The 204,301-nt window shown below is 71.4% G+C and carries 178 protein-coding genes, 1 rRNA gene, 1 pseudogene and 1 riboswitch; of the genes and pseudogenes, 99 read left to right on the top strand and 81 right to left on the bottom strand.

Annotation, left to right across the window (positions count from 1 at the left end):
* Nucleotides 1-90 precede the first annotated feature (90 nt).
* Both coaE and ACFWHU_RS05670 read left to right on the top strand, forming a co-directional pair.
* The gene (gene coaE / locus ACFWHU_RS05675) at nucleotides 91-582 is read left to right on the top strand and encodes a dephospho-CoA kinase (RefSeq protein ID WP_387224086.1); all 492 of its coding nucleotides are present in this window, start codon (nucleotides 91-93) and stop codon (nucleotides 580-582) included.
* Between the two features lie 78 nt (nucleotides 583-660).
* A complete protein-coding gene (locus tag ACFWHU_RS05670) occupies nucleotides 661-1,044 on the top strand; it encodes a tetratricopeptide repeat protein (protein ID WP_387224085.1) in 384 nt (127 codons plus the stop codon).
* On the opposite strand, the gene ACFWHU_RS05665 is transcribed toward ACFWHU_RS05670, so the two are convergent.
* The gene (locus ACFWHU_RS05665) at nucleotides 995-1,330 is read right to left on the bottom strand and encodes a DUF6343 family protein (protein WP_385794842.1); all 336 of its coding nucleotides are present in this window, start codon (nucleotides 1,328-1,330) and stop codon (nucleotides 995-997) included. The two genes, ACFWHU_RS05670 and ACFWHU_RS05665, sit on opposite strands and share 50 nt — an antisense overlap.
* Nucleotides 1,331-1,512: 182 nt before the next feature.
* Between ACFWHU_RS05665 and ACFWHU_RS05660 the strand changes: the two genes are divergently transcribed.
* From ACFWHU_RS05660 to ACFWHU_RS05645, 4 genes are all read left to right on the top strand, one after another.
* Nucleotides 1,513-1,977 (top strand): DoxX family protein, encoded by a 465-nt coding sequence (locus ACFWHU_RS05660; protein ID WP_387224084.1) that lies wholly within the window; start codon nucleotides 1,513-1,515, stop codon nucleotides 1,975-1,977.
* A gap of 167 nt (nucleotides 1,978-2,144) precedes the next feature.
* On the top strand, nucleotides 2,145-5,030 hold the full coding sequence (locus tag ACFWHU_RS05655; protein ID WP_387224083.1) for a DEAD/DEAH box helicase: 2,886 nt from the start codon (nucleotides 2,145-2,147) through the stop codon (nucleotides 5,028-5,030).
* Nucleotides 5,027-6,280 carry an SWIM zinc finger family protein gene (locus tag ACFWHU_RS05650; RefSeq protein ID WP_387224082.1) on the top strand — a complete coding sequence of 418 codons (1,254 nt, stop codon included), beginning with the start codon at nucleotides 5,027-5,029 and terminating at the stop codon, nucleotides 6,278-6,280. The genes ACFWHU_RS05655 and ACFWHU_RS05650 overlap by 4 nt, the downstream gene beginning before the upstream one ends.
* Before the next feature lie 45 nt (nucleotides 6,281-6,325).
* The gene (locus tag ACFWHU_RS05645; protein ID WP_387224081.1) at nucleotides 6,326-6,787 is read left to right on the top strand and encodes a hypothetical protein; all 462 of its coding nucleotides are present in this window, start codon (nucleotides 6,326-6,328) and stop codon (nucleotides 6,785-6,787) included.
* Nucleotides 6,788-6,916: 129 nt separating this feature from the next.
* Here ACFWHU_RS05645 and ACFWHU_RS05640 read toward each other — a convergent pair whose 3' ends face one another.
* The 3 genes from ACFWHU_RS05640 to ACFWHU_RS05630 all read right to left on the bottom strand — a co-directional run bounded on the left by ACFWHU_RS05640 (nucleotide 6,917) and on the right by ACFWHU_RS05630 (nucleotide 9,612).
* Nucleotides 6,917-8,104 (bottom strand): S1 family peptidase, encoded by a 1,188-nt coding sequence (locus ACFWHU_RS05640; protein WP_387224080.1) that lies wholly within the window; start codon nucleotides 8,102-8,104, stop codon nucleotides 6,917-6,919.
* A 372-nt stretch (nucleotides 8,105-8,476) separates the two neighbouring features.
* Complete coding sequence (locus ACFWHU_RS05635) at nucleotides 8,477-9,016, bottom strand: hypothetical protein (protein WP_385794829.1); 540 nt, start codon at nucleotides 9,014-9,016, stop codon at nucleotides 8,477-8,479.
* An 86-nt stretch (nucleotides 9,017-9,102) separates the two neighbouring features.
* A complete protein-coding gene (locus ACFWHU_RS05630) occupies nucleotides 9,103-9,612 on the bottom strand; it encodes a DUF3574 domain-containing protein (protein WP_385794827.1) in 510 nt (169 codons plus the stop codon).
* 162 nt (nucleotides 9,613-9,774) lie between these two features.
* Here ACFWHU_RS05630 and ACFWHU_RS05625 point away from each other — a divergent pair, with 162 nt between their 5' ends.
* Both ACFWHU_RS05625 and ACFWHU_RS05620 read left to right on the top strand, forming a co-directional pair.
* Complete coding sequence (locus ACFWHU_RS05625) at nucleotides 9,775-11,208, top strand: amidohydrolase (RefSeq protein ID WP_387224079.1); 1,434 nt, start codon at nucleotides 9,775-9,777, stop codon at nucleotides 11,206-11,208.
* A 79-nt stretch (nucleotides 11,209-11,287) separates the two neighbouring features.
* Entirely contained in the window at nucleotides 11,288-11,929 is a 642-nt protein-coding gene (locus ACFWHU_RS05620) for a uridine kinase (RefSeq protein WP_387224078.1), read from the top strand.
* A 32-nt stretch (nucleotides 11,930-11,961) separates the two neighbouring features.
* Here ACFWHU_RS05620 and ACFWHU_RS05615 read toward each other — a convergent pair whose 3' ends face one another.
* The 4 genes from ACFWHU_RS05615 to ACFWHU_RS05600 all read right to left on the bottom strand — a co-directional run bounded on the left by ACFWHU_RS05615 (nucleotide 11,962) and on the right by ACFWHU_RS05600 (nucleotide 15,430).
* Nucleotides 11,962-12,837: a carbohydrate kinase family protein gene (locus tag ACFWHU_RS05615; protein ID WP_387224455.1), complete on the bottom strand. Its 876-nt coding sequence runs from the start codon at nucleotides 12,835-12,837 to the stop codon at nucleotides 11,962-11,964.
* Between the two features lie 74 nt (nucleotides 12,838-12,911).
* The gene (locus tag ACFWHU_RS05610) at nucleotides 12,912-13,820 is read right to left on the bottom strand and encodes a pseudouridine-5'-phosphate glycosidase (RefSeq protein ID WP_387224077.1); all 909 of its coding nucleotides are present in this window, start codon (nucleotides 13,818-13,820) and stop codon (nucleotides 12,912-12,914) included.
* A 44-nt stretch (nucleotides 13,821-13,864) separates the two neighbouring features.
* Nucleotides 13,865-14,407 (bottom strand): methylated-DNA--[protein]-cysteine S-methyltransferase, encoded by a 543-nt coding sequence (locus tag ACFWHU_RS05605; protein ID WP_385794817.1) that lies wholly within the window; start codon nucleotides 14,405-14,407, stop codon nucleotides 13,865-13,867.
* A gap of 114 nt (nucleotides 14,408-14,521) precedes the next feature.
* Entirely contained in the window at nucleotides 14,522-15,430 is a 909-nt protein-coding gene (locus ACFWHU_RS05600; RefSeq protein WP_385794814.1) for a glycerophosphodiester phosphodiesterase, read from the bottom strand.
* 236 nt (nucleotides 15,431-15,666) lie between these two features.
* On the opposite strand from ACFWHU_RS05600, the gene ACFWHU_RS05595 reads away from it, so the two are divergent.
* The 5 genes from ACFWHU_RS05595 to ACFWHU_RS05575 all read left to right on the top strand — a co-directional run bounded on the left by ACFWHU_RS05595 (nucleotide 15,667) and on the right by ACFWHU_RS05575 (nucleotide 22,990).
* On the top strand, nucleotides 15,667-16,578 hold the full coding sequence (locus ACFWHU_RS05595; RefSeq protein ID WP_385794811.1) for an MHYT domain-containing protein: 912 nt from the start codon (nucleotides 15,667-15,669) through the stop codon (nucleotides 16,576-16,578).
* Between the two features lie 40 nt (nucleotides 16,579-16,618).
* Nucleotides 16,619-18,739, top strand: coding sequence for an excinuclease ABC subunit UvrB (gene uvrB / locus ACFWHU_RS05590; RefSeq protein ID WP_385794809.1), 2,121 nt, complete (start codon nucleotides 16,619-16,621; stop codon nucleotides 18,737-18,739).
* A gap of 183 nt (nucleotides 18,740-18,922) precedes the next feature.
* A complete protein-coding gene (locus ACFWHU_RS05585) occupies nucleotides 18,923-19,489 on the top strand; it encodes a TerD family protein (protein ID WP_242574891.1) in 567 nt (188 codons plus the stop codon).
* A gap of 167 nt (nucleotides 19,490-19,656) precedes the next feature.
* Complete coding sequence (locus ACFWHU_RS05580; protein WP_387224076.1) at nucleotides 19,657-21,684, top strand: TerD family protein; 2,028 nt, start codon at nucleotides 19,657-19,659, stop codon at nucleotides 21,682-21,684.
* A gap of 265 nt (nucleotides 21,685-21,949) precedes the next feature.
* Nucleotides 21,950-22,990: a TerC family protein gene (locus tag ACFWHU_RS05575; protein WP_387224075.1), complete on the top strand. Its 1,041-nt coding sequence runs from the start codon at nucleotides 21,950-21,952 to the stop codon at nucleotides 22,988-22,990.
* Nucleotides 22,991-23,103: 113 nt separating this feature from the next.
* Here the strand turns inward: ACFWHU_RS05575 and ACFWHU_RS05570 are convergent, their stop codons facing one another.
* From ACFWHU_RS05570 to ACFWHU_RS05560, 3 genes are all read right to left on the bottom strand, one after another.
* Nucleotides 23,104-24,150 (bottom strand): S66 peptidase family protein, encoded by a 1,047-nt coding sequence (locus ACFWHU_RS05570; protein WP_387224074.1) that lies wholly within the window; start codon nucleotides 24,148-24,150, stop codon nucleotides 23,104-23,106.
* Nucleotides 24,151-24,247: 97 nt separating this feature from the next.
* Nucleotides 24,248-24,904: an MBL fold metallo-hydrolase gene (locus ACFWHU_RS05565; protein WP_387224073.1), complete on the bottom strand. Its 657-nt coding sequence runs from the start codon at nucleotides 24,902-24,904 to the stop codon at nucleotides 24,248-24,250.
* A 10-nt stretch (nucleotides 24,905-24,914) separates the two neighbouring features.
* A complete protein-coding gene (locus ACFWHU_RS05560) occupies nucleotides 24,915-25,601 on the bottom strand; it encodes a maleylpyruvate isomerase family mycothiol-dependent enzyme (RefSeq protein WP_385794795.1) in 687 nt (228 codons plus the stop codon).
* Between the two features lie 228 nt (nucleotides 25,602-25,829).
* Here ACFWHU_RS05560 and uvrA point away from each other — a divergent pair, with 228 nt between their 5' ends.
* From uvrA to ACFWHU_RS05540, 4 genes are all read left to right on the top strand, one after another.
* On the top strand, nucleotides 25,830-28,817 hold the full coding sequence (gene uvrA, locus ACFWHU_RS05555) for an excinuclease ABC subunit UvrA (protein ID WP_385794792.1): 2,988 nt from the start codon (nucleotides 25,830-25,832) through the stop codon (nucleotides 28,815-28,817).
* A 99-nt stretch (nucleotides 28,818-28,916) separates the two neighbouring features.
* Entirely contained in the window at nucleotides 28,917-29,168 is a 252-nt protein-coding gene (locus ACFWHU_RS05550; RefSeq protein WP_385794790.1) for an acyl carrier protein, read from the top strand.
* A 31-nt stretch (nucleotides 29,169-29,199) separates the two neighbouring features.
* On the top strand, nucleotides 29,200-30,828 hold the full coding sequence (locus ACFWHU_RS05545; RefSeq protein WP_387224072.1) for an amino acid adenylation domain-containing protein: 1,629 nt from the start codon (nucleotides 29,200-29,202) through the stop codon (nucleotides 30,826-30,828).
* A gap of 96 nt (nucleotides 30,829-30,924) precedes the next feature.
* Nucleotides 30,925-35,553 carry an amino acid adenylation domain-containing protein gene (locus ACFWHU_RS05540; protein ID WP_387224071.1) on the top strand — a complete coding sequence of 1,543 codons (4,629 nt, stop codon included), beginning with the start codon at nucleotides 30,925-30,927 and terminating at the stop codon, nucleotides 35,551-35,553.
* On the opposite strand, the gene ACFWHU_RS05535 is transcribed toward ACFWHU_RS05540, so the two are convergent.
* Nucleotides 35,501-36,430: a carbohydrate kinase gene (locus ACFWHU_RS05535; protein WP_387224070.1), complete on the bottom strand. Its 930-nt coding sequence runs from the start codon at nucleotides 36,428-36,430 to the stop codon at nucleotides 35,501-35,503. The two genes, ACFWHU_RS05540 and ACFWHU_RS05535, sit on opposite strands and share 53 nt — an antisense overlap.
* A 131-nt stretch (nucleotides 36,431-36,561) precedes the next feature.
* Between ACFWHU_RS05535 and ACFWHU_RS05530 the strand changes: the two genes are divergently transcribed.
* The 15 genes and pseudogenes from ACFWHU_RS05530 to ACFWHU_RS05460 all read left to right on the top strand — a co-directional run bounded on the left by ACFWHU_RS05530 (nucleotide 36,562) and on the right by ACFWHU_RS05460 (nucleotide 54,134).
* Nucleotides 36,562-36,990: a Rieske (2Fe-2S) protein gene (locus ACFWHU_RS05530; RefSeq protein WP_385794783.1), complete on the top strand. Its 429-nt coding sequence runs from the start codon at nucleotides 36,562-36,564 to the stop codon at nucleotides 36,988-36,990.
* A 108-nt stretch (nucleotides 36,991-37,098) separates the two neighbouring features.
* The gene (uvrC, locus tag ACFWHU_RS05525) at nucleotides 37,099-39,174 is read left to right on the top strand and encodes an excinuclease ABC subunit UvrC (RefSeq protein ID WP_387224069.1); all 2,076 of its coding nucleotides are present in this window, start codon (nucleotides 37,099-37,101) and stop codon (nucleotides 39,172-39,174) included.
* Nucleotides 39,167-40,207 carry an RNase adapter RapZ gene (gene rapZ / locus ACFWHU_RS05520; RefSeq protein WP_385794779.1) on the top strand — a complete coding sequence of 347 codons (1,041 nt, stop codon included), beginning with the start codon at nucleotides 39,167-39,169 and terminating at the stop codon, nucleotides 40,205-40,207. Before uvrC ends, rapZ begins: the two co-directional genes overlap by 8 nt.
* Nucleotides 40,204-41,238, top strand: coding sequence for a uridine diphosphate-N-acetylglucosamine-binding protein YvcK (gene yvcK / locus ACFWHU_RS05515; protein WP_385794777.1), 1,035 nt, complete (start codon nucleotides 40,204-40,206; stop codon nucleotides 41,236-41,238). Before rapZ ends, yvcK begins: the two co-directional genes overlap by 4 nt.
* Complete coding sequence (whiA, locus tag ACFWHU_RS05510; RefSeq protein ID WP_023542507.1) at nucleotides 41,229-42,218, top strand: DNA-binding protein WhiA; 990 nt, start codon at nucleotides 41,229-41,231, stop codon at nucleotides 42,216-42,218. The genes yvcK and whiA overlap by 10 nt, the downstream gene beginning before the upstream one ends.
* A 188-nt stretch (nucleotides 42,219-42,406) precedes the next feature.
* Nucleotides 42,407-44,602 (top strand): annotated as a pseudogene (locus ACFWHU_RS05505) (M14 family metallopeptidase); the annotation flags it as partial.
* Between the two features lie 305 nt (nucleotides 44,603-44,907).
* Nucleotides 44,908-45,912: a type I glyceraldehyde-3-phosphate dehydrogenase gene (gene gap / locus ACFWHU_RS05500; RefSeq protein ID WP_385794775.1), complete on the top strand. Its 1,005-nt coding sequence runs from the start codon at nucleotides 44,908-44,910 to the stop codon at nucleotides 45,910-45,912.
* Between the two features lie 158 nt (nucleotides 45,913-46,070).
* Nucleotides 46,071-47,282 carry a phosphoglycerate kinase gene (locus ACFWHU_RS05495; protein ID WP_387224068.1) on the top strand — a complete coding sequence of 404 codons (1,212 nt, stop codon included), beginning with the start codon at nucleotides 46,071-46,073 and terminating at the stop codon, nucleotides 47,280-47,282.
* Between the two features lie 7 nt (nucleotides 47,283-47,289).
* Nucleotides 47,290-48,090, top strand: a complete 801-nt coding sequence (gene tpiA, locus ACFWHU_RS05490) for a triose-phosphate isomerase (RefSeq protein ID WP_387224067.1) — start codon at nucleotides 47,290-47,292, stop codon at nucleotides 48,088-48,090.
* Nucleotides 48,091-48,245: 155 nt separating this feature from the next.
* Nucleotides 48,246-48,482 (top strand): preprotein translocase subunit SecG, encoded by a 237-nt coding sequence (gene secG, locus ACFWHU_RS05485; RefSeq protein WP_063889525.1) that lies wholly within the window; start codon nucleotides 48,246-48,248, stop codon nucleotides 48,480-48,482.
* Between the two features lie 180 nt (nucleotides 48,483-48,662).
* On the top strand, nucleotides 48,663-48,998 hold the full coding sequence (locus tag ACFWHU_RS05480; protein ID WP_384258720.1) for an RNA polymerase-binding protein RbpA: 336 nt from the start codon (nucleotides 48,663-48,665) through the stop codon (nucleotides 48,996-48,998).
* A 192-nt stretch (nucleotides 48,999-49,190) separates the two neighbouring features.
* Nucleotides 49,191-50,372, top strand: a complete 1,182-nt coding sequence (locus tag ACFWHU_RS05475) for an MFS transporter (RefSeq protein WP_387224454.1) — start codon at nucleotides 49,191-49,193, stop codon at nucleotides 50,370-50,372.
* A 69-nt stretch (nucleotides 50,373-50,441) separates the two neighbouring features.
* Nucleotides 50,442-52,121, top strand: a complete 1,680-nt coding sequence (pgi, locus tag ACFWHU_RS05470; protein WP_387224066.1) for a glucose-6-phosphate isomerase — start codon at nucleotides 50,442-50,444, stop codon at nucleotides 52,119-52,121.
* A gap of 4 nt (nucleotides 52,122-52,125) precedes the next feature.
* Nucleotides 52,126-52,623 carry a PH domain-containing protein gene (locus ACFWHU_RS05465; RefSeq protein ID WP_387224065.1) on the top strand — a complete coding sequence of 166 codons (498 nt, stop codon included), beginning with the start codon at nucleotides 52,126-52,128 and terminating at the stop codon, nucleotides 52,621-52,623.
* Nucleotides 52,620-54,134 (top strand): PH domain-containing protein, encoded by a 1,515-nt coding sequence (locus tag ACFWHU_RS05460; protein WP_387224064.1) that lies wholly within the window; start codon nucleotides 52,620-52,622, stop codon nucleotides 54,132-54,134. The genes ACFWHU_RS05465 and ACFWHU_RS05460 overlap by 4 nt, the downstream gene beginning before the upstream one ends.
* A 77-nt stretch (nucleotides 54,135-54,211) precedes the next feature.
* On the opposite strand, the gene ACFWHU_RS05455 is transcribed toward ACFWHU_RS05460, so the two are convergent.
* From ACFWHU_RS05455 to tkt, 10 genes are all read right to left on the bottom strand, one after another.
* Nucleotides 54,212-56,140: a hypothetical protein gene (locus ACFWHU_RS05455; RefSeq protein WP_387224063.1), complete on the bottom strand. Its 1,929-nt coding sequence runs from the start codon at nucleotides 56,138-56,140 to the stop codon at nucleotides 54,212-54,214.
* On the bottom strand, nucleotides 56,137-59,871 hold the full coding sequence (locus ACFWHU_RS05450; protein ID WP_387224453.1) for a DUF5682 family protein: 3,735 nt from the start codon (nucleotides 59,869-59,871) through the stop codon (nucleotides 56,137-56,139). The genes ACFWHU_RS05455 and ACFWHU_RS05450 overlap by 4 nt, the downstream gene beginning before the upstream one ends.
* A gap of 14 nt (nucleotides 59,872-59,885) precedes the next feature.
* Nucleotides 59,886-61,064: an AAA family ATPase gene (locus tag ACFWHU_RS05445; protein ID WP_387224062.1), complete on the bottom strand. Its 1,179-nt coding sequence runs from the start codon at nucleotides 61,062-61,064 to the stop codon at nucleotides 59,886-59,888.
* A 237-nt stretch (nucleotides 61,065-61,301) separates the two neighbouring features.
* Entirely contained in the window at nucleotides 61,302-66,422 is a 5,121-nt protein-coding gene (locus ACFWHU_RS05440) for a DNA-binding protein (protein ID WP_387224061.1), read from the bottom strand.
* A complete protein-coding gene (locus tag ACFWHU_RS05435) occupies nucleotides 66,419-67,285 on the bottom strand; it encodes a DUF4132 domain-containing protein (protein ID WP_387224060.1) in 867 nt (288 codons plus the stop codon). The genes ACFWHU_RS05440 and ACFWHU_RS05435 overlap by 4 nt, the downstream gene beginning before the upstream one ends.
* Before the next feature lie 210 nt (nucleotides 67,286-67,495).
* Nucleotides 67,496-68,278 (bottom strand): 6-phosphogluconolactonase, encoded by a 783-nt coding sequence (pgl, locus tag ACFWHU_RS05430; RefSeq protein WP_385794754.1) that lies wholly within the window; start codon nucleotides 68,276-68,278, stop codon nucleotides 67,496-67,498.
* Entirely contained in the window at nucleotides 68,275-69,312 is a 1,038-nt protein-coding gene (gene opcA, locus ACFWHU_RS05425) for a glucose-6-phosphate dehydrogenase assembly protein OpcA (RefSeq protein ID WP_387224059.1), read from the bottom strand. Before opcA ends, pgl begins: the two co-directional genes overlap by 4 nt.
* A complete protein-coding gene (zwf, locus tag ACFWHU_RS05420; RefSeq protein WP_078077914.1) occupies nucleotides 69,309-70,841 on the bottom strand; it encodes a glucose-6-phosphate dehydrogenase in 1,533 nt (510 codons plus the stop codon). Before zwf ends, opcA begins: the two co-directional genes overlap by 4 nt.
* Nucleotides 70,842-70,845: 4 nt before the next feature.
* Nucleotides 70,846-71,964, bottom strand: coding sequence for a transaldolase (gene tal, locus ACFWHU_RS05415; RefSeq protein ID WP_385794750.1), 1,119 nt, complete (start codon nucleotides 71,962-71,964; stop codon nucleotides 70,846-70,848).
* A 34-nt stretch (nucleotides 71,965-71,998) separates the two neighbouring features.
* Nucleotides 71,999-74,077, bottom strand: a complete 2,079-nt coding sequence (gene tkt / locus ACFWHU_RS05410; protein ID WP_385794748.1) for a transketolase — start codon at nucleotides 74,075-74,077, stop codon at nucleotides 71,999-72,001.
* A 348-nt stretch (nucleotides 74,078-74,425) separates the two neighbouring features.
* On the opposite strand from tkt, the gene ACFWHU_RS05405 reads away from it, so the two are divergent.
* From ACFWHU_RS05405 to ACFWHU_RS05395, 3 genes are all read left to right on the top strand, one after another.
* Nucleotides 74,426-75,373, top strand: coding sequence for a heme o synthase (locus tag ACFWHU_RS05405; RefSeq protein WP_385794746.1), 948 nt, complete (start codon nucleotides 74,426-74,428; stop codon nucleotides 75,371-75,373).
* A gap of 29 nt (nucleotides 75,374-75,402) precedes the next feature.
* Nucleotides 75,403-75,774, top strand: coding sequence for a hypothetical protein (locus ACFWHU_RS05400; protein WP_385794744.1), 372 nt, complete (start codon nucleotides 75,403-75,405; stop codon nucleotides 75,772-75,774).
* 97 nt (nucleotides 75,775-75,871) lie between these two features.
* On the top strand, nucleotides 75,872-76,987 hold the full coding sequence (locus ACFWHU_RS05395; RefSeq protein ID WP_387224058.1) for an amidohydrolase family protein: 1,116 nt from the start codon (nucleotides 75,872-75,874) through the stop codon (nucleotides 76,985-76,987).
* 33 nt (nucleotides 76,988-77,020) lie between these two features.
* Here the strand turns inward: ACFWHU_RS05395 and ACFWHU_RS05390 are convergent, their stop codons facing one another.
* The 3 genes from ACFWHU_RS05390 to ACFWHU_RS05380 form a co-directional block, all read right to left on the bottom strand.
* Nucleotides 77,021-77,998 carry a heme A synthase gene (locus ACFWHU_RS05390; RefSeq protein ID WP_387224057.1) on the bottom strand — a complete coding sequence of 326 codons (978 nt, stop codon included), beginning with the start codon at nucleotides 77,996-77,998 and terminating at the stop codon, nucleotides 77,021-77,023.
* A 134-nt stretch (nucleotides 77,999-78,132) separates the two neighbouring features.
* Nucleotides 78,133-78,924, bottom strand: coding sequence for an ABC transporter permease (locus ACFWHU_RS05385; protein ID WP_387224056.1), 792 nt, complete (start codon nucleotides 78,922-78,924; stop codon nucleotides 78,133-78,135).
* Nucleotides 78,921-79,856: an ABC transporter ATP-binding protein gene (locus ACFWHU_RS05380; RefSeq protein ID WP_387224055.1), complete on the bottom strand. Its 936-nt coding sequence runs from the start codon at nucleotides 79,854-79,856 to the stop codon at nucleotides 78,921-78,923. Before ACFWHU_RS05380 ends, ACFWHU_RS05385 begins: the two co-directional genes overlap by 4 nt.
* Nucleotides 79,857-79,992: 136 nt before the next feature.
* On the opposite strand from ACFWHU_RS05380, the gene ACFWHU_RS05375 reads away from it, so the two are divergent.
* From ACFWHU_RS05375 to ACFWHU_RS05340, 8 genes are all read left to right on the top strand, one after another.
* Nucleotides 79,993-80,820, top strand: a complete 828-nt coding sequence (locus ACFWHU_RS05375; protein WP_387224054.1) for a helix-turn-helix transcriptional regulator — start codon at nucleotides 79,993-79,995, stop codon at nucleotides 80,818-80,820.
* Nucleotides 80,817-82,238, top strand: a complete 1,422-nt coding sequence (gene sufB, locus ACFWHU_RS05370; RefSeq protein WP_387224053.1) for a Fe-S cluster assembly protein SufB — start codon at nucleotides 80,817-80,819, stop codon at nucleotides 82,236-82,238. Before ACFWHU_RS05375 ends, sufB begins: the two co-directional genes overlap by 4 nt.
* A 69-nt stretch (nucleotides 82,239-82,307) precedes the next feature.
* Entirely contained in the window at nucleotides 82,308-83,486 is a 1,179-nt protein-coding gene (gene sufD, locus ACFWHU_RS05365) for a Fe-S cluster assembly protein SufD (protein WP_385794733.1), read from the top strand.
* On the top strand, nucleotides 83,486-83,803 hold the full coding sequence (locus ACFWHU_RS05360) for a bifunctional 3-phenylpropionate/cinnamic acid dioxygenase ferredoxin subunit (RefSeq protein WP_385794731.1): 318 nt from the start codon (nucleotides 83,486-83,488) through the stop codon (nucleotides 83,801-83,803). Before sufD ends, ACFWHU_RS05360 begins: the two co-directional genes overlap by 1 nt.
* 4 nt (nucleotides 83,804-83,807) lie before the next feature.
* Entirely contained in the window at nucleotides 83,808-84,572 is a 765-nt protein-coding gene (sufC, locus tag ACFWHU_RS05355) for a Fe-S cluster assembly ATPase SufC (RefSeq protein WP_147872159.1), read from the top strand.
* Nucleotides 84,569-85,843, top strand: a complete 1,275-nt coding sequence (locus ACFWHU_RS05350) for a cysteine desulfurase (protein ID WP_385794729.1) — start codon at nucleotides 84,569-84,571, stop codon at nucleotides 85,841-85,843. Before sufC ends, ACFWHU_RS05350 begins: the two co-directional genes overlap by 4 nt.
* An 11-nt stretch (nucleotides 85,844-85,854) precedes the next feature.
* Entirely contained in the window at nucleotides 85,855-86,319 is a 465-nt protein-coding gene (gene sufU, locus ACFWHU_RS05345; protein WP_355184041.1) for a Fe-S cluster assembly sulfur transfer protein SufU, read from the top strand.
* Nucleotides 86,316-86,654, top strand: coding sequence for a metal-sulfur cluster assembly factor (locus tag ACFWHU_RS05340; protein WP_023542537.1), 339 nt, complete (start codon nucleotides 86,316-86,318; stop codon nucleotides 86,652-86,654). Before sufU ends, ACFWHU_RS05340 begins: the two co-directional genes overlap by 4 nt.
* A 76-nt stretch (nucleotides 86,655-86,730) precedes the next feature.
* Here the strand turns inward: ACFWHU_RS05340 and ACFWHU_RS05335 are convergent, their stop codons facing one another.
* Nucleotides 86,731-87,945: a hypothetical protein gene (locus tag ACFWHU_RS05335; protein ID WP_387224052.1), complete on the bottom strand. Its 1,215-nt coding sequence runs from the start codon at nucleotides 87,943-87,945 to the stop codon at nucleotides 86,731-86,733.
* A gap of 120 nt (nucleotides 87,946-88,065) precedes the next feature.
* On the opposite strand from ACFWHU_RS05335, the gene ACFWHU_RS05330 reads away from it, so the two are divergent.
* The 9 genes from ACFWHU_RS05330 to ACFWHU_RS05290 all read left to right on the top strand — a co-directional run bounded on the left by ACFWHU_RS05330 (nucleotide 88,066) and on the right by ACFWHU_RS05290 (nucleotide 94,139).
* Nucleotides 88,066-88,392: a DMT family transporter gene (locus ACFWHU_RS05330; protein ID WP_385794724.1), complete on the top strand. Its 327-nt coding sequence runs from the start codon at nucleotides 88,066-88,068 to the stop codon at nucleotides 88,390-88,392.
* Entirely contained in the window at nucleotides 88,392-88,991 is a 600-nt protein-coding gene (locus ACFWHU_RS05325) for a TetR/AcrR family transcriptional regulator (protein WP_385794722.1), read from the top strand. Before ACFWHU_RS05330 ends, ACFWHU_RS05325 begins: the two co-directional genes overlap by 1 nt.
* A 4-nt stretch (nucleotides 88,992-88,995) precedes the next feature.
* Entirely contained in the window at nucleotides 88,996-89,277 is a 282-nt protein-coding gene (locus ACFWHU_RS05320) for a hypothetical protein (RefSeq protein ID WP_385794720.1), read from the top strand.
* Nucleotides 89,278-89,394: 117 nt separating this feature from the next.
* Nucleotides 89,395-90,006 carry an RNA polymerase sigma factor gene (locus ACFWHU_RS05315; RefSeq protein ID WP_387224051.1) on the top strand — a complete coding sequence of 204 codons (612 nt, stop codon included), beginning with the start codon at nucleotides 89,395-89,397 and terminating at the stop codon, nucleotides 90,004-90,006.
* Nucleotides 89,999-91,054 carry a CU044_5270 family protein gene (locus tag ACFWHU_RS05310; protein ID WP_387224050.1) on the top strand — a complete coding sequence of 352 codons (1,056 nt, stop codon included), beginning with the start codon at nucleotides 89,999-90,001 and terminating at the stop codon, nucleotides 91,052-91,054. Before ACFWHU_RS05315 ends, ACFWHU_RS05310 begins: the two co-directional genes overlap by 8 nt.
* A 69-nt stretch (nucleotides 91,055-91,123) precedes the next feature.
* Entirely contained in the window at nucleotides 91,124-92,113 is a 990-nt protein-coding gene (gene dapD, locus ACFWHU_RS05305; RefSeq protein WP_387224049.1) for a 2,3,4,5-tetrahydropyridine-2,6-dicarboxylate N-succinyltransferase, read from the top strand.
* 61 nt (nucleotides 92,114-92,174) lie between these two features.
* Nucleotides 92,175-92,825, top strand: a complete 651-nt coding sequence (locus ACFWHU_RS05300; protein ID WP_387224048.1) for a DUF4232 domain-containing protein — start codon at nucleotides 92,175-92,177, stop codon at nucleotides 92,823-92,825.
* Between the two features lie 13 nt (nucleotides 92,826-92,838).
* Nucleotides 92,839-93,360 (top strand): SMI1/KNR4 family protein, encoded by a 522-nt coding sequence (locus ACFWHU_RS05295; protein ID WP_387224047.1) that lies wholly within the window; start codon nucleotides 92,839-92,841, stop codon nucleotides 93,358-93,360.
* A 74-nt stretch (nucleotides 93,361-93,434) separates the two neighbouring features.
* The gene (locus tag ACFWHU_RS05290; protein ID WP_385794704.1) at nucleotides 93,435-94,139 is read left to right on the top strand and encodes an antibiotic biosynthesis monooxygenase; all 705 of its coding nucleotides are present in this window, start codon (nucleotides 93,435-93,437) and stop codon (nucleotides 94,137-94,139) included.
* Nucleotides 94,140-94,292: 153 nt separating this feature from the next.
* On the opposite strand, the gene ACFWHU_RS05285 is transcribed toward ACFWHU_RS05290, so the two are convergent.
* On the bottom strand, nucleotides 94,293-96,119 hold the full coding sequence (locus ACFWHU_RS05285) for an endonuclease/exonuclease/phosphatase family protein (RefSeq protein WP_387224046.1): 1,827 nt from the start codon (nucleotides 96,117-96,119) through the stop codon (nucleotides 94,293-94,295).
* Between the two features lie 232 nt (nucleotides 96,120-96,351).
* Here ACFWHU_RS05285 and ACFWHU_RS05280 point away from each other — a divergent pair, with 232 nt between their 5' ends.
* A complete protein-coding gene (locus ACFWHU_RS05280; protein WP_385794700.1) occupies nucleotides 96,352-97,893 on the top strand; it encodes a hypothetical protein in 1,542 nt (513 codons plus the stop codon).
* 43 nt (nucleotides 97,894-97,936) lie between these two features.
* On the opposite strand, the gene ACFWHU_RS05275 is transcribed toward ACFWHU_RS05280, so the two are convergent.
* From ACFWHU_RS05275 to ACFWHU_RS05265, 3 genes are all read right to left on the bottom strand, one after another.
* A complete protein-coding gene (locus tag ACFWHU_RS05275) occupies nucleotides 97,937-98,704 on the bottom strand; it encodes an SDR family NAD(P)-dependent oxidoreductase (RefSeq protein ID WP_385794699.1) in 768 nt (255 codons plus the stop codon).
* 77 nt (nucleotides 98,705-98,781) lie between these two features.
* A complete protein-coding gene (locus ACFWHU_RS05270; RefSeq protein ID WP_387224045.1) occupies nucleotides 98,782-101,127 on the bottom strand; it encodes a protein kinase in 2,346 nt (781 codons plus the stop codon).
* The gene (locus ACFWHU_RS05265) at nucleotides 101,124-103,508 is read right to left on the bottom strand and encodes a protein kinase (RefSeq protein ID WP_387224044.1); all 2,385 of its coding nucleotides are present in this window, start codon (nucleotides 103,506-103,508) and stop codon (nucleotides 101,124-101,126) included. Before ACFWHU_RS05265 ends, ACFWHU_RS05270 begins: the two co-directional genes overlap by 4 nt.
* A 373-nt stretch (nucleotides 103,509-103,881) precedes the next feature.
* Between ACFWHU_RS05265 and ACFWHU_RS05260 the strand changes: the two genes are divergently transcribed.
* Both ACFWHU_RS05260 and ACFWHU_RS05255 read left to right on the top strand, forming a co-directional pair.
* Nucleotides 103,882-105,462 (top strand): TROVE domain-containing protein, encoded by a 1,581-nt coding sequence (locus ACFWHU_RS05260; protein WP_387224043.1) that lies wholly within the window; start codon nucleotides 103,882-103,884, stop codon nucleotides 105,460-105,462.
* A gap of 115 nt (nucleotides 105,463-105,577) precedes the next feature.
* Nucleotides 105,578-105,805 carry a hypothetical protein gene (locus tag ACFWHU_RS05255; RefSeq protein ID WP_037784015.1) on the top strand — a complete coding sequence of 76 codons (228 nt, stop codon included), beginning with the start codon at nucleotides 105,578-105,580 and terminating at the stop codon, nucleotides 105,803-105,805.
* 89 nt (nucleotides 105,806-105,894) lie between these two features.
* On the opposite strand, the gene ACFWHU_RS05250 is transcribed toward ACFWHU_RS05255, so the two are convergent.
* Together ACFWHU_RS05250 and ACFWHU_RS05245 are read right to left on the bottom strand one after the other, a co-directional pair.
* Nucleotides 105,895-107,175 (bottom strand): TerD family protein, encoded by a 1,281-nt coding sequence (locus tag ACFWHU_RS05250; RefSeq protein ID WP_387224042.1) that lies wholly within the window; start codon nucleotides 107,173-107,175, stop codon nucleotides 105,895-105,897.
* A gap of 64 nt (nucleotides 107,176-107,239) precedes the next feature.
* A complete protein-coding gene (locus ACFWHU_RS05245; protein WP_385794685.1) occupies nucleotides 107,240-108,064 on the bottom strand; it encodes an NAD-dependent epimerase/dehydratase family protein in 825 nt (274 codons plus the stop codon).
* A gap of 251 nt (nucleotides 108,065-108,315) precedes the next feature.
* Between ACFWHU_RS05245 and ACFWHU_RS05240 the strand changes: the two genes are divergently transcribed.
* The gene (locus ACFWHU_RS05240; protein WP_387224041.1) at nucleotides 108,316-109,299 is read left to right on the top strand and encodes a 5-dehydro-4-deoxyglucarate dehydratase; all 984 of its coding nucleotides are present in this window, start codon (nucleotides 108,316-108,318) and stop codon (nucleotides 109,297-109,299) included.
* Nucleotides 109,296-110,480, top strand: a complete 1,185-nt coding sequence (locus ACFWHU_RS05235; RefSeq protein ID WP_387224040.1) for a hypothetical protein — start codon at nucleotides 109,296-109,298, stop codon at nucleotides 110,478-110,480. Before ACFWHU_RS05240 ends, ACFWHU_RS05235 begins: the two co-directional genes overlap by 4 nt.
* Here ACFWHU_RS05235 and ACFWHU_RS05230 read toward each other — a convergent pair.
* The 6 genes from ACFWHU_RS05230 to ACFWHU_RS05205 all read right to left on the bottom strand — a co-directional run bounded on the left by ACFWHU_RS05230 (nucleotide 110,466) and on the right by ACFWHU_RS05205 (nucleotide 117,207).
* The gene (locus ACFWHU_RS05230; RefSeq protein WP_387224039.1) at nucleotides 110,466-111,695 is read right to left on the bottom strand and encodes an MFS transporter; all 1,230 of its coding nucleotides are present in this window, start codon (nucleotides 111,693-111,695) and stop codon (nucleotides 110,466-110,468) included. The genes ACFWHU_RS05235 and ACFWHU_RS05230 overlap by 15 nt on opposite strands.
* 62 nt (nucleotides 111,696-111,757) lie before the next feature.
* The gene (locus ACFWHU_RS05225) at nucleotides 111,758-113,209 is read right to left on the bottom strand and encodes a peptidoglycan D,D-transpeptidase FtsI family protein (RefSeq protein WP_385794676.1); all 1,452 of its coding nucleotides are present in this window, start codon (nucleotides 113,207-113,209) and stop codon (nucleotides 111,758-111,760) included.
* A 70-nt stretch (nucleotides 113,210-113,279) separates the two neighbouring features.
* Entirely contained in the window at nucleotides 113,280-113,945 is a 666-nt protein-coding gene (locus ACFWHU_RS05220) for a response regulator (RefSeq protein ID WP_387224452.1), read from the bottom strand.
* 35 nt (nucleotides 113,946-113,980) lie between these two features.
* On the bottom strand, nucleotides 113,981-115,327 hold the full coding sequence (locus tag ACFWHU_RS05215) for a sensor histidine kinase (protein WP_387224038.1): 1,347 nt from the start codon (nucleotides 115,325-115,327) through the stop codon (nucleotides 113,981-113,983).
* A complete protein-coding gene (locus tag ACFWHU_RS05210; RefSeq protein WP_387224037.1) occupies nucleotides 115,324-116,319 on the bottom strand; it encodes a hypothetical protein in 996 nt (331 codons plus the stop codon). Before ACFWHU_RS05210 ends, ACFWHU_RS05215 begins: the two co-directional genes overlap by 4 nt.
* A gap of 117 nt (nucleotides 116,320-116,436) precedes the next feature.
* Complete coding sequence (locus ACFWHU_RS05205) at nucleotides 116,437-117,207, bottom strand: IclR family transcriptional regulator (protein ID WP_078077950.1); 771 nt, start codon at nucleotides 117,205-117,207, stop codon at nucleotides 116,437-116,439.
* A gap of 150 nt (nucleotides 117,208-117,357) precedes the next feature.
* Between ACFWHU_RS05205 and ACFWHU_RS05200 the strand changes: the two genes are divergently transcribed.
* Nucleotides 117,358-118,899 carry an aldehyde dehydrogenase (NADP(+)) gene (locus ACFWHU_RS05200; RefSeq protein WP_387224036.1) on the top strand — a complete coding sequence of 514 codons (1,542 nt, stop codon included), beginning with the start codon at nucleotides 117,358-117,360 and terminating at the stop codon, nucleotides 118,897-118,899.
* Between the two features lie 223 nt (nucleotides 118,900-119,122).
* The gene (locus ACFWHU_RS05195; protein WP_387224035.1) at nucleotides 119,123-121,135 is read left to right on the top strand and encodes a GTP-binding protein; all 2,013 of its coding nucleotides are present in this window, start codon (nucleotides 119,123-119,125) and stop codon (nucleotides 121,133-121,135) included.
* Nucleotides 121,136-121,185: 50 nt separating this feature from the next.
* Here the strand turns inward: ACFWHU_RS05195 and ACFWHU_RS05190 are convergent, their stop codons facing one another.
* On the bottom strand, nucleotides 121,186-122,031 hold the full coding sequence (locus tag ACFWHU_RS05190) for an NAD(P)H-binding protein (RefSeq protein ID WP_387224034.1): 846 nt from the start codon (nucleotides 122,029-122,031) through the stop codon (nucleotides 121,186-121,188).
* Between the two features lie 147 nt (nucleotides 122,032-122,178).
* Here ACFWHU_RS05190 and ACFWHU_RS05185 point away from each other — a divergent pair, with 147 nt between their 5' ends.
* From ACFWHU_RS05185 to ACFWHU_RS05175, 3 genes are all read left to right on the top strand, one after another.
* Nucleotides 122,179-122,580 (top strand): winged helix-turn-helix transcriptional regulator, encoded by a 402-nt coding sequence (locus ACFWHU_RS05185; RefSeq protein WP_387224033.1) that lies wholly within the window; start codon nucleotides 122,179-122,181, stop codon nucleotides 122,578-122,580.
* 119 nt (nucleotides 122,581-122,699) lie between these two features.
* Entirely contained in the window at nucleotides 122,700-123,434 is a 735-nt protein-coding gene (locus ACFWHU_RS05180; protein ID WP_387224032.1) for a DsbA family oxidoreductase, read from the top strand.
* 69 nt (nucleotides 123,435-123,503) lie between these two features.
* On the top strand, nucleotides 123,504-124,562 hold the full coding sequence (locus ACFWHU_RS05175) for an aminotransferase class V-fold PLP-dependent enzyme (protein ID WP_385794653.1): 1,059 nt from the start codon (nucleotides 123,504-123,506) through the stop codon (nucleotides 124,560-124,562).
* Between the two features lie 88 nt (nucleotides 124,563-124,650).
* Here ACFWHU_RS05175 and thpD read toward each other — a convergent pair whose 3' ends face one another.
* The 5 genes from thpD to ACFWHU_RS05150 all read right to left on the bottom strand — a co-directional run bounded on the left by thpD (nucleotide 124,651) and on the right by ACFWHU_RS05150 (nucleotide 129,422).
* A complete protein-coding gene (thpD, locus tag ACFWHU_RS05170) occupies nucleotides 124,651-125,547 on the bottom strand; it encodes an ectoine hydroxylase (protein ID WP_385794650.1) in 897 nt (298 codons plus the stop codon).
* Between the two features lie 6 nt (nucleotides 125,548-125,553).
* Nucleotides 125,554-125,952 (bottom strand): ectoine synthase, encoded by a 399-nt coding sequence (locus ACFWHU_RS05165; RefSeq protein ID WP_078077956.1) that lies wholly within the window; start codon nucleotides 125,950-125,952, stop codon nucleotides 125,554-125,556.
* A gap of 119 nt (nucleotides 125,953-126,071) precedes the next feature.
* Entirely contained in the window at nucleotides 126,072-127,340 is a 1,269-nt protein-coding gene (ectB, locus tag ACFWHU_RS05160) for a diaminobutyrate--2-oxoglutarate transaminase (protein ID WP_385794647.1), read from the bottom strand.
* 57 nt (nucleotides 127,341-127,397) lie between these two features.
* The gene (ectA, locus tag ACFWHU_RS05155; protein WP_385794645.1) at nucleotides 127,398-127,985 is read right to left on the bottom strand and encodes a diaminobutyrate acetyltransferase; all 588 of its coding nucleotides are present in this window, start codon (nucleotides 127,983-127,985) and stop codon (nucleotides 127,398-127,400) included.
* A 324-nt stretch (nucleotides 127,986-128,309) separates the two neighbouring features.
* On the bottom strand, nucleotides 128,310-129,422 hold the full coding sequence (locus ACFWHU_RS05150) for an aminotransferase class V-fold PLP-dependent enzyme (RefSeq protein WP_387224031.1): 1,113 nt from the start codon (nucleotides 129,420-129,422) through the stop codon (nucleotides 128,310-128,312).
* Nucleotides 129,423-129,549: 127 nt separating this feature from the next.
* Here ACFWHU_RS05150 and ACFWHU_RS05145 point away from each other — a divergent pair, with 127 nt between their 5' ends.
* Together ACFWHU_RS05145 and ACFWHU_RS05140 are read left to right on the top strand one after the other, a co-directional pair.
* A complete protein-coding gene (locus ACFWHU_RS05145) occupies nucleotides 129,550-130,641 on the top strand; it encodes an amidohydrolase family protein (protein WP_385794641.1) in 1,092 nt (363 codons plus the stop codon).
* A gap of 300 nt (nucleotides 130,642-130,941) precedes the next feature.
* Nucleotides 130,942-131,868 carry an SCO1860 family LAETG-anchored protein gene (locus ACFWHU_RS05140; protein ID WP_385794638.1) on the top strand — a complete coding sequence of 309 codons (927 nt, stop codon included), beginning with the start codon at nucleotides 130,942-130,944 and terminating at the stop codon, nucleotides 131,866-131,868.
* A 107-nt stretch (nucleotides 131,869-131,975) separates the two neighbouring features.
* Here ACFWHU_RS05140 and cobC read toward each other — a convergent pair whose 3' ends face one another.
* Genes cobC through cobM form a run of 6 tightly spaced genes read right to left on the bottom strand, consistent with a single transcriptional unit; the run spans nucleotide 131,976 to nucleotide 138,728 of the window.
* A complete protein-coding gene (gene cobC / locus ACFWHU_RS05135; RefSeq protein ID WP_387224030.1) occupies nucleotides 131,976-133,049 on the bottom strand; it encodes an Rv2231c family pyridoxal phosphate-dependent protein CobC in 1,074 nt (357 codons plus the stop codon).
* Nucleotides 133,033-133,959 carry a sirohydrochlorin chelatase gene (locus ACFWHU_RS05130; RefSeq protein WP_385794634.1) on the bottom strand — a complete coding sequence of 309 codons (927 nt, stop codon included), beginning with the start codon at nucleotides 133,957-133,959 and terminating at the stop codon, nucleotides 133,033-133,035. Before ACFWHU_RS05130 ends, cobC begins: the two co-directional genes overlap by 17 nt.
* On the bottom strand, nucleotides 133,956-134,573 hold the full coding sequence (locus tag ACFWHU_RS05125; RefSeq protein ID WP_387224029.1) for a precorrin-8X methylmutase: 618 nt from the start codon (nucleotides 134,571-134,573) through the stop codon (nucleotides 133,956-133,958). The genes ACFWHU_RS05130 and ACFWHU_RS05125 overlap by 4 nt, the downstream gene beginning before the upstream one ends.
* Entirely contained in the window at nucleotides 134,570-136,591 is a 2,022-nt protein-coding gene (gene cobJ, locus ACFWHU_RS05120; RefSeq protein WP_387224028.1) for a precorrin-3B C(17)-methyltransferase, read from the bottom strand. The genes ACFWHU_RS05125 and cobJ overlap by 4 nt, the downstream gene beginning before the upstream one ends.
* Entirely contained in the window at nucleotides 136,588-137,874 is a 1,287-nt protein-coding gene (cbiE, locus tag ACFWHU_RS05115) for a precorrin-6y C5,15-methyltransferase (decarboxylating) subunit CbiE (protein WP_387224027.1), read from the bottom strand. Before cbiE ends, cobJ begins: the two co-directional genes overlap by 4 nt.
* Nucleotides 137,871-138,728 (bottom strand): precorrin-4 C(11)-methyltransferase, encoded by an 858-nt coding sequence (gene cobM, locus ACFWHU_RS05110; protein WP_387224026.1) that lies wholly within the window; start codon nucleotides 138,726-138,728, stop codon nucleotides 137,871-137,873. Before cobM ends, cbiE begins: the two co-directional genes overlap by 4 nt.
* Before the next feature lie 92 nt (nucleotides 138,729-138,820).
* Between cobM and ACFWHU_RS05105 the strand changes: the two genes are divergently transcribed.
* A complete protein-coding gene (locus ACFWHU_RS05105; RefSeq protein ID WP_385794621.1) occupies nucleotides 138,821-139,585 on the top strand; it encodes a ZIP family metal transporter in 765 nt (254 codons plus the stop codon).
* A 26-nt stretch (nucleotides 139,586-139,611) separates the two neighbouring features.
* Here ACFWHU_RS05105 and cobI read toward each other — a convergent pair whose 3' ends face one another.
* From cobI to ACFWHU_RS05060, 9 genes are all read right to left on the bottom strand, one after another.
* Nucleotides 139,612-140,385, bottom strand: coding sequence for a precorrin-2 C(20)-methyltransferase (gene cobI, locus ACFWHU_RS05100; protein WP_387224025.1), 774 nt, complete (start codon nucleotides 140,383-140,385; stop codon nucleotides 139,612-139,614).
* A complete protein-coding gene (locus ACFWHU_RS05095) occupies nucleotides 140,382-141,740 on the bottom strand; it encodes a cobyrinate a,c-diamide synthase (protein ID WP_387224451.1) in 1,359 nt (452 codons plus the stop codon). Before ACFWHU_RS05095 ends, cobI begins: the two co-directional genes overlap by 4 nt.
* A 20-nt stretch (nucleotides 141,741-141,760) precedes the next feature.
* On the bottom strand, nucleotides 141,761-142,360 hold the full coding sequence (gene cobO, locus ACFWHU_RS05090; RefSeq protein WP_387224024.1) for a cob(I)yrinic acid a,c-diamide adenosyltransferase: 600 nt from the start codon (nucleotides 142,358-142,360) through the stop codon (nucleotides 141,761-141,763).
* Entirely contained in the window at nucleotides 142,360-144,435 is a 2,076-nt protein-coding gene (locus tag ACFWHU_RS05085; RefSeq protein ID WP_385794613.1) for a putative cobaltochelatase, read from the bottom strand. Before ACFWHU_RS05085 ends, cobO begins: the two co-directional genes overlap by 1 nt.
* 79 nt (nucleotides 144,436-144,514) lie before the next feature.
* Nucleotides 144,515-148,222 (bottom strand): cobaltochelatase subunit CobN, encoded by a 3,708-nt coding sequence (gene cobN / locus ACFWHU_RS05080; protein ID WP_387224023.1) that lies wholly within the window; start codon nucleotides 148,220-148,222, stop codon nucleotides 144,515-144,517.
* Nucleotides 148,219-149,796, bottom strand: coding sequence for a cobyric acid synthase (locus ACFWHU_RS05075; protein ID WP_387224022.1), 1,578 nt, complete (start codon nucleotides 149,794-149,796; stop codon nucleotides 148,219-148,221). The genes cobN and ACFWHU_RS05075 overlap by 4 nt, the downstream gene beginning before the upstream one ends.
* Entirely contained in the window at nucleotides 149,793-150,779 is a 987-nt protein-coding gene (locus ACFWHU_RS05070; protein ID WP_385794605.1) for a cobalamin biosynthesis protein, read from the bottom strand. Before ACFWHU_RS05070 ends, ACFWHU_RS05075 begins: the two co-directional genes overlap by 4 nt.
* Nucleotides 150,780-150,898: 119 nt before the next feature.
* A riboswitch (cobalamin riboswitch) is annotated at nucleotides 150,899-151,046 on the bottom strand.
* Nucleotides 151,047-151,181: 135 nt separating this feature from the next.
* Nucleotides 151,182-151,424 carry a hypothetical protein gene (locus ACFWHU_RS05065; protein ID WP_387224021.1) on the bottom strand — a complete coding sequence of 81 codons (243 nt, stop codon included), beginning with the start codon at nucleotides 151,422-151,424 and terminating at the stop codon, nucleotides 151,182-151,184.
* Between the two features lie 22 nt (nucleotides 151,425-151,446).
* Nucleotides 151,447-152,706, bottom strand: a complete 1,260-nt coding sequence (locus ACFWHU_RS05060; RefSeq protein ID WP_385794600.1) for an inorganic phosphate transporter — start codon at nucleotides 152,704-152,706, stop codon at nucleotides 151,447-151,449.
* A 336-nt stretch (nucleotides 152,707-153,042) separates the two neighbouring features.
* Here ACFWHU_RS05060 and ACFWHU_RS05055 point away from each other — a divergent pair, with 336 nt between their 5' ends.
* The 3 genes from ACFWHU_RS05055 to ACFWHU_RS05045 all read left to right on the top strand — a co-directional run bounded on the left by ACFWHU_RS05055 (nucleotide 153,043) and on the right by ACFWHU_RS05045 (nucleotide 156,577).
* The gene (locus tag ACFWHU_RS05055; protein ID WP_387224020.1) at nucleotides 153,043-153,759 is read left to right on the top strand and encodes a class II aldolase/adducin family protein; all 717 of its coding nucleotides are present in this window, start codon (nucleotides 153,043-153,045) and stop codon (nucleotides 153,757-153,759) included.
* Nucleotides 153,760-153,852: 93 nt separating this feature from the next.
* Nucleotides 153,853-154,980 carry an alpha/beta hydrolase family protein gene (locus ACFWHU_RS05050; protein WP_387224019.1) on the top strand — a complete coding sequence of 376 codons (1,128 nt, stop codon included), beginning with the start codon at nucleotides 153,853-153,855 and terminating at the stop codon, nucleotides 154,978-154,980.
* A gap of 259 nt (nucleotides 154,981-155,239) precedes the next feature.
* Nucleotides 155,240-156,577 (top strand): hypothetical protein, encoded by a 1,338-nt coding sequence (locus ACFWHU_RS05045; protein WP_385794592.1) that lies wholly within the window; start codon nucleotides 155,240-155,242, stop codon nucleotides 156,575-156,577.
* A 70-nt stretch (nucleotides 156,578-156,647) separates the two neighbouring features.
* Here the strand turns inward: ACFWHU_RS05045 and ACFWHU_RS05040 are convergent, their stop codons facing one another.
* Entirely contained in the window at nucleotides 156,648-157,049 is a 402-nt protein-coding gene (locus ACFWHU_RS05040; RefSeq protein ID WP_242570546.1) for a VOC family protein, read from the bottom strand.
* A gap of 234 nt (nucleotides 157,050-157,283) precedes the next feature.
* Here ACFWHU_RS05040 and ACFWHU_RS05035 point away from each other — a divergent pair, with 234 nt between their 5' ends.
* The 3 genes from ACFWHU_RS05035 to ACFWHU_RS05025 all read left to right on the top strand — a co-directional run bounded on the left by ACFWHU_RS05035 (nucleotide 157,284) and on the right by ACFWHU_RS05025 (nucleotide 160,358).
* Complete coding sequence (locus ACFWHU_RS05035; RefSeq protein WP_385794589.1) at nucleotides 157,284-158,882, top strand: ABC-F family ATP-binding cassette domain-containing protein; 1,599 nt, start codon at nucleotides 157,284-157,286, stop codon at nucleotides 158,880-158,882.
* 336 nt (nucleotides 158,883-159,218) lie between these two features.
* Nucleotides 159,219-159,437, top strand: coding sequence for a helix-turn-helix domain-containing protein (locus tag ACFWHU_RS05030; protein WP_023542602.1), 219 nt, complete (start codon nucleotides 159,219-159,221; stop codon nucleotides 159,435-159,437).
* 129 nt (nucleotides 159,438-159,566) lie between these two features.
* Complete coding sequence (locus ACFWHU_RS05025; RefSeq protein WP_387224018.1) at nucleotides 159,567-160,358, top strand: enoyl-CoA hydratase/isomerase family protein; 792 nt, start codon at nucleotides 159,567-159,569, stop codon at nucleotides 160,356-160,358.
* A gap of 40 nt (nucleotides 160,359-160,398) precedes the next feature.
* Here the strand turns inward: ACFWHU_RS05025 and ACFWHU_RS05020 are convergent, their stop codons facing one another.
* Nucleotides 160,399-160,905 (bottom strand): DUF6624 domain-containing protein, encoded by a 507-nt coding sequence (locus tag ACFWHU_RS05020; protein ID WP_387224017.1) that lies wholly within the window; start codon nucleotides 160,903-160,905, stop codon nucleotides 160,399-160,401.
* Between the two features lie 173 nt (nucleotides 160,906-161,078).
* Nucleotides 161,079-161,798: a hypothetical protein gene (locus ACFWHU_RS05015; protein WP_387224016.1), complete on the bottom strand. Its 720-nt coding sequence runs from the start codon at nucleotides 161,796-161,798 to the stop codon at nucleotides 161,079-161,081.
* A gap of 94 nt (nucleotides 161,799-161,892) precedes the next feature.
* Here ACFWHU_RS05015 and ACFWHU_RS05010 point away from each other — a divergent pair, with 94 nt between their 5' ends.
* The 5 genes from ACFWHU_RS05010 to amaP are packed head-to-tail and all read left to right on the top strand — an operon-like array spanning nucleotide 161,893 to nucleotide 164,234.
* A complete protein-coding gene (locus ACFWHU_RS05010; RefSeq protein WP_385794581.1) occupies nucleotides 161,893-162,381 on the top strand; it encodes an Asp23/Gls24 family envelope stress response protein in 489 nt (162 codons plus the stop codon).
* Between the two features lie 35 nt (nucleotides 162,382-162,416).
* A complete protein-coding gene (locus tag ACFWHU_RS05005) occupies nucleotides 162,417-162,608 on the top strand; it encodes a hypothetical protein (RefSeq protein ID WP_385794580.1) in 192 nt (63 codons plus the stop codon).
* 6 nt (nucleotides 162,609-162,614) lie between these two features.
* Nucleotides 162,615-162,959: a hypothetical protein gene (locus ACFWHU_RS05000; RefSeq protein WP_385794578.1), complete on the top strand. Its 345-nt coding sequence runs from the start codon at nucleotides 162,615-162,617 to the stop codon at nucleotides 162,957-162,959.
* The gene (locus tag ACFWHU_RS04995) at nucleotides 162,956-163,651 is read left to right on the top strand and encodes a DUF6286 domain-containing protein (protein ID WP_385794576.1); all 696 of its coding nucleotides are present in this window, start codon (nucleotides 162,956-162,958) and stop codon (nucleotides 163,649-163,651) included. The genes ACFWHU_RS05000 and ACFWHU_RS04995 overlap by 4 nt, the downstream gene beginning before the upstream one ends.
* Before the next feature lie 4 nt (nucleotides 163,652-163,655).
* On the top strand, nucleotides 163,656-164,234 hold the full coding sequence (amaP, locus tag ACFWHU_RS04990; RefSeq protein ID WP_387224015.1) for an alkaline shock response membrane anchor protein AmaP: 579 nt from the start codon (nucleotides 163,656-163,658) through the stop codon (nucleotides 164,232-164,234).
* Between the two features lie 89 nt (nucleotides 164,235-164,323).
* Here the strand turns inward: amaP and ACFWHU_RS04985 are convergent, their stop codons facing one another.
* The 5 genes from ACFWHU_RS04985 to ACFWHU_RS04965 all read right to left on the bottom strand — a co-directional run bounded on the left by ACFWHU_RS04985 (nucleotide 164,324) and on the right by ACFWHU_RS04965 (nucleotide 169,179).
* A complete protein-coding gene (locus ACFWHU_RS04985; protein WP_387224014.1) occupies nucleotides 164,324-165,079 on the bottom strand; it encodes an SDR family oxidoreductase in 756 nt (251 codons plus the stop codon).
* A 5-nt stretch (nucleotides 165,080-165,084) separates the two neighbouring features.
* On the bottom strand, nucleotides 165,085-166,914 hold the full coding sequence (locus tag ACFWHU_RS04980; RefSeq protein ID WP_387224013.1) for a glycoside hydrolase family 15 protein: 1,830 nt from the start codon (nucleotides 166,912-166,914) through the stop codon (nucleotides 165,085-165,087).
* 29 nt (nucleotides 166,915-166,943) lie between these two features.
* Nucleotides 166,944-167,732: an SURF1 family protein gene (locus tag ACFWHU_RS04975; RefSeq protein WP_387224012.1), complete on the bottom strand. Its 789-nt coding sequence runs from the start codon at nucleotides 167,730-167,732 to the stop codon at nucleotides 166,944-166,946.
* A gap of 97 nt (nucleotides 167,733-167,829) precedes the next feature.
* Entirely contained in the window at nucleotides 167,830-168,063 is a 234-nt protein-coding gene (locus tag ACFWHU_RS04970) for a hypothetical protein (RefSeq protein WP_242570533.1), read from the bottom strand.
* A gap of 63 nt (nucleotides 168,064-168,126) precedes the next feature.
* A complete protein-coding gene (locus ACFWHU_RS04965; RefSeq protein WP_387224011.1) occupies nucleotides 168,127-169,179 on the bottom strand; it encodes a DEDDh family exonuclease in 1,053 nt (350 codons plus the stop codon).
* 195 nt (nucleotides 169,180-169,374) lie between these two features.
* Between ACFWHU_RS04965 and ACFWHU_RS04960 the strand changes: the two genes are divergently transcribed.
* Both ACFWHU_RS04960 and ACFWHU_RS04955 read left to right on the top strand, forming a co-directional pair.
* A complete protein-coding gene (locus tag ACFWHU_RS04960; protein ID WP_385794562.1) occupies nucleotides 169,375-170,208 on the top strand; it encodes a sterol desaturase family protein in 834 nt (277 codons plus the stop codon).
* Nucleotides 170,209-170,216: 8 nt separating this feature from the next.
* On the top strand, nucleotides 170,217-170,873 hold the full coding sequence (locus tag ACFWHU_RS04955) for a lysoplasmalogenase (RefSeq protein WP_387224010.1): 657 nt from the start codon (nucleotides 170,217-170,219) through the stop codon (nucleotides 170,871-170,873).
* 68 nt (nucleotides 170,874-170,941) lie between these two features.
* Here ACFWHU_RS04955 and ACFWHU_RS04950 read toward each other — a convergent pair whose 3' ends face one another.
* A complete protein-coding gene (locus tag ACFWHU_RS04950) occupies nucleotides 170,942-172,474 on the bottom strand; it encodes a S8 family serine peptidase (RefSeq protein WP_385794559.1) in 1,533 nt (510 codons plus the stop codon).
* A 236-nt stretch (nucleotides 172,475-172,710) separates the two neighbouring features.
* Between ACFWHU_RS04950 and ACFWHU_RS04945 the strand changes: the two genes are divergently transcribed.
* From ACFWHU_RS04945 to moaA, 3 genes are all read left to right on the top strand, one after another.
* On the top strand, nucleotides 172,711-173,079 hold the full coding sequence (locus ACFWHU_RS04945) for a DUF485 domain-containing protein (protein ID WP_385794557.1): 369 nt from the start codon (nucleotides 172,711-172,713) through the stop codon (nucleotides 173,077-173,079).
* On the top strand, nucleotides 173,076-174,722 hold the full coding sequence (locus ACFWHU_RS04940) for a cation acetate symporter (protein WP_385794554.1): 1,647 nt from the start codon (nucleotides 173,076-173,078) through the stop codon (nucleotides 174,720-174,722). Before ACFWHU_RS04945 ends, ACFWHU_RS04940 begins: the two co-directional genes overlap by 4 nt.
* 149 nt (nucleotides 174,723-174,871) lie before the next feature.
* Entirely contained in the window at nucleotides 174,872-175,861 is a 990-nt protein-coding gene (gene moaA, locus ACFWHU_RS04935; RefSeq protein ID WP_385794552.1) for a GTP 3',8-cyclase MoaA, read from the top strand.
* On the opposite strand, the gene ACFWHU_RS04930 is transcribed toward moaA, so the two are convergent.
* Nucleotides 175,844-176,095, bottom strand: coding sequence for a hypothetical protein (locus ACFWHU_RS04930; RefSeq protein WP_385794549.1), 252 nt, complete (start codon nucleotides 176,093-176,095; stop codon nucleotides 175,844-175,846). The genes moaA and ACFWHU_RS04930 overlap by 18 nt on opposite strands.
* 250 nt (nucleotides 176,096-176,345) lie before the next feature.
* Nucleotides 176,346-176,720: a DUF3099 domain-containing protein gene (locus ACFWHU_RS04925; protein WP_385794547.1), complete on the bottom strand. Its 375-nt coding sequence runs from the start codon at nucleotides 176,718-176,720 to the stop codon at nucleotides 176,346-176,348.
* A gap of 216 nt (nucleotides 176,721-176,936) precedes the next feature.
* Here ACFWHU_RS04925 and ACFWHU_RS04920 point away from each other — a divergent pair, with 216 nt between their 5' ends.
* Nucleotides 176,937-177,224 carry a GlsB/YeaQ/YmgE family stress response membrane protein gene (locus ACFWHU_RS04920; RefSeq protein WP_385794545.1) on the top strand — a complete coding sequence of 96 codons (288 nt, stop codon included), beginning with the start codon at nucleotides 176,937-176,939 and terminating at the stop codon, nucleotides 177,222-177,224.
* Between the two features lie 126 nt (nucleotides 177,225-177,350).
* Here ACFWHU_RS04920 and tyrS read toward each other — a convergent pair whose 3' ends face one another.
* From tyrS to ACFWHU_RS04905, 3 genes are all read right to left on the bottom strand, one after another.
* Nucleotides 177,351-178,628: a tyrosine--tRNA ligase gene (gene tyrS / locus ACFWHU_RS04915; protein WP_385794544.1), complete on the bottom strand. Its 1,278-nt coding sequence runs from the start codon at nucleotides 178,626-178,628 to the stop codon at nucleotides 177,351-177,353.
* Between the two features lie 66 nt (nucleotides 178,629-178,694).
* A complete protein-coding gene (locus tag ACFWHU_RS04910; protein ID WP_385794542.1) occupies nucleotides 178,695-180,092 on the bottom strand; it encodes a metallopeptidase TldD-related protein in 1,398 nt (465 codons plus the stop codon).
* Between the two features lie 91 nt (nucleotides 180,093-180,183).
* Nucleotides 180,184-181,707 carry a TldD/PmbA family protein gene (locus tag ACFWHU_RS04905; RefSeq protein ID WP_385794540.1) on the bottom strand — a complete coding sequence of 508 codons (1,524 nt, stop codon included), beginning with the start codon at nucleotides 181,705-181,707 and terminating at the stop codon, nucleotides 180,184-180,186.
* 190 nt (nucleotides 181,708-181,897) lie between these two features.
* On the opposite strand from ACFWHU_RS04905, the gene fabG reads away from it, so the two are divergent.
* The 3 genes from fabG to ACFWHU_RS04890 all read left to right on the top strand — a co-directional run bounded on the left by fabG (nucleotide 181,898) and on the right by ACFWHU_RS04890 (nucleotide 183,972).
* Nucleotides 181,898-182,617: a 3-oxoacyl-[acyl-carrier-protein] reductase gene (gene fabG / locus ACFWHU_RS04900; RefSeq protein WP_385794538.1), complete on the top strand. Its 720-nt coding sequence runs from the start codon at nucleotides 181,898-181,900 to the stop codon at nucleotides 182,615-182,617.
* Between the two features lie 4 nt (nucleotides 182,618-182,621).
* Complete coding sequence (gene fabI, locus ACFWHU_RS04895) at nucleotides 182,622-183,392, top strand: enoyl-ACP reductase FabI (RefSeq protein WP_385794537.1); 771 nt, start codon at nucleotides 182,622-182,624, stop codon at nucleotides 183,390-183,392.
* Between the two features lie 148 nt (nucleotides 183,393-183,540).
* Nucleotides 183,541-183,972 carry a hypothetical protein gene (locus tag ACFWHU_RS04890; protein ID WP_387224009.1) on the top strand — a complete coding sequence of 144 codons (432 nt, stop codon included), beginning with the start codon at nucleotides 183,541-183,543 and terminating at the stop codon, nucleotides 183,970-183,972.
* A 122-nt stretch (nucleotides 183,973-184,094) separates the two neighbouring features.
* Here the strand turns inward: ACFWHU_RS04890 and ACFWHU_RS04885 are convergent, their stop codons facing one another.
* Nucleotides 184,095-184,769, bottom strand: a complete 675-nt coding sequence (locus ACFWHU_RS04885; protein ID WP_385794534.1) for a FadR/GntR family transcriptional regulator — start codon at nucleotides 184,767-184,769, stop codon at nucleotides 184,095-184,097.
* Between the two features lie 88 nt (nucleotides 184,770-184,857).
* On the opposite strand from ACFWHU_RS04885, the gene ACFWHU_RS04880 reads away from it, so the two are divergent.
* The 4 genes from ACFWHU_RS04880 (at nucleotide 184,858) to ACFWHU_RS04865 (ending at nucleotide 187,359) form a co-directional block, all read left to right on the top strand.
* Nucleotides 184,858-186,150, top strand: a complete 1,293-nt coding sequence (locus ACFWHU_RS04880; RefSeq protein WP_385794532.1) for a CynX/NimT family MFS transporter — start codon at nucleotides 184,858-184,860, stop codon at nucleotides 186,148-186,150.
* A 17-nt stretch (nucleotides 186,151-186,167) separates the two neighbouring features.
* Entirely contained in the window at nucleotides 186,168-186,284 is a 117-nt protein-coding gene (locus ACFWHU_RS04875; protein ID WP_023542633.1) for an SGM_5486 family transporter-associated protein, read from the top strand.
* Nucleotides 186,285-186,568: 284 nt separating this feature from the next.
* Nucleotides 186,569-186,775: a hypothetical protein gene (locus ACFWHU_RS04870; protein WP_078078010.1), complete on the top strand. Its 207-nt coding sequence runs from the start codon at nucleotides 186,569-186,571 to the stop codon at nucleotides 186,773-186,775.
* 65 nt (nucleotides 186,776-186,840) lie between these two features.
* Complete coding sequence (locus tag ACFWHU_RS04865; RefSeq protein WP_164249399.1) at nucleotides 186,841-187,359, top strand: histidine phosphatase family protein; 519 nt, start codon at nucleotides 186,841-186,843, stop codon at nucleotides 187,357-187,359.
* Nucleotides 187,360-187,490: 131 nt separating this feature from the next.
* Here the strand turns inward: ACFWHU_RS04865 and serB are convergent, their stop codons facing one another.
* Nucleotides 187,491-188,720, bottom strand: coding sequence for a phosphoserine phosphatase SerB (gene serB / locus ACFWHU_RS04860; RefSeq protein ID WP_385794529.1), 1,230 nt, complete (start codon nucleotides 188,718-188,720; stop codon nucleotides 187,491-187,493).
* A gap of 282 nt (nucleotides 188,721-189,002) precedes the next feature.
* On the opposite strand from serB, the gene ACFWHU_RS04855 reads away from it, so the two are divergent.
* On the top strand, nucleotides 189,003-191,612 hold the full coding sequence (locus ACFWHU_RS04855; protein ID WP_387224008.1) for an FHA domain-containing protein: 2,610 nt from the start codon (nucleotides 189,003-189,005) through the stop codon (nucleotides 191,610-191,612).
* A 146-nt stretch (nucleotides 191,613-191,758) separates the two neighbouring features.
* Here the strand turns inward: ACFWHU_RS04855 and ACFWHU_RS04850 are convergent, their stop codons facing one another.
* Nucleotides 191,759-192,499 (bottom strand): transglycosylase SLT domain-containing protein, encoded by a 741-nt coding sequence (locus ACFWHU_RS04850; protein WP_385794523.1) that lies wholly within the window; start codon nucleotides 192,497-192,499, stop codon nucleotides 191,759-191,761.
* Between the two features lie 612 nt (nucleotides 192,500-193,111).
* The gene (locus ACFWHU_RS04845) at nucleotides 193,112-193,810 is read right to left on the bottom strand and encodes an SDR family NAD(P)-dependent oxidoreductase (protein WP_385794518.1); all 699 of its coding nucleotides are present in this window, start codon (nucleotides 193,808-193,810) and stop codon (nucleotides 193,112-193,114) included.
* A 201-nt stretch (nucleotides 193,811-194,011) separates the two neighbouring features.
* On the opposite strand from ACFWHU_RS04845, the gene ACFWHU_RS04840 reads away from it, so the two are divergent.
* The 3 genes from ACFWHU_RS04840 (at nucleotide 194,012) to ACFWHU_RS04830 (ending at nucleotide 196,224) form a co-directional block, all read left to right on the top strand.
* Nucleotides 194,012-195,157, top strand: coding sequence for a GAF domain-containing sensor histidine kinase (locus tag ACFWHU_RS04840; protein WP_385794515.1), 1,146 nt, complete (start codon nucleotides 194,012-194,014; stop codon nucleotides 195,155-195,157).
* Nucleotides 195,150-195,797, top strand: coding sequence for a response regulator (locus ACFWHU_RS04835; RefSeq protein ID WP_385794511.1), 648 nt, complete (start codon nucleotides 195,150-195,152; stop codon nucleotides 195,795-195,797). Before ACFWHU_RS04840 ends, ACFWHU_RS04835 begins: the two co-directional genes overlap by 8 nt.
* 181 nt (nucleotides 195,798-195,978) lie before the next feature.
* Nucleotides 195,979-196,224, top strand: coding sequence for a chaplin (locus ACFWHU_RS04830; protein WP_385794509.1), 246 nt, complete (start codon nucleotides 195,979-195,981; stop codon nucleotides 196,222-196,224).
* 102 nt (nucleotides 196,225-196,326) lie between these two features.
* Here ACFWHU_RS04830 and ACFWHU_RS04825 read toward each other — a convergent pair whose 3' ends face one another.
* The gene (locus tag ACFWHU_RS04825) at nucleotides 196,327-197,115 is read right to left on the bottom strand and encodes a hypothetical protein (RefSeq protein WP_387224007.1); all 789 of its coding nucleotides are present in this window, start codon (nucleotides 197,113-197,115) and stop codon (nucleotides 196,327-196,329) included.
* Nucleotides 197,116-197,239: 124 nt separating this feature from the next.
* Between ACFWHU_RS04825 and ACFWHU_RS04820 the strand changes: the two genes are divergently transcribed.
* The 4 genes from ACFWHU_RS04820 to ACFWHU_RS04805 all read left to right on the top strand — a co-directional run bounded on the left by ACFWHU_RS04820 (nucleotide 197,240) and on the right by ACFWHU_RS04805 (nucleotide 200,571).
* Nucleotides 197,240-198,031 carry an ABC transporter ATP-binding protein gene (locus ACFWHU_RS04820; RefSeq protein WP_385794505.1) on the top strand — a complete coding sequence of 264 codons (792 nt, stop codon included), beginning with the start codon at nucleotides 197,240-197,242 and terminating at the stop codon, nucleotides 198,029-198,031.
* Between the two features lie 98 nt (nucleotides 198,032-198,129).
* Nucleotides 198,130-198,558: an NfeD family protein gene (locus ACFWHU_RS04815; RefSeq protein WP_387224006.1), complete on the top strand. Its 429-nt coding sequence runs from the start codon at nucleotides 198,130-198,132 to the stop codon at nucleotides 198,556-198,558.
* 136 nt (nucleotides 198,559-198,694) lie between these two features.
* Nucleotides 198,695-199,624: an SPFH domain-containing protein gene (locus tag ACFWHU_RS04810; protein WP_078078021.1), complete on the top strand. Its 930-nt coding sequence runs from the start codon at nucleotides 198,695-198,697 to the stop codon at nucleotides 199,622-199,624.
* A gap of 179 nt (nucleotides 199,625-199,803) precedes the next feature.
* The gene (locus ACFWHU_RS04805; RefSeq protein WP_385794498.1) at nucleotides 199,804-200,571 is read left to right on the top strand and encodes a sulfite exporter TauE/SafE family protein; all 768 of its coding nucleotides are present in this window, start codon (nucleotides 199,804-199,806) and stop codon (nucleotides 200,569-200,571) included.
* A 72-nt stretch (nucleotides 200,572-200,643) separates the two neighbouring features.
* Here ACFWHU_RS04805 and ACFWHU_RS04800 read toward each other — a convergent pair whose 3' ends face one another.
* The 3 genes from ACFWHU_RS04800 to ACFWHU_RS04790 all read right to left on the bottom strand — a co-directional run bounded on the left by ACFWHU_RS04800 (nucleotide 200,644) and on the right by ACFWHU_RS04790 (nucleotide 202,756).
* The gene (locus ACFWHU_RS04800) at nucleotides 200,644-201,156 is read right to left on the bottom strand and encodes an HNH endonuclease (protein WP_078078023.1); all 513 of its coding nucleotides are present in this window, start codon (nucleotides 201,154-201,156) and stop codon (nucleotides 200,644-200,646) included.
* Nucleotides 201,157-201,344: 188 nt separating this feature from the next.
* Complete coding sequence (locus ACFWHU_RS04795) at nucleotides 201,345-201,884, bottom strand: YbhB/YbcL family Raf kinase inhibitor-like protein (protein WP_387224005.1); 540 nt, start codon at nucleotides 201,882-201,884, stop codon at nucleotides 201,345-201,347.
* A gap of 89 nt (nucleotides 201,885-201,973) precedes the next feature.
* Nucleotides 201,974-202,756: a sporulation protein gene (locus tag ACFWHU_RS04790; protein WP_381799984.1), complete on the bottom strand. Its 783-nt coding sequence runs from the start codon at nucleotides 202,754-202,756 to the stop codon at nucleotides 201,974-201,976.
* Between the two features lie 85 nt (nucleotides 202,757-202,841).
* On the opposite strand from ACFWHU_RS04790, the gene ACFWHU_RS04785 reads away from it, so the two are divergent.
* Together ACFWHU_RS04785 and ACFWHU_RS04780 are read left to right on the top strand one after the other, a co-directional pair.
* Nucleotides 202,842-203,483 (top strand): DNA-3-methyladenine glycosylase, encoded by a 642-nt coding sequence (locus ACFWHU_RS04785; RefSeq protein ID WP_387224003.1) that lies wholly within the window; start codon nucleotides 202,842-202,844, stop codon nucleotides 203,481-203,483.
* Nucleotides 203,484-204,013: 530 nt separating this feature from the next.
* Nucleotides 204,014-204,301, top strand: a 16S ribosomal RNA gene (locus tag ACFWHU_RS04780); the annotation flags it as partial.

The following is a 204,301-nucleotide window of genomic DNA, read 5'->3' as shown; positions in this document are numbered from 1 at the left end:
GGCTCGGGCGCCTAAATTTTTTATTACCCCCGCTGGGTGGCTCCCTCGGGGGGGTGGGGGGGGCCGGGCCCAAACACCCCCTTTAACTCCGTGCCCCCGGGCCCCCCGGGCCCCCACGCCGTTGTCGACGCCTTCGGGCCCGGCGTACTCACCGCCGAGGGGCGGCTCGACCGGCCGAAGCTCGGCTCGCTCGTCTTCTCCGACAGAGAGAAGCTCGCCACCCTGAACGCCATCGTCCATCCCCTGGTCAGGGCACGTTCGGCGGAGCTGGAGGGGGCGGCGGGCGAGGACGCCATCGTCGTCCACGACGTGCCGCTCCTGGTCGAGAACGAGCTGACCGGGCTCTACGAGGTGGTCGTGGTCGTGGACGCGTCCTCCGAGACCCGGCTCGACCGGCTCGTACGGGTGCGGGGCATGGCGGAGTCCGAGGCCCGGTCCCGGATGGCCGCGCAGGCCACCCGCGAGCGGCGAAACGCCGCCGCCGATCTGGTCATCGACAACGACGGTCCGCTGGAGAAACTGGAGCCGCAGGTCAGGGACGTCTGGGAGCGGCTGGTCGAGCGGGCCGCCGCCCACCTCTGACGTAGCCCGGCGGCCGGCTTTGGAATACCGCCAATCCGTGCGACGTTGGACGCGCGGACCGAGGGGAAGGATTCGACCGTGCCCGAAAGCCCGGAGACCCACGTCATCGACTACCGCGCTGCTGAACAGCTCCTGGCCGCGCGCGATCCGCGCGGTGCCGTCAAGCTGCTGGACTCCGTGATCGCGGCGCACCCCGAGAACACGGCCGCCCGGCTGCTGCGCGCCCGCGCGTTCTTCGCCGCAGCCCAACTGCGGCCCGCGGAGCTGGAGTTCGAGCTGGTCCTGGAGCGCGAGCCGGACAACGCGTTCGCGCACTTCGCACTGGCCCGCACCTACGAGCGGGCGGGGCGCCCCGAGCAGGCGACGAAGCACTTCAGGCTGGCCGCGGCGCTCGATCCCAAGCCCGAGTACCTCAAAGCCGCGCGTTTCGACTCCGGCTCCGGGTCCGGCTCGGACGGCTGACCTCTTCGGCTCCGTCGCCGCCGGTGTTCCGGTGGCTGTGTTCCTCGTACGGCGGGACGTCGCGGCCCGGCTGGAAGCTCGAACCCTGCCGTATTCGGTGGACGACTATCACGAAATCCGTGGCGACGATCAGCAGCAGCACCCCGCAGGCGATCGCCCAGCCCGGACGGCCGGCGATCGCGAACGCGGCCGTGCCGAAGCCGGTCCAGATCAGGCCCCAGACACTCAGCCACCAGCGCATCCGCAGCGGACTGCGGGCGGTGACCGGTTCACTTCCGGTGCGCATGGCATCGCACCTCCTGTGAGTGATGTACCCGGTCCGCGCCCCCGATTCACGGGGCGCGGGCCCCGAAACGAACCGACAGTGAAGTCCGCCGATCCGACCGCCCGGAGAGCGATGATTTCCGGGCGGGGCGGGTGTCTACCTCCTTGAAAGCCACACCACGCGCATCACGGAGGAGACCCCCAATGTCCGAGGCTACGACCACCCCCGCCCAGAGCGCGTCAGCTCCCGCGTCCGCTGCCGTCTCCCCTTCCCAGGCGGGGCCCTCGCGCCGCGCGGACATCACGGTCCGTACGCTCCAGATCGTCCTGGCCCTGTTCCTGGCGGTCCCGAGCGCCGGGCCGAAACTCGTCGGCCACTCGACGGCGGCCGAGTCGTTCGACGCGATCGGCTTCGGCGACTGGTTCATGTATCTCACCGGCGTCCTTGAGGTGGCCGGCGCCGTCGCCCTGCTGATCCCGGTCCTCTCGGGGGTCTCGGCGATCGCGCTCATCGGCCTGATGATCGGCGCCTTCATCACCCAGCTGACCGTTTTCGACGGCGAGAACGCGCTGACGCCGGTGATCTTCCTGGTCCTCCTCGCCGTGGTCGCGTGGGTACGGCGGCAGAAGACCGCCGAATTCGTCGAGCTGGTGCGCCGGCGGATCTGACCGGTGGCCCGCCTGCCCCGTCGCGCCCGTCGCGCCTGAAGACCGCATCCTCACACGTTGAGGGGATGCGGCCTTCAGGCATGACGGGGGCACTGTCAGACCCCCCGCCTAGACTCGCGAGTAACGAATCTTGAGGTGTGCGACCGAGGCGGAGGGAGCGGGTGACCATGACGCGAGACGTGCCGGGCCGGGCGCCGACCGCCGCGCCGACGCCCCTGGCCCGCTGCGCCGCGGTCTTCCTTCCCGCCGGTCTGCCCCGTGAAGGACGCGTCGCGTTCTGGGCCCCGGAGGGGGAGCCGCCCGCCGACGGCGACCTCCTCACCACCGACCTCACGGTCGTGGCCCCCGCCGACCCGGCGGACGGCCCCGGCGTTCGCACCCGTGTCGTACGCGCGGTGCTCATGCCCGTCGCCGAGGCCGTGCCCCTGCTGGTCCGCGCCCGCACCGACGCCTCCGCCCACCCCTCCGCCGCCTGCTGGGGCGCCGCCGCCCTGCACGCCCTGCACCTGTCGGCCCGCGGCCGGCTGCTGCCCGGCCTCACCGCGTCCGACCACGACGCCTGGCGGGCGGGCCCGCTCGACGCGGACGACATCGCCCAGCTACGGGCCATCGCCGCCGCCATGCCGTACGAGGCACACGCCGTCCCACTCCCCGAGCTGCTCCCGCCGCGGCTGCCCGAGCCGGAAGCGCTGGTGCGCGCCTTTCTCGACGCGGTCGCCGACGCCCTGCCCCGTACGCCCGCCGCCGCGTTCGCCGCGGGCGCGCCCTTCGCCGCGCACGCGGCGCAGCATCTGCCCCGCGCCCGCTCGTGGGCGGCCGAAGCGGCGGCCGGGATGGACGCCGGGGTGCGCGTCTCGCTGCGCCTCGACCTGTCCGCGTACGAGCTGTTCGACTCCTCGTCCGCGCCGGAGACCCCGGAGGCGTCCGGCACCGAGCGGCGCGCCGGGGCCGCCCTCGTCCAGATCCACAGCCTCGCCGACCCGACGCTCGTCATGGACGCGGCCCGGCTCTGGGCGGGCGACGGCGACGACATCTTCGGACCGCGAGCCAGGATCGACGCCCTGCTCGCGCTGCGCCGCGCCGCCCGCGTCTGGCCGCCGCTCGCCCGCCTGCTGGAGTACGACGTCCCCGCCGCGCTGCCGCTCTCCGAGGACGAGCTGTACGAACTGCTCGGCCCGGGAGCCGCGAGCCTGGCCGCCGCCGGAGTGGCCGTCCACTGGCCGAGGGAGCTGGCCCGTACGCTCTCGGCCGCCGCCGTCGTACGCCCCGCGCCCGGCTCGGCCACGGACGGCACGCCCTTCTTCGACAGCACCGAACTGCTCAAGTTCAACTGGCAGTTGGCGCTCGACGGCGATCCGCTCAGCGAGGCGGAGATGGACGCGCTCGCCGAGTCGCACCGCCCGATCGTCAGGCTGCGCGACCAGTGGGTGGTGATCGACCCCGACCTCGTACGGAAAGCGCGCAAGCGGGAGCTGGGCCTGCTGGATCCGGTCGACGCGCTGGCCGTCGCCCTCACCGGCTCGGCCGAGGTGGACGGCGAGACGGTCGAGGCCGTCCCGACCGGCGCGCTGGCGGTCCTCCGCGACCGGCTCGTCCACGGCCCCGCGGCCGTCCCGCAGCCCACCGGCCTGGACGCCACCCTGCGCGACTACCAACTGCGCGGCCTGGCCTGGCTCGACCTGATGACGTCGCTCGGCCTCGGCGGCTGCCTCGCCGACGACATGGGTCTCGGCAAGACGATCACCGTCATCGCGCTCCATCTGCACCGCGCCCGCCCGGTCCCGACGCTCGTCGTCTGCCCCGCGTCCCTCCTCGGCAACTGGCAGCGGGAGATCACCCGCTTCGCGCCCGGCGTCCCGGTCCACCGCTTCCACGGCTCGGGCCGCACGCTGGACGGGGTGACGGACGGATTCGTCCTCACCACGTACGGCACGATGCGCGGCAGCGCTCCCGAACTGGCCGCCCACACTTGGGGGATGGTCGTCGCCGACGAGGCCCAGCACGTCAAGAACCCGTTCTCCTCCACGGCCAAGGCGCTGCGCACGATCCCGTCGCCCGCCCGCGTCGCGCTGACCGGCACCCCCGTGGAGAACAACCTCTCCGAGCTGTGGGCGCTACTCGACTGGACGACCCCCGGCCTCCTCGGACCGCTCAAGTCGTTCCGCGCCCGCCACGCGCGCGTCGTGGAGAACGTGGAACACGCGGGGTCGGCGGGCACCACCGCGAGCGACGAGGCCGTGGAACGACTCTCCCGGCTGGTCCGCCCCTTCCTGCTGCGCCGCAAGAAGTCCGACCCCGGGATCGTGCCCGAGCTGCCGCCGAAGACGGAGAGCGACCACCCGGTGCCGCTCACCCGCGAACAGGCGTCCCTGTACGAGGCCGTCGTGCGCGAGACGATGGCCGCCATCGAGAGCGCGGAGGGCATCGCCCGGCGCGGACTGGTCATGAAGCTGCTCACCGCCCTCAAACAGATCTGCAACCACCCGGCGCAGTATCTGAAGGAGGAGCGGGCCCGGCTCACCGGCCGGTCGGGGAAGCTCGCCCTGCTCGACGAACTGCTCGACACGATCCTGACCGAGGACGGCTCGGTCCTGGTCTTCACCCAGTACGTGTCGATGGCGCGGCTCCTCTCCGCGCACCTCACCTCCCGAGCGATCCCGTCCCAACTCCTGCACGGCGGCACGCCCGTCGCCGAACGGGAGCGGATGGTGGACCGGTTCCAGTCGGGAGAGACCCCCGTCTTCCTGCTGTCCCTCAAGGCCGCCGGCACCGGTCTCAACCTCACCCGTGCCGGTCATGTCGTGCACTACGACCGCTGGTGGAATCCGGCCGTCGAGGAGCAGGCCACGGACCGCGCCTACCGCATCGGCCAGACGCAGCCCGTGCAGGTCCACAGGCTGATCGCGGAGGGCACGGTCGAGGACCGCATCGCCGAGATGCTGGCCGCCAAGCGTGCCCTGGCCGATGCCGTGCTCGGCTCGGGCGAAGGAGCCCTGACCGAGCTGACCGACCGTGAGCTGGCCGATCTCGTCTCGCTGCGGAGGCCGTCATGAGCGCACCGCGCGCCTCTCGGCACGACGACCGCCGTCGTACGTTCCCGGCCCTGCCGCCCCGGCCCGGCCCGGCGGGCGACACGGACTTCGCCACCAGCTGGTGGGGCAACGCCTGGGTGGAGTCCATGGAGGACTCGGCGCTCGACCCGGCCCGCCTGCAACGCGGCCGCGCCTACGCGGGCAGCGGGCACGTGGACGCGATCACGGTCACACCGGGACGGGTCATGGCGTACGTGCACGGCTCCCGGCCCCGCCCGTACCGTACGGAGATCCGGCTGCGCACCCTCGGCGACGACGACTGGGAAGACCTCCTCGACGCCGCGGCGGCCCGCCCCGACCACATCGCCGCCCTCCTCGACAAGGACATGCCGCACGCGCTCGCCGCCTCGGCGGACCTGCTGCCGACCGCCGGTGATCTGACGCCCGACTGCTCCTGCCCCGACGACGGTTACCCCTGCAAGCACGCGGCGGCGCTCTGCTACCAGACCGCGCGGCTGCTCGACGAGGACCCGTTCGTCCTCTTCCTGATGCGCGGGCGCGGCGAGCACGAGATCCTCGCCGATCTGACGCGCCGCAACGCGACCCGCTCCGCCGCCGAACGAGGCACGGCGGCGCCGCCCATGCCCACGGTCGACGCGGCCACGGCGGTGGCACCCCGCACCCTGCGGACCCTGCCACCGCCGTTCCCGCTGCCTGCCAACCCCGGCCGGCCGCCCGTCTATCCGCACACTCCCGGCGCCCCCGACCCGCTGGCGCTCGACCTGCTCGCCACCGAGGCCGCCGCCCGCGCGCACACGTTCCTCGGCTCCGGCATCGACCCCGTGGCCGGCCTCACCCCCTGGCAGGACGCCGTCCGTCTGGCCGCCGCCCACCCCGGCTCCGGGCTCACCGCCTCGACCCGCGCCCTCTACCGCGACCTGGCGGCGGGCACCGACCACAGCCCGACCGACCTCGCACGCGCCGTCGCCGCCTGGCGCCAGGGCGGCCTCGCGGGCCTGACCGTCCTGGAAGACGCCTGGGACCCGCCCGCCGGACCGTTCGACCGCGCCCGCCCCGCACTCATCGCGGCCGACTTCCCGCACTTCCGGCCCTGGCGCAACCGTCTCTCCCTGCCCTCGCTCCAACTCCGCTTCGGCCGCGACGGACTCTGGTACGGATACGAGTCGGACCGCGACCGCGAGGACTGGTGGCCTCGCGGCACCCCCGACACCGACCCGGTGGGAGCGCTCACGGCGCTTCTCGGAAGGTGACCGGTAGGCTCGTATCCGTAAGCAACCACAGATCAAGGGGGCACGGTGGAAGCCGAGTTGGTGACATTGGCGGCCGCGGGGGCGACGGCTCTCGTGCAGCAGATGGCGACGGACGGCTGGACGGCGGCCCGCGACCGGATGGTGGCGTTCTTCGCGGGCCGGGGCTCGGCCACCCCGGCTTCGGTCGAGGAGGACCTGGAGACCGGCCGCGCCGAACTGGTCGCGGCCCAGCGGGACGAGGACGAAGAACTGGCGGCCGACGTCCGCGCCGAATGGCGCGCCCGACTCCGCCGCGCCCTGGCCGCCGACCCCGCGGCGGCTGCCGAACTCCGCTCACTGCTGGACGAGTTGACTCCCCCCGCACCCGAGACACGACAGGCGTCCGTCGTGTACCACAACACCATGAGCGGCACCGTGTCGGACGGCCCGGTCATCCAGATCGGTTCCAGCAACGTGAACCACTGGGGAACCGGCTCTCACGGCGGACCCGGCAACCCCCCGGCCTGACCCGGGGCTCAGCCCGCAGCGGAGGCCGAGGGCGGAGTAAGGGAGACAGAGGCGGCAGAGGTACAGCACAGGGGTGAAGCCCGTCGCGTCAGACCCATGACGCGACGGGCTTCAGCTTGCGGAGTCGGCTCAGGCTGTGTGCAGCGTCAGCCCGTACGTGCTGAGGATCTCGTTGATCGGCTGGTAGAAGCTCTGCCCGCCGCTGGTGCAGTTGCCCGAGGCGCCGGATGTCACGCCCTGTGCCTGGTCACCGCTGATGAACGAGCCGCCCGAGTCGCCACCCTCCGCGCAGGCACTCGTCTGGACCATCTGGTGGACGGCGCCCTGTGAGTAGTTGACCGTCACATTCTTGGCCAGGAGGTTGCCGCAGCGCCAGTGCGTCGTGGAGCCGGAGCGGCAGATCGACGCGCCGACGGGGGCCTCGTTCGAACCACGTACCAACTGGTCGGACACGCTGCCCCAGCCGAGGACGACGGGCACGGTCCACCAGCCGTTGGCGACGTTCACCCACGCGTAGTCGTTGCCCGGGAAGGACGAGCCCTGAAAGTTGCCGATGGCGGAGTTGTCCCAGCCGCGCACCGACTGGCCGCGCGGGCCGCAGTGGCCGGCGGTGACGAAGCCCCCGTGCACGGAGAAGCCTATGGAACAGCGGACGTTGCCCGTGTAGTACGGGTCTCCGCCCACGGTCCCGGCCGCGACGGTGGAGGGGGCGTCGGTCGTCTCCGAGACCGTCACCGGACCGGTCTTCTCGGCCTTCGCGACGAATGCGGCGACGGCCTTGGTGTCACGTTCCGAGGCGAGGACGTTCACCACGACCCGGTTGGACTTCGGGTCGACGCTCCAACTGCTCACGCCGGCCGGTGCGGAGAGCGCGTCGATCCGCTTCATGGTCGCGTCGAGGGCGCGCTCACTGTGCTTCACGAGCTTGACCGTGGCGCCTGTCGCGCGGACGGCGGCGGCCTTCTTCCCGTCGGTGAGGGCGACGGTCAGTGAGTTGTCGGCCGCGCTGAACCAGGAGCCGCCGTAAGCGGCTCCCGCCGCGCGCTCCGCCTTGGTCTCGACGGCGATCGCCGTCTTCTCGGCGGCGAGCCGGGCTACGGCCTCACTCTTCGTCAGGCCGAATTCCTTCTGCATGCCGCTGAGCAGGCCATCGGACGCGGGCGCCTTCTTCGAGGCTGATGCCGGGGCCGATGTTGACATCGATGTCGAGGCGGAGTCGGGAGCCGCTGCCGCCGCCGGCGCGAGCCCGGCGGTCGCCCAGGTGCCGACGAGGAGGAGTGCGGACAGACCGGTGCGTACAACTGTCTTGCGTCTCAAGGCATTCGCCCTTCGGTTGTTCCAGCGATCGTGGGGTTGGAACAGTGGAACAGCAGGCGAGTGAGAGCGCTCTCATTCGCCTCGGCCGGAGCGTATCCAAGGATCATGAACAGGTCCATGCCAATGGCGGAACGGAATCCGCGCGTGGTGCGATTCGCCAGGTCGGGAGGGGTCCGCGTCTGATGGAACGAGAGCCTCCGGTGGGTGTGGGGGGTGGTGCGAAGGCATCTCAAGTCCCGTTGACCGCAGGCTTTTACAGCGTTGCAAACGTCAAGCGGTGAACGCGGCGGCTGTTGCGAGCAGCAACGGCACGGCGACCGGGCTCTCGGGTTCCGGACATCTCCGGAACCCGAGAGTCCGCGTACCGCCGGATCAGAGCAGCTCCGCCCAGCGCGTGAGCGTCGCGAAGTCCCGCTCCCGCAACCCCCGTCGCGGGTGGATGCGCAACAGCAGCGCGGGCCCGTCGTGGTGGGTCGCGACATACGTCGTGTCCAGGTCGGTGATCATGTCGTCGACCCAGGCGAAGGGTCTGCCGTCCGCCCACTCCAGCAGCGGGCGCGTCTTCCAGTAGAGGCCGTCCGGATCCTTGGCGAAGAGCTCGGGCCACTCGATCACCGGCAGATCGGTCGGCAGCCCGACGGCCGGCGCGATCATGCTGTTGGCCTCGTGCATCCAGGTGGTGGCCCAGGCGAGTTCGAAGGGCAGCCCGGTGAGTATCGGGCCGTGTGCGGGGTTGAGCCGTACCCGTAGCCCGCGTCTGTGGGGCCGGGAGCCCGGCGTCTGGCGGGAGAGCCAGCTCGACGGGTGCAGATGGTGGGTCGTGTACCCGCGCGGCCGTGGCAGCCGTGCGGCGTACGGGTTGAGGGGACCGTCGACGTCGAGGAGCAGCAAGGGGCGTGGGCGAACCGTCATGGGGGAGAAATGCCCGCCGCGGGGGCCGTTTACGACCCCCGCGCGCTCCCGCGCCCTTTCCGCGCTCTCCCGTCGCCGTTTCGCGCTCAGAAGTCGGCGAACGTCCGGTCGTCCAGCCTTGCCACGGAGTCCTGGGCGTGCGTGCGTTCGTACGCCCGCCGGATCTGGTCGATCCGCGCGTCGCGCGACGTCGCCTCGGACGCCGGGTACAGCAGGATCAGCTCGTAGGTACGCTCCCGCTCGATCACGCCTCTGGAGTCACGCCACTGGCCGCGGCCCTCCTGGATCGTCAGGCCGGACGGGAACTCCGGTGTGACATGCCGGTCGATGAACGACATGAATTGAACATCCGTCACATCCGCGCCGCCGTCCGGCCGTTCCGTACCGAAGAAGAGCCGCGTCTCGATGTACGACGCGCCGCGAGGCGTCTGCGTGGGCGAGCGCTGCTCGCTGTCGAGGGTCGCGTACGCGGCCGGTGCGCCGACCGCCAGCACGGCGACGACGGCACCGGCGACGGCGACCGACACACGCTGCCCGGTGGACCGTGGCGCGCGCGGGCGGAGGGGGAGCCGGGGTGTGTTCGGGGCGGTGGGCATGGGGGGTGTCGCTCTCTCTTGGGCGGACCGTACAGAGGGCTGTCACGTGCGGATTCACTGTGGCAAGCACCCGCCACGCGGCTCCGCCGGAACACGGGCGACGGCCGGAAACCACCCGCACGCGCGCAAGACCGCCGCGCCCCCGCGCAGTACGTTGCTGCGATGACCACCGTTCCCGAGAGCCGGCCCGCCGATCTCGTCATCACGGGCTGCACCACGCTGACGCACGGCCGCACCACCGACCCCACGGACCCCACGGACCTCGACGATCCCGCCGACGCCACCCGGACCGGGGCCGGGGCCGCGGGCGACATCGGCTTTCTCGACAACAGCGCGATCGTCGTACGCGACGGTCTCATCGAGTCGATCACCACCCCCGAGGCCGTCGCCGGCCTGCCGGCCGTCGAGCGCATCGACGCACGTGGGCTGCTCGCCATGCCCGGACTGATCAACTGCCATACGCACACACCGATGGTGGCCCTGCGCGGCATCGCCGAGGATCTGCCGATCGAGGAGTGGTTCAACGACTGGATCTGGCCCATCGAAACCAATCTCACCGACCGCGACATCGAACTCGGCGCCCTGCTCGCCTGCGCCGAGATGATCCGCGGTGGCGTCACCACCTTCGCCGACCACTACTTCGCCATGGACAGGGTCGCCGCCGCCACCGAGGCGAGCGGGCTGCGGGCCAACCTCGGCCAGGGGTACTTCTCCAGCGAGGGCGCCGAAGGCCTCGAGCGGTCCCTCGACTTCGCGCTCCGGCTGCGGGGCGCGGCCGACGGGCGGATCACCACGTCCCTGGCGCCGCACGCCCCGTACACGGTCGACGACGACGATCTGGCCGCCACCGCCGAACTCGCCCGCGAACACGGCCTGCTGGTCCATACCCACGCCGCGGAGAACAAGGAGCAGACGGCCGCCTCCGTCGCCGCGACCGGGCGTACGCCCATCGAGACCCTGCACCGTGCCGGTCTGCTCGACGTCGACGTGCTCGTCGCCCACGGCACCGGTCTGACGGACGGCGACCTCGCCGTACTCCGGCGCGGTACGGGGCGCGTCGCGTTCGCGACCGCGCCCAAGGGCTACCTCAAGTTCGGCTGGGACCAGACACCGCTGCGCGCGCTGGCCTCGATCGGCGTGCCCGTCGGCCTGGCGACGGACGGGGCGGCGTCGAACAACACCCTCGACGTGTGGGAGAGCATGACGCTCACCGCGCTGACCCAGAAGTCCTCGGAGCGCGACCCCGCCTGGCTGACCGCCCGTCAGGCCCTCGACCACGCCACCACCCAGAGCGCCCGCGCGGTGGGCCTCGGCGACCAGGTGGGCGCGCTGGCTCCGGGGCGGCGCGCCGATCTGATCCTGGTGGACCTCACGGGACCGCACACCCAGCCGGTCCACGACCACGCGGCGACGCTCGTGTACAGCGCGCGCTCCGCCGATGTGCTGACCACGATCGTCGACGGGAAGGTCCTGATGCGCGACCGCAGGCTCCTGACGCTGGACGTTCCCCGAATCGTCGAGGAACTGAACCCCCGGCTCCCGGCGTTGACGTACCGCGGTCACGGCCGCCGTATCCAGGACTACGACCCGGCGTAGCAGCGACAGGAAGCCCTGCGGGAGACCGGCGGGGAGCGGCCGTAAGCGTCCTCACCCGCCGCTGGACCATGATGGAACGGTGAGACTCGAAGCGATCACCTGGGAGCGGCTGACCGACGCACTGGCGGGGCGTGCCCTGGAGACCAAGGCCGACGGCGGCGGCCCCTGGCTGCGTATCGCCGTGGACGGCGCGCCCGCCGCGCACCCCGGCGTACCTGCCGAGGCGCTCGCCGACGCCCTGCGGCTCCGGGGCCGCTCGGTGCTCGTCGTCGGGACCGGCGGCTTCCTGCGGCCCGCGTCACTGCGGTACGAGTACGGGCGGCACGACCCCGACTCGTACTTCGACGGCTGGTTCGACACGGGCGCCCTGTGGCGGGAGGTGTTCGGTCCGGTGGAGGCGGGTGGGACCGGCCGGGTGCTGCCCGATCTGTGGGATCCGGCGACCGACCGCGCGACGCGCAGCGAACGGGTCGAACTCCCGCCGGGCGGCGTGCTGGTGGTGCACGGCCCGCTTCTGTTCGGGCACTGGTTCCCGTTCGATCTGACGGTGCATCTGCGGTTGTCGCCGGCCGCGCTCCGGCGTCGTACCGACGAGAGCGAGCAGTGGACCCTGCCCGCCTTCGAGCGGTACGAGCAGGAGGTCGGCCCGGCCGAGACCGCCGATGTCCTCGTGCGGACGGACGATCCGCGCCACCCCGCCTGGGCGCTGCGGCAGGGCTGAGCCGCGTCCGGGCGGTGGCCGCCGGCCAGGTGTTACGGCGCCGGTGGCCGTCCGCCGGGCAGTGCCACCGCCAGGGCCCCGGCGCGGCAGCCCGCCGCCGCGGCCGTGACCGGGTCTGCCCCCGTCAACAGGGTCGCGAGGAAAGCGCCGTTGAACGCGTCGCCCGCCCCGGTGGAGTCGACGGCCCGCGCGGGCTCGGGCGGAACGCGCGCCGTCACGGCTCCGTCCGACGCCACCAGCGCGCCGTCCGGTCCCAGCGTCACCACGACGAGCGGGAACCGGCGGCTCAGCTCGGCCGCCGCCTTCTCCGCGTCCGGGACCCCGGTGAGCAGCCGGGCCTCGTCCGCGTTCGGCAGGAGTACGCCGACACCGTCGGCCGCCGCCAGGAACCGGTCGGCGCCGAGGTACGCGATGAAGCCCGCCGACGCGGGGTCCACGCTCACCGGGACGCCGCGCTCCGTCGCCGACTCCACGGCGGCCCGGACCGTTTGACGGCTCGTGGCGGCGAAGAAGAGATAGCCGGAGATGTGGAGTCGGCCCACCCCGTCGAGCAACGAGGCCGACCAGTCGGCGGTTCGCAGCCGCAGGACGGCCCCGCTGTCGGTCAGGAAGGTGCGTTCGGCGGAGGCGTCGACCAGCGAGACGACGGTGGCGGTCGGCGCGTCGTCGTCGACGACGAGGAGCGGCCGGACACCCGCCGATCTCAGCTGTGCCTCGTGCCAGACGGCGGCGTCCGCGCCGACCCGGCCGAGCAGCCGGACGTCCGCGCATCCCGTGGACGCCGCCCAGCACGCCGCGTTGGCCCCGGCGCCGCCCGGCAGGGTGCGGATCTCGGCGGCGGTGTCCGTGCCGTGCGCGAGCGGCGTACGGTGCCGGGCCACCACGTCGGTGACCACGTCCCCGACGATCAGCAACGCGCCCGCGCGGTCGGCGGGACCGGGGTCCTCGGCGGAGCGGACGCCGCCGGCTGGGCGCGGAGCGCTCACCGCGCCGCCGCGATCAGCGCCGCCAGTCGCACGTTGCCGCGTACGGCGGCCAGATTCGCCTCCAGGGACGCGCCGTCGGTACGCCGCATCAGCTCACCCAGCAGGAACGGTGTCACCGCCTGCCCGCCGATGCCCCGCTCCCGGCACTCCGCCAACGCCTCGGCGAGCACCCGGTCGTGCAACCGGGGATCGAGCTGTTCCGCCTCCGGTACCGGATTGGCGACGATCAGCGCGGCCTCCGGCCCGCCGAGCGCGTCCTGGGCGGCCATCACCGCCGCGACCTCCCGCGGGGTGTGCACGGTCCAGTCGACGGGCTCACCGGACGATGTCAGGTAGAAGCCGGGGAAGTGCTCCGTGCCGTACCCGAGGATCCCGACGCCCAGGGTCTCCAGACGTTGCAGGGTCGCCGGTACGTCGAGGATCGACTTCACGCCCGCGCAGACCACCGTGATCCGGGTCTCGGCGAGCAGCCGCAGGTCCGCCGACTCGTCCTGCGCCCGGATCCATTCGCGGTGGACACCGCCGAGGCCGCCGGTCGCGAAGACCCGGATACCGGCGCGGGCGGCGAGGAACGCCGTCGCGGAGACCGTCGTCGCACCGTCGGCTCCGGTGGCCAGCGCGGGCGCGAGATCCCGGTGGCCCAGCTTCCGGACGGACGGATCACCGGCGACCCGCTCCAACTGGTCCTTGTCCAGGCCCACATGGGCCCGGCCGTCCAGCACGGCGACGGTGGCGGGGACGGCGCCGCCGGACCGTACCAGCGCTTCCAGTTCCTCGGCGACGGCGAGATTGCGCGGGCGCGGCAGCCCGTGCGCGATGATCGTCGACTCCAGGGCGACGACGGGCCGGCGCGCGTCGAGCGCCTCCCGCACCTCGGGGGACAGCAGCAGTGTCGTGTCAGGCATGTCCCATCCCTGGCACGGGAGGGGGCCCCGCAAACGTCCGCCCGTCAGAACAGCGGCGCGGGCAGCACGCCCTCCAGCGCCAGCAGTTGGCGCTTGGTCTCCAGACCGCCCCCGAAGCCGCCCAGTTTGCCGCCGCTCTCCACGACCCGGTGGCACGGCACGACGATCGGCAGCGGGTTCGACCCCATCGCCGCGCCGACCGCCTGGGCCGCGCCCGGACTGCCCACCCGGTCGGCCAGATCGCCGTACCCGACGACCGTGCCGTACGGAACGCCGGCCGCCAGCTCGCGCAGCACCTGCCGGTTGAAGCCGCCCGACAGCGACCAGTCCAGCGGCAGTTCGAACTCCCGGAGAGTGCCGTCGAAGAAGGCCGCCAGCTGACGTATCGGCTCGGCCAGCCGACCCGCCGGATCCTCCACGGGCTCGGCGCCGAGCCGGCCCTTCAGCTGCCGAAGTGCCGTGTCCCGGCGCCCGGTCGAGGCGTGGAAGACAACTGTCACAAGTCCTTCACCGGTGGCGGCCAGCAGCAGTGGGCCGATGTCGCTCCCGACGACGGCCCACTCCACCGACTGCGCGTTGCTGTTCATGCCGACAACGCTACGACCAGGGTCTGACAACGGCCTCCGACCTGGCCCGTTCCATCCTCGGCCCGCCCTCGACCTGCCCGTGCCGGGTCCGGGACCCGGCCGGCGTCCGGCCGGTCAGCCCACCGCGTCCCGCACCACGTCGGGGTTGTTGGTGATGATGCCGTCCACGCCGAATCCGTCCACGCGCAGCGCGCCCGCGGCGTCGTTGACCGTCCAGGTGTTGACCTGGAGCCGCTTGCCGTGCGCGCCCTTCAGCCGGTGCACGGCCGCCACGTACTCGGCGGTGAGCGAGGAGTGCGTCGGATTGATCTGGTCGGTGAACGCCGCGTAGGACGGCAGGTCGGCCACCGCCGGCGTACCGAGGAAGCCGGTGGTCACGTCGGGCCGCTGCTCGTGCACGGCCTTCACGCTGGCCGCTCCGAAGCTCTGGATGACGAGCTTGTTCCGCACGTGCGCGCGGTCCAGCCAGCCCTCCGCGCGGAGCACACGCAGGACGTCCTTCTCGATGCCCGGGTAGAGATCGGGCGCCTTGATCTCCAGAAGAAGCTTCTGCCGGTTGTCCTCGACGGTGTCCAGGTACTGCTTCAGCGTCGGCACCCGCGCGCCCGCCCACTCGGCGCCGAACCAACCGCCCGCGTCCAGACGCGAGATCTCGGCGGCGGTGAAGTCCTTCACATTCCACGGAGCGCGGTCGGGGAACACCTGCTCGGCGTCGGTGGTGCGCTTGAGGTCGGTGTCGTGCAGGACGACCAACTCGCCGTCCTTCGTACGCTGGACGTCGTTCTCCACCCAGTCGATGCCCAGGTCCTCGGCCTTGTCGACGGCGGCGAGCGTGTTCTCCGGCGCGTACGCGGAGGCGCCGCGGTGCGCGATGACCAGCGGATCGGCGCCGTGCCGGGCGGAGACCGGTGACGTCTCCGGGGCCGTGGCGCGCGGCGCGGCGGCCGACGTGGTCCCCGGCAGAACCAGCGCGGCGGCTCCCAGCAGTGCGACGGTAGCGGTCACAGAGGTGCGTGCGTACACGTGGACTCCTTGCGTCGATCGATCACAGACGGGCCGAGAGTGACAGTCGGCGGCCAACACGCGACAGGCGAAGGTTGGCCACAACGTGAACGGAATGCGCCCGAGCAGGCCCCGGAGGCGGTCTCCAAGTCGACAAAACGGTGGCCTGATGTTTGCTTGCCGTGCCTCTGGCCATACCCTCGCCCCCGAAACCAACGCTTCGGCAGACGGCTCCCCAGGAGCGAAGGGCGTACCGCATGCAGGGCACCACCGACGGATTCAGCTACGGCCTGATCACCCCCGTGGCGGCCTTCCTCATGGCCTGCCTCGGGGGCGCGCTGGGCCTGCGCTGCGCCATCAGATCCCTGCACACACCCGAACCGGGACGCAGGGCCGGCTGGCTCGCGCTCGCCGCCGTCGCGATCGGCTCGGGCGTCTGGACGATGCACTTCATCGCCATGATGGGCTTCGCCGTGGCGGAGACCCCGGTCGCCTACGACCCGGCCACGACCTTCGCCAGCCTCGCCCTCGCGATCGTCATGGTCGGCGTCGGCATCTTCATCGTGGGATACCGGGGCACGACCACGATGGCCCTGATCACCGGCGGTACCGTCACCGGCCTCGGCATCGCGAGCATGCACTACCTGGGAATGGCCGGAATCCGGCTGGAGGGCCGTGTCGAGTACGACACCCTGACCGTGGGAGCCTCCGTCGCGATCGCCGTCGTAGCGGCCACCACGGCGCTCTGGGCCGCGGCCTCCCTCCACAGCCTCCCGATGAGCCTGGCCGCCAGCGTGGCGATGGGCGTCGCCGTGACCGGGATGCACTACGTGGGCATGGCCGCCGTCCACGTCCATCTGCGCCCGGCCGGCGCCGTGCCCGAGGGAGCCGACGGCGCCGAATCGGCGGCGACACTGCTCGGGCCCATGCTGGTGGGACCCGGCGTCTTCCTGCTGCTCGCGGCCGTCGTCGTGATCTTCGACCCGCTGATGGTCACGGAGCGGCCCGGCCCGGCGCCCCGGGGGCGGCGGGGCCTGGGCCCCCAGGAGCGCGCCCTGCCCGGCGTACCGGCCCAGCGGGCCCGGCCGGAGCCCACGTACGGGCAGACCGCCGACGAGGCGGTCTCCGGGCCGTCCGGGGGCGGGTCGCGGGGCGTCCACGACTGGTGATCCACACCCGACTGTCAGTGGGTGGTCGTACGGTGGATGCATGCGGCCAGTTTCCAAGATCGAACGTACTTCGGCGCCTTTTGAGGTCATCAGCTCCTACCGGCCCAGCGGCGACCAGCCGACGGCGATCGCGGACCTGGAGCGCCGCATCCGCGCGGGTGAGCAGGATGTCGTCCTGCTCGGTGCGACGGGCACCGGCAAGTCGGCCACCACGGCCTGGATGATCGAGAAGCTTCAGCGCCCCACCCTGGTGATGGCTCCGAACAAGACGCTGGCGGCCCAGCTGGCGAACGAGTTCCGCGAGCTGCTGCCCAACAACGCCGTCGAGTACTTCGTCTCGTACTACGACTACTACCAGCCCGAGGCGTACGTCCCCCAGTCGGACACCTACATCGAGAAGGACTCCTCGATCAACGACGAGGTCGAGCGGCTGCGCCATTCGGCGACGAATTCGCTGCTCACCCGCAGTGACGTGATCGTGGTCGCCTCCGTCTCCTGCATCTACGGCCTCGGTACGCCCCAGGAGTACGTGGACCGGATGGTGCCGCTGAAGGTCGGCGAGGAGTACGACCGGGACGAGCTGCTGCGCCGCTTCGTCGACATCCAGTACACCCGCAACGACATGGCGTTCACCCGCGGCACCTTCCGGGTCCGCGGAGACACCATCGAGATCTTCCCGGTCTACGAGGAGCTGGCCGTCCGCATCGAGATGTTCGGTGACGAGATCGAGGCCCTGTCCACCCTCCACCCCCTCACCGGCGAGATCATCAGCGAGGACCGGGAGCTCTACGTCTTCCCGGCCAGCCACTACGTGGCGGGCCCGGAGCGTATGGAGAAGGCCGTCAACGGCATCGAGCGCGAGCTGGAGGAGCGCCTCGCCGAGCTGGACAGGCAGGGCAAGCTCCTGGAGTCCCAGCGGCTGCGCATGCGCACCACGTACGACATCGAGATGATGCGCCAGATCGGCTCCTGCTCCGGCATCGAGAACTACTCGATGCACTTCGACGACCGCTCGCCGGGCACCGCGCCCAACACCCTCCTCGACTACTTCCCCGAGGACTTCCTGCTGGTCATCGACGAGTCGCATGTCACGGTGCCGCAGATCGGCGCGATGTACGAGGGTGACGCGTCCCGCAAGCGCACCCTGGTGGACCACGGCTTCCGGCTGCCCTCCGCGCTGGACAACCGCCCGCTGAAGTGGGAGGAGTTCCTGAAGCGCGTCGGCCAGACCGTCTATCTGTCGGCCACCCCCGGCAAGTACGAACTCTCGCGCGGCGACGGCCATGTGGAGCAGATCATCCGCCCCACCGGGCTCGTCGACCCGGAGGTCGTCGTCAAGCCCACCGAGGGCCAGATCGACGACCTGGTGCACGAGATCCGCGCCCGCACCGAGAAGGACGAGCGCGTCCTGGTCACCACCCTCACCAAGAAGATGGCCGAGGACCTGACCGACTACTTCCTCGAGTTGGGTGTGCAGGTCCGCTATCTGCACAGCGACGTCGACACACTGCGCCGTATCGAGCTGCTGCGCGAGCTGCGCGCCGGCGAGTACGACGTCCTCGTCGGCATCAACCTCCTGCGTGAGGGTCTCGACCTCCCCGAGGTGTCGCTCGTGGCGATCCTCGACGCCGACAAGCAGGGCTTCCTGCGCTCGGGGACGTCGCTGATCCAGACGATCGGCCGCGCGGCGCGCAACGTCTCGGGCCAGGTCCATATGTACGCGGACAAGATCACCCCGGCGATGGAGCAGGCCATCGACGAGACCAACCGCCGCCGCGAGAAGCAGATCGCGTACAACACCGAGCGCGGTCTCGACCCGCAGCCCCTGCGCAAGAAGATCAACGACATCGTCGCGACCATCGCGCGCGAGGAGGTCGACACCGAGGCACTGCTCGGTACGGGCTACCGCCAGGGCAAGGAGGGCAAGCAGGCGAAGGCCCCGGTGCCGTCGCTCTCCGGGCGGGCCGGCAAGGCGGGCAAGCAGGGCGCGGTGGTCACCGACCGGCCCGCGGCCGAACTGGCCGGGATCATCGAGGAGATGACCGAGCGCATGCGCGCGGCGGCGGCGGATCTGCAATTCGAGGTGGCCGCGCGGCTGCGCGACGAGGTGAGCGAACTGAAGAAGGAGCTGCGGCAGATGAGGGAAGTGGGGCTCGCCTGACGCGGTGTGGCGTGGTGTGTTGCAAGACCGACACAAAAACGGCCGAAGTCTCCTGCGCTGTCCGAGTGACTGCGTAGGGTACTGGACAACCGCACACATGGACGGTTGCGGGGGAACTTTGAGAGGGGACAGCGCGTGGTGGACGTATCCAAGGGCAGTACGCCCGGGGGCCCTGGGGTCAACCTGACCAAGGGTCAGGCCATCAGCCTGGAGAAGAGGGGCGGCGGCACGCTGACCGCGGTGCGCATGGGGCTCGGCTGGCAGGCCGCCCCGCGCCGTGGCCTGTTCGGCTCCCGCACCCGCGAGATCGACCTGGACGCCTCGGCCGTGCTCTTCGCCGACAAGCAGCCGGTCGACGTCGTCTTCTTCCGCCACCTTGTCAGCGACGACGGCTCCGTACGGCACACCGGTGACAACCTCGTCGGCGGCGCCGGACAGGGCGGCGACGACGAGGCGATCCTCGTCGACCTGCAGCGTGTTCCGGTGCACATCGACCAGATCGTCTTCACGGTGAACTCGTTCACCGGCCAGACGTTCCAGGAGGTGCAGAACGCCTTCTGCCGCATCGTCGACGAGACCAACGGCGACGAGCTCGCCCGCTACACCCTCGACGGCGGCGGTCAGTACACCGCGCAGATCATGGCGAAGGTGCACCGCGCCGGCTCCGGCTGGCAGATGACCGCCCTGGGCAACCCGGCCAACGGCCGTACGTTCCAGGACCTGATGCCGGCGATCCTGCCGCACCTGTAGGCACGGCTCTCGCCAGCGCACGCGCAGCTCCCGGAGGCAAGGCCGCCGGGAGCTGCACCGGTTGGCGACCGCTCGGCGAACGGTCCGACGCGGCGCCACGCACCACGCACCACCACGCAACGACATCACTACGGGGCACCACGCGTGACCGACGAGGGGACAGAGGGATGACGGCCGAACTGGTCCGGGGGCAGAACCATCCCTTGCCCCACAGCCGCCTGGAGATCCGGGTGACGGCCGGAGTGCCGGTCCTGGCGTGCGCCACCCTCGGCGACGACCGCGGCACGGTCCTCGGCGTCGAGTGGATCGCCCATCCCGGCTCGCCCACCCTCCCCGGCATCGAGGTGTCCCGGCAGGCCGCCGCCGGGCTGCGGTTCCACGTCGACCTGGAGGCCGTGCCCGACCGCGCGCACCTCGTGCACGTGCTGCTGGCGCTCCCCGAAGGGGTCGGCGGACCGGCCAGGTTCGGCACCACCGCCTCCCCGTTCGCCGCCGTCACCGCAACCGACGGCACGGAGATCGCCAGCTTCACCATCACCGATCTCGAGGCGGAGTCCGCCGTCATCGCCCTGGAGCTGTACCGCAGGCAGGGCGCCTGGAAGGTCCGTGCCGTCGGCCAGGGGTACGCGGGCGGGCTCGCCGAACTCTTCGGCGACCAAGGTGTGCCGCAGGCCCGCGAGTTCGCCGCCGGGATCCAGGAAGCCGTGGCCCGGCACATGGCCAGCGCGATCCAGGCCCCCCTGACCGGCACGCCGGACGGCGTACGGGTGCGCGCCGACGGATCCGCCACGGCCACCCAGCCCGGCCAGACCGCCGGCGGCGCCGGGGCGGGAGCCTCGTCGGGCGCGGACGTGACGCCCGGCCCCGGCGCCACGCCGCACCAATTGCCGGGCACCCCCGGCCAGCAGCCGGGCGGACCCGCCGACGGGCAGGGCCAGCAGCCGGCCGCCGTCGCGCACGGCACCGCCGGCGGACGGGTCGACTACACCCACCCGCGCCGCCGGAACACGGCTCCGCCCACCCCGCCGCCCGCGTCACCCCCGTCCCAGCCCGGCCAGGCGCCGCGCCCGGTCGCGGGCGACGCGACCGGCTGGTCCATGGAGGAGCGCCTGTACAACCAGGTGTGGGGCATGTTCGAGGACCTGGCCCGTGCCACCGCCGCCTACCGCAGCGCCGTCGACTTCGCCGAGTCCCGCATGGACCAGGAGCTCGACCGGGTCCTGTCCGACCCGCGCAGCCGGATAGGCGGTACCGGCGACGCGGCCCGCGAGGTCGCCCGCGCCAAGCGCGACCAGCTCACCGACCAGGCGCGCGAGGCCCTGGACCGGGACCTCGGCCAACTGGCCGCCGAGTCCGGGGTCGTCGAGCCCGCCCTGCCGCCCGCGTACGCCCGCTGGGACAACCCCGTCTGGCACGCCTACCGCGTCCCGATGGACAACCCGATGGCGCTGCGCCTGGGAGATCTGCATCTGCCCGAGCGCACCGAACTGCGCATCCCCATGCTGGTCAGGCTCCCGCTGGAGCGCGGCCTGTGGATCGACAGCGGCCGGTCGGGCTCGGAGGCCGCCCTGATGCTGGACGAGGGCCAGCTGCGCAGGCTCGCGATGGACAACGCGGTCGCTCACGCCGCGCGGCTCCTCGCGGCGTACCCGCCGGGCGAGTTCACCGTCCATGTGATCGACGCCGCGGGCTCGGCCGCCGGCTCCCTCGCCCCGCTGGTCGCCGCGGGCGTGCTGAACCAGCCGCCGGCCAGCGGCGCCGGGGGCGTCGCCGCCGTTCTCGCGCAGCTCACCCGGCGCGTGGACCTGGTGCAGATGGCGATCAGGGGCGGCGCGGCCGACTCCCTGCCGCCCGGTCTCGACACCGCCGAGCAACTGCTCATCGTCAACGACTTCCCGCACGGTTTCGACGACCGCGCGGTGACCCAGTTGCGCTATCTCGCCGACGAGGGCCCGGCCGTCGGGGTCCATCTGATGATGGTCGCCGACCGGGAGGACGCGACCGCGTACGGCCCGGTGCTCGATCCGCTCTGGCGTTCGCTGCTGCGCATCACGCCGGTCGCCGACGACCACCTCGCCGACCCCTGGGTCGGGCACGCGTGGACGTTCGAGCCGCTGACGATGCCGCCGGGCAGCCAGATACTGCGGCGGGTGCTCGAACAGGTCGCCGAGGCGCGCCGCGCCTGGCGCCGCTGACCGCCCGGACCCTGCCCCCGCATCACCTGAACGGCGCCCGCTCTACCCCCTTGGCGCCTGCTTGACCTTGCCTTTTACCTTCTCTTGGGATTTCCTGTACTCTGCTTTGAACGGAGGGGAGTACTCCCACACCGCGACGTACCCGTCAATACGGACCGCCATCGGTCCCGGGGCGTCGGCCCGCTGGCGCAGACAAGACGCTCGGGTGGAAGAGACCTCCGGCAGCGACGACGCTGATCAGTAGCCGTACAAAGCCGGAGGAACAGTGGACGTTTCATGGACCCTGTGGGTGCTGACCATTCTTGGTCTGTGTGCCCTGATCGCGGTCGACTTCTTCATCGGGCGCAAGCCCCATGACGTGTCGATCAAGGAAGCCGGAACCTGGACGATCGTCTGGATCGTCCTCGCCGTTCTGTTCGGCATCGGCCTGCTGGTGTTCGGCAGCAGCCAGGCATCGGGCGAGTTCTTCGCCGGATTCATCACCGAGAAGTCGCTCAGTGTCGACAATCTCTTCGTCTTCGTCCTGATCATGGCGAAGTTCTCGGTGCCCTCACATCTCCAGCAGCGGGTGCTGCTCGTCGGTGTGCTCATCGCCCTCGTCCTGCGGGCCATCTTCATCGCGGCGGGCGCGGCGATCATCGCCAGCTTCTCGTGGGTCTTCTACATCTTCGGCGCGTTCCTGATCTACACCGCCTGGAAGCTCATCCAGGAGGCGCGCTCCGACGAGGAAGAGGACGAGTTCGAGGAGAACCGCCTCCTGAAGTCGATCGAGAACCGCTTCGGAGTCGCGGACAAGTACCACGGCACGAAGCTGTTCATCCAGAACAACGGCAAGCGCGTGCTGACCCCGCTGATGGTGGTCATGCTCGCCATCGGCACCACCGATGTGCTGTTCGCGCTGGACTCGATCCCCGCGATCTTCGGTCTGACCCAGGACCCGTACATCGTCTTCACCGCCAACGCCTTCGCGCTGATGGGTCTGCGGCAGCTGTACTTCCTGATCGGTGGCCTGCTCAGGAAGCTGGTCCACCTCAGTTACGGCCTGTCGGTCATCCTCGGCTTCATCGGCGTCAAGCTGGTGCTGCACGCACTGCACGAGAACGGGGTGCATGTCCCCGAGATCTCCATCCCGTTCTCGCTCACCGTCATCTGCGGTGTGCTGATCATCACCACGATCACCAGCCTCATCGCCTCCAAGAAGCAGGCGGAGCGCGAGGCGGCCGAGGGCAAGGACGCCGGGGACAAGGACGGCGGCGACGAGGTCGAGGGCAAGAACAGCGAGGGCAAGGCCGACATCGAGGCCTGACCGCGCGACTCGCGACGTACGGGACACGACGTACGAGAGACACATCGACCGGGGCGAGTGGCGACAGCCGCTCGCCCCGGTTCCGTGCGCCGGGTTCTTGTGGCGGTTCCCGGTCAGTACGTGACGGTGATCCGCCGGGCGGGCCCGTCCACCCGCGCCGTGCCGCCGTACGGAATGACCAGCTGCGGATCGGTGTGCCCGAAGTCCACGTCGAGGACGGCCATCGTGTCGGGGGCGTAGGTGTCCAGCGCCCGTACCACCGCCGCGCGCTGGTCCCGTGCGTACGCCGCGGACTCCTCCGGGCTGTTCCGCCGCTCCAGGGACCAGGTCTTGGGCCGTCCCATCAGGAGCGCCGGGAAGCGCCGCAGCAGCCCGCGCTCGCCCATGTTCCGCAGGATCCGGAAGACCTCGTCGGCGCTCGGCAGCTCCTCCGACGTCTCAAGCAGCAGCACACAGCCGTCGTACGCGGCGAGGTCGCCCCGGATCTCCCGGTCCGCCGTCAGCAGCCCGGACAGGGTCTCCAGATTGCCGCCCCAGGTCCGGCCCTCCACCACCCGCTCGGGCCCGTGCACCGTCCATCCCGCGCCCGGCCGGGTCTCGGGCTCGGCGAGGAAGGTCGCCGGGTCGGCCCAGTCGCGGTCGACGTCGCGGAAGCGCGCGGCGGGAGTCAGCTCGAACGGCCCCGAGGTGAAGAGCGCGGCGCGCAGCGACGCCTCCGTAAGAGGATCCATCGCGCCGGGCCGGCCCAGCTCGCACATCACGCTTCCTCCGTGGAAGGCGACGATCCCGGTGTTCCAGAGGTACGCCAGCAGATTGGTGTTGTCGCTGTAGCCGAAGAACGGCTTGGGGCAGGCGCGGATCAACTCGCGGTCCAGCAGCGGCAGTACGGTGATCTCGTCGTCCCCGCCGATGCTCGCGATGACCGCCTTGACCGTCGGGTCCGCGAAGGCGGCGTGGATGTCGTCGGCCCGCTCGCGCGGCGTCGACCCCATCTTCCGCGTCGCCGGATACTCGACGGGCACCAGACCGAAGTCCTTCTCCAGCCGGGTCAGGCCCAGTTCGTACGGGAGCGGGAGCAGGCCCGGAAGGCCGGACGAGGGGGAGAGCACGGCGATCCGGTCGCCGGGGCGGGGCTTGGCGGGATAGGTGAGCGGCTGCATGCCACCGGAGCGTAACGAGGGCCACGCCCCGCGGGCAGCCGGTTTTCCGTGGGACGGGTGGCCGGAGGGGCATCCCCGCCGGCCGGGTGCGTCCGTCCTACCAGCCGCGTTCGCGCCAGGCCGGCAGCTGCGGGCGTTCGGCGCCGAGTGTGGTGTCGTCGCCGTGTCCGGGATAGACCCAGGTCTCGTCCGGCAGCCGGTCGAAGAGCTTCGTCTCGACGTCGTTGATCAGACTGGCGAAGGCTTCCGGGTCCTGGTGGGTGTTGCCCACGCCGCCGGGGAAGAGGCAGTCGCCGGTGAAGAGGTGCGGGTGCCCGTGCGGGTCGTCGTAGACCAGGGCGATGGAGCCCGGCGTATGACCGACGAGATGGCGGGCGGTCAGCTCGATGCGTCCGACCCGGATCGTGTCGCCGTCCTCGACCGGGACCTCGGTCGGGACCGGGATCCCCTCGGCGTCGTACCGGCCGGCGTACGTCACCGCGCCGGTGGCGGCCACGATCTCCGCCAGTGCCTGCCAGTGGTCGCCGTGCCGGTGCGTGGTGACGACGGACGCGATGCCGTCGTCACCGATCAGCGTCAGCAGCGTGGCGGCGTCGTTCGCCGCGTCGATCAGCAGCTGTTCGCCGGTGGTCCGACAGCGCAGCAGATAGGCGTTGTTGTTCATCGGGCCGACGGCGACCTTGGAGATCATCAGGTCCGTCAACTCGTGCACATCGGCCGGTCCGTCGAGCTTCACGGCTCCGCTGTAAGTCATACGACCCAGCCTATAGCGGGGGCAGTACGAGCAGTGTGGCGTCCGACGTCTTGAGCGCCGACCCGTCGCGGCGGCCGGCGAGCCAGCCCATGAGGTCGGGCGCGGGGCCGGTGACGGTGGCCGGGGTGCCGTCGGCGCGGCCGGTGCGCCAGGTGTGTCCGTCGGGCGTGGTCAGGGACAGCGGCGGCACGTCCGCGTGACCGGCGAAGCGCTCGGTCAGGAAGTCGATCTCGCGGTGGACGAATTCGACGGAGAGGTCTTCGAGTTCCAGGCCGATACCCAGGTCGACATGGTGGAGCTCGACCTCGACGAGCCTGCGGAACGGGACCCGGGCGGCCACGTCCGTCACACCGTTGCGGAGCGCGACCGTTCGGGTCCAGTCGGCGGGGACGGCGGCCACCCGCCGGAAGCGGTCGGCCGTGGCGCGTACGTCGGCGAGGTGCACGTCGAGCGGCCGGGGGCCGTCGCGCTCGATGTCGGCGTCGCGGGTGACCGCGTCCGGGTACATCGGCCGTCCCTCGAGGACATTGACCAGTGCGTCACTGTTCCTGGCGAGATGGGCCAGTACATGACCACGGCTCCAGCCCGGCAGCCGTGACGCCTCGGCGACGGAGGCGTTGTCCAGTCGGGCGGCCGCGGTGAGAAGCCGCTCGGTCGCTTCGCGTAGCGATTCCAGGTCGCGCACATGATCGAGCATGAGGCCGACGATAGCCCCACCACTCCTTCGGGTGAAGGTGACGACCAGCGGCCGTAAATCGAATGCGCGTGCTATAAGCTCGTCGGAGGCATCCTGGTAGGGAGCCCTCGCAGCCCGGTGCCCCAGTGACCCGGGTCTCTCCGTCCAGCAGTCCATCGCTCTGGCGACCCCCATTACTCTGGAACGGGGGCTCCGCCCCTGCTTCTCTCTAGAAAGGTGCGGACCGGCGTGGCCGACCGTCTCATCGTCCGTGGCGCTCGCGAACACAATCTCAAGAACGTCTCGCTCGACCTCCCCCGTGACTCCCTGATCGTCTTCACCGGGCTCTCCGGGTCGGGCAAGTCCTCCCTCGCGTTCGACACGATCTTCGCCGAGGGACAGCGTCGCTATGTCGAGTCGCTGTCCTCCTACGCCCGGCAGTTCCTCGGCCAGATGGACAAGCCCGACGTCGACTTCATCGAGGGCCTCTCACCGGCCGTCTCCATCGACCAGAAGTCCACGTCCCGCAACCCCCGGTCGACGGTCGGCACGATCACCGAGGTCTACGACTACCTCCGGCTGCTCTTCGCCCGCATCGGCAAGCCGCACTGCCCCGAGTGCGGCCGGCCGATCGCCCGCCAGTCGCCGCAGGCCATCGTCGACAAGGTCCTGGAGCTGCCCGAGGGCAGCCGCTTCCAGGTGCTGTCGCCGCTGATCAGGGAGCGCAAGGGCGAGTTCGTCGACCTGTTCTCGGACCTCCAGACCAAGGGGTACAGCCGGGCCCGCGTCGACGGGCAGACCATCCAGCTCAGCGAGCCGCCGAAGCTCAAGAAGCAGGAGAAGCACACCATCGAGGTGGTCGTCGACCGCCTCACGGTGAAGGGCAGCGCCAAGCGCAGGCTGACCGACTCGGTCGAGACCGCGCTCGGGCTCTCCGGCGGCATGGTGGTCCTGGACTTCGTCGACCTCCCGGAGGACGACCCCGAGCGCGAGCGGATGTACTCGGAGCATCTGTACTGCCCGTACGACGACCTGTCCTTCGAGGAGCTGGAGCCCCGCTCCTTCTCCTTCAACTCGCCCTTCGGCGCCTGCCCGGACTGCACCGGCATCGGCACCCGCATGGAGGTCGACGCGGAGCTGATCGTCCCCGACGAGGAGAAGTCGCTCGACGAGGGCGCGATCCACCCCTGGTCGCACGGCCACACGAAGGAGTACTTCGGCCGGATGATCGGCGGGCTGGCGCAGGCCGTCGGTTTCCGTACGGACATCCCGTGGGCCGGACTGCCGCAGCGCGCGAAGAAGGCCCTGCTGTACGGCCACAAGACCCAGGTCGAGGTGCGGTACAGGAACAGGTACGGCCGCGAGCGGGCGTACACGACCCCCTCCTTCGAGGGCGCCGTCTCCTTCGTCAAGCGGCGGCACTCGGAGGCGGAGAGCGACACCAGCAGGGAGCGCTTCGAGGGCTACATGCGCGAGGTGCCCTGCCCGACGTGCCACGGCACCCGCCTCAAGCCGCTCGTCCTCGCGGTCACGGTCATGGACAGGTCCATCGCCGACATCTCCGCGATGTCGATCAGCGAGTGCGCCGACTTCCTCGGCAAGATGACGCTGAACGCCAGGGACAAGAAGATCGCCGAGCGGGTCCTCAAGGAGGTCAACGAACGGCTGAGGTTCCTGGTCGACGTCGGCCTGGACTATCTCTCGCTCAACCGCGCGGCCGGCACCCTCTCCGGCGGCGAGGCACAGCGCATCCGGCTCGCCACACAGATCGGCTCCGGTCTGGTCGGCGTCCTCTACGTGCTGGACGAGCCGTCCATCGGTCTCCACCAGCGTGACAACCACCGGCTGATCGAGACCCTCATCCGGCTGCGCGACATGGGCAACACCCTGATCGTCGTGGAGCACGACGAGGACACCATCAAGGTGGCCGACTGGATCGTCGACATCGGCCCCGGCGCGGGTGAGCACGGCGGCAAGGTCGTCCACTCCGGTCCCTTGAAGGGGCTCCTGGACAACGAGGAGTCGATCACCGGGCAGTACCTCGCCCGGAAGAAGGCCATCCCGACGCCGGACGTCCGCAGGCCGGTCGACCCTGGGCGCGGGCTCACCGTCCACGGCGCGCGGGAGAACAACCTGCGGGACATCGACGTGTCGTTCCCGCTCGGCCTGTTCACCGCGGTCACGGGTGTCTCCGGATCCGGCAAGTCGACCCTGGTCAACGACATCCTCTACATGCACCTGGCCCGTGAGCTGAACGGCGCCAAGTCGGTGCCGGGTCGCCACACGCGGGTCGACGGGGACGACCTGGTCGACAAGGTCGTGCATGTCGACCAGTCGCCCATCGGCCGTACGCCCCGGTCCAACCCGGCCACGTACACCGGCGTCTTCGACCATGTGCGCAAGCTCTTCGCCGAGACGATGGAGGCGAAGGTCCGCGGCTATCTGCCGGGACGCTTCTCCTTCAACGTCAAGGGCGGCCGCTGCGAGAACTGCGCGGGCGACGGCACGATCAAGATCGAGATGAACTTCCTGCCGGACGTGTACGTCCCGTGCGAGGTCTGCCACGGAGCGCGCTACAACCGGGAGACCCTGGAGGTCCACTACAAGGGCAAGTCCATCGCCGAGGTGCTGGACATGCCCATCGAGGAGGGGCTCGACTTCTTCGAGGCCGTCCCGACGATCTCGCGCCATCTCAAGACGCTCAACGAGGTGGGTCTGGGCTATGTGCGGCTCGGGCAGTCCGCGCCGACCCTCTCGGGCGGCGAGGCGCAGCGCGTGAAGCTGGCCAGCGAGCTCCAGAAGCGGTCCACGGGCCGCACGGTGTACGTGCTGGACGAGCCCACCACCGGTCTCCACTTCGACGACATCAGCAAGCTGATCACGGTGCTGTCGGGGCTGGTCGACAAGGGCAACACGGTGATCGTCATCGAGCACAATCTCGATGTCATCAAGACGGCGGACTGGGTCGTCGACATGGGTCCCGAAGGCGGCAGCGGCGGCGGGCTGGTCGTCGCCGAGGGCACACCGGAGCAGGTGGCCGGAGTGGCGACCAGCCACACCGGCAAGTTCCTCCGGGAGATCCTGGACGCGGAGCGGATCAGCGACGCGGCCTCCTCCGGCCGGACGAAGTCACCGGCCCGCAGGACGGCGGCGAAGAAGACCGCGGCCAGCACGGCGAAGTCCGTGACGAGCGCGGCCCCGGCCAAGAAGACGGCCGCGCGGTCCCGTAAGTCCTGACCCGGACGGGCCGAGGTGTCGCCGTGCGGCGCCTCGGCCCGACTCACGCGCCAGATCTGGGTCAGAATGGGCACCTTCCATCAATCGGCAGGATGAGAGATGAAGGTGTCCGAGCAGCAGCACGGCGACAGCGACTCCGTCGTCCGGATCATGGCAGAGGTCCTCGGAGCCGATGAGTTGAAGCCCTCCGACAGCTTCTACGACTTCGGCGGCACGTCCCTCCAAGCGGTACGAATATGCACCCGCGTGAAGAGAGAGCTGGGCATAAGGGTCTCTCCCGACACGGTCTTCGACAGTGACACGGTCGCCGACTTCACCGCCGCCGTGATCGCCCGCGGCGAAGCCGTCTGACGGGGACGGGGACCGACTTCTCATGTCGCGCATGTCCCGCTCGTCCCGCACCCCCGATGTGCGGCTCATCCACGGGGCCGTCGCGTCGCAGGCCGGGCTCCGGCCGGACGCCACGGCACTCGTCTTCGAAGGCCGGCGCGTCAGCTACCGGACGCTCGACCTGGCGGCGGAGGCGTACGCCGTGGAACTCGGCCGCCTCGGTGTCGGCCCCGGACAGCTGGTGCCCGTCCTGCTGCCACGCTCGCCGCGGTTGGTGGCCGTGCTCCTCGCCGTACTCAAACTCGGCGCCGCCTACGCGGCGCTGGATCCGAAACTGCCCGCCGACCGGCTGCGAACGGTGCTCGGCATGCTGGCGCCGCCCGTCGTGGTGGGTCCGCCGGCAGCCGTGAACCCGCCGAACGGCGCGGACGGCGACGGCCGCACCGTATGGAGTCCGCCCGACGAGGAGCTGAGCGAGGCGGCCGTACGGGCGCCGGACCCGGGCTCCGCGACCACGGAGGCGGAGGTGGACGGGGCCGCGCCTGCCACCGTGTTCTTCACCTCGGGCACGACCGGCACTCCCAAGGGCGTGCTCTCCCCGCACCGCGCCACCACCCGGCTCTTCGGCGCGCGCAGCTTCGCCGACTTCGGCCCCGGCCGCGTGATGCCCCAGGCCGCCCCCGTCTCCTGGGACGCGTTCACCCTCGAACTGTGGAGCATGCTGACCACCGGCGGCACGGTCGTGCTCATCGACGGCGACTACTTCCTCCCCGACGACCTGGCCGAACTCGTCCGGTCCACGGGCCTCGACACCGTCTGGCTCACCGCCGCACTCTTCAACCTCTTCGTGGACGAGGACCCCGACTGCTTCACCGGACTGCGCCAGGTCCTCACCGGCGGCGAGCGGCTCTCCGCCCCGCACATCCGGTCCTTCCTCGCCCGCCACCCGGGGATCACGCTGCTCAACGGCTACGGCCCGGTCGAGTGCTGCGTCTTCGTCACCACCCACCGGATCCGACCTGCCGACTGCGAGGCCGAGTACGGCATCCCGCTCGGCACGGCGGTCCCCGGCACCGCGATTCACATCCTCGACGGCGCCCGCGAGGTCCCGTCCGGCGCGCTCGGCGAGATCTGTGTCTCCGGGGAGGGCCTGGCCGACGGCTACCTCGGCAACGAGCGGGCCACGGCGGAGGGTTTCGCCACATTCGACCCCGGCACCGGCCCCCGGAGGGTCTACCGCACCGGCGATCTCGGCAGGCTGGACGGCGACGGGGTGCTGCACTTCCACGGCCGCGCCGACCGGCAGATCAAGATCGCCGGGCACCGCGTCGAGCCGGCCGAGACGGAGGCCGCGGCCCTGCGGCTGCCAGGGATCCGCGAGTGCGCCGTGCTTCCCGTGGCAGGTGGGAGCGGTGCGTTCGAGCGTCTCGCCATGTTCTACACGGAGGAACCGCTCGCCGGGACGCGACCGTTCAGGGAGACGCGACCGCCCGTCGAGGCGGACGGAACCGGTGACGGTGCGGCCGGCGGCGGTGCCGCGGAGCCGGACGCCGTAAGGAAAGCGCTCTCGGCCGTGCTGCCGCGCGCCCAGGTGCCGGACGAGGTGCGGCGCATCACCTCCTTCCCCCGGACGCCCAACGGAAAGATCGACATCGCCGCTCTGTTGGACCTGCCGGGCTGAGCGACGCATGATCGGTGTCTGAATATCGCCGTACCGGCCTCCTCCGCCACCCCCCAGAGGTCCGTCCCAGTCGTTCGCACCACGAAGCGAGAAGCGATGGAACCGCGTACCTATCCGATGTCGTTCGAGCAGGAGTCGATCTGGCTCAACGACCAGTACCAGCAGGGCACGTCCCGCTATCTGGAGTCGTGGGTCCACCGGCTGCGGGGGCCCCTCGACATCGTTGCCGTCGAAGCCGCGCTGACCGGCATCGTGGCCCGGCACGAGGCCCTGCGCAGCCGGCTGACGCTGGTGGACGGCAGCCCGCGACAGATCGTCGTGCCGCCGATGCGGATCCCCGTCGACGTACGGCGAATCACGGCGGACGAGCGGGAGACGGCGCTGAGGGAGGCGGTCACCCGGCAGACGGACCTCGCCGAACCGCCTTTGCTGAAGGCCACGTTGCTGGTGACGGCCGGCGGGGCCGGCGGTACCGGCGGGACGGGCGGGACGGGCGGGGCCGACGGAGTCGGCGGGGATTGCGGCGAACCGCTCGTGGGCGGCGACGGTGAGTCCGTACTCGCCGTCGCGATCCACCACGCCGTGATCGACGGCTGGTGCTTCAGCCTCCTCGACCAGGAGTTCAGCGAGCTCTACCGCGCCGAGACCGAGCGCAGGACGCCGCGGCTGCCCGAACTGCCCGTCCAGTCGGGGCCGTACGCCCGGCGCCAGCGGAACACCGGCGGCGAGCACCGCGCGCGGCTGGTCGAGCACTGGCGGGGCGAACTGGCGGGCGCGCCCGACGAGTCGTCCTTCCCCGCCGACCGGCAGCGCCCGCCGGCCCTGAGCCACCACGGCGGTCAGGTCGAGTTCGCGATAGACGCCGCCACGGGATCGCTGATACGCGCTCTCGCCGCCCGCCTGCGGACGACACGCTTCGTGGTGCTGGCCGCCGCGCTGACCGCGCTGATCGGCCGGCACAGCGGCCAGGAGGACCTGGTCATCGGCACGCCGGTGTCGCGCCGCGACGAGCCGGAGATCGAGGACCTGATCGCCTGTCTCACCGATGTGCTGCCGCTGCGCGGACGGCCGCGCCACGACCGGTCGTTCACGGACCTGGTCGTGGAGATGAAGCAGCACGTCAGATCGGCCGTCCGGCACAAGGACGTGCCGTACAGCCATCTGGTGCGCGAGCTGGGCGTCGAGCGCACGCTCAGCCGGTTCCCGCTGTTCCAGGTGGTGTTCGCGGTCGACGACGCGCCCCCGTCGGCGCTGACCCTGCCCGGCGTCGAGGCCGAGCGCATCCAGGTGCACGGCGGCACCGCCAAGTACGACGTGTTCCTGCACCTGGTGCCCGACGGCGACGGGTACCGGGGTCGGTGGGAGTACTCCGCCGACCTCTTCGACCACGCGACGGCCGAGCGCCTGGCGGCCCGGTTCCGTACGCTCGTCGCCGACGCCGTCGCCCGCCCGGAGACCGCGCTCCAGGACCTGGCGGTCATGCCGGCCGACGAGGAACGCCGGATGCTCACCGAGTGGGCGCACGGCGCGCCGCCGGCGTCCGAAGTGCCGCTCGTGCACGAGGCGTTCGCGCGCTCGGCCCGGCTGACACCGCAGGCGCCCGCCGTCGTCGTGCGGGGGCGGACCCTGTCGTACGCGGAGCTGGACGCCGCCGCCGACCGGGTCGCCGCGCTGCTCGTCGCGCGGGGCGCCGTACGCCGCCCCGTCGGCGTCTGCGTGGAGCGGACTGAGTACCTGCCGGTGGCGGTTCTCGGGGTGCTGAAGGCGGGCGGCAGCTGTGTGCCGATCGACCCGGAGCATCCGGCCGAGCGGATCGCGTTCACGGTGCGGGACAGCGGGATCGACGTCCTGCTCACCCAGCGGCGGTGCCGGCCGGACGAACTGCCCGCGGGCGTCGAGACGTTGCTCATCGACGGCCTGCCGGACGGCCTGCCGGACGAGCCGGTGGCCCCGGTCGCGCCGGTCGTTCCGGTGGGCGCCGACGACCTCGTGTACGTCATCTACACCTCGGGCTCGACGGGGGAGCCCAAGGGCGTCGCCATGGAGCACGGCCCGCTGGCCAACCTGGTCGAGTGGCAGCGCCGCAGGTCGGCGACGGGCCCGGACACCCGCGTGGGGGCGCGCACGCTTCAGTTCGCGCCCCTGGGCTTCGACGTCGCCTTCCAGGAGATCTTCGCCACCTGGGCGGCGGGCGGCGCGCTCGTCCTCGTGGACGAACAGGTCCGCAGGGACCCGCACCAACTGCTCGACCTGATCGCGGCGGAGCGGATCGAGCGGCTGTTCCTGCCGTTCGTCGCCTTGCAGCAACTGGTGGAGTACGCGTGCGCCACCGGCCGGCGCTGCGACTCTCTCAAGGAGGTGCTCACGGCGGGCGAACAGCTCCATGTCACGCCCGCGCTGCGGCAGTTCTTCGGCTCGCTCACCTCCGCCACCCTGGAGAACCAGTACGGCCCCTCCGAGACACACGTCGTGACGGCGGACCGCCTCGGCCCCGACCCGGCCTCCTGGCCGGATCTGCCGAGCATCGGACGGCCCGTCGACGGTGCGACCGTCCTGCTGCTGGACGAGTGGCTGCGGCCGGTGCCGGCGGGCGCCGTGGGGGAGATCTGCGTGGGCGGGCCGGTGGTCGCCCGCGGCTATGTGGGACGCCCGGAGCTGACCGCCGAGAAGTTCGTGGCGGGCGATGTTCCGGGCACCGGCACCGGCACCGGCGCGAAATCGGAGGGCAGCCGGTTCTACCGCACCGGTGACCTGGCCCGGCTGCTGCCCGACGGCCGGATCCAGTACCTCGGCCGCAGCGACGGCCAGGTCAAGATCCGCGGCCACCGGGTGGAGACCGGCGAGGTGGAGGCCGCCGTACGCGCCCAGCCCGGCGTGGCCGACGCTGCCGTCGTGGCCCAGGACCTCGGCCCGGGAGCCGGGAAGCGGCTCCTCGCCTACTACATCGCCGGTGACCGGCGTCCGGCCGGGCCAGAGGAGATACGGCGGGAGCTGCGCACCCGGCTGCCCGACCCGCTGGTCCCGGCGCGCTGCATACCGGTCGACCGCTTCCCGCTCACGCCGAGCGGCAAGGTGGACCGCGCGGCGCTCGCCCTGACAGGCCGGAGCGACGGCCAGGGCGACGGGGACGGCGGGAGCGACACCGAGCGGGCCGTCGCCGCGCCGCGTACCGCCACGCAGGAGCGGATCGCGCACCTGTGGTCGGAGCTGCTCGGCCCCGTCCCCGGCCCCATCGGCGTGCACGACGACTTCTTCACGCTCGGCGGCGACTCCCTGCTGGCGACCCGGCTCGTCCTCGCGCTCCGGGAGGAGCTGGACGTACAGGTGCCGCTGCGTTCGGTCTTCACCTCACCCACCGTCGCGGGCCTCGCCGCACTCGTGGACGACGCCGGGCGGACGACGCGGAACCCCGATCTCGGCGGTGACATCCGGCTCGACCCCGACATCGTTGCCGCGGACGACGTCCGCACCGTAGTCCCCAACCCGGAACACGTATTCCTCACCGGCGCCACCGGCTTCCTCGGCGCCTTCCTACTGAGGGAACTGCTGCGACGGACCGACGCCACCGTCCACTGTCTGGTCCGCGGCAGCGACCGGCCGAACGCCGAGAAACGGCTGCGCTCCGCCCGTGAGTCCTACGGCCTCACAGACCCCTCGACCGAGCACCGCGTCACCGTCGTCACCGGTGATCTCGCCCGGCCCCGACTCGGCCTGTCCACCGCCGACTTCGACCGGCTCGCCCGCACCGTGGACGCCGTCTACCACGCCGGGGCCGCCGTCAATCTGGTCTTCTCCTACGAACAGTTGAGAGACGCGAACGTCCACGGCACGCAGGAGATCCTGCGGCTGGCCGCCCTCCACCGCACCGTGCCCGTCCACCACGTCTCGACCGTCGGTGTGTACGGAGGCGGGGCCGGGAGCCCGTACGGCGCCGGAGAGGGGCCGGGCCGCCCCGTACGCCCCCAGGACCCGACCGGACCGCCCGGCGCACTGGAGCACGGCTACACGCAGAGCAAATGGGCCGCGGAACGGCTCGTCGAGGCCGCGCGCGCCCGGGGGCTGCCCGTCTCCGTCTACCGGCCGACCCGGATCACCGGCGACTCGACCACCGGGGTCTGCCAGACGGGCGACTTCATGTGGCTGCTGCTCAAGGGCTGCCTCCAGGCGGGCGTGGCCCCGTCGGACGTCGACACGGCGTTCGACCTCGTGCCGGTGGACTACGTCAGCTCCGCCGTGGTGGCGCTCTCGCGGCAACCCCGGTCGGCGGGGCGGACCTTCCACATCGCGGGGGAGCGCCCGCTGCGCATGGACACCGCCGTGACGCGGCTGCGCGCACTGGGCCACGCCGTCAAGGACGTACCGGCCGCCGACTGGCTCGCCGCCACCGAGGCGGATTCCGGCAACGCCGCCTTCCCGCTGCTCGCGGCCATGGCGGCCGAGACACGCGGCGGAGGCTCGGAGGGCAGCGCGCTCTTCGACGCGGGGGACACAAGGCGTGCGCTGGAGGGCACCGGCATCGTCTGCCGCGACATCGACGACGAGCTCTTCCGCACCTACGTGGAGTACTTCACCCGCACGGGATTCCTGCCGCCACCGGCCGTCCACAGCGCCGGCGGCCCGTCCCCGGCTCCGAAGGCGAGGCCACAGCCGGCCCCGGCCCCGCCGTCTCCCGCTACGACAGCTCGTCCTCATAAGGAGGCTCAGCGCCGGTGCGGGAGCAGGTGACGGCGGCGGCGCGTGCGGCGAAGCCGAGGATGTCCCGCCAGCTCTCCGTGCCGAGCGTCTCCAGCGCGCGCTCGGACAGGGCGTCGAGGGCGGCCAGCCTGTGCAGCAGCGCCGCGTTCACCGTGTCGCCCGCGCCGATCGTGTCGACGACGTCCACCGGGGCGGCGGGTACCGAGATCTCCGCCCCGGCCCGTGTCCGTACGGTCAGTCCGTCGCCGCCCCGCGTCAGCACCACGGCCGCCGGACCGCGTGGCACACCCCCGAGCCACCGCGCGTCCTCCTCGGAGAGCTTCAGGAGCGACACGTACGGCAGCCACCGCGCGAAACGCGCGCGGTAGGCGTCGGCGTCGGGGATCACCGGTGGCCGGATGTTCGGGTCGAGCAGGGTGAAGACCCCGCGGTCCGCCTCTCGTCGCAGCAGCGCCTCGTAGGCGCTCGCGCCCGGTTCGAGCACGAGCGAACAGGTGCCCAGGGCGAGTGCCCTTGCCGACGGCGGCAGTTGGGCCGGGAGCTCGAACAGCCGGTCGGCGGTGCCCTGCGCGTAGAAGCCGTAGCCGGCCGAACCGTCGCTTCCCAGGGAGGCGACGGCGAGCGTCGTCGGTTCGGGGCCGCGCTGTACGAGGGAGGTGTCGACGCGCGCCGACCGCAGACCGTCCAGCAGGGCCGTTCCGAAGCCGTCCGTGGAGACGCGCGAGCAGAAGGCGGTCCGGGCGCCGAGCCGGCCGAGGGCGACGGCGGTGTTGTACGGGCCGCCGCCGAGCCGGGGCAGCAGGGCAGGCAGCGGGCCCCCGGCCGCACCGCCCGGCCCCTCTGCCGGATCCGCGGCGGCCGTCCGCGGCACCAGGTCGATCAGGGCCTCTCCGGCGACGACGATCACGCCGCCGAACGTAACCCATCGTTGCCGCGTACGACAGCGTGTGCGCGGGCCTGGCGACACCGGAGGACTGCGCCGCGACCGCCCTGGGTAGGGTCGGGCGCAGTGCCGTCCTTCTGACCAGTGGAGGCTCCATGCCCGCCCGGCCCACCCCCCGTCGCACCGTCCTGAAGGGGGTCGCACTGGCAGGTGCGGCCGGGGCAGGCGTCGCCGCCTGTTCCACCGAGTCGGAGCTGGGTCAGGCCGAGCAGCCGACCCCGACGGCCCCGGTCGACCTCGGCGCGGCCGACGCGGTGCCGGTCGGCGGCGTCAAGCACTACCGCGAGGAGCGCCTGGTGGTGAGCTGTCCCGCCGAGGGCCAGTACAAGGCGTTCAGCGCCCAGTGCACCCACGCGGGCTGTGCGCTCGACAAGGTGGAGGGCACGGAGGGCAACTGCCCCTGCCACGGCAGCCGGTTCGACGTCACGACGGGCGAGGCGACGAAGGGCCCGGCGACCGTCCCGCTGCCCGAGGTGCCGATCACCGTCAAGGACGGCAGGCTCGTCGCGGGCCCCGACGCCTGACGCCCGTCACCGGCCCTCCCCGAAACACCCCCGGCGCACCCCCGCGACACCCCCTCGCCCCCACCCGGCGCGGCCGGACTGTCCGTGCCCGCAAGTAGGGTGGAGGACATGGCCGACCCCTCCAGCTACCGCCCCAAGCCGGGACAGATCCCCGACTCCCCGGGGGTCTACAAATTCCGCGACGATCACCGCCGGGTGATCTACGTCGGGAAGGCCAAGAGCCTGCGCCCCCGGCTCTCCAGCTACTTCCAGGACCTCGCGAATCTGCACCCGCGCACCCGCACGATGGTCACCACGGCGGCGTCCGTCGAGTGGACCGTCGTCTCCACCGAGGTCGAGGCGCTCCAGCTGGAGTACTCGTGGATCAAGGAGTACGACCCCCGGTTCAACGTCAAGTACCGCGACGACAAGAGCTACCCGTATCTCGCGGTCACGCTGAACGAGGAGTTCCCGCGCGTGCAGGTGCTGCGCGGCGCCAAGAAGAAGGGCGTGCGCTACTTCGGTCCGTACGGCCACGCGTGGGCCATCCGCGAGACCGTCGACCTGATGCTCCGGGTCTTTCCCGTACGGACCTGCTCCGCCGGGGTGTTCAAGAACGCGGAGCGCACCGGACGCCCCTGCCTCCTCGGCTACATCGGCAAGTGCTCGGCGCCCTGCGTCGGCCGCGTCACCCCGGACGAGCACCGTGAACTGGCCGAAGAGTTCTGCGACTTCATGGCCGGGCGCACCGGCGCCTACATCCGCCGTCTGGAGCAGCGGATGGCGATCGCCGCCGAGGACATGGAGTACGAGAAGGCGGGCCGGCTGCGCGACGACATAGGGGCGCTGCGCCGGGCGATGGAGAAGAGCGCCGTCGTCCTCGCGGACGCGACCGACGCCGATCTGATCGCCGTCGCCGAGGACGAACTGGAAGCGGCCGTACAGATCTTCCACGTCCGCGGCGGACGCGTCCGCGGCCAGCGCGGCTGGGTCACCGACAAGGTCGAGGCGGTCGACACGGCGGGTCTCGTCGAGCACGCGCTCCAGCAGCTGTACGGAGAGGAGACCGGCGACTCCGTTCCCAAGGAGGTGCTCGTTCCCGCCCTGCCGGAGGATCCGCTGGCGACAGAGGCGCTCGGCCTGTGGCTGAGCGAGCGCCGGGGCTCGCAGGTGTCGCTGCGCATCCCGCAGCGCGGTGACAAGAAGGACCTGATGGCGACGGTGGGGCGCAACGCCCGGCAGTCCCTCGTCCTGCACAAGACGAAGCGGGCGAGCGACCTCACGACGCGCTCCCGCGCGCTGGAGGAGATCGCCGGGGCGCTCGGGCTGGACAGTGTGCCGCTGCGTATCGAGTGCTTCGACATCTCGCACCTCCAGGGTGACGACGTCGTCGCCTCGATGGTCGTCTTCGAGGACGGCCTCGCCCGCAAGGGCGAGTACCGCCGCTTCCAGATCAAGGGCTTCGAGGGCCAGGACGACGTCCGCTCCATGCACGAGGTGATCGGCCGGCGCTTCAAGCGCTACCTCGCCGAGAAGGAGCGGACGGGGGAATGGACGGAGGAGGAAGAGGGGCCCGCCGACGAGGACCCGACCTCACCCGCCGAGAACGGTGAGAACGGCGAGAGCGAAGAGAACGGCCGAAACGGCCGGTCCGGGCCGGCCCTGAAGGACGACGACGGCAGGCCCAAGCGCTTCGCCTACCCGCCCCAGCTGGTCGTCGTCGACGGCGGGCAGCCCCAGGTCGCCGCCGCCAAGCGCGCCATGGACGAGCTGGGCATCGACGACGTAGCCGTCTGCGGCCTCGCCAAGCGCCTCGAAGAGGTCTGGCTGCCCGATGACGACGACCCCGTGGTGCTGCCCCGCTCCAGCGAGGGCCTGTACCTCCTGCAGCGCGTACGTGACGAGGCGCACCGCTTCGCGATCACCTATCAGCGGGCCAAACGGGCCAAACGCATCCGAACCAGCCCGCTGGACGACGTCCCCGGCCTCGGCGAGACCCGGAAGCAGGCACTCATCAAGCATTTCGGCTCGGTGAAGAAGCTCCGGCAGGCCACAATCGAGCAGATCTGTGAGGTGCCGGGGCTCGGCCGCAAGACGGCCGAGTCCGTGGCCGTGGCCCTCGCCCAGGCGGCACCCGCCGCGCCCGCTGTGAACACGGCGACAGGAGAGATCATGGAAGACGACGGGGGCAGCACGCATGACTGAGCGAGACCGGGACGGAGTGGCAGACGTGAGCACGGGTGAGCCCAAGGAGGCCGCGGAGGTGGCGGCCGAGAAAACCGGCGGGGAGACCACCGGGGCGACCGCGGGGGAGTCCACCGGGGGGACCGACACGACGGGCGGCCCCGCCGTCCCCGAAGGGACCGCCCCCGAGCCCGCCATCCCCGAGCTGGTGATCATCTCCGGTATGTCGGGAGCGGGCCGCAGCACGGCCGCCAAGTGCCTCGAGGACCTCGGCTGGTTCGTCGTGGACAACCTGCCGCCCGCGCTGATCCCCACGATGGTGGAGCTCGGCGCCCGCTCGCAGGGCAACGTGGCGCGGATCGCCGTCGTCGTCGACGTCCGGGGCCGTCGCTTCTTCGACAACCTGCGTGAGTCCCTGGCCGACCTCGACGCCAAGCAGGTGACCCGGCGGATCGTGTTCCTGGAGTCCTCCGACGAGGCCCTGGTCCGCCGCTTCGAGTCCGTACGCCGTCCGCACCCCCTTCAGGGTGACGGCCGGATCGTCGACGGCATCGAGGCCGAGCGCGACCTGCTGCGCGAGCTGCGCGGCGACGCCGACCTGGTGATCGACACCTCCAGCCTCAACGTCCACGAGCTGCGCGCCAAGATGGACGCCCAGTTCGCCGGCGACGAGGAGCCGGAGCTGCGGGCCACTGTCATGTCGTTCGGCTACAAGTACGGCCTGCCGGTCGACGCCGACCTCGTCGTCGACTGCCGCTTCCTGCCCAACCCGCACTGGGTCCCGGAGCTGCGCCCCTTCACCGGCCTCAACGAGGAGGTGTCCGGCTATGTCTTCAACCAGCCGGGCGCCAAGGAGTTCCTCGACCGCTACACGGAGCTGCTGGAGCTGATCGCCACCGGCTACCGCCGCGAGGGGAAGCGCTATGTGACCGTCGCCGTGGGCTGCACCGGCGGCAAGCACCGCTCCGTCGCCATGTCGGAGAAGCTCGGCGCCCGGCTGGCCGCCGAGGGAATGGAGACCGTGGTCGTCCACCGGGACATGGGGCGCGAGTGACCGGACGCAACTTCCGGCTGCGTCGGCTGCGCAGGGCCGCACCGGCGCTGGCCGGGCGTGGGCGCGGCGCCCAGCCCAAGGTGGTCGCGCTCGGCGGCGGCATGGGCCTGTCGGCCTCCCTGACGGCGCTGCGCCGGATCACCGGCGACCTCACGGCGGTCGTCACGGTCGCCGACGACGGCGGCTCCAGCGGCCGCCTCCGCGAGGAGCTGGGCGTGCTGCCGCCCGGCGATCTGCGCAAGGCGCTGGCCGCGCTGTGCGGCGACGACGACTGGGGCCAGACCTGGGCCCGGGTCATCCAGCACCGCTTCCAGTCCAAGGGCGACCTGCACGAGCACGCGGTCGGCAATCTGCTGATCGTCGCCCTCTGGGAACAGCTCGGTGACCACGTCCTGGCCCTGGACCTGGTCGGCAAGCTCCTCGGCGCCCACGGCAGGGTGCTGCCGATGTCGGCGGTGCCGCTGGAGCTCCAGGCGCTCGTACGGGGCCACGACCCGGCCCGCCCGGACGACATAGAGACCGTACGGGGACAGGCCACGGTCGCCCTGACCCGCGGCGAGGTGCAGTCCGTGCATCTCGTGCCGAACGACCCGCCGGCGGTCCCCGAGGCCGTCGCCGCGGTCCTCGACGCCGACTGGGTGGTGCTCGGCCCGGGCTCCTGGTTCTCCTCCGTGATCCCCCATCTGCTGGTGCCCGAGCTGCTCGACGCGCTCGTCGAGACGAAGGCCCGCCGGGTCCTCTCACTGAACCTCGCGCCGCAACCCGGTGAAACCGATGGCTTCTCACCGCAGCGTCATTTGGAGGTTTTGGGACGACACGCCCCTAAACTCGCCCTGGACGTGGTGCTTGCCGACGAGGCCGCCGTGCCCGACAGCGAATCACTCTCCGATGCCGCGAAGCGGCTCGGTGCCGCGGTCGAGCTGGCTCCCGTGGCCCGGCCGGATGGAGTTCCGAAGCATGACCCGGAGCTGTTGGCCGCCGCGTACGACCGTATTTTTCGGATGCATGGAAGGATCGGCCCATGGCGATGACGGCAGCGGTGAAGGACGAGATCGCCCGGCTTCCCGTCACCCGTACGTGCTGCAGGAAGGCCGAAGTCTCGGCGATTCTCCGGTTCGCGGGTGGTCTCCACCTCGTGAGCGGACGCATTGTGATCGAGGCGGAGCTGGACACCAGCATCGCCGCGCGCCGGCTCCGCAAGGACATCCTGGAGATCTTCGGGCACAACTCGGAGCTCGTGGTGATGGCCCCCGGCGGACTCCGCCGCGGCAGCCGCTACGTCGTACGGGTGATTACCGGCGGTGACCAGCTGGCCCGCCAGACCGGTCTGGTCGACGGCCGTGGCCGGCCGATCCGCGGACTGCCTCCCCAGGTGGTCTCCGGCGCGACCTGCGACGCCGAGGCGGCCTGGCGGGGCGCGTTCCTCGCGCACGGCTCGCTCACCGAGCCGGGGCGCTCCTCCTCGCTGGAGGTGACCTGCCCGGGGCCGGAGGCGGCCCTGGCGCTGGTCGGCGCGGCCCGCAGACTCCAGATCCCGTCCAAGGCGCGCGAGGTGCGTGGTGTGGACCGGGTCGTCGTACGGGACGGGGACGCGATCGGGGCACTGCTGACGCGGCTCGGGGCGCACGAGTCGGTGCTGGCGTGGGAGGAGCGGCGGATGCGCCGCGAGGTCCGCGCGACGGCCAACCGTCTCGCCAACTTCGACGACGCGAACCTGCGCCGCTCGGCCCGCGCGGCCGTGGCGGCCGGGGCCCGGGTGCAGCGGGCGCTGGAGATCCTGGGCGAGGAGGTGCCCGAGCACCTCGCCGCCGCCGGCCGGCTGCGGATGGAGCACAAGCAGGCGTCGCTGGAGGAGCTGGGCGCGCTCGCCGACCCGGCGCTCACCAAGGACGCGGTGGCGGGACGGATCCGCAGGCTGCTGGCCATGGCGGACAAGAAGGCGCAGGACCTGGGCATTCCGGGGACCGAGTCGACGCTGTCGGAGGAGATGGCGGACGGCCTCGTCGGCTGACCCGCCTCCTCCGTACAGAGGATGTGTCGCGCTCGGACCACGGTGCGCCGATGTGCCGCTGCCGGTACCCCACGGGGGCCGACAGCGGCCTTTCTCATGACCCTGACGCGCTCTTGACATGATCATGCTGCTTGGCGAGCCTGACGGCGTCCCGTCACGCCTGTGACGGACCACGCCAAGGGGGGCACATGAGACGCGGAGCGAGATCGATACTCGCGGCGGGCGCACTGTTGCTGGGCGGAATGACGGCGGCGCCCGGCGCCCAGGCCGAGACCGCCGCCGAGAAATCCCCGGCCTCGGCCGCGGACACCCTGAAGGTCTTCGACGCCGAGGTCACCGCCGAGCAGGTGCCACTGCTCCTCGCGGCCGGCCAGGACGCCCACGAACTGGGCGAGTCCGTCCCGCCCGGCGGCAGGGCGAAGGTCCAGCTGTTCCTCACCGACGACCAGGCACGCGATCTGGAGAACCGGGGCGTCGGGGTCACCGAGCGGACGATCTCCCCGCAGGCGCAATCCCGGCTCAAGGCCGCCCGGGACGGCGTCTACCGCCCGTACTCGGGTCCGGGCAATCTCCAGGAGGAGATACGGGAGACCGCCGCGGCCCACCCGGGACTCACCAAGGTCGTCTCCATCGGCAAGACGATCCAGGGCAAGGACATCCTCGCCCTCAAGCTCACCAAGGGCGCGGCGAGGAGCAAGGACGGCGCCAAGCCCTCCGTGCTCTACATGTCCAACCAGCACGCCAGGGAGTGGATCACTCCCGAGATGACGCGGCGGCTGATGCACCACTATCTGGACAGCTACGGCAAGGACCGGCGGATAACGAAGATCGTCGACTCCACCGAGCTGTGGTTCGTCCTGTCGGCCAACCCCGACGGCTACGACTGGACCCACGCCGCCGACGCCAACCGCCTCTGGCGCAAGAACCTGCGTGACGTCAACGGCGACGGCGTCATCGCCCGCGGCGACGGCATCGACCTCAACCGGAACTTCACCTACAAGTGGGGCTACGACAACGAGGGTTCGTCCCCGCAGTCCACCGGTGAGACCTACCGGGGCGCCTCGCCCGGCTCCGAGCCCGAGACCCGGGCGATCGACGGCCTCCAGAAGCGCATCGGGTTCGACTACGGCATCAACTACCACTCCGCCGCCGAACTGCTCCTCTACGGCGTGGGATGGCAGGTCGCCACCCCGACCCCCGACGACATCCTCTACCGGTCGCTCGCCGGCACCCCCGAGAACTCCGCCGTCCCCGGCTACTACCCGCAGGTCTCCTCCGAGCTGTACACCACCAACGGCGAGGCCGACGGACACGGCGCCAACGTCAACGGGATCATGATGTTCACCCCGGAGATGACCACCTGCGAGACGGTGTCCGACAGCATCCCGGGCGACGCCTGGGAGGCGGACGACTGCCGCTCCGGCTTCAACTTCCCCGACGACGAGAAGCTGATCCAGGCGGAGTTCGCCAAGAACATCCCCTTCGCGCTCTCCGTCGCCGAGACCGCCGCCCACCCCGACCAGCCGTCGTCCCCGGTCGGCCTGAGCGCCCCCGACTTCACCCCCGACACCTTCACCACCTCCTACGCGCGCGGCGCCGACCAGGAAGTCGCCGTCACGGCCCGCAAGTCGCTGCGTGACAAGGAGCTGAACTACCGCGTCAACGGCGGCCGGTCGCACGACGAGAAGCTCCGTGCCTGGAAGGGCGGCGAGACCTACGGCGGCGAGGACAACCTCCACTTCGACGAGTACCGCGCCGAGGTCGAGGACGCCGACCCGGGCGACCGCGTCGAGGTCTGGTTCACCGGCCGGACGAAGGGCGGCAAGCGCACCACCAGCGAGCGCTTCACCTACACCGTCGCCGAGCGCCCCAGGGCCGACACCCTCGTCGTCGCCGAGGAGGGCGCGCCCGCGCAGTACGCGCAGGCATACGTCGACGCGCTGCGGGCCAACGGCCGTACCGCCACGGTCTGGGACGTCGCCGAACAGGGCGCACCGCACCACCTGGGCGTCCTGAACCACTTCTCCACCGTCGTCCACCACACCGGCGCCGTCGCCCCGGGCGGCGACACCCAACTGGCCGTCCGTGACTACCTCAACGAGGGCGGCAAGCTGATCGAGGCGGGCGAGCAGGCAGGCGGCAACGCGCAGGTCGGCCGGACCCGTACGAACGACTTCAGCCAGTACTACCTCGGCGCGTACGGGCGGACCTCCACGGCCGGCGCCACCGCCTTCACGGGGGCGGGCGCGCTCCTCGGGACGTCGGGACCGCTCGGCGCGGTGCCCGGCAACCCACTGGACCAGGCCGGTGTGTACACCGTCACCTCCTCCGTCCTCGCCCCGGACCTCTTCCCGTACTTCGCGAGCGCGGCGGCCGGGACGTACGACACCGGGACCGGCGCGGCGGCGGTCACCACGAAGGACACCGTCCTGCTCGGCTTCGGGCTGGAACAGATCACGGACGCGGAGCGGCGCGCGGCGCTGCTCGGGAAGGCGCTGCGGGCCCTGCGCGGCTGACCGCGCCCACGCCGCCCCGTACCGCTACCGGGCGGTACGGGGCGGCGCCGGTCCCCACCGCCCGGTCGATGTCACCGCCGCGTCCGGGGGGAGGTAGGGTCATAAGTGGTCGGGGACATCCCATACGCACTCGCCGGCGTCGAAACCCGGCGTACCAACGAGGAGATCGGTTCGTGACGATCCGCGTAGGCATCAACGGCTTTGGCCGCATCGGTCGCAGCTACTTCCGCGCGCTGCTGGAGCAGGGTGCCGACATCGAGATCGTGGCTGTCAACGACCTGGGTGACACCGCGACCACCGCTCATCTGCTGAAGTACGACACCATCATGGGTCGCCTCAAGGCAGAGGTGAGCCACACCGCCGACACGATCACGGTCGACGGCAAGACGTTCAAGGTGCTCTCCGAGCGCAACCCGGCCGACATCCCCTGGGGTGAGCTGGGCGTCGACATCGTCGTCGAGTCGACCGGCATCTTCACCAAGAAGGCCGACGCCGAGAAGCACATCGCGGGCGGCGCCAAGAAGGTCCTCATCTCGGCTCCGGCCAAGGACGAGGACATCACCATCGTGATGGGCGTCAACCACGACAAGTACGACGCGGCCAGCCACCACGTCATCTCCAACGCCTCCTGCACCACCAACTGTGTGGCGCCGATGGCCAAGGTTCTCCTGGAGAACTTCGGCATCGTCAAGGGCCTGATGACGACGGTCCACGCGTACACCAACGACCAGCGCATCCTGGACTTCCCGCACAAGGACCTGCGCCGCGCCCGTGCCGCCGCCGAGAACATCATTCCGACCACCACGGGTGCCGCCAAGGCGACCGCCCTGGTGATCCCGGAGCTCGAGGGCAAGCTCGACGGCATCGCGATGCGCGTCCCGGTCCCGACGGGCTCCGTCACCGACCTGGTCGTCGAGCTGGAGCGCGAGGTGACCAAGGACGAGGTCAACGCCGCGTTCCAGAAGGCCGCCGAGGGTCAGCTCAAGGGTCTGCTGGACTACACCGAGGACCCGATCGTCTCCTCGGACATCGTCAACTGGCCGGCCTCCTGCACCTTCGACGCCTCCCTGACCCTGGTCCAGGGCAAGAGCGTGAAGATCATCGGCTGGTACGACAATGAGTGGGGCTACTCCAACCGGCTGGTCGACCTGACCACCTTCGTCGGCGGTCAGCTCTGACGCCGGTCCGGTAGGCAACTCCCGATGTGAACGACAGGGCTCGTGCGGCGCGACGTGGCGCTGACCGGGCCCTGTCGTCTGTGTGCTGTGTGTGCTCGCTCTTCTGTGTGCTCGCTACGTCGCGGGACGTGGAGCCGCTCTCAAGGAGTCACTGATACATGAAGACGATCGACGAACTTCTCGACGAAGGGGTCGCCGGCAAGCGCGTCTTCGTCCGGGCCGACCTCAACGTGCCGCTCGACGGCACCACCATCACGGACGACGGCCGGATCCGCGCGGTGCTGCCGACCGTCGCCAGGCTCGCCGAGGCCGGCGCCCGGGTGATCGTGGCGTCCCACCTCGGCCGCCCGAAGGGCGCGCCCGACCCCGCCTTCTCGTTGGCCCCCGCCGCCGCTCGTCTGGGTGAACTCCTGGGCGCCGACGTCGCGTTCGCGACCGACACCGTCGGCGACTCCGCGAAGGCCGTCGTCGCCGGGCTCGGGGACGGACAGGTCGCCGTCATCGAGAACCTGCGCTTCAACGCCGGTGAGACGTCGAAGGACGACGCCGAGCGCGGCGCCTTCGCCGACCGGCTCGCCGAACTCGCCGACCTCTACGTCGGCGACGGCTTCGGCGCCGTGCACCGCAAGCACGCCTCTGTCTTCGACCTGCCGGCCCGGCTGCCGCACGCGGCGGGCGGTCTGATCGCCACCGAGGTCGGTGTGCTCAAGAAGCTCACCGAGGACGTCAAGCGCCCGTACGTGGTCGTCCTCGGCGGCGCCAAGGTCTCCGACAAGCTCGGGGTCATCGACCATCTCCTGGAGAAGGCCGACCGCATCCTGATCGGCGGCGGCATGGCGTACACCTTCCTCAAGGCCCAGGGCCACGAGGTCGGCGCCTCGCTGCTCCAGGAGGACCAGATCCCGGCGGTCCAGGAGTATCTGAAGCGCGCCGACGAGCGGGGCGTGGAGTTCGTCCTGCCGGTCGACGTACTCGTCGCGCCCTCCTTCCCGGACCTGAAGACGAAGGCGCCGGCCAACCCGGAGACCGTCGCCGTCGACGCCATCCCCGCCGGTCAGATGGGTCTGGACAGCGGTCCGCGGACCAACCTGCTCTACGCGTCGAAGCTCGCCGACGCGGCGACCGTCTTCTGGAACGGCCCCATGGGTGTCTTCGAGCACCCCGACTACGCCGAGGGCACGCGGGCCGTCGCCCAGGCCCTGATCGACTCCGACGCCTTCACTGTCGTCGGTGGCGGCGACTCCGCCGCCGCCGTCCGGATCCTCGGATTCGACGAAAACGCATTCGGCCACATTTCGACCGGTGGCGGCGCGAGCCTCGAATACCTCGAAGGCAAGACGCTTCCCGGCCTCGCCGCACTGGAGGACTGACCTACTGATGGCAGCTGCAACCCCGACCGAGAAGAACGCCCGGACCCCGCTGATGGCGGGCAACTGGAAGATGAACCTCAACCACCTCGAGGCCATCGCGCACGTCCAGAAGCTCGCCTTCGCCCTGAGTGACAAGGACCACGACGCGGTCGAGACGGCCGTCCTGGTGCCGTTCACCGATCTGCGCTCCGTACAGACGCTGGTCGACGGCGACAAGCTCAAGATCAAGTACGGCGCCCAGGACATCTCCTCGCACGACTCCGGCGCGTACACCGGCGAGGTCTCCGGGCCGATGCTGGCCAAGCTGAAGTGCACGTACGTGGCCGTCGGCCACAGCGAGCGCCGTCAGTACCACGCCGAGACCGACGAGCTGTGCAACCAGAAGGTGCGGGCCGCCTACAAGCACGGGCTGACCCCGATCCTGTGCATCGGCGAGGGTCTGGACGTCCGCAAGGCCGGCGAGCAGGTCCCGTACACGCTCGCGCAGCTCGACGGCGGCCTCAAGGACATCCCGGCCGACCAGGCCGAGTCCGTCGTGATCGCGTACGAGCCGGTGTGGGCCATCGGCACCGGCGAGGTCGCCACCCCCGAGGACGCGCAGGAGGTGTGCGGAGCGATCCGCGCCCGGCTCGCGGAGCTGTACTCCCAGGAGCTGGCCGATCAGGTGCGCATTCAGTACGGCGGCTCGGTGAAGTCCGGGAATGTCGCCGCGATCATGGCGCAGCCGGACGTGGACGGCGCCCTTGTCGGCGGTGCGGCGCTGGACGCCGAGGAGTTCGTCAAGATCGTCAGGTTCCGCGACCAGTAAGTATGCGACGGCGCGGATCCGTCGTACCCTGACGGGGGCCGAGTCGGCATCTCACACATGCCGCCGGCCCCCGTTGTCCATTACGGTCCTGTTCAATTCGGTTCAATACCGAATCAAATTGATTTCGAGAGAATTCCGGAAAGTAGGGTCCAGCCGTGATTATGGGGTTCTCGATCGCCCTGATCGTCTTCAGCCTGCTGCTGATGCTGCTGGTGCTGATGCACAAGGGGAAGGGCGGCGGTCTCTCCGACATGTTCGGCGGCGGTATGCAGTCGTCCGTCGGTGGTTCCTCGGTCGCCGAGCGCAACCTCGACCGCATCACCATCGTGGTCGGTATGGGATGGTTCGCCTGCATTGTCGTGCTTGGCCTGCTGATGAAGCTGGACAACTGACCAGTCGTACGGTACGGCGCCGGGGGCGCGGCCTATCATGAGGCCCTGCGTCCCGGCGGTGGGGGTGTAACTCCACTCACTGGACGCGCGTTGGGCCATACGTAGACTGGGGCGCTCGACAGCGGAGCTGCCTCTCGACGCTTGATGCTTGCGGCACCATTCACGCAGGGAGTTACGACCGTGGCAAGTGGCAACGCGATCCGGGGAAGCCGGGTCGGAGCGGGGCCGATGGGTGAGGCCGAGCGTGGCGAGTCCGCGCCACGCCTGCGCATCTCCTTCTGGTGCTCCAACGGGCACGAGACGCAGCCGAGCTTCGCCAGTGACGCACAGGTTCCGGACACGTGGGACTGCCCACGGTGCGGATTCCCGGCCGGCCAGGACCGGGACAATCCGCCGGACCCACCGCGCACAGAGCCGTACAAGACACACCTCGCCTACGTACGAGAACGGCGCAGCGACGAGGACGGCGAGGCGATCCTCGCCGAAGCCCTCGCCAAACTGCGGGGCGAAATCTAGTTTTTGATCCGGCCGGGCACCCAAAGGTGTCCGGCCGGAGCCGCTTTCGCGGACGGCCGATTGTCAGTGCCATCCCCTACGGTCCGAACAGGATGACCGAGAGGGTGAGTTGTGACGACGGACGAAGCGGCGGCGAGCGGGCCGGCGACCGACGAAGAGGCGCCGGCGGAAGAGACCGCGGCGCGGGCGCGGGTGCCCGCGTGGCGCGGGGGATTCGGACGGCTGTGGGGCGCGGCCGTCGTCTCCCGGTTCGGGGACTCGCTGCGTACCGCCGCGCTGCCGCTGCTCGCGGCCTCGTTGACCGACGACCCGCTGCTCATCGCCTCGGTGACCGCCTGCGGCTATGTGCCCTGGCTGCTGTTCGGACTGCTGGGCGGCGCCGTCGCCGACCGGGTGGACCAGCGGCGCGCGATGTGGGCCGTCGACCTGGCGCGCGGCGTGCTGATGGCCGGCTTCGCGCTCGCCGTCGCGCTGGACCACGGCACGATCGCGCTGCTGCTCGTGCTCGCCTTCCTGCTGACCACCTTCCAGACACTCTTCGACAACGCGGCCACGGCCCTGCTGCCCGCCGTGGTCCCCCGTGACACGCTGGCCGGCGCCAACGCCCGCCTCATGACCGGACAGCAGGTCGCCAGCGGCTTCCTGGCGGCGCCGCTGGTGCCCGCGCTCCTGATCCTCGGCGCCTCCGCGCCGTTCGCGGCCAACGCCGCCACCTATGTCGTCGGCGCGCTGCTCATCGCCTCCCTGCGGACCGAAGCGCCGGCCAAGGCCCCGAAGGCGGCCGGCAGCACCCTGCGCGCGGAGATGGCGGACGGCATGCGCGCCCTGTGGCGGGACAGCACGCTGCGCGCCCTGTCCGTCGCGACCGCCCTGTCGAACATCGGCATGGGCGCCCTGATCGCGACCCTGGTCCTGCACGTCACCGGCTGGCTGGACGCGGGCAACAGCGGCTACGCGGCGGTCATCACAGCGTTCGGCGTCGCCAGTGTCGTCGGCGGACTTCTCGCACCGCGGCTCTCGGTCCGGATCGGGCGGATACGCAGCGTCCTGGTCGCCGGGATCGTCCAGACCTGCGCGCTGACCGTGCTCGGGACCGTCCGTGAACTCACCGCGGCCATCGCGGCCATGGCGGTGTTCGCGGTCATGGGCATGGTCTGGAACGTGAACCAGGCGACGCTGATCCAGGAGCGCAGCCCCGCCGAGATGCTGGGCCGGATCAGCTCCGCCTTCCGCACGCTCGCCGTCGCGGGGGCACCGTTCGGCGCGCTGCTCGGCGGGCTGGTGGCGGGCACCTGGGGACTCAACGCGCCCGCGCTGCTCGCTGCCGGTGCGTTCACGCTCGCTGTCGCGTCGCTCGGCGCTCTGATCAATTAGGTTGGGAGGGCAGCTGGGCACCGCACTCACGCAGGCAGTCACGTACGAGTAGAAGTGGGCTGAAGCAAGATGTCCGAGAACAAGGCAGAAGGCCGCGCCAGGCTCAACCGGATGCCCCAGTGGAGCGCGCTGGGAAAGCATCGTGAGCAGCTGGGGGAGACGAGTCTGCGGGAGCTGTTCGCCGAGGACCCGGCGCGCGGCACCCGCTACACCCTCCAGGTCGGTGACCTCTACCTGGACTACTCCAAGCAACTGGTGACGGACGAGACGCTCACACTCTTGCGCGAACTGGCGGCGGCCACGGGCGTCGCCGAGCTGCGGGACGCGATGTTCCGCGGCGAGAAGATCAACACCACCGAGGACCGGGCGGTGCTGCACACCGCGCTGCGCGCCCCGCGCGACGCGGTCGTCGAGGTCGACGGCGAGAACGTCGTGCCCGGTGTGCACGCCGTCCTCGACAAGATGGCCGCCTTCGCCGAGAAGGTCAGGGCGGGCGAATGGCTCGGCCACACCGGCCGGCCCGTCCGCAACGTCGTCAACATCGGGATCGGCGGCTCCGACCTCGGCCCCGCGATGGCCTACGAGGCGCTGAGGTCCTTCACCGACCGCGATCTGACGGTCCGTTTCGTGTCGAACGTCGACGGCGCCGACCTGCACGAGGCCGTACGCGATCTGGACGCCGCCGAGACGCTGTTCGTCATCGCGTCCAAGACCTTCACCACCATCGAGACCATCACCAACGCCACCTCGGCCCGCAACTGGCTGCTGACCGAGCTCCAGAGCGATCAGGAGGCAGTGGCCAAACACTTCGTGGCGCTGTCCACGAACGGCGAGAAGGTCGCCGACTTCGGCATCGACACGACTAACATGTTCGAGTTCTGGGACTGGGTCGGCGGCCGGTACTCGTTCGACTCCGCCATCGGGCTCTCGCTGATGATCGCCGTCGGACCCGACCGCTTCCGCGAGATGCTCGACGGCTTCCACCTCGTGGACGAGCACTTCCGCACCGCGCCCGCCGAGTCCAACGCACCGCTGCTGCTCGGTCTGTTGGGGGTCTGGTACGGGGCGTTCTTCGACGCCCAGTCGCATGCCGTCCTGCCGTACAGCCACTACCTGTCCCGGTTCACCGCGTATCTCCAGCAGCTCGACATGGAGTCCAACGGCAAGTCCGTGGACCGCGACGGCGAGCCCGTGGAGTGGCAGACGGGACCGGTCGTCTGGGGCACCCCCGGCACCAACGGCCAGCACGCGTACTACCAGTTGATCCACCAGGGTACGAAGGTCATCCCCGCCGACTTCATCGGCTTCGCCCGGCCCGTCGACGACCTCCCGCACGGGCTGATCTCCCAGCACGACCTGCTGATGGCCAACTTCTTCGCCCAGACCCAGGCGCTCGCCTTCGGCAAGACGCCGGAGGAGGTCCGGGCCGAGGGCGTCCCCGACGACCTCGTGCCGCACAAGACCTTCCGGGGCAACCACCCGACCACCACCATCCTCGCCGAGTCCCTGACCCCCTCCGTACTCGGCCAGCTCATCGCGCTGTACGAGCACAAGGTCTTCGTCCAGGGCGCGGTGTGGAACATCGACTCCTTCGACCAGTGGGGCGTGGAGCTGGGCAAGGTCCTGGCCAAGGAGATCGAGCCGATCCTCACCCAGATCGACGGCGGACGGGAAAGCCCGGCCGACCGGCCGCTGGACGCCTCGACGGCGGAGCTGGTCGAGAAGTACCGGGCGCTGCGGGGGCGTTGAGCCGATGACGGAGGGGGAGCGGCGGCTCAGGCCGCCCAGCAACACGCTGAACGAGAGGGCGGTCGGCTGGTGGCGGGCGCAGTGGCTGCTGCTCACCCTGGCGCCGGTGGCCGTCCTCGCGGTGCTCGGCGCGCTCATAGCCCCGGCCCGCACCTGGCTGCTGGTGCCCGCGGCCGTCCTGGCGGTGCTCGGCCTGGTCTGCGCGGTGGTCATGCCGATCTGGTGGTTCCGGGTGCACCGCTGGGAGGTGACGGACGAAGCGGTCTACGTCCGTACCGGCTACTTCTGGCAGGAGTGGCGGATCGCGCCGATGTCCCGGATCCAGACCGTGGACACCGTACGGGGGCCGCTGGAGCAGCTGTTCAAGCTCTCCACCGTCATCGTCACCACCGCCTCCTCCAAAGGAGCCGTACGGATCGAAGGGCTCGGCCATGAGCTGGCGGCCGAGCTGGCCGAGCGGCTGACACACATCACGCAGGCGACGCCCGGGGACGCGACGTGAGCACCGCCTCCGTTCCCGCGCCGGGTGAGGAGTGGCGCAAGCTCGACAGGCGCACCCTGCTCGTGACCGCCGCCGTCATGACCGGCGTCGCGACGGGCGCGGGAGTGCCCACCGCCGTCGCTCTGTCCGGCGGTATGGGGGCGGGCCGCGCGCTCGCCTGGGTACTGCCCGCGGCCCTGCTGCTGATCGCCTGCGGCCTCGGCGGCGACTACGTCCGCTGGCGCCGGACCCGCTACCGCATCGGCCCCGACCGGGCCGAACTCCACACCGGCCTGCTCCTGGTCAAACGCCGCTCACTGGGCCGCGAACGGATCAGGAGCGTCGATCTGACGGCCAACCTCCTGCTGCGGATCCTCGGCCTGGTGAAGGTCCGGATCGGTACGGGCGAGCAGACCGGCGGCGAGTCCACCCTGGAACTCGATCCGGTCACCCGCGCGGAGGGTGAGCGCCTCCGTACGGAACTGCTGGACCGCACCCCCTCCGACACCGCCGGAGCGCACCGGGACGGCCGGCTGGCCGTTCTCGACCCCCGCTGGATCCGGTACGCGCCCCTCTCCTTCGTCGCGCCCCTGCTGGGCGGCGCGGCGGCCGGCGGTGTGATGCAGGTCAGTGAATGGTTCGGGGTCCAGCACGAGGTGATCGACTGGATCGGCGACCGGTTCCGGGAGACCTCGATCCTCACGATGATCGTGGTTCTCGTCGTCGCGGCGCTCCTCGCGGGCATAGTCGGCTCGCTCGGCCTCTGGGTCGAGATGTGGTGGAACTACCGGCTGGAGCGCGAGCCCGGCGGCACTCTGCGCGTCCGGCGCGGCCTGTTCACGTCACGGTCCGTCTCCATAGAGGAGCGCAGGCTGCGGGGCGTGGAGCTGGTCGAGCCGCTGGGCGTGCGGCTGGTCGGCGCCGCGCGGGTCGACGCCGTCGCCACGGGGCTCGCGCAGGACGACGACGACAAGCACACCGACCTCAAGACGCTCCTGCCGGCCGCGCCGAGGGCCGCAGCGGACGAGGTGGCCGCGCAGGTCCTGCGCGAGACGACGTCCCCGACCGGCACGGCCGGACTGACCGCGCACCCGCTCGCCGCGCGCGGCAGGCGGCTGCGCTGGGCCGTGGGCTCCGCGCTCGCGCCGGTGCTGGTCCTGCTGATTCTCGGCCTGCTCGTCAGCGACGTGCTGCTCTCCGTGGCCGCCGTCTGCGCGGTGGTGCTGCTGCCGGTCGCGGTGCTGCTCGCGCTCGACGCGTACCGCAACCTCGGTCATGGCCTCAGCGGCGGCTATCTGGTCGCCCGCTCGGGCACGGTCCGCCGTTCGACCGTCGCGCTCCAGCGGGGCGGTGTCATCGGCTGGACGGTCAGGCAGTCGTACTTCCAGCGCCGGGCCGGGCTGTTGACGCTCACGGCGACGACGGCGGCGGGGGACGGGGCGTACGACGTGTACGACGCGGCGGAGGGTGAGGGGCTGGCGTTCGCGGCGCAGGCCGTGCCGGGGCTGCTGGAGCCGTTCCTGGAGAAGTAGCGGGACCGCTGTGCGGGGCCCTTGGCGTGTGCCCCCGATCGCCGGGTGGGCCGCTGAGCGGCCCACCCGGCGGGGAGTCACTGCGCGGCCCAGCTCGCCTGGACCAACGCCCTTTCCGTGCTGGTGAGATGGAAGGACGCGGCGAGCCAGGCGGACGCGTAGCGGTCCGTCTCGTCGTCGCGGATCCGGCCGAAGGTGTCGCGGGTGCGACGGTCCGCCTCGAAGCTGAGAGCGCCGGTCAGCTCGGCGGCGGTGTGGAAACCGGTGGCCCGGAGCGCGGCGGCGTCGCCGCGGGAGCCGCCGTTACGGGCGGACTCGGCGACCGCCCGGCGCCCGCCCGCGACGGCGAGTTCGGTCAGGCGCCGTACACGCCAGACGGGGGAGTCGGCCAGCACGTCGGGCCCGGTGCGCTCCGGCTCGTTCGGGGGACAGACATCGGCCGGCGGGAGATGCGCCCCCTGGAGACGGTCGTAACCGAGGTCGGCACGGTCCAGCCACTCCGGGGGCAGACGCAGGCTCGCCTCGACACCTGGCACCGGCCCGACAGCCAGCGGACGAAGGGTCGCCGCGCGATCGGGGTCCACCCGGCCCACCACTCGGACACGGAGGCCGGGCCGGGTGGCGAGGCGCCGCAGATTGGCCGTGTGGGCGAGGTCCGGATGCGGGTGGGCGGCCATCAGACGGATCAGCGGCCCGGTCGGCAGGTCGGCGTCCGGGTGCGGCAGTTCACGGGCGAGGAGTTGATCGCCGACGGCGCCGGTGATCACCAGGTCGCAGCCGATCGGTTCGCCGATCCGCGTGGCCTGCTCCTCTCCCGTACCGGCCTCGGTGGAGAGCAGCTCGGCCACGGTCTCGGCCGGTCGGCGGCCGAACAGGGCGGCGGCCGGTCCGGAGGACCAGGGCAGACCGGCGACCGGGCTGGACCGGACACCCTTGCCGGAGCCGAGCCGGCCGTCGGGGGAGATCGTCGCGCCATTGATCAACAGACCGCCGCGCGAGAGCTGGGCGTGGTCGAGGACCGTCGCGCCGACGGTGACCGGGGCCGTCGCCGCGCCCCGCGCGCGTGCCGAACCGCCGGGTTTGACGTCGGCCACGGAGAACCAGCGGTTGTCGTCGCTGACGAGATGGGTGACCACGCCCCCGTACCCGGTGGCGCTGATCACGGGCTCCCGGCAGACGCCGTGGACGCGTAGCGCACCCCCCGGCCGGTAGCCGCGCCGCGCGGTGCCGATCAGTTCGGGGGAGCCGTCGCCCGCCGCCAACAGAGCGGTGGTGAGCAGGAGTTCACGCAGCGCCGAGACCAGGTCGGCCAGCGGGTGGCCCGCGTGGCCCACGCGGGCTTCGCGCAGGCCGCGCACCACGCGCAGGGCGGCGGCCTCGGCGCGGTGCAGTCCGGCCAGCCGGGCGGTGTGGGCGGCGCGCAACAGCTCCGCCTGGGGTATCGCACCGGCGGCGGGCACACCGGCCGCGAGCACGGCCGTGGCGGCGGACCACAGCCCGGACGCGGCGGTGATCCGGGCGGGGCTGAGAGGAGCGGCGGGTGCGGCGGGCGTGGTGGACGCTGCGGATGCCGGTGTCTCGGTCTCGGCGGTGACCGGCGCCGGGGCGGCGTTCTCTCCGGTGCCTTCGGTGCCTTCGGTGCTTTCGTTGTCTTCGGCTGCCGGTTCGGGCGTGGTCTCCGGGTCGGCCACCGGGCATGCCCCGAGGACGGCCGCCAGGTGCAGACAGCGCGGCGCGAGCAGGCAGGTGCACCGTGCCTGGGCGGGGTCGCTGACCGTTCCGGACGGGCCGGGGGAGAGGATGACCACCGCGTCCTCGCCGCATCTCACACTGATGCCGACGTCGCCCTCGCCGTCGGGGGCGGGCGTGGTCGGCGGCACGGCCGCGTACCGCTCGATCGCCGCGTCGAGCTTCTTGCTCAGCCGGGAGGTCAGACTCTCCACCGCACCGGCGACCACCTCCGCGGCGACCGGTGGCAGCGGGACGGTCTGGAGGGACGACGTCATCGGTTCTCCCCGCGGAGTCGGTCGCCCACCCAGCGGGCGAGGGCGAGAGGGCTGAGGGCGGCGACCGGCATTCCGGCCGCCACGAGCTGCTGCGCGACCGGCACCGAGTAGCGCGGTGCGCCGGTGTCGTCCAGGGCCGCGCAGCCCATGAGATGGACGCCGGACGCGGCGAGTGAACGCACCTCACCGAGCAGCCCGCCCACTCCGTAGCCCTCCTCGAAGTCGCTGACGACCACGACTAGGGTGCGGCTCGGCACGGTCACCAGGGAACGGGCGTGGGCGAGCCCTGCCGCGATGTGCGTACCGCCGCCGACACGTACCTCAAGGAGCAGCGACAGCGGATCGGCGACCCGGTCCGTCAGGTCGATCACCTCGGTGGAGAAGGTGAGGAAGTGGGTGGAGAGGGTGGGCACGCCGCCCAGGACGGCGGCGGTCAGCGCGGACCAGATGACCGATGCCTCCATCGATCCGGACACGTCGACCACGAGGATCAGCCGCCAGTCCGACTCGCGGCTCGTGCGGGTGCTGAACACCGGATTCTCCGGGATGACGACGGTTCGTCCGTCGTCGAGGCGGCGCGTGTGGGCCAGATTGGCCCGCAGAGTGCGCGGCAGATCGAGCTTGCCGCCGGAACGGCGGGTCGGGCGGGGGTTCGCGAGACCGGTGAGGGTCGGGCGCAGCCGGGTGGCGAGCTCCTTCGCGAGCTCGTCGACGAGTCGGCGCACGAGTGGCCGCAGCTTCGAGAGCTGCTGTTCGGGCATGCCCCCGGCCAGTGAGAGGACCGATGTGAGCAGTTCGATCGACGGTCTGACGTGCGCGGGGTCGAGTTCGGCGATGACCTCCGTACGACCGGCGTCCGCCGCCCTGGCGAGAACCTCCTCGCGGACGTCCGTGGTGAACAGGGCGTCGAGTTCCTCCGCCCATTCACGGGCGGTGGGGAAGGACCTGCCCCGACCGCCCGCGTCGCCGCCCGCGCCGGGCGGCCCCGACGCGATGTCGGCGGAGCCTTCGCCGCGCCCGGCGCCGTACAGCTCGTCCAGCGCGTACGCGTAACGGCGGGCGTCGTCGGGGAGTCGGTCGGTCTCCCGGCCGAGGAGCAGTCGCCAGCGGTCGGCGGGCGCGAGGCGCCGGGTCTCGTCCACGGGGCCGGTACGCGCGAGCCCGGGTCCCGTCGAAGGAACCTCCGAAGGCACTCCCGAGGGCACCCCGGACGGCACCTCCGAAGCCGTCTCCGACGGCACTCGCCCGGCCAGTCCCAGGGCTGGCAGCTTCAGCGCCGTCAGCGCGGCGAGTCCGGCGGCGTCCGCCGCCGTCCAGAGCGCGACCAGTTCAGGCGGCGCGCTCAGCGTCAGGTCCGGGCGGTCGCCGAGGCGTTCGGTGACCGTACGGAGCAGCCGGCCCCGGTCGGCGGGCGTGAGGATGTCGAACCCACCGCGCAGCGCCGGGAGCCGCTGGAGGAATCCCTGGTCGGGAAGGGCGTCGATCCGGTCCAGAAGCGGCGTGAGAGCGGCCTCGGCGGACTGTAGGAGCGGTCCTGCGGCCGTCAGCAGGCCGGTGAGCAGCCCGGAGAGGCGGCGCCGTTCGTCCGGTCCGGTGGCCCTGTCGATCCAGCTCGCGACCCGGTCACCCATGGCCGGCGGCGCGTCGAGGTCGAGCAGGACCCGTGTCGCCGCCGCGGCTCCCTGGATGACCGGTGAACCGGTCGTCGCCAGGGTACTCAGCGCGTCGTCCATCCGCAGCCCGAGGCGGTGCTCGCCGGCCCGGGTGGCGAGAGCGACGAGGGCGACGGCGTCCTGCGGGTCGTCACTGCCCGCGAGACCGGGGAGTCCGCGTACGGCGGCCTCCAGCAGGACCACGGCGAGTTCGGAGGCCGCACGCCGGCTTTCCGCGGTGGTGCCCGGCAGATGTCCCTGCCGGAGGGAGTGCAACAGATCGAGGGCGTCGAGGAGTTCGGGCAGCGCGGCCGACGACGGCAGCACGTCGGCGGCCTCGGCGAGGCGGTCGGATACCAGCTCCGGCAGATCGCACCGTGCCGCGTCACGCAGTCCGGTGAGTATCTGCGCGGCGGTGGGCCCGCCCTCCGTGCCCTGCGTGTGCGCGGTCTCGCGCAGCTTTCCCGCCGCGGCGACGGCCGCGGTGACACCGCGGACGCCCACCAGATCGAGCCGGGCAGGGACGACCGGTGTCCATGACGCCTGCCACCGGGTGCTCAGACCGGCGGAATCGCCCGTCCGGGCCACCTCACCGGGGGTGCAGTAGCCGACGTCGCAGACCTGGAGGCGGTTCAGCAGGACCTCGCGTCGCCCGTCCAGCTCCGACCGGAGCGGGTCGAGACGTACCTCGCGGGGCTCGGGGCTCTCCGGGCCCGGGAGCCGCAGCGCGGTGAGTTCGGCCTCGACGGCCGGGCCGAGCCCGGACCGTGGCGTACCGGGCGCGACGCGGCCCCGGTCGGTGCCCACCAGGACCGTTTCGAGGGCCCGCGCCAGGGCCCGGCCCCGGCCGAGGGGTTCGCCCTGGCCGAGGACGGTCGTCACGGCCTCGAGCAGCTCGCCGCGTCCGGGGGCGGGCAGCGACCTCAGCCGTGCGAGGTCGTCGGCGAGCCGCAGGGTCTCGACGGCCTCGCCGGTGCCGGCGGTGTGCCCGGCGGACCGCATCGTCCGGCACAGCCCGGTGATGGCGGTGGCCGCGGCGTCACGTACCCGCTCGGGCACCCCACCGGCCGTGAAGACGGCCTGCTGCCAGCGCGGATCCCGGATCCCGGCGGGGTAGCCGGAGCGGGAGTCGAGCAGGGCGAAGGTGTACGGCACGAGAGAGGTGACGGGCGCGGTACCGGCGTCACCGGCTCCACCCGCTCTGGACGACGGACCGGGCGTGGCGCCACGGCCTGCCGCCGCGAGCGGACCGGGCGTCGGGGCTCCGACGGCGTCGGCCTGCCCGTCGGCGCTGTCGTTCTCGCCGCTCCCGGCCCGCGGCTCCCCGCGCGGCGTCGCCAGCGCCGGTGCGTGGAAGGCGCCGACGACCGCCGCCACCCGGCGGGTACCGCCCGCCGCCTCGGCGATCACGCGGCGCATGTGCTCCTCGCGGGCGAGGTCGGACGAGGCCACCCCACCCCGCGCCGACGCGTCGCGGCGCAGCGCCCAGCCCACACCGAGTGCGGCGCGCCTTATGGCCTCCGGCTCGCAGCCGGGCGCGCGGACCTCGACCGTTCGGTCCCACAGGTCGTCGCCCTCGCGGCCGGTGCCGGATGAGCCGAGTGCGGCGGCGAAGGCCGGTCCGGGCAGCTCCCGCCCCGGACCGGCGTCAGGACCGGCATCCGGATCGGAGTCAGGCCCCGTCGCCGTCCAGCCCGGATCGGACAGGGGCAGGTCGCAGCAGCGCACTTCGACGCCGTGGTCCCTGGCCCACCGGACGGCCGCGAGTTCCGGCGAGAAGTCGGCGAACGGGTAGAAGCCGAGCCGCCCGTCCGGATCGGCCCCGGCGAGCGCCACCGGCGCCACCGTGCCCCGGTCCGCGAGATGGGTCAGCCACGGCTGGAAGTCGGCCGGCAACTCGACGCAGACCACGTCGGCTCCCGAGGCGTCCAGCAACGCGGGCAGCACGGCGGCCAGCGCGGGGCTGTGGTGCCGTATCCCGAGCAGATACGGCTCCACGGAGCCCGCGAGCGCGTCCACCACCTCCCGCGGATCGTCGCCGGAGCCGTCGGCGGCACTTTCGTGTGCGGTGGTGTCCACCGCCGGGGCGCCGCTCAACGCAGGTTCTCCCGGAGGTCCCAGAGCCGGCGCCACATCTCGGCGCCGTCCTCGGCGCGGCGGCGTACCGGACCGTCCCAGTAGCCCAACAGCCGTCCGTGGTCGGCCTGGTCGTCCTTGAGGACCACACCGAGCAGATGGCCGGGCACCAGGTCGAGCGGATCCCCGCCGGGCAGATAGGCCGCCGCCACCCCGAGCGAGGCGGCGACCTGCACGGCCTCTGCGGTGGACATCACCGTGCCCGGCCGCTCCACGTCCCAGCCCTCGGCCGACCGGCCGTTGCGCAGATCGCGGAAGACGGTCACCAGCACGTCCAGCACGGCGTCGTCCACCGCGTACGCCGTGCCCGCGCGCTCCACGGCCGCCGTCGCCTGGCCCCGTACGAGCGCGGTCTCGGCGTCCGCGTCGGCGATGGGGTGGATCGTCTCGAAGTTGAAGCGCCGCTTGAGCGCGGCCGACATCTCGGAGACGCCCCGGTCGCGGAGGTTGGCCGTCGCGATCACGCTGAAGCCGGGGACGGCCGCGGCCTGCGCGTCGTCCGTGCCCGCGAGTTCGGGCACGCTGAGCCGCCGGTCGGACAGGATCGACACGAGCGCGTCCTGCACCTCCGGCAGACAGCGGGTGATCTCCTCGATCCGGGCGACCCGGCCGGTCCGCATGGCCGTGAGCACGGGCGAGGCGACCAGTGCCTGCGGTGTGGGGCCCTGGGCGAGCAGCAGCGCGTAGTTCCAGCCGTAGCGGAAGGCATCCTCGGTGGTGCCGGCGGTGCCCTGCACGGTGAGGGCGCTGGTGCCGCTGACGGCGGCGCTCAGCAGCTCGGAGAGCATCGACTTCGCGGTGCCCGGCTCGCCGACGAGCAGCAGGCCGCGTTCGCCTACGAGGGTGACCACGCACCGCTCGACCAGGGCGCGTTCGCCGATGAACTTGCCGGTGATGGTCAGCCGGGCGGGCAGCCCGGCGTGGGTCCCGGGCAGCCGCAGGGCTTCGTCTCCGCTGCCGCAGATGAAGGTGACCACCGCGCGCGGGGTGAGTGCCCAGCCGGGCGGGCGCGGGCCGTCGTCGTACGCGGCGAGAAAGGCGAGTTCGGTGGCGTACCGCTCCTCGGCCGGCAGCGACTGCCGGGTCGCGGGGGCCGTCTCCCGGCTCTCTGCCAGGGTGTCTGTCCGGGTGGTCATGCGCAGTAGTCCTTGTTCGGTGCGGGCGCGTCGCGCGGCATGGCGCCACGTCCCGCAGGGGGTAAGGGTTCGGCCGGGCCGAGTGCCGGGCCGGAGTGTCGTGCGGTGTGACCGTCGGTGCTCGGGTGCTCGGGTGCTCGGGTGCTCGGGTGCTCGGGTGGGCGGTGGGTCGGTGGGCGGTGCCGGGCGGTCGGCGCGGGCGGGGCGACCTGCACCCCGCCCTCGCCGTACGTACGGTCAGCCCCGCCCGCTCCGCCGGGCCTTCAGCTCGTCGAAGCGAGGGGCGTCGCCGTCCTTGACCCGCTGCCAGGCCCGGCGGTAGAGGTCGGCCACCGGCTCGCTGGGCGCGATCACGCCCAGCGGCGCGCTTCCCCCGCCGGCCAGATCGAACAGCGGCAGCTTCCACCGCTCCAGCGACATGACCGCCGAATCGGTGACCGTCCAGCCGCCCGGCAGGAAGAGCGAGCGCCTGGCCCCGGTACGGGCCGCCCTGACCACCAGGTCGGTGGCCGCCAGTTCCTCACGCGCCGCCTCGATACGGGCGGCGCCGCCGCGCCGCCGCTTCCAGCCCGTCCACTTGGCGACGTTGGTGTCGGTCGGATCGGGCATCGCCAGCAGCATCAGATAGAGCACGGCCGCGTCCTCACCGATACCGAACTCCTTGGCGGCCTCCGTGACCAGATCGGGGACCGACCGGCCGGGATCCTGCGGATACCAGGTGCCGTCCTTGTCCCGCTCGCCGGCCGCCGGGTCACCCGGGTCACCGAGGAGCGCCGCGAAGTCCGGATCGCGGGCGACGCGCATACCGATCTCGACGGGGTAGAGCTTCTGGGTGTCCTGCGCGTCGGTGCGGCCGTAGCCGTCGCCGATGCCTCGCACCACCGGCAGATAGGGGTCGTCGCCGGCCGCGTCCAGCAGCGCGGGGCGAACGGCGGGATACGGCTGGTTGTCGTGGGTGCTCATGATCACCGCGCCGTAGCGTTCGTACCCCTCGCCGGTCTCGGTGGGGGCGCCGGCCGCCGCGCGGAACGCGGTCAGGCTCGCGTACCCGCCCAGGCGAAGCATCAGCTCCGGGTTGGCCAGCCGCTCCCGGACAGCGCTCACCACTCCCGGAAGCAGGGCCCGGACGGGATGGCCGGCCGGGAGCCGGTGGGCCAGCCACGCGGCCGTCGCGACAAGGGACTTCAGCGTGTCCGTGTCGAACACCGCGCGGTCCGGGCCGACGGGAGCGACGCTGTCCTGGTGGACCCGCCAGACCGCGTCGGTCGTCAGCCGCGGTTCGCCGGCCGGGTCGAGGAGCGCCCGCAGGGTCCGCTCCGGTGTCCAGTCCGACCGCACGGCCCGGACCGCCTTCGCCACGAGCAGCAGCAGCTCTTCCGGGACGGGTGTCCGCCGGCCCAGCTCGCTGTTCCAGACGTCGGCGGCGGCGGCCACGTCGGGTCCCTGCGTCCACAGCCGGGCGGGTTCGGCTGGCAGCAGCGCAGCCACGACGGCCCGTCGGACGCCGACGTCCACGCCACGCAGTTCGTCCCTGGCGAGAGCGGCGTTCGGGATCTTCAGGCCGAGTGTGTTCCGTACGTCCGTGGGCAGGAAGTCCTGCTCGTACGTGCACACGCGGGGCAGGCCGGCCACGATCAGCCCGGCCGCGGATTCCGTGACGCCGGTGAGCCGGGCGAACTCCTGGGCGGCGGCGGGGAACCAGGGTGCGGGCCCGCGCTCGGCCAGCTCCGCGCGGAAGGCCCCGAACCAGTCGCCGTCCCGGCCACCGCCGGTGCCGACCTCGCGAGGCGCGGAATTGACGGTGTACGGCGCGGGAACCTCGAAGCGGCCCGCCGGATCGTGGAACAGCGCGGTGAACTCGCGACGGGAACCGTCCCAGTACCCCGCGCGGACGAAGGCGAGGAACGCGCCGCCGGCCAGTGGCAGCACCCCCGACCAGTTCCCCCGCCGCTGGGTGCCGTCCGCGTCGACGAGCGCGCTCTCGTCGAGATGGAGCCGGCAGACGCGCCAGTGGCCGACGCTCTTGGCCGTGATGAGGCCGAGCGTGTCCAGCTCCGCCAGCAGCTCGTCCAGCGCTTCGCGGTGCTCCCGCTCCGTGGTCACCGAGGCGGCCCGGTACGCCGGCGCGGCCGGGGCGCCGAGAAGCGTTTCCCACTCGGTCCTGTCCACGGGCAGCGGCGACCCGTCGAGGTGGAGCCGGACGGCCTTCCCCGGCTCGGGCCGGTGCTCGGCAGGGCTTCCCAACACCTCACTGAGCGCACGGAGCTGACCGAAGAGGCTGTGCCTGCTGCCCCCGTACGACGAGAAGGAGCAGTCGTCCGCGAGTCCGTCGAGAGCCTCGCCGAGCAGCCCGTTCCCCGGGCCGACAGCCTCCGCCTTCGGCCGCTCGACCAGCGCCTTCTCCTCAAGGCGCGCCACGATCGCGTCCAGCTCGGCCTGCTGTCCGGCGGCGAACCGCACCACCCCGGCGGTCCCGGCCACCAGCGCCTCGTGGCTGACGGAGGGCAGCAACTCGCTTACCAGGGAGAGGAGTTCGTCCGTCCCCGGCTCCGTACTCGTGCCCGTCCCCCTTCCCGCGGCGGCGTCCTCCTTCGCCTTCTTGGCCTGCGCGACCGCCGCCGAGAGCAGCGTCGCCGCCGTGTCCCGGTCGATCCCGCGCAGCGCCTCGGAGCCCCGCGGGTCCCTGGCCCTGAGACAGTGCCAGTAGTTCTCCGGCGGCAGCAGCGCCGTGCCCGCCGCGAACGGCCCCGGCGCTCCGTCCACCCGCGCGTACGCCGTGACCGTGCCCTCCGGGTCGATCAGCCTGATCTCGGACCCGGCGCCACCGACGCCTCGGGGCCGGTCGTCGCCGGGGAACATCAGCGGGCGGGCCGGCCAACCGGCGTCATGGGGCAGTGTGGCGGTGTGCCCGGCCAGGTCCTCGCAGCGCCGCGAGCCGTCGAGCAGCCGCACCACCCGCCAGCCCAGCAGACCGCCCACGGGATGCGCACCGGGACCGGTCTTCGCCGACGGGGCGGGCAGCAGCACGCCACCGGCGAAGGTGCTGCCCTCCGGCGCGTCGCGCGTCGCCTCGGTGAAGAAGGCGGGCCTGCCGACGGCGAGGGGCTTGCCGGACTCCGGGTCCAGCTCGTGCAGAAGTACGGCGCCTTCGGCGTCCACCGACCTGGTCCAGTACCGCGTCCCGTCCGTGTGCACCGCCCTCTCGGCGGGCAGCGAGGTGTCCCCGGCGTACAGCACACCGTCGCCCGTGAGCCGCCCGCCGCCCGGCCTGGGCAGCGTGAACACCCCCAGGCCGTTGCCCAGTTGACCGACCTGGACGCCCCTGATGCCGTCGGCGGACTCCAGAGGAGCCGGGCTGTCGGCGGCGGTGTGCCAGTAGCCCTTCAGCACGTCGCCGTCGGAGTAGGCCCGCCAGTGGACGAGCAACTGCCCGTCGACGTAATGGAAACCCGGATGCCGGTACCAGCCGTACGCGTCGTCGGGGATACGCAGGTCATGTGTCAGTACCGCGCCGTCGGCGTCGAGCACCCGCGCCTGCGAGGCGCCCGCCACGATCAGATGAGGCCAGGCGTCGGCGAGGACGATCTTGTCCCGGTCCTCGGCCTTCGGAGCGAATGCCGCGATCGTCTCCTCCCAGGCGGGCCAGCCCAGTTCGTCGAAGATCCCGGCCCGCAGGGTCCGGACCAGCAGCGGGGCCAGATCGGTGGCGGCGGCGGCCCGCACATCCTCCTCGGCGAGAGCCAGTGCCACACCGGGAATCCGGCGCAGCCGCTCCAGACGGTCGGGCAGGCCGGGCAGCGCGTCGACGGAGAACTCCCGCGCGGTCGCCTTCATCCACTCCGCGAGCATCGGGCGCCCACCGGGGGAGTCGGCCAGCAGCCGGTAGGGCGCGATCTCGCCGCCGAGACTGTCCATCCCCGCCCCGAACGAAGGCCGAAAACGCTCGTCCGCCGCCAGCGCGAGCAGATCACGGCGGTCCGCGTCCCGGTCGGCGGCCCACCTGTCCAGATGCAGACGCAGGACCCGGCGCTCACTCCTCGGATCCGCGACCGGCACGTCCTGGGACAGCAGCAGGTCGAGAAGATCCACGTCCTCGTACGGGACGGGCAGAGCCGACACGGCTTCGGACCCGGCATCGGCTCCGGCCAGCTCCGTACGCAGTTGCCCGGCCGTCCGCTCCACGAGCGAGAGCAGCGCCGGCATCCGGGAGGCCGTCCGATGTGAGGAGGACCGGTACTTCGAGAACCGCAGATACCAGCCGACCGCACCGTCCTCCGGCCGCCGCTCGGCCGGCAGCGCGGCGTCCCACAGCCCTTCGGCCGCGCCGCACTCCTCCAGCAACTCCAGCCAGAACTCGGCGCATTCGTTGTCCTCGGGAAGCAGATTCAGCAGCGTCCCGCACGCCGAGGGCTCCCGCCGGGCCAGCGCGACAAGGGCTGAACGGTGCCCCTTCCACCAGCCGGGCGCCGCCCGCCGCGTCGCCGGAAGGGCGAGCAGCGCGGTCAGATACGCGCCCTCCGCCACCGCCGGGTCCGTCCCGACGGCCTTCGCCAGCCTGCGCAGATCGGTGGACATCTGGATCGACGGCTCGAACCCGGCCGCCGTACGCCGTACACACACCTCACGGAACCGGCTGTACGCCTCGTCGGCGGGCACCCGCTCCGCGAGCCCCCGCGCATGCCCGGTCAACGCCTTCACCGGCAGCGCCCCGGCCAGTGCGAACTCCAGGAACACCGCGTGCAGCCGCTCCTCGTCGACCGCCAGGCCGTACTGCCTCTCGGCGTCGCGGGCCCGCAGGAACATCTGCCCCGCGAACCCCGGGTTCTCGACCTCCGAGAAGACCCGCCCGGCGCGCTCGAAGAACGTCGGCAGGAAGTGCGGTACGGAGTCGGCCAGCCGCCCCGCGATCTGCTGGTACGAGGCCAGCGCCACCTTCGGTTTGGTCTTCGCCTGCCGGTCGGCCTTGTCCAGCTCAGGCATGAGCCCGAGTGCCTGACGGCCGTCCGCCGGGTGGTGCACCAGCACCCACTCCGGGAAGCTCAGCGACTGCCGCAGCCCCAGCCCGACCTCGGCGGGCTCGCCGTCCGGCTCCAGACCGAGGAAACCGGCGGCCAGGTCCTCCGCCGCTCCCAGCTCCCCGGCCACCAGCCGCACCACGACCCGGTCGTCGAGCCCAGGATGCCGGTAGGCGCGGGTGGTCAGCGGGACCGCCCGCTCGCCCGCGCCGTCGGTGCCGGGCGGCAGCACCGCTCCGGCCAGCAGCAACTGCTCGGCCGTGGCCCGCACTTCGGCCCCGGCTTCCGCGCTCCGATCCTGTGTCCCTGTCTCCGCCCGCACCGTTGCCCCCGTGTCACTCACGTGTTCTCCCCCTCTTCGACCGTGCGGCCGGCGTACAGCGCCGCGGCCATGCGCATCCCCTCGGACCAGGCGACCTGTCCGACCTCAGGCAGCCGCAGCGAGCGTCCGTCCACCACGCTCCAGGTCAGGTCGCCGGTCTCGGACTCCCCGTACCAGTACGGCTCCCCGATCCACACCGACGCCTCGGTGAGCGCCCCGGCCTCCCGTATCCGGCAGGTGGCGTAGCCGCCCGACACCCGGTAGCCGAGCGAGGTCGCCCGCGCCGCCAGACCGAACCGCGAGTCGTAGGCGCCACCCGCGAAGTCCGACACCGAGGTCGCCTTCTTGTCGAGGTCCGCCGGCTTGCGCCAGGTGGCCCGGTGGATCTGCTCGATTCCTTGGGTCAGGCCCAACTCGGCGGCGAACTCCCGCAGATCGTCCAGGTCCGGCAGCAGAACGGGGTGCGGCAGCGTCACCGTCTCCGGTGACAGCCGTATGGTCTCGCCGTCCGGATCGACCACCCGGAGTTCGCCGGAGCCGTTCGCGTCCCGGAGGAAGCCGACCTCGTCCGCACTCGCGCCCATCACCACCATGTCGCGCAGCCCGGCCTGCCACGCCTCGTCGGGCCACACCCGGCCCAGCAGCGCGGTGGGGACGGGCAGGGACGACACCATCCAGCCGTCCACCCGCGCCACACACTCCGTCGCGTGCCGGTCCAGCCATTCGGCGAGCTTGCGCAGCCGGTCCACCTCGGGATGTGTCTTCACCCCTTTGGGCAGCGTCTTCAACTGCCGCCCCGCGGCCCGCCCCGATGTGGACCTCGCGGTCACCCGGCCTTCCACCAAGGCGACTTCATACCCCTCGCCCGCCGACAGCCAGCCCATCACGCACGCACCTCTCCCCGTTCACGCATGGCGAATCCCGCAGGGGAAAGAACCCCGCACTGCGGTAGGGAAAGAACGCTACCGGGACCCACTGACAGCCAGGACCGCAGAAGACACCGGGGGCGAGACGCACCGCGGCCCGGTTCGTGTGCACGAACCGGGCCGCCGTATCAGCAATATGACGCTCCATCAGAAGCGCTGTCCCAGGATTCAGGCCGAACCCGTCGGGTACAGCGCGCGCGGCAGCTTCGACGCCGCCGCCTCGTCCAGCAGCCACAGCGTCCGCGCCCGCCCGTACGCGCCCGCCGCCGGCGCCTGGATCTCGCCCGCGCCGGAGAGCACGATCTCGGCGGCCTCCGCCTTGTCCTCGCCCGCCGCCAGCAGCCACACCTCGTGCGCCGCCCGGATCGCCGGGAGCGTCAGCGAGACGCGCAGCGGCGGCGGCTTCGGCGCGCCGCGCACCGCGACCACCGTGCGCTCGCTCTCGCGGACGCCCGGCAGTTCGGGGAAGAGCGAGGCCACATGGGTGTCCGGCCCGACGCCGAGCATCAGCACGTCGAAGGACGGGACCCGCGCGTGGTCCTCCGGCCGCGCCGCCGCGGCCAGTTCGGTCGCGTAAGCGGCCGCCGCCGCCTCGATGTCGGAGCCGTACGGCCCGTCCGACGCCGGCATCGTGTGCACCCGCGCGGGATCCAGCGGCACCGAGTCGAGCAGCGCCGCCCTGGCCTGGGTGTCGTTGCGCTCCGGGTCGCCGCCCGGCAGGAAGCGCTCGTCACCCCACCAGAGGTCGAGCCGGGTCCAGTCGACCGCGTCGCGGGCGGGCGCCCCGGACAGCGCGGCCAGCAGACCGTTGCCGTTGCGCCCGCCGGTCAGGACGATCGACGCGCTGCCGCGCGCGGCCTGGGCGTCCACGATCCTCGTGATCAGCCGGGCCGCCGCGGCCTGCGCCATCAGCTCCTTGTCGCGATGCACGACGAGTTGCGGAACGCTCACTTCGACGCCGCCTTCTTGGCGGCCGACCCGCGCGCGGGAGCCGCCTTCTTCGCCGCGGGAGCGTCGCTGTCGCTGTCGCTGTCGCTGTCGCCGTCGCCGTCCGCCTTCACCGGCTCCAGCCGGTCCACGCCGAACCGCAGCGTCGCCGCGTACGTGTCGTCCGGGTCCAGCCTGCGCAGCTCCTCGGCGATCAGCTCCGAGGTCTCCCGCCGGTTGAGCGCCACCGCCCGGTCCGGCTGGCCATCGATGGCCAGCGTCGCCAGCGAGCCGTCCGTCCGGCGGAGCTCGATCGGCCCGCAGTCGGTCTCCATCCGGACGGAGGTGAGACCGGGACCGGCCGAGACCGCGCGGGTGACGGGAACGTGCAGCCGCTCCGCGAGCCACATGCCGAGCAGCTCGCAGCTCGCGTTCAGCTCCTCGCCCTCCACCCGGACCGAGGTGACCTTGCAGTCGACCTGGTCCAGCGCGGCGGCCAGCATCGAACGCCACGGGGTGATCCGGCTCCAGGCCAGGTCCGTGTCGCCCGGTGTGTAGACGGCGGCACGGGCCTTGAGCTCCGCGATCGGGTTCTCGGCGGCGTACGTGTCCGTCACCCGGCGCTGGGCCAGCGTGCCCAGCGGGTCCTTCGCGGGGTTGTCGGGCGCGTTGGCCGCCCACCACACCACGACGGGCGCGTCGGGCAGCAGCAGCGGCAGGACGACCGACTGGGCATGCTCGATGACCTCGCCGTACAGCCGCAGTACGACCGTCTCGCCGGTGCCGGCCTCCACACCCACCCGCACCTCGGCGTCGAGGCGCGCCTTGGACCGGTCGCGCGCCGAGCGGGAGAACCGCTTGACGACGACCAGCTTGCGCGACGGGTGCTCGCGGGACGCCTCGTTGGCGGCCTTGAGCGCGTCGTACGCGTTCTCCTCGTCGGTGACGAGGACCAGGGTGAGGACCATGCCGACGGCCGGGGTGCCGATCGCCCGGCGTCCCTCGACCAGCGCCTTGTTGATCTTGCTGGACGTGGTGTCCGTAAGGTCGATCTTCATGGCCGACGCCAGCTCCGTCCGTGTCGTGCGAGCATTTCGTCCGCCTCGACCGGACCCCAGGTCCCGGACTCGTACTGCGCGGGCTTGCCGTGCTTGTCCCAGTAGTGCTCGATCGGGTCGAGGATCTTCCAGGAGAGCTCGACCTCCTCCGTACGGGGGAAGAGGTTGGAGTCGCCGAGCAGCACGTCGAGCAGCAGTCGCTCGTACGCCTCCGGGCTGGACTCCGTGAAGGACTCGCCGTAGGCGAAGTCCATCGAGACGTCCCGCACCTCCATCGCCGTGCCGGGCACCTTCGAGCCGAACCGCATGGTCACGCCCTCGTCGGGCTGGACCCGGATGACCAGGGCGTTCTGCCCCAGCTCCTCGGTGGCCGTGTGGTCGAAGGGCGAGTGCGGGGCGCGCTGGAACACGACCGCGATCTCGGTGACCCGGCGGCCGAGCCGCTTGCCGGTACGGAGGTAGAACGGGACGCCCGCCCAGCGGCGGTTGTCGATCTCCACCTTCACCGCGGCGTAGGTGTCGGTCTTCGACTTGGGGTCGATGCCGTCTTCCTCCAGATAGCCGACGGCTTTCTCGCCGCCCTGCCAGCCGGCGGCGTACTGCCCGCGCACCGTGTCCTTGCCGAGGTCGTGCGGCAGCCGTACGGCCCCGAGCACCTTGGTCTTCTCCGCGGCCAGGGCGTCCGCGTCGAAGGAGGCGGGCTCCTCCATCGCGGTGAGGGCGAGGAGCTGGAGGAGGTGGTTCTGGATGACGTCACGCGCCGCGCCGATGCCGTCGTAGTAGCCGGCCCGGCCGCCGATGCCGATGTCCTCGGCCATGGTGATCTGCACATGGTCGACGTACGACCGGTTCCAGATCGGCTCGAAGAGGGTGTTCGCGAAGCGCAGCGCCAGAATGTTCTGGACCGTCTCCTTGCCCAGGTAGTGGTCGATCCGGAAGACCTCGTTGGACGGGAAGACCTCGTGCACGACCTTGTTGAGCTCCTGGGCGGAGGTCAGGTCGTGGCCGAACGGCTTCTCGATGACGGCGCGCCGCCAGGAGCCCTCCTTCTGGTCGGCCAGCCCGTGCTTCTTTAGCTGCTTGACGACCTTGGGGAAGAACTTCGGCGGTACGGACAGGTAGAAGGCGAAGTTGCCGCCCGTGCCCTGCACCTTGTCGAGGTCCTCGATCGTGGACTTCAGATTCTCGAAGGCCTGGTCGTCGTCGAAGTCGCCCTGGACGAAGCGCATCCCCTGGATGAGCTGCTGCCAGACCTCCTCCCGGAACGGCGTACGGGCGTGGGCCTTGACGGCGTCGTGGACCTCCTGCGCGAAATCCTCGTCCTGCCATTCACGACGGGCGTAGCCGACGAGCGAGAAGCCCGGCGGCAGCAGACCGCGATTGGCGAGGTCATAGACGGCGGGCATCAACTTTTTACGGGACAAATCGCCCGTGACGCCGAAGATGACCAGGCCCGACGGCCCCGCGATACGCGGGAGCCGTCGGTCCGCGGCGTCACGAAGCGGATTCGCTCCGTGGGTTGCGGTCAAGGGTTCAGTCCTCCGAAGGGGCGAGGCGCTTGAGCTCCGCCTCGGTCGACTTGAGCAGGTCGGTCCAGGACTTCTCGAACTTCTCCACGCCCTCGTCCTCCAGTACCTGGACGACGTCGTCGTAGGAGATGCCCAGCTTCTCGATGGCTTCGAGATCGGCGCGTGCCTGGTCGTACGTACCCTTCACGGTGTCACCGGTGACCGCTCCGTGCTCGGCGACCGCGTTCAGCGTGGCCTCCGGCATAGTGTTCACCGTGTGCGGGGCGACCAGGTCGTCGACGTACATCGTGTCCCGGTACGCGGGGTCCTTGACGCCCGTCGAGGCCCACAGCGGGCGCTGCTTGTTGGCCTGGACCCGGTCCAGTGCCGCCCAGCGGTCGTCGCCGAAAACCTCTTCGTACGCCTCGTAGGCCAGCCGGGCGTTGGCGACGGCGGCCTTGCCGCGCGCGGCCTTCGCCTCGTCGGTGCCCAGCGCGTCGAGCCGCTTGTCGATCTCGGTGTCCACACGGGACACGAAGAAGGACGCCACCGAGTAGATCTTGGAGAGGTCGAGACCCGCGTCCTTCGCCTTCTCCAGACCGGTGATGTACGCGTCCATGACCTTGCGGTAGCGCTCCAGCGAGAAGATCAGCGTCACGTTGACACTGATGCCCCGGGCGATCGTCTCGGTGATCGCCGGGAGCCCCGCCTCGGTGGCCGGGATCTTGATGAGGGTGTTCGGGCGGTCCACCAGCCAGGCCAGCTGCTTGGCCTCGGCGATGGTCGCCCGCGTGTTGTGCGCCAGCCGGGGGTCGACCTCGATGGAGACGCGGCCGTCCTGGCCCTGCGTCTCGTCGAAGACCGGCCGCAGGATGTCCGCTGCGTCACGGACGTCCGCCGTCGTGATCATGCGGACGGCTTCCTCGACGGTCACCCGGCGGGTCGCGAGGTCGGTGAGCTGGGTCTCGTAACCGTCGCCCTCGGAGATCGCCTTCTGGAAGATCGAGGGGTTGGTCGTCACGCCCACGACGTGCTGCTGATCCATCAGTTCGGCGAGATTGCCGGATGTGATGCGCTTGCGCGAAAGGTCGTCGAGCCAGATCGCGACGCCTTCGTCGGAGAGGCGCTTGAGTGCGTCTGTCATGAGAGTTGCATCTCCTACTTGTCGTATACCGGCGTCAGCGCGCTACGGCTGCCAGAGATTCCCGGGCCGCGGACGCGACCGCGTCAGCGGTGAAGCCGAACTCCTGGAAGAGGACCTTGCCGTCGGCCGAAGCGCCGAAGTGCTCCAGCGAGACGACGCGGCCGGCGTCACCCACGAAGCGGTGCCAGGTGAGCCCGATACCGGCCTCGACCGCCACGCGCGCCTTCACCGAGGGCGGCAGGACGCTGTCCCGGTACGCCTGGTCCTGCTCCTCGAACCACTCGACCGACGGCATCGACACCACGCGGGTCGCGATCCCCTCGGCCTGGAGCCGCTCGCGCGCCTCGACGGCCAGCTGAACCTCGGAGCCCGTACCGATCAGCACCACCTGGGGCTCACCGCCCTCGGCCTCGAACAGGACGTAACCGCCCTTGGCCGCACCCTCGTTGGCCTCGTACGTCGGCACGCCCTGACGCGTGAGCGCCAGGCCGTGCGGCGCGCCCTTGGCGTGCCGCGCCAGGATCTCGCGCCAGGCGATCGCCGTCTCGTTGGCGTCGGCGGGACGCACGATGTTGAGACCGGGGATGGCACGAAGTACGGACAGGTGCTCGACGGGCTGGTGCGTCGGACCGTCCTCGCCCAGACCGATCGAGTCGTGCGTCCAGACGTAGGTGACGGGCACCTGCATCAGCGCGGCGAGCCGTACGGCCGGCCGCATGTAGTCGGAGAACACCAGGAAAGTGCCGCCGTAGATACGGGTGTTGCCGTGCAGCGCGATGCCGTTCATCGTCGAACCCATGGCGTGCTCACGGATGCCGTAGTGCACCGTGCGGCCGTAGGGGTCGGCCTCCGGCAGCGGGTTGTCCGCCGGGAGGAACGACGACGTCTTGTCGATCGTGGTGTTGTTGGAGCCCGCGAGGTCGGCGGAGCCGCCCCACAGCTCGGGGATGACCGCGCCGAGCGCCTGGAGCACCTTGCCGGACGCGGCACGGGTGGCGACAGCCTTGCCGGTCTCGAAGACCGGCAGCTTCTGCTCCCAGCCGTCGGGCAGTTCGCCCGCGCGGACCCGGTCGAACGTGGCGGCGCGCTCCGGGTTGGCCGTACGCCACGCGGCGAACGTCTTCTCCCACTCGGCGCGCGTCTCACGGCCGCGGTCGAGCGCCTCACGCGTGTGCGCCAGGACCTCGTCGCCGACCTCGAAGGTCTGCTCGGGGTCGAAGCCCAGCACCCGCTTGGTGGCGGCCACCTCCTCGTCGCCCAGCGCCGAGCCGTGCGCGGCCTCGGTGTTCTGCGCGTGCGGGGCGGGCCAGGCGATGATCGAGCGGGCGGCGATGAACGAGGGTCGCTCGGTCTCCGCCTGCGCCGCCTTCAGCGCGCGCGCCAGACCCGCCGGGTCGAGGTCCCCGTCCGGCAGTTGCTCGACGCGCTGGACGTGCCAGCCGTACGACTCGTACCGCTTGAGGGTGTCCTCGGAGACGGCCGTCTCGGTGTCACCCTCGATGGAGATGTGGTTGTCGTCCCAGAGCAGGACGAGGTTGCCGAGCTTCTGGTGACCGGCCAGCGAGGACGCCTCGCCGGAGACACCCTCCTGGAGACAGCCGTCACCCGCGATCGCCCAGATGGTGTGGTCGAAGGGAGAGGTGCCCGCGGCCGCTTCCGGGTCGTAGAGGCCGCGCTCGTAACGCGCGGCCATCGCCATGCCCACGGCGTTGGCGACACCCTGGCCGAGCGGCCCGGTGGTGGTCTCGACGCCGACCGTGTGGCCGTACTCCGGGTGACCCGGGGTCTTCGAGCCCCAGGTGCGGAACGCCTTCAGGTCGTCCAGCTCCAGGCCGTAGCCCGCGAGATACAGCTGGATGTAGAGAGTCAGCGACGAGTGGCCCGCGGAGAGTACGAACCGGTCGCGTCCGGTCCACTGCGCGTCGGCCGGGTCGTGCCGCATCAGCTTCTGGAAGAGCACGTAGGCGGCGGGGGCCAGGCTCATCGCCGTACCGGGATGGCCGTTGCCGACCTTCTGTACGGCGTCCATGGCCAGGACGCGGACGGTATCGACCGCCTTGCGGTCCAGGTCGGTCCACTCTTCGAGATCTGTGGTGGTCGGCTTGGTGCTCACCCTGAGTCAGGGCTCCTCTCCACATGTCGAATCCCGGTGTCTGAGGGCGCACCGGTTCGCTGCCGAGCCTACCCTCGTGACGCCGCGCGACCATTCCCGTCCACGTGGGTGAAAGACCTCTGTAAAGAAGAGACATCGTCAGGATGCCGGGCGGATGTCCGGCACACCTCTCGCGGACGATCGCGCGGTGACGTCCGACCCTCACCACAGGCTCCCACCAGGCGTCAACACGAGCCCACCCCCGAGAAGAACGGCATATGGGCAACGTCTAGAGTGGCGTGGTACGCGCAAGCCTTTACCGGGCCTTCACGCCTGGAGCTTGCTGGGATTTCTCTGTCTGGGGTGTGCGTGACGGCCGTCGAGTCCCGACCCGCTGGGGTCGTCCTGACTCCGAGCCCGGGGGGCCATCGGCCGTTCGGGGCCCGCGTCAAAGCGTTCGTGGCGCTGACGAAGCCACGGATCATCGAGTTGCTGCTCATCACCACCGTCCCGGTGATGTTCCTGGCCGCGCAGAGCGTGCCGGACATGTGGCTGGTGTTCGTCACCTGCGTCGGCGGCTATCTGTCCGCCGGTGGCGCCAACGCGCTGAACATGTACATCGACCGCGACATCGACGCGATGATGGACCGTACGTCGCAGCGTCCGCTGGTCACCGGCATGGTCTCGCCCCGTGAAGGTCTCGTCTTCGGGCTCGCCCTGGCCGTGATCTCCACGCTCTGGTTCGGCCTGCTGGTCAACTGGCTGTCCGCGGCGCTCGCGCTCGGCGCGCTCCTGTTCTACGTCGTCGTCTACACGATGATCCTCAAGCGGCGCACCTCGCAGAACATCGTCTGGGGCGGCATCGCCGGCTGCATGCCGGTCTTCATCGGCTGGTCGGCCGTCACCAACTCGCTGTCCTGGGCCGCCGTCATCCTCTTCCTGGTGATGTTCTTCTGGACGCCGCCGCACTACTGGCCGCTGTCGATGAAGGTGCGCGAGGACTACGCGCGCGTGGGCGTGCCCATGCTCCCCGTCGTCGCCTCCAACCAGACCGTGGCCCGCCAGATCGTGCTCTACAGCTGGGTGATGGTGGCGGTGTCGCTGCTGCTGACGCCGCTCGGCTACACCGGCTGGTTCTACACCTCGGTGGCCGTGGTGGCCGGCGCCTGGTGGCTCTGGGAGGCGCACGGGCTCCAGTCGCGCGCCAAGTCCGGTGCGACGGGCGGCAAGCTGAAGGAGATGCGACTGTTCCACTGGTCGATCACCTATGTGTCGCTGCTCTTCGTGGCCGTCGCGGTGGACCCCTTCCTTCGATAGAACGACTACCCGTCGGTAGCATGTCGGTCATGGCAGAGACCGAGGTTGACGAGCAGACCGGCGACGGCGCGCGTGCGAGCCGGCAGGCCGTACGGGACGAACGGCGCGCGGCCCGACTGGCCAAGCAGATCGGCGCGTTCGCGCGACGGCACGGCGGAGCCGCCGAGGGGCAGCTCGCGTATCTGGGCCAGTCCGGCACCCGCATCGTGCTGGTGGCCCAGGACGGTGACTGGGGCGACCTGGTCGCCCCCACGCACGACGTGGCGCTGAAGGCCGTCGAGAAGGCCGGGATCACGGTGCACGAGTCCTTCGACGGCGAGTTCGCCGCGAAGGTCCGCACCGGCCCGTACGAGTGGACACGCATGGCGGGCATCCAGGTCGGCGGCCCGGACAACGACTAGCAAGCCCTCAGGGCCTGTTTCGGCGCGGGGTCGGCCAACACTCGGGCGCGCTTTTCCCGTTAGGACTGTAGGGATACGGTCCACGACGGGAAGCGCCATGATCGAGACAACGACTCTGGTGGACCAGAACTGCCACGGCGTCCTCCGTACGGAGCTGGGCCTCGGCACCTTCGAGGCACAGCTCGGCAGGACCGCCGGACCGCCCGCCGCGGGCACCACCTTCTTCGACACCCAGACCGGATTCGCTGTACGGCGCTGGTGCCCGCCGCTCCTCGGACTGGAGCCGCACACCTCGCCCGCCGGCTATCTCGCCAGGCGCCGGGAGCTCGGCGTCCTGGAGGCCGGGCGGCGGCTGCTGCGGGGCACGGGTGTCACCACCTATCTGGTCGACACGGGGCTGCCCGGCGATCTGACCGGGCCCGAGGAGATCGCCGCGGCCGGAGCCGCCGAGGCCCGCGAGATCGTACGGCTCGAACTCCTCGCCCAGCAGGTGGCCGACACCTCGGGCACCGTCGACTCGCTGCTCGCCAATCTCGCCCACGCCGTGCACACGGCGGCCGGATCGGCCGTCGCCTTCGTGTCCGTGGCCGCCCTGCGCCACGGCTCCGCCCCGGCCGGCGATCCGCCCGGCCCCGGAGAGGTGCGCACGGCCGCCGGGCGCTGGCTCGCCCGGCGGCGGGTGGGCGGCCGGCTGACCGACCCCGTACTGCTGCGCCATCTGCTGTGGACCGCCGTCGCCACCGGGCTGCCGCTCCAACTGCACGCGGGCGGCGGCGAGGGGTGCCGGGCCGACTGTTCCGACGGCGGGCCGGCGCGGATCACGGGCTTCGCGGCGGCCACCGCCGGGCTCGGCACGGACCTGGTGCTGCTGCACGGCCTGCCGTACCACCGGCACGCGGCCCGGCTCGCCGCGGCCTATCCGCATGTGTACGTGGATCTCGGCCCGGCCCTCGCGCACACCGGGGCCCGCGCGGCGGACGTACTGGCGGAGGTACTGGAGCTGGCGCCGTTCGGGAAGCTGCTCTACTCCAGCGGCGCGCGCGGGCTGCCCGAACTGCACGTGGTGGGCGCCAGGGTGTTCAGACAGTCGCTGTCGCGGGTGCTCGGCGGCTGGGTGGCGGAGGGTTCGTGGGCGCTCGCCGACGCGCGGCGCGTGGCCAAGATGATCGCCTCGGGCAACGCCCGCCGGGTGTACGGCCTGGACGAGGTGTGACGGCCGCTCGGGTCACTCGGGTCGGTCGTCCGCTCAGGCGGTGGACAGCGCCGGGTCGGCCGGGTCTGCCTGCGCCGGGATCTCCGGGTCCGCCACGGGCCGCTCACGCAGACTGAGGGCGAGGCGCAGCACCGCGATCCAGGTCAGCGCGGAGCCGAGCATATGGACGCCGACCAGGATCTCGGGGACGTCGGTGAAGAACTGGACGTAACCGATACCGCCCTGCGCGAGCAGCACGATCAGCAGGTCACGCGCCCGTGCGCGGATGTCGTCCGGGGCGTCCACCACGCGTAGCACCAGCCACATCGCGATCGCCAGCGCGCAGACGGCCCAGGCCGCCGCCGCGTGCACGTGCGCCGCGTCGATCCAGTCCCACGGCATGCGCGGCACCTCGCTGCTGTCGCCCGCGTGCTTGCCGGAGCCGGTCACGGTCGTCCCCAGGGTGACCAGGAGCACCGTCGTGACGACCAGGGCCCAGGACAGCTTCCGTACGGGGCGGGGGACCCGCGGCCGGGGCGCCGTGTCACCCTCGCGGGTGCGCTGCCAGACGAGCACGGTGACGGTGAGCAGGGCGTTGGCGAGCAGGAAGTGGACGGCCACCGTCCAGGGGTTGAGCTGCATGTGGACCGTGATGCCGCCCATGACGGCGTTCACCACCACCAGCCAGAACATGCTCCAGGCGAGCCGGGTGAGACCCCGCCGCCGGGGCTTGACCGACCGGGCCGCGACGATCGCCCAGCCGACGGCGGCCGACAGGACGTACGTCAGCATCCGGTTGCCGAACTCGATCGCGCCGTGCAGACCCTGCTCGGGCGTCGCGAACAGGCTGTCGTCGGTGCACTTCGGCCAGGTGTCGCAGCCGAGCCCGGAGCCCGTGAGCCGGACGGCGCCGCCGGTGACGATGATGACGACGGTCATCACGACGGCGGAGAGCGCGGCGCGGCGCAGGATACGGGGGGAGGGCGTCCAGCGCTGGGCGATGTAGTCGAGGGGGTTCCACACGGCAACCATGGTAGGCGGGCGTTTGTGAACGCAGTCACGAGGGGGTGGCCAAGGGCCCCGTGACGAAAGGGATCAATGGCGGCGGTCTCACGCCGTTACTCGACGGGGAGGCACCGGCGCGGCTCAGAAGGGCGCCACGCTTCCTACTCCCAGCGGAAGAAACGGGCCGCTGCGCCGAGTCCGAGTACTGCCCAGACGGTCAGCACCCCGAGGTCGCCCAAGGGCATCCCCGCGCCGTGCTGGAGCACCTCCCGCAGCCCCTCGGAGAGGGCCGAGATCGGCAGCAGGCCCAGCAGCGTCTGCGCCGTGTCCGGGAACTTGTCCAGCGGCACGATCACACCGCCGCCCACCAGCAGCAGTACGAAGACCAGATTCGCCGCGGCCAGCGTCGCCTCGGCCTTGAGCGTGCCCGCCATCAGCAGGCCGAGCCCGGAGAACGCCGCCGTACCGAGGACGAGCAGCAGGAGTACGGCGAGGGGGTTGCCCTCCGGCGACCAGCCGAGCGCGAGCGCGATGACCGTCAGCAGCACGATCTGGAGCACCTCGGTGACCAGGACCGACAGCGTCTTCGCGGTCATCAGGGCCCAGCGCGGCAGCGGCGAGGCGCCCAGCCGCTTCAGCACTCCGTAACGGCGCTCGAACCCGGTCGCGATGGCCTGCCCCGTGAAGGCGGTCGACATCACGGCAAGCGCGAGGACGCCGGGTGTCAGGAAGTCGACCGACGCGCCCGAGCCCGTGTCGATGATGTCGACCGTCGAGAACAGCACCAGCAGCAGACTCGGGATGATCACGGTCAGCAGCAGTTGCTCGCCGTTGCGCAGCAGCATCTTCGTCTCGAAGGCCGTCTGCGCCGCGATCATCCGCGACAGCGGCGCCGCGCCCGGCGCGGGCGCGTATCTGCCGGCGCCCGTTCCCGTCTCCGTACCGGCGCTCATGGCCGCAGCTCCTTACCGGTCAGTTCGAGGAAGACGTCCTCCAGCGTGTGCCGCTCGACGGAGATCTTGTCCGGCATCACCCCGTGCTGCGCGCACCAGGACGTCACCGTCGCGAGCAGCTGCGGGTCGATCGTGCCGCCGATCCGGTAGGCGCCCGGCGTCAGCTCGGCGGCGGCCGACCCGTCGGGCAGCGCCTTGAGGAGCGAGCCGAGGTCGAGTCCGGGGCGGCCGGTGAAGCGAAGGGTGTTCTCGGCGCCGCCCCGGCACAGCTCCTCGGTGGTGCCGTGCGCCACGACGCGGCCGGCGTCGATGATGGCGACGTCGTCCGCCAGCTCCTCCGCCTCGTCCATGAAGTGCGTGGTCAGGACGGTGGTCACGCCGTCGGCGCGCAGCTCGCGCACCAGCTCCCAGGTGGACCGGCGGGCCTGCGGGTCGAGCCCCGCCGTCGGCTCGTCCAGGAAGACCAGCTCGGGACGGCCCACGACCGCCATGGCGAGCGAGAGCCGCTGCTGCTGGCCGCCGGAGAGCCGCCGGTAGGCCGTACGTCCGCAGCCGCCGAGCCCCAGGCGCTCGATCAGTTCGGGCACGTCCAGCGGGTTCGCGTGCAGGGCGGCCATATGGCGCAGCATCTCCGGCGCGCGGGCGCCGGAGTACACGCCGCCGGACTGGAGCATCACCCCGATGCGCGGGCGCAGCCGCGCCGCGTCGGCCACGGGATCGAGTCCGAGGACACGCACCGTGCCCTCGTCCGGCCTGCGATAGCCCTCGCAGGTCTCGATCGTGGTGGTCTTGCCGGCTCCGTTGGGGCCGAGGACGGCGGACACCGTGCCGGCCCGGAACGTCAGATCCAGGCCGTTCACCGCGGTCTTGGCCCCGTACCACTTGACCAGGCCCCGGACCTGGACCACCGGCTCTCCGAAGACGCTGCGCATGCCGTGAGTCTAGGCAGCGGCCCCCGGTGCTCAGGGTCCGGGGGCGCTTCTTAGGTGACCCTAAGTGACGTAGGGCACCACTCGTCGTACCGGACGGCTGTTGTCACTCCCGAAGGAATTACGCAACAATGGCGTTGTGAAATACGTTGGCGAGGCTCCGCAGGAGGAACTCGCGACCGGTGAGCGCTCGACGCGCAACCGGGTCGCGCGGTCCATCCTGGACCACGGCCCGTCCACCGTCTCCGACCTCGCGGGGCGCCTGAAGCTCACCCAGGCCGCCGTCCGCCGCCATCTCGACGCGCTTGTCGCCGACGCCGTCGTGGAACCGCGTGACCAGCGAGTCTACGGCTCGCGAGGGCGTGGCAGGCCCGCCAAGGTGTTCGCCCTGACCGACTGCGGCCGGGACGCCTTCGACCAGTCGTACGACAAGCTCGCCGCCGACGCCATCGAGTGGATCGCCCGCGGCGCTGGCGGCGGCGCCCGGGGCGACGCCGCGGTCTCCGCCTTCGCGCGCGACCGGATCGCCACCCAGGCGGGGGCGTACCGGGAAGCGGTCGAGGACGCCGCCCCCGGGAAGCGCACGGAGGCGCTCGCCAAGGCGCTGAGCGCCGACGGGTACGCTGCTACGGCTCGTAGCGCCCCGAACCAGCAGGGCGAGCAGCTCTGCCAGCACCACTGCCCGGTGGCCCACGTGGCCGAGAAGTATCCGCAGTTGTGCGAGGCGGAGACGGAGTTCTTCTCCGAGCTGCTGGGCACCCATGTGCAGCGGCTGGCGACCATCGCCCACGGCGACGGGGTGTGCACCACGTTCATCCCGCACGGCGCCGGGCACGGCGCGCCACCGGGGAAGTCACGGGTCGGCGGAACCCCGGGGGCCGACACCCCACAGACCGATCCACCGCAGATCAGCCAGCAGACCGAACATCACGCATCCGAAAGCACGGCCGGGAGGAACCCCGCATGACGCTCCCCACGGAGACCGCCCATCCTGAGCTCGACGGACTGGGCAAGTACGAATACGGCTGGGCCGACTCCGACACGGCAGGCGCCACCGCGAAGCGCGGTCTCTCCGAAGAGGTCGTGCGCGACATCTCGTCGAAGAAGAACGAGCCCGAGTGGATGCTGAAGCTGCGTCTCAAGGGACTCAAGCTGTTCGGCAAGAAGCCCATGCCGAACTGGGGCTCCGACCTGTCGGGCATCGACTTCGACAACATCAAGTACTTCGTCCGCTCGACGGAGAAGCAGGCGGAGTCCTGGGAGGACCTGCCCGAGGACATCAAGAACACGTACGACAGGCTCGGCATCCCCGAGGCGGAGAAGCAGCGCCTCGTCGCCGGTGTCGCGGCCCAGTACGAGTCCGAGGTCGTCTACCACCAGATCCGCGAGGACCTGGAGGAGCAGGGCGTCATCTTCAAGGACACCGACACCGCGCTCAAGGAGCACCCGGAGCTCTTCCAGGAGTACTTCGGCACGGTCATCCCGGTCGGCGACAACAAGTTCGCCTCGCTGAACTCGGCCGTGTGGTCCGGCGGTTCGTTCATCTACGTGCCGAAGGGTGTGCACGTCGAGATCCCGCTCCAGGCCTACTTCCGTATCAACACGGAGAACATGGGCCAGTTCGAGCGGACGCTGATCATCGTCGACGAGGACGCCTACGTCCACTACGTCGAGGGCTGCACGGCGCCGATCTATTCCTCGGACTCGCTGCACAGCGCCGTCGTCGAGATCATCGTCAAGAAGGGTGGCCGCTGCCGTTACACGACCATCCAGAACTGGTCGAACAACGTCTACAACCTCGTCACCAAGCGTGCCGTGGCCTACGAGGGCGCGACCATGGAATGGGTCGACGGCAACATCGGCTCCAAGGTCACCATGAAGTACCCGGCCGTCTATCTGATGGGCGAGCACGCCAAGGGCGAGACCCTGTCCATCGCCTTCGCGGGCGAGGGCCAGCACCAGGACGCCGGCGCCAAGATGGTCCACATGGCTCCGAACACCTCGTCCAACATCGTCTCCAAGTCGGTGGCGCGAGGCGGCGGCCGTACCTCCTACCGAGGTCTCATCGAGATCGGTGAGGGCGCGCCCGGATCCAAGTCCAACGTGCTCTGCGACGCGCTGCTGGTCGACACGATCTCGCGCTCCGACACCTACCCGTACGTGGACGTCCGCGAGGACGACGTGTCGATGGGGCACGAGGCGACGGTCTCCAAGGTCTCCGAGGACCAGCTCTTCTACCTGATGAGCCGCGGTATGACCGAGTTCGAGGCCATGGCGATGATCGTGCGCGGCTTCGTGGAGCCGATCGCCAAGGAGCTGCCCATGGAGTACGCCCTGGAGCTCAACCGGCTCATCGAGCTCCAGATGGAAGGCTCCGTCGGCTGACGCTTCCGAGCGCCAGTCCGCCGCAGCGACCGATTCCCCAAGAGGCAGAGAGAGAGCACGACGACAGCCATGGCTGAGGCTCAGAACATTCCGGTGGGTTCCACCACCGCCGGTTCGATCGCGGTGGCCGCCGAGTCGACCGTCGCCACGCGCATGAGCGCGCCGCCGTCCTACGACGTCGCGGACTTCCCCGTTCCGCACGGTCGCGAGGAGGAGTGGCGGTTCACGCCGCTGGAGCGGCTGCGCGGTCTCCAGGACGGTACGGCGGTCGCCGACGGCCGTATCCGTACGGAGGTGTCCGCACCCGCGGGCGTCGTCCAGGAGACCGTCGGCCGCGACGACCCGCGCGTGGGCAAGGCCGGTACGCCGGTGGACCGGGTCGTCGCGCAGGCGTTCACCTCGTTCGAGAAGGCGTCGGTCGTCTCCGTTCCCAAGGAGACGGTGCTCACCGAGCCGATCCGGATCACCGTGCACGGCCAGGGCGGTACCGCGTTCGTGCACCAGGTGATCGAACTGGGCGCCTTCGCCGAGGCGGTCGTGGTCATCGACCACACCGGTGACGCGGTGGTCGCCGCCAACGTCGACTTCCTCGTCGGTGACGGCGCCAAGCTGACCGTCGTGTCCGTGCAGGACTGGGACGACAAGGCCGTCCATGTGTCCCAGCACAACGCGCTGGTCGGCCGGGACGCCTCGTTCAAGTCGATCGTGGTGACCTTCGGCGGCGACGTCGTACGGCTCCACCCGCGTGTGCGGTACGCGGCGCCCGGCGGCGAGGCCGAGCTGTTCGGCCTGTACTTCACCGACAAGGGCCAGCACCAGGAGCACCGTCTCCTGGTCGACCACAACGCCCCGCACTGCAAGTCCAACGCCGTCTACAAGGGCGCGCTCCAGGGCGACGACGCGCACGCCGTCTGGATCGGTGACGTGATCATCCGCGCCGTCGCCGAGGGCACCGACACCTACGAGATGAACCGGAACCTGGTCCTCACGGACGGCGCCCGGGTCGACTCCGTGCCGAACCTGGAGATCGAGACCGGCGAGATCGCCGGCGCCGGTCACGCCTCGGCCACCGGCCGGTTCGACGACGAGCAGCTCTTCTACCTGATGTCGCGCGGTATCCCGCAGGTCGAGGCCCGCCGCCTCGTCATCCGCGGCTTCTTCGCCGAGCTGGTCCAGCAGATCGGACTGCCGGACGTCGAGGAGCGCCTGATCGCCAAGATCGAGGCGGAGCTGGAGGCATCGGTCTGATGACCTTCGTCCGAGTCTGTGGACTGACCGAGCTGGAGGACGGCACCCCCAAGCGGGTGGAACTCGACGGCGTTCCGGTCTCCGTCGTCCGTACCGAGGGCGAGGTGTTCGCGATCAACGACATCTGCTCGCACGCCAACGTGTCCCTCTCCGAGGGCGAGGTCGAGGACTGCTCGATCGAGTGCTGGCTGCACGGCTCCAGTTTCGACCTGCGTACCGGCAAGCCGAACGCCCTGCCCGCGACGCGCCCCGTCCCCGTATACCCCGTACAGATCCAAGGGGACGATGTGCTCGTCTCCGTCACCCAGGAGTCCTGAGTCCATGGCAACCCTTGAAATCAACGACCTGCACGTCACTGTCGAGGCGGAGGGCGGTGCCCGCGAGATCCTCAAGGGCGTCGACCTGACCGTCAAGCAGGGCGAGACGCACGCCATCATGGGCCCCAACGGCTCCGGCAAGTCGACCCTCGCGTACTCCATCGCGGGCCACCCCAAGTACACGATCACCGGTGGCACCGTGACGCTGGACGGCGAGGACGTCCTGGACATGACCGTCGACGAGCGCGCCCGCGCCGGGCTCTTCCTCGCGATGCAGTACCCCGTCGAGGTCCCCGGTGTCTCGGTCTCCAACTTCCTGCGCACCTCCGCCACCGCCATGCGCGGCGAGGCACCCAAGCTGCGTACGTGGGTGAAGGAGGTCAAGAGCGCGATGGAGCAGCTCCAGATGGACCCCGCGTTCGCGGAGCGCAACGTCAACGAGGGCTTCTCCGGCGGCGAGAAGAAGCGCCACGAGATCCTTCAGCTCGAACTGCTCAAGCCCAAGGTCGCGATCCTCGACGAGACGGACTCCGGTCTGGACGTCGACGCGCTGCGGGTGGTCTCCGAGGGCGTCAACCGCGTCCGGGAGAGCGGAGAGGTCGGCACGCTGCTGATCACGCACTACACGCGGATCCTCCGCTACATCAAGCCCGACTTCGTGCATGTCTTCGCGCAGGGCCGTATCGCCGAGTCCGGCGGCGCCGAGCTCGCGGACAAGCTGGAGAACGAGGGCTACGAGGCGTACGTGAAGGGTGGCGTATCCGCGTGACACAGCCGTCAGGCCTCCTCACCGGGCCGGACCGACTGCTCGACGAGGCGGTCCGCAAGGACTTCCCCCTGCTGGACCGGCTGGTCCACGACGGGAAGAAGATCGTCTACCTGGACAACGCGGCGACGTCCCAGAAACCGCGCCAGGTACTCGACGCCCTCAACGAGTACTACGAGCAGCACAACGCCAACGTGCACCGCGGCGTCCACGTGCTCGCCGAGGAGGCCACGGCGCTCTACGAAGGGGCACGCGACAAGGTCGCCGCCTTCATCAACGCGCCGAGCCGCGACGAGGTGATATTCACCAAGAACGCCTCGGAGTCACTCAACCTCGTGGCGAACATGCTGGGCTGGGCCGACGAGCCCTACCGGGTGGACCACGAGACCGAGATCGTCATCACGGAGATGGAGCACCACTCCAACATCGTGCCGTGGCAGCTGCTCTCGCAGCGCACCGGAGCGAAGCTGAAGTGGTTCGGTCTCACCGACGACGGCCGGCTCGACCTGTCGAACATCAACGAGGTCATCACCGAGAAGACGAAGATCGTCTCCTTCGTGCTGATCTCGAACATCCTGGGCACCGTCAACCCGGTCGAGGCGATCGTCCGCCGCGCGCAGGAGGTCGGCGCGCTGGTGCTGATCGACGCCTCGCAGGCGGCCCCGCACGTCGCGGTCGACGTGCAGGCGCTCCAGGCCGACTTCGTGGCCTTCACCGGCCACAAGATGTGCGGCCCGACCGGCATCGGCGTCCTGTGGGGCCGCCAGGAGCTGCTGGAGGACCTTCCGCCGTTCCTCGGCGGCGGCGAGATGATCGAGACCGTGTCGATGCACTCCTCCACGTACGCCCCCGCGCCGCACAAGTTCGAGGCGGGTACGCCCCCGATCGCCCAGGCCGTCGGCCTCGGCGCGGCCGTGGACTATCTCAGCGCGATCGGCATGGACAAGATCGCCGCGCACGAGCACGCCATCACGGAGTACGCGGTGCGGCGGCTGCTGGAGGTTCCCGACCTGCGGATCATCGGCCCGTCCACGGCCGAGGAGCGCGGCGCCACGATCTCCTTCACACTCGGAGACATCCACCCGCACGACGTGGGTCAGGTACTGGACGAGCAGGGCATCGCCGTCCGGGTCGGTCACCACTGCGCGCGGCCCGTCTGCCTGCGGTACGGAATTCCGGCGACCACGCGAGCGTCGTTCTATCTGTACTCCACGCAGTCGGAGGTCGACGCTCTGGTCGACGGGCTGGAGCACGTCCGTAATTTCTTCGGATGAGGGATTGACCGGTGAAGCTGGATTCCATGTACCAGGAAGTCATCCTGGATCACTACAAGCACCCCCACGGGCGCGGTCTGCGGGACGGCGACGCCGAGGTGCACCACGTCAATCCGACGTGCGGTGACGAGATCACGCTGCGCGTGAAGTACGACGGCTCGCGCATCGCCGACGTGTCGTACGAGGGCCAGGGCTGCTCCATCAGCCAGGCCAGCGCGTCCGTGCTGAACGACCTGCTCGTCGGCAAGGAGCTGGCGGACGCGCAGAAGATCCAGAGCACGTTCCTGGAGCTGATGCAGTCCAAGGGCAAGCTCGAACCCGACGACGCGATGGAGGAGGTGCTGGAGGACGCCGTGGCGTTCGCCGGCGTCTCCAAGTACCCCGCCCGTGTGAAATGCGCGCTGCTGAGCTGGATGGCGTGGAAGGACGCGACGGCCCAGGCACTGGGCGACACCGCGCAGAAGGAGACGGCATGAGCGAGAACGAGACCGTGATGATGAAGCCGGCCTCCGAGGAGGAGGTCCGCGAGGCGCTGTACGACGTCGTCGACCCCGAGCTGGGGATCGACGTCGTCAATCTGGGCCTGATCTACGGCGTCCACATCGACGAGTCGAATGTTGCCACCCTCGACATGACACTGACGTCGGCGGCCTGTCCGCTGACCGACGTGATCGAGGACCAGGCGAAGTCGGCGACGGAGGGCATCGTCAACGAGCTGAAGATCAACTGGGTCTGGATGCCCCCGTGGGGTCCCGACAAGATCACGGACGACGGCCGCGAGCAGCTGCGCGCGCTGGGCTTCAACGTCTGAGGCGCCGGCCTTTACCGGGCGAAGCGAGCGGGCCCCACGATCCTGGTGATCGTGGGGCCCGACGCGTGCACGGGGTTCAGGGGCCGCCCGGGGAAGCGGCCGGTGAGGCCGACGCCGCGATCAGTGCCGGGGCCAGATCCTCCTTACGGATGCGCTGATCGATGTAGAGGAGACCCAGCACCAGCTGAGGGAAGGTCGTGGAGAAGATCTGGCCGACCAGCTGCCCGACCAGCGCCAGGACCAGATAGCCGCTCACGGCGACGAAGATCTGGCCGAAGGTCGGCTCGTAACCGAACTCCCCCGTGTCGAACGCGCCGGGGAAGAGCCTCGTCACGTTGAACAGCTGCTGGAGCGCCATGCCCGCGACCGAGGCGATCACGAAGGCCAGCAGCGAGATGCCGCAGATCCGCCACCAGGAGCCCCGGACCAGCTCGACCGAGCGGCGCAGCGCAGCGAGCGGGCCCCGCGACTCGATCACGACGACCGCCGGGGCGAGACTGAACAGCACCCACAGCCAGACCGCCAGGGGCCCGAGCACCAGAGCGCCGGCGAAGGCCAGGGGAATCAGCAGGCCGGCCGGGTCCCAGCCGCCCGTGGCGACGACCGTGACCATCGTGGAGACGATGCCGGTGATGAACAGCAGCACCGGGATCATCATGATCAGCCCGCTGAGGAGGACCGTTCCGAGGACGGCAGGCACCCGGGACAGCGCCCGCAGCAGGGTCGCGCCGACCCTGACCGGCCTGCCGAGCACCGCCTCCTGGACGATCGCCGGGCAGCAGGCCTGCATCACCGCGGTGGCCAGCAGCAGCACCGCCGTCACCACGACCCAGAGAACGACGAATGCGATGATCAGCGGCTGTACGTCCGCCCGCGCGGGAGTGGAGCGGCCCGTGTCGACGACGGCGGACAGATGCTCGCCGACGACGGCGTACGCCATGGCAAGCGCCCCGCCGGCCAGCAGGAACGCGACGCCGAACACGGCCAGGGCGATACCGAGCAGTTGCCGCCAGTAGCGGCCCAGCGTGGAGAACGCGCCGCCGAGTATCTCGCCGAGATCGAGCGGGCTCAGCGGTATCACGCCGGGCTTCGGCCCCCGGGGGCGCGACCAGCCGCCCCAGCCGGGCGGTGGACCGCTTCCGTACGGAGGCGGCCCCCAGCCGGGCGGCGGCTGACCTCCGTACGGGGGCTGACCTCCGTACGGAAGCGGTCCACCGCCTCCGTACGGCCCGTATCCGCCCGGCGGCCCGCCGTCCCGCGCGCCGCCGCCCCACCCCTGGTCCTGCGTCACTGCTCAGCTCCGATGTGTGTCGCCGACTCCGGCCGGGACACGGTAGCCGTTCCAGGCGCTCCACCAGGACTCCAGCCATTCTGTGTACGGTCGTACGCAACCATACGTACACTCGTACACATGGGACTGGGATACGGAATGCTCGCCGTCGCGATCGTGGCGGAGGTGGCCGGCACGACGGCCATGAAATACAGCGAGGGCTTCACCCGGCTCTGGCCGTCACTGGCGGCCGTGGCCGGTTATGTTCTGGCCTTCACGCTGCTCGCCCAGACGTTGAAGACCCTCTCCGTCGGCACCGCGTACGCGATCTGGGCCGGTGTCGGCACCGCCGCCGTCGCCGCCATCGGCATGGTGTTCCTGAGCGAGGCGGCCACCCCGGCGAAGCTCGCCGGCATCGCACTCGTCATCGCCGGTGTCGTGCTCCTCAACGTCGGCGGGGCCCACTGATGGCCCGGCGGTACGACCCCGAGCGGCGCCAGCGCATCATCGACGCGGCGATCCGGGTCGTCGGGCGGAGCGGGATCGCCGGGCTGAGTCACCGCACCGTCGCCGCCGAGGCCGATGTGCCGCTCGGCTCCACGACGTACCACTTCGCCTCCCTGGACGAGCTGTTGGTCGCCGCGCTGCGGCAGGCCAACGAGGGCTTCGCCGCCGCCGTCAGGGAGAGCGGCGCCCTCGCCCGCCCCGACTGCGACATCGCGGACGAGCTGGCCCGTATCACCGGCCGATGGCTCGCGGCGGACCGCACCGGCGTCGAGCTGGAGTACGAGCTGTACCTCGCCGCCCTCCGCCGCCCCGCGCTGCGCCCCGTGGCCGCCGAGTGGTGCGACGGGGTCATGAGGATCCTCGCCGACCGCGTCGACGCGGTGACCGCCTGCGCGCTGGTCGCGCTGCTCGACGGCATCTGCCTCCAAGTGCTGCTCACCGGCGGCCAGTACGACGCCGACTACACACGGGAGATGCTCGGCAGGATCCTCGCCCGGTCGTCGGCGCCGTCGTCCGCCCCGTCGCCGTCGGCGGCCGGTGCGCGGGTCCCGGTAGATTGACCGCATGACCAATCCGCCCGCCACGCCCGCGCCGGAGTCCGCCCCGGTGCCCGATCCGGACTCCGTACCGGAGCACACGTCAGGGCCCGCGGCAGTCATAGGTCCCGAGATCACCTACGCGGAGTGCAGGCAGTGCGGCACGCTCATCGCCGGGCTCGACGGCCGCTACAGCTGCGGAGTCTGCGGCTGGGTCAACCACCACTCCGAGGGACACCGGCTCCTCCCGCGCGCCGAGGACGACACCAACCGCGCGGCGGGCGACACGGACAACAACCGGCTCGGCTGAACCGGCGCGGGCCCGCCGCCGCCCCCGCGGCCCGGCGGCGCCCCGCGTGAACCCGTAGCGGCACATCGGGAAACAGGTGGCGAAAGCAGACCTGAACACGCCGCATACGGAGGGCCCGTGACCGGAGGACCACCGGACGATCGTGAGGATGACGACGCAGCCGTCATCAGACAGTCCCTGGAGCGCCCGGAGGTCTTCGCGCTCCTCTACGACCGGTACGCCGCCGACATCCACCGCTACGCCGCCCGCCGGCTCGGCGACGGCGCGGCCGACGACATCACCGCCGACGCCTTCCTGACGGCGTTCCGCATCCGCTCCCGGTTCGACACCACACGGCAGAGCGCGCGGCCCTGGCTGTACGGCATCGCGGCCAACCTGATCGGCAAGCAGCGCCGCAAGGAAGTACGGGGGCTGCGCGCCCTCGCCCGTACCGGCCGCGACCCGGTCGCCGAGTCCTGGGTCGAACGCGCCGACAGCCGGGTCACCGCCGAGGCCTCGCACGCCGCGCTCGCCGGGGCCGTCGCGGGTCTGTCCGGCGGCGACCGGCATGTCCTGCTGCTGGTCGCCTGGGCGGACTTCACGTACCAGGAGGTGGCCGACGCGCTGTCCATACCGGTCGGCACGGTCCGCTCCCGGCTCAACAGGGCCCGGCGCAAGGTACGTACGGCGCTGGGCGACGACGACCCCACCCGAGTGACAGACGTTGCGGAGGCGACGATCCATGGATGAGACGACATTCGTGCGGGAACTGCGCGCCGGCGCGCCGCTGCCCGACCGGGCCAGGCTCGCGCCGGGCAGACAGCGGCTCCTCGACGCGGCGGCGTCCGGCGGCCGGGTCCGCACACTGCGCTCCGACTGGCGTACGGCGGCGGTCGGCGCCGTGGCCGCGATCACGGTGGCCGCGGTGTCGGTGACGCTGCTGGTCGGCGGGGGAGACCGGGACGAGGCGCCCGCGTCGCTGCTGAGCGGGGTGAGCGGGGTCGGCAGCGCGAAGTCGGTGCTGCTGGACGCCGCCGCGATGGTCGAGGACGACCCGGTGCCGCGGCCGGGCGCCAAGCAGTGGATCTACAGCCGGGAGAGCATTTACAACGTCACGTTCGACGAGAACTCCGGCGTCGTGGTCGGCGACGACGGCGGCAAGGCAGGCCGGCCGGCCGGCCCCGATGGCGGCGTGACGCTGACCGGACCGGGACCGCACGAGGTGGAGGAGTGGATCCCCTTCGGCAACCCGGCCGCGGAGAAGGGGAAGACCGACGACGACTACTCGGCCCGAGAGATCTTCGCCCGCCTCGCCGATCTGCCCGACGACCGCGGGAAGGTGCTCGACAAGGTCCTGAAGTTCTATCCGACCGGCTCCGACCACCCGGAGACGCCGGAGGAGCACGCGTTCCGCGCGCTGGGGCTGATGGCCACGGAGCAGCCGATCGCCCATCCCCAAGGCCTGGCGAAGGTCTACCGCGCGATGGCGGAGATCCCCGGCATCAAGGCGAGCCGGGTCACCGACACCGCGGGCCGGGAGACGGTCGCCATCAGCCGGCGGGACGGCGCAGGAGCCGGCTCGGACATCCGGATGTATCTGCTGGATCCGGCGACGGGGCTGACGGTCGGGCAACGGTGGGAAGCGAGCCAGGACGGTCCGACGGCGATGTTCCTTCCGGAGTCCGGCGGGAAGGCCGTCGAGGTCCCGGCGAAGACCAAGTGGAAGAAGGGGGACGTCGTCATGGAGGACCTGGTGCTGGAGGCGGCCCTCGTCGACAAGGACCGCGAGCGCTCCTGACCCACGGGCCGGTGCCCGAACGCCGAGACCGGTTGGCCTCCGCGTACGGGCGCCGGTTAGGTTTCGCTCATGACCGACACGACTGCTACTCGTACCACCGGCGCCGTCGCCGCCGGGCTCGCCACCCTCACCGAGGACGGCACCGTCCTCGACACCTGGTACCCCGCCCCCGCCCTCAGCGACGAGCCGGGCCCCGCCGGTACCGAGCGGCTGACCGCCGACCGCGCGGCCGAACTGCTCGGCGACGCCGCGCGGAAGGCCGTCGGACCCGACGCGCGCCGGGGGGTCGAGGTCGTCGCCGTCGTCACGGTCATCGCCTCGCTCGACGACAAGCCGCTGGACGCGCACGACGCCTACCTGCGTCTGCACCTGCTCAGCCACCGCCTGGTGAAGCCGCACGGTCAGAGCCTCGACGGTCTCTTCGGCCTGCTGGCCAACGTCGCCTGGACCTCGCTCGGTCCGGTCGCCGTCGACGCGCTGGAGACGGTGCGCCTCAACGCCCGCGCGGAGGGCCTGCACCTCCAGGTCACCTCGGTCGACAAGTTCCCGCGCATGACGGACTACGTCGCGCCCAAGGGCGTCCGGATCGCCGACGCCGACCGCGTCCGCCTCGGCGCGCACCTCGCCGAGGGCACCACCGTGATGCACGAGGGCTTCGTCAACTTCAACGCCGGCACGCTCGGCACCTCCATGGTCGAGGGCCGGATCTCGGCCGGCGTCGTCGTCGGCGACGGCTCGGACATCGGCGGCGGGGCCTCCACCATGGGCACCCTCTCCGGCGGCGGCACCGAGCGCATCGTCATCGGCGAGCGCTGCCTCATCGGTGCCGAGGCGGGCGTCGGCATCCCGCTCGGTGACGAGTGCGTGGTCGAGGCGGGTCTCTACATCACGGCCGGTACGCGCGTGACGCTGCCCGACGGGGAGATCGTCAAGGCCCGCGGTCTGTCCGGCGCCTCGAACATCCTCTTCCGCCGCAACTCGGTCACCGGCAAGGTCGAGGCACGCCCGAACAACGCGGTCTGGGGCGGTCTCAACGACGTCCTGCACAGCCACAACTGACGACGCGCGGGGGCGCGCGTACGCGTACGCCTCCGCGCACACCACGGGGGACGGGGATCCGATGACGAGGCGACACCGCCCGGCCGCGCTGCTGGCCGGGGTGTCCGTCCTGCTGCTGACGGTGGCGGGCTGTTCGGACGTCAGGAGCGAGATCGAGGCGGAGACCGGCGCGGGCGCCGCCCCGACCGCGCCGTCGCAGCCCCCGCCGCCGTCCGCCGCCCCGCCCTCGCCGCTGTCCCTGCCGTCGCCCTCGCCCACCGAGGTGAAGCCTCCGGGGTGCCCGCCGTCGGGCCTGGACGTCGTGATCGGCGGCGAGGACGCGGCGATGGGCCACCGCGTGGTCACCGTCCGGCTCTGGAACTGCGGCGACGAGCCCTACCGGGTCAAGGGGTATCCGGGCCTCGAACTCCTCGACGGGGTCCGCGAGCCGATCGACGTCGAGGTCACCCACAAGAGCGACTACACCTACACCGGCAGACGCGACGACCGGCCCCGGCAGCTGACGCTCACGCCCAACGCCACCGCGAGCGCGGTACTGCACTGGAACAACCGCGTCACCTCCCTGGACGGAGCGCCCACCCCGGGCGCCCACATCCTCGTCACGCCCGCCCCCGGCGAGGAGCCCGTATCCCTGCCGCTCCCGATCGACCTCGGCACGGACGGCACCCTGGACGTGACCTCCTGGGCGGCCGATCCTGTCAGTGGTCGGTGATCGAATGGACCGTATGGACACCGAACGCGCTGATCCCGGCGACCTCGACGCGCTGCGCGCCGCCTTCCCGCCCGAGCTGCGCAGACCGCCGCTGGGCTGGGACGCCGTCCATGCCTTCGAGCTGGAGCAGGGCGTCGTGCTGCCTGAGCCGTACCGCACCCTGGTCGCCGAGATATGCGACGGCAGCGGTGAGGGGCCCGCGGACGTCGACGGGCTGATACCGCTGACGCGCCTGCCCGCGGACTGGGGCTCCGACGTCGGGCAGCGTGTGCCCGCGAATCCGTTCCCGCTCACCGAGGCATGGGTGTGGGAGGACGACTCCCGGCCGTACGAGGAGCTGGAGCCGCTGATCGACGAGGTCGGCAACGACGGCACCATCGTGCTGGGCACCGACGGCTGCGGGCTGTACTGGCATCTGGTCGTCACCGGCGCGCAGCGCGGCCGGATATGGGTCGTCAGCGATGTGGGCGCGGCGCCCGCCGAGGAGGAGCCCGGGTTCGCCGACTGGGTGGCGCGCTGGGCGAAGTCGCGTTGACTTCAACCGCACTTCATATTTGAGCATGGTGAGCGAAGCCGCACCACGGTGGTGCGGCGACGAGGAGGATCACCATGTCCGTGCGGGTCAGCACCGTCCCCGAGATCACCCGTCCAGGTGTCGGCGTCGTCAAGGTCAGCACCTGGCGCGTCGGAACGCCCGAACGGCAGCGCGCGGCGGTGGAGGCGATCGGTGAGGCATGGGGACGCCGGGACTGGCCGGACGGTGGCCTCCTGTCGTACAGCGTCATGGTGGGCGAGGACGGCAGGACGCTGCTGCACTACTCGCAGTGGCGCGACGAGGCGGCCTACCAGGACTTCGTCCGCACGGGCCGCGACGAGCGCAACGCGGAGATCGACGCGGCCGTGCCGGGGATCGAGCGGCTCGGGCTCGGTTCGTACGAGCTGTACCGAAGCGGGGAGCCGGCCGAGGGCGACACCCGCGTGCCCGGCTGCGTCGTGATCGTGGACGTCGAGTTCGACGGACCCGATCCCGCGCGGCAGCGGGAGTGGACGGACACCGTCTTCGCGGCCCTCGACGGCGACCGTTACGAGCAGTCGGCCGGGATCGCCGCGCACTTCCACGCGAGCACGGACGGGACGCGGGTGCTCAACTACGCGGAGTGGGAGAACGCGGAGGGCCACATCCTGGCGCTCAACGCCCCCGGGGACGGCGTCGGTTCGGGCTCGGAGCAGTGGGAGAAGGTGCGGACCTTCCCGGGCCTCGCGGGCAGCACGGTGAACAGGTACACGCCCGCGATCAGCCTCGGCGCGGGCTGAGGGGGCGGTCGGCTCCGACGACGGCGCCGGGCGCGGTGGCCGGGGGAAGGCGCGGTGGCCGGGCGGGGAGCGCGGTGGTGGGGAAGGGCGCGGTGGTCCGGCCGTATGTGGGGTACGGCCGGGCCACCGCCGTTCAGGCAGACGCGGGCCCGGTCACGGGCGGAAGCGCAGCACCTGCGGGTCGTGGTCGCTGTTCTGGTCCGCGAACTCGGCGTTGATGTGGACGCTGTCGTAGTCGAAGTCGTCGACCGCCGGGCTCGTCAGGATCTGGTCGAGCACCTGGCTGTTGCCCTGGTAGACGTACGAGTAACGCTCGGGCGCCGGCAGGGACTTGATCGCCGGATACAGCGCGCCGTCGGCGGTGAGCGCCTTCGTCGTGGCGGAGAACTCGAAGTCGTTGATGTCACCGACCACCAGGACGTCGGCGCTCCGCTGGATCTTGAGGAGGTCCTTCACGAAGGTGTTGACGGCCTTCGCCTGGAGGTGCCGCTGCGCCTCGGAGATCCGGTTCGGCGGCTGGTGGTGCGAGACCAGGCTCTCGTCGCCGCCCTTGGAGCCGAAGTGGTTGGCGATCACGACGACGGGCTTCCCGCGGAAGGTGAACTCGCCGGCCAGCGGCTTGCGGCTGTCCGTCCAGGCGGCGTTCGCCGGGTCGATCCGACCGGGGGACAGGCTCAGGCCGGCCTTGCCGTTCTGCCGTACGGCCTCGGTCGCGGTCGTCGCGTCGCCGCCCGCGCGGTCGGTGAAGGAGACCCGCTCGGGGTTGAAGAGGAAGACCTGACGGATGTTGCCGCCGGGCTCGCCGCCGTCCGTCTTGTTCTCCGGGTCGACGGTGCGCGCCTCGTACGCCGGGCCGCCGGCCGCCACGATCGCCGCCGTGAACTTGGCGATCGTCGCGTCGGCGGAGACGGTGCCGTCGTCCGTCGCGCCGTTGTCGTCCTGGATCTCCTCCAGCGCCAGGATGTCCGGCGACGACAGGTTGTTCACGACGGCGCCGGCGAGCGCGTCGAACTTCTCCTGCGGGTCGGACGGGTCGAGGTTCTCGACGTTGTACGTCGCCACGGCCAGCTCGTCGCGGCGCTGCGCACGGGTCGTCTCGGGCTTCGCGCCGTCGCCGGTGACCTCGCCGAGCGTGCGGGCGGTCAGCGTGTAGCCGCCGAACTGGTTGAAGTCCAGCGGGCCTTCGGTGCTGCCGGACAGCACGTCGCCGACGTCGGCCTTCGGGAACGGCTTCTCGGCGACCGGGGCCAGCTGCTGGATCTGGATCCTGCCGGTGTTCTGCTCGTCGTAGCCGCCGTAGACCGTGCCGCCGCGGCGGTTGGCGTTCTCGCTCGGCTTGACCGTCACCCACAGCTCCGAGTACGGGTCGGTGGCGCCGACCACGCGCGAGGTGCCGACGCGGACGTTCATGCCCTCCAGCGACTCGTAGTAGTCCAGCGCGTAGCTTCGGGGCTTGAGCTGGAGGCCGTTGATGCTGTTGCCCGTCGCGGCGGTGCCCTTCGGGGCGTACGCGGCCGGTACGGACTTCGCCGAGATCGTCACCGGCGCGGGCAGCTTGTTGCCGGAGGAGACGACCGTGATCTTCGGCGACGAGATCTGGGTGAGCGACTGGTTCCCGGAGGTGGCGCCGCCGGGGATGTACTCGGTGACCGTGCCGGACACCTTGATCGAGTCGCCCACGGCGACCGTCGGCACGGCGTTGGTGAAGACGAAGATGCCCTCGCTCGTCGCGGCGTCCTTGTCGGGGCTCGGGTCCTGGAACCAGAAGCCCCGGGAGCCGTACGTCCGTACGCCGGTGACGATGCCGGGCACGTCGGCCACGGGGGTGCCCACGAGCGGCGATATCCGGCCACTGCCCTGGATGCCGTGGATCCTGATCTCGGCGGCGGACGCCGAGGACGATCCGGCGAGCAGACCGGCTGCCAGCGCGGTGGCGACGAGGGCCGAAACGGCGGCCGTTCTCGGTACGGATGAAGGCATTACGGGACTCCGGAAGTGAGAAAGGGTGACGGAGTGGAACGTGGTTCCACACGTGGTTCCACACGTGGTTCCACGTGTAGTTCTACGCGCGTCAATCTCTTGCGTGGGCACATGTGTTGTCAAGGGTGTCGGGGTGTACACCCGTTGTCGGCCAAGTGAACCGGGTGGGATGGGGTGAAATACGTCTACGCTTGGGCGCCCTGGACCCGTAAGGCGCAAGGAGAATCACCAGATGTCCGGAGACCGCCCCACCCTGCCGCCGGTGCGGCTGCCCTCGGACGCGGAGCTGGCGCGGGACGCGCTCGCCGTACCGCTGCTCGCCAGGGCCGTGCGTCTCGCCCGCTGGGCCGGGCCCAAGACGCGCGTCGGCGCGGGTGGTGAGCTCGTCGAGGAGCAACTGCCCGCGGCGGCAGAGGTGCTGGGACTCCTCGGGACCGAGAGCCCCGAACCGACGGAGAGCGACGAGGCACTGGCGGCGCAGGCCCGGGCGGAGGCCGAGGCCGAGGCGAGCGAGGCGTGGCGGGTGGCCGTCGACACCGGGCTGGTCGAGGTCGAGGACCCCTCCGACGGAGCGGAGTCCGCGGACGGGGCGGGCGGCGTGGACGCCGGTGGTGACGGGGACGGCACCGTGAGCGCCGGGGCCGCGCTCCAACTCATCGCGTCCGGCAGCCCGCAGGACGTCCTCTCTCTCTGGCTGGACGCCCTGGACGTCGTCTTCGCCGACGCGACGGCGCCCGTCCTGGAGGATCTGGCCGGCGCCATCGGCGACGACGGGGAGATCGACCTCGACGCCCTGGACTGGGACCCGGAGGCGGAGGCCGAGTTCCTGGAGGGCGTCCTCGGGAACCTCTATCTGCTCACCGTCGGCGAAGGCGGGACGGACCCCGTCCCCGTACCGCTGCCGGTCCTCGCCGCGTCGATGATCGTGCCCGACGACATGGGCGAGCCCACCGACGATGTGCTGGAGCAGGTCTCGGACGCGATGATGCGGCTGGACGACCAGTTCGCCCTGCTGGAGCCGGTCGGGCTCGTCACGTACGTGCCCGTGGACGAGGCCCTGATGGTCGACGACGCCGAGGCCGACGCCGTGCCGTCCGGCGACGACGAGGACGTGTCCCGGTACGGCGTGGTCACGCTGACCCCGCTCGGTCTGCACGGGATCAGGTCCCGGATGCGGGACGCGGGCGTCGACGCGCCCGCCGTCGGCGACCTCGCCGACAAGGGCGCCGACGCGCTGCTCGACGGCGTCGCGCACTTCCCCGAGCCGGCCGCGCGCGCGGAGACCGAGCAGTGGCTGGCCCGCCGCGAACCCGCCGAAGCCGCACGCGAACTCCTCGCCGCCGCCAAGGGCACCGACCCCGGAGCCCCGCTGCGCCGGCTGCACTGCCAGCAGTCCCTCGCGCTCGTCGGTGTCGAGGCCGAGCCCGCCGTGCGCGAGGTCCTGGACGACGCGGAGCTGGGCGGGCTCGCCCGCGTATGGCTCGCGGAACTGGGGGCCGCCGACGTGCCGCCGCCGCCCGAGTCGATGATCTTCTGGCTGGCGATCGACACGATCGCGGCCCAACTCGACTCTGAGGGCGAGCCCCTGGAGCTCCAGGAGCTGGTGGAGGGGCTGGTCGGCCAGCACAGCGGCTTCTTCGACGCGGCGTGGCGGGTGGACCACCCGGCGACGGCGGACGTCCTGGAGGCGATGGGCCGGCTGCACCGGGACCGCAAGGCGGCGAAGGACGCCCGCAAGGCGGCGTTCAAGGCGCGGTCGCGCAACGGGGGTTGATAGGGGCGGGGCGCCGGCGGCGCCCCGCCAGCGGGCGCGTTCCTCAACTCCGCAGGTGCGAAGCCCCGTTGAGGTCCAATACCGCGCCCGACGACCACTGCGCCCCGGGCGAGGCCAGCCACAGGACGGCCGTCGCGATCTCCTCCGCGCTCGCCACCCGGCCGAACGGGCTCTGCGCCCGGATCGCCTCTCCCTCCGCCCCGGCCAGCCGGTCGGCCACCCGTTCCGTGTCGAAGAAGCCCGGCGCGACGGAGGCGACACCGATGCCGTACGGCGCGAGCGACACCGCCAGCGACTGACCCAGCGCGTGCACGGCCGCCTTCGTGGCGCCGTACGCGGGATGGTCGGGCTCACCGCGGAAAGCGCCGCGCGAACCGATGTTGACGATCCGGCCGCCCACGCCGCGGTCGATCATGGACCGTGCCGCGCGATGGCTGAGCAGCGCCGTGCCGAGCACATTCACCGACAGATGGCGCTGCCACGTCGCCGCCCAGTCCTCGTACGAGGTGGTGGCGAGCGGATGACGCTCGTTCACCGCCGCGTTGTTCACGAGTACGTCGATACCGCCCAGCGCCTCCCGCGCCGCGTCGGCGATCCGTGCCGCGCCCTCGGGGTCCGACAGATCGCCGCCCAGCAGTACGTGGCCGGTGCCGTCGAGCGAGTCCAGCGTGTGGCGCGCGTCGTCCTCGCGGGTGCCGTAGTGGACGGCGACACGGTCGCCGTTGGCGGCGAAGGCGCGGGAGACGGCGCGGCCGAGACCTCGGGAGGCACCGGTGACCAGCACTCGGCGGCCGGTCTGCGGGAGGTTCATGAGGCGGGCCTTTCGGACGAGGGGCGGGGGAGCGGGAGTTGGCGGAGGAGTGGGCGCGGACGCCGGAGCGCGGGCCGTCAGCCGTCCACGCCGTTGTACGCCCGTACCGCCGACGTGCCGATCCGGCCGTACCAGCCCGACGCGTCGGCCGCGAGCCCGTCGATGATGCCAGGCAGCGACCAGGTGCGCCGCACCGCGCCGTCGGTGAGCCGCAGCGCGGTGCAGACCTCGCCGCAGGCCGCGTAGACCGTGCCGCCCACGACGACCGGCGGCACCTTCGCGATCCCCGTCAGCCGCCGCGTCCAACGGGGCTCGCCCGTCCGGGGATCGACGGCCTGGAGGGTGTCCGCCTTCGACCAGTGCAGCACCAGAGCGCCCGCCGTGACCGGACCGCGCACCCCGCCCGTCCGCCGGGGCCAGCTCGTCTCGACGCCGAGAGTGGGAAGCGACGGCCAGAGCCGCTTCGCGCTGTCCGGATCGAAGCCGTGCAGCGAGCCCGCCGTGGCCAGCAGGCCCGTACCGCCCGCGACGCCGACGGCCGTGGCGCCCGGAGTCACCGCGTAGGTGTCCGCTCCGACGGCGACGCGCTCCCCGCTCCGTGCGCCGACCAGGTGCAGCTTGCCCACAGTGGTGAGCAGCGCGAAGTTCCCCGCGTCCGGCAGTGCCCCGGCGGCGAGCAACTGGTCCCCGCCGTCCTTCAGCCCCTCGTACGACCACAGCGTCCTGGCCGACGCCGCGTCGACACCGAGCACCCGCCACCCGAGGGTCGCGGCCAGCATCATCGTGTCGCCGAGCACCGTCGGCGGCTGCGTTCCGGCGCGCTCCTGTTCCCAACGGCTCGCCCCGGTGCGCAGATCGACGGCCCGGAGCTCCTTCGTGTCCGTGTCGTCCTGGTACGCCGTGATCAATGTCCCGCCGACGACCGTGATCCAGCGGGGCGCCACCGGCTGGACGGGCTCGGGCGTCGCGCGTGCCTTGCCCGAGGCGAGATCGACGAGGGGCAGTCCGACGTCGGGCGCCACCAGGGTCCCCTCCGCCACGCCCCACACACCGGGCGCGCTCTCCGTGGCCGTCAGCTCCCAGCGCCGGGCTCCGTCGGAGGCCGCGCAGGCGCGGACGTAGCCGTCGACGCCGCTCGTGAGCGGTCCGTGCAGCAGGACGGTGCCGCCGGAGAGCAGCAGGGCGTCGATGCCACCGGGCTCCGAGGTGAGACTCCAGCGGAGCGCACCCGCCTTCGCCGACCCCTTCTCGAGGTCCAACTGGGCGCCGTCCGAACTGTCCACGGTGCCGCCCGGCCCCGGACTTCCCCAGCCGCGTACGACGGAGACGCCGAACAGCCCGGCCAGGGTGGCGCCACCGGCCACCAGCGCCCCCCGGCGGGCCAGTTCACGGCGGCGCCCGGCGCGCTCCGCACGCTCGACGCGGCCCGGGTCGGGGGCGGGGCGGGGCGGCGCGGTACGGGACGGTTCGACCCGCGGCCTGTCGGGAGGCGGCGCCGGGGCCGTCGCCGCCGTCACCTCCTTCGTGGGAACCACCGCCGTGTGCTCGCGCGGCCGGTCCTCCTCGTCGCCCCTGATCAGGCTCCGCAGCGGCTCCTCGCGCCACCACAGCGCCGCCCGGGGGTCTGCCGTCCGCTCCAGCACGGCCCCGACCGAAGGCCGCCCGGCCGGTTCCTTGTCCAGACAGTCGGCGACCAGTCCCCGTATCTCCGCGGGCACGCCGTCCAGGTCGGGCTCCTCGTGCACGGCCCGGTAGAGCAGGATCGCCACCGTTCCGTCCCCGAAGGGGTTACGGCCGGTGGCGGCGAATGCGAGGACCGCGCCCAGCGCGAACACGTCGGCCGCCGCGGTCACCGGTCCGCTGTCCGTGATCTGTTCGGGCGCGATGAAGCCGGGCGTCCCGATGATGTCCCCCGCCCGCGTCATCCCGTGGTCGCCGAGCGCACGCGCGATCCCGAAGTCGATGACGCGCGGGCCCTCCGCCGTGATCAGGACGTTGGACGGCTTGAGGTCGCGGTGGACGAGTCCCGCGCCGTGAATGCTCGTCAGCGCCTCGGCGAGCGCGGCGCCCAGCGACCGTACGACAGGCACCTCCAGCGGCCCGGCGGCGGCGACCGCGCGCCGAAGTGTGACCCCCGGCAGATAGGCGGTGGCCAGCCACGGCACGGGCGACGCGGGATCGGCGTCTAGCACCGCGGCCGTGTGCGCCCCCGTCACGGCGCGGGCGGCGGCGGCCTCGCGCCGGAACCGCTCGCGGAACTGCGGTTCGTCCGCGAGGTGCGCGTGGACGGTCTTCACCGCGACGAGCCGACCCCCGGTCGTACGGCCCAGATACACCCGGCCCATGCCACCGGCGCCGAGCCGGCCGAGCAGCCGTACGGAGCCGAGGGTCGCGGGGTCTCCGGGCAGCAGGGGGTCGGTCATATCGGCTCCGGGGCGGCGTAGGTGGACAGGGTGCCGTCGGCGGACACATGAACGAGGCCGGAACCGGTGGCGCCCTCGCCGCCGGTTCCGACGGCGACGGACTGCGCGTCGCCGGTCTCGGCCGCCCACACGAGTGCCCCTGTCGCCGCGTTCCGCGCGTGCACACCCCATGTGGGGCGGCCGTCGGTGGTCTCCTCGCCTTCCGGCGCCCGCCCCAGGCCGTAGACGAGCCCGCCGGACACCACCGGCGAACCGCGGTCCGTCGGCGAGCCGATGTCCTTGAGACTCCAGCGGGTGCGGCCGGTCTCCGCGTCGAGTGCCTTCAACTGGTCGTACGTGGCGGTGTGCACGAGCCCGGCGACGGCCGTGGGGGTGATCCCGGCGTCCGTCTCCTCCTCGGACAGGGCGCGGCTCCACCGGGTGCGGCGGGTCGCGAGGTCGACGGAGCGGAGCCGGCCGCCCGTCGCGTAGCAGCGGACACCTCGGGAGCCGGGGTGTGCCTCCACGTACCGCGATCCGCCCGGTATCTCGCGCTCCGGCGTGCCGTCGGCGACGCGCAGGACGGCGAGCGGTTCGCCCTCCTCGGTCCCGTCGGCGAACGAGTCGCGCGCCGATGCCACGGCGATCCGGCCGCCCGCCTGGTGGAGGCCCACCACCTCCGCCTCCCCGCCCTGGTGGAACCAGAGGGGGTCTCCCGTGCGCGGGTCGAAGCCGTAGGCGCGCCAGGGACGGTTCCCCCCGGTGCGGCGGGCCCACTGCGTGGCGTACGACGTGTAGGTCACCAGACAGACGAGGTCGGCGGAGACGGAGAACGCGGCGGAATCCCCGTCCGCCGCCGCGTCCGGCCGGCGCAGTTCCAGGGGGCGCCGGGGATTGTGCCGAAGGTCGCCCGTGCCCCATTTCTCGACGCCGGTCGCCGCGTCCAGGGCGACGATCTCCGACGAGAGGAGGTCGGTCACCCGCAGGACCTGGACGAGTTCGCGCCCCGGCACGATGTCGGTGATGTCCTCGACCGGATAGGTCCAGCCGACGGTTCCGGTCCGGGCGTCGAGGCGGATCAGTCCGTCCGCGCCCGTCAGATAGAGGGCGTCGCCGTGCCGGACCGGTGTCGCCTCGCCGATGTCGCGGGTCCACAGGGCGCGGCCGAGCGTGTACGAGGGTGCTGACTTTGGCCCGTCGTCCCCGTCGTCCCCGTCGTCCCCGTCGTCCCCGTCGTCGCGGCCGGTGAGCGAGGTGAGCCAGGCGACGCCGCCGATCGCGGAGCCGCCGGCGAGGGCGGCGCCGCCCCAGCGCAGGAAGCGTCTTCGTGACGCGCCCCGGCTCACGACGGTGTCGGCGCCCGCGCCGGGTGCGACCGTCGTACCGGGGGAATGGCTGACCACGGTGGTGCCCGGTGTTCGCGATTCGCCGCCCGGCTCGTCGGCCGATTCAACCGGCGGGTTCCTCGGGTCCGACGGGTCCGCCGGCCCGGCCGCCGTCGTCTCCGGCGCGTTCGCGACCAGCGCGGCCACTTCGTCCTCGCGGCGCCGGATCAGACCGGCCACCGCCTCGCGCTCCCACCACGGATCGCCCTCGGTCCACGCCGCGCACGCGGTCAGCACCTCGGCCACGGTGGGCCGGTCGCCCGGCTCCTGGCTCAGACAGCTCCCGAGCAGGTCCCGCCACCCCGTGGCGCCCTCCCGCGCTCCCGGTATCTCCTCCAGGCCGTCGAGATCCGCCGAGCCGTGCATGGTCCGGTACAGCACCTGGTGCACCGCCCCGGTGCCGAACGGCGGACGGCCGGTCGCCGCGTACGCGAGCAGTGACCCGAGCGCGAACACGTCGACGGCCGGTCCCGGTTCGCCCGCCCCGGTCAGCAGCTCGGGCGCGATGAAGCCGGGGGAGCCGACGATCTCACCGCTGTCGGTCAGGCTCTCCTCGGCGGAGGTCCGCGCGATCCCGAAGTCGATGACCATCGGGCCGTCGCGCGTCACGACGATGTTCGACGGCTTGAGGTCGCGGTGCACGAGCCCGGCGCCGTGCACGGCGGCGATCGCCTCGGCGAGGGCCGCCCCGAGCGCGGCGAGTTCGCCGGAGGCGAGCGGTCCGAGCGCCGAGACCGCCCCGGTCAGGGTGGGTCCCGTACAGAACTCGGTGGCCAGCCACGGGCGTACGGCCGCCGGATCGGCGTCGAGCACGGCGGCCGTGAAGGGGCCCGCCACCGAACGGGCCGCGGCGGCCTCGCGCCGGAACCGCTCCCGGAACTGCGGATCGGCCGCCAGATGCTCGTGCACCGTCTTCACGGCCACCAGCCGCCCGGAGGCCGCCCTGCCGAGATGGACCCGGCCCATGCCGCCCTCACCGAGCAGAGCGACCAACCGGTACCCACCGAGCTGTTCCACCGCGGCTCCCCCCTCCGAACCCACCGCCCGTGCGCGGCCGATCACTGCGACGCACAGAGAGCATCCCAAGGTTGCGGCGGCCGCCCGATACCGGCCGGGGACCGTGCGCGTACGGAGGCCTTCCCCGTGGTCGCCCCGTCTCGCGCACCGCTTTTCGCGCCGCCGTTAAAACCCGTGGCGGCCCGTCGGCCGCTCTCCTAAAGTCATATTCGTCCAGGTGCGAAGGCGGGACCTACTTCCACTTCTAATGGGGATGTCGCAGGTTCGAGTCCTGTCATCGGCTTTCGAGCCGATGTAGCTCAGTTGGCAGAGCACCTTGTCGGTTCCGCCGGCCTTGATCTCTGGACTTTTCATCGAATTCGGGGGAATTCCCATGGCACGTTTCAACTCGCGTCTTTCCGTGGTTCGCGGCGCGTCGCCCGTGCGGTCGACCGGCCGTACCACCCGGACGCACGAGGGCGGCACCGGACATCTCCGTGACGCCAAGTCCGAGCTGTTTCTGCTCGCCGTCGGCAACTTCGTTTCCCAGCAGACTTTTTACGAGTCCGGGGACGGTCGCGACGACCGCTTCCTGACCCTCGTGCGCGAGCTGGCCGTCGAGGACCCGCAGTGGACGGCCGGTCTCCTGGGCTGGCTGCGCCGTGACGGGAACATGCGGACCGCCGCCCTCGTCGGCGCCGCCGAATATGTGAAGGCGCGTCTCGAAGCGGGCGTCAGCACGGGCCCCCCGAACCGTCAGGTCGTCGATTCCGTACTGCTGCGCGCCGACGAGCCCGGTGAATTGCTCGGTTACTGGACGTCCCGTTACGGACGCGGAATTCCCAAGCCCGTCAAGCGTGGCGCGGCCGACGCCGTGAAGCGGCTCTACAGCGGTAAATCACTGCTCAAGTACGACACCGCGTCGAAGGGTTATCGATTCGGGGACATCCTCAATATCGTGCACGCGTCGCCCGACCCGGCGAAGGTGTGGCAGGGCGAGCTGTTCCGATACGCCCTGGATCGCCGGCACCACCCGGACACCGCCGTTCCGCCCGCGTCGAACCGCACCCTCACCGCGCACCGGGCGCTGATGGCGCTGCCCGTCGCCGAGCGGCGCGGGGCACTCACGGCTCCCGGCGCCGCCGAGCGTCTGGCCGAGGCGGGTATGACGTGGGAGATGCTGGCGGGCTGGCTCCAGGGTCCGATGGACACGGCGGCGTGGGAGGCCGTCATCCCGTCCATGGGGCCGATGGCGCTGCTGCGCAACCTGCGGAACTTCGACGAGGCAGGGGTGAGCGACGAGGTCGCCGCCCGGGTCGCCGCCGAGCTGTCGGACCCGGCGGTCGTCGCCCGGTCGCGGCAGTTCCCCTTCCGCTACCTCGCGGCGTACCGGCACGCGCCGTCGCTGCGCTGGTCCTACCCGCTGGAGCGGGCGCTCGGCCACTCGCTGGCCAATGTGCCCGCGCTGCCGGGTCGGACGCTGATCCTGGTCGACCGCTCCGGCTCGATGTGGTCGCCGCTGTCGGACCGCTCCCAGCTCAACCGGGCGGACGCCGCGGCGATCTTCGGGACGGCGGTGGCGATGCGCGCCGCCGGCGCGGACCTGGTCGAGTTCGGTTCGAGCAGCGGCAAGGTGAAGTTCCGCCGGGGCGAGTCCGTGCTGAAGGTCCTGGAGCGCTTCGGCGATCTGGGTGGTACGGACACCTCGCGGGCGGTGCGGGCGCACTACCGCGGCCATGACCGGGTGCTGATCGTCACGGACGAGCAGGCGACGTTCAGCCACTACGGCGACCCGACCGAGCAGGTCCCGGAGCGCGTTCCCGTCTACACCTGGAATCTGGCGGGATACCGGGCCGGGCACGGTCCGTCGGGGACGCCGTACCGCCACACTTTCGGTGGTCTCTCCGACGCCGCGTTCCGTATGGTTCCGCTGCTGGAGGCGGGTCGGGAGGCCCACTGGCCGTGGGCGGTCTGACCGTCCGGCCGGGCTCCTGGCGAGGGTCGTGGGGTCGCTGGGGAACGAGTGATCCCGCGGCCCGTCGGCGGTCGGGCATGGCGCGTCGGGGGCCGTTGGGCGCATACTCCAGGTAATGACAAAGTCAGCCGGTTCCCGGCGCCACCTGCCGTCCAGTCCCTTCAACCGCCAAGGCCCGGCCTCACCTCCGCCCGAGCACTTCGACGTGGGAGACCGTGTCTCCCATGATCAGTTCGGGTTGGGCAGAGTCATCGGAGTCGAGGGCGAGAATGCCGTGCTCATCGATTTCTCGGGCCGCCAGGGTCGGATCCTGAGCCCCTTCTCCAAACTGACCAAGCTCTGAAGACCCAGGCCCCCGGGCCGCCGCGATCCCCGTGACCGCGGCGGCCCGTAAAGGCATGTCCGGATCCGAGGCCGGATCCGGGACGGTGCTCAGAGGGCCTTGGCCGCGGGCTTGACCATGCCGCGGACCGTGCGGGACTTCACGAACTCGCCGACGGCCGTCATCTCCCACTCGCCGGAGAACTGACGGATCAATTTGGCCATGATCACGCCGGTCTGCGGTTCGGCGCCCGTCAGGTCGAAGCGGACGAGCTCCTCGCCGGTCCGCGCGTCGAGCAGCCGGCAGTAGGCCTTGGCGACCTCGTTGAACTTCTGGCCGGTGAACGAGTTGACCGTGAAGACCAGGCCCGTGGCCTCGGCCGGCAGCCGCCCGAGGTCGACCACGATCGTCTCGTCGTCCCCGGCGCCCTCACCGGTGAGGTTGTCGCCGGAGTGCTTGATCGAGCCGCCCAGGATGGCCAGCTTGCCGAAGTAGCAGCTGTCCAGGTGGTTGCGGTTCGGCCCGTAGGCGATCACGGAGGCGTCGAGGTCGATGTCCTTGCCGCGGAAGGCGGGCTCCCAGCCGAGGCCCATCTTGACCTGGGTCAGCAGCGGGGCGCCGCCCTTGACGAGCGACACCGTCTGGTTCTTCTGGAGGTTGACGCGGCCCTTGTCCAGGTTGATCTTCCCGGCGCTCTGCGGGGGCGCCGGGGGAGCGGACGGCGGGACGGGGGCGGCGGGGGCGACGGGGGCGACGGGGGGCGTCGCGATGCGGGGATCGGCGATCGTGGGGGTCGGAGCCGGGGGCGGGACGGGCGCGGAGGGCGGCACCGGAGCCGCCGGTGCCACGGGCGCCTGCGGTGCCTGCGGGGCGGCGGCCGGCGCCGCGGGCTCCTCGACGGAGACACCGAAGTCGGTGGCGATGCCCGACAGCCCGTTCGCGTACCCCTGGCCGACCGCGCGGACCTTCCAGGCGCCGTTGCGCAGATAGACCTCCACGACCACCAGGGCGGTCTCCGAACCCAGATTCGGCGGAGTGAAGGTGGCGAGCGCGGCGCCGTCGTCGGCGTTGCGGATGGTCGCTGTGGGCTCGATGCCCTGGAAGCTCTGTCCCGCCGCGTCCGGGCTGGCCGTGACGACGATCTTCTCGATACCGGCGGGGACGGCGGAGGTGTCCACCACGATCGCGTCCGGGGCCGTACCGCCGCCGGACCGGTAGGTCACACCGGGGCCGGTCGGCTGGTTGTAGAAGATGAAGTCGTCGTCGGAGCGCACCTTGCCGTCGGCGGTGAGCAGCAGGCCCGATACGTCGAGCCGCACCGGTGCGGCGACGTCCACCGCCACGCGGGCGGCGGAGAGAGGGATGTTCGAGCCGGGGGTCATAGCTGTCATGCCAGGCGTAACGAACGACCCCTCTTTGCCGTTCCCTTAACTATCCCTCCCTCGCCCGGACGGATCAGTACGGCCACTGGGGCGGGTGCGTGCAGAACTGGCCGCCCAGATGGGCGTGGTCGGGGTTCTCCGGGTCCAGTTCGCCCTGTTCGGCGACGAGTTTGTCGGCGTACTGCTCGGAGTCGTCCTGGGGCTCGTACCCGAGTGCCCGCGCCGTCGAAAGGTCCCACCACAGACGGGTGTTGGCGGACGAGCCGTAGACGACGGTGTGGCCGACGTCCTCGGCCGTGAGCGCGGCGTGGAACAGCCGCGCGCCGTCGCCGGGGCTCATCCAGACCGACAGCATCCGTACGGAGGTCGGCTCCATGAAGCAGGACCCGATCCGTACGGAGACGGTCTCCAGTCCGTGCATGTCCCAGTAGAGCTGCGCCAGGTCCTCGCCGAAGCACTTGGACAGGCCGTAGAAGGTGTCGGGGCGCCGCGGGGTCCCGATCGGGATCAGCGCCTGCGAGTCGAGCGGGTAGGTGCCGCGCGGCCGTGGCGTGAAGCCGACGGCGTGGTTGCTCGACGCGAAGACCATCCGCGCGTTGCCCTCCTCGCGCGCCGCCTCGTAGAGGTTGTACGTCCCCTCGATGTTGGCCCGCAGGATCTTGTCGAACGACGCCTCCAGCGAGATGCCGGCGAGATGGATGATCCCGTCGACGCCCTGGACGGCCTCGCGCAGGGCGTGCTTGTCGCCCAGGTCGGCCGTGATCGCGTCCGGTTCGCCTTCTATGGGAGTGGCGTCGAAGAGCCGGAGTTCGTACCCGTAGGCGGGCAGCAGGCCCCGCATCAGGGTGCCGAGGCCGCCTGCTGCGCCGGTGAGCAGAACGGTTCGCGGTCGGGGCATGGGCCAAATCTCCTCGGACGTACTCAGCCGGACTCAGATCCATGGATTGCATTCATATCCGTGGACACGCTAAGGAGCCTCTCGGTCACCGTCAAGTGTCGCGCGGAGGCGGCTAATCCGCTCCTGGGTTGCGGCTTTCCGTCTTGACCGGCGCCGCACGGCTGGCCTAGCGTGGCGCTGTTCAGAAACATGGACGCAGATCAGAATTGTGCACGAGTATGAGTGCTCGCCGCACGGCCCAGGGAGCGCCAGTGACCTCAGCCCCGCTCGCCGCCCGCCTCAACCGAGTCGCCGGACCGCTGTTCTTCCCCGTCACCGCGTACGGTCCGGACGGCGCCCTCGATCTCGACGCGTTCCGCGCGCACATCAGAAGCGGCGTCGACGCGGGAGCCGCCGCGGTCTTCGCCTGCTGCGGCACCGGCGAGTTCCACGCACTGACCCCGGAGGAGTTCGGAGACTGTGTGAGGGCCGCCGTCGAGGAGACCGCGGGAGCGGTCCCCGTCGTGGCCGCCGCCGGTTACGGTACGGCAATCGCCGTCCGATACGCGGGGATCGCCGAGGCCGCGGGCGCCGACGGACTGCTCGCGATGCCGCCCTACCTGGTGGTCGCCGACCAGGAGGGCCTGCTGCGCCACTACACGGCGCTGGCCGCCGCGACCGGCCTGGAGACCATCGTCTACCAGCGCGACAACGCGATCTTCACCCCCGAGACCGTCGTCAGGCTCGCCAGGACCGACGGCGTCATCGGCCTCAAGGACGGCCACGGCGACCTCGACCTGATGCAGCGCGTCCTGAGCGCCGTACGCACCGAGGAGCCCGGCCGGGACTTCCTCTACTTCAACGGCCTGCCCACCGCCGAACTCACCGGCCTCGCCTACCGGGGCATCGGCATCACCCTCTACTCCTCCGCCGCGTTCGCCTTCGCGCCCGAGATCGCCCTCGCCTTCCACCGGGCCCTCACCTCCGGCGACGACACAACCGTGAACAGGCTCATCGACGGCTTCTACCGGCCGCTGGTCGAACTGCGCTCCAAAGGACGCGGATACGCCGTCTCGCTCGTCAAGGCGGGCGTCAGACTGCGCGGTTACGACGTCGGAGAGGTGCGCACGCCACTGAGCGAACCGCAGCCCGCGCACATCAAGGAACTCACCGAGATCATCGAACGCGGGTACGCGCTGATCGGCGACAGCGACGGCACCAGCGACAGCGACGGAGAGCAGGGGGAGCGCACGTGAAAACCTCCGCGTTCCTCTACCCCTGGGACGTCGTGGGCGACCCCGGCGCGCCCGCCCGCGTCGTGGACCTCGGCGTCCGGCAGGTGACCCTCGCCTCCGCCTACCACTCCACGCGCGCCCTCACCCCGCGCCACCCGCGCCACCGCGTCGTCACGGCCGAACACGCCGCCGTGCTCTACCCGGTGGACGAGGAGCGCTGGGCGGACGCCGAGCTGCGCCCGTACGCCTCCGGTGACTGGGCTCCCGGTGACGCCTACGGCGAGGCCGCCGCCGCGCTCTCCGACGCCGGACTCGACGTGCACACCTGGGTCGTCCTCGCGCACAACTCCCGTCTGGGCGCGGAGAATCCCAGTGCCTGCGTGGTGAACGCCTACGGCGACCGCTACCCCTGGGCCCCGTGCGTCGCCCGCCCCGCCGTCCGTACCTACGTCGTGTCGCTGGCCGCCGAGGCCGCCGTACGCCCCGGAGCGGGCGGCACCGAGCTGGAATCACTCGGCTGGTACGGGCTCGCGCATCTGCACGCCCACGACAAGATCGGCGGCGTCCCGCTCGACGAGGCCGCGCAGTACCTGATGTCGCTCTGTTTTTGTTCTGTCTGCCGCGCCGGATACCGGTCGCTCGGCCTGGACGCCGACGAACTGAACGCCGCCGTCAGACGCGCCCTGGAACCCGTCTGGAGCGGCGTCCGGGGCACCGACGGCCCCTCGGGGTGGCCGGCCGTCGAGAAGCTGCTCGGCGCCGATCTCGCGGCCGCCACCCTCGACTGGCGCCTGCGGACCGCCCGTACGCTCCAGGAGGCCGCGGTCGCCGCCGTACGCGCGGCGGCGGGACCCGGCTTCCAGGTGCTGCTCCACGCCGACCCCCACTTCCACCGCACCGGGGCCAACGCCGGTGTCGAGCCCGCGCACATCCTCGGCGTCGCCGACGGGGTCGTCCTGCCGTGCACCGGCGGCGCGGCGGAGGCGATGCTCACCCCGTTCGCCGCCCACCGCCGCGAATCCACCGTGCTCGCCGCGAACTTCACCGTCGTCAAGGGCATGGGCGGCAGCCCGGACACCCTCGCCGACGACGCGGCGCACGCCCGCTCGCTCGGCGCGACCGAACTGCGGCTGTACCACGCGGGCCTGGCCTCCGACGCGGACCTGGCCGCCGTCACGGCCGCGCTCTCAGCTCTCGGCTGAGGCCCGTCTCGGCAGACCTCCGTAGAACGTGAGGCCGGCCGCCGTCAGCAGCCCGATCACCCCGGTGACCGGCAGCAGCACCGTGATGTCGACGAACGCGACGAGTCCCGCGCCGAGCGCGAGGGACACCGCGTTCGGCACGTAGATCAGGGTGTTGGCGGTGGCCGCCGTCCGCCCCAGGACGGCGTCCGGCGTCTCGCGCTGCACCGCCGTCAGCGCCACGATCAGCACGCACGGCAGCCCGATCCCGACCGCCACCGCGCTCGCCAGCACCACCGCGTCGTACGGCAGTGCCCGCAGCCCCACGGCGGCGGCGAAGAGCGCGACACCACCGGCCGCGAACACCCGCTCCGGCATCCTGCGCATCAGCGGGCCCGCCAGCAGCCCGACGGCGACCGAGCCGGCGCCCTGGAGGGCGTAGAGCAGACCTACGTACGTAGGAGCGTGCCCGAGCCCCTTGTCGACCACCGCGTAGATGGCGGCGCCGTTGAGCCCCGCGAGCAGCATCGTGACCGATCCCGCAAGGACGAGCGGACGCAGCACCGGCGAGCCCCGCAGCACCCGGGCGCCCTCCGCCGTACGGGAGAGCCAACTGCCCGTGCGCTCCGGCGCGGGCCTGTCCTCCCGCACCCGCATCAGCGCGAAGAGACCGGCCGCCAGCACGAACGTGGCGGTGTCCAGCAGGGCGACCGTGCCGCCGCCGTACGCCGCGTACAGCCCGGCGCCCGCGAGCGGCGCGAGGAGCTTCATGCCCTCGTTGGCCGTCATCCGCAGCCCGTTGAAGTCCCCCAGCAGCCGTTTGTCGATCGCCGTCGCGACCAGGGCCGCCTCCGCGGCGTCCTGCACGACACCGCTGACGCCGTACACGAACAGCACGGCGAACAGGATCCAGATCCGGTCCGCCGAGTCGACCAGGAGGAGCAGGGGCAGCAGCGCGGCCATGACGAGATTGCAGAACACCAGCAGCGGTCTGCGCCGCCACCGGTCCGCGATCGCCCCCAGCAGCGGCCCCACCAGCGTCGGCGCCCACATCGCGAAGACCGTCAGGGCCGCCAGACTGTCCGACCCGGTGAGTGACTTGACCCAGATCCCGCCGACCAGCCACATGGCCGACGTGCCGAATCCGGACACGACCACGCCGGACAGATACAGCCCGGCGTTACGGTCCCGAAGGACCGTGCCTATCGCCCACTTCTTCCCCGTCCTCATCCCCATCGGCCCATCCTGGCACGGGCGTCACAGGGGGCCCAGGGGTCGTTCTCCGGCGCCGGACCGGGTCAGCGCAGCGCCGCCTCCATCATCCGTTTGGCGATCGGGGCCGCCAGACCGTTGCCGCTGACCTCCGAGCGTGCCGCGCCCGAGTCCTCGACCAGCACCGCCACCGCCACCTCCTTGCCGGTGGACGAGTCCTTCGCGTACGAGGTGAACCACGCGTACGGCGTCCGGCTGTTGTTCACGCCGTGCTGGGCCGTCCCCGTCTTGCCGCCGACCTCGGCGCCGTCGATACGGGCGTTCGAGCCCGTGCCCTCGTCGACCACCGTCACCATCGCGCTGCGCAACTGCTCGGCCGTGGACGACGAGACGATCCGGCGCGAGGACTCGTCCTCGTAAGAGGCGAGGGCGTCGCCGTTGGCGTCCACGACCTTGGACACCATGTGCGGAGATTCGAGGATCCCGTCGTTGGCGAGCGCCGAGGAGACCATGGCCATCTGGAGCGGCGTGGCGGTGACATCGAACTGGCCGATGCCCGTCAGCGCGGTCTGCGCGTCGTCCATCCCGGAGGGATAGACACTCTCCGCGGCCCGTACGGGCACGTCCTGCTCGGTGTCGTTGAACCCGAGCTTCGAGGCCGTCGCGCGCACCTTGTCCTCGCCGAGGTCGGCGGCCATCTTGGCGAAGACGTTGTTGCACGAGTACTGGAGCGCCGTGCGGATCGTCGCGTCCTCGCAGGGCGCCGACGCGTTCTCGTTCTTCAGGACGGTGCTCGTGCCGGGCAGCGTGAACGGGTCCGGGCTCTTGGTCCGGGTGTCCACCGATTCGTACAGCCCGTCCTCCAGCGCCGCCGCGGCCACCACCAGCTTGAAGGTGGAACCGGGTGGCAGGGGCTGCCGCAGCGCCCGGTTGACCATCGGTTTGTCCGCGTCGGCGGTCAGCCGGCTCCAGGCGTCGCCGTCCGTCGTCCCGCTGATCGTCGAGGGGTCGTAGGAGGGGGTGCTGACCATCCCGAGGATCCTGCCGGTCGCCGGGTCGATCGCGACGGCCGCGCCCTTCTTGTCGCCGAGCGCGTCGAAAGCGGCCTTCTGCACGGCCGGGTCGATCGTCGTCAGGACGCTGCCCGGCGCGGCGCGCTCACCCGTCAGCGCGTCCAGCGGGTTCTTAAGCCGGGGGTCCGTGCCGTCGAGGACATCCGCGTAGATGCCTTCGAGCTGCGTGGAGCGGTACGCCTGCGAGCTGTAGCCGGTGACCGCCGCGTACAGCTCACCGTCCGTATACGTCCGCTTGTACTTCAGGTCGTCGCTGTCCGACGTCCTGGCGGAGCCCGTGACGGGGGAACCGGCCACGACGATGTCGCCCAGCGGGTGGGCGTACTGGTCGATGAGCGTGCGTCGGTTGCGTTCGTTGTCCGCGAGGGCCTTGCCCTGGTACGCCTGCACCCAGGTGACCCGCACCAGCAGGGCGAGCACCATGAGCAGACAGACGACCGCGGTGCGCCTGATTGTCTTGTTCATCCCACAGAGGGACGAACAAGGCCGGAGGGTGCGTTCCGCCGCGGGCCCCTTCTCAGAAAGTCTTCATACGTCACCTCGGGCTGATGAACCCCGATTCGTACGCCGCGATCACCGCCTGTGTACGGTCCCTGGCGCCGGTCTTCGCGAGCACCGCCGCCACGTGCGACTTCACCGTCGCGGGGCCGACACCGAGCTGTCCCGCGATCTCCGCGTTCATCAGGCCGGTCGCCATCAGCCGCAGCACGGCCGCCTCACGGTCGGTGAGCCGGCTCACCCAGCGCGGCGCGGCGGGATGCCTGCGGGCGTACTCGGCCGCGAGGCCCCGCAGCGCGGCCGGGTAGAGCAGCGAATCGCTCCGCGCCACAAGGCGCACCGCCCGCACCAGGTCCTCCGCCGCCGCCCGCTTGAGCAGGAACCCGGAGGCGCCGACGCGCAGCGCCTCGTACACGTAACTGTCGTTCTCGAAGGTCGTGACGACGACGACGCGCGGGACCGGCCCCGCCTCCGGATCCACCTCTTGTGAAGGCTCCGTTCCAGGAGACGAGGGGGCCGGTGGTCCGAGGATCTGCTCGGTCGCCCGGATGCCGTCGATCTCCGGCATCCGGACGTCCATCAGCACGACGTTGGGGCGTACCGCGCGCACCACCGACACCGCCTCCGCGCCGGTCGTCGCCTCGCCGACGACCGTCATGTCCGGCTCGGCCTCCAGGATGACGCGCAGGGCCGTACGGACCATCCGCTCGTCGTCGGCGAGCACCACTTTGATGTCGGTCACGTCCGGGGCCACCGCGCACCTCCTTCGGAGGGCAGCGGCAGGGTGACCGCCAGCCGCCACAAACGCCCGTACGGACCGGCGTCGGCGTGCCCGCCGAGCAGCGTGGCCCGCTCGGTGACGCCGCGCAGCCCGCGCCCGCCACCGGGTCGTACGACGGGCCGTACGACCGGCCCGTCGGCGGGCTCGGTGCCGGGCTCGGCGCGGGGCAGCGGATTCTCCATCGTGATCTCCAACGTCTCCTCGCTCAGGGCGATCCGGAGGGTGACGGGCGAAGCCCCGCCGTGCCGCAGGGCGTTGCTCAGCCCTTCCTGGACGATGCGGTACGCCTCGCGCGACACCGGCTCCGGCACCGTCCCCACCTCGCCGTCGACGGTCGGCGTGACGCGCACGCCGCAGTGCGCCAGCAGCCCCTCCAGCGCGTCGAGCGTCGGCCCCGACGGGGCGCCCCCGGCCGGGTCCGGCTCGTCGTCCTGGCGCAACAGGCCCAGCACGGAGTCCAGTTCACCCACCGTGCGCCGGGTCGTCTCCTCGATCGCGGTCAGCGCCTCCCGCACGAACTCCATGTCCTTGGGGTCGTCGCTGTCCAGGATCCGCCGCGCCGCGCCCGCCTGGAGGGTCACCGCGCTCAGCGCGTGGCCGACCGAGTCGTGCAGCTCGCGGGCCAGCCTGTTGCGTACGGCGAGATCCGCCGCCCGGCGTTCGGCGGCGGCCAACCGGTCCGACGGTGTGGGGCCGAGCAGGACGGGCGCCAGACGGGCCAGCAGCGCGCCCGCCGCCGCCGCGCACGCGGCCAGCGCCACAAGGGAAAGGACCCCGGCGAGGGGCGCGAGCGTCAAGGCCAGGTCGTGCCTGAAGACACGGGGCATCCCGAGCCGGTTCTCCCGCAGCGTCGACGACAGCGGCAGCAACAGCAGCGCCACCGCGAACGGCGGCAGCGCCAGCGACATACCGCTGATGATCCCGCCGAGACCCACATGCAGCGTGAACCAGCCGACGGTGCGCACCCTGGCCGCCCGCGAGCGCGCGGGACCGTCGGCCAGTGACCCCTCCGTGAGCCCGCACATGGCCCGCGCGGCTGCCACCGACAGCGGCCGTGCGAGCGGGAACAGCGCGCTCGCGGCCGCGATCGGCAGCGCCGCCGCGAACGCGCCGAACTGAAGCGCGAGGGAGCCGGAGAACATGGTGTCGGCGCCGACGAGCGGGCCCACGATCACGGTGCCGAGCAGCCAGTACGGCATCAACAGGGCGCCGCCGAGGATCAGATGCGTCCAGCGCAGCCGCGCCCGCCCGCCGACGAGCGGGCGCAGGAGAGGCACGGCCGACCGCCGGAGTGCGACTGTCATGCGGCGCGGCGCCGCAGGACGGAGACGACACTGCTGAGCAGCAGGAACCCGGCGACCATCGACACAGCGTAGGTCAGCACCATCAGGCCGGCGGCCCGCTGATCCGGATCCGCGGGCGCCAGCGTGGTGAGGAAGAGGAAGCCGCCCCAGCAGCCGAGCGTGCCCGAGCCCACCCACGCGCTCGCGAGCGGGATCTTCGGCGACAGCCGGCCGGCGGCACGGAGGCGCAGGACGAGCAGCGACGTGCCGACCACCGCGACCACGGCGAACAGGGTGTGGACGCCCTCCACCAGATAGAAGTCGGTCGACCGCTCCGCGATCCGGTCCGCACTCAGTCCGGTCGTGGCCCCCGTCGCCCAGAGCAGATGCATGACGGCGGGCAGCAGCGCCAGCAGCGAACCGGCCGCCGCGGTCGCCCGCGCGGCCCTCGTCGTCCCCGCGTCCCTGAGACAGCCCCGCCAGAGGTGGCCCCAGCGGCGCCGCGCGTAGAGCACGAACAGCGTGCCCAGGGTGAGGCCTTGGAGGATGAAGCCGCAGTAGACGACGGCGAAGACCCAGGAGGCGAGGAACGGCTCCGAGTTCGAGGGCGCCGGACGTGAGCCGTCGACCAAGGAGCCCGCCAACTGGAGCGGATAGCCGGTCATGATCGGCGCGAGCAGACCCGTCGCGGCCCACATGGGCAGGCCGATCAGCCAGGCCGGCACGCGCCGCCCCCAGGCCTGGGTCAGCAGCAGCGCGAGAACCACCACGGCTCCGTCCAGAAGGACGGACACACTGTTGACGACGGCCATCATGGTCCGGTGCTCCAGCAGCGTGCTGCCGTCCGGGACGCCGATCCGGCCGCCGGCGATCCAGACGACCTTGATCGTGATGTACGGGAGGCAGGAGGCGACGGCGACGGCGCGCAGCGCCCGTACAGCACGGCCGGGCGGTGGCACGGGTGCCGGATCCGGGGTCCGTACCTGCGTGGGAGCGGCGGGTGTCTGCGTCATGTCACCCACGCTCCCGGCCGGCGGCCCGCCGCACCTCCTGCCCCATGACGATCCCTCTCCGCCGCACGGGGGAGACCCGGCGGCGGGGGAGCGAGACCCGGGGGAGGGCTCCCGGGGTCAGAGCCTGCGCGTGGCCAGCGTCAGCCGGTCCCGGGCGTCGAACAGCGCGTCCTTGATCATCTGTTCGTGCGCGGGGGTGAGCCGCGCCACCGGCACCGAGCAGCTGATCGCGTCGCGCGCCGGGGTCCGGTACGGGATCGCGATGCCGAAGCAGCGCAGCCCGAGGGTGTTCTCCTCACGGTCCACGGCATACCCCTGCTCGCGGATCGTGTTCAGTTCCTCGATGAGCTGCTCACGGTCGGTGATCGTGTGCTCGGTCAGCGGGGCCATCGTCTCCGGCAGCATCTTGCGCACCTGCTCGTCGCTGTGCGTCGCGAGGAGCGCCTTGCCGAGCGAGGTGGAGTGCGCGGGCAGCCGGCGGCCGACACGCGTGAAGGGGCGCAGATAGTGCTGCGACTGGCGGGTGGCGAGATAGACGACGTTCGTGCCGTCGAGCCGCGCCAGGTGGATCGTCTCCGTCGTGTCGTCGGAGAGCCGGTCCAGCGTGGGCCGGGCGGCGGCCACCACCTCGTCACCGTCGATGTACGACGTGCCGACCAGCAGCGCCCGTACGCCGATGCCGTACCGCGTGCCCGTCGCGTCGGTCTCCACCCAGCCCAGCTCGACCAGGGTCCGCAGCAGCATGTAGAGACTGGACTTGGGATAGCCGACGGCCTCCTGGACCGCGGCGAGCGAGTGCATGCCCGGGCGCCCGGCGAAGTACTCCAGCAATTCCACCGTCCGCACAGCGGACTTGACCTGTGCTCCACCCGTTTCCGCAGCCGACATTGTCCCTCGCCCCTATCTTGACCACTCTTGACCACACAGAACGCACGGAAATAGAGTCCCCTTGGATTCATCATCAGGAACTTTGTTCAGAATACCGAACAGCGCCTCGGTGATGACAGCGGACGGCACAGGAATTGGAAGGAAGCCGCGGTGGCAGCAGCACCAGTCTGGAGTGTCGACCCCCGAACCGGGAAGCCGCGTGAGCAGGTCGCGGTCGAGGCCACGGCCGAGGAGGTCGACCGCGAAGTACGGCGCGCGTACGCCACCCGGCCCGCGCTCGCCGACCGTACCGCGCGTGCGGCGCTTCTGCGTACGGCGGCGGACATCCTCGATGAGTCGGGCGCGTACGTGATCGAGGCGGCGGACGCCGAGACCGCCCTGGGGCCGGTCCGGCTCACCGGCGAACTCGCCCGTACGACCGCCCAGTTGAGGGCCTTCGCCGACGTCGTGGACGAGGGCGCCTTCCTCGACGTACGCATCGATCACGCCGACGCCGCCCGGACGCCGCCCTGGCCCGACCTGCGGCGCTTCAAGGTGCCGCTCGGCGTCGTCGCCGTCTACTCGGCGAGCAACTTCCCCTTCGCCTTCTCCGTCCCCGGCGGTGACACCGCGAGCGCGCTCGCCGCGGGCTGCCCCGTCGTCGTCAAGGTCCATCCCGACCACCCCGCCACCTCCGAGATCTGCGCCTCCGCGCTGCGCAGGGCGGCGGCGCGGGTCGGTCTGCCCGAGGACGTCGTCGTCCTGGTGCACGGCTTCGAGGCCGGTGTGGAGCTGGTGAAGCACCCGCTGGTCGCCGGCGCCGGGTTCACCGGTTCCGTACGGGGCGGACGCGCCCTCTTCGACGCGGCGGCCGCACGGCCGACGCCGATCCCCTTCCACGGCGAACTGGGCTCGCTCAACCCCGTCGTGATCACCGAGGCCGCGGCCGCGGAGCGCCCCGAGGGACTCGGCGCCGGACTGGCCGGCTCCATGACCCTCGGCGAGGGCCAGTTCTGCACCAAGCCCGGCTTCGTACTCGTCCCGGCCGGCGACGCGGGCGACAGCCTGCTCAAGGCGCTGACGACGGCCGTCAGCGAGACCGAGCCCGGCGTGATGCTCGACCACCGGATGCGCGACGCCTTCGTGACGGGCGTACGGGAGCGGGCCGAACTGCCCGACGTGGAAGCCCCGATCACCCCCGGCCCCGGCGGTGAGCACACCGTCAGCGCGGGATATCTGACCGTCCCCGCGCGGCGGCTCGCCGCCGAGGGACCGCACGACCTCCTTCTGGAGGAGTGCTTCGGCCCCGTGACGGTCGTCGCCCGCTACGACTCCGACGCGGAGATCGGCGCCGTCCTGGCCCGTCTCCCCGGCAACCTCACCGCCACCCTGCACCTCGCCGACGGCGAGGCCGAGGACGCCGGCTCCGGCGCCGCGCGGCTGCTCGCCGACCTGACGCCGCTCGCGGGCCGCGTCCTCGTCAACGGCTGGCCCACCGGCGTCGCCGTCGCCCCCGCGCAGCAGCACGGCGGCCCGTACCCGGCGTCCACCTCCACGTCGACATCCGTCGGCGCCACCGCGATCGAGCGCTGGCTGCGCCCCGTCACCTACCAGTCCACGCCCACCGCGCTGCTCCCGCCGGAGCTGCGTGACGACAACCCGGCGGGTCTGCCGCGCCGGGTCGACGGCCGCGCGGAGCAGGCCGCCTCGTAACCAGCACGGTCTCGTAACCCGCACAGCACCGAAACCATCCCCGTCCCGTCCGGTAAACCATTTGCCGGACGGGGCGGGGTTTGCTGTACTCCCCGACGTCGACCGCGCCAACCCGCCGGTTGACCCGCCGATCCACCGAACACCTCAGGAGTCGCTATGCGCCGAGCGTCGGAGTCCATCCAGAAGAAGGGAATCTCCTCCTACTCAAGGGACCTGACGCTCAGTGACCACGCTCAACCTGGGCATTCTGGCCCACGTCGACGCCGGTAAGACCAGCCTGACCGAGCGGCTGCTGCACGCCGCCGGAGTCATCGACGAGATCGGCCGCGTCGACGACGGCAACACCCAGACCGACTCCCTGGCGCTCGAACGTCAACGCGGCATCACCATCAAGTCCGCCGTCGTGTCGTTCGCCATCGACGACGTCACCGTCAATCTCATCGACACACCAGGACACCCGGACTTCATCGCCGAGGTGGAGCGAGTGCTGAGCGTCCTCGACGGCGCCGTACTCGTCGTGTCCGCCGTCGAGGGAGTCCAGGCGCAGACGCGCGTCCTGATGCGCACGCTGCGCCGGCTGCGCATCCCCACGCTCGTCTTCGTCAACAAGATCGACCGGGTCGGCGCCCGCGACGGCGGGCTGCTGCGCGACCTCGCCGAGAAGCTGACCCCCGCGACCGTCCCGATGGGATCCGTACGCCGACTGGGCACCCGCGGCGCCGAGTTCACCCCGTACGGCGCGAGTGACCCGGCCTTCTCCTCCACCGGCCCAGTGGCCGAGCGGCTGGCCGAACACGACGACGCCCTCCTGGCCGCGTACGTCGAGGACCCGGCCCACCTCTCGTACGACCGGCTCCGCCGGGAACTCGCCGCGCAGACCGGCCGCGCGCTCACCCATCCGGTGTTCTTCGGCTCGGCCATGTCCGGCGCGGGCGTGGACACGCTCATCGGCGGCATCAAGGAGCTGCTGCCATCGACCGCGGGCGACGAAGAGGGCCCGGTCTCGGGCACCGTCTTCAAGGTCGAGCGCGGCGCGGCCGGCGAGAAGATCGCGTACGTCCGGATGTTCTCCGGCGCGCTGCGCGTGCGCGACCGGCTGCCGACCGGTGACGACACCGAGGGCAAGGTCACCGCGATCAGCGTCTTCGACGACGGCTCGTCGGTGCGCGGCGCGTCCGTCGGAGCGGGCCGGATCGGCAAGCTGTGGGGGCTCGGCGGCGTCCGGATCGGTGATGTGATCGGTGACCCGGCCGCGGCCGGCGCGGCGGCCCGCCACCACTTCTCGCCGCCGACACTGGCCACGGTCGTCGTCCCCCGCGAGGGCTCCGACAAGGGCGCCCTGCACGCCGCCCTGACCCAACTCGCCGAGCAGGACCCGCTGATCAACCTGCGCCAGGACGAGATCCGGCAGGAGATCTCCGTGTCGCTCTACGGTGAGGTGCAGAAGGAGGTCATCCAGGCGACACTCGCCGACGAGTACGGCGTGGACGTCACCTTCCGCGAGACCACGACCATCTGTGTCGAACGGCTCGCGGCCACGGGCGGCGCCGCCGAGGTCATGGGGAAGGAGCCCAATCCGTTCCTCGCGACCGTCGGACTGCGGGTCGAACCGGCCCCGCCCGGCAGCGGTGTGGACTTCCGGCTGGAGGTCGAACTCGGCTCCATGCCCTACGCGTTCATGAAAGCCATCGAGGACACCGTCCGGGCCACCCTGCGTGAAGGGCTGTACGGATGGGCGATCCCCGACTGCGTCGTCGTCCTGACCCGCACCGGCTACGCGCCCCGGCAGAGCCACGCCCACGGCACCTTCGACAAGAGCATGTCGAGCACGGGCGGTGACTTCCGCCTGCTGACGCCGCTGGTGCTGATGGAGGCGCTGAAACGCGCGGGCACGGTCGTGTGCGAACCGATGAACCACTTCCGCCTCGACGTACCGGCCGACACCTTCGGCGCCGTCCTGCCCGCACTGGCCCGGCTGCGCGCCGTACCGCACAAGCCGTCGGTGCGCGGGGCGTCGTACGTGGTGGAGGGCGAGATCCCGGCGGCCGAGGTGCACGCCCTCGAACAGCTCCTGCCGACGCTCACCAGCGGCGAGGGCGTCCTGGAGGCGGCGTTCGACCACCACCGCCCGGTCCAGGGCACGCCCCCGACCCGCTCCCGCACCGACCACGACCCGCTCAACCGCAAGGAGTACCTGCTCAGCGTGGTACGCCGGGTCTCGGCGGGGACACGGTGAGCGTGCGCGGTGACAGGTGGTGCGGTACGGGGCCGGGGCCGCGGTCCGGCCTATCGGAAGGCCGCGATGTGGCGCCCGGCCCAGTCCGCGAAGGTGCGGGGCGCGCGGCCGAGGACCCGCTCGACATCCGGGCTGACACGCAGCTCGGCGGGGGTGGGCTCGCCGAGGATGGCCAGGGTGGTCTCGACCACGGGCTCCGGCATGAACCGCAGCATCTGCGCGGCGGCCTCGTCGCGTGTCTGCTCGATGAACCGGACGGGTTCGCCGAGTGCGTCGGCGATCACCTCCGCCTGCCGGCGGGGAGTGCTGAGGGCCGGACCGGTCAGCTCGTAGACCTCTCCGGCGTGGCCGTCCTCCCGCAGGACCACGGCGCCGACCTCCGCGATGTCGTCCGGGTCGACGGTCGGCAGCCCGACATCGGCGAACGGCGCGGCGACCTCCCGCCGGGCGCGGACCGACTCCGCCCAGGCATAGGTGTTGGAGTCGAAGCCACCGGGACGCAGGATCGTCCAGTCCATGCCGGACTCCCGGACGGCCTCCTCGATGGCGCGTCCCGTCTCACCGTGGGACCCCGACTCGGGCCGGGTCGCCACCCCTTGGGAGGACAGCAGCACGACCCGTCCGACACCGCCAGCCTTCGCGACGTCGAGGATGTCCCTTGGGCTCAGCAGATGCGCGCTGGGGCCACCGCTCTGAAGGAACAGCGCGTCGGCGCCGTCGAGAAGCGGCCGAAGGCTCTCGGGATCGATCAGGTCCGCCCGCTGCTGCCGCACGCCCTCCGGCACGTCCGCGTCCGAGATTCCCCGAGAGGTCGCGGTCACCCGCTCGCCGGCCGCCGCGAGGGCCCGTACGAGCGACCGGCCCACGTTGCCGGTCGCCCCCGTCACTACGATCATGAACAACTCCCGTGTCTTTACGGCGTGGTTGGCGCCGCCCGAGCGGGCGGCGCCGCCGCCGCCCGGAGAGCTGCTCTCCGGGCGACACGGGGAAGCTAACACCGCCGATATAGTAGGTACCTACAGGAAAGTGACTACCCCGAGGGGATGCGCATGGCAGGCAACGCCACCTGGCCGCCACCCGCCGAGAGCGACCCTGAAGTCGCCTGTCCCATCAGCCCGGTCGTGGACATCGTGTTCAGCCGGTGGACCACCCCGATCCTGTGGGCCCTGCACGCGCACGGCCGGCAACGGTTCGTCGAGCTGGAGCGGCGGATCGACCGGATCACGCCGAAGGTGCTGACCCAGCGGCTGAGGCAACTGGAACGTGACGGCATGGTCGTGCGCACCTACCACCCGGAGATTCCCCCTCGGGTCGAGTACGAGATCAGCGAACTCGGACGCGGCCTCGCCCCGCTCTTCGCGCATCTCGCCGAATGGGCCGCCGACAATCTCGACAAGGTCGATCAGGCCCGCATCGCCTACGACACCGAGCCGGCGGCCCGGTAGCGCGTCGACGGAAAGCCGCCGTACCTCCCGCCCCGGCGGGGAATGGCACGCTCCGCCCGTAGGTTGCGGTAGTAGCGGAGGGAGGCTCCGCACGACTTGGCCTGGAGAGAAGCAGACACATGCGTGTGGAGATCTGGAGCGACATCGCCTGCCCCTGGTGCTACATCGGCAAGGCCCGGTTCGAGAAGGGGCTCGAATCCTTCGCGCACCGGGCCGATGTCGAGGTGGTGCACCGTTCCTTCGAGCTCGACCCCTCGCACGCCAAGGGGGATGTCGCTCCGGTGGTCGACATGCTCGCCGCCAAGTTCGGCCGGTCGCGGCAGGAGGCCCTCGCCATGGAGGAGCAGGTCGCCTCGCACGCGCGCTCCGAAGGGCTCGGCTACCGCGTCGGCGACCGGGACCACGGCAGCACCTTCGACATCCACCGGCTGCTGCATCTGGCCAAGGCGCGCGGCCGGCAGGACGAGCTGCTGAGCCTCGTCTACCGGGCGAACTTCGCCGAGGAGCGCTCGGTCTACGACACCGAGACGCTGGTCGACCTGGCGGTGGAGGCCGGTCTGGACGAGGCCGAGTCCCGCGTGGTCCTCGGGGACGACGGCGCGTACGCCGAGGAGGTACGGGCCGACGAGCGGGAGGCGGCGGAACTCGGCGCGACCGGGGTGCCCTTCTTCGTCCTCGACCGCCGCTACGGCGTCTCGGGCGGCCAGCCGGCCGAGGTCTTCACCCAGGCGCTGGAACAGGCGTGGCAGGGCCGTGCGATCACGCCCCTCGCTGGTGTCGCGGAGGGCGGACAGGGCGCCGCGTGCGACACCGACGGCGCCTGCGAGGTTCCGCAGGCCGGCGGCCATTCATAAGGATCGCTTGGGTGTACCCGTAAAACATGCGCAATTGACTATGGGAGACACGGGTCCCAGGGTGAGGGCATGGACACTTTGGGTGGCGCCGAGTTCGTGCCGGAGACGACGTATCTGAACACCTCGACGTGCGGTCTGCTGCCGCGCCGGGCCGTCGAAGCGGTGCGGGCGCTGGCCCTGAGCAGCGGGACCGGGCAGCCGGACGGGGCGGGCGACTTCGCGGTGGTCGAGGCCGCCCGCGCCTCGTTCGCCCGGCTCGTCCAGGTCCCGGCCGACCGGGTCGCCGTCGGCACGGCCGTGGCCGTCCATGTCGGACTGATCGCCGCCTCCCTGCCGCCGGGCAGTGAAGTGCTCCTGCCCGAGGGGGAGTTCAGCTCCGTCGTCACCCCCTTCACCGTGCGCGGCGATCTCAAGCCGCGGTACGTGCCGCTGGAGTCGCTGGCCGCCGAGGTGCGGCCCGAGACCGCGCTGGTGGCGTTCTCCGCGGTGCAGTCGAGCGACGGTCGTACGGCCGACCTCGCCGGGGTACGGGCCGCGGCGGCTGCGCACGGCGCCCGTACGCTGCTCGACGCCACGCAGGCGGCGGGCTGGCTGCCGATCGACGCGGGGGAGTACGACTACACGGTCACCGGCGGCTACAAGTTCCTCGTCTCCCCGCGCGGGACCTCGTTCCTCACCGTCGGTGAGGAGGCGCAGGAGTCACTGGTGCCGATCCTCGCGGGCTGGGTCGCGGGCCAGGACATGTGGGCCAGTACGTACGGACCGGTCGAGGAACTGGCCGTCTCCGCCCGGCGGTTCGACCAGCCGGTGCCCTTCCTCGCCTACCACGGCGCCGAGCGGTCCCTCCCGCTCCTCACCGAGATCGGCGTCGAGACGATCCACGCCCACAACACCGCGCTCGCCGCGCGCTTCCGGGCGGGGCTGCGCGAGATCGGGCACGAGCCCGCCGGTACGGGGCACGCGGACGGGTCGGCGATCGTCGCCGTCGCGGGGCTCGGCGACCGGCAGGAGGCGCTCGCGCGGGCGGGGGTGTCCGTGGCGGTCCGCGCGGGCAACCTGCGCGCCGCCTTCCATCTGTACAACTCCGCGGCGGACGTGGACCGCGCGCTGGACGTCCTCGCGGGCTGACGCCGGGCTGACGCCGGGCTGACGCCGGCCGGCGCACGAGAGCGGGACCGGTCTTCACGACCGGCCCCGCCTTCTCGCGTACGCGTCCTCAGCGGACCGGCGTGAAGTCCCTGGAGCCGATGAACGAGGGCCGCGGGGAGGGCGCCGCGAAGGGGTCGACCGCCGCGTTCTCCACACTGTTGAACACGATGAAGACGTTGCTGCGCGGGAACGGGGTGATGTTGTCACCCGAGCCGTGCATGCAGTTGCAGTCGAACCAGGTCGCCGCGCCGGCCTTGCCCGTGAAGAGCTTGATGCCGTGCTGCTCGGCGAAGCCGGTGAGCGCCTCGTCCGACGGCGTCCCGGCGTCCTGCATCTTGAGCGACTGCTTGTAGTTGTCCTTCGGCGTCTCGCCCGCGCAGCCCAGGAAGGTCTTGTGCGACCCGGGCATGATCATCAGGCCGCCGTTGGTGTCGTAGTTCTCGGTCAGCGCGATCGACACGGAGATCGTCCGCATGTTCGGCAGGCCGTCCTCGGCGTGCCACGTCTCGAAGTCCGAGTGCCAGTAGAAGCCCGAGGCACCGAAGCCCGGCTTCACGTTGATCCGGGACTGGTGGACGTACACGTCCGAGCCGAGGATCTGCCGGGCCCGCCCCACCACACGCTCGTCGCGCACCAGACCGGCGAAGATCTCGCTGATCTTGTGGATCTCGAACACCGAACGTACGTCCTGGGACTTGGGCTCGATGATCGAGCGCTCGTCGGCCCGTACCGCCGGGTCGGTGATCAGCCGGTCGAGTTCGGCGCGGTAGAGCGACACCTCGTCGGGATTGATCAGCTGGTCGACGGTGAGGAACCCGTCCCGCTCCAGGCCCTGGAGATCGGCCGCGGAGACCGGGCCCGGGGTGCCGGGCGGTGACCAGACGACGGGGTCCTGACGCGGGGTGGTCACCTCACCCACGCCACGAGTCGGGTACAGGTCGGTGCGTGCAGGGGCGGTGGTCATCGTGGTTCAGCCCTCCTCGGTCAGCAGCGGGTAGACACCGTTCTCGTCATGGTCCTCCCGCCCGGTCACAGGCGGGTTGAAGACGCATACGCAACGGAAGTCGGTCTTGGGCCGGAGAGTGTGCTTCTCGTGGCCGTTGAGCAGATACATCGTGCCGGGCGCGATCCAGTGGGTCTCGCCCGTGTCGTCGTTGGTGAGTTCGGCCTCGCCCTCCACGCACAGCACGGCCTCGATGTGGTTCGCGTACCACATCGACGTCTCGGTGCCCGCGTAGAGGACGGTCTCGTGCAGCGAGAACCCGACCTTCTCCTGGGCGAGCACGATGCGCTTGCTCTCCCAGGTGCCCGACGCCGATTTCACGTGGCGGTCGGTGTTCTCGATGTCCTTGAACGATCGGACGATCACGGTGAATAGGACCCTTCTGTGGTGCGGTGTCTTCTACGGGTTCCCCCAGGGGCCCGGCTCAGACCGGGCCCCTGGGGTCACTTCGGATCGGACGGTCGGACGGTGAGGCGATCGGGCGGTCAGGCCGTCTCGCGGACGGCGCGGGCCAGGGTGCGCAGGCCCTCGTCCAGCTCCTCGGGCGTGACGGTCAGCGCGGGCAGCAGCTTCACGACCTCGCTCTCCGGGCCGGAGGTCTCCAGCAGGAGACCCAGTTCGAACGCGCGGCGGCAGATCGCTCCGGCGCGCGGCTTGTCCTGGAACTCCATACCCCAGACGAGGCCGCGGCCACGGAAACTCACACTGTCGGGCTCGCACTCGTCGACGATGGCCAGCAGCGCGCGCTCGACCTGCTCGCCGCGGGCCAGGGTCTGCTTCTCCATCTGGCCGTCGGCCCAGTACGTGTTCAGCGCGGCGGCGGCCGTCACGAAGGCCGGGTTGTTGCCGCGGAACGTGCCGTTGTGCTCGCCGGGCTCCCAGATGTCCAGCTCCGGCTTGAAGAGCGTCAGCGCCATCGGCATGCCGTAGCCGCTGATGGACTTCGACAGCGTGACGATGTCGGGGGTGATACCGGCCTCCTCGAAGGAGAAGAACCCGCCGGTGCGCCCGCAGCCCATCTGGATGTCGTCGACGATCAGCAGCATGTCCTGGCGCTCGCACAGCTCGGACAGCGCGCGCAGCCACTCGGCGCGGGCGACGTTGATGCCGCCCTCGCCCTGCACCGTCTCGACGATCACGGCGGCGGGCTTGTTCAGCCCGGAGCCCTGGTCGCCGAGCAGCCGCTCGAACCACAGGAAGTCCGGGACCTGGCCGTCGAAGTAGTTGTCGAACGGCATCGGGGTGCCGTGGACCAGCGGGATACCGGCTCCGGCCCGCTTGAACGCGTTGCCGGTGACGGCGAGCGAGCCCAGCGACATGCCGTGGAAGGCGTTGGTGAAGGACACGATCGACTCGCGGTTCTTCACCTTGCGGGCCAGCTTGAGGGCCGACTCGACGGCGTTGGTGCCCGTGGGGCCGGGGAACATCACCTTGTACGGCAGGTCACGGGGGCGCAGCACCACATTCTGGAACGACTCCAGGAAGGCGCGTTTCGCCGTGGTGGCCATGTCCAGGCCGTGGGTGATGCCGTCGCGCTCGATGTAGTCGATCAGTGCGCGTTTCAGTACGGGGTTGTTGTGCCCGTAGTTGAGCGAACCGGCACCGGCGAAGAAGTCGAGGTAGCTGTGGCCGTCCTCGTCGGTGAGACGGCTGCCCTGCGCGCGGTCGAACACGGCGGGCCAGCCGCGGCAGTAGCTGCGCACTTCGGATTCAAGGGTCTCGAACACGCTCAGGACGGGCGGGGTGATGGTCACAGCGGTCTCCTGCCGAAGGGGTGTGGAAGAGAGGCGGAGGGGCGGGGGGTCGGGCGCTCAGGTCGTGAGCGGGCCGATCCGGTACAGCACCTCGGGCTGGTGTCCTTCGTCGGGGAAGAGTCCGCCGTCGAAGAGCACTTCGCGCTCCAGGGTCGCGCCATGACGCTCGGAGTAGGCGTGGAACATACGGTCCGACGCGATGTTGTCGGGCGTGACGGTCGTCTCCACAGAGGTGATCCCCTGCTCCTTGGTGACCCGTCGCGTGAGTGCGTCCAGCAGGGTGCCGGCGAGGCCCTTGCCGCGGTGGGCGCGGTCGACGGCCACCTGCCAGACGACCAGGGCCTCGGGGCGCTCGGGCCTGATGTAGCCCGTGACGAAGGCGATGGGAGCCCCGTCCGAGCCGGAGACGGAGCCCGTGTCGGTGTCGGAGGGGGCGTCGGTGCGGGTGTCGCGGGCCACGACGGACGTCGCGGCGAAGTCACGACACCACAGCAGATAGCTGTACGAGGAGTTCAGGTCGAGTACCTCGGAGTCGCGGGCGATGCGCCAGATCGCGGCTCCGTCCTCCACTCGTGGGGCGTCGATCCGGAAGGATCGCGTGAATTCGCTTCGGACACCTGCAAGGTCTGCTTGGGCGGCAGTCATGTCTATTTAATTTACCGAGCTAATTCGGAAATCGCATCGTCAGCAGGGGTTGGGCGGCGACTTGATGTGTGTTATCACGCGGGCGTGTGCGCCAACACGACGGAGAGGCGATCTGACCCGGTTTGACCGGGAGCTTTCGGGCAAGACGGGCGCGCTTGTGTACTCGGTCACATATGCGTAACGCTCTCGACCTGCACCGGAATTACGTTGTGACCGTTGTTGAAACCTTGGTGTTTAGGATCAAAAAAAGCGGGCAGACGAATACGGGAAGCTGTGTGGAGCAGAATTCATTCCCGTATTCTCGAATTAATGTCGCCGTTGATTTCAGGATGCGTCGACGGGCCAACTGTCGGACACTGCCTTCTCGGCCGCCGCGAGATCCACCGCCACGCCCGCCCCGGCGAGCGCGTCCCCCAGGGCCGCGAGCGAGGCCCGCACCGCGTCACGCGTGGCGTCGGAGCCGTAGTGGTTGACCCGGATCATCTCCTTGGACAGCGCCCCGCCGCCGGCGATCAGCGGCAGCGAGGGAGCGGCCGCCAGGGCCGCGGCGACCAGCCCCGCGGCGTCCACGCCGGCCGGGGTGCGCAGCGTGGTGGCCACCGGCGCCGCGTCCCGCACGGAGTACACGAACGGCTCAAGGCCACCGCCGAGTGCGAGCGCGCCCGCGCGGGTGGCCGCGGCGGCCGACGCGTGCGCCGCCATCCGGGTGACGAGCCCCTCCCTCTCGATGCGCTCGAGGCACGCGTCCAGGGCCAGCATCTCCAGCTGGGCGGGGGCGTGCGGCAGGGCCTTGCGGCCGGTGTCGATCCAGCGCTCCTTCCAGTCGAGGAGCGAGAGGTACGAGCGGCGCGGCGCCCCCGGGTTCGCGGCCAGCCGCTCCCACGCACGGGCGCTCACCGACACGGCGGAGACCCCGGCCGGGCCGCCCATGGCCTTCTGCGCGCCGATCACGCACAGGTCGACGCCCCAGGCGTCCGGGAGCAGCGGCTCGGCCGCCACGGACGCGACGGCGTCCAGCATGAACAGGGCCCCGTGGGCCCGGACGGCCTCGCCGATCTCGGCCACGGGGTTGGTGTTGCCCGTGGCCGCCTCGGCGTGGACCAGCGACACGAAGTCGATCTCCGGATGCTCCGCCAGCGCCCGCTCGACCTGCTCGGCGCTCGCCGCAGCGTGGAAGGGCACCTCCAGGTCGACGACGGCGGCGCCGCAGTCGCGGAGCCAGCCACCGAAGGTCTGGCCGTACGGACCGGTGACGACGTTCAGCGCGGTCGAACCGGCGCGGGCGCCGCCCCGGACGCAGCCCTCCAGAGGAAGCAGCGCCTCACCCTGGGTGATCACCACGTCCTGCTCGGTGTCGAGCAGTGCGGCGACCCGTCGCTCGACGGCCGCGAAGTGGGCGGGGGTGAGGGGGGCGAGGTCCAGCAGCGGGTGGGTCACGGAGGTGTGCTCTCTTCGGGTCGGACGGATGTGTTCGGCGGCGGAAGGGGAGCGCCCCGCATGCCGCTCGAACGGTGTTCGGACACTCCCTCGTCGAGGGTACTCAGCGCCTCGTAAAGTTCCGCCCATGACTGATCGCGCGGTGCTGCATGTGAAGGGGCGGGTGCTCGTCGGCCCTGACGACGTCAGGGACGAGCTGTGGGTCGTCGACGGCCGAACGAGCTACGAGCGTCCCTCCGGCGCGCGTGACGTCCGCACCGTCCGCGGCTGGGCCGTGCCCGGTCTGGTCGACGCCCACTGTCATGTCGGTCTGGACACCCACGGCCCGGTGGACGAGGCGACGAGCGAGAAGCAGGCCCTCACGGACCGGGATGCCGGCACGCTGCTCCTGAGGGACGCGGGATCGCCGTCGGACACCCGGTGGATCGACGACCGCGACGACCTGCCGAAGATCATCAGGGCCGGCCGGCACATCGCCCGCACCCGCCGCTACATCCGTAACTTCGCCCATGAGATCGAGCCGGGCGACCTCGTCGCCTTCGTCGCCCAGGAGGCCAGGCGCGGCGACGGCTGGGTCAAGCTCGTCGGCGACTGGATCGACCGCGAGGCGGGCGATCTGACCGCGTGCTGGCCGCGCGCCGAGGTCGGGGCGGCGATCGCCGAGGCACACCGGCTCGGCGCCCGGGTGACGGCGCACTGCTTCGCCGACGTCGCCCTGCGCGACCTGGTCGAGGCCGGGATCGACTGCGTCGAGCACGCGACGGGCCTCACCGACGACCTGATCCCGCTCTTCGCCGAGCGTGGCGTCGCGATCGTCCCGACGCTGGTCAACATCGCCACCTTCCCCGACCTCGCCGCCGGCGGCGAGAGCAAGTTCCCACGCTGGTCGGCCCATATGCGGCGGCTGCACGCGCGGCGTTACGACACCGTCCGTGACGCGTACGACGCCGGGATCCCGGTCTTCGTCGGCACCGACGCGGGCGGCTCCCTGGCGCACGGCCTGGTGGCCGACGAGGTCGCGGAGTTGGTGAAAGCCGGTATTCCGCCGCTGGAGGCCCTGTCGGCGACCGCTTGGGGTGCGCGGGCCTGGCTGGGCCGTCCGGGCCTCGAGGAGGGCGCTCCGGCCGATCTGGTGGTGTTCGACGAGGACCCGAGGGTGGATGTGCGGGTGCTGGCGGAGCCGCGGCGGATCGTGCTCAACGGGCGGGTCGTGGGCTGAGGTTGGCGGCGCCGCGCTCGCCGCGTCGACGGCGCGGCGCGCGCCGTACGCCCGACGTGCGCCCGCCGGAACCGGCTCCCGCGCGACTCCACACCCCCCGTGCGGGTGGCCCGAAGGAACGCCCGTACCCGCTGATTCGAACGTCGGCACGGAAATCCCACTTTGGAGTGAACTCACCCCAGGTGTCCGCCGGTTCACTCTCGGTGCGTAAGGATTCCGGTGTCTCGGTCGCCACCGCCGCCCACGTGTCCCCGTGCCGGCCGGTCGGCGACGTCAAATCTCTGTGGGGGTTCCACCATCTTGAACAGCAATGTCTTCCGCATGCCCGCGCGCCGTTCCGCCGCACTGGCCGCCGTCGCGGCCCTGGTGGCGGGTCCCGTCGTGCTCGCCGCCCCGGCGCAGGCCACCGGAGGAACCGGAGCGAGCGGCGGAAAGGGCAGGGCGAGCGCGGTCGTTCTGCGGACCGGGCTCGACGTGTCCCTGCTCAACAAGTCGGTCCAGGTACCGCTGCGGGCGGCGCTCAACGAGGTGCAGGCACCTGCCGACGCGGACAGGACCGCGCTGACCGTCGAACTCGACGGGGTCGACCAGGGCAAGCCGTTCACCGTGCTGCGCGCCGACGTCGCCACCGCGCGGGCCACCGTCGACGAGCACAAGGCCGAGGGGTACGCCAACATCGCCCACGCCAAGGTGCATGTGCCGGGTCTGCCGCTGCTGTCGCTCATCGAGGTGCGGGAAGTCACCTCCAAGGCGCTCTGCGAGGCGGGCGCCGAGCCCGTCGCCGAATCCAACCTGCTCGGCGCCGTCACCGTCCTCGGTAAGAAGGTCACGCTCTCCGCGGGCGGACCGACCCGCGTCGAGGTGCCGGGCGTCGGTGAGGTGACGCTCGACCTGTCGCAGACACGGACCACCTCCCGTACGGCCGCGGCGACCGCCCTCGAACTGCGGGTCGCGGTGAACCCGCTCAAGCTGAACGTCGCCGACGTCCAGGGCACCGTCACGCTCGCCGAGGCCACCTGCGAGGCGCCCGCCGCACCGGTGAAGCGGGAGCGGCCGGAACCGGAGAAGGAGGGCGTCGTACCGCAGACCGCCGGCGAGCCGGTCCCCGAGAACCTGGCGGAGACGGGCGGCAGTTCCACGACGCCGTATCTGGCGGGTGGAGCCGTGCTGCTGCTCGCCGTGGGCGGCGGCTCACTGGTGCTGGTGCGGGCGCGCGGCAGGAGCTGAGGCGCCGCACGTGTCCTCAGGGGCCGGGACGGGCAGGGCGTGAGCCCGTCCGGCCCCTCAAGGCCTCCGAGGGCCTCTTACGGCCTCTGAGGACGGAACGCCTGTCCTCAGGGGCGCACCGCCTCCAGGGTCTGGCCGAGCGCCCGCAGGAAACGGTCCGTCGTCGCCCGGTCCCGCACCGCGAGCCGCAGCCACCGAGGCCCGAGCCCCGGAAACGTGTCGCCGCGCCGCGCCGCGAAGCCCAGCTCGCGCAGCCGCTCCCGTACGGCCGTGGCCGAGTCCATCGTCACGAGGACGAAGGGTCCCGCCGCCGGCTCGACGGCGCGCACACCGTCGAACCCGGCCAGCCCCGCCAGCAGATGGGCCCGCTCCGCCGCCGTACGCCGTGCGGCCGACTCCGCCTCCGCGAGCGCGGCGGGCGTCATGCACACCTCTGCGGCGGCCAGCGCGGGCGTCGAGACCGGCCAGAGCGGCTGGGCCGCCGCGAGCGTCGCGACCGTCACCGGATCCGCCAGCGCGTAGCCGATCCGCAGACCGGCGAGCCCCCACGTCTTGGTGAGGCTGCGCAGCACCACGAGCCCCGGCACGTCGCGTCGCCCCGCCAGCGCCTGGGGCTCCCCGGGCACCGCGTCCATGAACGCCTCGTCCACGACCAGCGTCCGCCCCGGACGCGCCAGTCGTAGGAGGTCGTCGGCGGGGTGCAGCACGGACGTCGGGTTCGTCGGATTGCCGACGACCACCAGATCCGCGTCCTCGGGCACGGCGGCCGGGTCCAGCCGGAAGCCGTCACCCGCGTCGAGCAGTACCCGCCGCACGGTGTGCCCGGCGCCGAGCAGCGCCGCCTCCGGCTCCGTGAACTGCGGATGCACCACGACGGGGCGGCGCGCCGCGAGGGCGCGGGCGAGCAGTACGAACGCCTCCGCGACGCCCGCCGTCAGCAGCACGCGCTCCACCGGCAGTCCGTGCCGGGCGGCCACGGCGGCCCGCGCGGCCCGCCCGTCCGGATAGGCGGCGAGACCGGTGAGCGACGCGGCGATCCGCTCGCGCAGCCAGTCCGGGGGAGTGCCGGGGCGGACGTTGACCGCGAGGTCGGTCAACTCCGCGCCGTCGTCCCGCACTTCGGCGTCGCCGTGGTGACGCAGGTCGTGCCGGGTCTCCGGGGAGTCAGTGCGCGTGCGCATGACTGCCGTGGCCGTGGTGATGGCCGTGGTCGTGACCGTCGTCGTCCGGGTGGAAGTGCGGTTGCTGCGGAGCCCCCACCTTGTCCTCGAAGCCGGGCAGCGCGACGCGGTAGACGCACGAGTCGCAGTTCATCCGCAGATCGCCCCGGACCGCCTCGCGGTAGCGCTCCATGACCAGATCCAGCAACTCCTCGGTCGGGCCCACCACATCGGCCGACGCCACCTCGGTCTCCGGATGCGCCGCCGCCCACTCCTGTGTCTGGCGCAGCACGCGCTCCGGCAGGATCCCGGTGAACAGGAAGTACGGCAGGACCACGATCCGGCGCGCCCCGAGCCGTACGCAGCGGTCCAGCCCGCTCGGCACGTCCGGCGCGGCCAGTGACACGAAGGCCGTCTCCACGCCCGCGTAACCGCGACCCTCCCAAAGAAGCCGCGCCGCCTTCAGCACCTCCGCGTTGGCGTCGGGGTCGGTCGAACCGCGCCCCACGAGCAGGACGGTCACCTCCGACCTGTCACCGTCATAACCCGCCGAGGCCGCCAGCGCCTCGTCCAGACGCCGTTCGAGGACCGTGAGCAGACCGGGGTGCGGGCCCAGCGGACGGCCGTAGGTGTACGAGATCCCCGGGTGCCGCTCCTTCTCGCGCTTCAGCGCGGCCGGTATGTCGCCCTTGGCGTGCCCGGCGGACACCAGCATCAGCGGGACCGCCGCGAACCGGGTGACGCCCCGCTCGACGAGTTCGGTCACGGCGTCGCCGATGGGCGGTGCGGAGAGCTCGATGAAGCCGCCCGCGACGGGCAGTTCGGGGTGGCGCCTGCCCAACTCCCGTACGAACTCACGGAAGGCCTCGGCGCCCCCCGCGTCCCTGGTGCCGTGGCCGGCGATGAGCAGTGCGGGTCCGGGGGTGGTCACGCGTTCTCCTTGGCGAGCTGGTGGTGATGGGGCGGGTCGTACGGGTGGTAGAGCAGGGCGTTGAGCGCGGCGGCGGCCACGGCGGAGCCGCCCTTCTCCGAGATGTTGGACACCGACGGCAGCCCGCTCTCGCGCAGCGCCGCCTTCGACTCGACGGCGCCGACGAAGCCGACCGGCAGCCCGATCACGAGCGCGGGCGCGGCGTCCAGGAGCAGCAGCTCCTCAAGTGCGGTGGGGGCGCAGCCGATCACCCAGACCGCGCCCGGCCCCACCTGCTCGTAGGCCAGGCGCACCGCGTGCGCGGAACGGGTCAGCCCCGGACCCGAAACAGCCTCCTTGAGACGGCAGACCGCGGTGCGACGGGTGATCCCGGCGGCGACCATCTCCACATCGGCGACGACCGGCGCGCCCGCGTGCAGCGCGCCGTGTCCGGCGGACAGCGTGGCCTCGTCGCAGACGAGATCGGTCACATACGCCGGATCGGCCGCCGAGTGGACGACGCGCTCCACGACCGCGCGGGTCAGCGGCGCGAAGTGGGAGGTGTCGACGCGGGCGCGCAGCCTGCGGAACGACTCCTCCTCGATGGGATGGACGACTCGGTCCCGCGGGTTCACCGGGCTCCTTCCGACTGCCACCGGTAGCCCCGTGGCGTCACCATGCGGCCCGCGATCTCACGCGTGGCCGTGTTGCCCACCGTCACCACAGTCATCATGTCCACCGTCGCCGGATCGAGCCGGGCGAGCGTGGTGAGACGGCTGGTGCCGTCGGGGCGGGACGCGTTGCGTACGACTCCGACGGGTGTCGTCGCCGTACGGTGCTCCGCCAGCAGGGCGAGGGCCTTGGGCAGTTGCCAGTCCCGGCCCCGGCTGCGCGGGTTGTAGAAGGTCACCACGATGTCCGCCTCGGCCGCCGCGCGGACGCGGCGTTCGATGACCTCCCACGGAGTGTGCAGGTCGCTCAGGCTGATCGAGACGTGGTCGTGGCCGAGGGGCGCGCCGAGTATCGCGGCGGCGGCCAGCGCGGCGGTCACGCCCGGTACGCCGACCACCTCGATGTCGTCGGCGGCCTCGGCGAGCGCGGGCGACGCCATGGCGTACACGCCCGCGTCGCCGCTGCCGACGAGGGCCACCGCGTGGCCCGCCTGTGCCTCGGTCACCGCCGTACGGGCGCGTTCCTCCTCGCGGCCGAGACCCGACTCCACGACGCGCGTGCCGGGCCGCAGCAGGTCCCTGATCTGGTCGACGTACTGGTCGAGCCCGACGAGCACCGACGCGCGCCGCAGCTCGGCCGTCGCCCGCGGCGTCAGCAGGTCCCGCGCGCCGGGGCCGAGCCCGACGACGGCGAGCCGCCCGCGCGGCGCACGGCGCACGACGGCACACGTGGCCATCGCGGCCCGCCCCTCGGGGGTGGACTTCCGCTTCGGTACGAGGAGTTCACCGCCGCGCCCGGCGGCGAGCGCGGCGGCCTCGGCGACCGACGGGGTACCGACGGCGGCGAGCGGCGCGTCCGACGGGTTGGGCACGGCGATGGCGGCCAGCGTGTCCGCCGGATACGTCCGCACGGGCACCCCGAGCCTCGCGGCCGCCCCGACGATGCCGGGCTCGTCGGCCTTGGCGTCGACGGTCGCCAACTCCACGACGCTCAGCACGGAGAGCCCGGCGTCCCGCAGCACGTCCCGGACGAGCCCGTACACCTCGTCGACCCCCACGCCCCGGCTGGCACCGACCCCGACGACGAGCGACGGCGGCCGAAGCACGACATCGGCCGGGCCGAGGTCCACGGTCCGATCGGTGACGAGCAGCCGGGGCCCGGTGCTGCCGGGCGTCGGCGGCACCGGGCCCTCCGGGCTTGTGCCACCCGGCGACGGCCCGGTGTGCGCGGGCGCGTCGACGTCCGCAGACGTCCCGGCCGTGTCCGGCCCGACCACCGGCCGCTCCGCGGCCAGGGCCGCGCCGGGCTGGTCCGGGGCCGCGACCAGCGGTGTCTGGGCTCCCGGCGCCCCAGCGGTCGGCCGGTGCGCGCGCGAGGCCGGGCGCGGCGCGACGCCCTCCGGCGCGCCGGATATCACCCGCTCCGCGGCCAGAGCCCCGCCGGGCCCACCTGAGTCGCCCTCGCCCCCGCCGAGCGGCGCGCCCCGCCTCACGTTCGGGGGGAGCGGCGGGAGCGGCCACACCGCGTCCGCGTGCAGGGTCACCGGGGTGCCGTCGAGGATCGCGCGGGTCACCGTCGCCACCGCGCCCTCCGTGGGGAGGCCCAGTGTGTCGAGGCCCGGGATGCCCGTGGCGTCCGTCGCCGTCGTGATCACCGGGGTCGCGGCAAGGGCGGAGCCGACCTCCGTCGCAAGGGAGTTGGCTCCGCCGCCGTGGCCGCCGAGGAGCGACACCGCGTAGCGGCCCCCCTCGTCCACGCACACGACGCCCGGGTCCGACGCCTTGTCGGTCAGGAGGGGGGCCAGCAGCCGTACCGTCGCCCCCGTGGCCAGGAAGCACACCAACTGCTCGCACTCGGCGAACGCGCGCTCCACGGCCTCGCGCACCGGGCCTTCGTAGACGCGGGTACGGCCGGGCCAGGCCGCGGCCAGCCGGTCGCGGGCCGAGGCGCCCGCCGCCGTGGCGGAGATCAGGCCGATCACTGGGTCGCTCCTTGCTCGGGATGGGGATCCGCCGCGGGGCGGTCGCCCCACAGCAGGAAGACGGGGTTGGTGGCCGCGAGCCGGGTCACCTCGCCGGGCAGCGGCGCGAGCCGCGAGGAGTGCAGCAGTACGCCGCCGGTCGCGAACCCGGCCGACGACAGCGCTTCCCGCACCGCCCCCACCCGGTCCAGCGCGGCCACCGACACCACGACCGTCCGGCGCGCCCGGCGCGCGCACGCCGTGACGATCGCGGGCAGCTCACGGCCCCCGCCACCGACGAACACGGCGTCCGGATCGGGCAGTCGGTCCAGCGCCGCGGGCGCGGACCCGTGCACGGTCTGGACGTCCACGCCGTGCGCCAGGGCGTTGGCGCGGACCCGCCCGACACCGTCGGACGACTTCTCCACCGCGACCGCCGCCGCACCGAACCGCGCGCACTCCACGGCCACCGACCCCGAGCCCGCGCCGACGTCCCACACCAGATCGCCCGTCCTCGGCCCGAGCCTGGCCAGCGCCAGCGCACGCACCTCGAACTTGGTGATCATCGAGTCGCGGTGCGCGAACTCCTCCTCGCCCAGGGCCCAGCGCGCCGGCCCCGGCCCGCGCCCGGCCAGCGTGCGCGGCACCGGGGCGTGTGCCCGCGCCCGTGCGTCGTCCAGGCAGAGCACCACACTGAGCGGCTCCGGCCAGGCGCGGACCGCCGCGTCGGCGGGGGACACGTGCTCGACCCGCTCGCCGTCCGGGTCGCCCAGCGCGGACGCGACGACCAACGTGCGCGCGAGACCCGTGTCCGCGAGCGCCGCGCCCAGCTCGGCCGGTCCCGCTCCCGGACCGGTCAGTACGGCCACCTTGGGATGCGCGCGGCAGACGTTGACCGCCGTACGGAGGTCGCGTCCGTGCGCGCTGACGACGACCGCGTCGTCCCACGGCAGGCCGACCCGGGCGAACGCCACGGCGACCGACGGGGCGGCGGGCCGTACGTCGAGCGCCTCGGGCCCGAAGCGACCGGCCAGCGCCCGTACGATCCCGAACAGCCCGGGGTCGCCGGAGGCCAGCACCACGACGCGGCCGGCGCCCTCGTCGGCGTGGTGCCGCGCGATCACGTCGAGCGCCGGTGCCAGCGGCCCGAGCACCACGCGGGAGATCCGCTCGGGAAGTCCGGCCTCCGCCGCGGCCTCCTTGAGATGCCGTCGCCCGCCGACGACCAGCGTCGCCTCGGCCAGCGCGCGCAGGGAGTCCGCGCAGAGCGGCGTCCCCGTCCCCGTACCGATGACCGTGATCACCGCGCGGCGCCCCGTGCCCGCTCCTCGCGCAGAGCCTTGCGGGCCGCCGGGTCGGCCCGCCGGAAGCCGTGGAAATGCCCCGGATGGTAGAGGTGCGAGCGGGTCCCCGACGCGGACAGCGCGGGCCCCACCAGGAACAGCGTGTGCTTCCAGAGCTTGTGCTCCTTGACGGTCTCCTCCAGCGTGCCGAGGGTGCAGCTCACGACCAACTCCTCCGGCCAGGTCACCTGGTGGGCGACGACGACCGGAGTCGACGTCGGATAGCCGCCCTCCAGAAGCTCCTGGGTGAGCTGTCCCGACCGCGCGGCCGACAGGAACACCGCCATCGTGGTGCCGTGCCTGGCGAACTCCCGTACCTCCTCACCGGGCGGCATCGGCGTCTTCCCGCCGCCCAGCCGGGTCAGGATCACCGACTGCGCGACCTCCGGGATCGTCAACTCCCGTCCCGCGGCGGCGGCGACGGCCGAGAACGACGAGACGCCCGGCACGATCTCCACCTCCAGACCGAGCGCGTCGCAGCGGTCGACCTGCTCCTGCGTACCTCCCCAGAGGGCCGGGTCGCCGGAGTGGATGCGGGCGACCTTCAGGCCGTCGCGCACCGCCCGTTCGTACACGGCGACGACGTCCTCCAGGGAAAGCGCCGCCGAGTCGAGGATCTCGGCGCCCTCGCGCGCGTGGTCGAGTACCTCGGGCTGCACCAGGCTCGCCGCCCAGATGACGACGTCGGCGGCGGCGATGGCGCGTGCGGCGCGGAAGGTCAGCAGGTCGGCGGCGCCGGGGCCGGCCCCGACGAAGGTCACCTTGCCGGTGGTGGTGGTGGTGCCGGTGCCGGTCATGGCGTCGGTGTCGGTCATGAGCGGCGATCCTCGCGGGTCAACGGGGCGGGGGAGCGGAAGGGGTGAACATGAACGTGCGGACCGGGGGTCCGATCGGCTAGCAAGGGCGCATGGCGGTGTTCGTCGCGCTCGGCGCGTTCCTCATGACGCTCTTCGGCGGCTGGACGGCGCAGCGCGTCACCGACCGCCGCCATCTGGTACTCGGCCTGGCCGGCGGGCTGATGCTCGGCGTGGTCGGTCTCGAACTGCTGCCCGAAGCGATGGAGGTGGCCGGCGAGGACTTCCTCGGCGTACACCGCGCGCTCCTGCTGTTCGTCGGCGGATTCCTCTTCGCGCACGTCGTGGAGCGGCTGCTGGCCGTACGCCGGGCCGCGCACGGCGCGCCGGACGGCGCGGGCCCGCACGGTCACGGCGCGGCCGCCGGAAGGATGGAGCGGGCGCCCGAGGTGGGACTGACGGCGGCGGCGGCGATGGTCCTGCACAGCCTCATGGACGGCATCGCGCTCGGCGCCGCGTTCCAGGTCGGCGGCGGCATGGGCGCGACAGTCGCGCTCGCCGTCATCACCCACGACTTCGCCGACGGATTCAACACGTACACGCTCACCAGCCTCTACGGGAACGACCGTCGCAGGGCCCTCGCGATGCTCCTCGCCGACGCGGTCGCGCCCGTCGTCGGCGCCGCGTCCACGCTGCTGTTCACCCTTCCGGAGGAACTTCTCGGCAGTTACCTCGGGTTCTTCGGTGGCGCGCTGCTGTATCTGGCCGCCGCCGAGATCCTTCCCGAGGCGCACCACGAGCACCCGGCCCTGTCCACCCTGCTGTGCACCGTCGGCGGCGTCGGGTTCATCTGGCTGGTGGTGGCGCTGGCGGGCTGAGCCGGGCCCGCCGGTGCGATACGCGCTCACAGCTTGCCCCCGCGCCCGCCGTCGCGCCGCGCCGGCGCGATGAGCGTCGAGAGATACGGCAACGGCCCCCGCTCCAGCTCCGACGCGGGCCGGATCGACTCCTCCGGCAGCCCGAGCGCCGACCCCCACACCGCGCCCTCCGTACGGCCGGTCTCCCGCAGCGCCGTGGCGACCTCGCCCGCCAGCCGCCCGAACTTGTACGCCACGACCGTGCCGGGGCCGTCCAGCGCGTCCTTCAGTACGGAGGCGCCCGCCGTCACCGGCACCAGCGTCAACGGCTCGGTCCCCTCGGCCAGTACGACCGCTCCGCGCGCGGCGAGGTCCTGCATGGCGGTGATCCCCGGAACGGTCTCCACGACCGTCCCCGGCACCAGCTCACCGATCGTCTGCGCGAGATAGGTGAACGTGGAGTAGACGTTCGGGTCGCCGATCGTCGCGAACGCCACGCTTCCGTGAGGATGCGCGCGCAGCAGCTCGGCGACGCGCCGGCCCGCCGCGTCCCAGGCGGCCTCGCGGCGGGCACGGTCCGCGCGCTCGTTGAGCGCGAAGACGATCCGTACGACGTTCTCGGCGCCGACGTGGTGAAGCACGGTCGCCTCGGCCCGGCCGGGCTCCCCGCCGTCCGTACCGTCGGGCGCCGCCATCACGGGGACGATCACGACATCGGCCTCCCGCAGGCACCGCACGCCCTTCACCGTCACCAGTTCGGGGTCTCCGGGCCCCACGCCGACCCCGACGAGTCTGCCGCCCGCCGGACCGTTGCCGCTCATGCCACGCACCTTTCGACGAATCTCCGTGCCATACCGGGCGCCGCCGCCCAGTGCGTATGCAGATAGCTGGCGTGCACCCCCCGCTGTACGAACCCCTCCACGCGGCGCTCGGGCCGCACCAGGCCCCAGGCGGGCGCCGCACCGGCGCCCGGTTCGAGCACCGTCCGGTGGAACTCGTGCCCCCGCAGCCGGGTCCCCGCCGCCGCCAGGACGCTGTCCCCGACGGCGACGGCCTCCCGGTACCCGAGCGTCAGCCGCTCCGACATCCGCGCGTCGGCGTCGAGCACGCCGCACATCGGCGCCCCGTCGAGCGACCGCGCCAGATAGAGCAGCCCGGCGCACTCGGCGGCCACGGGGGCGCCGGAGCTGGCCAGTTCGGCGACGGCCTTACGGAGGGGCTCGTTGGCGCCCAACTCGGGCGCGTACACCTCCGGAAACCCGCCACCGATGACCAACCCCCTCGTCCCCGGGGGCAGTCGCTCGTCCCGGAGGGGATCGAAGACGACGACATCGGCGCCGGCGGCGCGCAGCAGCTCGGCGTGCTCGGCGTACGAGAAGGTGAACGCGGCCCCACCGGCCACGGCCACCGTCGGCCGCTCCGTCGTTCGAGGAGCGGGGTCCGGGGCGGAGCCTGCGTCCCACACCTCCACCTCCAAAGGAGGCGCGCTGCGCGCGAGCCGGAGCAGCCCCTCCACGTCACACCCCGCCCGCACCCGCTCCGCCAGCCCCCGCACCACCGACACCGCGTCGTCGCGCCGCTCCGCTACCGGCACCAGCCCCAGATGCCGCGACGGCGTCTCGATCTCGGCCGCGCGCCGCAGCACCCCCAGCACCGGCACCCCCGACTCGTCCAGCGCCTCGCGCAGCAGCTCCTCGTGCCGGTCGGACCCGACCTTGTTGAGGATCACCCCGCCGATGCGCACCTGCGGGTCCCACGACGCGAATCCGTGCACCAGGGCCGCCACCGACCGGGACTGCGACGACGCGTCCACGACGAGCACCACCGGCGCCCGCAGCAGCTTCGCCACCTGGGCGGTGGACGCGAGTTCGCCCTGCCCGGCGGCGCCGTCGTACAGCCCCATCACGCCCTCGACCACGGCCACGTCGCAGCCCGCCGCGCCGTGTGCGAAGAGCGGGCCGATCAGCTCCGTGCCGCACAGGTACGCGTCGAGGTTGCGGCCCGGCCGCCCCGTCGCCAGCGTGTGGTAGCCCGCGTCGATGTAGTCGGGTCCGACCTTGTGCGGCGACACGGCGAGACCGCGCGCGGCGAGGAGCGCCATCAGCCCGGTGGCGACCGTGGTCTTGCCGCTGCCGGACGCCGGCGCGGCGATGACGAGCCTCGGTACGGACACCACACCCGTCCGCGAGGGGGTGTTCACCACTCGATGCCCCTCTGCCCCTTCTGCCCCGCGTCCATCGGATGCTTGACCTTCGTCATGTCGGTGACCAGATCGGCGAGTTCGACCAGCGCCTCCGGTGCGTTCCGCCCGGTGATCACGACATGCTGTATCCCCGGCCGCTCCCGCAGCACCCGCACGACCTCGTCGGTGTCCACCCAGCCCCAGTGCATCGGGTACGTGAACTCGTCCAGCACGTAAAGCTGGTACGTCTGCGCTGCCAGGTCTCGCTTGACCTGCTCCCAGCCCTCACGCGCGGCGTCCTCGTTGGACAGCTGGCTGTCGCGCTGCACCCAGGACCAGCCCTCGCCCATCTTGTGCCAGGCGACCGAACCGCCCTCGCCGCTCGCCCCCAGCACCTTCAGCGCGTGCTCCTCGCCGACCTTCCACTTCGCCGACTTGACGAACTGGAACACCCCGATCGGCCACCCCTGCGTCCAGCCTCGCAGCGCGAGCCCGAACGCCGCCGTCGACTTGCCCTTGCCGATGCCCGTGTGGACCACGACCAGGGGGCGGTTGCGGCGCTGGCGGGTAGTGAGCCCGTCGTCCGGCACCGCGGCCGGCTGTCCCTGCGGCATCAGGCTGCCCTCCCGCGTGAGCCCCGCGCGCCCCGGACAGCGCCCTGTACGTCCCTGACCAGTCCCGCGACGCTGTCGGCGCGCAGCTCGTCGAGCGTGACGGCGGTACCGCCCAGATCGCCCGCGAGCGCGACCGCCAGCCCGAGCCGTACCGGCCCCGACTCGCAGTCCACGACCACCGACGCCGTGCCCTCGGCGGCGTGCAGCCGCGCCGCGCGCCCACCGAGCGCCACCGGGTCCGGCCCGCCCGTCGCCCGCCCGTCCGTGACCACGACGAGCAGCGGGCGCCGCGCGGGATCGCGCATGCGCTCCACCCGCAGGACGTCGTGCGCCTTCATGAGCCCGGCGGACAGCGGGGTGCGCCCGCCCGTGGGCAGCGTCTCCAGCCGTACGGCCGCCGCGTCGACCGACGAGGTCGGCGGCAGCGCCACCGTGGCGTCCCTCCCACGGAAGGTGACCAGACCGACCTTGTCGCGCCGCTGGTACGCGTCCAGGAGCAGCGACAGCACCGCGCCCTTCACGGCGGACATGCGCTGCCGCGCGGCCATCGACCCGGAGGCGTCCACCACGAACAGCACCAGATTCCCCTCGCGTCCCTCGCGGGCCGCCTGCCGCAGATCGTCACGCCGCACCACCAGCCCGTGCCCCGAACGCCCGCGCGCCCGCTGGTGCGGGGCGGCGGCCTGGAGGGTCGCCGCCAGGTGCAGCTTGGTGAGCGTCCCCCGGGGCCGCCGGGCCCCGGTCGTACGGCCGTGGTCGGTACGGGCCCGCGAACGGCGCCCCGACGCACCCTCACCGAGACCGGGCACGCTGAGCACCTTCGTACGGAAGGGCTCGGCGGACCGTACGGCGGACCTCTCACCGCCGCCGGATGCCGGTGGCGGGCCCGCCTCGTCGCCCTCGGCCGGCTGCGGCTGGGCGGCGGGCGAGTCCTGCGGAGCCTCGGGGGGCCCGTCCTGCGGCGGCTGCCCGCCGCCTCCGGGCCCGTCCGGGTCCGGATCGTCGTCCGGGGAGTCGTCCCGGTCGCCCTCGTCGTCCCTGTCGCCCCCGCTGTCGACGTCCCCGCCGCCGAACTCCTCCAGCGTGTCGTCCAGCTTCTCCTCGTCCAGGCCCGGCGCGTCGAAGGGGTTGCGGCGCCTGCGGTGGGGGAGCGCCAGCAGGGCCGCCTGCCGTACGTCCTCGGCCAGCACGACCGTGCGGCCCGCCCACGCGGCGAGCGTCGTCGCCGTCCGCGCCATCACGATGTCGGCCCGCATGCCGTCCACCTCGAACGCGGCGCACGTCGCCGCGATCTGCCGCAGCGCGGCGTCCCCGAGGCGTACCTCGGGCAGCAGCGCCCGCGCGGCCACGATGCGCGCCCGCAGCTCGTTCTCCTCCCCGGCCCACCGCGCGGTGAACGCGGCGGGGTCGTCGTCGTACGCGAGCCGCCGCCGTACGACCTCGACCCGCAGATCCGGCTCCCGCGACGCGGCGACCTCGACGGTCAGCCCGAACCGGTCGAGCAACTGCGGTCGCAGCTCGCCCTCCTCGGGATTCATCGTCCCCACCAGCAGGAAGCGGGAGGCGTGCCGTACGGAGACGCCCTCACGCTCCACATAGGAGGCGCCCATCGCGGCGGCGTCCAACAGAAGGTCCACCAGATGGTCGTGGAGGAGGTTGACCTCGTCGACGTACAGCACGCCACGGTGCGCGTCCGCGAGGAGCCCCGGCTCGAACGACTTCACGCCCTCGGCCAGCGCCCGCTCGATGTCGAGCGCACCGACGAGCCGGTCCTCGGAGGCGCCGACGGGCAGTTCGACCATCCGCGCGGGCCGCGCCGCGCCGCCGCCGCCCTCGTGCGGCCCGTCGGGACACGCCGGGTCGGGAGCCCCCGGATCACACGAGAACCGGCACCCGACGACGACGGACACCTCCGGTATGAGAACCGAGAGGGCGCGCACGGCGGTGCTCTTCGCGGTGCCCTTCTCGCCGCGCACCAGCACCCCGCCCACGGCGGGGGAGACGGCGTTGAGCAGCAGCGCGAGCCGCAGATCGTCCTGCCCGACGATCGCGGTGAAGGGGTATGGCGTACTCACAGTGCCTCCATGGCATGGGTCAGCGTGTTCGGCGCGTCCGGCGTCCGGAAGCCGGCTCCGGCGGCGCCCGGGACCGTTCTCATTCGCCGCCGCCCTCCAGATCGCCCTCCAGCTCCAGATACGTCGCCCGCAGCCGCTCCAGCGTCCGCTCGTCCGGCTCCGCCCACAGCCCGCGCTCCGCCGCCTCCAGCAGCCGCTCCGTGATCCCCCTCAGGGCCCACGGGTTAGACTGCCGCATGAACTCCTGGTTCTCCGGCGCGAAGACGTACTCCGCCGACAACTTCTCGTACATCCAGTCGTCCACGACCCCGGCCGTGGCGTCGTACCCGAAGAGGTAGTCCACGGTCGCCGCCATCTCGAACGCGCCCTTGTAGCCGTGGCGCCGCATCGCCGCCATCCAGCGCGGGTTGACCACCCGCGCCCGGAACACCCGGTGCGTCTCCTCGCCCAGCGTGCGCGTCTTGATCTGGTCCGGGGTCGCGCTGTCGCCCACATACGCCTCGGGCGACTCACCCGTCAGATGCCGCACCATCGCGACCATGCCGCCGTGGTACTGGAAGTAGTCGTCGGCGTCGACCAGATCGTGCTCCCGCGTGTCGACGTTCTTCGCCGCCACCTTGATCCGCCGGAACGCCGTCTCCATGTCGCCGCGCGCCGCCCGCCCGTCGAGCCCGCGCCCGTACGCGTAACCGCCCCACACCGCGTACACCTCGGCCAGATCCGCGTCCGACCGCCAGTTCCGCGCGTCGATCAGCGGCAGCAGCCCCGCCCCGTACGCGCCCGGCTTCGACCCGAAGATCCGCGCCGTCGCCCGTCGCCGGTCGCCGTGCTCGGCCGTGTCCTGATCCGCGTGGGCCCGTACGTAGTTGGACTCGGCCGGCTCGTCCAGCTCGGCCACCGCCCGCACGGCGTCGTCGATCAGCCCCACCACATGCGGGAAGGCGTCCCGGAAGAAGCCCGAGATCCGTACCGTCACATCGATCCGGGGCCGGCCCAGCTCAGCCACGGGGACGATCTCGAAGCCGCTGACCCGCCGCGACGCGTCGTCCCACACCGGCCGACACCCCAGCAGCGCCAGGATCTCGGCGATGTCGTCGCCCTGGGTGCGCATCGCGGACGTGCCCCACACGGTCAGCCCCACCGACGCCGGGTAGGCGCCCGTGTCGGCCAGATACCGGGCCACCAGCGAGTCCGCGAGGGACTGGCCGACCTCCCAGGAAAGCCGCGACGGAATGGCCTTGGGGTCGACGGAGTAGAAGTTGCGGCCCGTCGGCAGCACGTTCACCAGCCCGCGCGTCGGCGACCCGGACGGGCCTGCCGGGACGAAACCGCCGTTCAGCGCGCGCAGGATGTTGTCGATCTCGTCCGTCGTACGGGCCAGCCTCGGCACCACCTCCGTACAGGCGAAGCCCAACACGGCCACCGCCGACGGCAGTTCGTGCCCCAGTACCTCCCCGGCCAGCGGCGCCGCCGCCGACAGCTCCCAGCCGCGCTCCTCCATGCCCTCCGCGAGCCGCCGGCACAGCTGCTCCAGCAGATCGATCGCGTCGGCCGCCGACCTGGCCGGACCCGCGACCAGGTCCGTCAGCTCCACCGGCACCTTCACCGGCGCGCCGGGCTCGCCCAGCAACTCCTTCTCGACCAGCCCGAAATGCTCGGCGAGCGCCGCCCGCAGACCCGGCAGCGCGTTCGCCTCGCCGCCCCACACCTGCGAGGCGCGCAGCACGGCGAGCACCAGATTGACGCGGGCCTCACCCTGCGGGCCGCCGCCGAGGATGTGCAGGCCGTCCCTGATCTGGACGTCCTTGATCTCGCACAGATAGCCGTCGACATGCATGACGAACGAGTCGAAGTCGTCGTCGTCCGGCTGCTCGTCCACATGCAGGTCGTGGTGCAGCTCGGCGGCCTTGACGAGCGTCCAGATCTGCGCGCGCACCGTCGGCGCCTTCGTCGGGTCCAGATCGCTGACCAGCGCGTACTCGTCGAGCAGTTGCTCCAGCTTGGCCAGGTCCCCGTAGGTGTCGGCGCGCGCCATCGGCGGCACCAGATGGTCCACGACGGTGGCGTGGCCGCGCCGCTTGGCCTGGGTGCCCTCGCCGGGGTCGTTGACGATGAACGGATAGATCAGCGGCAGTTCGCCGAGCACCGCGTCCGGGCCGCAGCCCGCCGAGAGACCGAGTCCCTTGCCGGGCAGCCACTCCATCGTGCCGTGCTTGCCCATGTGGATGATCGCGTCCGCGCCGAAACCGTTCTCCGTGGCGGCCGTCTCCAGCCAGCGGTACGCCGCCATGTAGTGGTGCGACGGCGGCATGTCCGGATCGTGGTAGATCGCGATCGGGTTCTCGCCGAAGCCGCGCGGCGGCTGGATCATCACCACGACGTTCCCGAACCGGAGCGACGCCAGCACGATGTCGTCGCCGTCCACGTACAGCGAGCCCGGCGGCTCGCCCCAGTGCTCCAGCATGCTCGCGCGCAGCCCAGGCTCCAGCTTGTCGAACCAGGCGCGGTAGTCGGCCAGCGGCACCCGCGCGGGCGCCACGGCCAACTGCTCCTCGGTCAGCCACTCCACGTCGTGGCCACCGGCGTTGATGAGCCGGTGGATCAGCTCGTCACCGTTGTCGGGGTGCCCGTCCGCGCCGTCCCCCACCGCGTAACCGGCGTCGCGCAGGGCGTCCAGCACCCGTACCGCCGACGCGGGGGTGTCGAGACCGACCGCGTTGCCGACGCGTGAGTGCTTCGTCGGGTACGCCGTGAAGACCACGGCCAGCTTCTTCTCCGCGTTCGGCTTGTGCGCGAGCCGCGCGTGCCGCACCGCGATCCCGGCGACCCGGCCGGCCCGCTCGGGGTCGGCGGCGTACACCGGGACCCCGTCCGGGCCCTCCTCCTTGAAGGAGAACGGGACCGTGATCAGCCGCCCGTCGAACTCCGGGATCGCGACCTGCATCGCCGCGTCCATGGGGGACAGCGCGGCGTCCGACGCGTCCCAGGCGGCCCGCGACGACGTCAGACAGAGCCCTTGCAGGACGGGCACGTCGAGATCGGCCAGCGCCCCGATGTCCCACGCCTCGTCGTCGCCGCCCGCCGACGCGTCCGACGCGCGCGTGCCGCCTGCGGCGAGGACGGTCGCGATCAGCGCGTCCGCCGCACCGAGCCGTTCGTACAGGGCGGGATCGGCGCCGCGCAGTGAACCGCAGTAGACGGGTAGGGCGTTGGCGCCCCGCTCCTCGACGCGGTCGCAGAGCACGTCCACGAAGGAGGTGTTCCCGGAGAGATGGTGCGCGCGGTAGAAGAGGACCGCGACCGTCGGCCGGCCTTCCACGGAGGCGCGCTCGCCGTGCACGCCCCACTCGGGCATCGTGCGCGGCGCCTCGAACCCCTCGCCGGTGAGCAGCACGGTGTCGGAGAGGAACCGCGCCAGCTCCGCCAGGTTCTCCGGCCCGCCCTCGACGAGATAGCGCAGTGCCTCGGCCACCACACCGGCGGGCACCGACGAGTCGGCCATCAGCTCCGCGTCCGGTACGGACTCGCCGCCCAGCAGCACGGTCGGGATGCCGGACGCGGCGAGCGCCGCGAGACCGTCCTCCCAGGCGCGCTTGCCGCCGAGCAGGCGTACGACGGCGATCCGCGCGCCCGCGATCAGCGCGGGCAGGTCCCCGTCGGGGTCGACGCGGTTCGGGTTGCCGATGAGATACGGGGCGCCCGAGGCACGGGCCGCCAGCAGATCCGTATCGGCGGTGGACAGCAACAGCACGCTCGGTGCGGGGCTGTTGACAGGCGCGGTGGTCATGGCGCTCCAGGTGCGATGAAGGGAAGTCCTGACGGGGCGCCCGACTCGATCAGTCGCAGCAGCGCGTCCGTGTCCGCGTGTTCTTCGATCAGATCTCCGAGGAGGTCGAGCTGCTCCTCGCGCAGCGTGGCGAACGAGGTGTCGGGGGCGGGTACGTAACGGCGCCCCGCCGCCGTGGCCACGGCGCGCAGGAAGGCGCGCCGGAAGCCGTCGCTCTCCAGCGAGCCGTGCCAGTGCGTACCCCACACCTGGCCCGAGCGGCACCCGTCGAGGCGGCGTCCGCCGCTGTCGAGGAGGAACGGGTCGCCGCCTTCCACGGAGGCGACGCCGTGGTGGATCTCGTATCCCTCGACGCGCTCGCCCAGCGCCTCGCCGACGGGCCGCGCCAGGGTCTTCTCGCGGGCGAACTCGACGCGTACGGGCAGCAGTCCCAGTCCGGCGACGGCGCCCGCGCGGGACTCGACGTCGTCCTCGATGTGCTCGCCGAGGAGTTGGTAGCCGCCGCAGATCCCGAGGACCGGGCGACCCTCGGCGGCGCGCCGCAGCAGCGCGTCGGCGAGACCGCGCTCGCGCAGCCAGGCCAGCGCGCGGACCGTGCCGCGTGTGCCGGGGACGATCACCAGGTCCGCGTCGGCGATCTCGTCGGGGCGGTCCACGAACCGCACCACGACGCCCGGTTCGGCCGCCAGCGCGTCCACGTCGGTGAAGTTGGACATCAGCGGCACCGCGCAGACGGCGACCCGCAGGACCTCTTCTCCGTACGGAGGTGCCACCACCGACTCGCGTACGGCGCCGCGCAGCGAGACCCGCAGGCCGTCCTCCTCGTCGATGCCCAGACCGTGCCGGAAGGGCAGCACACCGTACGTGGCGCGGCCGGTCAGCCCGCGCAGCATCTCCAGACCCGGCTCCAGCAACGACACGTCGCCGCGGAACTTGTTGACGAGATAACCGGCGATCAGCGCCTGGTCCTCGGGGCTCAGCAGCGCCGTCGTACCGAAGAACGACGCGAAGACGCCGCCCCTGTCGATGTCGCCGACCACGACGACCGGCAGCCGGGCCGCCCGCGCGACACCCATGTTGACGATGTCGGTACGCCGCAGATTGATCTCGGCCGGACTGCCGGCGCCTTCGCAGATCACCGCGTCGTACGTGCTCCGCAGCTCCTCCAGGCACTCCACGACGGTGCCGAGCAGCGTCTCCTGGCGGCCGGGGCCCGCGCCGTCGCCGTGGTAGCCGCGGGCGCTCAGTTCACCCACCGGCCGCCCCATCAGCACCACTTGACTGCTGCGGTCGCTGCCGGGTTTGAGCAGGACGGGATTCATCAGCGCCGTCGGCTCGACGCGCGCGGCCTGCGCCTGCATCGCCTGCGCCCGGCCGATCTCGGCGCCCTCGCGCGTCACGAACGAATTCAGCGACATGTTCTGCCCCTTGAAGGGCGCCACCTTCACGCCCCGGCGTACGAGCCAGCGGCAGATGCCCGCCGTGACGACGCTCTTTCCGGCGTCGGAGGTGGTGCCCGCGACGAGCAGCCCGCCGCCGCGCCTTCGCCCTCCGCCCATCGACCCCTCGCTCATCGGGCCCTCCTCTTCAGGAGGTTGCCGGCCAGCAGCCGCCCGGCCACGCAGACGCCGAGCGCGAGCGCGCCGACGCGGCGCGACAGCCGGACCGCCCGCTCGATGTCGGCCACCTCGACCGGCCGTCCCCCGCCGCCCAGGACCGGCCGGTGCTCGACCCGTCCGCCGTACGCGAGGGTGCCGCCGAGCCGCACGCCCAGCGCGCCCGCGAACGCCGCTTCCACGGGGCCCGCGTTGGGGCTCGGATGGCGGCCCGCGTCGCGCCGCACCACGCCGAGCGCCCGCGCGGGCGCGCCGCCCGCCACCGCCGCCAGCGCGGCCGTCAGCCGGGCTCCCGGCCAGCCGGCCACGTCGTCCAGCCGCGCCGAGGCCCAGCCGAAGCGCAGATGGCGCGGCGAACGGTGCCCGACCATCGCGTCCAGCGTGTTGACGGCGCGGAACGCGACCAGCCCCGGCACCCCGCCGAACGCGCCCCAGACCAGGGCTCCCACGACGGCGTCCGAGGTGTTCTCGGCGACGGACTCCACGACGGCGCGGGCGATCTGTTGCTCGTCCAGGCTCTGCGGGTCCCGCCCGCACAGCCGCGGCAGCCACTCCCGCGCGACCTCCACGTCACCGGCCGCCAGCGCCCCGCCCACGGCGCGCGCCTCGCGCCCCAGCGACGTACCGCCCACCACGGTCCAGGTGACGGCGGCGGTCAGGACGACGGACGCGGCCGTACGGTCCCGCAGTCCGCGCGAGACGAGAGCGGCCACCCCGGCCGCACCCCCGGCGCACACGACGGCGTGCAGCGCGCCCCAGCCCCGGTGGTCATGCCACAGCAGACGCTCGACGGCGCCCGCGACCCGCCCGAAACCCGCGACCGGATGGCCGCGCCGGGGGTCGCCGAGGAGCCGGTCGGCGAGCAGACCGGCGGCGGCGCCGTACGCGAAAACGCTTCCCGGGGCCGGTACTTCACGGCCCGCCGAATACTCGGCACGCATCGCTCAGCCCGCCGATACGCCTCGGGAGGTTCTCGGGGGTCTCGTACTCACAGCACTGGACGCGACAGCTGAACCGCAGCCGGGCATGGCGACATGTCCTCACTCAGGGTCCGCGCCCTGGTTCGACGTGATGCGGCGACAAGAGTTCCTGGCTCCGGGAGACATGGCTGTCTCCCGTCACAGTGGCGGGACCGCGCCGGATTCGCACCGGCTTCCTCTTCGCTGTCGCCGTATTGGCCTCGGCAGTCCACCACGCGTGCGAACCCCCGTCAACCGGGCTTTGACCTGCGGCGGGGCAGTGTGCTGAGGCCCACACGGCGCGGCTGCCCACGGGACCGGAACGCGGCTGAGGGGGGCGACCCGGTCCGGGCCACCCCCCTCAGCCGTGCTCGATCGTCCCGCTCAGGCGACGATCATGTAGATCCCGTACGACACGGCCGCCAGGCACAGACCGAAGCAGACGTACGCGCCGGTGCGGGCCAGCGCCGCGGAGCCGGAGCCGGTGGAGCCGGAGGCCGTGGCCGACGCGCCCGACGCGCCCTTCGAGAGCCCCACGATGCCCAGGGTGAACAGACCCACCAGAGCGATGGTGGCCACGAGACTGACGCCGAAGACGGAGCCGAGCGCCGCCCAGTCGATGTTCATGCTGAAAGTGTCCTTCGCTTCGTCAGACCGTCGCGGTCCGGGCCGGTTCGGCGGTGGGTTCCCCGGGGCCCGGGGCCGGGATGGTGGCGGCGATCTCCGACGCCGGGCCGCCCACGGGGGGCGGGGTGACGGCGGCGATGGCGGCGGTCACGACACCCACGGGCTCGGCGGCGGCCGGCTCGTCCGCCTCGTTGACGTTGGTGTGGTCGACCGGCTGACGGCGCGACGCCAGCCAGATGACCGCCGAGAGACCGACGAGCAGCGCGGCCGTGACCGCGACACCCCACGGACCCTGCTTGGTCAGGAACTCGGCGCCCGCGGCGACCAGACCGGCGGCCGGCAGCGTCAGCCCCCAGGCGATGAACATCCGGGTGGCGGTCGACCAGCGGACGACTCCGCCCTTGCGGCCGAGGCCGGCGCCCATCACGGCACCGGAGCAGGACTGCGTGGTGGAGAGTGAGAAGCCCAGGTGGGAGGAGGCGAGGATGACGGTCGCCGCGCTGGTCTGGGCGGCGAAGCCCTGCTGCGGCCGGAGGTCGGTGAGGCCCTTGCCCATGGTGCGGATGATGCGCCAGCCGCCGAGGTAGGTACCGAGCGCGATCGCGACACCGGCGGAGACGATGACCCACATCGGGGGGTTGGAGCCGGGGGCGAGGACGCCGCCGGTGACCAGCGCGAGGGTGATGACACCCATGGTCTTCTGCGCGTCGTTGGTGCCGTGGGCGAGGGAGACGAGGCCGGCCGACGCGATCTGTCCCGCGCGGTAGCCCTTCGCCGTGTCCTTCTCGTCCGTGTTGCGGCCGATGCGATACGTCAGCCGGGTGGCCAGCATCGCGGCCAGACCGGCCACCAGCGGCGCGGCGAGCGCCGGGAGCAGGACCTTGGTGACGACGACCCCGCCGTTGACACCGGAGGTGCCGACGGACATCAGCGTGGCGCCGATGAGTCCGCCGAACAGAGCGTGGGAGGAACTCGACGGAAGGCCGAGCAGCCAGGTGAACAGGTTCCACAGAATGGCGCCGACGAGCGCCGCGAAGATGACTTCGGTCTGGATGCCCTGTTCGTTGATGAGCCCGCCGGAGATGGTCTTGGCGACCTCGACGGACAGGAACGCGCCGACGAGGTTGAGCACGGCGGACATCGCCACCGCCGTCTTGGGTTTCAGTGCGCCGGTCGAGATGGTCGTCGCCATCGCGTTGGCGGTGTCGTGGAAACCGTTCGTGAAATCGAACACGAGAGCCGTCACGATCACGATCGCGAGCAGCAGCGTGATGTGTTCCATTTACCCAGGCAATCGTTTGACGTCAGTGGCCGTTCAGGAACGTAGGGATGCTGAGTGAACGGAAGATGAACTGAGGCAGGCGTTGCGGTGACTCCCAACAGAGTGTGGTCGCTCCGCTTGTGAACGGGTGTGTCACTCCCGGTGCCGGGGGCGCCACGCGGATTCCGCTCGACCCGTGCGGCGCCCCGCCCCCGCTCCGATTCCGCCCCGATTCCGGCCCCCTGCCGGGCATCCGGCGCGGCCCGCCCGCCGGGGTCGGCGGCGGGGAGAGATTCACCTCACCGAGGGACCCGCGGACCCCGCGAACTCCCTTGCGCCGACTGGCAAAATCGCCGCATGACGGAAACCGGACACACGCACGGACACGACCACGGGAGCGGGCACGGGCACGAACAGGGGCACCCGGACGGGCCGGAGATCGAACAGGCCTGGCGGGACCTCGTCGCGACCGCCCGCCGGAGCGCGGCCGACGGACTGGTCGTCGGCACCTCGGGCAACGTGTCCGTACGCGTCGGGGAGCTCGTCCTCGTCACGCCGAGCGGAGTGCCGTACGACCGGCTGACGCCAAAGGACACCGTCGCCGTCGACCTGGACGGCCGGCAGGTCGTCGGCCGCCTCCGGCCCACCAGCGAGCTGCCGATGCATCTGGAGGTCTACCGGAACTCCACCGCCGGCGCCGTGGTGCACACCCACGCCGTCCACGCCACCGCCGTCTCCACCCTCGTCCCCGAACTCCCGCTGATCCACTACATGGCGGCGGACTTCGGCGGGCCGGTCCGGGTCGCCCCGTACGCGATGTACGGCACCGACGCCCTGGCGGAGCACATGCTGCGCGCGCTGCGCGACCGCACGGGCTGTCTGCTTCAGAACCACGGCACCCTCACCTACGCGGACACCCTGGACAAGGCGTACGACCGCACGGCACAGCTGGAGTGGATGTGCCGTCTGTGGCTCACCGCCACCTCCGTCCCCGGCCGTACGCCGGCCCTGCTCTCCCGGCAGCAGGTACGGGACGTCGAGGAGCAGCTCAGGGGCTACGGCCAGCGCGGCTGACCACGCGGGATCGGCCCCCCGCGGGCCGCCGGAACCTCACCCCGGACGCCCGCTCCACTGGCCGTACCGGCCGTCCGTACCGACACTGGGGGAATGCGCCCGGCCAGAGCGACGGCAGCAGCCGTCACCACAGTGATCGGTGTCGGCACGGCCGCTGTGGCGGCCGGCCGGTACGCCAGCGACGCCGCGCTCAAGGCGCCCCCCGGACGACCACTGCCGGGCGACCCACGGCTCGCCGTGCACGCCACGGCCGCCGGCCGCGTCACCCTGACCCGCTGTCTCGCCTCCCTGCGCCCCGGCACGTACGGCCTGGAGTCCGCGGACGTCCAGGCGGTCGTCGGTCCGGTCATCGACGACGTACCGCACCCCGCCGACACGGTCGTGCGCAGACTGGAACGCGTCGGGCGGGGCACCCTCCACGCCGGCAGCCGCGTCCGGCTCACGCCCCAGCTCCACCACGGCGACCCCGCCACCGCGCTCGGCATCGACTTCGACCAGGTGGAGTTCCCCGGCGAACTCGGCCCGCTGCCCGGCTGGTTCGTGCCCGGCAGCCGGGACACCTGGATGATCACCGCGCACGGCCTCGGCACCACGCCGGAGCACCCCATGAACGTCCTGGAGTTCCTGGTGGACCAGCAGTTCCCGGTGCTGAACCTGGCCTACCGGGGCGACCGCGGCGCCCCGCACTCCCCGGACGGCCTCGGGCACCTCGGCGACTCCGAATGGCGCGACCTCGACGCGGCGATCCGCCACGCCGTCCGCAACGGCGCCGAACACGTCATCCTGTACGGCTGGTCCGTCGGAGCCACGATGGCCCTGCACGCCGCCGGGAAGTCCGGACAGCGTGACCGGATCAGCGGACTCGTCCTCGACAGCCCGGTCCTCGACTGGGAGGCCACCCTGCGCGCCCTGGCCACCGCACGACGTACCCCGGGCCTGCTGCTGCCCCTCGCCGTCCGCGCGGCGCAGGGCCGGACCGGACTGCGCGGCGGCAGACTGCCCGTGGTCGCCGACCCGGGGAGACTCCGCGTCCCGACGCTGATCGTCCACGGCCCCGACGACGCCCTCTCCCCCTGGTACCCGTCCCGTGAACTCGCCGCCCGCCGCCCCGATCTGGTCACCCTGCACACGGTCTCGGACGCCCCGCACGGCGCGATGTGGAACGCCGACCCCGTCGGCTACGAGGAGACGCTCCGCCGCTTCCTCACTCCCCTCATGTAGCCCCGCGCCCCAAGGGCCCCACCGCGGCGCGACTTCCGTACGGAGGCGGTCGGAGCACGCCCCGGCCACCCTCCGGTCCGGTGTCTTGCCTGGCGTGTGACCGGCCGCTGGAGGCCCGGCCCCGAGGTTCCGTTTGGGCTTTCGGGCAATCAGCGGGAAGACTGCACCCGTGACGTCCCGAAAGCCTGATGAGCAATTGGCGCGCAACTCCAGACTCCGACTCGTCCGCCCGCGAGCCTTGACCACGGCCCGACGGGCCGTGACCACCGGACGAACACGTCCGGCGCCCCGTCCGCCGGAGGGCACACCACCCCCCGCCGAGCTGGCCCGTCAGGCGCGGGCCGTCCTCGCCGACTCCGTACGGATCGCCCGCTGGGCCGCGGCCGACCGGGACCCCGGCGCGGGCCCGCTCGCCCCGAAGGCACGTGAACGGGCCGCCACCGCCCTGGAGTTGACTCCGGACCAGGTGAGCGCGGGCTGGGATCGCGCCAGGCTCGCCGGGCTCGTCGAACTGCACGGCACCACCGCACGCCCCGGCTGGCGCCTGCGCGCCTGGGACCGCGACGACTCCGCCGTCCTGCGCGGCTGGGTCGCCCTCTTCGACGCCTGGTCGCTCGTCCACGCCGCCCCCGACGACGTCGCCCCGGCGACGGTCGCCGAGGTCGTCGAAGCCGTCCCCCAGGTGCTCTCCCTCCTCCAGCTCTCGGCCGGCCCCGTGCCCGTACCGGCGCTCCTCGACCTGCTCCAGCAGCGCGTCGCGGAACTGCGCGACGAGCGCTGCGAGGTGCCGTACGACCCCCGGGCCGCGTCCGGTCCCACGGCGGCCCCGACAGCGTCCGCACCGGAGCCGGAGCCCGCACAGGCCACGGCGGCCGTCCCGCTGCCGCCGCTCCTCGACTGGGCCCTGGAGGGCCTGGCCGCCGTCGGTGCGCTGACCCTCGGCGCGGGCCAGGCGACCCTCACCCCGCTCGGCAACTGGGCGGTCTGGGTCAAGCTGGAGCAGATCTGCGTCGCCGCGCAGAGCCCGGCGGGCAACATCGAGCAGTCCGCCGACAACATGCTGCGCGGCTGCGCCCGGCTCACCCCCGGACCGGCCCGCGCCGAGTACCGCGCCTGGCTCGCCGCCCGCACCGTCGGCAGCGCGGTCACCGAACTCCTCACCGTCGCACGCGGCGAGGACGCGCTCCTGCGCGGACTGGCCTTCGAGGCCCTGCGCGTCGTCGGCGCCCCCGCCGAGCCGGAGGTGCGCACCGCCTCCGCCGAGGCCTCCCTGCGTCCCTACGCCCTGCTCTGGCTCGCCGAGTACGACGGCACGGACCCCGAGGACGCCCCCGACGTCCTCACCCGTGAGGAGTCGACCTGGCTCTGGGTCGACACCGCGGCGGCCGTCGCCGACCACGGCGAGACCGCGCTGCTGGTCCGCCATCTCGACTCGGCCGTCCAGGGCACCGTCCCCGCCCTGCTCGACGAGGTCAGGGCCGTCGGCCACCCCCGCACCGTGCAGGTGCTGGTCGCGCTGGCGGCCGCGCACCCGGACCCGGCCCTCGCGAAGGCCGTACGGCGGGCCGCCTTCCAGGTCCACACCGGCGGATCCTGACCGGCCCGCGCGGACGGAGCCCGTCCGCGCGGGACCCGACCGCTCCCGTACCGCCCGGCGGGCCGCGGACTCAGCCGCCGGCGCCCGGCGCGTACGTCCCGAAGCTCCAGACGTTGCCCTCCGCGTCGCGCGCCATGTAGTCCCGCGAGCCGTAGTCCTGGTCCGTGGGCGGCATCAGGATCTCCACGCCCTGCTCCACGGCGCGGGCGTGGTGCGCGTCGACGTCCTCGACGACCACATAGATCCCGGCGGGCCCGCCGCCGGCCATCGCCTCGGCGAAGACGCCCTCGCCCTTCCTCGACCCCAGCATCACCATGCCGCTCCCGTGGGCCAGTTCGGCATGGAGCACGCTGCCGTCCTCGCCCTCGTACACACTCACCTCCCTGAAGCCGAAGGCGTCCTTCAGCGTCCTGATGGCCGCCTTAGCGTCCTCGTACACGAGCGTCGGACAGACAGTCGGCACACCGGCCATGCTGATCACCCTTCTCCGCGTTCGCCTGTGACCTGCGTCTCAGTTCTCCCAGTCTGGCACCGGTCACCGACAACGCAGCCCGGCCGGCCGTCCCGGAGGGACCCCGCCGGGCGAAAACCAGTTGTCCGCCCCCGGTAGACTCGGCCGTATGGCATTTCTCCTTGTGCATTAGCCGGCGTCGAAGAATCCCCTCCGCCCGCCCTTCCGCCGTCCATACCGCCCTGGAGTTTTTCCGTGATCACCGCCACCGGTGTCGAGTTGCGCGCCGGCGCTCGCATCCTCATCGAGTCAGCCTCCTTCCGTATCGCCAAGGGCGACCGCATCGGCCTCGTCGGCCGCAACGGAGCGGGCAAGACCACCCTCACCAAATGCCTCGCGGGTGAGGGCACCCCCGCCGCCGGCACCATCACCCGCTCCGGCGACGTCGGCTATCTGCCGCAGGACCCGCGCACCGGTGATCTCGACACCCTCGCCCGTGACCGCATCCTCTCGGCCCGCGACCTCGACTCCGTCCTGAAGAAGATGCGCGAGAACGAGGACCGGATGGCGAACGGCAAGGGCGCCACCCGCGAGAAGGCGATGAAGAAGTACGAGCGCCTGGAGACGGAGTTCCTCACCAAGGGCGGATACGCCGCCGAGTCCGAGGCCGCCACCATCGCCGCCGCGCTCGGCCTGCCCGACCGGGTGCTCGGCCAGCCCCTCCATACGCTCTCCGGCGGTCAGCGCCGCCGTGTCGAACTCGCCCGCATCCTCTTCTCGGACGCCGACACCCTGCTCCTGGACGAGCCGACGAACCACCTCGACGCCGACTCCATCGTCTGGCTGCGCGACTACCTCAAGACCTACCGCGGCGGCTTCATCGTCATCTCCCACGACGTCGACCTCGTCGAGACGGTCGTCAACAAGGTCTTCTACCTGGACGCCAACCGCTCCCAGATCGACGTCTACAACATGGGCTGGAAGCTCTACCAGCAGCAGCGCGAGTCCGACGAGAAGCGGCGCAAGCGCGAGCGCGCCAACGCGGAGAAGAAGGCCGCGACCCTCAACTCGCAGGCCGACAAGATGCGCGCCAAGGCCACCAAGACCGTCGCCGCGCAGAACATGGCACGCCGCGCGGAGCGCCTGCTGTCCGGCCTGGAGGCGGTACGCCAGTCCGACAAGGTCGCCAAGCTGCGCTTCCCCGAACCCGCGCCGTGCGGCAAGACGCCGCTGACCGCCGAGGGCCTGTCGAAGTCGTACGGCTCCCTGGAGATCTTCACGGACGTCGACCTCGCCATCGACAAGGGCTCGCGCGTCGTCATCCTCGGCCTCAACGGCGCGGGCAAGACCACGCTGCTCCGGCTGCTCGCCGGGGTGGAGAAGCCCGACACCGGTGAAGTGACGCCGGGCCACGGCCTCAAGCTCGGCTACTACGCGCAGGAGCACGAGACGCTCGACCCCGACCGCTCCGTCCTGGAGAACATGCGGTCGTCGGCCCCCGACCTCGACCTCGTCGAGGTCCGCAAGACCCTCGGCTCCTTCCTGTTCTCCGGGGACGACGTCGAGAAGCCCGCCCGCGTCCTGTCCGGCGGCGAGAAGACCCGTCTCGCCCTCGCGACCCTGGTCGTGTCGTCGGCCAACGTGCTGCTCCTCGACGAGCCCACGAACAACCTCGACCCGGCCAGCCGCGAGGAGATCCTCGGGGCGCTGCGCACATACAAGGGCGCGGTCATCCTCGTCACCCACGACGAGGGCGCCGTCCACGCGCTCGAACCGGAACGGATCATCCTGCTGCCCGACGGTGTCGAGGACCTCTGGGGCGCGGACTACGCGGATCTGGTGGCCCTGGCCTGACGGTACCGGCGTGATCCACTCCGTATGGATCATTCGGCTCAGCGGTGATCCATCATCTGAGTGAGTACGTCTCGTACTTTGGCGTGGCGCGCCGACGATCAAGCCGTTCCGGTACCAGTTCGATCAGCTTCCCGGCGTACGGCGCCTGACCTGCTGTTTCCTCCGCGCATCCGATGACGGGCGGGCCCGCGCCGGTCTGGAATTCGTCATTCCGTTCGTGTTCGAATGCGGGGCTCCCTCGAAGCTTGTGACGGGAACCTTGCTGAATGGGTGGCCAGGAGCGCCCCGAGGGGTGATCATGAGAAGTCCAGAGCGCATTTTCATGAGGAGGCACGGGTGGCCGAGACTCTGAAGAAGGGCAGCCGGGTAACCGGCCCCGCGCGCGACAAGCTCGCGGCAGACCTGAAGAAGAAGTACGACTCCGGTGCGAGTATCCGTGCGCTGGCCGAGGAAACGGGCCGGTCCTACGGATTCGTCCACCGGATGCTCAGCGAGTCCGGAGTCACACTCCGGGGACGCGGTGGAGCGACGCGCGGCAAGAAGGCCTCGGCCTGACGACCGCGTACAGCTTCTCCGGCCACCGGTTCCGCCGGTGACCACCCGGCCGGTCGTCGCGGTCGGCCGGGTGGTTACTGTGCAGTCACTTAGCTAGGCGTGCTGACTGCACCGAACCGGAGGCGCCCCATGACTTCGACCGATCACGTGCTCGACAAGGACGGCGTACGGCTCACCGTCGAGGACGCGGTTGCCACGGTGACCTTGACCAACCCGGCAAAGCGCAACGCTCAGTCTCCCGCTCTGTGGCGGGCGTTGACGGAAGCCGGGCAGTCACTGCCAGGCAGCGTGCGGGTCGTCGTGCTGCGCGGTGAGGGAAAATCCTTCTCCGCCGGCCTCGACCGGCAGGCGTTCACTCCCGAGGGCTTCGACGGTGAACCCTCCTTCCCGGAGCTGGCGCGCCGTTCCGACACGGAGCTGGACGCGGCCATCGCCGCGTACCAGTCCGCCTTCACCTGGTGGCGCCGGAGCGACATCGTGTCGATCGCCGCCGTCCAGGGGCACGCCATCGGCGCCGGATTCCAGCTCGCGCTGGGCTGCGATCTGCGCGTCGTCGCGTCGGACGTACAGTTCGCCATGCGCGAGACCAGCCTCGGGCTGGTCCCCGACCTCGCCGGTACTCACCCCCTCGTGGGGATCGTCGGCTACGCCCGCGCGCTGGAGATCTGCGCGACGGGCCGCTTCGTGCAGGCCGACGAGGCCGAGCGCACCGGCCTCGCCAATCTCGTCGTGCCGCCGGCCGAACTCGACGCGGCGGTGGCGGACCTGACGGCCGCGCTCCTCGCCGCGCCGCGCGACGCGACGGTCGAGACCAAGGCGCTGCTGCTGGGCGCGTCGTCGCGTACGTACGACGAACAGCGCGCCGCCGAACGCGCCGCCCAGGCACGCCGCCTGCGGGACCTGGCGGGCCTCGGCGACTAGGCCCTGTCCGGACCCAAGGCCCTGTCCGGAGGACGGGTCGTCAGGTCGTCGCGAACTTGGCGACGTATTCGTCGAAGGGCTCGATGCCGGCCTCCGCACGGAGTTCGTCCATGCGCCCGGGCTCCTCGCAGGGCCACGGAATCGGCGATCCGTCCTTCACGCCCGCGATCTGAGTGCCGTAGATCTGCTTGCGGCCGTCGTTGACCAACGTGCGGTCGCGCAGAAAGGCCAGCTCGCGCGGGGCGGCAGAGCCTGCCGACACCGCCCGCTCCAGCTGCTTCAGCGCGCGACGCTGAACGTCGAGCTGCCGGTCGGCGTGCTGCGCGACCAGCCACGCCGCGCGTGCGGCCTCCTCGCCGACCAGTTCCGCGGTCGGCCAGCCGTACTCGTCCATGATCTCGCCGAGCCGGTCGCCGTGACGTGCGGTCAGCCGCCGCCACGCCAACTGCTCGGCCGGCTCGTCGCTGTTCGCGAACACGGAGGACCGTTGATCGGCCGCGGCCATGTCCGTGAGTTCCGCCGCCAGCGCGGCAAGGTCGTGCGCCACTCTCAACTCCCGGGGTCGGTCGGTGCGTTGTGCTCCGTTCCGCAACCCTAAAGGCGCATATCGGGTGTAAAGATCATTCCGGAGAACGGTGACAGGGGCCCCCGTCCACCCGGATAATGGATCTACGAGGTCATGAGCAGCCCCGTGACCGGCGAGATCCGCAAGGCACCCCCTCAGGCCGTCGGGCCCGCTCGGGGGACGTCGACCGAGGTGATCAGAACCGCCACCGTGGGGTGGCTCGGCAGGGACGCCGAGACCTGTCTGCGCACCGCACGTGCCACGTCCCTCGGATGGTGGCCCGCCGCCGTCGCCAGCTCGACGCGCACATGTCCCCTCGTGACGAGCACCGGCGTGCCGAGCGCCCCGGACAGATGGGCGACACCGGGGACGTTCGTCGCGACGACCGCCGCCGTGCCCCTCGGGGCGACGGCGATTGCCCCGACTGGCGCAGTGGTCCCCGAGGAGTCCGTGTCCGGCTCGTCCAGCAGCGCAGTCACCCGCAGGTCCACCTCCGTCACCCGCAGCCCCAGGCGGTCCACCGCGTACCGGTACAGGGCCGTACGCAGCCGCTCCGCCACGTCCGGCAGGGGCTCGCCCGCGACCGTCGCGAAGTCCCCCTCGATACGGAGCGCCCCCGGCGGCAGCGCACTGGGCGGCGGCTCCACGGCGGGCTGATCCGCCGAGCCGGGGTCGGCCAGACAGAGTCTCAGCCGGCCCAGCGTGGTGCCGGGCACTTCCGCCGTCGCACGCCGCAGCGCGGTCGCCGCCGCCCGTTCGGCGAGCCATGCCCCGTCTGCCGCGTCGCCCAGCGGGAGCAGCCGGCCGAGGCCGAGCCGTTCGTGCACCGCCGTGCTCCAACCATCCGCACCGTTCCCACCGTGACCAGTCGTCATGGGCCCCAGACTGCCGCATTCCCGGCGCGAGACCGGGCAAGGCGCCCTAATGTGGGCAACGAGTCCACCAGCGCCCGGAAAGGGGCGAATCGCCATGTCCGAGACCACGCAGCGCAACCAGCCCGAGCCGTCAGCCAAGTCGTCGTCCAACGAGGACCAGCGCAAGCCCTCCGGCGGCAGGAAGGGCGGCGGCGACCCGTCCGCCCGTGGGCGGACCACCATCGCCGACGGAGTCGTGGAGAAGATCGCCGGCCTGGCCGCGCGTGACGTGCTCGGGGTCCACGCGATGGGCAGCGGTATGTCCCGCACCTTCGGCGCCGTACGCGACCGGGTCCCCGGTGGCACCAAGTCCGTCTCGCGCGGTGTGAAGGCGGAGGTGGGCGAGGTACAGACCGCCCTGGACCTGGAGATCGTCGTCGACTACGGCGTGGCGATCGCCGATGTCGCCCGTGACGTACGGGAGAACGTGATCTCCGCCGTCGAACGGATGACGGGCCTGGAGGTCGTCGAGGTCAACATCGCCGTCAGTGATGTGAAGCTGCCCGACGAAGAGGACGACGAGCCCGAGTCACGGCTCCAGTAACGGCCGGATCCGCGAGATTGATGAGGAGTCACTAGATGAGCATGGCGGTGGTCGGCCTGTTGGCCGGTATGGCCCTGGCGTTCGCCGGATACTTCGGTGGTTTCGGAGCTTTTCTGCTGGTGGCCGCGTTGGGCGCGGTGGGGTTCGTGGCAGGCCGGTTCCTCGACGGCGATCTTGAACCCGGCGACTTCTTCCGTGGCCGCGAGCGCGACGAACGCCGGCGGTGACGGTCCGTGGCCGGTGAGCGGGTGGCGGCCGCAGAGCGCGGGGCGACCAGGATCGCCGACCGTGTCGTCGCGAAGATCGCCGCGCAGGCGGCGCGGGAGGCACTGGACGGTGTACCGGAGGGGGGCGAGGCGCCGCATGCCAGCGTGCTGGTCCACCACGACGTGGCGCGCGTACGGATCGGTGTCGAGCTGGACTACCCCTCCGACATCGGCGCTCTGTGCGGCGCGGTGCGTCACCGGGTCGCCCGGCGGGTAAGTGCTCTGGCGGGGATGGAGGTGCCGGAAGTGGTCGTCATGGTCGAACGGCTCCACTCCGCCCAGTCGCGCGCGGCGCAGGGGAGGACCCGATGAGCGAACCGGTGGGCGAGGGGACCGAACGTACGCCGGAGGCATCAGGGGGGCACGGCGCCGTCCGCGCGGACCTGCTCGAACTCGACCAGTCCGCCTCCGCCTCCCGGTACGAACCGAAGCCCACGCTGGAACGGGACGACGGGGACGGCAAGACCCCCCGTTTCTGGTCCTGGCGCCGGATCCCGGCCGCGGTGGTCGCGGCCGTACTGCTCGGCGCGGCGGCGCTGCTGCTGTACGACGTCGCGGCCGTACGGGCCGACCACCCGGCCATGTACTGGCGCCGGTGGCTCGCCGACCGGCTGGCCACCGAGCCGATGGACAACACCTGGGTCCTGGTCGGCTCGGGTGTCGCGGCGGCCGTCGGCCTCTGGCTGATCGTCCTCGCCCTCACCCCCGGGCTGCGCCAGGTGCTGCCGATGCGCCGCGGTCCCACGAGGGTACGGGCCGGGCTCGACCGGGAAGCGGCGGCGCTGACGCTGCGCGACCGGGCGCTCGAAGTCTCCGGCATCCAGTCCGTACGGGTACGGGCCCGCCGCAGCAAGATTCGCGTGCGGGCCGTGTCCCACTTCCGCGAACTCGACGACGTACGCGCCGATCTGGACACCGCGCTGGCCGTCGGCATCGGCGACCTGGGCCTGGTCAAGCCACCCGCGCTCTCCGTGCACGTCCGCCGGCCGACGAAGAAGGGATGACGGGATGCTCAGGGTCGTCAACCGTGTCCTGCTGGGCCTCGTCGGGCTGGTGCTGCTGTGTGTCGGCGGCGGAGTGCTCGCGACGGGGCTGGGCGTGTCCGTACCGTCCTGGTGGCCGTACACCGGCGAGAAGGACGTGCTGCTGAGCGACGCCGACCGGGACCGCTGGAGCGCTCAGGGCTGGTGGTGGCCGGTCGTCATCGCGGTCCTCGCCGTCCTGGTGCTGCTGATGCTGTGGTGGCTGCTGTCCCAACTGCGGCGCGCGCGGCTGGCGGAGGTGCTGGTCGACAGCGGCGACGGGGAGGGCGCGCTGCTGAGGGGCCGGGCACTGGAGAACGTCCTGGAGAGCGAGGCGCAGTCGCTGGACGGTGTGTCCAGGGCGCGGGTGCGGCTGACCGGGCGGCGGAGCGCGCCGGAGGCGCGGGTGCGGTTGCTGCTGGAGCCGCATGCGGCGCCGGGGGAGACGCTGGAGGGACTGACGCGGGAGGCGGTGGCGCATGCGCGGGATTCGGCGGGGCTGGAGGCGTTGCCGACGGAGGCGAGGCTGCGGGCGGCCAAGCACCGGGCGCAGCGGGTGACCTGACCGGGGCGCCGCCCCGGACCCCGCTCCCCGATCGCCGGAGGGGCTTAGTTGGTGCCGGTCGGGGCTGGTGGGTGGCCGGGGGAGGGGTGTCAGTAGCCGTGGCGGGCGCCGCCGTCGACCGGGAGCATCACGCCCGTCAGGTAGGACGCCGCCGGGGAGAGCATGAACGCCGCTGTGCGGCCGAACTCCTCCGCTGTGCCGTAGCGGCGCAACGGGATGCGGGACTCGTGGCCCGCGCGCGCCGCCGCCGGATCGTCCGACAGCGCGTCCAGCTCGCGGACGCGGTCCGTGTCGATCCGGGCCGGCAGCAGGCCGATCACACGTATGCCGAGCGGACCCACCTCGTCCGCGAGTGACTTCGCGAAACCCGCGAGGCCCGGCCGCAGACCGTTGGAGATCGTGAGGCCGCGGATCGGCTCGTGGACCGAGCCGGACAGGACGAGACCGATCACCCCGCCGTCGCCCAGCTCCGCCGCGGCCGTGCGCGCCAGCCGTACCGCGCCCAGGAAGACCGAGTCGAACGCCGACCGCCACTGCTCGTCACTCGTGTCCCGGGTCAGCCCCGGCGGCGGGCCGCCGACGCTGATCAGGATCCCGTCGAAGCCGCCGAACCGTTCCCGCGCCACGGCTATCAGGCGGTCCGCGACGGCGGGATCGGCGTTGTCCGCGGCGACGCCGAACGCGTTCGGGCCGATCGAGGCCGCCGCATCGGTGACGGACTTCTCGTCGCGCCCGGTGACGACCACCTTCGCGCCGTCCGCCGCCAGCGCTTCGGCGGAGGCGCGTCCCAGCCCCCGGGACGCGCCGGTGACGACATAGACACGGTCCTTCAGTCCAAGATCCATGGCCCCTATCCTGCCTCCTCCTCCGCGGCCAGGGCGAGGGCCGTCCCCACGAGACCGATATGACTGAACGCCTGGGGGAAGTTGCCCAGTTGCCGCCCGAGCGCCGCGTCGTACTCCTCGGCGAGCAGGCCGACGTCGTTGCGCAGAGCGAGAAGGCGCTCGTAGAGTTCCGTCGCCTCCTTCCTGCGGCCCGTCATCAGCAGCGCGTCGGCCAGCCAGAACGAGCAGACGAGGAACGTTCCTTCGCTGCCCGGCAGTCCGTCGACCGACGTCCCCTCCGTGCTGTAGCGGCGTACCAGCCCCTCCTGGCCCAGCTCGGCCCGTACCGCGTCGACCGTGCCCACGACCCGCGGATCGTCCGGCGGCAGAAAGCCGAAGCGGGGGATCAGGAGCGTCGCCGCGTCCAGTTCCCGGGAGCCGTACGCCTGCGTGAAGGTGTTACGGACCGGGTCGAAGCCCTTCTCGCACACATCCCGGTGCACCTCGTCGCGCATCGTCCGCCACCGGTTCACATCTCCCCGCAGCGACGGATCGGCCTCCAGCGTCTTCACCGCGCGGTCGGCGGCGACCCACGCCATCACCTTGGAGTGCGTGAAGTGCTGCCGGGGGCCGCGTACTTCCCACAGCCCCTCGTCCGGCTCGCGCCACTTCGACTCCAGGAAGCCGAGCAGGGCGAGCTGGAGGTCCCACGCGTGCGGCCGGCCCGTGAGGCCGACGCCACGCGCCACGTGCAGGGAGTCGATGACCTCGCCGTACACGTCGAGCTGAAGCTGTTCGACCGCCTCGTTCCCGACCCGGACCGGGCGCGCGCCCGCGTAACCGTCCAGCCACGGCAACTCCGTCTCGGGCAAACGCCGTTCGCCGCCGACCCCGTACATGATCTGGAGGTCGGAGGGGTCACCGGCGACCGCGCGCAGCAGCCAGTCGCGCCAGGCCTCGGCCTCGTCCACATAGCCCGCGGACAGCAGGGCGTTCAGGACGAGAGCCGAGTCGCGCAGCCAGCAGTAGCGGTAGTCCCAGTTCCGTACGCCCCCCAACTCCTCGGGGAGCGAGGTCGTCGGCGCCGCCACGATGCCGCCGGTCGGGGCGTAGATGAGCGCCTTCAGCGTGAGCAGGGAGCGCAGGACCGCCTCGCGGTACGGCCCCTTGTACGTACAGCGCGCCGCCCACTCCTCCCAGTCCTCCTTGCTGTGCTCCAGGGCCTCGAACGGGTCGACCAGGTCGGGGCGCGGCAGATGCGAGGGGTGCCAGGTGAGGACGAAGGCGACCTTCTCCCCGGCGCCGACGGTGAACGACGAGCAGGTGCTGAACTCCTGGCCCCAGGTCTTGACCACCGGCTTCTCGTTCGGGGCCAGTTCACCGCCGACGGGCCGCGCCCGCGACACGCTCCGCAGCCAGACCGAGTCGGGTCCGGCGACGGCGACGCGCTGGCCGTCGGTCCTGCGCATCCACGGCACGATCGAGCCGTAGTCGAAGCGCAGCCGCAGGGTGGCGTTCATCTCCACGGTGCCGCTGACACCCTCCACGATCCGCACGACGTCCGGCGCGACGTCGCGCTGCGGCATGAAGTCGGTGACCTTCACCGTGCCGCTCCTGGTCTCCCAGAGGGTCTCCAGTACCAGCGAGTCGCCCGCGTACCGCCTGCTGGTGCAGCGGCTCGCGCCACGCGGGGCGAGCAGCCAGTGGCCGTTCTCCTTGTTGCCGAGCAGGGACGCGAAGCAGGCGGCCGAGTCGAAGCGTGGCAGGCACAACCAGTCGATGGAGCCGTCTCTGCCGACGAGGGCCGCGGTCTGCAGGTCGCCGATGAGGGCGTAGTCCTCGATGCGTTGGGTCACTTCAGCCCTGTTCCCGCAGGACAGGCGGGTTATGCGGCGGTCTTCTCGCGCTCGGGTGTGCCCCGGGCGGCGCTAGCCGCGCGGTCGCGCGTTTCGCGCCGTACGAGAATGACCCACCCGACGGGCACGCCGGCGGTGAACAGCCACCACTGCACGGCGTACGCCATATGCGCGCCGATGGAGCCGGAGTCCGGTTCCGGGATCTGCTGCGGGCTGTCGCCCGGCGCCGCGGGGGCGGTCTGTTCGATGTAGCCGCCGAGGACGGTCCTGCCGAGCGACCGGGCCCGCTGCTCGCTGTTGATCAGCATGACCTGGCGGTCCGGGAGGTCGCTCAGCTCCTTGATGCCGCTGCTGCCGGTCGTCTCGTCGGCCTTGAGCCGGCCGGTGACCGTGACCTCGCCCTTCGGCGCCGCCGGGATGTCGGGGAAGGACCGCTGGTCCTCGCCGAAGGGGATCCAGCCGCGGTTGACGAGAACGGCGCGGCCGTCACCGAGGACGAGCGGGGTCAGCACGTGGAAGCCGACCTTGTCGTCGCCGTTGGTCCGGCGCCGTACGACGACCTCGTGCGCCGTGTCGTAGGTGCCGGTGGCCTCCACCTGCCGCCAGAAGTCGGCGCGCGGCACGCTGTGGCCGGGGGAGGTGAGGTCGGTGACCGGGACCGGCTTCGCCTTGAGGTTGTTCGCGATCAGGGTGTTCTGCGCCACCCGGTGTTCATGGCGGTGGAACTGCCAGAAACCCAGCTCGATCATCACGGGGATGAGCACGAGGGCGAACAGGGTGAGGATCACCCACTGCCGCGACAGGAGGAAGCGGTACACGCCTCGACGGTACCCGGCGCTCGTGCCGCCCCCGGCAGCGGGTCCGTCCGCCCGGCCGACGGACCCGGCCTTCGACCCGGCCCGTCGGCGGCGGCCCTCACACCCGGTCGACGATGCCCGCCCTCCCCTCGGCGCGGGCGCAGTGCGCGCCGCAGAACCACTGGCCCTCGACCTCGACGCCCTGGCCGATGATCTGGACCCGGCAGTGTTCACAGACGGGCGCCATGCGGTGGATGGCGCAGGAGAAGCAGTCGAAGACGTGCACGGCGCCCTGCGCGTGCACCTCGAACGACATGCCGTACTCATTTCCGCATACTTCGCAACGTGCCATGCGCCACAGGGTGGGACGCGGTGGCGTGGTGTGCGAGCGGACGGCAGGCGAGTCGCGGCGCAATCACCCGTCTGCCGGGGGCGGGGCCGGTACGGAGGCGGGCACCGCGCCGGGCCTCGGCGCGGGGGCGGGCGCGGGGACGGTGCCGGGCGCGGGCGCCACGTCACGCAGCAGGTGGGTGAACGCCGCCTCGTCGACGACCGGCGTGCCGTACTCCGCCGCCTTCACCGTCTTCGACGTCGCCGACCCGGGGTCGTTCGTCACGAGCAGACTCGTCTTCCGGGAGACGCTGGTGGCCACATGCAGCCCCGCCTCGACGACCCGGTCCTCCAGCAGCTCACGGTCGACCGACGTGTCGCCCGAGAAGGCCACCCGCATCCCCTGCGTCAGCGGCTTGTCGCTCTCGTACCGCCCGGGGTTCGGATACGGGCAGGCCGGGAGCCGGCGCGACGGCCGCCAGGTCGTCGGACGGTACGTCGGCTGATGGCCGATCAGTGGCGCGGCAGGGCTGTCCGACCACTCCGTGAGCGGCCGGCATTCGAGCAGCGGCAGCCGCACCCCGTCGCGCGCCGCCGCGTGCAGGCTCGGCCGGAAGGCCTCCGCGAGCACCCGCGCGTCGTCCAGCGCGTGGTGGGCGCGCTGCTGGGCGACGCCGAAGTGCTCGGCGAGCGTGGCCAACTTGTGGTTGGGCAGCGGCAGTCGGAGCTCCTTGGCGAGCGCGATCGTGCACAGCCGCTGGCGCGTCGGCGCGGTCGCCCTCGCGCGGGCGTACTCCCGGGAGATCATCGACCAGTCGAAGAACGCGTTGTGCGCGACGAGCACCCGGTCCGCGAGCCGCTCCGAGAACTCCCGCTCGACGTCCGTGAACAGCGGTGCGCCCGCCAGCACATCGGTCGTCAGCCCGTGGATCCAGACCGGCCCCGGATCCCGCTCGGGATTGACCAGCGTGTACCAGTGGTCCTCGACATTGCCCAGCGCGTCCAGCCGGTACACCGCCGCGGACACTATCCGGTCGTCACGGGCGAGTCCGGTGGTCTCCACGTCGACGACCGCGTATCCCCGGGGGTACGCGGCCGGCCACATCGCTGAAGTCGCAGGGTCGTCGAGCATGGTCACAGACAATACGGGCCGCGACTGACACTCCGTGACGCGCCTCCGCCCGGTCCCCGACTCGCTCGCGGGGCAGGGGCGTTGACGGGCCGTCCGGTCACCCCTTGGTGGAAGTCACCAAATTCCGCTGACAGGATGTCTCACATACTTGTCAGTAACAACATCTAGCCGGGGCCGCGCACCCGGCCCTACGGTGCTGACATGCCGCCGAACCTGCCCGATGTCGTGCTGTGGTCGATCCCCGCGTTCGTCCTGCTCACCCTGGTCGAAGTGGTGAGTTACCGACTGCATCCCGACGAGGACGCCGCCGGGTACTCCGGCAAGGACGCCGCCACCAGTCTCTCCATGGGCCTCGGCAGTCTCGGCTTCGACCTCCTGTGGAAGATCCCCGTCGTGGCCGTCTACATGGCGGCGTACGAGCTGACGCCGCTGCGCGTCCCCCTCCTGTGGTGGACGATCCCCCTGATGCTGCTCGCGCAGGACTTCCTCTACTACTGGTCCCACCGCGGCCATCACGTCGTCCGGATCCTGTGGGCCTGCCACGTGGTGCACCACTCCAGCCGGAAGTTCAACCTCAGCACCGCACTGCGCCAGCCCTGGACCTCGCTCACCGTCTGGCCGTTCTACCTCCCGTTCATCCTGCTCGGGGCGCATCCCGCGGCGCTCGCCTTCTGCTCGTCGGCGAACCTCGTCTACCAGTTCTGGGTGCACACCGAGCGGATCGACAAGCTTCCCCGCCCCTTCGAGTACGTACTGAACACGCCCTCCCACCACCGCGTGCACCACGCCTCCCAAGGCGGCTATCTGGACCGGAACTTCGGGGGGATCCTGATCGTCTGGGACCGTCTCTTCGGCTCCTTCGCGGCGGAGACCGTACGGCCGGTCTTCGGGCTCACGAAGAACATAGAGACCTACAACCCGCTGCGGGTCGCCACCCACGAGTACGCGGCCATCGCACGCGACGTACGGGCGGCGCGCGACTGGCGGGAGCGCGCCGGACGGGTCTTCCGTGGACCGGGCTGGCAGCCCGAGTGAACGGCCGGGTGGACGGACCGGCGAACGGCCGGGTGGACGGACGGACGAGCGGCAGGCTCGCGAAGGCGCTCCTGGTGGCCTTCGTCGTCGCCGCGTTCGCCGAGCTGGTGTCCGTCGCCGTGGACTCGCGGACCGGTCAACTCCTCGCCAAGCCACTGCTGATGCCGTTGCTCGCCGCGTACGTGGCCGCCCGGCGCGGGCCCTGGCCGCTCGTCGCCGCACTGCTCCTCGGCTGGGGCGGTGACGTCTTCCTGCTCTCGTCGGACGACGGGGCGTTCCTCGCCGGCATGGGCTGTTTCGCCGCCGGTCACCTCTGCTACCTGACGCTCTTCGGCCGCCGCCGCACCCGCGTCGATCTCGGCGTGGGATACGGCCTGCTGCTCCTTGTGACGCTCGCTCTGCTGTGGCCCGGACTCCCCGCCGAACTGCGCGTCCCCGTCGCCGTGTACAGCCTGCTGCTGGCCGCCATGGCCTATCGGGCCAGCGGCCTGGGGGTGCTCGCAGGCGCGGGCGGCGCGCTCTTCCTGCTCTCCGACACGCTCATCGCCACCGGCGTCGCCGAATGGCCGCAGCCGCCGGGCGCCGATCTGTGGATCATGCTGACCTACATCGCGGCGCAGGCCCTGCTGACGGCCGGCGTCCTCACGGCCCGGCCCCGGACATGAGTGGGCGGGCCGCCCGTCCGGACGGCCCGCCCACCCACTCACAGACTCACTGACTCACGCGATCGCTGTTACCAGCGGACGGCGTCCAGCGCGTCTACCACACCGGCTCCGTAGAAGCCGTTCTTGTTCTTGCCGCCCTCGCACACCGCGTCGACGGTGCCGTCACCGTCGATGTCGTACGGGTTGGTGCACGACGTCGCGTCGGCCTGGGCACTCAGCAACGTCTTCACCAGCCACGCCGAGGCGTACGGGTGCTTCGACTTGATCAGCGCCGCGACACCCGCAGCGTGCGGGGAAGCCATCGACGTACCGCCCTTGTAGCCGAAACGGCCACCGGGCAGCGTGCTCAGGATCAGGCCGTTGACGGCGGGCGCCTCCGGCGTCTGGTACGCCGTCAGGTCACCGCCGGGAGCGGCGACGTCGATGACTCCGAGACCGTAGTTGGAGTACGACGCCTTCAGGTTCTTCGCACCGGTCGCGGAGACCGTGACGACACCGGACACCTGGGACGGTATGTCCAGGCACTCCTTGGGGTCGATCACGCGCTCGCCGGGAGTGGTGTCGTTCGGGCTGGAGTCGTCCGTCAGTTCGTCGGCGCCCAGATCCAGGTCGGAGTTGCCGGCGGCGGCGACATTCACGACGCCCTTGCCCTCGGCGTACCGGGTCGCCCGCGTGACGGCGTCGGCCAGAGCCTTCTGGTCCGGGTCGTCCTCGCAGTTGAACAGCCACGGGTCGGTGTAATAGCTGTTGTTCGTCACATCGACGCCGTGCTCGGCCGCCCAGACGAAGCCGCAGACGACCGCCTCGGTGTAGAAGAAGCCGTCGGGCTGCGACACCTTGATGCCGGAGACCTTCACGCCCGGAGCGACGCCGGTGATACCGGTGCCGTTCTTGGCCGCGGCGATCGTGCCCGCGACGTGCGTGCCGTGGTCACTCTCCCCGGGGCCGGGACGCCAGGCGCCGTCCGCCGTGTCGGGCGTACCGCCCACACAGTTGACCGAGGCGCGGCGGTCGAAGTTCGGCGCGAGATCGGGGTGGGTGTCGTCGACACCCGTGTCGATCACACCGACCGTGACCTTGCTGCTGCCGAGCGACTTCTGGTGCGCCTTGTCGGCCTTGATGGCCGGCAGGTCCCACTGGAGGGGCTCGAGCGCGTCCTGGTCCTCGGACGCCTTCGCCGTGGCGGCCTTGGCCTCCTTGGCGGACAGCGGCTGCTCGGCCTCGATGTCCGTGGTGGTCTGGGCCGACAGCGGCTTCGTACGGGTGGCTCCCGCCGAAGCGACTCCCCGCACCTTGCGGATCGTCTTGCCGAACTCCGGGTTCTGCGAATGGACGACGATGACACCTATCTGGTCATAGGCGATCACTACGGTCCCGCCGGCCTTCGCGATGGCCTTCTTCACCGATTTGACGGTGGAGTGCCCGCCGTTGGTGTTCACGACGTACGACAGCTTCGGGCCGTCCGTCGAGACAGCGGCCGGGGTGTCGTCGACCGGAGCCGCCGATGCCGACCCGGCCGGCAGGAAGCCGAGCGAGGCGATGAGCGCCAGACCGACGGGCAGAACCAGTGCGTGCCGCCGTCTGGATCTCAGATGAGCCATGGGTTCTCCACATCATCCGTGAGGCCGCCCCTGCGCACGTTGCGCATGGACGGGTACATGACGAGCGAAGCTATCGCTGATCATCCCTGCTCAGCAACGATTTCGGTCAGAAAAACGCGGGTGTTGAACCACTTCGGCACGCTCTCCGTGCCGTTGTCAGGGGGTGGAGCAACATCACCCCCCGAGTGAGGACACCCATGACAACCCCTACCGCACCCGCGTCACGAGGAGATTCCGTGGCTACCGATGGACCGCCGCCGCCCAAGGGCGATTCGGACACCAGCCCCGCCCAGCCCACGACAGCACAGTTCGTAGAGGTCCAGGAGAGCGCCGAGTTCGGTGAACTGCGCCGTACCTACCGCTCCTTCGCCTTCCCCCTGACCATTGCCTTCATCGCCTGGTACCTGCTGTACGTCCTGCTGTCCAACTACGCCGGCGGCTTCATGGGCACCAAGCTCTTCGGCAACATCAACGTCGCCTTCGTCTTCGGCCTCGGTCAGTTCGTCACCACCTTCCTCATCGCCTGGTTCTACTCGAAGTTCGCATCGCAGAAGCTCGACCCCAAGGGCGCGGCGATCAAGTCCCGTATGGAGGCCGACCTGTGAGCCCGACCATCCAGCTGAGCGGGGCCGCGGGAGTTCAGCTCGCCAACTCCGACGCCAGCGAGCACCGCCCGCTGATCATCACGCTCTTCGCCCTGTTCGTCATCGCGACCCTCGTCATCACCGTGTGGGCCGGCCGGCAGACCAAGAGCGCCGCCGACTTCTACGCGGGCGGACGGCAGTTCACCGCCTTCCAGAACGGACTCGCGGTCTCCGGCGACTACATGTCCGCCGCTTCCTTCCTCGGTATCGCCGGCGCCATCGCCCTGTTCGGATACGACGGCTTCCTCTACTCCATCGGCTTCCTCGTCGCCTGGCTCGTCGCACTGCTGCTGGTCGCCGAACCGCTGCGCAACTCCGGCCGCTACACGATGGGCGACGTCCTCGCCTACCGGATGCGCCAGCGTCCCGTCCGTACGGCCGCCGGCGCTTCCACCATCGTCGTCTCGATCTTCTACCTGCTCGCGCAGATGGCGGGCGCGGGCGTGCTCGTCTCCCTGCTGCTCGGCATCACCAGCGACGCGGGCAAGATCCTGATCGTCGCCCTGGTCGGCATCCTGATGATCCTCTACGTCACCATCGGCGGCATGAAGGGCACCACCTGGGTCCAGATGGTCAAGGCCGTCCTGCTCATCGCGGGCACCCTGCTCATCACCTTCCTGGTGCTGCTGAAGTTCAACTTCAACGTCTCCGACCTGCTCGGCACCGCCGCCTCCAACAGCGGCAAGGGCTCGGCCTTCCTGGAGCCCGGACTCAAGTACGGCCTCACGGAGACCTCGAAGCTCGACTTCATCTCCCTGGGCATCGCGCTCGTCCTCGGCACCGCCGGTCTGCCGCACATCCTGATCCGCTTCTACACCGTGCCCACGGCCAAGGCCGCCCGTAAGTCCGTCAACTGGGCCATCGGCATCATCGGCGGCTTCTACCTGATGACCATCGCCCTCGGCTTCGGCGCCGCGGCGCTGCTCACCCCGAAGGAGATCACCGATTCCAACCCGGCGGGCAACACGGCCGCGCCACTGCTCGCCATGGAGATCGGCGGCGGCGGGGACTCCACCGGCGGCGCCGTCCTGCTCGCCGTCATCTCCGCGGTCGCCTTCGCCACCATCCTCGCGGTCGTGGCCGGTCTGACCCTGGCGTCCTCGTCGTCGTTCGCGCACGACATCTACGCCAACGTCATCCGCCGGGGCAAGGCCACCGAGAAGGAGGAGGTGCGCGCGGCGCGCTACGCGACCGTCGCCATCGGCGTCGTCTCCATCGCGCTCGGCGCCCTCGCCCGCGACCTGAACGTCGCCGGTCTGGTGGCGCTCGCCTTCGCGGTCGCCGCCTCCGCCAACCTGCCGACCCTCCTCTACAGCCTCTTCTGGAAGAGGTTCACCACGGTGGGCGCGCTCTGGTCGATCTACGGCGGTCTGGCCTCGTCCGTCCTGCTGGTGCTGTTCTCCCCGGTCGTCTCCAGCAAGCCCAGTTCGATGTTCCCGGGCGTCGATTTCGCGTTCTTCCCGCTGGAGAACCCTGGCCTGATCTCGATCCCGCTCGGCTTCCTGCTCGGCTGGCTGGGATCGCTCCTGTCCAAGGAGGAGCCGGACGTCAAGAAGTACGCGGAACTGGAGGTCAAGTCGCTCACCGGCACCGGAGCGCACTGATCGTCTCCACCGGAACGAGTGCCTTCGGCATGGCCGCGTCGTAGAGTCCTACGACGCGGCCACGCCGCTCCTCGTGGCAAACGGCCCCCGTCGTTGTCACAGGTCTGCCGTACGCTCGGAACAGGCATCACGAGGGAAGGGGGCTCACAGTGCTCATCGACACTTACGGCCGCGTGGCCACCGATCTGCGAGTCTCGCTCACCGACAAGTGCAATCTCCGGTGTACGTACTGCATGCCGGAGGAGGGCCTCCAGTGGCTCGCGAAGCCCGATCTGCTCACCGACGACGAGATCGTCAGACTCGTCCGTATCGCCGTGACCCGGCTCGGCGTCCGCGATGTCCGCTTCACCGGCGGTGAGCCGCTGCTGCGGCCCGGACTCGTCGGGATAGTCGAGCGCTGCGCGGCCCTCACCCCCCGTCCCAGGATGTCGCTGACGACCAACGGCATCGGGCTCAAGCGCACGGCCGCGGCGCTCAGGACCGCCGGCCTCGACCGTGTCAACGTCTCCCTCGACACCCTGCGGCGCGACGTCTTCAAGACCCTCACCAGGCGCGACCGCCACCAGGACGTGCTCGACGGACTGGCCGCCGCGCGCGAGGCGGGGCTGACCCCCGTCAAGGTCAACACCGTGCTGATGCCGGGGCTCAACGGCGACGAGGCCCCCGAGCTGCTCGCCTGGGCCGTGGAGAACGGCTACGAGCTGCGCTTCATCGAGCAGATGCCGCTCGACGCCCAGCACGGCTGGAAGCGCGACGGAATGATCACCGCCGGCGACATCCTCCAGTCGCTGAGCACCCGCTTCACGCTCACCGAGGAGGGCGGCGAGGAGCGCGGCTCAGCCCCGGCCGAGCGCTGGATCGTGGACGGCGGACCGCACCGGGTCGGCGTCATCGCCTCCGTCACCCGCCCGTTCTGCTCGGCCTGCGACCGCACCAGGCTCACCGCCGACGGTCAGGTGCGCACCTGTCTGTTCGCGCGTGAGGAGACCGACCTGCGCGCGGCCCTGCGGTCGGACGCCACCGACGAGTCCGTCGCGACGCTCTGGAAGCTGGCGATGTGGGGCAAGAAGGCGGGCTCCGGCCTGGACGATCCGACGTTCCTCCAGCCCGACCGGCCCATGTCAGCCATCGGCGGCTGAGCGCTCCCACTCGGCCAGGGCGACCACGTCCTTGAGGAAACCGCGGACACCGAGGAACGACGACAGGTGTTCGCGGTGCTCGTCGCAGGCCAGCCAGGTCTTACGGCGCTCGGGCGTGTGCAGCTTGGGGTTGTTCCAGGCCAGCACCCACACGGCGGCGGCGCGGCAGCCCTTGGCCGAACAGACGGGTCCGTCGGGACCGGAGGCTGCGCCGGGGAAATCGAAGAGGTCCACGACCTCAAGCCTAGGCGGTGACCGGAGTGTGTCCGCCGCCCGGTGACCTTTGGCGCATACGGCCCGATCCCAGGAGAAAACGCTCAAAAAAGGCGACGCCGAGCAGCCACGGGGGGAGCTGCCCGGCGTCGGTCCGTCGCTCCGACGGGGGATGCGGAGCGCCTACAAAGTATGTCACGGGTAGTGGGGTCAGGTGCACCGGAACTTCATGATTGATCTGAGCTTTTCTTGAGCTTTGATGTCGCCCGGCTCAAGTCCGCTCGCGCGGGGGAGTCGACCGTTCGTAGTCCGCGGACCGCGCGCCGGATTCCGCTCCACCGGCCACCGGGGCGGGAGCGATCATCGGCCGGACCTCCGGGTCGAGATGGGTCGACGGCAGTGAACGGGCCCTCTCCCGGCCCCCGTTGGCGATCACGACGGCCACATAGGGCAGCAGGATGCCCAGTACGAGGCCCGCAATCGCCACATAACGCTCAACATTCCACAGAACCACGGCCAGGATGATCCCGAGCGTGCGCACCAGCATGGAGATGACATAGCGCCGCTGTCTGCCGCGCACGTCCTCGTCGAGCCCCCGCCTCGCTCCCGTGATTTGGAAGACCTCGGCGCTGCGCTGCTTCCGCATCACGACCCACCATCCGATTCCCTCGCCGGCCGTTCCCCGTGCCGGACCCGCACAACGGTACGCCCGCCGTGCGTCGCCCACGAGAGGGGGGACCGCTCGACGGCGGCGCACCGCGGCCCCGCCGGGCCACGTACGGCCCTGTCCGGCATGCGACGTATGCCGGACACACCCAGACTTGGCCCACATGCGCAGAGTGCGCCGCGCGAGGAGGCGACCATGAGTTGGCTGTGGGCAATCATCGTGGGCCTGGTGCTGGGTCTGATCGCCAAAGCGATCATCCCCGGCAAGCAGCAGATCCCACTGTGGCTGACGACCGTGTTCGGAATCCTGGGCAGCATCCTCGGCAACGCGGCGGCGGGCTGGCTCGGAGTCGAGGACACCAAGGGCATCGACTGGACACGGCATGTGCTCCAGCTGATCGGCGCCATCATCGTCGTGGGGGTGGGCGACATGCTCTGGTCGTCGATCCGGGGCGCCAGAAGACGGGCCAACGCCTCCAGATGACGACCGGTCCGGCGTGGCCCGGACCGCTCGGGACAGCCAGGCCGGACAGCGCTACGGCCCGGTACGCCATACGCGTACCGGGCCGTACCGCTGTCATCCGCCGTCCTGAGCGGGCTCGCCGTCCGGTCAGGAGACCGCGTCCGCCGTGACCTCGACCGCGGCGAGGTTCTTCTTGCCGCGACGCAGCACCAGCCAGCGCCCGTGCAGCAACTCCCCGGCGTCCGGTACGGCTTCGGAGTCCGTGACCTTGACGTTGTTCACGTACGCCCCGCCCTCCTTCACCGTGCGCCGGGCCGCCGACTTGCTCGGCGCCAGCCCGACCTCCGTCAGCAGATCCACCACCGGCACCAGCTCGGCCACCCGCGCGTGCGGCACCTCGGACAGGGCCGCCGCCAGTGTCGCCGCGTCCAGCCCGGTCAGCTCGCCCTGGCCGAACAGCGCCTTCGACGCCGCGACCACGCCGGCGCACTGATCGGCGCCGTGCACCAGCGTCGTCAGCTCCTCGGCCAGCGCCCGCTGCGCCGCGCGGGCCTGCGGACGCTCCTCGGTCAGCTTCTCCAGCTCCTCGATCTCCGCACGGGACTTGAAGCTGAAGATCCGCAGGAACTTGGAGACGTCCCGGTCGTCCGCGTTCAGCCAGAACTGGTAGAACGCGTACGGGGTCGTCCGCTCGGCGTCCAGCCAGACCGTGCCGGACTCGGTCTTCCCGAACTTCGTGCCGTCGGCCTTGGTGATCAGCGGCGTGGCCAGGGCGTGCACCGACGCCTCGGGCTCGACCCGGTGGATCAGGTCCGTGCCCGCCGTCAGATTGCCCCACTGGTCACTGCCGCCGGTCTGGAGCGTGCAGCCGTAGCGCCGGTTCAGCTCCAGGAAGTCCATGCCCTGGAGGATCTGGTAGCTGAACTCGGTGTAGCTGATGCCCGCGTCGGAGTTCAGCCGCCGCGAGACCGCCTCCTTCGCGATCATCTTGTTGACCCGGAAGTACTTCCCGACGTCCCGCAGGAAGCTGATCGCCGACAGACCCGACGTCCAGTCCAGGTTGTTGACCATGGTCGCGGCGTACGGACCCTCGAAGTCCAGGTACCGCTCGATCTGCCCGCGCAGCCGCTGCACCCACTCACCGACGACCTCGGGCTCGTTGAGTGTCCGCTCCGAATTCGGCTTGGGGTCGCCGATCAGCCCCGTCGCCCCGCCCACCAGACCCAGCGGACGGTTCCCCGCCAGCTGGATCCGGCGCATGGTGAGGATCTGGACCAGATTCCCCAGGTGCAGGCTGGGCGCGGTGGGGTCGAAGCCGCAATAGAACGTGACGGGGCCGTCCGCGAACGCCTTGCGCAGTGCGTCCTCGTCGGTGGACAGGGCGATCAGCCCGCGCCACCGCAGCTCCTCGACGATATCCGTCACGTTTCTCGCGTCTCCTTCGATGAGTCAGGTCCGTCCGGCGTCCGTGACGACGGAACGCCCCCGAGGTTATACGCCCTGGCTGACCGAACTCATATTGAAATCCGGCACCCGCAGCGCGGGCATCGCGGCCCGGGTGAAGTAGTCGCCCCACTCACGCGGCAGCGTCTTCTCCGTCCGTCCCGCCTCCGACGCCCGCAGGAGCAGACCGACCGGCGACTCGTTGAAGCGGAAGTTGTTCACCTCGCCGACGACCTCGCCGTCCTCGACGAGATAGACGCCGTCCCGGGTCAGCCCGGTCAGCAGCAGCGTCGCCGGATCGACCTCGCGGATGTACCACAGGCAGGTCAGCAGCAGCCCGCGTGAGGTGCCGGCGACCATCTCCTCCAGCGAACGCTCACCGCCGCCGTCCAGGATCAGATTGTCCACCGGAGGGGCCGTCGGCAGCCCGGTCAGCTCCGCGCTGTGCCGGGTGGTGATCAGCCGGTCCAGCTTGCCCTCCCGTACCCAGTCGGTCGCGTGGAGCGGCAGACCGTTGTCGAACACCGACGCGTCGTCGCCCGAGGAGTGCGCGATCACGAACGGCGCGGACTCCAGGCCCGGCTCGTTCGGGTCGCTGCGCAGCGACAGCGGCAGCTCCGCGAGGGTGTCACCGACCCGGGTGCCGCCGCCGGGCTTGGAGAAGACCGTCCGGCCCTCGGCGGCGTCCCGCGCGGACGACGACCAGAGCTGGTAGATCAGCAGATCGGCCACCGCGGTGGGCGGCAGCAGCGTCTCGTACCGGCCCGCGGGCAGCTCGATCCGGCGCTCCGCCCACGCGAGGCGCCGCGCCAGCTCCGCGTCGAGCGCCGCCGGATCGACGTCCTTGAAGTCGCGCGTCGCCCGCCCCGCCCAGGCCGATTTCGACCGGTCGGGAGACTTGGCGTTCAGCTCCAGGGTGCCGTTGGGCTGGTCATGACGGAGCCGTACGCCCGTCGACGTACCGAGATACGTCGACGTGAACTCGTGGTTCGCGAAGCCGTACAGCTCACGGCCGCCGGCCCGGGCACGCGCGAAGGACTCACCGAGCGCCGGCGCGAAGTCCGCGAAGACCGCGGACGTCGTCTCGGCGGGCGCCTCGGTGAAGTCCTTTGACACCGCACCGGCCTCGACGAGCGGCCGGGCGTCCTCCGCCGGGCCCGCGCCACGGGCGGCGGCCTCGGCGGCGCGCACCAGCGGCTCCAACTCGTCGGCGGTGACGGCGGATCGGGACACCACACCGGAGGCGGTGCCCTCCTTGCCGTCCACGGTCGCGATGACGGTGAGCGTACGGCCGCGGGTCACGCCGTTCGTCGTCAGCGCGTTGCCCGCCCAGCGCAGATTGGCGGTGGAACGCTCCTCGGCGATGACCACACAGCCGTCGGCGTTCGACAGAGCGAGAGCCCGCTCGACGATCTCGTGCGGCTTACCGCTGCTGCTCGTGCTCATCGTCCGGCCTCCTGCGTCGTGTTGAGACTGTGCTGACCCGGGGGACGCCCCCCGGACCCCCGGCCGATTCCCGTGGTTCCCGTGGTTCCCGTCATCGTCCGGCCTCTTGCGTCGTGTTGAGGATGTTCACGCGGCGGAACAGCGCCGACGGGCAGCCGTGGGAGACCGCCGCCACCTGGCCCGGCTGGGCCTTGCCGCAGTTGAAGGCGCCGCCGAGCACATACGTCTGCGGTCCGCCGACCGCCTCCATCGAGCCCCAGAAGTCCGTCGTCGTCGCCTGGTAGGCGACATCCCGCAACTGCCCGGCCAGCTTGCCGTTCTCGATCCGGAAGAACCGCTGCCCGGTGAACTGGAAGTTGTACCGCTGCATGTCGATCGACCACGAACGGTCGCCGACCACATAGATCCCGCGCTCCACACCGCCGATCAGATCCTCCGTGGCGAGCCCGCCCGGATCCGGTCGCAGCGACACGTTCGCCATGCGCTGCACCGGCACATGGCCGGGGGAGTCGCCGAACGCGCAGCCGTTGGAGCGGTCGAAGCCCGTCAGCTTCGCGATCCGCCGGTCCAACTGGTAGCCCACGAGGGTCCCGTCCTTGACGAGGTCCCACGACTGGGCCTCGACGCCCTCGTCGTCGTACCCGATCGTCGCCAGCCCGTGCTCCGCCGTCCGGTCACCCGTCACATTCATGATCGACGAGCCGTACGCCAGCTTGCCCAACTGGTCGAAGGTCGCGAAGGACGTGCCCGCGTACGCCGCCTCGTAACCGAGCGCCCGGTCCAGCTCCGTCGCGTGCCCGATCGACTCGTGGATCGTCAGCCAGAGGTTCGACGGGTCGACGACCAGGTCGTACGTCCCCGCCTCGACGCTCGGCGCGCGCATCTTCTCGGCGAGCAGCGCCGGGATCCGCTCCAGCTCGGAGTCCCAGTCCCAGCCGGTGCCCGTCAGGTACTCCCAGCCCCGGCCGGCCGGCGGCGCGATCGTGCGCATCGAGTCGAACTCGCCGCTCTCGCCGTCCACGGCGACCGCCGAGAGCTGCGGGTGCAGCCTGACGCGCTGCTGTGTGGTCACGGTGCCCGCCGTGTCCGCGTAGAACTTGTTCTCGTGGACGGTCAGCAGCGAGGCGTCCACATGCGCGACGCCCTCCCCGCGCAGCAGCCGCGCGCTCCACTCCGCGAGGAGACCGGTCTTGTCCTCGTCCGGTACCTCGAACGGGTCGATGTCGTACGCCGACACCCACGTCTTCTCCGCGTGCACCGGCTCGTCGGCCAGCTCCACACGCTCGTCCGAACCCGCCGCCGCGATCACCTTCGCGGACAACTTGGCCATCGCCACGGCCTGTCCGGCGACCCGCGCCGCCGCGTCCATCGTCAGATCGACCCCGGAGGCGAACCCCCAGGCGCCACCGTGCACGACCCGGACCGCGAACCCGACGTCGGTCGAGTCCGAGGAACCGGCGGGCCTGGCGTCCCGCAGCCGCCAGGCCGCGCTCCGTACCCGCTCGAACCGGAAGTCGGCGTGATCGGCGCCGAGAGCACGCGCCCTGGCGAGCGCCGCGTCGGCGAGCGCCCTCAGCGGCAGTGCCAGAAACGACTGATCTACCTCATGGGGCACGTCGGCCTCCCTTTCACACGCCTCGGTAAAGGTGTCCGCAGTGAATCATGCGGTACGGAGGGGACTTTCGCCGCGTTTATGTAGAGACCCCACAGTGACCGTCCCGAGGCCCTGTCAATGCCCGAGTCCACGGACCGGTGGATCGACCGATAGGTTTTCCAGGAACCAGACAGCTACGAAAGGTGCTCCGTTGAGCCGCTCGGTTCTCGTCACCGGAGGAAACCGGGGCATCGGCCTCGCCATTGCCCTGGCCTTCGTCGGCAACGGCGACAAGGTCGCCATCACCTACCGCTCGGGCGAACCGCCCAAGGCCCTCACAGAAGCGGGTGCCCTCGCCGTCCGGTGCGACATCACCGACGCCGAGCAGGTGGAGCAGGCCTACAAGGAGATCGAGGAGACGCACGGCCCCGTGGAGGTGCTGGTCGCCAACGCCGGTATCACCAAGGACCAGTTGCTGATGCGGATGTCCGAGGACGACTTCACCTCGGTCCTCGACACCAACCTCACCGGCACCTTCCGCGTCGTCAAGCGCGCCAACCGCGGCATGCTGCGCGCCAAGCGCGGACGCGTCGTACTCATCTCCTCCGTGGTCGGGCTGCTCGGCTCGGCCGGCCAGGCGAACTACGCGGCCTCCAAGGCCGGGCTCGTGGGCTTCGCCCGCTCGCTCGCCCGTGAACTCGGCTCGCGCAACATCACGTTCAACGTCGTCGCCCCCGGTTTCGTCGACACCGACATGACCAAGGTGCTCACCGACGAGCAGCGCGCGAAGATCGTCGCCAATGTCCCCCTCGGCCGTTACGCCCTGCCCGAGGAGATCGCGGCCGCGGTCCGCTTCCTCGCCTCGGACGACGCCGCGTACATCACTGGAGCCGTCATTCCCGTTGACGGCGGATTGGGCATGGGTCACTGATCACATGAGTGGAATCCTCGCCGGCAAGCGCATTCTCATCACCGGTGTCCTCACCGACTCCTCCATCGCCTTCCACGCCGCCAAGATCGCGCAGGAAGAGGGCGCGGACGTCATCCTCACCGGCTTCGGGCGCCTCTCGCTCGTCGAGCGCATCGCCAAGCGGCTGCCCAAGCCCGCCCCCGTCATCGAGGTGGACGTCACCAACCAGGAGCACCTGGACTCCCTCGTCGACCGGATCCGCGAGCACCAGGGCGAGGGCGCGAGCCTCGACGGTGTCGTGCACTCGATCGCCTTCGGCCCGCAGGGTGTCTTCAACTTCCTGGAGGCGGAGTGGGAGGAGGTCAGCACGGCGGTGCATGTCTCGGCGTACTCGCTCAAGTCGCTGACCACGGCCTGTCTGCCGCTGATGGAGCGGGGCGGCTCGGTCGTCGGGCTCACCTTCGACGCGCAGTTCGCCTGGCCCAAGTACGACTGGATGGGCGTCGCCAAGGCGGCGCTCGAATCCACCAACCGTTACCTGGCGCGCGACCTGGGCGCCCGGAACATCCGCTGCAACCTCATCTCGGCCGGCCCCATCAAGTCGATGGCCGCCAAGTCCATTCCGGGCTTCGAGGACCTGGCCGACGTGTGGAACCACCGCGCGCCGATCGGCTGGGACCTGGCCGACCCGGAGCCGACGGGGCGCGGCGTCGTCGGGCTGCTGTCGGACTTCTTCCCGAAGACGACGGGCGAGATCGTCCACGTCGACGGCGGTGTCCACATGATGGGCGCCTGACCACGACGCGTCGGGGGAGCCGCGTGACCGCCGGAGGGCGGCACGCGGCTTCCTCGCGTCGTGGGACGGTGATCGATCACCGTCCGTAGTCGTACGAGTCGATAAGAGCGACGACTCCCCGCACACTGATCGGGGAGGAGGTGTCGCTGTGTACCGGAAAGCACGCAAGGTGGCCGCCTCGCTCACCGTGGCGGTGCTGATCGTGGCGGGTCTCGCCGTCACCGCCCTCGTACGGGACGAGCCGCCGCCCCCGGTGAGGAACAGGACCGCGGTGGCGGACGGGACCGGCGTCGGGCGGGTGGCGGTCGATGTCGACGACGGCCGTGACGGGCGTGAGCGCGACCCGTTCGGCGCCTCCTGCCGTACGACGATCGAGGGCTCGTCGGTGACCGCGTTCTGCCACAACCCGTACCCCGGGACCGACCGCGTCCAGCTGCACGTGGAGTGCGCGCGCTGGTGGGACGTCGACTCCGACAGCGCCCCCGTCGAGGCCGGGCCCGCGCGCCATGTCCGGCTCGCCGGACGCTGCTGGAAGGAAGTCGACTCGGCCTGGGTCAGCCACGCACGCGTCGAGCCCTGAGTCCTTCTGCTCGGTTTCACGCGGGCGGGTGAGCCTCGGACCGTCTCCCGCGGGCGGGTGAGTCTCAGGCAGTCTCCCGCGGGCGGGTGAGCCTCAGGCCGTCTCCCGCGGGCGGGTGAGTCTCAGGCAGTCTCACGCAGGCACGTGAACGCGTGGCTCGCCGCCTCCGCTCCCGCCGTCTCCTTGTCCCCGGCCCCGATCGCCGCCACCAGCCGCGCGTGGTCCAGATGGAACGCCGGCCGCAGCTCACGCCCCACATCGGCGCGCAGCCCGTCCCGCATCAGCTCGCTCAAATCCGCGTAGAGCGCGGTGAGCACCTCGTTGTGCGAGGCCGAGACCACCGCGAGGTGCAGGGTCGCGTCGGCGGCCACGAACAGCTCGGCGTCCCCGCCGGCCCACGCCTCCTCGCGGCGTGCCAGCAGCGTCTCCAGCTGCCGCATCTCCCGCTCCGTACGCCGCTCGGCCGCCAGCCGCGCCGCCGAGGCCTCGAGGGTGGAGCGCACCTCGGCGATGTGCCGGGCGTCGGCGTCGGCGAACCGCCGGTGCATCACACCCGCCAGTTCGCTGGTGGCGACGACATAGGTGCCCGAGCCCTGCCGGATGTCCAGGAGCCCGTTGTGCGCCAGCGCGCGGACCGCCTCACGGACGGTGTTACGGGCCACCCCCAGCTGCTCGACCAGCTCGGGCTCGGTCGGGATGCGCGAGCCCACCGGCCATTCGCCCGACGTGATCTGGTTCCGCAGCTCGGTGATCACCTGATCGGAGAGCGCGGATCGCCGGGGGGAGGTCAGGGCCATGGTGCTCCAAGTTCTCGTTGCCGGGGACGAAGGGATCGGCTGCCGCGGGATTGGACAACCAATCATCCCATGATTCTATGATGGCTCCATGCTTGACGAGACCACGACCCCGCTCGCACCTCGGGAGGACATCGCGCCCGCGCCCGCCGATTCTGCCGCACCGTCCCCGTCCCCCGGGGCGACCGTGTGGCTGACCCGGCTGCTCGTCGTGGGACTCGTCCTCGCCGCCGTCAACCTCCGGCCCGCCATCACCAGCCTCGGGGCGCTGCTCGAAGACGTCCGCGACGGGCTCCACATGAGCGGCAGCGTCGCCGGGGTCCTCACCTCCGTCCCGGCGCTCTGTTTCGCCGTCTTCGGTGTCACGGCACCGCGCCTGGCCCGACGCTTCGGACCCGGCGCGGTCGTCTGCGCGGGCATGGTGGCCATCACGGCCGGTCTGCTGATCCGCCCCTTCACCAACGGCACGGCCGCCTTCCTCGCGGCGAGCGCGCTCGCGCTGATGGGCATAGCCGTCAGCAATGTGCTGATGCCGGTGATCGTCAAGCGGTACTTCCCCGACCGGGTCGGCACCATGACCGGCCTCTACTCCATGTCGCTGTCCGCCGGCACGGCCGTGGCCGCCGCAGCGACCGTCCCCATGACCGGCGCGCTGGGCGGCAGTTGGCGCCTCGGACTCGGTCTGTGGGCCGTTGTCGCGGCCGTCGCCGTACTGCCCTGGGCCGCGCTGCTCGTACGCGACCGCAGGGGCGCCGCGAGCACGACCGGCGGCGAGCGGAAGCGGACGTCCGCCCCCGCCCCGACCCTGAGGATCGCCCGCAGCCGCACCGCCTGGGCGCTCGGCACCTTCTTCGGGCTCCAGGCCACGGGCGCCTACATCACCATGGGGTGGATGCCGCAGATCTTCCGCGACGCGGGGGTCTCGGCCGGTACGGCGGGACTGCTGCTCGCCGTCACGATGGTGATGGGTGTCCCGCTGGCCTTCGTGATCCCGAGGCTGGCCACCCGGATGAAGAACCAGGGCCCGATCGTCATCGCCCTCGGCGCCTGCGGTCTGACCGGATACGCGGGCCTCTTCCTCGCGCCCGCCGCCGGGGCCTGGGTGTGGGCGCTGCTGCTGGGCATCTCCAACTGTGCATTCCCGCTCGCGCTCACGATGATCGGCATGCGCGCGAGGACCGGCCCCGGCGTCGTACGGCTGTCCGCGTTCGCGCAGAGCACCGGCTATCTGATCTCCATTCCCGGGCCGCTGCTGGTGGGCGTGCTCTACCAGCACAGCGGCGGCTGGGAGCTGCCGATCACGCTGATGGCCGGGCTGATGGTGCCGCAGATCGTGCTGGGGGTCGTGGCGGGCCGGGACCGGACGATCGAGGACGAGTGCTGAGATGAGAAACTGGACGCATGCCAGTCCTTGACCCGAATCCCCAGAACGGCCAGAAGAAACTGCTGCTGATGTTCGGCACGATCATCGGCATCATGGTCGTGATCGCCGTCATCGCCTCGATCGCCTCGCCCTAGCTCCGATAAAACCCCCGGCGAGTGAGCCGAAGGGCGCGCCGCTGTCGAAAGGGAGAGCGCGCGGAGGTCCGTGAGGAACGAGCGGACCGAGCACGGTCGACCGTCGACAGGGGCTCCCAGCGCCCGGAGGCGAACCGAGCCCAGAAAAATAGGGATGGTGGTGCTGGCACCACCGTCCCTTAGGGGGCCAGGGTCAGGGTCAAGTGGGTGGGTCTCCGGATGGGAGCCGGGGCGGCCGATCCGTAGTTTTGAGGTACCTCAACCGCAGACCTACGGAGGCGGCCATGGCGGCCCCTACGCACACCCGGTCCCACCGCCCGTCCCCCGACACCGTCGAGATCCGTCTCCCCTGGTGGGCCATCGCGCTCCCCGCGATCGCCTTCGCCGCGCTGCTGCTGCTGATGGCCGGTCCCGGGCAGGCCAACGCCGCCGCGGGCGACCCGGGCGTCGGCCGGGTCGTGCACCAGATCCAGCAGACCCTCGCCCGGTAGTCCGGGGCGGGTGACCCCTCCAACACCCCGCGCCCGACGGCGCATTTCGTGCGAAGCTGGGATGCATGAGCGTCGAAACACCCCGCAGGATTGTCCTACTCCGGCACGCGAAGGCCGACTGGCCCGACGTGGCCGACCACGAGAGGCCGCTCGCCGAGCGAGGCCGCGCTGACGCCCCGGTGGCCGGCCGCCGGCTCGCGGAGACCGGTATCGCGTTCGACCTGGCTCTCTGTTCGACGGCGGCCCGCACGCGCGAGACCTGGAAGCTGGCGGTGCACGAACTGCCGCAGCGCCCCAGGACCGTGTACGAGGACCGGTTGTACGACGCGACGCTCGGCGATCTCCTCGCGCTGCTCACCGAGACGTCGGACGAGGTGAACGACCTCCTTCTGATCGGCCACAACCCCGGTATGCACGCCCTCGCCGACGCCCTCTCGGCCCGTGCCGAGGGTGACGCGCTGGGCCGGCTGACCGCGAGCGCGTTCCCGACCTCCGCGTTCGCCGTCATCGGTTTCACCGGCTCGTGGAAGACCGTGGAGCCCGACGTGGGGACGCTGCTCGAATACTGGGCCCCGCACGACTGACCGCTCCCGCCCCCTTGCCCACGGCCTGGGACCCTCGACCGCCTCAACTGCCTTGACGACGAAGCCCCGGCACGGTGTGCGTGCCGGGGCTTCTCGTCGGGGTGGTGGGCGTGTTCGGACGGTGGGCGGACTCAGACGGACGGGCCCTCGGCCCCCTCCACCTCTTCGACCTCTTCGCGCGTGATGCCCAGCAGATAGAGCACGGTGTCCAGGAACGGCACGTTCACCGCCGTGTCCGCGGCCTTGCGGACCACCGGCTTGGCGTTGAACGCGACCCCCAGCCCCGCCGCGTTCAGCATGTCGAGATCGTTCGCGCCGTCGCCGATCGCCACGGTCTGGGACAGCGGCACCCCGGCCTCGGCGGCGAACCGGCGCAGCAGCCTGGCCTTGCCCGCCCGGTCGACGATCTCGCCCACGACGCGACCGGTGAGCTTCCCGTCCACTATCTCCAGCGTGTTCGCCGAGGCGAAGTCCAGCCCCAGCTGCTCCTTCAGCGCGTCGGTCACCTGGGTGAACCCGCCGGAGACGACGCCCACTTGGTAGCCGAGCCGCTTGAGCGTACGGATCAGGGTGCGGGCGCCGGGCGTGAGCCGTACCTCCGTGCGTACCTTGTCCACCACCGACGCGTCGAGTCCGGCGAGCAGCGCCACGCGCGCGTGCAGCGACTGCTCGAAGTCCAGTTCGCCGGCCATGGCCCTGGCCGTCACCTCGGCGACCTGCTCCTCGCACCCCGCGTGCGCGGCGAACAGCTCGATGACCTCGTCCTGGATGAGGGTCGAGTCGACGTCCATCACGATCAGCCGCTGCGCCCGGTGGTGCAGCCCGGCCGAGACGACGGCGACGTCCACCCCGATCTCGGCGGCCTCGGTCGCCAGCGCCGTGCGCAGCGGTTCGGTCTCCGTGCCCGACACCGCGAACTCCACAGCGGTGACCGGGTACTTCGCCAGCCGGAAGATACGGTCGATGTTCCCGCCGGTCGAGGTGATACGGGCGGCGATGGCCGCCGTCGACTCGGCGGACAGCGGATGTCCGAGCACCGTGACATGGGAACGGCCGCTGCCGCGCGGCCTGTTGTCGCCGGTCCCGGAGATGATCTCGGCCTGGAGCTTGAGGGAGTCGGCCCAGCTGTGGACGGTCGCGCGCAGTGCGCCCTCGGCGCCGTCGCCGCCCGGCGAGGTGACGAGCGCGCACAGGACGATACGGCCACGGGTGACGACCTGCTCGATGTCTATGACGTCGAGCGAATAGGCGGCGAGGGTGTCGAAGAGGCCGGCGGTGATCCCCGGGCGGTCTTTCCCGAAGATCTTGACGAGAAGTGTGGGGGCGGCGTCAGTGGACTGACGGGGCTGCGATGCGCTCATGGTGATCCCACCGTATCGGGCGTGACGCGTGGGGCGACCCGGCGTCCCGCGTACCGGACATGCCACGAGTAGGCCACGGGCGTGCCACGGAATGCCCCGTGGGACACGAGTCCCGGTTGAGGGTTTTGCGACTGTTCACTTACGTTTCGCCATGCCACTTACGGGATTTTGCGCTCTTTCCCGAGGCCCGACTTTCGTATAAGGGGGCGGGCCTGAAATAGTTCCCCCCGATGTTCGCCATCCCTAGACTCCCTGTGATGGGAGCAACCCGGGGGACAACTAGTGGGGCATGGAGTGCCGGAACTCGTACTTGAACTGAACGGAAGGACCTGGACGCTCGATCAGTCCAGGTCGTACACCCTGGGACGTGATCCGCAGGGCGACCTGGTGATCGACGACGCCCGGGTCTCGTGGCGTCACGCCACCATCAGCTGGGGGGGCCGTAGTTGGGTAATTGAAGACCACGGCAGCACCAACGGCACTTATGTGCAGGGCCAGCGGATCCACCAGATGGAAATCGGCCCTGGTGCCGCTGTACATCTCGGCAATGCGACCGACGGACCGCGGCTGAGTCTGAGCGGCGCGGCGGCCGGTGCGTACGACCCGCAGAGCGCGGCGCCCCAGCAGGCCCAGGTGCCACAGGCCCAGGCACCGCAGGCGCAGCACGCGCCGCCGCAGGGCGGCCCGGGTTGGGCGCCCCAGCAGCAGCCGCCCCAGCAGCAGGGCTGGCCGCAGCAGCAGCCCCAGCACCAACAGCAGCAGCCTCAGCACGGCTACGTACCGCCGCAGCACGGAGGGCCGGGGGGCCCCGGTGCCGGCGGTCCCGGTGGTCATGGCGGTCCCGGCTCGGGTGGCGCGGCGGGGGCGCCGCCGGTGTACGGGGACCGCAGTCCGACCACGTTCCACCAGGTGGCTCTCGGCCGGGTGATGCGCATCGGCCGTGCGCTGGAGAACGAACTGGTCGTCTCCGACCTCCAGGTCTCCCGTCTGCACGCCGAGTTCACCTCGACGCCCGACGGCCGTTTCCAGATCCGCGACCTCGGATCCCACAACGGCACGTACGTCAACGGTCAGCCGATCCCCAAGTCCGGTACGGCGCTCATCGGCCCGAACGACATCGTGGGCGTCGGCCACTCGACCTTCCGCCTCGTCGGCGACCGGCTCGAGGAGTTCGTCGACACCGGTGAGGTCTCCTTCTCCGCCCGCCACCTCACGGTGACGGTCGACGGCGGCAAGCAGATCCTCAAGGACGTCTCCTTCGGCGTCCCCGAGAAGTCGCTCATCGCGGTCATCGGCCCCTCGGGCTCCGGCAAGTCCACGCTCCTCAAGGCGCTCACCGGCTACCGGCCCGCCAACGAGGGCGACGTCCTGTACGACAACAGGAATCTGTACAAGCAGTTCGCCGAGCTGCGCCAGCGCATCGGTCTGGTCCCGCAGGACGACATCCTGCACAAGGAGCTGACCGTACGGAAGGCGCTCAAGTACGCCGCCAAGCTCCGCTTCCCCGGTGACACCGCCGAGTCCGAGCGCGAGGCCCGGATCGACGAGGTGCTGCGCGAGCTGAAGCTCGACATCCACAAGGAGAAGCGGGTCACCTCGCTCTCCGGAGGCCAGCGCAAGCGTGTCTCGGTCGCTCTCGAACTGCTGACCAAGCCGTCGCTGATCTTCCTGGACGAGCCCACCTCGGGTCTCGACCCGGGCATGGACCGCGACGTCATGCAGCTCCTGCGCGGCCTCGCCGACGACGGCCGCACCGTTCTGGTCGTCACCCACTCCGTGGCCGAGCTGGCGATCTGCGACAAGCTGCTCGTCATGGCGCCCGGCGGCTCGGTCGCGTACTTCGGACCGCCGGAGGAAGCGCTCAACTTCTTCGGCTACACCACCTGGGCCGATGTCTTCTCGGCGTTCGAGAACTACCGCGACTACGACTGGGCGGGCCGCTGGCGCGGCTCGCAGCACTACCAGATGTACGCCGCCGACATCGACGCCGTCGCCGCGCAGTCCGGCCACATGCCGACGCCGCAGCAGATGCGCCCGCCGAAGCCGCAGAGCTGGGGCTCCCAGCTCTGGACGCTGATCCGCCGCTACTCCTCGGTCATCGCCTCCGACCGGGGCTTCCTCGGCCTGATGGTGATACTGCCCGCCGTTCTCGGCGTGGTGAGCGTCGTGATTCCGGCGGAGTACGGTCTGGGGCCGCCGGAGGCGCCGGACAGGTTCAACGGCAAGGCCGGGACGATCCTGCTGATCCTCGCGGTCGGCATGTGCTTCTCGGGTGCGGCCAACTCCGTACGAGAACTGATCAAGGAACGGGTGATCTACGAACGGGAACGGGCCACCGGCCTCTCCCGCTCCGCGTACCTGATGTCCAAGGTCATCGTGCTCGGTGTGATCACGGCCTTCCAGGGCGTCATCATCTGCGGCATCGGCTTCGCGCCCCGCGCGCTGCCCGACGAGGGCCTGATCATGCCGCCGGCCGTCGAGATGTGCATCGTCATCATCGCGCTCGGCTTCACGTCGATGATGTTCGGTCTGGTGATCTCCTCGCTGGTGAAGACCGCCGAGAAGACCATGCCGCTGCTGGTCATGTTCGCGATCGTCCAGGTCGTCTTCACCGGCACGCTCTTCCAGGTCTACGGTTCGCCCGGCCTGGAGCAGTTCGCCTGGCTGATGCCCTCGCGCTGGGCGATCGCAGGCACCGGCTCGACCCTCGACCTGGCGCATCTGATGCCGCCGTGGGACCCCAAGAGCCCCAACGACCTGGACCCGCTCTGGGACCACTCGGTGGCGCAGTGGGGCTTCAACATCACGGTGCTGCTGCTCATCGGCGCCGTGTGCGGGGTCGTGGTGGCGCGGTTGCTGCGCCGCCACGAGCCGGAGGTCATGCGCAAGTAACGCGGAGCACGCACGCCGCCGGTGGGCGGCACCCCTTCGCGGGGTGCCGCCCACCGGCGTCTGTACGAGTCTGTGTCGCGCGTGGTGCGCGTGCTCGTAGGGGCCTCATTGCCCCTACGGCCTTACGGGGACGGTCGTGCGGCGGCTCAGTAGGCGCTGTCGACGTTGTCGATCGAGCCGTAGCGGTCGGCGGCGTAGTTGGCCGCGGCGACGATGTTGGCGACCGGGTGGTACTGGCTGTCAGGCGTGCCCTTGACGTGGTACGTGTCGAAGGTCGGCTTGATGACCTGGAGCAGGCCGATCGACGGGACGCCGTTCTTCGCGTTGATGTCCCAGTTGTTGATCGCACGCGGGTCGCCACTGGACTCACGGATGATGTTGCGGTGCAGACCCTCGTACGTGCCGGGGATCTTCTCCTTCTTCATGATGGACAGGGCTTCCTTGATCCATCCGTTCAGGTTGTTGGCGTAGGCGGGCTTGCGGTCGGCGGAGCGGTTGGCCTTGGCCTTCTCGGCCGCACGTTTCTTGGCCTTGGCTGCCGCCTTCGCCTTGGCGTCGGCCGCCTTCTCCTTGGCGTCGTCGGCCTTGGTCGTGGCCGTCAGCGACGAGTCCTGCTTCGCGTGAATCTCCGCGACGCGGTCGGCGATGGTGTTCTGGTTGGTCAGGCTCTCGTGGACGGCTGCGGCCTGGCCGCTGCCGTTCGCGATGTTCCAGGCCGCCGGGGCGGTGGAGACGGAGGCGGCCACGTCCTTGCTCTGGGTCTCGGCGGATGCGTTGGCCGGGATCAAGGAGAAGCTGACGGCCGCGGCGGCGACTGCTGTCACGCCGGCGATCGAGAGCTTGTGGCTCTTCTTCAGACGGTTGCCAGTGGTGCTGGACGCGGTCATACGACATACCTCTTCGAATAGCGGGAGTCGCGGTGGCCGGTCGGCCTGATGCCTTCTTATCGGCGGCGACGGCTGCAATTCTTAGCGGCAGCAAAATCATGTGGCAAAGGTGGGATGTACGACCCGTGTTAGTTGAAAGGGGTTGAAAAGGGACACCTCGATACCCACTCAGGGCACACTTATGCCGGTCGTTATGTCCACTACGTACCTTCGTAAGTGATGTGCGTCCTATGTGCGGCGTCACATTGAGCAGGTACCCGATTCACCTCAGGTTGCTGGCGCAACTCGGAGAGTGAGCGGTCTCGACCGGCAGGACGAGGTGGCCGTCGCCGGACTCGTGCCAGAGGTGGAGACGCCGTACCGCCGCCGTACGACCGGCCTCCAGGGCGATCGCCGCCGGCATCGGCGGATGCGGGGCCCGCGGCCCATGCGCCCCGGTCAGCGGCCCGTCCACAACACGCACTCCGCGCCGCGGCGTGACCACCAGGTCCCTCCAGCCGGCCGCCGCACGCACGCCCCCGCCGACACCGGCGTGCGTACGGCCGTGGTCCCGACGGCGATGGGTGCGACGCCTCCGGGCCCCGCGTCACCCGGAGCCGGACGTCGCCCCGGTCATGACGCCAGCCCCAGCAACGAGGTGGCCGAGTAGCGGCCGCTCTTCGGCCGCCGTCCGAGCAGCCGCAGGAAGCCCGGCACCACGGAACGGGGGTCCGGCCGCGTCTCGCCGTCGTCCGGCACGGCCGCCGCGTACAGATCCGTCTGCATGTCGCCCGGATCGACCGTCCACACCCGCAGCCGCGGCTCCTCCACGGCGAGCACGGCGGCCAGATGGTCGAGCGCGGCCTTCGACGCCCCGTACCCGCCCCAGGTCTCGTACGCCTCCGCCGCCGCGTCCGAGCTGACGGCGATCACCGTGCCCGCGCCGCTCGCCCGCAGCAGCGGCAGCGCCTCCTGCACCAGCCCGAGCGCCGCGACCACATTCGTCTCCAGCGCCGCCCGCAGCCCGTCGAGCGCCAGCGCGTCCAGCCGTACGAGCGGCTCGGCGCCCAGCGCGCTCGCGTTGCTCACCAGCAGATCGAGCCCGCCGAGCCCGGCCGCCGCCGCGACCAGCTCCGCGCGGTGGACGGGATCCGTTACATCCCCCTCGACCGCCGTCACCCGCGTCCCGTGCGCCCGGATCTCCGCCGCGGCCTCCACCAGCGGCCCCGCCGTCCTGGCGTCGAGCACCAGGTCCCAGCCCTCGCGCGCGAGCGCGCCGCCGAGCGCGCGCCCCAGCCCCTTGGAAGCCCCCGTGATGACCGCTACCGGCATGGCGTCCGCTCCTTCTCGCCTCGGGTCGGCTCCGGACGACGTCGCCGAGGGCCGTTGTCCTCAAAGTAGAAAGGGCGGGCGTCCCGCCGCCTCGGGCGCGAGTCCCGCCGTGGCGAGGCACTTCGGCCTAGGCCGTTGGCCCTCGTCCCACTGCGCCTCAGGTCCGATCCGGCCGCTCCCACCCGCCGGTACGGTGAGGCCATGAGCCATCGACCGAGCTCCGGGCTCGCCGCCGTGAGCAGCGCACTTCTGGCGATGAGCAGACATCTGGAAGTACGGGACGTCCTCAAGACGATCGTCGCCTCCGCCCGCGAACTGCTCGACGCCGAGTACGCGGCGCTCGGCGTCCCGGACGACCACGGCGGCTTCTCCCAGTTCGTGGTCGACGGCGTCAGCGACGAGCAGTGGAAGGCCATCGGCCCGCTCCCGCGCCAGCACGGCATCCTCGCGGCGATGCTGCACGAGGCGCGGCCCGAGCGGCTCGCCGACGTGAAGAAGGACCCACGCTTCGGCGGCTGGCCCGGCGCCCACCCCGACATGTCCGACTTCCTCGGCCTGCCCATCCGCGACGGCGAGCAGACGATCGGCATCCTCTTCCTCGCCAACAAGCGCTGCCCCAAGCCGGTCGGCGGCTGCGGATTCACCGAGGAGGACGAGGAACTCCTCGGCATCCTCGCCCAGCACGCGGCGATCGCCCTCACCAACGCCAGGCTGTACGAGCGCAGCCGGGAGCTCACCATCGCCGAGGAACGCTCCCGCCTCGCCCACGAACTCCACGACGCGGTCAGCCAGAAACTCTTCTCGCTGCGGCTCACCGCCCAGGCCGTGTCCAGCCTCATCGACCGCGACCCGGCACGGGCCAAGGGCGAACTGCAACAGGTCGCCGACCTCGCCGCCGAGGCCGCCGACGAACTGCGCGCCGCAGTCGTCGAGCTGCGCCCCGCGGCCCTCGACGAGGACGGCCTCGTCCACACCCTGCGCACCCACATCCAGGTACTCGACCGTGCGCACTCCGCACAGGTCACCTTCGACAGCTGCGGGGTACGGGCGCTGCCCGCCGCCCAGGAGGAAGCGATGCTGCGGGTCGCCCAGGAAGCGCTCCACAACGCGCTGCGCCACTCCGGCGCGGACCGCGTCGACGTCTCCATCGCCCCCCGGGGCCCTGGCGCGGTCCTCAGCGTCACCGACAACGGCAAGGGCTTCGAACCGAGGACCGTCCGCAGGGCCGGCCGCCACCTCGGGCTCGTCTCGATGCGCGACAGGTCGAGCGGTGTGGGCGGCAGGCTGACCGTTCAATCGGCGCCCGGACAGGGCACCACGATCGAGATGGAAGTGCCCGGTGGCTGACAACAGGAAAATCCGCGTGCTGCTGGTGGACGACCACCAGGTGGTCCGGCGCGGACTGCGCACCTTCCTGGAGATCCAGGACGACATAGAGGTCGTCGGCGAGGCGTCCGACGGCGACGAGGGCGTGGCCGGCGCGGAGGAGCTGCACCCGGACGTCGTCCTGATGGACATCAAGATGCCGGGCACCGACGGCATCGAGGCGCTGCGCAAGCTCCGCGATCTCGCCAACCCGGCCAAGGTGCTGATCGTCACGAGCTTCACCGAGCAACGCACGGTGGTGCCCGCGCTGCGTGCCGGGGCCGCCGGCTATGTGTACAAGGACGTCGACCCGGAGGCGCTGGCCGGCGCCATCCGCTCCGTGCACGCCGGTCATGTCCTGCTCCAGCCGGAGGTGGCGGGCGCCCTGCTGGCCCAGGACGACCCCGGCACGGGACACGGCAGGGGGTCCTCGCTCACCGACCGGGAGCGCGAGGTGCTCACCCTGATCGCGGACGGCCGCTCCAACCGGGAGATCGCCCGCGCGCTCGTCCTCTCGGAGAAGACCGTCAAGACGCATGTCTCGAACATCCTGATGAAGCTCGACCTCGCCGACCGCACGCAGGCGGCGCTGTGGGCCGTACGGCACGGGATCACGGGCTGAGCGCGGGTCCGGCCCGCGCCGGGGGGCCTCTCCACGGGTGGTTCGGAATGTCGTCTTCCGATCTGAGATTCATACCGTCGGGTGTATGTCCCCCACACGGCGTATCCCTGGAGGCGTCCGCGCGTTCTCCATGGCGTGCCGCGGAGTACCGCCGCGGTCCTTGCGATGGAGGATCCTGAAAATGAACAGCTTCAAGAAGGCCGCCGCCCTCACCATGATCGCCGGTGGCCTCGTCGCCGCTGGCTCCGGCGCCGCCTTCGCCACCGACGGCGCCCACGCCGACGGCAAGGCCGTGCACTCGCCCGGCGTCGGCTCGGGCAACCTCGTTCAGGCCCCGATCCACATCCCGGTGAACGCGGTCGGCAACACGGTCAACGTGATCGGCGTCCTCAACCCGGCGTTCGGCAACGGCGGCTTCAACGGCTGATCCACCGCCCGCCCCACCGCCTTCAAGGCGCCGCGGCCCCGGTGCCCGTCCTCAGCGACGGGCACCGGGGCCGTGCCATATGTCACACCCCCAGGGGCCCGTTCAGCGCGGCCCGCGATCCAGCTCCTCCACATACGCGTTGTACGCCGCCACCTGCGCCCGCCTCGACACCCGCTCCACCGGCCGCAGCGCCTCACCGCGCGCCGCCATCTCCGACGCGCTCACCGCCCCGCCGTGCCCGTTCTCCCGCGCCAGCGCGACCAGCAGACCCACCCGCTGCGCCAGCTCCAGCACCCGTACCGCACGCGGCGGATAACCCGGAGCCAGCACCTCACGGCCACGCTCCGCCCGAGCCCGGTAGGCGTCCAACGCCGCCTCCGCCACCGGCCCCGACCCCGCGACGTCCAGCCGCGACAGCGCGTCCGTCGCGTCCCGCAGCGCCTCCGCCAGCTCCCGCTCCGCCTCGCCGAGCGACGGCACGTCCGCCGGCGGCGCCTCGCGCACCGGCAGACAGTGCCAGACCACCTCGACATGCCGGTCACCGTCGGGCCCCACCGCCGACACCTCGGGCACCAGCCAGTACGGCGCCCCCGACGCGACCACCGCCTCCTCGGCGTCCAGCGCACGGGCGTTGAACTCCGGCGGCCCGCTGAGCCCCAGCGGATGCCCCGGCGCCGGAAGCGCCACCCGGTACCCGGTCACGCCCAGCGCGCGCAGCCGGCCGAGCGCCAGCGTCAGTCCGACCGGCCCCGTCTCGCCCGGCAGCCCGGCCACCCGGTGCACCGCGTCCGGCCCGACGATCGCGAGTACGGCGTCGTCCGGCGATACGAAACCGGCAAGGAGGGCATTTCCCCAGGCCGCCAACAGTCCTGAGCGTGGTTCCAGAAGCATGGCCCCAGCCTAGGGAACGGACCTAAGGAGTTGACCGCCGGACCGGTGGCGTAGGTTTTCCCTGTGGAGCTGCGCCCACTGGCGCATGCCAGATCTCAAGACTGCATGGGGAGACAACGCGCTCATGAGCGATGTACTGGAGCTGGTGGACGTATCCGTGGTCCGCGACGGCCGCGCTCTGGTGGACGACGTCTCCTGGTCCGTCAAGGAAGGCGAACGCTGGGTCATCCTCGGCCCCAACGGCGCCGGAAAGACGACCCTCCTCAACCTCGCGTCCAGCTACCTCTTCCCCTCCACCGGCAAGGTGAAGATCCTCGGCGACAAGCTCGGCAAGGTCGACGTCTTCGAACTCCGCCCCCGCATCGGCATGGCCGGAGTCGCCATGGCCGAAAAGCTGCCCAAGCGCCAGACCGTTCTCCAGACGGTCCTCACCGCCGCGTACGGCATGACCGCCACCTGGCACGAGAACTACGACGAGGTCGACGAGCGGCGCGCCCGCGCCTTCCTCGACCGGCTCGGCATGACCGAGTACCTGGACCGCAGGTTCGGCACGCTCTCCGAGGGCGAACGCAAGCGCACCCTGATCGCCCGCGCGATGATGACCGACCCCGAACTGCTGCTCCTGGACGAGCCCGCCGCCGGTCTCGACCTCGGCGGCCGGGAGGATCTCGTACGCCGCCTCGGCCGCCTCGCCAGGGACCCGTACGCCCCCTCCATGATCATGGTCACCCACCATGTCGAGGAGATCGCCCCCGGCTTCACGCACGTCCTCATGATCCGCCAGGGCAAGGTCCTCGCCGCGGGACCCATGGAGACCGAGCTGACGTCGCGTAACCTCTCGCTCTGCTTCGGCCTCCCGCTCGTCGTCGAGCAGGCCAACGACCGCTGGTCCGCCCGCGGTCTGCCGCTGCGCTGAACTCCCGGGCCCCGGACGGTCCCTACGGCGCCCGCGCGCCCCCGATGACCTGATCGCACCCCTGTCCGGACCGGACTCGCCGCCCTACCATGATGATTGTGGAAATCGAAGCATGGGTGTGGTGGCTGATCGCGGCCGTGGGACTGGGAATTCCGCTCGTCCTGACGGCGATGCCCGAATTCGGGATGTTCTCCGCGGGAGCGGTGGCCGGTGCCGTCGTCGCGGCGCTCGGTGGCGGAATCGTGGCGCAGGTCCTCGTCTTCGTGGGGGTCTCGGTCGCCCTCATCGCCGTCGTACGGCCCCTGGCGGCCAGACAAGGCCCCCGAACTCCCCGCCTGGCCACGGGAATCGACGCCCTGAAGGGGCGTCAGGCCGTGGTCCTGGAACGGGTCGACGGCAGCGGGGGCAGGATCAAACTCGCCGGCGAGATCTGGTCGGCACGCTCCCTCGACGCCGAACAGGTCTTTGAACCGGGGGAGAAGGTCGACGTCGCCGACATCGACGGCGCGACCGCCGTGGTGATGTGAGCGCCCGCCACATCCCCGCGTACGCCGTCCGAACTGAGCCAACCAGGCCGAACACCCCGCACACGCAGGCGTGTTCTGCGAAACTAGATCATCTGACAGTCCGGCAGTCCGGCAGCGAAGGGCAGTAGGGAACGCGATGCCATCAATCATCATCGTCCTGGTCATCCTGGTGGTGCTTGTATTCATCGCCCTGATCAAGACGATCCAGGTCATCCCGCAGGCGAGCGCCGCCATCGTGGAGCGCTTCGGGCGCTACACCCGCACGCTCAACGCGGGCCTGAACATCGTGGTCCCGTTCATCGACTCGATCCGCAACCGCATCGACCTCCGTGAACAGGTCGTCCCCTTCCCGCCCCAGCCGGTGATCACCCAGGACAACCTGGTCGTCAACATCGACACCGTCATCTATTACCAGGTCACCGACGCCCGCGCCGCGACGTACGAAGTGGCCAGCTACATCCAGGCGATCGAACAGCTCACCGTCACCACGCTGCGCAACATCATCGGCGGCATGGACCTGGAGCGGACCCTCACCTCGCGCGAGGAGATCAACGCGGCCCTGCGCGGTGTCCTCGACGAAGCCACCGGCAAATGGGGCATCCGCGTCAACCGCGTCGAGCTCAAGGCCATCGAGCCGCCGACCTCCATCCAGGACTCGATGGAGAAGCAGATGCGCGCGGACCGCGACAAGCGCGCCGCGATCCTCACCGCCGAGGGCATTCGGCAATCGGCGATCCTGACCGCCGAGGGCGAGAAGCAGTCGGCGATCCTGCGTGCCGAAGGTGAGGCCAAGGCCGCCGCGCTGCGCGCCGAGGGCGAGGCCCAGGCCATCCGTACGGTCTTCGAGTCCATCCACGCCGGAGACCCCGACCAGAAGCTCCTCGCCTACCAGTACCTCCAGATGCTCCCCAAGATCGCCGAGGGCGACGCCAACAAGCTCTGGATCGTGCCCAGCGAGATCGGCGACGCGCTCAAGGGACTCAGCGGCGCGTTCGACAACCTCGGCGCAGGCGTACCGGGCTTCAACACCGGCAAGGAGCGGCGCCAGCAGCCGCCGCTCGACTGATCCGCCCGGACTGATCCGTAGGCCAGGGTCCCGTACGCGACGCACCACCCCGCCGTACGGGACCCACCCCGCCGTACGGGACGCGGACCGCGGTACGGGACGCGGACCGCGGTACGGGACACGGCCCGGCGTCGGGCATGATCGGTGCAGCAACCACCGATCACCGAGGGGCGTAACGCGTGACCATCTGGGAGATGCTCGCCGTCTTTGTCGCGGGCACCTGCGCCGGAACCATCAACGCCATGGTCGGATCGGGGACGCTGATCACGTTCCCCGTACTGCTCGCGACCGGCATGCCCCCCGTCACCGCCACCGTCTCCAACGCACTCGGCCTGATACCGGGCGCCGTCAGCGGAGCCATCGGCTACCGCGCGGAACTCACCGGACAGCGCCGCCGCGTCATGCGCCTGGGCGCCGCCGCCGTCTGCGGCGGCCTCTGCGGAGCGATCCTGCTCGTCTCCCTGCCGTCGACGGCCTTCGAGACGATCGTGCCGATCCTCGTCAGCCTCGCCCTCGTGCTGGTGATCCTCCAGCCCCGGCTCTCCAAGACCGTTCAGCGCCGCCGCGAGCGCAAGAACGTCATGACGAAGACCGACGGCGGGCCGCTGCTCATCGGCGGCGTACTGACCGCCAGCATCTACGGGGGCTACTTCACGGCGGCCCAGGGGATCATCTACATGTCCCTGATGGGCATGCTGATCGACGAGGAGATGCAGCGGCTCAACGCCGTCAAGAACGTCCTCGCCGCCATCGTCAACACCATCGCGGCGGTGTTCTTCCTGTTCGTGGCGCACTTCGACTGGACGGCGGTCGTACTCATCGCCGTGGGCTCGGCGATCGGCGGCCAGATCGGTGCGAAGGTCGGCAGACGGCTGTCACCCACGGTGCTGCGCGGACTGATCGTGGTCGTCGGCACGGCGGCCGTCGTCCAGCTGGTCACCCGCTGACACCTCCGCGGTCGTCGGGCGGGCCGCACACGCGACCCGCCCGGCCAAGAAGTCCGATGTCCGCCTCGACGGCTACGCGGCCGTACCGACCCCCGCCAGCCACTGCGGCAGAGTGGAGCGCTCACCGGCCCGCAGCGCCAACAGCATCGCGTCGGCCGGAGACGGCACGAACGGCTCGTACAGCAGCGGCATTCCCGCCTGCTCCGGCGTCCGGTCGGCCTTGCGGTGATTGTCCTCGGCGCACGAAGCGACCGTATTGAGCCAGCTGTCCGCACCGCCACGCGACCGCGGCACCACGTGGTCCACGGTCGTCCCGCGCCGGCCGCAGTACGCACACCGGTGCTGGTCGCGTATCAGCACCCCACGTCTCGACCACGGAGCCTGTCTTCGGAAGGGCACCCGTACATACCGGCAGAGCCTGATCACCCGGGGTACCGGGAGATCCACCGCTGCCGCACGCACCCGCAGACCGGGGTGGGACTGCTCGACGACGGCCTTGTCCTGAAGGACCAGCACCACCGCTCGGTTGAGTGTCACCGTCGACAGCGGCTCGAAGCTCGCATTCAGTACCAGCGTGTCCCGCATCCCGCCCACCTCCCGTGTGCCGCCCCGCCGGACGGCGGGCTGGGATCAACTCTGGCCGGGCGCGCCAAGATGGACAACGCAATATCCGCCGATCCGAGTTCCGGGGACGACCCCAATACCCCCGCAACAAAAAAATGCCCTGCTCTGATCTCTCCAAGACCAGGGCAGGGCAAACAACAGCTGAACGCTCAGCCGGCCGCCGGAGCGGTGAACTCACCGATCAGCTGCGCACGCGCCAGTGTGTGGTACCTCAGATTGAAGCCGACCACGGCCGGCGAGGCATCCGAATCCGGCCCCAGCGTGTCGCTGTCCACCGCGTAGACCGTGAACACATAGCGGTGCGCGGGATCGCCCTCCGGGGGAGCGGCGCCCCCGAAGTCCTTCGACCCGTAGTCGTTACGGGCGTGCACGGCGCCCTTGGGCAGCCCCTCGAACGAGCCGGAGCCCGCGCCCGCCGGCAGCTCGGTGACCGACGCCGGAATGTCGAACAGCGACCAGTGCCAGAATCCGCTCCCGGTCGGTGCGTCGGGATCGAAACACGTCACGGCAAAGCTCTTGGTCTCCGCGGGGAACCCCTCCCACCGCAGATGCGGCGACGTGTTCCCCGCCGCGAAGACCTGGGCGTCCTTCAGGACCGCGCCGGGCGCGATGTCGTCGCTCACCACGGTGAAGGACGGCACGGGCGGCAGGAAGTCGTGAGGGAGAGGAGCCCTCTTCGCCTCGGTCACTACTGAACCTCCGGATTCGGCTTCACGCCGCCGGGCCACGAACCGCGACCCGACGGCCTTCCGAAGCCGAGACTAGAGCCGGACAGACGTCAGGCCCAGTTACGACGTCCGCCGACGTCCGCGATCCACTGGTTGAGGTAGGCGGCCCAGTCGGTTCCCTGGAAGTCGTGGAGACCCACCTTGAACGCGCGGAACGAGTCGCTGCCCTCACTGAAGAGGCCCGGCTTCTTGTCCATCTCCAGGATGACGTCCATCTCACGGTCGTCCGCGACGAACGTCAGCTCGACCTGGTTCAGCCCGCGGTACCGCTGCGGCGGAACGAACTCGATCTCCTGGTAGAACGGCAGCCGCTGACGCGTCCCGCGGATGTGCCCACGCTCCATGTCCGCGCTCTTGAAGCGGAAGTCCAGGCTGATGAAGGCGTCCAGGATGGCCTGCTGGGCCGGCAGCGGGTGCACGTTGATCGGGTCCAGGTCACCGGAGTCCAGCGCCCGGGCGATCTCCAGCTCCGTCGTCACACCGATGTTCATGCCGTGCAGCTGCTGTCCGGCGATGCTCGTCACCGGCGTCTCCCACGGGATCTCCAGCCCGAACGGCACCACGTGCACCGCACCGGCCTGCACCTCGAAGGCGCCACCCAGACGCTGCTTGACGAACTCCAGGTCCTGCTTGACCTCCTGGTCACCGCCCTCGACCTCGACGCGCGCCTGGAGACCGACGGAGAGTCCCTCGATCTGCTGGGCCACCGACCCGCCCTGGACACGCACCTCGCCCTGGACGACCCCGCCCGGCACGACGTTCTGCTCGGTCAGCTCGGTCTCGACGGACGCCCCACCGGCGCCCATGCTCGCGAGCAGCCTCTTGAAGCCCATAGTCACTCCTCCTGGATCCTGACCTCTGTACGCGTCTACATACGCGTCACGACCGCGGGCGGTTCCCCCGCTACGCTCGGACGCCATGATCGAGCGCCCCGACCGTACGCCGCTGCCCCGCGCCTTCTTCAACCGCCCCGTGCTGGAAGTCGCCCCCGACCTCCTCGGCCGAACCCTCCTGCGCCGCACGGCGGAAGGAACCGTGGAGCTGCGCCTCACGGAGGTGGAGGCGTACGCGGGGGACATCGATCCGGGCTCCCACGCCTACCGCGGCCGGACGGCCCGCAACGACGTGATGTTCGGCCCGCCCGGCCACGCGTACGTCTACTTCACGTACGGCATGTGGCACTGCCTCAACCTGGTGTGCGGTCCCGTGGGCCGGGCGAGCGGTGTGCTGCTGCGCGCGGGGGAGGTCCGGGAGGGTAAGGACCAGGTACGGCAACGACGTGTCTCGGCCCGCCACGACAAGGAACTGGCCAAAGGCCCGGCCCGGTTGGCCACCGGTCTGGACGTCGACCGCGGCCTGAACGGCACGGACGTCTGCGCCGGCGACGACTCGCCCCTGTCCGTACTCACGGGCACACCGCCACCGAGTGACCAGGTACGCAGCGGTCCGCGCACCGGCGTGGGCGGCGAAGGCGCCCCGCACCCCTGGCGGTTCTGGATCGACGGGGACCCCACGGTGAGCCCGTACCGCGCGCACACCCCCCGCCGCCGGGCAACTTGACGCGCCGGGTCCGGACCCCTAATGTAGTCCGAGCCGCTTTCAACGGGTCTTGCTCTTCAGCAGCTCGCAGCGGCCACCCACTACCTACGATTTCCCCCTGACGGGTTCCCTTTCGGCATGCCGAAATTCGAACTTGTCCGGCTCGATTATGAGTCGCCCGGAGAATCGGTTAACGTAGTGAACACGCCGAAAGGGAAACGCGAAAGCGGATATCTGAAAGCGTTCCCGCCGACCGGGAATCGGACGCCGAAAGGTTCTGATAGAGTCGGAAATGCAAGACAGCAAGACCGAAGGGAAAGCCCGGAGGGACCCGGAGACGGGACCGAAGGAAGCGTCCGTTCCTTGAGAACTCAACAGCGTGCCAAAAGTCAACGCCAGATATGTTGATACCCCGACCTCGTCCACATTCTGTGGATTGGGTTGAGGTTCCTTTGATAGAAACACAGCGAGGACGCTGTGAACAGCCAATCTTATTCCGACTGGTTGTTCCGCTCTCGTGGTGTCCACCTGACCTTCGGGTCGGGAAAACATTCACGGAGAGTTTGATCCTGGCTCAGGACGAACGCTGGCGGCGTGCTTAACACATGCAAGTCGAACGATGAAGCCTTCGGGTGGATTAGTGGCGAACGGGTGAGTAACACGTGGGCAATCTGCCCTGCACTCTGGGACAAGCCCTGGAAACGGGGTCTAATACCGGATAATACTGTGCCCCTCATGGGGGACGGTTAAAAGCTCCGGCGGTGCAGGATGAGCCCGCGGCCTATCAGCTTGTTGGTGGGGTAATGGCCTACCAAGGCGACGACGGGTAGCCGGCCTGA

Origin of the sequence: Streptomyces sp. NPDC060366 (genome assembly GCF_042725135.1) — a bacterium.
Classification (GTDB): Bacteria; Actinomycetota; Actinomycetes; order Streptomycetales; family Streptomycetaceae; genus Streptomyces.
This window is presented reverse-complemented; position numbering and strand designations above follow the sequence as displayed.

Coding starts and splice junctions, on each gene's coding strand:
- ACFWHU_RS05665 (WP_385794842.1), bottom strand. CDS start 1,330: ATGCGCACCGGAAGTGAACCGGTCACCGCCCGCAGTCCGCTGCGGATG.
- ACFWHU_RS05660 (WP_387224084.1), top strand. CDS start 1,513: ATGTCCGAGGCTACGACCACCCCCGCCCAGAGCGCGTCAGCTCCCGCG.
- ACFWHU_RS05655 (WP_387224083.1), top strand. CDS start 2,145: ATGACGCGAGACGTGCCGGGCCGGGCGCCGACCGCCGCGCCGACGCCC.
- ACFWHU_RS05650 (WP_387224082.1), top strand. CDS start 5,027: ATGAGCGCACCGCGCGCCTCTCGGCACGACGACCGCCGTCGTACGTTC.
- ACFWHU_RS05635 (WP_385794829.1), bottom strand. CDS start 9,016: ATGACGGTTCGCCCACGCCCCTTGCTGCTCCTCGACGTCGACGGTCCC.
- ACFWHU_RS05630 (WP_385794827.1), bottom strand. CDS start 9,612: ATGCCCACCGCCCCGAACACACCCCGGCTCCCCCTCCGCCCGCGCGCG.
- ACFWHU_RS05625 (WP_387224079.1), top strand. CDS start 9,775: ATGACCACCGTTCCCGAGAGCCGGCCCGCCGATCTCGTCATCACGGGC.
- ACFWHU_RS05610 (WP_387224077.1), bottom strand. CDS start 13,820: ATGCCTGACACGACACTGCTGCTGTCCCCCGAGGTGCGGGAGGCGCTC.
- ACFWHU_RS05605 (WP_385794817.1), bottom strand. CDS start 14,407: ATGAACAGCAACGCGCAGTCGGTGGAGTGGGCCGTCGTCGGGAGCGAC.
- ACFWHU_RS05595 (WP_385794811.1), top strand. CDS start 15,667: ATGCAGGGCACCACCGACGGATTCAGCTACGGCCTGATCACCCCCGTG.
- uvrB (WP_385794809.1), top strand. CDS start 16,619: ATGCGGCCAGTTTCCAAGATCGAACGTACTTCGGCGCCTTTTGAGGTC.
- ACFWHU_RS05580 (WP_387224076.1), top strand. CDS start 19,657: ATGACGGCCGAACTGGTCCGGGGGCAGAACCATCCCTTGCCCCACAGC.
- ACFWHU_RS05570 (WP_387224074.1), bottom strand. CDS start 24,150: ATGCAGCCGCTCACCTATCCCGCCAAGCCCCGCCCCGGCGACCGGATC.
- ACFWHU_RS05565 (WP_387224073.1), bottom strand. CDS start 24,904: ATGACTTACAGCGGAGCCGTGAAGCTCGACGGACCGGCCGATGTGCAC.
- ACFWHU_RS05560 (WP_385794795.1), bottom strand. CDS start 25,601: ATGCTCGATCATGTGCGCGACCTGGAATCGCTACGCGAAGCGACCGAG.
- ACFWHU_RS05550 (WP_385794790.1), top strand. CDS start 28,917: ATGAAGGTGTCCGAGCAGCAGCACGGCGACAGCGACTCCGTCGTCCGG.
- ACFWHU_RS05545 (WP_387224072.1), top strand. CDS start 29,200: ATGTCCCGCTCGTCCCGCACCCCCGATGTGCGGCTCATCCACGGGGCC.
- ACFWHU_RS05540 (WP_387224071.1), top strand. CDS start 30,925: ATGGAACCGCGTACCTATCCGATGTCGTTCGAGCAGGAGTCGATCTGG.
- ACFWHU_RS05530 (WP_385794783.1), top strand. CDS start 36,562: ATGCCCGCCCGGCCCACCCCCCGTCGCACCGTCCTGAAGGGGGTCGCA.
- uvrC (WP_387224069.1), top strand. CDS start 37,099: ATGGCCGACCCCTCCAGCTACCGCCCCAAGCCGGGACAGATCCCCGAC.
- rapZ (WP_385794779.1), top strand. CDS start 39,167: ATGACTGAGCGAGACCGGGACGGAGTGGCAGACGTGAGCACGGGTGAG.
- whiA (WP_023542507.1), top strand. CDS start 41,229: ATGGCGATGACGGCAGCGGTGAAGGACGAGATCGCCCGGCTTCCCGTC.
- ACFWHU_RS05495 (WP_387224068.1), top strand. CDS start 46,071: ATGAAGACGATCGACGAACTTCTCGACGAAGGGGTCGCCGGCAAGCGC.
- tpiA (WP_387224067.1), top strand. CDS start 47,290: ATGGCAGCTGCAACCCCGACCGAGAAGAACGCCCGGACCCCGCTGATG.
- pgi (WP_387224066.1), top strand. CDS start 50,442: ATGTCCGAGAACAAGGCAGAAGGCCGCGCCAGGCTCAACCGGATGCCC.
- ACFWHU_RS05465 (WP_387224065.1), top strand. CDS start 52,126: ATGACGGAGGGGGAGCGGCGGCTCAGGCCGCCCAGCAACACGCTGAAC.
- ACFWHU_RS05455 (WP_387224063.1), bottom strand. CDS start 56,140: ATGACGTCGTCCCTCCAGACCGTCCCGCTGCCACCGGTCGCCGCGGAG.
- ACFWHU_RS05445 (WP_387224062.1), bottom strand. CDS start 61,064: ATGACCACCCGGACAGACACCCTGGCAGAGAGCCGGGAGACGGCCCCC.
- ACFWHU_RS05435 (WP_387224060.1), bottom strand. CDS start 67,285: ATGGGCTGGCTGTCGGCGGGCGAGGGGTATGAAGTCGCCTTGGTGGAA.
- opcA (WP_387224059.1), bottom strand. CDS start 69,312: ATGAAGATCGACCTTACGGACACCACGTCCAGCAAGATCAACAAGGCG.
- tal (WP_385794750.1), bottom strand. CDS start 71,964: ATGACAGACGCACTCAAGCGCCTCTCCGACGAAGGCGTCGCGATCTGG.
- ACFWHU_RS05400 (WP_385794744.1), top strand. CDS start 75,403: ATGGCAGAGACCGAGGTTGACGAGCAGACCGGCGACGGCGCGCGTGCG.
- ACFWHU_RS05395 (WP_387224058.1), top strand. CDS start 75,872: ATGATCGAGACAACGACTCTGGTGGACCAGAACTGCCACGGCGTCCTC.
- ACFWHU_RS05390 (WP_387224057.1), bottom strand. CDS start 77,998: ATGGTTGCCGTGTGGAACCCCCTCGACTACATCGCCCAGCGCTGGACG.
- ACFWHU_RS05385 (WP_387224056.1), bottom strand. CDS start 78,924: ATGAGCGCCGGTACGGAGACGGGAACGGGCGCCGGCAGATACGCGCCC.
- ACFWHU_RS05380 (WP_387224055.1), bottom strand. CDS start 79,856: ATGCGCAGCGTCTTCGGAGAGCCGGTGGTCCAGGTCCGGGGCCTGGTC.
- sufB (WP_387224053.1), top strand. CDS start 80,817: ATGACGCTCCCCACGGAGACCGCCCATCCTGAGCTCGACGGACTGGGC.
- sufD (WP_385794733.1), top strand. CDS start 82,308: ATGGCTGAGGCTCAGAACATTCCGGTGGGTTCCACCACCGCCGGTTCG.
- ACFWHU_RS05360 (WP_385794731.1), top strand. CDS start 83,486: ATGACCTTCGTCCGAGTCTGTGGACTGACCGAGCTGGAGGACGGCACC.
- sufC (WP_147872159.1), top strand. CDS start 83,808: ATGGCAACCCTTGAAATCAACGACCTGCACGTCACTGTCGAGGCGGAG.
- ACFWHU_RS05340 (WP_023542537.1), top strand. CDS start 86,316: ATGAGCGAGAACGAGACCGTGATGATGAAGCCGGCCTCCGAGGAGGAG.
- ACFWHU_RS05330 (WP_385794724.1), top strand. CDS start 88,066: ATGGGACTGGGATACGGAATGCTCGCCGTCGCGATCGTGGCGGAGGTG.
- ACFWHU_RS05325 (WP_385794722.1), top strand. CDS start 88,392: ATGGCCCGGCGGTACGACCCCGAGCGGCGCCAGCGCATCATCGACGCG.
- ACFWHU_RS05320 (WP_385794720.1), top strand. CDS start 88,996: ATGACCAATCCGCCCGCCACGCCCGCGCCGGAGTCCGCCCCGGTGCCC.
- ACFWHU_RS05310 (WP_387224050.1), top strand. CDS start 89,999: ATGGATGAGACGACATTCGTGCGGGAACTGCGCGCCGGCGCGCCGCTG.
- dapD (WP_387224049.1), top strand. CDS start 91,124: ATGACCGACACGACTGCTACTCGTACCACCGGCGCCGTCGCCGCCGGG.
- ACFWHU_RS05300 (WP_387224048.1), top strand. CDS start 92,175: ATGACGAGGCGACACCGCCCGGCCGCGCTGCTGGCCGGGGTGTCCGTC.
- ACFWHU_RS05295 (WP_387224047.1), top strand. CDS start 92,839: ATGGACACCGAACGCGCTGATCCCGGCGACCTCGACGCGCTGCGCGCC.
- ACFWHU_RS05290 (WP_385794704.1), top strand. CDS start 93,435: ATGTCCGTGCGGGTCAGCACCGTCCCCGAGATCACCCGTCCAGGTGTC.
- ACFWHU_RS05285 (WP_387224046.1), bottom strand. CDS start 96,119: ATGCCTTCATCCGTACCGAGAACGGCCGCCGTTTCGGCCCTCGTCGCC.
- ACFWHU_RS05280 (WP_385794700.1), top strand. CDS start 96,352: ATGTCCGGAGACCGCCCCACCCTGCCGCCGGTGCGGCTGCCCTCGGAC.
- ACFWHU_RS05275 (WP_385794699.1), bottom strand. CDS start 98,704: ATGAACCTCCCGCAGACCGGCCGCCGAGTGCTGGTCACCGGTGCCTCC.
- ACFWHU_RS05270 (WP_387224045.1), bottom strand. CDS start 101,127: ATGACCGACCCCCTGCTGCCCGGAGACCCCGCGACCCTCGGCTCCGTA.
- ACFWHU_RS05260 (WP_387224043.1), top strand. CDS start 103,882: ATGGCACGTTTCAACTCGCGTCTTTCCGTGGTTCGCGGCGCGTCGCCC.
- ACFWHU_RS05255 (WP_037784015.1), top strand. CDS start 105,578: ATGACAAAGTCAGCCGGTTCCCGGCGCCACCTGCCGTCCAGTCCCTTC.
- ACFWHU_RS05250 (WP_387224042.1), bottom strand. CDS start 107,175: ATGACAGCTATGACCCCCGGCTCGAACATCCCTCTCTCCGCCGCCCGC.
- ACFWHU_RS05245 (WP_385794685.1), bottom strand. CDS start 108,064: ATGCCCCGACCGCGAACCGTTCTGCTCACCGGCGCAGCAGGCGGCCTC.
- ACFWHU_RS05230 (WP_387224039.1), bottom strand. CDS start 111,695: ATGGGGATGAGGACGGGGAAGAAGTGGGCGATAGGCACGGTCCTTCGG.
- ACFWHU_RS05225 (WP_385794676.1), bottom strand. CDS start 113,209: ATGAACAAGACAATCAGGCGCACCGCGGTCGTCTGTCTGCTCATGGTG.
- ACFWHU_RS05220 (WP_387224452.1), bottom strand. CDS start 113,945: ATGGTCCGTACGGCCCTGCGCGTCATCCTGGAGGCCGAGCCGGACATG.
- ACFWHU_RS05215 (WP_387224038.1), bottom strand. CDS start 115,327: ATGACAGTCGCACTCCGGCGGTCGGCCGTGCCTCTCCTGCGCCCGCTC.
- ACFWHU_RS05210 (WP_387224037.1), bottom strand. CDS start 116,319: ATGACGCAGACACCCGCCGCTCCCACGCAGGTACGGACCCCGGATCCG.
- ACFWHU_RS05205 (WP_078077950.1), bottom strand. CDS start 117,207: ATGTCGGCTGCGGAAACGGGTGGAGCACAGGTCAAGTCCGCTGTGCGG.
- ACFWHU_RS05190 (WP_387224034.1), bottom strand. CDS start 122,031: ATGATCGTAGTGACGGGGGCGACCGGCAACGTGGGCCGGTCGCTCGTA.
- ACFWHU_RS05185 (WP_387224033.1), top strand. CDS start 122,179: ATGCGCATGGCAGGCAACGCCACCTGGCCGCCACCCGCCGAGAGCGAC.
- ACFWHU_RS05180 (WP_387224032.1), top strand. CDS start 122,700: ATGCGTGTGGAGATCTGGAGCGACATCGCCTGCCCCTGGTGCTACATC.
- ACFWHU_RS05175 (WP_385794653.1), top strand. CDS start 123,504: ATGGACACTTTGGGTGGCGCCGAGTTCGTGCCGGAGACGACGTATCTG.
- thpD (WP_385794650.1), bottom strand. CDS start 125,547: ATGACCACCGCCCCTGCACGCACCGACCTGTACCCGACTCGTGGCGTG.
- ectA (WP_385794645.1), bottom strand. CDS start 127,985: ATGACTGCCGCCCAAGCAGACCTTGCAGGTGTCCGAAGCGAATTCACG.
- ACFWHU_RS05145 (WP_385794641.1), top strand. CDS start 129,550: ATGACTGATCGCGCGGTGCTGCATGTGAAGGGGCGGGTGCTCGTCGGC.
- cobC (WP_387224030.1), bottom strand. CDS start 133,049: ATGCGCACGCGCACTGACTCCCCGGAGACCCGGCACGACCTGCGTCAC.
- cobM (WP_387224026.1), bottom strand. CDS start 138,728: ATGACCGACACCGACGCCATGACCGGCACCGGCACCACCACCACCACC.
- ACFWHU_RS05105 (WP_385794621.1), top strand. CDS start 138,821: ATGGCGGTGTTCGTCGCGCTCGGCGCGTTCCTCATGACGCTCTTCGGC.
- cobI (WP_387224025.1), bottom strand. CDS start 140,385: ATGAGCGGCAACGGTCCGGCGGGCGGCAGACTCGTCGGGGTCGGCGTG.
- cobO (WP_387224024.1), bottom strand. CDS start 142,360: ATGCCGCAGGGACAGCCGGCCGCGGTGCCGGACGACGGGCTCACTACC.
- cobN (WP_387224023.1), bottom strand. CDS start 148,222: ATGACCACCGCGCCTGTCAACAGCCCCGCACCGAGCGTGCTGTTGCTG.
- ACFWHU_RS05075 (WP_387224022.1), bottom strand. CDS start 149,796: ATGAGCGAGGGGTCGATGGGCGGAGGGCGAAGGCGCGGCGGCGGGCTG.
- ACFWHU_RS05070 (WP_385794605.1), bottom strand. CDS start 150,779: ATGCGTGCCGAGTATTCGGCGGGCCGTGAAGTACCGGCCCCGGGAAGC.
- ACFWHU_RS05065 (WP_387224021.1), bottom strand. CDS start 151,424: ATGAACATCGACTGGGCGGCGCTCGGCTCCGTCTTCGGCGTCAGTCTC.
- ACFWHU_RS05060 (WP_385794600.1), bottom strand. CDS start 152,706: ATGGAACACATCACGCTGCTGCTCGCGATCGTGATCGTGACGGCTCTC.
- ACFWHU_RS05055 (WP_387224020.1), top strand. CDS start 153,043: ATGACGGAAACCGGACACACGCACGGACACGACCACGGGAGCGGGCAC.
- ACFWHU_RS05050 (WP_387224019.1), top strand. CDS start 153,853: ATGCGCCCGGCCAGAGCGACGGCAGCAGCCGTCACCACAGTGATCGGT.
- ACFWHU_RS05040 (WP_242570546.1), bottom strand. CDS start 157,049: ATGGCCGGTGTGCCGACTGTCTGTCCGACGCTCGTGTACGAGGACGCT.
- ACFWHU_RS05025 (WP_387224018.1), top strand. CDS start 159,567: ATGACTTCGACCGATCACGTGCTCGACAAGGACGGCGTACGGCTCACC.
- ACFWHU_RS05015 (WP_387224016.1), bottom strand. CDS start 161,798: ATGACGACTGGTCACGGTGGGAACGGTGCGGATGGTTGGAGCACGGCG.
- ACFWHU_RS05010 (WP_385794581.1), top strand. CDS start 161,893: ATGTCCGAGACCACGCAGCGCAACCAGCCCGAGCCGTCAGCCAAGTCG.
- ACFWHU_RS05005 (WP_385794580.1), top strand. CDS start 162,417: ATGAGCATGGCGGTGGTCGGCCTGTTGGCCGGTATGGCCCTGGCGTTC.
- ACFWHU_RS04995 (WP_385794576.1), top strand. CDS start 162,956: ATGAGCGAACCGGTGGGCGAGGGGACCGAACGTACGCCGGAGGCATCA.
- amaP (WP_387224015.1), top strand. CDS start 163,656: ATGCTCAGGGTCGTCAACCGTGTCCTGCTGGGCCTCGTCGGGCTGGTG.
- ACFWHU_RS04985 (WP_387224014.1), bottom strand. CDS start 165,079: ATGGATCTTGGACTGAAGGACCGTGTCTATGTCGTCACCGGCGCGTCC.
- ACFWHU_RS04970 (WP_242570533.1), bottom strand. CDS start 168,063: ATGGCACGTTGCGAAGTATGCGGAAATGAGTACGGCATGTCGTTCGAG.
- ACFWHU_RS04960 (WP_385794562.1), top strand. CDS start 169,375: ATGCCGCCGAACCTGCCCGATGTCGTGCTGTGGTCGATCCCCGCGTTC.
- ACFWHU_RS04950 (WP_385794559.1), bottom strand. CDS start 172,474: ATGGCTCATCTGAGATCCAGACGGCGGCACGCACTGGTTCTGCCCGTC.
- ACFWHU_RS04925 (WP_385794547.1), bottom strand. CDS start 176,720: ATGCGGAAGCAGCGCAGCGCCGAGGTCTTCCAAATCACGGGAGCGAGG.
- ACFWHU_RS04920 (WP_385794545.1), top strand. CDS start 176,937: ATGAGTTGGCTGTGGGCAATCATCGTGGGCCTGGTGCTGGGTCTGATC.
- ACFWHU_RS04910 (WP_385794542.1), bottom strand. CDS start 180,092: ATGAGCACGAGCAGCAGCGGTAAGCCGCACGAGATCGTCGAGCGGGCT.
- fabI (WP_385794537.1), top strand. CDS start 182,622: ATGAGTGGAATCCTCGCCGGCAAGCGCATTCTCATCACCGGTGTCCTC.
- ACFWHU_RS04885 (WP_385794534.1), bottom strand. CDS start 184,769: ATGGCCCTGACCTCCCCCCGGCGATCCGCGCTCTCCGATCAGGTGATC.
- ACFWHU_RS04880 (WP_385794532.1), top strand. CDS start 184,858: ATGCTTGACGAGACCACGACCCCGCTCGCACCTCGGGAGGACATCGCG.
- ACFWHU_RS04875 (WP_023542633.1), top strand. CDS start 186,168: ATGCCAGTCCTTGACCCGAATCCCCAGAACGGCCAGAAGAAACTGCTG.
- ACFWHU_RS04870 (WP_078078010.1), top strand. CDS start 186,569: ATGGCGGCCCCTACGCACACCCGGTCCCACCGCCCGTCCCCCGACACC.
- ACFWHU_RS04865 (WP_164249399.1), top strand. CDS start 186,841: ATGAGCGTCGAAACACCCCGCAGGATTGTCCTACTCCGGCACGCGAAG.
- serB (WP_385794529.1), bottom strand. CDS start 188,720: ATGAGCGCATCGCAGCCCCGTCAGTCCACTGACGCCGCCCCCACACTT.
- ACFWHU_RS04850 (WP_385794523.1), bottom strand. CDS start 192,499: ATGACCGCGTCCAGCACCACTGGCAACCGTCTGAAGAAGAGCCACAAG.
- ACFWHU_RS04845 (WP_385794518.1), bottom strand. CDS start 193,810: ATGCCGGTAGCGGTCATCACGGGGGCTTCCAAGGGGCTGGGGCGCGCG.
- ACFWHU_RS04840 (WP_385794515.1), top strand. CDS start 194,012: ATGAGCCATCGACCGAGCTCCGGGCTCGCCGCCGTGAGCAGCGCACTT.
- ACFWHU_RS04830 (WP_385794509.1), top strand. CDS start 195,979: ATGAACAGCTTCAAGAAGGCCGCCGCCCTCACCATGATCGCCGGTGGC.
- ACFWHU_RS04825 (WP_387224007.1), bottom strand. CDS start 197,115: ATGCTTCTGGAACCACGCTCAGGACTGTTGGCGGCCTGGGGAAATGCC.
- ACFWHU_RS04820 (WP_385794505.1), top strand. CDS start 197,240: ATGAGCGATGTACTGGAGCTGGTGGACGTATCCGTGGTCCGCGACGGC.
- ACFWHU_RS04810 (WP_078078021.1), top strand. CDS start 198,695: ATGCCATCAATCATCATCGTCCTGGTCATCCTGGTGGTGCTTGTATTC.
- ACFWHU_RS04800 (WP_078078023.1), bottom strand. CDS start 201,156: ATGCGGGACACGCTGGTACTGAATGCGAGCTTCGAGCCGCTGTCGACG.
- ACFWHU_RS04790 (WP_381799984.1), bottom strand. CDS start 202,756: ATGGGCTTCAAGAGGCTGCTCGCGAGCATGGGCGCCGGTGGGGCGTCC.
- ACFWHU_RS04785 (WP_387224003.1), top strand. CDS start 202,842: ATGATCGAGCGCCCCGACCGTACGCCGCTGCCCCGCGCCTTCTTCAAC.